The organism is Roseibium hamelinense, from assembly GCF_007830545.1.
Lineage (GTDB): Bacteria > Pseudomonadota > Alphaproteobacteria > Rhizobiales > Stappiaceae > Roseibium > Roseibium hamelinense.
Genome location: NZ_VLLF01000004.1, coordinates 115,344 through 346,029, shown reverse-complemented (window position 1 = coordinate 346,029; position 230,686 = coordinate 115,344). Strand labels below are relative to the sequence as shown.

At 55.3% G+C, this 230,686-nt stretch carries 209 protein-coding genes, 1 tRNA gene and 2 riboswitches (2 of these 212 only partly in view); of the genes, 92 read left to right on the top strand and 118 right to left on the bottom strand.

The window, feature by feature from the left end; genetic code table 11:
• The 4 genes from JM93_RS10880 to JM93_RS10865 all read right to left on the bottom strand — a co-directional run.
• A protein-coding gene (locus JM93_RS10880) for a S49 family peptidase (protein ID WP_145343192.1) crosses the window boundary here: on the bottom strand, nucleotides 1-170 show its start. Its footprint begins 691 nt before the window's first position; only the first 170 of its 861 coding nucleotides appear in the window; the start codon lies at nucleotides 168-170; the stop codon falls past the left edge of the window.
• A gap of 70 nt (nucleotides 171-240) precedes the next feature.
• Nucleotides 241-831 carry a PilZ domain-containing protein gene (locus JM93_RS10875; protein WP_145343190.1) on the bottom strand — a complete coding sequence of 197 codons (591 nt, stop codon included), beginning with the start codon at nucleotides 829-831 and terminating at the stop codon, nucleotides 241-243.
• A 207-nt stretch (nucleotides 832-1,038) separates the two neighbouring features.
• Nucleotides 1,039-1,689 (bottom strand): PilZ domain-containing protein, encoded by a 651-nt coding sequence (locus JM93_RS10870; protein ID WP_145343188.1) that lies wholly within the window; start codon nucleotides 1,687-1,689, stop codon nucleotides 1,039-1,041.
• Between the two features lie 110 nt (nucleotides 1,690-1,799).
• A complete protein-coding gene (locus JM93_RS10865) occupies nucleotides 1,800-2,702 on the bottom strand; it encodes a uracil-DNA glycosylase (RefSeq protein ID WP_145343185.1) in 903 nt (300 codons plus the stop codon).
• 335 nt (nucleotides 2,703-3,037) lie between these two features.
• On the opposite strand from JM93_RS10865, the gene JM93_RS10860 reads away from it, so the two are divergent.
• The gene (locus tag JM93_RS10860) at nucleotides 3,038-4,717 is read left to right on the top strand and encodes an electron transfer flavoprotein-ubiquinone oxidoreductase (protein ID WP_145343183.1); all 1,680 of its coding nucleotides are present in this window, start codon (nucleotides 3,038-3,040) and stop codon (nucleotides 4,715-4,717) included.
• 480 nt (nucleotides 4,718-5,197) lie between these two features.
• Here JM93_RS10860 and JM93_RS10855 read toward each other — a convergent pair whose 3' ends face one another.
• From JM93_RS10855 to JM93_RS10835, 5 genes are all read right to left on the bottom strand, one after another.
• Complete coding sequence (locus tag JM93_RS10855) at nucleotides 5,198-6,481, bottom strand: DEAD/DEAH box helicase (protein WP_145343331.1); 1,284 nt, start codon at nucleotides 6,479-6,481, stop codon at nucleotides 5,198-5,200.
• A 297-nt stretch (nucleotides 6,482-6,778) separates the two neighbouring features.
• A complete protein-coding gene (locus JM93_RS10850) occupies nucleotides 6,779-7,939 on the bottom strand; it encodes a PQQ-dependent sugar dehydrogenase (protein ID WP_244300807.1) in 1,161 nt (386 codons plus the stop codon).
• An 84-nt stretch (nucleotides 7,940-8,023) separates the two neighbouring features.
• Entirely contained in the window at nucleotides 8,024-8,350 is a 327-nt protein-coding gene (locus JM93_RS10845; protein ID WP_145343181.1) for a chorismate mutase, read from the bottom strand.
• A gap of 88 nt (nucleotides 8,351-8,438) precedes the next feature.
• Nucleotides 8,439-10,742: an NADP-dependent malic enzyme gene (locus tag JM93_RS10840; RefSeq protein ID WP_145343179.1), complete on the bottom strand. Its 2,304-nt coding sequence runs from the start codon at nucleotides 10,740-10,742 to the stop codon at nucleotides 8,439-8,441.
• 101 nt (nucleotides 10,743-10,843) lie between these two features.
• The gene (locus JM93_RS10835; protein WP_145343177.1) at nucleotides 10,844-11,482 is read right to left on the bottom strand and encodes a ceramidase domain-containing protein; all 639 of its coding nucleotides are present in this window, start codon (nucleotides 11,480-11,482) and stop codon (nucleotides 10,844-10,846) included.
• 126 nt (nucleotides 11,483-11,608) lie between these two features.
• Between JM93_RS10835 and moaB the strand changes: the two genes are divergently transcribed.
• The 3 genes from moaB (at nucleotide 11,609) to JM93_RS10820 (ending at nucleotide 16,731) form a co-directional block, all read left to right on the top strand.
• The gene (moaB, locus tag JM93_RS10830; protein ID WP_145343174.1) at nucleotides 11,609-12,166 is read left to right on the top strand and encodes a molybdenum cofactor biosynthesis protein B; all 558 of its coding nucleotides are present in this window, start codon (nucleotides 11,609-11,611) and stop codon (nucleotides 12,164-12,166) included.
• A 181-nt stretch (nucleotides 12,167-12,347) separates the two neighbouring features.
• Nucleotides 12,348-13,529: an efflux RND transporter periplasmic adaptor subunit gene (locus tag JM93_RS10825; protein WP_145343172.1), complete on the top strand. Its 1,182-nt coding sequence runs from the start codon at nucleotides 12,348-12,350 to the stop codon at nucleotides 13,527-13,529.
• A 34-nt stretch (nucleotides 13,530-13,563) separates the two neighbouring features.
• The gene (locus JM93_RS10820) at nucleotides 13,564-16,731 is read left to right on the top strand and encodes an efflux RND transporter permease subunit (protein WP_145343170.1); all 3,168 of its coding nucleotides are present in this window, start codon (nucleotides 13,564-13,566) and stop codon (nucleotides 16,729-16,731) included.
• 8 nt (nucleotides 16,732-16,739) lie between these two features.
• Here the strand turns inward: JM93_RS10820 and JM93_RS10815 are convergent, their stop codons facing one another.
• Entirely contained in the window at nucleotides 16,740-17,432 is a 693-nt protein-coding gene (locus JM93_RS10815; protein ID WP_145343168.1) for a glycosyltransferase, read from the bottom strand.
• A 101-nt stretch (nucleotides 17,433-17,533) separates the two neighbouring features.
• Here JM93_RS10815 and JM93_RS10810 point away from each other — a divergent pair, with 101 nt between their 5' ends.
• The gene (locus JM93_RS10810; RefSeq protein ID WP_244300806.1) at nucleotides 17,534-18,658 is read left to right on the top strand and encodes a PA0069 family radical SAM protein; all 1,125 of its coding nucleotides are present in this window, start codon (nucleotides 17,534-17,536) and stop codon (nucleotides 18,656-18,658) included.
• Between the two features lie 43 nt (nucleotides 18,659-18,701).
• Complete coding sequence (locus tag JM93_RS10805) at nucleotides 18,702-19,340, top strand: ribonuclease HII (protein ID WP_145343164.1); 639 nt, start codon at nucleotides 18,702-18,704, stop codon at nucleotides 19,338-19,340.
• Between the two features lie 49 nt (nucleotides 19,341-19,389).
• Here JM93_RS10805 and JM93_RS10800 read toward each other — a convergent pair whose 3' ends face one another.
• The 8 genes from JM93_RS10800 to JM93_RS10765 all read right to left on the bottom strand — a co-directional run bounded on the left by JM93_RS10800 (nucleotide 19,390) and on the right by JM93_RS10765 (nucleotide 27,062).
• Complete coding sequence (locus tag JM93_RS10800; protein WP_145343162.1) at nucleotides 19,390-19,869, bottom strand: F0F1 ATP synthase subunit B; 480 nt, start codon at nucleotides 19,867-19,869, stop codon at nucleotides 19,390-19,392.
• A 10-nt stretch (nucleotides 19,870-19,879) separates the two neighbouring features.
• Nucleotides 19,880-20,428 (bottom strand): F0F1 ATP synthase subunit B, encoded by a 549-nt coding sequence (locus tag JM93_RS10795; protein WP_145343160.1) that lies wholly within the window; start codon nucleotides 20,426-20,428, stop codon nucleotides 19,880-19,882.
• Nucleotides 20,429-20,506: 78 nt separating this feature from the next.
• Entirely contained in the window at nucleotides 20,507-20,734 is a 228-nt protein-coding gene (locus tag JM93_RS10790; protein WP_145343158.1) for a F0F1 ATP synthase subunit C, read from the bottom strand.
• Between the two features lie 70 nt (nucleotides 20,735-20,804).
• On the bottom strand, nucleotides 20,805-21,554 hold the full coding sequence (locus JM93_RS10785; protein WP_145343156.1) for a F0F1 ATP synthase subunit A: 750 nt from the start codon (nucleotides 21,552-21,554) through the stop codon (nucleotides 20,805-20,807).
• Nucleotides 21,555-21,599: 45 nt separating this feature from the next.
• Nucleotides 21,600-21,992 carry an AtpZ/AtpI family protein gene (locus JM93_RS10780; RefSeq protein ID WP_145343154.1) on the bottom strand — a complete coding sequence of 131 codons (393 nt, stop codon included), beginning with the start codon at nucleotides 21,990-21,992 and terminating at the stop codon, nucleotides 21,600-21,602.
• 204 nt (nucleotides 21,993-22,196) lie between these two features.
• A complete protein-coding gene (gene smc / locus JM93_RS10775) occupies nucleotides 22,197-25,655 on the bottom strand; it encodes a chromosome segregation protein SMC (RefSeq protein WP_145343152.1) in 3,459 nt (1,152 codons plus the stop codon).
• Between the two features lie 90 nt (nucleotides 25,656-25,745).
• On the bottom strand, nucleotides 25,746-26,417 hold the full coding sequence (locus JM93_RS10770; RefSeq protein WP_155197495.1) for a DsbA family protein: 672 nt from the start codon (nucleotides 26,415-26,417) through the stop codon (nucleotides 25,746-25,748).
• A gap of 165 nt (nucleotides 26,418-26,582) precedes the next feature.
• Nucleotides 26,583-27,062 carry a DUF721 domain-containing protein gene (locus JM93_RS10765; RefSeq protein WP_280114419.1) on the bottom strand — a complete coding sequence of 160 codons (480 nt, stop codon included), beginning with the start codon at nucleotides 27,060-27,062 and terminating at the stop codon, nucleotides 26,583-26,585.
• A gap of 243 nt (nucleotides 27,063-27,305) precedes the next feature.
• Between JM93_RS10765 and mutY the strand changes: the two genes are divergently transcribed.
• The 3 genes from mutY (at nucleotide 27,306) to bfr (ending at nucleotide 29,733) form a co-directional block, all read left to right on the top strand.
• Nucleotides 27,306-28,379 (top strand): A/G-specific adenine glycosylase, encoded by a 1,074-nt coding sequence (mutY, locus tag JM93_RS10760; protein ID WP_145343148.1) that lies wholly within the window; start codon nucleotides 27,306-27,308, stop codon nucleotides 28,377-28,379.
• 198 nt (nucleotides 28,380-28,577) lie between these two features.
• Nucleotides 28,578-29,060, top strand: a complete 483-nt coding sequence (locus JM93_RS10755) for a fasciclin domain-containing protein (protein ID WP_196220709.1) — start codon at nucleotides 28,578-28,580, stop codon at nucleotides 29,058-29,060.
• Nucleotides 29,061-29,247: 187 nt separating this feature from the next.
• Nucleotides 29,248-29,733, top strand: a complete 486-nt coding sequence (gene bfr, locus JM93_RS10750) for a bacterioferritin (protein ID WP_145343146.1) — start codon at nucleotides 29,248-29,250, stop codon at nucleotides 29,731-29,733.
• Nucleotides 29,734-29,801: 68 nt separating this feature from the next.
• On the opposite strand, the gene JM93_RS10745 is transcribed toward bfr, so the two are convergent.
• Complete coding sequence (locus JM93_RS10745) at nucleotides 29,802-31,361, bottom strand: AMP nucleosidase (protein WP_145343144.1); 1,560 nt, start codon at nucleotides 31,359-31,361, stop codon at nucleotides 29,802-29,804.
• Nucleotides 31,362-31,555: 194 nt separating this feature from the next.
• Here JM93_RS10745 and JM93_RS10740 point away from each other — a divergent pair, with 194 nt between their 5' ends.
• The 3 genes from JM93_RS10740 (at nucleotide 31,556) to JM93_RS10730 (ending at nucleotide 34,747) form a co-directional block, all read left to right on the top strand.
• Nucleotides 31,556-32,353 carry a transporter substrate-binding domain-containing protein gene (locus tag JM93_RS10740; protein WP_145343142.1) on the top strand — a complete coding sequence of 266 codons (798 nt, stop codon included), beginning with the start codon at nucleotides 31,556-31,558 and terminating at the stop codon, nucleotides 32,351-32,353.
• Between the two features lie 92 nt (nucleotides 32,354-32,445).
• A complete protein-coding gene (locus JM93_RS10735) occupies nucleotides 32,446-33,237 on the top strand; it encodes an amino acid ABC transporter permease (protein ID WP_145343139.1) in 792 nt (263 codons plus the stop codon).
• Between the two features lie 391 nt (nucleotides 33,238-33,628).
• Entirely contained in the window at nucleotides 33,629-34,747 is a 1,119-nt protein-coding gene (locus JM93_RS10730) for a site-specific DNA-methyltransferase (protein ID WP_425280821.1), read from the top strand.
• 67 nt (nucleotides 34,748-34,814) lie between these two features.
• Here the strand turns inward: JM93_RS10730 and tyrS are convergent, their stop codons facing one another.
• Complete coding sequence (gene tyrS, locus JM93_RS10725) at nucleotides 34,815-36,095, bottom strand: tyrosine--tRNA ligase (protein ID WP_145343135.1); 1,281 nt, start codon at nucleotides 36,093-36,095, stop codon at nucleotides 34,815-34,817.
• A 231-nt stretch (nucleotides 36,096-36,326) separates the two neighbouring features.
• Nucleotides 36,327-38,375, bottom strand: a complete 2,049-nt coding sequence (locus tag JM93_RS10720) for a VWA domain-containing protein (protein ID WP_145343132.1) — start codon at nucleotides 38,373-38,375, stop codon at nucleotides 36,327-36,329.
• A gap of 614 nt (nucleotides 38,376-38,989) precedes the next feature.
• On the opposite strand from JM93_RS10720, the gene JM93_RS10715 reads away from it, so the two are divergent.
• Nucleotides 38,990-39,862, top strand: a complete 873-nt coding sequence (locus JM93_RS10715; protein ID WP_145343129.1) for a LysR family transcriptional regulator — start codon at nucleotides 38,990-38,992, stop codon at nucleotides 39,860-39,862.
• A gap of 290 nt (nucleotides 39,863-40,152) precedes the next feature.
• Nucleotides 40,153-40,800, top strand: a complete 648-nt coding sequence (locus JM93_RS10710; RefSeq protein WP_145343127.1) for a hypothetical protein — start codon at nucleotides 40,153-40,155, stop codon at nucleotides 40,798-40,800.
• A 67-nt stretch (nucleotides 40,801-40,867) separates the two neighbouring features.
• Here JM93_RS10710 and gcvPB read toward each other — a convergent pair whose 3' ends face one another.
• The 6 genes from gcvPB to JM93_RS10680 all read right to left on the bottom strand — a co-directional run bounded on the left by gcvPB (nucleotide 40,868) and on the right by JM93_RS10680 (nucleotide 46,802).
• Nucleotides 40,868-42,460: an aminomethyl-transferring glycine dehydrogenase subunit GcvPB gene (gene gcvPB, locus JM93_RS10705; protein WP_145343125.1), complete on the bottom strand. Its 1,593-nt coding sequence runs from the start codon at nucleotides 42,458-42,460 to the stop codon at nucleotides 40,868-40,870.
• Complete coding sequence (gene gcvPA, locus JM93_RS10700; protein ID WP_145343123.1) at nucleotides 42,457-43,803, bottom strand: aminomethyl-transferring glycine dehydrogenase subunit GcvPA; 1,347 nt, start codon at nucleotides 43,801-43,803, stop codon at nucleotides 42,457-42,459. The genes gcvPB and gcvPA overlap by 4 nt, the downstream gene beginning before the upstream one ends.
• Nucleotides 43,803-44,303 carry an OsmC family protein gene (locus JM93_RS10695; RefSeq protein ID WP_145343121.1) on the bottom strand — a complete coding sequence of 167 codons (501 nt, stop codon included), beginning with the start codon at nucleotides 44,301-44,303 and terminating at the stop codon, nucleotides 43,803-43,805. The genes gcvPA and JM93_RS10695 overlap by 1 nt, the downstream gene beginning before the upstream one ends.
• 2 nt (nucleotides 44,304-44,305) lie before the next feature.
• Complete coding sequence (gene gcvH / locus JM93_RS10690; RefSeq protein ID WP_145343119.1) at nucleotides 44,306-44,677, bottom strand: glycine cleavage system protein GcvH; 372 nt, start codon at nucleotides 44,675-44,677, stop codon at nucleotides 44,306-44,308.
• 23 nt (nucleotides 44,678-44,700) lie between these two features.
• Complete coding sequence (gene gcvT / locus JM93_RS10685) at nucleotides 44,701-45,852, bottom strand: glycine cleavage system aminomethyltransferase GcvT (RefSeq protein ID WP_145343117.1); 1,152 nt, start codon at nucleotides 45,850-45,852, stop codon at nucleotides 44,701-44,703.
• Nucleotides 45,853-46,005: 153 nt separating this feature from the next.
• Nucleotides 46,006-46,098: riboswitch (glycine riboswitch) on the bottom strand.
• A gap of 113 nt (nucleotides 46,099-46,211) precedes the next feature.
• Entirely contained in the window at nucleotides 46,212-46,802 is a 591-nt protein-coding gene (locus tag JM93_RS10680) for a hypothetical protein (RefSeq protein WP_208995088.1), read from the bottom strand.
• A gap of 151 nt (nucleotides 46,803-46,953) precedes the next feature.
• Here JM93_RS10680 and ispH point away from each other — a divergent pair, with 151 nt between their 5' ends.
• The 4 genes from ispH to JM93_RS10660 are packed head-to-tail and all read left to right on the top strand — an operon-like array spanning nucleotide 46,954 to nucleotide 50,327.
• Nucleotides 46,954-47,952, top strand: a complete 999-nt coding sequence (gene ispH / locus JM93_RS10675; protein ID WP_145343114.1) for a 4-hydroxy-3-methylbut-2-enyl diphosphate reductase — start codon at nucleotides 46,954-46,956, stop codon at nucleotides 47,950-47,952.
• Nucleotides 47,953-47,956: 4 nt separating this feature from the next.
• Nucleotides 47,957-48,922, top strand: coding sequence for a homoserine kinase (locus JM93_RS10670; protein WP_145343112.1), 966 nt, complete (start codon nucleotides 47,957-47,959; stop codon nucleotides 48,920-48,922).
• Nucleotides 48,919-49,392, top strand: a complete 474-nt coding sequence (rnhA, locus tag JM93_RS10665; protein WP_145343110.1) for a ribonuclease HI — start codon at nucleotides 48,919-48,921, stop codon at nucleotides 49,390-49,392. The genes JM93_RS10670 and rnhA overlap by 4 nt, the downstream gene beginning before the upstream one ends.
• A gap of 5 nt (nucleotides 49,393-49,397) precedes the next feature.
• Nucleotides 49,398-50,327: a diacylglycerol/lipid kinase family protein gene (locus JM93_RS10660; RefSeq protein WP_145343320.1), complete on the top strand. Its 930-nt coding sequence runs from the start codon at nucleotides 49,398-49,400 to the stop codon at nucleotides 50,325-50,327.
• 16 nt (nucleotides 50,328-50,343) lie between these two features.
• Here JM93_RS10660 and JM93_RS10655 read toward each other — a convergent pair whose 3' ends face one another.
• From JM93_RS10655 to JM93_RS10635, 5 genes are all read right to left on the bottom strand, one after another.
• Nucleotides 50,344-53,241, bottom strand: coding sequence for an EAL domain-containing protein (locus tag JM93_RS10655; protein ID WP_145343108.1), 2,898 nt, complete (start codon nucleotides 53,239-53,241; stop codon nucleotides 50,344-50,346).
• 46 nt (nucleotides 53,242-53,287) lie between these two features.
• Nucleotides 53,288-53,926 carry a GNAT family N-acetyltransferase gene (locus tag JM93_RS10650; RefSeq protein ID WP_145343106.1) on the bottom strand — a complete coding sequence of 213 codons (639 nt, stop codon included), beginning with the start codon at nucleotides 53,924-53,926 and terminating at the stop codon, nucleotides 53,288-53,290.
• 18 nt (nucleotides 53,927-53,944) lie between these two features.
• Entirely contained in the window at nucleotides 53,945-55,231 is a 1,287-nt protein-coding gene (locus JM93_RS10645) for a M16 family metallopeptidase (RefSeq protein WP_145343104.1), read from the bottom strand.
• 4 nt (nucleotides 55,232-55,235) lie between these two features.
• Nucleotides 55,236-56,642, bottom strand: a complete 1,407-nt coding sequence (thrC, locus tag JM93_RS10640) for a threonine synthase (protein WP_145343102.1) — start codon at nucleotides 56,640-56,642, stop codon at nucleotides 55,236-55,238.
• Nucleotides 56,643-56,825: 183 nt separating this feature from the next.
• Nucleotides 56,826-57,422, bottom strand: coding sequence for a YqgE/AlgH family protein (locus tag JM93_RS10635; protein ID WP_145343100.1), 597 nt, complete (start codon nucleotides 57,420-57,422; stop codon nucleotides 56,826-56,828).
• 178 nt (nucleotides 57,423-57,600) lie between these two features.
• On the opposite strand from JM93_RS10635, the gene JM93_RS10630 reads away from it, so the two are divergent.
• Nucleotides 57,601-58,437 carry a protein-disulfide reductase DsbD domain-containing protein gene (locus tag JM93_RS10630; protein ID WP_145343098.1) on the top strand — a complete coding sequence of 279 codons (837 nt, stop codon included), beginning with the start codon at nucleotides 57,601-57,603 and terminating at the stop codon, nucleotides 58,435-58,437.
• 80 nt (nucleotides 58,438-58,517) lie between these two features.
• Complete coding sequence (locus tag JM93_RS10625) at nucleotides 58,518-59,003, top strand: peroxiredoxin (protein ID WP_145343096.1); 486 nt, start codon at nucleotides 58,518-58,520, stop codon at nucleotides 59,001-59,003.
• Between the two features lie 53 nt (nucleotides 59,004-59,056).
• Here JM93_RS10625 and JM93_RS10620 read toward each other — a convergent pair whose 3' ends face one another.
• From JM93_RS10620 to coxB, 8 genes are all read right to left on the bottom strand, one after another.
• Nucleotides 59,057-59,857: an SURF1 family protein gene (locus JM93_RS10620; protein ID WP_208995086.1), complete on the bottom strand. Its 801-nt coding sequence runs from the start codon at nucleotides 59,855-59,857 to the stop codon at nucleotides 59,057-59,059.
• Entirely contained in the window at nucleotides 59,847-60,224 is a 378-nt protein-coding gene (locus tag JM93_RS10615) for a DUF983 domain-containing protein (RefSeq protein WP_145343094.1), read from the bottom strand. Before JM93_RS10615 ends, JM93_RS10620 begins: the two co-directional genes overlap by 11 nt.
• 93 nt (nucleotides 60,225-60,317) lie before the next feature.
• Entirely contained in the window at nucleotides 60,318-61,190 is an 873-nt protein-coding gene (locus JM93_RS10610) for a cytochrome c oxidase subunit 3 (protein WP_145343092.1), read from the bottom strand.
• A gap of 48 nt (nucleotides 61,191-61,238) precedes the next feature.
• Nucleotides 61,239-61,841 carry a cytochrome c oxidase assembly protein gene (locus JM93_RS10605; protein ID WP_145343090.1) on the bottom strand — a complete coding sequence of 201 codons (603 nt, stop codon included), beginning with the start codon at nucleotides 61,839-61,841 and terminating at the stop codon, nucleotides 61,239-61,241.
• Between the two features lie 10 nt (nucleotides 61,842-61,851).
• Nucleotides 61,852-62,013, bottom strand: a complete 162-nt coding sequence (locus tag JM93_RS21720; protein WP_170230622.1) for a hypothetical protein — start codon at nucleotides 62,011-62,013, stop codon at nucleotides 61,852-61,854.
• The gene (locus JM93_RS10600; RefSeq protein ID WP_145343088.1) at nucleotides 62,010-62,948 is read right to left on the bottom strand and encodes a heme o synthase; all 939 of its coding nucleotides are present in this window, start codon (nucleotides 62,946-62,948) and stop codon (nucleotides 62,010-62,012) included. The genes JM93_RS21720 and JM93_RS10600 overlap by 4 nt, the downstream gene beginning before the upstream one ends.
• 142 nt (nucleotides 62,949-63,090) lie before the next feature.
• Entirely contained in the window at nucleotides 63,091-64,686 is a 1,596-nt protein-coding gene (ctaD, locus tag JM93_RS10595) for a cytochrome c oxidase subunit I (RefSeq protein ID WP_145343086.1), read from the bottom strand.
• Between the two features lie 74 nt (nucleotides 64,687-64,760).
• Nucleotides 64,761-65,687, bottom strand: coding sequence for a cytochrome c oxidase subunit II (gene coxB / locus JM93_RS10590; protein WP_145343316.1), 927 nt, complete (start codon nucleotides 65,685-65,687; stop codon nucleotides 64,761-64,763).
• 514 nt (nucleotides 65,688-66,201) lie between these two features.
• Here coxB and JM93_RS10585 point away from each other — a divergent pair.
• Nucleotides 66,202-66,747, top strand: coding sequence for an invasion associated locus B family protein (locus JM93_RS10585; protein ID WP_425280820.1), 546 nt, complete (start codon nucleotides 66,202-66,204; stop codon nucleotides 66,745-66,747).
• On the opposite strand, the gene JM93_RS10580 is transcribed toward JM93_RS10585, so the two are convergent.
• Nucleotides 66,729-68,543, bottom strand: a complete 1,815-nt coding sequence (locus JM93_RS10580) for a monovalent cation:proton antiporter-2 (CPA2) family protein (protein ID WP_145343083.1) — start codon at nucleotides 68,541-68,543, stop codon at nucleotides 66,729-66,731. The genes JM93_RS10585 and JM93_RS10580 overlap by 19 nt on opposite strands.
• A 147-nt stretch (nucleotides 68,544-68,690) precedes the next feature.
• Nucleotides 68,691-70,115: a metalloprotease TldD gene (gene tldD, locus JM93_RS10575; protein WP_145343081.1), complete on the bottom strand. Its 1,425-nt coding sequence runs from the start codon at nucleotides 70,113-70,115 to the stop codon at nucleotides 68,691-68,693.
• A 209-nt stretch (nucleotides 70,116-70,324) separates the two neighbouring features.
• Between tldD and JM93_RS10570 the strand changes: the two genes are divergently transcribed.
• Nucleotides 70,325-70,537 carry a DUF2093 domain-containing protein gene (locus tag JM93_RS10570; RefSeq protein WP_145343079.1) on the top strand — a complete coding sequence of 71 codons (213 nt, stop codon included), beginning with the start codon at nucleotides 70,325-70,327 and terminating at the stop codon, nucleotides 70,535-70,537.
• Between the two features lie 8 nt (nucleotides 70,538-70,545).
• On the opposite strand, the gene lpxK is transcribed toward JM93_RS10570, so the two are convergent.
• From lpxK to JM93_RS10540, 6 genes are read right to left on the bottom strand one after another with little or no spacing between them, the layout of a single operon-like run.
• Nucleotides 70,546-71,517: a tetraacyldisaccharide 4'-kinase gene (lpxK, locus tag JM93_RS10565; RefSeq protein WP_280114418.1), complete on the bottom strand. Its 972-nt coding sequence runs from the start codon at nucleotides 71,515-71,517 to the stop codon at nucleotides 70,546-70,548.
• Nucleotides 71,518-71,570: 53 nt separating this feature from the next.
• Nucleotides 71,571-72,791 (bottom strand): 3-deoxy-D-manno-octulosonic acid transferase, encoded by a 1,221-nt coding sequence (locus tag JM93_RS10560; protein WP_208995085.1) that lies wholly within the window; start codon nucleotides 72,789-72,791, stop codon nucleotides 71,571-71,573.
• A gap of 58 nt (nucleotides 72,792-72,849) precedes the next feature.
• Nucleotides 72,850-73,554: a lysophospholipid acyltransferase family protein gene (locus JM93_RS10555; protein WP_145343073.1), complete on the bottom strand. Its 705-nt coding sequence runs from the start codon at nucleotides 73,552-73,554 to the stop codon at nucleotides 72,850-72,852.
• A gap of 38 nt (nucleotides 73,555-73,592) precedes the next feature.
• Nucleotides 73,593-73,832, bottom strand: a complete 240-nt coding sequence (locus JM93_RS10550) for a DUF4170 domain-containing protein (RefSeq protein WP_145343071.1) — start codon at nucleotides 73,830-73,832, stop codon at nucleotides 73,593-73,595.
• A gap of 27 nt (nucleotides 73,833-73,859) precedes the next feature.
• Nucleotides 73,860-74,663, bottom strand: coding sequence for a 3'(2'),5'-bisphosphate nucleotidase CysQ (locus JM93_RS10545; RefSeq protein WP_244300804.1), 804 nt, complete (start codon nucleotides 74,661-74,663; stop codon nucleotides 73,860-73,862).
• Nucleotides 74,650-75,993 carry a TldD/PmbA family protein gene (locus JM93_RS10540; protein ID WP_145343069.1) on the bottom strand — a complete coding sequence of 448 codons (1,344 nt, stop codon included), beginning with the start codon at nucleotides 75,991-75,993 and terminating at the stop codon, nucleotides 74,650-74,652. The genes JM93_RS10545 and JM93_RS10540 overlap by 14 nt, the downstream gene beginning before the upstream one ends.
• Nucleotides 75,994-76,320: 327 nt before the next feature.
• On the opposite strand from JM93_RS10540, the gene JM93_RS10535 reads away from it, so the two are divergent.
• Both JM93_RS10535 and JM93_RS10530 read left to right on the top strand, forming a co-directional pair.
• Nucleotides 76,321-76,830 (top strand): DUF6101 family protein, encoded by a 510-nt coding sequence (locus JM93_RS10535; protein ID WP_145343067.1) that lies wholly within the window; start codon nucleotides 76,321-76,323, stop codon nucleotides 76,828-76,830.
• A gap of 107 nt (nucleotides 76,831-76,937) precedes the next feature.
• Complete coding sequence (locus JM93_RS10530) at nucleotides 76,938-78,242, top strand: GGDEF domain-containing protein (RefSeq protein ID WP_145343065.1); 1,305 nt, start codon at nucleotides 76,938-76,940, stop codon at nucleotides 78,240-78,242.
• Between the two features lie 21 nt (nucleotides 78,243-78,263).
• Here the strand turns inward: JM93_RS10530 and ubiA are convergent, their stop codons facing one another.
• Nucleotides 78,264-79,208 carry a 4-hydroxybenzoate octaprenyltransferase gene (ubiA, locus tag JM93_RS10525; RefSeq protein ID WP_145343062.1) on the bottom strand — a complete coding sequence of 315 codons (945 nt, stop codon included), beginning with the start codon at nucleotides 79,206-79,208 and terminating at the stop codon, nucleotides 78,264-78,266.
• A 139-nt stretch (nucleotides 79,209-79,347) separates the two neighbouring features.
• Entirely contained in the window at nucleotides 79,348-79,854 is a 507-nt protein-coding gene (locus JM93_RS10520) for a hypothetical protein (protein ID WP_145343060.1), read from the bottom strand.
• A gap of 142 nt (nucleotides 79,855-79,996) precedes the next feature.
• Here JM93_RS10520 and purD point away from each other — a divergent pair, with 142 nt between their 5' ends.
• The 5 genes from purD to JM93_RS10495 all read left to right on the top strand — a co-directional run bounded on the left by purD (nucleotide 79,997) and on the right by JM93_RS10495 (nucleotide 87,953).
• Nucleotides 79,997-81,259 carry a phosphoribosylamine--glycine ligase gene (purD, locus tag JM93_RS10515; protein ID WP_145343058.1) on the top strand — a complete coding sequence of 421 codons (1,263 nt, stop codon included), beginning with the start codon at nucleotides 79,997-79,999 and terminating at the stop codon, nucleotides 81,257-81,259.
• A 64-nt stretch (nucleotides 81,260-81,323) separates the two neighbouring features.
• Nucleotides 81,324-82,238 carry an alpha/beta fold hydrolase gene (locus JM93_RS10510; protein ID WP_145343056.1) on the top strand — a complete coding sequence of 305 codons (915 nt, stop codon included), beginning with the start codon at nucleotides 81,324-81,326 and terminating at the stop codon, nucleotides 82,236-82,238.
• 310 nt (nucleotides 82,239-82,548) lie between these two features.
• Nucleotides 82,549-85,767: a putative bifunctional diguanylate cyclase/phosphodiesterase gene (locus JM93_RS10505; protein WP_208995084.1), complete on the top strand. Its 3,219-nt coding sequence runs from the start codon at nucleotides 82,549-82,551 to the stop codon at nucleotides 85,765-85,767.
• Between the two features lie 110 nt (nucleotides 85,768-85,877).
• Nucleotides 85,878-86,702, top strand: coding sequence for a patatin-like phospholipase family protein (locus tag JM93_RS10500; RefSeq protein WP_145343054.1), 825 nt, complete (start codon nucleotides 85,878-85,880; stop codon nucleotides 86,700-86,702).
• A gap of 417 nt (nucleotides 86,703-87,119) precedes the next feature.
• Nucleotides 87,120-87,953, top strand: a complete 834-nt coding sequence (locus tag JM93_RS10495; RefSeq protein ID WP_208995083.1) for an MBL fold metallo-hydrolase — start codon at nucleotides 87,120-87,122, stop codon at nucleotides 87,951-87,953.
• Here JM93_RS10495 and rsmD read toward each other — a convergent pair.
• Together rsmD and JM93_RS10485 are read right to left on the bottom strand one after the other, a co-directional pair.
• Nucleotides 87,950-88,507, bottom strand: coding sequence for a 16S rRNA (guanine(966)-N(2))-methyltransferase RsmD (gene rsmD / locus JM93_RS10490; protein WP_145343052.1), 558 nt, complete (start codon nucleotides 88,505-88,507; stop codon nucleotides 87,950-87,952). The two genes, JM93_RS10495 and rsmD, sit on opposite strands and share 4 nt — an antisense overlap.
• Nucleotides 88,504-89,745 (bottom strand): pseudouridine synthase, encoded by a 1,242-nt coding sequence (locus JM93_RS10485; RefSeq protein ID WP_145343050.1) that lies wholly within the window; start codon nucleotides 89,743-89,745, stop codon nucleotides 88,504-88,506. The genes rsmD and JM93_RS10485 overlap by 4 nt, the downstream gene beginning before the upstream one ends.
• A gap of 143 nt (nucleotides 89,746-89,888) precedes the next feature.
• Here JM93_RS10485 and JM93_RS10480 point away from each other — a divergent pair, with 143 nt between their 5' ends.
• The gene (locus JM93_RS10480; RefSeq protein ID WP_145343306.1) at nucleotides 89,889-90,320 is read left to right on the top strand and encodes a nucleoside deaminase; all 432 of its coding nucleotides are present in this window, start codon (nucleotides 89,889-89,891) and stop codon (nucleotides 90,318-90,320) included.
• A 191-nt stretch (nucleotides 90,321-90,511) separates the two neighbouring features.
• Entirely contained in the window at nucleotides 90,512-91,672 is a 1,161-nt protein-coding gene (locus JM93_RS10475) for a porin (RefSeq protein ID WP_145343048.1), read from the top strand.
• 69 nt (nucleotides 91,673-91,741) lie between these two features.
• Here the strand turns inward: JM93_RS10475 and JM93_RS10470 are convergent, their stop codons facing one another.
• Nucleotides 91,742-92,557, bottom strand: a complete 816-nt coding sequence (locus JM93_RS10470) for an alpha/beta hydrolase (RefSeq protein ID WP_145343046.1) — start codon at nucleotides 92,555-92,557, stop codon at nucleotides 91,742-91,744.
• A 56-nt stretch (nucleotides 92,558-92,613) separates the two neighbouring features.
• Nucleotides 92,614-94,464 (bottom strand): DNA mismatch repair endonuclease MutL, encoded by a 1,851-nt coding sequence (mutL, locus tag JM93_RS10465; protein WP_145343044.1) that lies wholly within the window; start codon nucleotides 94,462-94,464, stop codon nucleotides 92,614-92,616.
• 111 nt (nucleotides 94,465-94,575) lie between these two features.
• Between mutL and JM93_RS10460 the strand changes: the two genes are divergently transcribed.
• On the top strand, nucleotides 94,576-95,448 hold the full coding sequence (locus JM93_RS10460; RefSeq protein WP_145343042.1) for a TIGR01459 family HAD-type hydrolase: 873 nt from the start codon (nucleotides 94,576-94,578) through the stop codon (nucleotides 95,446-95,448).
• A 44-nt stretch (nucleotides 95,449-95,492) separates the two neighbouring features.
• Here JM93_RS10460 and JM93_RS10455 read toward each other — a convergent pair whose 3' ends face one another.
• Nucleotides 95,493-96,167, bottom strand: a complete 675-nt coding sequence (locus tag JM93_RS10455) for a protein phosphatase CheZ (protein WP_208995082.1) — start codon at nucleotides 96,165-96,167, stop codon at nucleotides 95,493-95,495.
• A gap of 147 nt (nucleotides 96,168-96,314) precedes the next feature.
• Nucleotides 96,315-96,698, bottom strand: coding sequence for a response regulator (locus tag JM93_RS10450; protein ID WP_006935666.1), 384 nt, complete (start codon nucleotides 96,696-96,698; stop codon nucleotides 96,315-96,317).
• A gap of 298 nt (nucleotides 96,699-96,996) precedes the next feature.
• On the opposite strand from JM93_RS10450, the gene JM93_RS10445 reads away from it, so the two are divergent.
• Nucleotides 96,997-97,392, top strand: a complete 396-nt coding sequence (locus JM93_RS10445; RefSeq protein ID WP_145343302.1) for a MaoC family dehydratase — start codon at nucleotides 96,997-96,999, stop codon at nucleotides 97,390-97,392.
• A 172-nt stretch (nucleotides 97,393-97,564) separates the two neighbouring features.
• Nucleotides 97,565-98,560 (top strand): bifunctional riboflavin kinase/FAD synthetase, encoded by a 996-nt coding sequence (locus tag JM93_RS10440; RefSeq protein ID WP_145343040.1) that lies wholly within the window; start codon nucleotides 97,565-97,567, stop codon nucleotides 98,558-98,560.
• A gap of 27 nt (nucleotides 98,561-98,587) precedes the next feature.
• Here the strand turns inward: JM93_RS10440 and JM93_RS10435 are convergent, their stop codons facing one another.
• Complete coding sequence (locus JM93_RS10435) at nucleotides 98,588-99,826, bottom strand: glycosyltransferase family 87 protein (RefSeq protein WP_145343038.1); 1,239 nt, start codon at nucleotides 99,824-99,826, stop codon at nucleotides 98,588-98,590.
• Nucleotides 99,827-100,253: 427 nt separating this feature from the next.
• Between JM93_RS10435 and ileS the strand changes: the two genes are divergently transcribed.
• The 5 genes from ileS to JM93_RS10410 all read left to right on the top strand — a co-directional run bounded on the left by ileS (nucleotide 100,254) and on the right by JM93_RS10410 (nucleotide 107,401).
• On the top strand, nucleotides 100,254-103,214 hold the full coding sequence (ileS, locus tag JM93_RS10430) for an isoleucine--tRNA ligase (RefSeq protein ID WP_145343036.1): 2,961 nt from the start codon (nucleotides 100,254-100,256) through the stop codon (nucleotides 103,212-103,214).
• A 5-nt stretch (nucleotides 103,215-103,219) separates the two neighbouring features.
• The gene (gene lspA, locus JM93_RS10425) at nucleotides 103,220-103,741 is read left to right on the top strand and encodes a signal peptidase II (protein WP_145343300.1); all 522 of its coding nucleotides are present in this window, start codon (nucleotides 103,220-103,222) and stop codon (nucleotides 103,739-103,741) included.
• A 42-nt stretch (nucleotides 103,742-103,783) separates the two neighbouring features.
• On the top strand, nucleotides 103,784-104,497 hold the full coding sequence (locus JM93_RS10420) for a hypothetical protein (RefSeq protein WP_145343034.1): 714 nt from the start codon (nucleotides 103,784-103,786) through the stop codon (nucleotides 104,495-104,497).
• Between the two features lie 181 nt (nucleotides 104,498-104,678).
• Nucleotides 104,679-106,070 (top strand): M16 family metallopeptidase, encoded by a 1,392-nt coding sequence (locus tag JM93_RS10415; RefSeq protein WP_145343298.1) that lies wholly within the window; start codon nucleotides 104,679-104,681, stop codon nucleotides 106,068-106,070.
• Nucleotides 106,071-106,075: 5 nt separating this feature from the next.
• Entirely contained in the window at nucleotides 106,076-107,401 is a 1,326-nt protein-coding gene (locus tag JM93_RS10410; RefSeq protein ID WP_145343032.1) for a M16 family metallopeptidase, read from the top strand.
• Between the two features lie 60 nt (nucleotides 107,402-107,461).
• Here JM93_RS10410 and JM93_RS10405 read toward each other — a convergent pair whose 3' ends face one another.
• Nucleotides 107,462-109,075: an EAL domain-containing protein gene (locus JM93_RS10405; protein WP_145343029.1), complete on the bottom strand. Its 1,614-nt coding sequence runs from the start codon at nucleotides 109,073-109,075 to the stop codon at nucleotides 107,462-107,464.
• Nucleotides 109,076-109,482: 407 nt separating this feature from the next.
• On the opposite strand from JM93_RS10405, the gene JM93_RS10400 reads away from it, so the two are divergent.
• From JM93_RS10400 to groL, 4 genes are all read left to right on the top strand, one after another.
• Entirely contained in the window at nucleotides 109,483-110,988 is a 1,506-nt protein-coding gene (locus JM93_RS10400; protein WP_145343027.1) for a sigma-54 dependent transcriptional regulator, read from the top strand.
• A 200-nt stretch (nucleotides 110,989-111,188) separates the two neighbouring features.
• Nucleotides 111,189-111,668: a hypothetical protein gene (locus JM93_RS10395; protein WP_145343025.1), complete on the top strand. Its 480-nt coding sequence runs from the start codon at nucleotides 111,189-111,191 to the stop codon at nucleotides 111,666-111,668.
• A gap of 230 nt (nucleotides 111,669-111,898) precedes the next feature.
• Nucleotides 111,899-112,186, top strand: coding sequence for a co-chaperone GroES (gene groES, locus JM93_RS10390; RefSeq protein ID WP_145343023.1), 288 nt, complete (start codon nucleotides 111,899-111,901; stop codon nucleotides 112,184-112,186).
• Nucleotides 112,187-112,238: 52 nt separating this feature from the next.
• Nucleotides 112,239-113,882, top strand: a complete 1,644-nt coding sequence (gene groL, locus JM93_RS10385) for a chaperonin GroEL (protein WP_145343021.1) — start codon at nucleotides 112,239-112,241, stop codon at nucleotides 113,880-113,882.
• A 293-nt stretch (nucleotides 113,883-114,175) separates the two neighbouring features.
• On the opposite strand, the gene JM93_RS10380 is transcribed toward groL, so the two are convergent.
• A complete protein-coding gene (locus tag JM93_RS10380; RefSeq protein ID WP_145343019.1) occupies nucleotides 114,176-114,880 on the bottom strand; it encodes a glutathione S-transferase N-terminal domain-containing protein in 705 nt (234 codons plus the stop codon).
• Between the two features lie 265 nt (nucleotides 114,881-115,145).
• Here JM93_RS10380 and JM93_RS10375 point away from each other — a divergent pair, with 265 nt between their 5' ends.
• The 3 genes from JM93_RS10375 (at nucleotide 115,146) to JM93_RS10365 (ending at nucleotide 117,005) form a co-directional block, all read left to right on the top strand.
• Nucleotides 115,146-115,358 carry a SlyX family protein gene (locus tag JM93_RS10375; RefSeq protein ID WP_145343017.1) on the top strand — a complete coding sequence of 71 codons (213 nt, stop codon included), beginning with the start codon at nucleotides 115,146-115,148 and terminating at the stop codon, nucleotides 115,356-115,358.
• A gap of 56 nt (nucleotides 115,359-115,414) precedes the next feature.
• Nucleotides 115,415-116,419: an NADP-dependent oxidoreductase gene (locus JM93_RS10370; protein ID WP_145343015.1), complete on the top strand. Its 1,005-nt coding sequence runs from the start codon at nucleotides 115,415-115,417 to the stop codon at nucleotides 116,417-116,419.
• A gap of 101 nt (nucleotides 116,420-116,520) precedes the next feature.
• Nucleotides 116,521-116,641, top strand: a riboswitch (SAM-I-IV-variant riboswitch).
• A gap of 79 nt (nucleotides 116,642-116,720) precedes the next feature.
• A complete protein-coding gene (locus JM93_RS10365) occupies nucleotides 116,721-117,005 on the top strand; it encodes a hypothetical protein (RefSeq protein WP_145343013.1) in 285 nt (94 codons plus the stop codon).
• On the opposite strand, the gene JM93_RS10360 is transcribed toward JM93_RS10365, so the two are convergent.
• The 3 genes from JM93_RS10360 to JM93_RS10350 all read right to left on the bottom strand — a co-directional run bounded on the left by JM93_RS10360 (nucleotide 116,995) and on the right by JM93_RS10350 (nucleotide 118,277).
• Nucleotides 116,995-117,348, bottom strand: coding sequence for an acyl-CoA thioesterase (locus JM93_RS10360; RefSeq protein WP_145343296.1), 354 nt, complete (start codon nucleotides 117,346-117,348; stop codon nucleotides 116,995-116,997). The genes JM93_RS10365 and JM93_RS10360 overlap by 11 nt on opposite strands.
• Before the next feature lie 228 nt (nucleotides 117,349-117,576).
• A complete protein-coding gene (locus tag JM93_RS10355) occupies nucleotides 117,577-117,795 on the bottom strand; it encodes a hypothetical protein (protein WP_145343011.1) in 219 nt (72 codons plus the stop codon).
• A complete protein-coding gene (locus JM93_RS10350) occupies nucleotides 117,783-118,277 on the bottom strand; it encodes a group III truncated hemoglobin (protein WP_145343009.1) in 495 nt (164 codons plus the stop codon). The genes JM93_RS10355 and JM93_RS10350 overlap by 13 nt, the downstream gene beginning before the upstream one ends.
• 94 nt (nucleotides 118,278-118,371) lie before the next feature.
• On the opposite strand from JM93_RS10350, the gene JM93_RS10345 reads away from it, so the two are divergent.
• A complete protein-coding gene (locus JM93_RS10345) occupies nucleotides 118,372-118,815 on the top strand; it encodes an RrF2 family transcriptional regulator (protein ID WP_145343007.1) in 444 nt (147 codons plus the stop codon).
• 11 nt (nucleotides 118,816-118,826) lie between these two features.
• Here the strand turns inward: JM93_RS10345 and JM93_RS10340 are convergent, their stop codons facing one another.
• The 4 genes from JM93_RS10340 to JM93_RS10325 all read right to left on the bottom strand — a co-directional run bounded on the left by JM93_RS10340 (nucleotide 118,827) and on the right by JM93_RS10325 (nucleotide 123,294).
• On the bottom strand, nucleotides 118,827-119,516 hold the full coding sequence (locus JM93_RS10340) for a Crp/Fnr family transcriptional regulator (RefSeq protein ID WP_145343005.1): 690 nt from the start codon (nucleotides 119,514-119,516) through the stop codon (nucleotides 118,827-118,829).
• A gap of 196 nt (nucleotides 119,517-119,712) precedes the next feature.
• Nucleotides 119,713-120,510, bottom strand: a complete 798-nt coding sequence (locus JM93_RS10335; RefSeq protein ID WP_145343003.1) for a ChbG/HpnK family deacetylase — start codon at nucleotides 120,508-120,510, stop codon at nucleotides 119,713-119,715.
• Between the two features lie 89 nt (nucleotides 120,511-120,599).
• Nucleotides 120,600-122,102, bottom strand: a complete 1,503-nt coding sequence (locus JM93_RS10330; protein WP_145343001.1) for an ArnT family glycosyltransferase — start codon at nucleotides 122,100-122,102, stop codon at nucleotides 120,600-120,602.
• Between the two features lie 10 nt (nucleotides 122,103-122,112).
• The gene (locus tag JM93_RS10325; RefSeq protein ID WP_425280819.1) at nucleotides 122,113-123,294 is read right to left on the bottom strand and encodes a glycosyltransferase family 2 protein; all 1,182 of its coding nucleotides are present in this window, start codon (nucleotides 123,292-123,294) and stop codon (nucleotides 122,113-122,115) included.
• Nucleotides 123,295-123,648: 354 nt separating this feature from the next.
• On the opposite strand from JM93_RS10325, the gene hisS reads away from it, so the two are divergent.
• Genes hisS through hisG form a run of 3 tightly spaced genes read left to right on the top strand, consistent with a single transcriptional unit; the run spans nucleotide 123,649 to nucleotide 127,305 of the window.
• Nucleotides 123,649-125,172, top strand: coding sequence for a histidine--tRNA ligase (hisS, locus tag JM93_RS10320; protein WP_145342997.1), 1,524 nt, complete (start codon nucleotides 123,649-123,651; stop codon nucleotides 125,170-125,172).
• Nucleotides 125,173-125,212: 40 nt separating this feature from the next.
• Nucleotides 125,213-126,340 carry an ATP phosphoribosyltransferase regulatory subunit gene (locus JM93_RS10315; protein ID WP_145342995.1) on the top strand — a complete coding sequence of 376 codons (1,128 nt, stop codon included), beginning with the start codon at nucleotides 125,213-125,215 and terminating at the stop codon, nucleotides 126,338-126,340.
• A complete protein-coding gene (hisG, locus tag JM93_RS10310) occupies nucleotides 126,337-127,305 on the top strand; it encodes an ATP phosphoribosyltransferase (RefSeq protein WP_145342993.1) in 969 nt (322 codons plus the stop codon). Before JM93_RS10315 ends, hisG begins: the two co-directional genes overlap by 4 nt.
• Here the strand turns inward: hisG and JM93_RS10305 are convergent.
• Nucleotides 127,302-127,979 carry a DNA-3-methyladenine glycosylase I gene (locus JM93_RS10305; RefSeq protein ID WP_145342991.1) on the bottom strand — a complete coding sequence of 226 codons (678 nt, stop codon included), beginning with the start codon at nucleotides 127,977-127,979 and terminating at the stop codon, nucleotides 127,302-127,304. The two genes, hisG and JM93_RS10305, sit on opposite strands and share 4 nt — an antisense overlap.
• 119 nt (nucleotides 127,980-128,098) lie before the next feature.
• Nucleotides 128,099-128,851, bottom strand: a complete 753-nt coding sequence (locus JM93_RS10300; RefSeq protein WP_145342989.1) for a protein phosphatase CheZ — start codon at nucleotides 128,849-128,851, stop codon at nucleotides 128,099-128,101.
• A 337-nt stretch (nucleotides 128,852-129,188) separates the two neighbouring features.
• Here JM93_RS10300 and JM93_RS10295 point away from each other — a divergent pair, with 337 nt between their 5' ends.
• Both JM93_RS10295 and JM93_RS10290 read left to right on the top strand, forming a co-directional pair.
• Entirely contained in the window at nucleotides 129,189-129,866 is a 678-nt protein-coding gene (locus JM93_RS10295) for a DUF2927 domain-containing protein (protein WP_208995079.1), read from the top strand.
• Between the two features lie 248 nt (nucleotides 129,867-130,114).
• Entirely contained in the window at nucleotides 130,115-130,855 is a 741-nt protein-coding gene (locus JM93_RS10290; RefSeq protein ID WP_145342985.1) for a L,D-transpeptidase, read from the top strand.
• A 58-nt stretch (nucleotides 130,856-130,913) separates the two neighbouring features.
• On the opposite strand, the gene JM93_RS10285 is transcribed toward JM93_RS10290, so the two are convergent.
• Together JM93_RS10285 and glcF are read right to left on the bottom strand one after the other, a co-directional pair.
• Nucleotides 130,914-131,177, bottom strand: coding sequence for a hypothetical protein (locus JM93_RS10285; RefSeq protein WP_145342983.1), 264 nt, complete (start codon nucleotides 131,175-131,177; stop codon nucleotides 130,914-130,916).
• Nucleotides 131,178-131,626: 449 nt separating this feature from the next.
• Complete coding sequence (gene glcF / locus JM93_RS10280) at nucleotides 131,627-132,961, bottom strand: glycolate oxidase subunit GlcF (RefSeq protein ID WP_145342981.1); 1,335 nt, start codon at nucleotides 132,959-132,961, stop codon at nucleotides 131,627-131,629.
• A gap of 94 nt (nucleotides 132,962-133,055) precedes the next feature.
• On the opposite strand from glcF, the gene JM93_RS10275 reads away from it, so the two are divergent.
• The gene (locus JM93_RS10275; RefSeq protein WP_145342979.1) at nucleotides 133,056-133,844 is read left to right on the top strand and encodes a hypothetical protein; all 789 of its coding nucleotides are present in this window, start codon (nucleotides 133,056-133,058) and stop codon (nucleotides 133,842-133,844) included.
• 58 nt (nucleotides 133,845-133,902) lie between these two features.
• Here the strand turns inward: JM93_RS10275 and JM93_RS10270 are convergent, their stop codons facing one another.
• Genes JM93_RS10270 through JM93_RS10260 form a run of 3 tightly spaced genes read right to left on the bottom strand, consistent with a single transcriptional unit; the run spans nucleotide 133,903 to nucleotide 137,020 of the window.
• The gene (locus JM93_RS10270) at nucleotides 133,903-134,262 is read right to left on the bottom strand and encodes a DUF4870 family protein (protein ID WP_145342977.1); all 360 of its coding nucleotides are present in this window, start codon (nucleotides 134,260-134,262) and stop codon (nucleotides 133,903-133,905) included.
• Between the two features lie 44 nt (nucleotides 134,263-134,306).
• Nucleotides 134,307-135,500: a glycolate oxidase subunit GlcE gene (gene glcE, locus JM93_RS10265; RefSeq protein WP_145342975.1), complete on the bottom strand. Its 1,194-nt coding sequence runs from the start codon at nucleotides 135,498-135,500 to the stop codon at nucleotides 134,307-134,309.
• Between the two features lie 23 nt (nucleotides 135,501-135,523).
• Nucleotides 135,524-137,020: an FAD-linked oxidase C-terminal domain-containing protein gene (locus JM93_RS10260; RefSeq protein ID WP_145342973.1), complete on the bottom strand. Its 1,497-nt coding sequence runs from the start codon at nucleotides 137,018-137,020 to the stop codon at nucleotides 135,524-135,526.
• A gap of 163 nt (nucleotides 137,021-137,183) precedes the next feature.
• Here JM93_RS10260 and JM93_RS10255 point away from each other — a divergent pair, with 163 nt between their 5' ends.
• Nucleotides 137,184-138,131 carry a LysR family transcriptional regulator gene (locus JM93_RS10255; RefSeq protein ID WP_145342972.1) on the top strand — a complete coding sequence of 316 codons (948 nt, stop codon included), beginning with the start codon at nucleotides 137,184-137,186 and terminating at the stop codon, nucleotides 138,129-138,131.
• A 181-nt stretch (nucleotides 138,132-138,312) separates the two neighbouring features.
• On the top strand, nucleotides 138,313-138,711 hold the full coding sequence (locus tag JM93_RS10250; protein ID WP_145342970.1) for a c-type cytochrome: 399 nt from the start codon (nucleotides 138,313-138,315) through the stop codon (nucleotides 138,709-138,711).
• 66 nt (nucleotides 138,712-138,777) lie between these two features.
• On the opposite strand, the gene JM93_RS10245 is transcribed toward JM93_RS10250, so the two are convergent.
• On the bottom strand, nucleotides 138,778-140,112 hold the full coding sequence (locus JM93_RS10245; protein WP_145342968.1) for a DUF3422 family protein: 1,335 nt from the start codon (nucleotides 140,110-140,112) through the stop codon (nucleotides 138,778-138,780).
• Nucleotides 140,113-140,282: 170 nt separating this feature from the next.
• On the opposite strand from JM93_RS10245, the gene JM93_RS10240 reads away from it, so the two are divergent.
• The 4 genes from JM93_RS10240 (at nucleotide 140,283) to JM93_RS10220 (ending at nucleotide 145,274) form a co-directional block, all read left to right on the top strand.
• Nucleotides 140,283-141,593 (top strand): amidase, encoded by a 1,311-nt coding sequence (locus JM93_RS10240; protein ID WP_145342966.1) that lies wholly within the window; start codon nucleotides 140,283-140,285, stop codon nucleotides 141,591-141,593.
• Nucleotides 141,594-141,680: 87 nt separating this feature from the next.
• Nucleotides 141,681-142,487: a FadR/GntR family transcriptional regulator gene (locus tag JM93_RS10235; RefSeq protein WP_145342964.1), complete on the top strand. Its 807-nt coding sequence runs from the start codon at nucleotides 141,681-141,683 to the stop codon at nucleotides 142,485-142,487.
• A gap of 17 nt (nucleotides 142,488-142,504) precedes the next feature.
• Nucleotides 142,505-143,644 carry an alpha-hydroxy acid oxidase gene (locus tag JM93_RS10230; RefSeq protein ID WP_145342962.1) on the top strand — a complete coding sequence of 380 codons (1,140 nt, stop codon included), beginning with the start codon at nucleotides 142,505-142,507 and terminating at the stop codon, nucleotides 143,642-143,644.
• Between the two features lie 715 nt (nucleotides 143,645-144,359).
• Nucleotides 144,360-145,274 carry a DMT family transporter gene (locus tag JM93_RS10220; protein WP_145342958.1) on the top strand — a complete coding sequence of 305 codons (915 nt, stop codon included), beginning with the start codon at nucleotides 144,360-144,362 and terminating at the stop codon, nucleotides 145,272-145,274.
• 5 nt (nucleotides 145,275-145,279) lie between these two features.
• On the opposite strand, the gene JM93_RS10215 is transcribed toward JM93_RS10220, so the two are convergent.
• Both JM93_RS10215 and JM93_RS10210 read right to left on the bottom strand, forming a co-directional pair.
• Entirely contained in the window at nucleotides 145,280-146,161 is an 882-nt protein-coding gene (locus JM93_RS10215; protein ID WP_145342956.1) for a LysR substrate-binding domain-containing protein, read from the bottom strand.
• A 124-nt stretch (nucleotides 146,162-146,285) separates the two neighbouring features.
• Nucleotides 146,286-147,161, bottom strand: a complete 876-nt coding sequence (locus JM93_RS10210; RefSeq protein ID WP_145342954.1) for a LysR substrate-binding domain-containing protein — start codon at nucleotides 147,159-147,161, stop codon at nucleotides 146,286-146,288.
• Nucleotides 147,162-147,290: 129 nt separating this feature from the next.
• Here JM93_RS10210 and JM93_RS10205 point away from each other — a divergent pair, with 129 nt between their 5' ends.
• Together JM93_RS10205 and JM93_RS10200 are read left to right on the top strand one after the other, a co-directional pair.
• Complete coding sequence (locus JM93_RS10205; RefSeq protein WP_145342952.1) at nucleotides 147,291-147,584, top strand: DUF1127 domain-containing protein; 294 nt, start codon at nucleotides 147,291-147,293, stop codon at nucleotides 147,582-147,584.
• A 143-nt stretch (nucleotides 147,585-147,727) separates the two neighbouring features.
• Entirely contained in the window at nucleotides 147,728-148,051 is a 324-nt protein-coding gene (locus JM93_RS10200; RefSeq protein WP_244300803.1) for a DUF1127 domain-containing protein, read from the top strand.
• A 77-nt stretch (nucleotides 148,052-148,128) separates the two neighbouring features.
• Here JM93_RS10200 and JM93_RS10195 read toward each other — a convergent pair whose 3' ends face one another.
• The 3 genes from JM93_RS10195 to JM93_RS10185 form a co-directional block, all read right to left on the bottom strand.
• Complete coding sequence (locus JM93_RS10195; protein WP_145342947.1) at nucleotides 148,129-148,896, bottom strand: hypothetical protein; 768 nt, start codon at nucleotides 148,894-148,896, stop codon at nucleotides 148,129-148,131.
• Nucleotides 148,897-148,981: 85 nt separating this feature from the next.
• Nucleotides 148,982-150,355, bottom strand: a complete 1,374-nt coding sequence (locus JM93_RS10190; RefSeq protein WP_145342945.1) for a glutamate--cysteine ligase — start codon at nucleotides 150,353-150,355, stop codon at nucleotides 148,982-148,984.
• Between the two features lie 113 nt (nucleotides 150,356-150,468).
• A complete protein-coding gene (locus JM93_RS10185) occupies nucleotides 150,469-151,230 on the bottom strand; it encodes a 16S rRNA (uracil(1498)-N(3))-methyltransferase (RefSeq protein WP_145342943.1) in 762 nt (253 codons plus the stop codon).
• 173 nt (nucleotides 151,231-151,403) lie between these two features.
• Here JM93_RS10185 and xseA point away from each other — a divergent pair, with 173 nt between their 5' ends.
• Nucleotides 151,404-152,972 (top strand): exodeoxyribonuclease VII large subunit, encoded by a 1,569-nt coding sequence (gene xseA / locus JM93_RS10180; protein ID WP_145342941.1) that lies wholly within the window; start codon nucleotides 151,404-151,406, stop codon nucleotides 152,970-152,972.
• A 67-nt stretch (nucleotides 152,973-153,039) separates the two neighbouring features.
• Here the strand turns inward: xseA and JM93_RS10175 are convergent, their stop codons facing one another.
• From JM93_RS10175 to JM93_RS10165, 3 genes are all read right to left on the bottom strand, one after another.
• Nucleotides 153,040-154,410: a TRAP transporter large permease gene (locus JM93_RS10175; protein WP_145342939.1), complete on the bottom strand. Its 1,371-nt coding sequence runs from the start codon at nucleotides 154,408-154,410 to the stop codon at nucleotides 153,040-153,042.
• Nucleotides 154,407-155,051: a TRAP transporter small permease subunit gene (locus JM93_RS10170; RefSeq protein ID WP_145342937.1), complete on the bottom strand. Its 645-nt coding sequence runs from the start codon at nucleotides 155,049-155,051 to the stop codon at nucleotides 154,407-154,409. Before JM93_RS10170 ends, JM93_RS10175 begins: the two co-directional genes overlap by 4 nt.
• 76 nt (nucleotides 155,052-155,127) lie before the next feature.
• The gene (locus JM93_RS10165; protein WP_145342935.1) at nucleotides 155,128-156,141 is read right to left on the bottom strand and encodes a C4-dicarboxylate TRAP transporter substrate-binding protein; all 1,014 of its coding nucleotides are present in this window, start codon (nucleotides 156,139-156,141) and stop codon (nucleotides 155,128-155,130) included.
• Between the two features lie 306 nt (nucleotides 156,142-156,447).
• Here JM93_RS10165 and JM93_RS10160 point away from each other — a divergent pair, with 306 nt between their 5' ends.
• From JM93_RS10160 to JM93_RS10150, 3 genes are all read left to right on the top strand, one after another.
• Nucleotides 156,448-157,641 carry an acyl-CoA dehydrogenase family protein gene (locus tag JM93_RS10160; protein WP_244300802.1) on the top strand — a complete coding sequence of 398 codons (1,194 nt, stop codon included), beginning with the start codon at nucleotides 156,448-156,450 and terminating at the stop codon, nucleotides 157,639-157,641.
• A gap of 163 nt (nucleotides 157,642-157,804) precedes the next feature.
• On the top strand, nucleotides 157,805-158,635 hold the full coding sequence (locus tag JM93_RS10155; RefSeq protein ID WP_145342933.1) for a universal stress protein: 831 nt from the start codon (nucleotides 157,805-157,807) through the stop codon (nucleotides 158,633-158,635).
• A gap of 32 nt (nucleotides 158,636-158,667) precedes the next feature.
• Nucleotides 158,668-161,460: a bifunctional acetate--CoA ligase family protein/GNAT family N-acetyltransferase gene (locus tag JM93_RS10150; RefSeq protein ID WP_155197527.1), complete on the top strand. Its 2,793-nt coding sequence runs from the start codon at nucleotides 158,668-158,670 to the stop codon at nucleotides 161,458-161,460.
• 3 nt (nucleotides 161,461-161,463) lie between these two features.
• On the opposite strand, the gene JM93_RS10145 is transcribed toward JM93_RS10150, so the two are convergent.
• Nucleotides 161,464-163,140 carry a thiamine pyrophosphate-binding protein gene (locus JM93_RS10145; RefSeq protein ID WP_145342931.1) on the bottom strand — a complete coding sequence of 559 codons (1,677 nt, stop codon included), beginning with the start codon at nucleotides 163,138-163,140 and terminating at the stop codon, nucleotides 161,464-161,466.
• Nucleotides 163,141-163,345: 205 nt separating this feature from the next.
• Nucleotides 163,346-163,726, bottom strand: a complete 381-nt coding sequence (locus JM93_RS10140; protein ID WP_145342929.1) for a hypothetical protein — start codon at nucleotides 163,724-163,726, stop codon at nucleotides 163,346-163,348.
• A gap of 141 nt (nucleotides 163,727-163,867) precedes the next feature.
• Here JM93_RS10140 and JM93_RS10135 point away from each other — a divergent pair, with 141 nt between their 5' ends.
• The gene (locus JM93_RS10135; RefSeq protein WP_145342927.1) at nucleotides 163,868-165,442 is read left to right on the top strand and encodes a bifunctional aminoglycoside phosphotransferase/ATP-binding protein; all 1,575 of its coding nucleotides are present in this window, start codon (nucleotides 163,868-163,870) and stop codon (nucleotides 165,440-165,442) included.
• On the opposite strand, the gene JM93_RS10130 is transcribed toward JM93_RS10135, so the two are convergent.
• From JM93_RS10130 to JM93_RS10105, 6 genes are all read right to left on the bottom strand, one after another.
• On the bottom strand, nucleotides 165,430-165,750 hold the full coding sequence (locus tag JM93_RS10130) for an AzlD family protein (RefSeq protein WP_145342925.1): 321 nt from the start codon (nucleotides 165,748-165,750) through the stop codon (nucleotides 165,430-165,432). The two genes, JM93_RS10135 and JM93_RS10130, sit on opposite strands and share 13 nt — an antisense overlap.
• Nucleotides 165,743-166,444 carry an AzlC family ABC transporter permease gene (locus JM93_RS10125; protein WP_145342923.1) on the bottom strand — a complete coding sequence of 234 codons (702 nt, stop codon included), beginning with the start codon at nucleotides 166,442-166,444 and terminating at the stop codon, nucleotides 165,743-165,745. Before JM93_RS10125 ends, JM93_RS10130 begins: the two co-directional genes overlap by 8 nt.
• Nucleotides 166,445-166,559: 115 nt before the next feature.
• A complete protein-coding gene (locus tag JM93_RS10120) occupies nucleotides 166,560-167,387 on the bottom strand; it encodes a sulfite exporter TauE/SafE family protein (protein ID WP_145342921.1) in 828 nt (275 codons plus the stop codon).
• A gap of 137 nt (nucleotides 167,388-167,524) precedes the next feature.
• A tRNA-His gene (locus JM93_RS10115) sits at nucleotides 167,525-167,601 on the bottom strand.
• 179 nt (nucleotides 167,602-167,780) lie between these two features.
• Nucleotides 167,781-168,293 (bottom strand): phasin family protein, encoded by a 513-nt coding sequence (locus JM93_RS10110; protein WP_145342919.1) that lies wholly within the window; start codon nucleotides 168,291-168,293, stop codon nucleotides 167,781-167,783.
• A gap of 212 nt (nucleotides 168,294-168,505) precedes the next feature.
• Nucleotides 168,506-168,889 (bottom strand): phasin, encoded by a 384-nt coding sequence (locus JM93_RS10105; RefSeq protein WP_145342917.1) that lies wholly within the window; start codon nucleotides 168,887-168,889, stop codon nucleotides 168,506-168,508.
• A 264-nt stretch (nucleotides 168,890-169,153) separates the two neighbouring features.
• On the opposite strand from JM93_RS10105, the gene JM93_RS22135 reads away from it, so the two are divergent.
• Together JM93_RS22135 and ftsH are read left to right on the top strand one after the other, a co-directional pair.
• A complete protein-coding gene (locus tag JM93_RS22135; RefSeq protein WP_244300801.1) occupies nucleotides 169,154-173,503 on the top strand; it encodes an ATP-binding protein in 4,350 nt (1,449 codons plus the stop codon).
• Nucleotides 173,504-173,640: 137 nt separating this feature from the next.
• Complete coding sequence (gene ftsH, locus JM93_RS10095) at nucleotides 173,641-175,467, top strand: ATP-dependent zinc metalloprotease FtsH (RefSeq protein WP_145342915.1); 1,827 nt, start codon at nucleotides 173,641-173,643, stop codon at nucleotides 175,465-175,467.
• A gap of 56 nt (nucleotides 175,468-175,523) precedes the next feature.
• On the opposite strand, the gene JM93_RS10090 is transcribed toward ftsH, so the two are convergent.
• The 8 genes from JM93_RS10090 to JM93_RS10055 form a co-directional block, all read right to left on the bottom strand.
• The gene (locus JM93_RS10090) at nucleotides 175,524-177,668 is read right to left on the bottom strand and encodes a putative bifunctional diguanylate cyclase/phosphodiesterase (protein ID WP_208995078.1); all 2,145 of its coding nucleotides are present in this window, start codon (nucleotides 177,666-177,668) and stop codon (nucleotides 175,524-175,526) included.
• A 400-nt stretch (nucleotides 177,669-178,068) separates the two neighbouring features.
• Nucleotides 178,069-178,695, bottom strand: a complete 627-nt coding sequence (locus tag JM93_RS10085) for a CoA transferase subunit B (RefSeq protein ID WP_145342913.1) — start codon at nucleotides 178,693-178,695, stop codon at nucleotides 178,069-178,071.
• 21 nt (nucleotides 178,696-178,716) lie between these two features.
• Nucleotides 178,717-179,412, bottom strand: coding sequence for a CoA transferase subunit A (locus tag JM93_RS10080; protein WP_145342911.1), 696 nt, complete (start codon nucleotides 179,410-179,412; stop codon nucleotides 178,717-178,719).
• Nucleotides 179,413-179,551: 139 nt separating this feature from the next.
• Nucleotides 179,552-180,373, bottom strand: a complete 822-nt coding sequence (locus JM93_RS10075) for an ABC transporter permease (RefSeq protein ID WP_145342909.1) — start codon at nucleotides 180,371-180,373, stop codon at nucleotides 179,552-179,554.
• On the bottom strand, nucleotides 180,370-181,302 hold the full coding sequence (locus JM93_RS10070) for an ABC transporter permease subunit (protein ID WP_145342907.1): 933 nt from the start codon (nucleotides 181,300-181,302) through the stop codon (nucleotides 180,370-180,372). The genes JM93_RS10075 and JM93_RS10070 overlap by 4 nt, the downstream gene beginning before the upstream one ends.
• Before the next feature lie 13 nt (nucleotides 181,303-181,315).
• On the bottom strand, nucleotides 181,316-182,467 hold the full coding sequence (locus JM93_RS10065; protein ID WP_145342905.1) for an ABC transporter ATP-binding protein: 1,152 nt from the start codon (nucleotides 182,465-182,467) through the stop codon (nucleotides 181,316-181,318).
• Nucleotides 182,468-182,536: 69 nt separating this feature from the next.
• Entirely contained in the window at nucleotides 182,537-183,628 is a 1,092-nt protein-coding gene (locus JM93_RS10060) for a polyamine ABC transporter substrate-binding protein (protein ID WP_145342903.1), read from the bottom strand.
• A 150-nt stretch (nucleotides 183,629-183,778) separates the two neighbouring features.
• On the bottom strand, nucleotides 183,779-185,155 hold the full coding sequence (locus tag JM93_RS10055; RefSeq protein ID WP_145343286.1) for a glutamine synthetase family protein: 1,377 nt from the start codon (nucleotides 185,153-185,155) through the stop codon (nucleotides 183,779-183,781).
• A gap of 203 nt (nucleotides 185,156-185,358) precedes the next feature.
• On the opposite strand from JM93_RS10055, the gene JM93_RS10050 reads away from it, so the two are divergent.
• From JM93_RS10050 to JM93_RS10040, 3 genes are all read left to right on the top strand, one after another.
• A complete protein-coding gene (locus tag JM93_RS10050; RefSeq protein ID WP_145342901.1) occupies nucleotides 185,359-186,069 on the top strand; it encodes a GntR family transcriptional regulator in 711 nt (236 codons plus the stop codon).
• Between the two features lie 212 nt (nucleotides 186,070-186,281).
• Entirely contained in the window at nucleotides 186,282-187,649 is a 1,368-nt protein-coding gene (locus JM93_RS10045) for a glutamine synthetase family protein (RefSeq protein WP_145343284.1), read from the top strand.
• A 28-nt stretch (nucleotides 187,650-187,677) separates the two neighbouring features.
• The gene (locus JM93_RS10040) at nucleotides 187,678-189,072 is read left to right on the top strand and encodes an aspartate aminotransferase family protein (protein ID WP_145342899.1); all 1,395 of its coding nucleotides are present in this window, start codon (nucleotides 187,678-187,680) and stop codon (nucleotides 189,070-189,072) included.
• 12 nt (nucleotides 189,073-189,084) lie between these two features.
• Here the strand turns inward: JM93_RS10040 and JM93_RS10035 are convergent, their stop codons facing one another.
• The 7 genes from JM93_RS10035 to JM93_RS10005 form a co-directional block, all read right to left on the bottom strand.
• Complete coding sequence (locus JM93_RS10035) at nucleotides 189,085-189,615, bottom strand: DUF934 domain-containing protein (RefSeq protein ID WP_145342897.1); 531 nt, start codon at nucleotides 189,613-189,615, stop codon at nucleotides 189,085-189,087.
• Nucleotides 189,616-189,633: 18 nt separating this feature from the next.
• The gene (locus JM93_RS10030) at nucleotides 189,634-190,395 is read right to left on the bottom strand and encodes a phosphoadenylyl-sulfate reductase (protein WP_145342895.1); all 762 of its coding nucleotides are present in this window, start codon (nucleotides 190,393-190,395) and stop codon (nucleotides 189,634-189,636) included.
• Nucleotides 190,382-192,040 (bottom strand): nitrite/sulfite reductase, encoded by a 1,659-nt coding sequence (locus JM93_RS10025; protein ID WP_145342893.1) that lies wholly within the window; start codon nucleotides 192,038-192,040, stop codon nucleotides 190,382-190,384. The genes JM93_RS10030 and JM93_RS10025 overlap by 14 nt, the downstream gene beginning before the upstream one ends.
• Before the next feature lie 60 nt (nucleotides 192,041-192,100).
• Nucleotides 192,101-192,400, bottom strand: coding sequence for a DUF2849 domain-containing protein (locus JM93_RS10020; RefSeq protein ID WP_145342891.1), 300 nt, complete (start codon nucleotides 192,398-192,400; stop codon nucleotides 192,101-192,103).
• 12 nt (nucleotides 192,401-192,412) lie between these two features.
• Nucleotides 192,413-193,873, bottom strand: coding sequence for a siroheme synthase CysG (cysG, locus tag JM93_RS10015; protein ID WP_145342889.1), 1,461 nt, complete (start codon nucleotides 193,871-193,873; stop codon nucleotides 192,413-192,415).
• Between the two features lie 153 nt (nucleotides 193,874-194,026).
• Nucleotides 194,027-195,187, bottom strand: a complete 1,161-nt coding sequence (locus JM93_RS10010; protein WP_145342888.1) for a serine hydrolase domain-containing protein — start codon at nucleotides 195,185-195,187, stop codon at nucleotides 194,027-194,029.
• Between the two features lie 261 nt (nucleotides 195,188-195,448).
• Entirely contained in the window at nucleotides 195,449-196,615 is a 1,167-nt protein-coding gene (locus tag JM93_RS10005) for an acetyl-CoA acetyltransferase (RefSeq protein ID WP_145342886.1), read from the bottom strand.
• A 409-nt stretch (nucleotides 196,616-197,024) separates the two neighbouring features.
• Between JM93_RS10005 and JM93_RS10000 the strand changes: the two genes are divergently transcribed.
• Nucleotides 197,025-198,689, top strand: a complete 1,665-nt coding sequence (locus JM93_RS10000; RefSeq protein ID WP_145342884.1) for an alpha-glucosidase family protein — start codon at nucleotides 197,025-197,027, stop codon at nucleotides 198,687-198,689.
• A 93-nt stretch (nucleotides 198,690-198,782) separates the two neighbouring features.
• Complete coding sequence (locus tag JM93_RS09995) at nucleotides 198,783-199,562, top strand: glycosyltransferase family 2 protein (RefSeq protein WP_145342882.1); 780 nt, start codon at nucleotides 198,783-198,785, stop codon at nucleotides 199,560-199,562.
• Nucleotides 199,563-199,566: 4 nt separating this feature from the next.
• Here the strand turns inward: JM93_RS09995 and JM93_RS09990 are convergent, their stop codons facing one another.
• Nucleotides 199,567-200,760: an HD domain-containing phosphohydrolase gene (locus JM93_RS09990; RefSeq protein WP_145342880.1), complete on the bottom strand. Its 1,194-nt coding sequence runs from the start codon at nucleotides 200,758-200,760 to the stop codon at nucleotides 199,567-199,569.
• 193 nt (nucleotides 200,761-200,953) lie between these two features.
• On the opposite strand from JM93_RS09990, the gene JM93_RS09985 reads away from it, so the two are divergent.
• Together JM93_RS09985 and JM93_RS09980 are read left to right on the top strand one after the other, a co-directional pair.
• On the top strand, nucleotides 200,954-202,177 hold the full coding sequence (locus JM93_RS09985; protein ID WP_145342878.1) for a BaiN/RdsA family NAD(P)/FAD-dependent oxidoreductase: 1,224 nt from the start codon (nucleotides 200,954-200,956) through the stop codon (nucleotides 202,175-202,177).
• Complete coding sequence (locus JM93_RS09980; protein ID WP_145342877.1) at nucleotides 202,174-202,638, top strand: YaiI/YqxD family protein; 465 nt, start codon at nucleotides 202,174-202,176, stop codon at nucleotides 202,636-202,638. Before JM93_RS09985 ends, JM93_RS09980 begins: the two co-directional genes overlap by 4 nt.
• 11 nt (nucleotides 202,639-202,649) lie before the next feature.
• Here the strand turns inward: JM93_RS09980 and JM93_RS09975 are convergent, their stop codons facing one another.
• Nucleotides 202,650-203,009, bottom strand: coding sequence for a BA14K family protein (locus tag JM93_RS09975; RefSeq protein WP_145342875.1), 360 nt, complete (start codon nucleotides 203,007-203,009; stop codon nucleotides 202,650-202,652).
• Nucleotides 203,010-203,403: 394 nt separating this feature from the next.
• On the opposite strand from JM93_RS09975, the gene JM93_RS09970 reads away from it, so the two are divergent.
• Nucleotides 203,404-203,616, top strand: coding sequence for a cold-shock protein (locus JM93_RS09970; RefSeq protein WP_145342873.1), 213 nt, complete (start codon nucleotides 203,404-203,406; stop codon nucleotides 203,614-203,616).
• Between the two features lie 49 nt (nucleotides 203,617-203,665).
• On the opposite strand, the gene JM93_RS09965 is transcribed toward JM93_RS09970, so the two are convergent.
• Nucleotides 203,666-204,535: a MurR/RpiR family transcriptional regulator gene (locus JM93_RS09965; protein WP_145342871.1), complete on the bottom strand. Its 870-nt coding sequence runs from the start codon at nucleotides 204,533-204,535 to the stop codon at nucleotides 203,666-203,668.
• A 155-nt stretch (nucleotides 204,536-204,690) separates the two neighbouring features.
• On the opposite strand from JM93_RS09965, the gene JM93_RS09960 reads away from it, so the two are divergent.
• The 7 genes from JM93_RS09960 to JM93_RS09930 all read left to right on the top strand — a co-directional run bounded on the left by JM93_RS09960 (nucleotide 204,691) and on the right by JM93_RS09930 (nucleotide 212,707).
• Nucleotides 204,691-205,494: an N-formylglutamate amidohydrolase gene (locus JM93_RS09960; RefSeq protein WP_145342870.1), complete on the top strand. Its 804-nt coding sequence runs from the start codon at nucleotides 204,691-204,693 to the stop codon at nucleotides 205,492-205,494.
• Entirely contained in the window at nucleotides 205,487-206,083 is a 597-nt protein-coding gene (locus tag JM93_RS09955; RefSeq protein ID WP_145342868.1) for a TRAP transporter small permease subunit, read from the top strand. The genes JM93_RS09960 and JM93_RS09955 overlap by 8 nt, the downstream gene beginning before the upstream one ends.
• Entirely contained in the window at nucleotides 206,083-207,405 is a 1,323-nt protein-coding gene (locus JM93_RS09950; protein ID WP_145342866.1) for a TRAP transporter large permease, read from the top strand. Before JM93_RS09955 ends, JM93_RS09950 begins: the two co-directional genes overlap by 1 nt.
• Nucleotides 207,406-207,525: 120 nt before the next feature.
• The gene (locus JM93_RS09945; protein WP_145342864.1) at nucleotides 207,526-208,575 is read left to right on the top strand and encodes a TRAP transporter substrate-binding protein; all 1,050 of its coding nucleotides are present in this window, start codon (nucleotides 207,526-207,528) and stop codon (nucleotides 208,573-208,575) included.
• A gap of 132 nt (nucleotides 208,576-208,707) precedes the next feature.
• Nucleotides 208,708-210,075: a glutamine synthetase family protein gene (locus tag JM93_RS09940; protein WP_145342862.1), complete on the top strand. Its 1,368-nt coding sequence runs from the start codon at nucleotides 208,708-208,710 to the stop codon at nucleotides 210,073-210,075.
• 44 nt (nucleotides 210,076-210,119) lie between these two features.
• Complete coding sequence (locus JM93_RS09935; protein WP_145342860.1) at nucleotides 210,120-211,508, top strand: aldehyde dehydrogenase family protein; 1,389 nt, start codon at nucleotides 210,120-210,122, stop codon at nucleotides 211,506-211,508.
• A 35-nt stretch (nucleotides 211,509-211,543) separates the two neighbouring features.
• Nucleotides 211,544-212,707: an iron-containing alcohol dehydrogenase gene (locus JM93_RS09930; protein WP_145342858.1), complete on the top strand. Its 1,164-nt coding sequence runs from the start codon at nucleotides 211,544-211,546 to the stop codon at nucleotides 212,705-212,707.
• A 67-nt stretch (nucleotides 212,708-212,774) separates the two neighbouring features.
• On the opposite strand, the gene choV is transcribed toward JM93_RS09930, so the two are convergent.
• From choV to JM93_RS09915, 3 genes are all read right to left on the bottom strand, one after another.
• Complete coding sequence (gene choV, locus JM93_RS09925) at nucleotides 212,775-213,806, bottom strand: choline ABC transporter ATP-binding protein (RefSeq protein ID WP_145342856.1); 1,032 nt, start codon at nucleotides 213,804-213,806, stop codon at nucleotides 212,775-212,777.
• Complete coding sequence (gene choW / locus JM93_RS09920) at nucleotides 213,803-214,651, bottom strand: choline ABC transporter permease subunit (protein WP_145342854.1); 849 nt, start codon at nucleotides 214,649-214,651, stop codon at nucleotides 213,803-213,805. The genes choV and choW overlap by 4 nt, the downstream gene beginning before the upstream one ends.
• 84 nt (nucleotides 214,652-214,735) lie before the next feature.
• On the bottom strand, nucleotides 214,736-215,680 hold the full coding sequence (locus JM93_RS09915; protein WP_145342852.1) for a choline ABC transporter substrate-binding protein: 945 nt from the start codon (nucleotides 215,678-215,680) through the stop codon (nucleotides 214,736-214,738).
• 203 nt (nucleotides 215,681-215,883) lie between these two features.
• Between JM93_RS09915 and betI the strand changes: the two genes are divergently transcribed.
• The 9 genes from betI (at nucleotide 215,884) to hemP (ending at nucleotide 224,589) form a co-directional block, all read left to right on the top strand.
• Entirely contained in the window at nucleotides 215,884-216,483 is a 600-nt protein-coding gene (betI, locus tag JM93_RS09910) for a transcriptional regulator BetI (protein ID WP_145342850.1), read from the top strand.
• A 32-nt stretch (nucleotides 216,484-216,515) separates the two neighbouring features.
• Complete coding sequence (gene betA / locus JM93_RS09905; protein WP_145342848.1) at nucleotides 216,516-218,174, top strand: choline dehydrogenase; 1,659 nt, start codon at nucleotides 216,516-216,518, stop codon at nucleotides 218,172-218,174.
• A gap of 31 nt (nucleotides 218,175-218,205) precedes the next feature.
• Entirely contained in the window at nucleotides 218,206-219,669 is a 1,464-nt protein-coding gene (gene betB, locus JM93_RS09900) for a betaine-aldehyde dehydrogenase (RefSeq protein WP_145342846.1), read from the top strand.
• Between the two features lie 94 nt (nucleotides 219,670-219,763).
• Nucleotides 219,764-220,225, top strand: coding sequence for a carboxymuconolactone decarboxylase family protein (locus JM93_RS09895; protein ID WP_145342844.1), 462 nt, complete (start codon nucleotides 219,764-219,766; stop codon nucleotides 220,223-220,225).
• Complete coding sequence (locus tag JM93_RS09890; RefSeq protein ID WP_244300800.1) at nucleotides 220,215-221,147, top strand: sigma-70 family RNA polymerase sigma factor; 933 nt, start codon at nucleotides 220,215-220,217, stop codon at nucleotides 221,145-221,147. Before JM93_RS09895 ends, JM93_RS09890 begins: the two co-directional genes overlap by 11 nt.
• Nucleotides 221,148-221,196: 49 nt before the next feature.
• Nucleotides 221,197-222,375 carry a BaiN/RdsA family NAD(P)/FAD-dependent oxidoreductase gene (locus JM93_RS09885; RefSeq protein WP_145342842.1) on the top strand — a complete coding sequence of 393 codons (1,179 nt, stop codon included), beginning with the start codon at nucleotides 221,197-221,199 and terminating at the stop codon, nucleotides 222,373-222,375.
• An 83-nt stretch (nucleotides 222,376-222,458) separates the two neighbouring features.
• Complete coding sequence (locus JM93_RS09880) at nucleotides 222,459-223,499, top strand: substrate-binding domain-containing protein (RefSeq protein WP_208995076.1); 1,041 nt, start codon at nucleotides 222,459-222,461, stop codon at nucleotides 223,497-223,499.
• Nucleotides 223,500-223,614: 115 nt separating this feature from the next.
• Nucleotides 223,615-224,076, top strand: a complete 462-nt coding sequence (locus tag JM93_RS09875; RefSeq protein WP_145342840.1) for an Rrf2 family transcriptional regulator — start codon at nucleotides 223,615-223,617, stop codon at nucleotides 224,074-224,076.
• A gap of 294 nt (nucleotides 224,077-224,370) precedes the next feature.
• Nucleotides 224,371-224,589, top strand: a complete 219-nt coding sequence (hemP, locus tag JM93_RS09870) for a hemin uptake protein HemP (protein WP_145342838.1) — start codon at nucleotides 224,371-224,373, stop codon at nucleotides 224,587-224,589.
• Between the two features lie 16 nt (nucleotides 224,590-224,605).
• Here hemP and JM93_RS09865 read toward each other — a convergent pair whose 3' ends face one another.
• The 7 genes from JM93_RS09865 to kynB all read right to left on the bottom strand — a co-directional run.
• On the bottom strand, nucleotides 224,606-225,889 hold the full coding sequence (locus JM93_RS09865) for an adenylate/guanylate cyclase domain-containing protein (RefSeq protein WP_145342836.1): 1,284 nt from the start codon (nucleotides 225,887-225,889) through the stop codon (nucleotides 224,606-224,608).
• 113 nt (nucleotides 225,890-226,002) lie between these two features.
• On the bottom strand, nucleotides 226,003-227,205 hold the full coding sequence (locus tag JM93_RS09860) for an ABC transporter substrate-binding protein (protein ID WP_145342835.1): 1,203 nt from the start codon (nucleotides 227,203-227,205) through the stop codon (nucleotides 226,003-226,005).
• A gap of 52 nt (nucleotides 227,206-227,257) precedes the next feature.
• The gene (locus tag JM93_RS09855) at nucleotides 227,258-228,220 is read right to left on the bottom strand and encodes a branched-chain amino acid ABC transporter permease (protein ID WP_145342833.1); all 963 of its coding nucleotides are present in this window, start codon (nucleotides 228,218-228,220) and stop codon (nucleotides 227,258-227,260) included.
• Between the two features lie 12 nt (nucleotides 228,221-228,232).
• Nucleotides 228,233-229,105 (bottom strand): branched-chain amino acid ABC transporter permease, encoded by an 873-nt coding sequence (locus JM93_RS09850; protein ID WP_145342831.1) that lies wholly within the window; start codon nucleotides 229,103-229,105, stop codon nucleotides 228,233-228,235.
• A gap of 9 nt (nucleotides 229,106-229,114) precedes the next feature.
• Nucleotides 229,115-229,822 (bottom strand): ABC transporter ATP-binding protein, encoded by a 708-nt coding sequence (locus tag JM93_RS09845; protein ID WP_145342829.1) that lies wholly within the window; start codon nucleotides 229,820-229,822, stop codon nucleotides 229,115-229,117.
• Nucleotides 229,822-230,589, bottom strand: a complete 768-nt coding sequence (locus JM93_RS09840; protein WP_145342827.1) for an ABC transporter ATP-binding protein — start codon at nucleotides 230,587-230,589, stop codon at nucleotides 229,822-229,824. Before JM93_RS09840 ends, JM93_RS09845 begins: the two co-directional genes overlap by 1 nt.
• A 65-nt stretch (nucleotides 230,590-230,654) precedes the next feature.
• Nucleotides 230,655-230,686 carry the 3' portion of an arylformamidase gene (kynB, locus tag JM93_RS09835; RefSeq protein WP_280114417.1) on the bottom strand. The gene runs 592 nt beyond the window's last position, so 32 of the gene's 624 nt are visible here — the last part of the coding sequence; the start codon falls outside the window, past its right edge; it ends in the stop codon at nucleotides 230,655-230,657.

Sequence of the window (230,686 nt, the reverse complement as noted above, 5' to 3'; positions counted from 1 at the left end):
GCCTTTCTCATTGAAAACGCTTTTTCAAGCGGCTGGGCCACAGAACCCAGCGACATTCCCGGGCGCAAGGGGGTTGCCATCCCAATAGGTCCCTGCAGCCGGACGACTGGGACGACCGGGCCGTCATTACGCATGGATTTCGGCAGAAGGCGGCGAAAAGGGTTTGACACGAAAGGCTCCACATTCCATCTGGTCTGCGACGGATATAGGGGCCGGACGCCTAGGAATAAAGAGATACACTCATCCTTTCGGGAGGTTCGGGGAACCTAACCCGCCATTGCCTTGGACGACGGATTTCTTGGCAACTTCCGCGCTGCTTGAGAATTGCCACAGCATCCTTACGCCTGCGAAGTGGCTTTTGCGCCAGACAATTTGTCCTTTTACCGGCAGATCGAGGCCGACGATTTTCAAAGACACCTCGTCGGGAAGATAGTGGAGGTCTGCGCCTTTCAACCGGCACCCTGAGGGACTGGCATCCACAATCAGGCACTCAAGAGAAATCGAACGGGCACGATTGCTTACGGTTACTGGAATTCGCACTTGACGCCTTCGTTCCCGCCGCCTTTCCCTAACTTCAGTGTTCTTAAATTCAAACTTTATCTCAGCCCAGTCCTCTGAGGACGTGACCACGCGGCCTTTGATCATTTTTTCGAGGCCGGTAACCCGAAGACCAATCAGATCGTTGATTTTGGCAATTTTGTTTGACGTAACTTTGCAGCCCTCGGCGCAAAAGTCAGAAGCGGATGCCTCAATGCAAGTCAGGTCGCCGAGATCGACAACAAGCACCGACAATATCGCATGTGGGGGAATGTGATCGACCAGATTGTCCATTGCTGCCCTGAAAAAGCATGCCGCAGGACATTTGTGTCGACCAAGCACGGTGTAAGCGCACCCGGAACGGCTGCCTGCAAGCAATCGTTTTAAATACGGCGGTTAAAGACAAGAGTCGCCGTTCAGGCTTGCGCGGAGCTTTTCAATTCTAACGTTACGGAATTTTCCACAAGCCGGTTGGCTAGCAGATTAAAATCCAGAGGGAGGTTACCCGCCGAAGGCGCTCAAACGCTTTTTCTTCGGCCGCTTTTCAGTGGTTTCATCGGGCTGGCGAGGATGTGTTTGCCCCTTCACGCCTGCCTTCAAACCATTTTCGAACGGCCAATTCAAGCGCACGCCCGCCTGTTGGCCGTTCCGCCAAACAATTGTGCCACTGACACAAGTCTTGACACCGGCAATTGACAGGAAAATATCGTTTGGCAGTTCCGAAACGCGATCGGCTTCAATGCGGCAGCCCGACCGGCTTGCATCCACAATCTGGCATTGGATTTCGTCTTCAAGGTCAATACAGGTGATCTTTGCCGTCATCCAGACCGCGCGCCGCACTTCGGTTCGCTTTTCATTGTGGAGAAGCTTCCGTTCTGCCTGGAAGGCGATTTGCGCGCCTTGATCGGACAAGGCCACAATCCTGCCGCGGATGAGGTCCTGATAGCCTTCGATTTTGAGGCCGATCCGCTCGTTCAGCTGATCAATCTCATCTGACAGAATCCAGCACCCGTCGGGTGACACTGAGTAGGCATAGGCTTCGATATGACTCATATTGCTCAAGTCCACAATCTGAGCCGGTAAAAGATCGTCAAATTCCGCAGCACTCGACAGCATGCCTACCACACCCTCTACTTTATCGAGCGCGGACACTACGCACTATGCTCCTAAGCACATCTTAACGTCGCCGGAACAATCCGAAGGGTTAGCCTTTTTCACTTCGAAAAACGAGCCTAGCTAGCGGGTTCGCCCGCGAGCACACGTTAGATATGCTCATTGTCTTGCTTATGCAGCTTGGAGCGAATGCTCAGAAAATCCCGCCAGGAAAGTCGTTTTTCGAGCGGGCTCCTGAGCAAATAAGCTGGATGATAGGTGGCAACACAGGGAATGGTTCGGCCATTCAGGTCGTAAGTCATCCACCGGCCGCGCATTTTACGGATACCGTCTTGCACGCCAAGCAGCGTTTTCGCGGATGCCGCGCCCAAAAACACAAGCATATCCGGGTTGGCCAGTTCAATCTGGCGCTTGATGAAGGGTTTGCAGATTTCCGTTTCCTGCGGGGTCGGCGTCCGGTTTCCTGGTGGGCGCCAGGGAACAACATTGGCGATGTAGACATTGGTGCGATCAAGTCCGATCGCGTGCAACATGCGGTCTAGAAGCTGCCCGGAGCGCCCAACGAAAGGTTTGCCCTGCAGATCCTCGTCGCGGCCGGGCGCTTCCCCAACCAACATCAGCCTTGCGTTGGGCACCCCATCAGCAAACACGAGGTTTTTTGCGGACAGCTTTAGATTACAGCCCTCAAACTCTTCCAGAATGCTGCAGAGCGTTTCAAGGTTTTGCGCTTTAGCCGCCGCGTCACGAGCGGATTCGACAACTGCCGCATCTGGTATGGTGGCTGTATGACCTGTTGCCGGTCCTTGCACGGACGGAGCTGCACCAACCGGCATAACACTGGAGCCGGACGGCTGTCGCGACGGGGGCCGTTCCGCATGTTCGGCAGTCTCCCGGGGCGGGTTATGACCATGTTGCAACCGTTTCGTGGTCTGCCGGGCACTCTCCTCAAACCAGTCCAGAGGGTTTTCCGTCAGGCATGCGTCAACGCCCGCAGCCTGATAAAACTCAAGCAGCGATTCGAGTTCGCCAAGGATCGGTTCGTTGTGGTTCACAGGGCCTCCGAACCCTCAATACGACAGTTTGCTCCCTTGTAAAAGCGCGTGTGGATAAGGCCTGTTGTTCACATTCAGCTTCAGCCGGTTGATCTTCCCGTTTTTTTGCATGAGGCAGATTGACGTCTTGCAGACTGGATCTAGACGCTATATTACGTTTACGTAAAGGTTATTCTACTGCTTGACGAAAAGCGTCTTGTCGGGTCTATCAGGGCCAAATGTGGCCGACAGCTGAGCAATACGGTGTTAGCACGACGTTAAATGTCGTGTTTTGCGCCGCAAAATGATGCAAATAGAGGAATACCGGCGGAACCGGAAAAGGAGGGGAGAACGCAATGGCGGAAGACAACGCCCTTGGTGAACGCGAAAGCATGGATGTCGACGTCGTCATCGTTGGCGCGGGTCCGGCAGGTCTTGCAGCAGCGATCCGGCTGAAACAAATCGCGAACGAAAAAGGCGAAGAAATCAGCATCGTCGTTCTGGAAAAGGGCTCTGAAGTTGGTGCCCACATTTTGTCTGGCGCTGTTGTTGACCCCATCGCAGTTGATAAACTGCTTCCCGAATGGCGCGAAGAAGAAAACACACCGTTCAAGACGCCAGTTACAGCCGACCACTTCCTGGTTCTGGGCCCAGCGGGCTCCATTCGGCTACCAAACCTGTTCATGCCGAAACTTATGAACAATCACGGGAATTACATCGTGTCCCTTGGCAATGTGTGCCGTTGGCTGGCCGAAAAAGCCGAGGCCATGGGGATTGAAATCTATCCCGGCTTTGCCGCTGCCGAGATCCTCTACAATGAGGATGGCAGTGTGGCCGGTGTAGCGACCGGCGACATGGGAATTGGTCGCGACGGAAAACCCAATGCGATGTTCACACGCGGCATGGAGCTTAAAGCCAAATACACGCTCATCGGTGAAGGCGCACGCGGTTCGCTCGCAAAGGTGCTGATCGAAAAGTTCGGTCTTGACCGCGACAGCGATGTTCCGAAATTCGGTATTGGGATCAAGGAACTGTGGCAGGTAGATCCGTCAAAGCACCAGCCGGGTCTGGTTCAACACTCATTTGGCTGGCCGCTTGATGGCAAGACCGGTGGTGGTTCGTTCCTTTACCATTTGGAGGACAATCAGGTGGCCGTCGGGTTCGTGGTACACTTGAATTACCAAAACCCTTGGCTGTCGCCGTTTGACGAATTCCAGCGGTTTAAAACGCATCCGGCCATTCGCGAAACTTTCGAGGGCGGGAAGCGCATCTCGTATGGCGCGCGCGCGATTACCGAAGGCGGTTATCAATCCGTGCCGAAACTGTCCTTCCCGGGCGGCTTAATCATGGGATGCTCGGCCGGTTTTGTGAATGTTCCGCGGATCAAGGGATCACACAACGCCATGCTTTCCGGCATGCTGGCTGCAGAAGAAGTCATGGCTGCGCTGGGACGCGGCGAAGCGAACACCGAACTCGCACACTACGACATTGCCTGGCGTGAGAGCGAAATCGGGCGCGATTTGAAAAACGTCCGCAACGTCAAACCTCTGTGGTCAAAGTTTGGAACATGGGCAGGCATCGCGCTGGGCGGGCTCGACATGTGGACGAACGAGCTGTTTGGAGTGGCGCTTTTTGGCACGATGAAGCACGGCAAATCCGATGCTGAAAGCCTCAAACCAGCGAAAGATTGCAAGAAAATCGAATATCCGAAACCAGACGGAGTGATCTCTTTCGACAAGCTGTCTTCTGTGTTTCTGTCAAACACCAACCACGAGGAAGATCAGCCGATCCACCTTAAGGTCAAGGACGAAACCCTTCAAAAACTGTCAGAGCACGACGTGTTTGCAGGCCCTTCGAACCGGTACTGCCCAGCCGGCGTATATGAATGGGTCGAAGAGGGGGAAGATGCGCCTCGCTTTCAGATCAATGCGCAGAACTGCGTACATTGCAAAACCTGCGACATAAAAGATCCAAACCGCAATATCACCTGGACGGTACCTGAGGGCGCGGGCGGGCCAAATTATCCCAACATGTAGGGACGTGGTGAAAAACATACAGCGCCAGGAACATCTGTTCCCGGCGCTGTAGTCTTGCGGCCGATGGGTCATTTTCCGAATATTGCGCGTATGCACAATTGTCCGGTCGCGGTTGTCCGGAGCGAACGGCCACGTTGGGAGCTTTGCCCCTCGTTTGTCATCGCTGGTCGCGCCTCCGACCCGCTGCCACAAGCTGGATTCAATGCAAACCGACGTTGTTACCCACCTTGGGCCGGTCCCATTGATATCTTTCTAATATGTTTTCCGGAGACGTCAGCGTGCGGATGATTTCCGCGCCGTCGCTATTGCAGCCACTGTGGCTGCTGAGCGAAGAACAGTAGGTTCATCACGCTCCGTTGGATGCTTTGTAGTTTACCTTAACGGAAAGATCAATATAATTTTTCACAGTATGAAAAATTTCACATCATTTTCCGCTAAGGTTGCAATATCCTGGATCAGCTCATCCTGAGCTCCTAGCGATCAGGCAGCGTCCCGCTTTGAAAAGTTGCGCTTGCGGCGACCTTTACGCTCATCAAACGCCTTTGGCTTGGCCGCACCGGGCCGGGCTCCGCCACCGCGCCCTGATCCGTTGCCGCGCCCCTTGCGTGCCGGCTTTGCGGATTCAAAACGAGCGCTTGGCTGCTCACCACTGGCGATTTCAATCGTGAAGCCGATCAGTTTTTCGATCTGGCGCAGTAAGCCAAATTCCTCCGGCGCGCAAAGAGCAACGGCATCACCCTCCGCCCCGGCTCTCGCAGTCCGGCCGATTCGGTGGACATAGGCTTCGGCAACTTCTGGAAGTTCAAAATTGTAGACATGGCTAACCCCCGGGATATCGATCCCCCGTGCAGCCACATCGGTTGCCACGAGAACCTTAATGCTCCCCTCGCGTAGCCCTTTGATCGCGCGGTCACGCTGGTTCTGGCTTTTATTGCCGTGGATTGACCCTGCAGAAACACCGGCAGCCACCAATTTTTTCATCAAGCGCTCCGCGCCATGTTTCGTGCGGCAGAACACCAGAGACATGTCGTTGGGCCGCCCAAAAAGCAGGTCGATCAAAAAACCGGTCTTCGCTTTTTGATCCATAAAATGGACGGTTTGCGCGATCTTGTCCGCGGTCTTGCCAGCCGGGGCCACCTCAACCCGGACCGGATCAGTTAGATAGGTCTGTGCAAGATCCTCAATCTGCCGCGGCATCGTCGCCGAGAACAGAAGGGTCTGACGCTCTTTTGCAACCAGTTTGGAGATCTTTCGCAGCGCATGGATAAAGCCGAGATCCAACATCTGGTCGGCCTCGTCCAGAACGAGAAAAGAGGCTGTGTCCAACCGAACGGCTTGGCGATCGACCAGATCAAGCAGGCGCCCGGGAGTTGCAACCAAAATGTCAGTGCCTTTTGCAAGACGCTTGATCTGACCGTTGATCGACACGCCACCAACCACCGACGTGACACGCAACGGCGTGCCCTTGACGAATGAAATGATGTTTTTTGCAATTTGGTTGACCAGCTCGCGGGTTGGCGCAAGGATCAGGGCGCGAGCACCCGTCGGCGCGGGCCGGCCTGGGTTTGATAGAAGCTGGTCCACCAGCGGCAAACCGAATGCGGCCGTTTTCCCAGTCCCGGTCTGGGCCAGTCCAATAAGGTCCTCCCCTTTCAGAACATGCGGGATAGCGTCTTTTTGGATGGGGGTTGGGGTGTCGTAGCCGTTGGCAGCGATTGCATTCAAGACCGCGTCAGAGAGGCCCAGTGTGCGAAAATCAGTCAAGGTCATACCTTTATCGTGTGCCTGCTCACGCTATGCGAACAGACCTACATCCGGCGCTGCCAATGGCAGGACCGCGAAGCGGTTGCGGCGATGACCCTAACCAGAAACCGAACTGTTTCATGGCCGCACCGCCGGCAGAACCCCGCGTGAAATGGGAACTTTTTTGAGAAATGGTCTTTCATGAGACCGGGCCCGTTGGCACCGTTTGACTTCAGCAAGACGGCGCACGCTGCTCACGCGGCAGGCGGGATACCCCGCCGTATCGCTGTTGTACGGCCTAAAGTCAAGTTCATTCGGTTACTGGGTCGCTTGCGGCACCAGTCTCAGAAGCTTGCCCGGATCATCATCGGTGAGCACATAAATCATCCCGTCCTGCCCCTGGCGGACATCCCTGATCCGCGCGGCCAGATCAGTAAGCAGTTTTTCCTCGCGGGTAATTTCGGTGCCATCCAACGACAATTTAGCAATATGCTGCCCCCTCAAGGCCCCGACCAACAGGTCGCCCTGCCAATCCGGATAAAGATCGCTCGTGACGAAGGCCATGCCCGATGGTGCTATCGATGGATCCCAATAATAGAGCGGCTGTTCGAAGCCAGGCGCGCTCGTGCCAATACCGATCTTGCCGCCAGAGTAATGGCGGCCATAAGAAATTTCAGGCCATCCGTAGTTCTTGCCGGCTTCCGGCCGGTTCACTTCGTCCCCGCCACGGGCACCGTGTTCGACAGTCCACAGCTCTCCGGTGGCTGGATTGATCGCAGCACTCTGCGGATTACGGTGCCCGGTCGACCAGATTTCGGGCAGATAACCGCTGGTTTGCACAAAAGGATTGTCGGAAGGAACACTGCCGTCCTGATTGATGCGCAGAACATTGCCTGAATGGTCCATGGTGTCTTGCGAGCGCGGACCATCTCCCCTGTCACCCGTTGTCAGGAACAGCGTTCCATCGTCTTTAAACGCCATGCGTGAGCCGAAATGCCGGCCACCAAAACCGCGGTTGTTTCCCCTAAAAATCGTCTCGCCATCTTCAAGACTGTAGCCCTCGCCGACTGGAACGAGAACGGCTTTGAAGACAGACGTTCCCGCCCCTTCGGGAGAACCTTGCGAAAACGTCATGAAAACGTTGCGGGTTTGGTCAAAATCAGGTGCCAAGGCGATATCAAGCAAACCACCCTGCCCCTGACTAAAAACTTCCGGGCTTCCGGGCACATCCGAAACTGCACCCTCCGGGCTGGCATATTTAAGGGCCCCGTCACGTTCGGTGATCAAAAAACCACCCTCGGGAAGAAAAGCCACAGCCCAAGGAAACGACAGCCCATCCACAACAACCTCCGGACTGACAGAGGATTGAGCCGCGGCAGATTGAACGGGGATGGTGCCCATGCCGACAGCAAGCAGAAACATTGTCGCCGTCTGCCTGAACCCGCCCACTAATCCGGCAACTCGATTTCTCGCGCTCATTGGATCTCCCTCGAAGCTTGGCACCACCAGCTATGCTGGAAATAGGCATAATAGGCGGCGCTTCCAGCCCGGCCCTTGCGATATTTACTTCTTCGAACTGTTCAACCTACGCAAAATCGTCCGTTTTTCGTAAGCAACGTTCCAATCGATCAAACACCGCCAAACCTCTTCAACCTGCTCCGGCTCAAGATCAAGCGCCGCAGCCCGTGTCTTGATATCCGCAACCATTGTTTCGATCCGTTCGGCATCGAATGCTTCTTCCGGGTTCTGTTTGATCTCGGCCATGCGACGGACATAGCCTTGCCGCTCTGCAAATAGGCTGAGCAAGAGCTGGTCGATCCGGTCGATCTCGGCGCGGATGTGCTGTTTTGTATTGCAATTCTCGGGCGGTCTGGTCGGGAGCTTGGACATATGTGGATCTGACCTTTAACTTTATACAAAAGCGCCGGCTCGAAGCCGGCGCACTATCATCTTTAATTCTGGCAGGATGTTCGACGTTTCATGGCTTGATTTCACGGCCCTGCTGCGCTTCAACGCAGGCAAGAGCAGACATGTTGACCACACCGCGCGAAGTGACCGACGGGGTCAGAATATGTGCCGGCTTTGCGGTGCCCAGCAGGATCGGTCCGACATGCAAGGCTTCTGTTGCCACCTTCAAAAGGTTCAGCGCGATATTGGCCGAATCCAAATTTGGAAACAGCAATAGGTTTGCCTCGCCTTTCAGCCGGCTGTCCGGCATCACGCGCTCCCGCAAAGCTTCACTCAACGCGGAATCGCCGTGCATCTCGCCATCCACCTCGAGGTTAGGGCAGCGCTTCCAGAGAATATCAAGCGCCTCGCGCATTTTTCGCGAGGATTCTGTGTCCCGGGAACCGAAGTTCGACATCGACAGCAGAGCCGCCCTTGGCTCAATGCCAAACCGGTGGATTTCCTCAGCTGCCAGATCAGCCATTTCGGCAAGTTCGATGGCGCTCGGGTTTTCAGAGACGAACGTGTCAGTCAGGAACAAGGCTCCGCGCGAGTTGATCAACAATGACAGCGCAGAAAGATCCTTGGCACCTTCGCGCATGCCGATGATCTGCCTGATGTCGCGAAGATGCCGGATAAACCTGCCTTCCAGTCCACAGATCGCCGCATCCGCATCGCCACGGCGTACAGCCAGAGCAGAAATGACGGTCGTGTTAGTGCGCACGACTGTCCGTGCCGCGTTGGGCGGCATGCCCTTACGTCCAACGCACTTGAAGTATTCCTCGGCATAGTCCCGGTAGCGGGGATCATCTTGTGGGTTGACGAATTCGAAGTCCTCGCCGGGGCGTATTTTCAAACCGAACCGCTCACAACGGGCTTGCAGGACCTCTGGACGTCCGACCAGAATCGGCTGCGCGATCTTGTCTTCAATAAGTACCTGAGCTGCACGCAGTACGCGTTCGTCTTCGCCTTCGGCATAGATAATTTTCTTGGGATCTTGAGACGCCGCTTGAATGATCGGTTTCATGATCAGACCGGAGCGGAACACAAACCGGTTCAGCCGGTCCAAATAGGCGTTAAAGTCCTCAATTGGTCGCGTTGCAACGCCGCTGTCCATGGCCGCCTTAGCGACTGCAGGGGCGATCCGCAGGATAAGGCGCTGATCAAATGGCGAAGGAATAAGATAATGCGGACCAAAGGTTTCGGTTTTTCCGCCATACGCCTTGGCCGCAACGTCAGATGGTTCTTCACGGGCCAGCCCGGCAATCGCTTCGACAGCTGCCCGTTTCATCTCTTCGTTGATGGTTGTCGCCCCGACATCCAATGCGCCGCGGAATATGTAGGGAAAACAAAGAACGTTGTTGACCTGGTTCGGGTAGTCGGACCGTCCTGTACACATCACAACATCCGAGCGGACGGCCTTTGCCTCTTCCGGCATTATTTCCGGCGTGGGATTGGCCAGCGCGAGGATCAAGGGGCCATCGGCCATTTTCGCAACCATGTCAGGTTTCAAAACACCGCCGGCTGACAATCCAAGAAACACATTGGCGCCATCGATAACCTCTGAGAGGGTCCGTTTATCTGTCTTCTGGGCGAACTTGGCTTTCCACTCGTCCATGAGGGCCTCACGCCCTTCATAGACAACCCCCTCAATATCCGTGATCCAAATGTTCTCACGCTTGGCCCCGAGGGATACCAGCATGTTGAGGCATGCCAGCGCAGCAGCGCCGGCGCCAGAAGCTACGATCTTAGCCTCGCTTAACTCTTTGCCCGCAAGTTCCAGAGCATTTCGAACGGCCGCTCCAACGATAATGGCCGTGCCGTGCTGATCATCGTGAAACACCGGAATATTCATGCGCTCGCGCAGCTTCGCTTCGATCATGAAGCATTCCGGCGCCTTGATGTCTTCCAGGTTGATGCCGCCAAAGGTTGGCTCGAGAACAGAGACTGCATCAACGAAGCGGTCAACGTCCCGTTCATCGACCTCAATATCGAACACATCAATCCCAGCGAATTTCTTAAACAGTACAGCCTTGCCTTCCATGACAGGCTTGGAAGCGAGCGGCCCGATCGCCCCGAGCCCTAACACGGCGGTTCCGTTTGAAATCACCGCAACGAGGTTTTGCCGTGCCGTGTAGTCGGCCGCCTTTTGCGGATCCTTCGCAATCTCTATGCAAGGCGCTGCAACGCCCGGCGAATAGGCAAGCGCCAGGTCGCGCTGGTTGCCAAGTGGCTTGGTCGCCTGGATTTCCAGCTTGCCGGGACGCGGATGTTCATGGAAAAACAGCGCTGCTTCTGTCAAATCGCTGCCGCTTGTCGGCTTTGTGTCACTCATCCCGAACCGCCTTTCCTGTCCCTATTTTCGTTTTGTCAAAGCTCGTTGTGTTCTTCCGGACTACCTAGAGCCTTGGCATATCTTCGTATTTAGTGACGGGTTTAACCGGCACGATGCAAAATGAGAACCCGTAACAGCGAGAACAGCACAACACCGTTCAGGATATGCCACATAAAATGCGTACCGGCCTGAAAACTGTCGCAAAGGGTAGAATCGAGTGTGCGGAAGGTAAGTGACAGCGCAAACACGATGCCCGTTCCGAGCACCCAGATGGCGAGTTTACGGTTCTTTGGCAGGAAAAAGCCGCCGACGACAAAAATCGCAAGCAACGCCGGCAAATATCCGGCCGACGACCCCACCAGCGGCGCCCAAATTTCACCGACCATCGGCGACAAAACGAAGAACCCAATCACGATGGCGATACTAACCACCCAATGCAGTCCAAGAAATCGGCGCAGCGCAAAAAGCAAATAAACATGGATAAAGAGTGCGATTGGGATGACGTCGGTGAGCAAAGCCCAACGGGTCGCAAAAGTGTGAAATAAAAACGATCCGATCCCTGTCGCCAAAACGATTAAAATCAGCGCCAGTCCAACCCAATCATTCGGCGTTTTTCTTCGCCACAGCAGGAACGCGAAGAGAGCCGCCACAAGAAATGCGGCGTTGGTCACAGCATTGAGTGGCTCAGCCCAGAACTCTGCCCCCATGCGTTCGCAATAATGATCGAGCTGCTCATTCATCGGGACACCTCTTGGAAACCATTGAGCTTGAAAAGACTTGGATATACGGACTACGTCGCAAATTGATGTCTTATGTCTGGCAACTGACATTCGACACGACTATGTGTTTTGTTCAAGGAGAAAACCATGTCCCGCATCGACGAAACGCGCCCGTTTGTCCCTTTGAATATTTCGGTCCTGACAGTGTCAGACACACGATCTCCAGAGGAAGACAGGTCCGGAAGCACTTTGGCAGACCGGCTTGAGAAAGCTGGACATGTCCTTGCTGATCGCAAACTTACAACTGACGATGTCGACGCTATCCGGGCTGTGGTGAAAGACTGGATTGCGCGGGACACAATTGATGTGGTGATCACGACCGGCGGAACGGGTTTCACCGGCCGGGACGTGACCCCTGAAGCCGTTGAGCCGCTGTTCGAGAAGAGAATGGAGGGGTTCTCAGAAGTTTTTCACCGCATCTCCTATGACAAGATCGGAACGTCAACCATCCAGTCACGGGCCACCGGCGGTGTCGCAGGCGCGACCTACATTTTCGTTTTGCCCGGCTCGCCCGGCGCCTGCAAGGACGCTTGGGACGGCATTTTGAAATGGCAGCTTGACTATCGCCACATGCCCTGCAACTTCGTTGAAATCATGCCACGGCTGGATGAGCACTTGAAACGCGGAAAGCTCCAAGAAGTTTAATCCCGCAAACCACCACCCGACCGTTTTAGTAGGTGGAGTTTCAGTGAAAAACGCGATCATCATGGTCTGAAACGGGCTTCGACGTCGATCACTGAGACGCGCTTGGGACGCTCTCAGTCTGCAGTCCATTTTTGATCCGGACATACCGGTCACACGTAGACGTGCAACCGAAGTTTCACCTATGCCAAAAAAGATCTTTTTTGTTGCCCTTCTGTTTCTTCTTGGTCCGACGCTTGTGCACGCTCAGGGGCGTCCAGCGGGCGTGCTAACCGATCTCGTAACAACGGAAGAAACGAGCGAAACAATCTCGATCTTCGGCGAGTTGGTCGCCGAGCGGCAAAGCCGTGTGGCTGCACGCATTTCCGGAGTTGCAGACACGGTTTCGGTAGAAATCGGCGACAAAGTGGCTTCGGGAGACATCTTAGCGACGATCGACGGGGAGCTTCTAAGCATAGAACTGTCCCGTGCGGAGGCAGATTTATCAGTGGCAGAAGCGGCTGCGCAAACTTCTCGGCTGCAAGTCGATACAGCACAGACCGCTTATTCGCGTGCAGAACGGCTCCAACAGCGCTCAATCATTTCGAATGCAACCTACGAAGAACGTCTAAATGTCCTTTCAGTCGCAAAAGGCCGCCAAGCAGAGGCAGAGGCCCGGGTAAACGTTGCGAAAATGGCTCTGCGCCGTGCAAAGTACGACCTGAACAATGCAACCGTTCGAGCGCCGTTTGACGGTATCGTGATTGAAGTAGGAACCGAGGTAGGGCAGTTCGTTGGAGTCGGGACAGAAGTCGCAAGGTTGATTGACACCGGTGATATACGAGTTGAAGCCAATGTTCCCGCGCGCTTCATAGAAGCCCTCCAGCCAGACCAGACAATCTACGGCGAAACCGGATCAGGCGGAGCTGTTGTTCTTAAACTTCGTGCGGCATTGCCGACCGAGTCGTCTGCGACCCGAACCCGACCAGTCATTTTTGATGTGGTTTCGAAAGAAGGAATCGCAGCCGCTGGGCAATCTCTGACGCTTGAATTGCCCATCAGCGCACCACGCGAGGTGCATGCCGTCCCTAAGGATGCACTTATTCAAAGCCGCGACGGCTGGCAGGTATTTCTTGCCAAAGACGGCATTGCCGAGCCGCGCACGGTGGCCATCGGCATCGCCCTTGGAGACCGGTATGAAGTCGTCTCGGGACTGGAGGCTGGGGATGTGGTCGTGGTCCGTGGCAACGAAAGACTTCGGCCCGGGCAGCAAATAGCTCCGACACCTGTTAACGGACAGCCTGCCGAGAAAAAACAGGGCGAGCAGATTGGTGAGGGCAACATCGGTCAGCCACAGAAACAGGCATCGGCCCGCGCCGCAGAGTAAGCATGAGGACTGAACGAGCACAGGGCACCAGCTCATGAACCTAATCCGGATTGCAATTGATCGCCCGGTTGCAGTGCTGGCCGTTGTTGCGATGGCCGTTCTTTTCGGCGCGCTTGCACTTACTCGTATCCCAGTTCAGTTGGCACCGGACGTCCGCAAGCCAGTTGTTGTAATCGAGACCAACTGGCCCGGCGCTGCTCCTGCCGAGATTGAACGCGAGATCGTTAATCTTCAGGAAGACGCGTTTCGCGGATTGGAAGGGCTGGAGCAAATGACAAGCCGTTCACGAACCGGACAGGCGGAAGTGACGCTTGAATTCGCGGTTGGGTCGAGCATGGGCGACATTTTGCTTCTCGTTTCGAACCGGCTTGACCGGGTGGATGGCTACCCCGCCGAAGCAAGTGAACCCACCCTCAATACGTCAGGCTCCGATGACAGCCCGATTGCTTGGGTTACACTACGCGCCGAACCTGGAAACACCAGAGCGCTTCCCGAATATGGCGACTTCCTTGAGGACGTCATCAAGTCCCGCATTGAGCGGGTCGACGGGGTTTCGCTTGTCAATATCTTCGGCGGGGTTTCGCGCGAATTGCAGATTGTCATCCGCCCTCAGGAACTGGCCCGCTATGGCCTCACAATCCCCGATGTCGTCCGCCAGCTTCGCGCAGAAAACGTCTCTTTGTCAGCCGGAAACGTCGATGAAGGGAAGCGCCGCTATGTCGTGCGGGCAGAGGGGAGCCTTGACACTATCGAAGCGGTCGAAAGCGTTGTCTTGCGATCTGAAAACGCCAGAGTGGACGGCGCTAGGGGACGCGTCCTCATCTCAGATGTCGCCGATGTCTCTTTTGCCTATGCTGAATCGAATTCACGCCTGCGCTTCCGGGGCGAGCCAGGGCTGGCCTTCAACATCGTGCGCGAGCAAGGTGCCAACGTCATTGCCACTATGACAGAGGTGAAAACCGTCCTCAATGAACTGGCCGCAGGTCCCGTGGCCGATGCCGGTCTGGTCATGGAGCAAGTCTATGACGAAACGATATACATCCAAGGCGCGATTGACCTTGTTGTTCAAAACATCTGGATCGGTGGTCTTTTGGCTGCCGGAGTACTCCTGCTTTTCCTGAGAAGTCCGAGAGCTACTCTGGTCATTTCCCTAGCCATCCCGGTTTCGATTGTCGCCACTTTTGTAGCCATGGCAGCGACTGGTCGAACGCTCAACGTAATTTCTCTGGCTGGTATTGCCTTTGCGGTGGGCATGATCGTCGATGCGGCAATCGTGGTCTTGGAAAACATTTTCCGACTGCGTGAACAGGGCATGTCAAAAAGAGAAGCGGCCTATGAGGGCACCCGGCAGGTTTGGGGCGCCATTCTTGTATCCGCTTTGACGACGGTCATGGTGTTTATTCCAATTCTGATGATGGAATTGGAAGCAGGCCAATTGTTCCGGGATATCGCTGTTGCCATTTCAGTATCCGTTTTATTGTCTCTGGTCGTCGCGATCACGGTTATCCCTGCGCTGTCCTCCCGCTTGCTTTCAGGCGCCGAGGTCGGCAAGCGCAAATTGCCCGGGGTCGATCACTTCGGCGCGGCCTTCACATGGCTGGTGATGGCCTATGTCCGCTTGACTGTCCGGTTCCGGATCATCGGGCTGGCCATGGTCGCGGTGATTGCTGGCGGTGCGCTGACATTGGCTTGGGCATTTTTGCCAAAGCTTGAATACCTGCCGGAAGGCAACCGGAATCTGGTGTTCGGGCTGTTGATCCCTCCTCCCGGCTACAATCTGGACACGACAGAAACAATTGCGGAACGCATTGAAAACGTGGCCAGACCGCTTTGGGAAGCGCGTCCCGCCTCTGCTACGGAACAAGGTACCCCGGCAATCAACAGCTTCTTTTTTGTCGCAAGGCCAGGCAGCAGCTTCGTTGGCGCGGCGGCGGTGGATGAGACCCGTGTGGCTGAGCTGATCCCGTTGCTTTCTCGGCCGATTTTTGCAGAGCCGGGAACCTTCGGATTCATGACCCAGCCGTCACTGTTTGGCCGAGGTGTCGGCGGCGGGCGCACGATCGAACTCAACGTCTCCGGAGACGAACTGGAAGAGATTCTCGGGGTTGCGGGACGTGCGGCTGGCATCATTTCGGGCATCATGCCCCGCTCGGAGGGCCACCAGTTCAGGCCAGTCCCCGGTCTTGAACTCGGCGCACCCGAACTGCGAATGGTACCGAACCGGGTGCGGCTTGCCGATGCCGGTCTGACGACAGAGGCTCTTGCCACCACGGTAGACGCTTATAATGACGGGATCCGCATTGCGGAAATCAGCGTCGGCAACCGTCGGCTCGACCTTAAGCTTCTTGGCGACGAACGCGCACTTGCCGGTCTGAGAACCCAGGATGTCGGGGCCTTTCCGGTCGTCACCTCCGACGGACAGATTATCCCCGTTTCGGAACTGGCCGACGTACGCCTGACAGCAGGTCCGACCGAAATCCTTCACCGGGAACGTCTGCGAACCGTGACATTAGAGGTACGCCCTTCCGACGCCCTTCCACTTGAAGCCGCTGTCGAGCTGCTCCAAGCAGAAGTTATCGATGAACTACAGAGCCAAGGTTTGCCGGCCGGCGTCCAACTGTCGGTGTCAGGCACTGCCGATCAGCTGTCCCAAACCTGGAACGCCATTCAGATCAATCTCGCAGTCGCGATGATCATCGTCTTCCTGGTTATGGTGATCCTATTTGAATCATTCCTGTTGCCGCTTGTCGTAATGATATCGGTACCGGTAGCGGCCGCAGGCGGGGTTGGCGGGCTTGCATTGTTGAACCGGTTTCAGGCGCAACCGCTCGACATGCTGACACTGCTCGGATTTGTTATTTTGGTCGGGATTGTGGTCAACAACGCCATCTTGATCGTGCATCAGACACTGTACCATCTGCGCAGCGAGGGGATGGATCCGGTATCGGCAATCGAAGAGGCCACACGGAACCGAATCCGGCCGATATTCATGTCAACGCTGACCTCAGTTTGCGGAATGCTGCCGCTGGTGTTGTTTCCAGGGGCCGGCTCGGAGCTTTACCGAGGGCTGGGAGCCGTGGTAGTGGGCGGACTGTCCATGTCTGCGTTCCTGACACTGCTCACGGTCCCGCCCTTGCTCCGCGTTATCTTGTCGCTCGACGTCACGCGTTCCGCGTCGGCAGAACCGGTCCCCGCAGAGTAATCTCTGTGTTATCCGTGTATTTTCAACACTAGACTCGGCGGAATACGCAGCGTCCCCACACAAAAACGGGCAATTGATTTCCGAAAACTTTTAACCACACCGTCCGATCCGGGCGTCTCGGTACAAACGGCGGCCGCGCGCAAGATAACCAACCTTGAGCGTCCAATCCGTTTGGCAAGGTCAATATCCTCCATTTCAGGAAGCGGCCGATGACCGCCCAAGTCCTCATAAAACCGACGGCTGATCAACAGACCCTGGTTGCCGTAAGGCATGCCAAGAAGCTGAGAGCGAATGATGGCCAGGGCTTCGGCAAGACGTGGTCCGAACCCGTATGCATCAAATCTCAACTTGAATGCGGCGGCCAGGTATGTCCCGGCGCCGGACCGTTCGGAGCGTTCGATGAACGATTGGGCTTCGTGATGCCATCCTGTTTCAAGAATCGCGTTGGGTGGCAGGAACAATAGCCATTCACCACGCCGGGCATGCCGGGCACCCAAACGCCAACGCTCCCCGCGGCTTTCAGGACCGGTTACCCATATGCAACCGGCCGCATCAGCCACTTGATGACTGGCATCTTCGGATCCGGCATCCGCTATAATCACCTCTTTAACCGCCCCGTCTGCAGCAGCGGTCACAAGAGCTCCCAGTGTATGTGCCAAGTCGGCTTCTGAATTATGTGTCGAAACAATGACGCTGATCATGACGCTTACTTAGCGCTTTTTTTTGTGCAGGGCGAGATGAAGACTTGCATTCACAGCGAAAGACAAACATGTTCTTCTTATGTTCTCAAATTGGAGCTTTCATGGATTCTTCAGCCGCAGCCTTGTTACAAGATGGTTTTGCAGCAGACGGCACCTCCAGTGTGCCGGCGGAACGCCGCAGGGGCCGAGGAGCCGGCCTTAATACCAGCGGACGCTTTGAGAGAACAAAACGGGAATATATAGATGACGGCTGGGACCTTGATGATGAAATTCCTGTCCTGAAAACCGAGGTACAGGAAGAACGGGCAAGGACCATCATCACCCGCAACGAGTCTCCCGACATATCCTTTGACCGTTCGATCAATCCGTATCGCGGGTGTGAGCACGGCTGCATCTATTGCTTTGCGCGTCCGAGCCACGCCTATATGGGGCTTTCTCCGGGATTGGATTTTGAAACGCGGCTGTTTGCGAAACCGAACGCAGCCGAACTTTTGGAGCGGGAACTTTCCCGCCCAGGCTATTCGGTACGCTCAATTGCCATCGGCACCAACACCGACCCTTATCAGCCGCTAGAACGCCGTTACGAATTGATGCGCGGCATTTTGGAAGTACTGAACAGATACAATCACCCTGTTGCCATCGTTACAAAATCCGCACTCATCACACGCGACACCGACATCTTGGCGGATATGGCAAACCGCAACCTCGTAAAAGTTGCCGTTTCAGTCACGACTTTAAACAAAAAACTGTGTCGTACGATGGAGCCCAGGGCATCAGCGCCCCACAAGAGGCTTGAGGCTGTTCAAAGACTTTCAGAAGCAGGTATTCCAACCTCTGTCATGGTAGCCCCGGTGATTCCGGCCCTAACCGACAGCGAAATCGAAAAGATCCTGGAAGCCGCAAAAGACCATGGCGCAGAAGGCGCCGGCTATGTCTTGTTGCGTTTGCCTAGAGAAGTATCCGAACTGTTCCGAGATTGGCTGTTCCGCAATCGGCCGGACAGTTATCGCCATGTCATGAGCTTGGTGCGGTCCATGCGCGGAGGCAAAGACTATGACGCCCAATGGGGTGTTCGAATGCGTGGAGGTGGTCCCTATGCAGAACAAATTTCAAAACGTTTTTCGTTGGCAGCCAAACGGCTCGACCTGAGCCTTCGGCAAAAGAAACTCGATACGGCAAGCTTCGTTTCCCCACAAAAAGGCGGTGTTCAACTAGATTTGTTTTGATGTTGCGCTTGCTCGATCCTCAGAGGCTTGGCAGGAAAGCGATATGGCAGGCTTATTCGATCTTCATTTTGGAGCTGCACCCGATTTAACGCGAGAACGGGCGTATTCATGCTCCTTTCAAAGCCGGCTTGCCGGCATCGACGAAGCAGGGCGGGGTCCATGGGCGGGGCCAGTTGTCACGGCAGCTGTCGTGCTTGACTACGACAATTTACCGTCCGGGCTCAACGATTCAAAGAAACTTGCCGAGGCGAAGCGTGAAGCGCTGTTTCAGGACATCATGGCAAGCGCTCAGGTGTGCATCGCCAGCGCGGCACCTGCAACAATCGACCAGCTCAATATACGCGCGGCCACGCTGCAAGCCATGGCCCGGGCCGTAAATGGTCTTGCCGTCCCGGCCAACTACGTCTTGGTAGACGGGCGAGACATTCCCCCCGGTCTCAAACAACCGGCCCAAGCACTTGTGAAGGGAGACGGGCGCTGTCTATGTATCGCAGCTGCATCAATTGTGGCGAAGGTTACGCGTGACCGCATGATGACGCGCCTTGCCAACCATGTCCCGGACTTCGGCTTCGAAGTTCACAAGGGATATGGCGTCCCAAAACACCAAATTGCCTTGTCTAATCTTGGCCCAAGCCGGCACCACAGGATGTCGTTCAAACCAGTGCAGGCGGCCATTAAATAAAAAAGCGGCCACCAAGGCCGCTTTTTCGTATTCGCTAGACTAGATCAGATCAATTGAGCTGACTCTTAACCTGGTCAATACTCTTGTCGAGGATGTCGTCCGCGACCTTGTCGGTCACTTTCGCTGCCAGGATCTCGCGCGCTGCGGTCACAGAAACATCAGCTGCTTTCGCCCGCACTTCTGCAATCGCCTGGCTTTCGGCCTGAGCAATCTTGTCTTCAGCCGATTTTGACCGCCGGGCAATCATCTCTTCGAGCGCCTGATTGGTCTCGACTGTCAAACGTTCTGCTTCAGCAGTTGCTTCGGCGATGATGCCTTCGGCTTCCGCCTCGGCTTCAGAGCGTTTGCGCTGGTATTCGGCGAGTAGTTCCTGAGCTTCCTCGCGGAGTTTGCGCGCCTCTTCTAGCTCCTTGCGTATATCGTCGGCCCGCTTATCCAACGCACCGCCGATTTTACCAGGAACCTTCAGGTAAAAGATCAAAACGAAGAACAGAACAAGGCCGACCAGCGCCCAAAATGATGCGTCCATCGAACCCTCCTCAGTTCATTGCCGATTTTACGGCTTTGTTTAGGTCGGTTTTTGTCGGCGCTTTGCCGATCAAAGCCTCAACCAGAGCTGAGGTGGTTTCAGAAGCAATGTCGCCAACCTGGTCCAACGCTTCGGACTTAACCTTGGCTATTTGTGCCTCAGCATCGATCAGCTTCTTGTTCAGGTCGGCTTCGGCTTTTTCCCGGCGTGCTTCTTGATCTGCTTTGAGCTTGGAACGGGTATCCTGCGCAATACCATGCGCTTTCGCCCTAGCTTCGGCCAAAGCTTGTTCATAAGCGGCGATTGCCTCGTCGGTTTCCTGCTTCAGCCGGTTGGCTTCTGCAATGTCCCCGGCAATCCGGTCTTCTCGATCCTCGAGAATACCGGCAATCCGCGGCACCGCCACATTTTTCATGATCCAGTAGAACAGGCCGAAAGTAATCGCCAACCAAAGGATCTGAGATGCGAAGGTCGAGCTATCGAACGGCGGGAAGCCGGCGCCATGCTCATCTGCCGGAATATGCAATTCCGTGTTGGTTTGTTCGGCGTTGCCTGCCATGTCCTATCTCCAAAATCCGTTCGGGCGGCGCTGGCGCCGCCCACCGGAGTCGCGTCGGAAATCTCGGTTCAGTTGAGATTAGACAGCGAAAAGGAGAAGAAGAGCGACCAGCAGGGAGAAGATGCCAAGAGCTTCTGTAACCGCGAAGCCGAACACCAGACGACCGAACTGTCCGTCAGCTGCTGTCGGGTTGCGCAGTGCGCCGTTGAGGTAGTTACCAAAGATGGTGCCCAGTGCAATCGCTGCACCGCCCATGCCGAGGCATGCGATACCGGCGCCGATGTACTTTGCTGCTTCTGCTTCCATGACACGTGCTCCTACGTAGTGTTTTGCAGATTTCACAAGCGGCGCGCTCGTCGCCGCATGATGGGTTTGCTCAGTGTGACGGGTGAAGTGCGTCGTTGAGATACATGCAGGTCAAGACCGTAAAAACGTAGGCCTGCAAGAACGCAACTAGGAACTCAAGTGCCGTAATGGCAACCGTCATCCCAAGCGGGAGAATTGCACCGGCGGTGCCAACCGCGCCGGCGGCGCCCATGCTGACAACGAAACCGGCGAAAACTTTCAAGGTGATGTGGCCCGCGAGCATGTTTGCGAACAAACGCACCGACAAACTGATCGGACGGGACAGAAACGAAACAACCTCAATCGGCGCTACAATAATCAAAAGTGCTGACGGCACTCCGGCGGGCGTGAAGAGGTGGAAAAATTTGGCGCCATGACGCATCAGACCGTAGATAACAACGGTCGATATCACGAGCATTGCGAGCATGAATGTTACGATGATGTGGCTTGTCACCGTGAAAAAATACGGAAACATTCCGAGCAGGTTCGCAACGAGCACGAACATAAACAGCGAAAACACCAGCGGAAAAAACCGCATCCCCTCAGTGCCGGCCGAACTTCGAAGCATTCCTGCCACGAATTCATAAGCCATTTCCGAGATGGACTGCATCCGGCTTGGGATCAAGCCTCGGCCGCTTGTCGTGAAAATCAGAAAAGCCGATGCCGCCGCCACGGTCAAAACCATGAACAGCGAAGAGTTGGTGAAAGAGAAATCCATTCCCCCAACTTCAATGGGGAAAAGTTTCTGGATTTGGAACTGATGGATCGGATCGTTCGCCACCGGTCAGCCTTCTTCGCTCGTTCAAAACAGGGCGCATGAGCGCGATTACGTTTCAGACTTGTCGTCTCGATCTTTTGCACGCAGCGCCCTTGCATCCGGTTCAGCGACATAACCCGCAGCCCGTAACACGTTCAAGACGCCCGCCGCAAAACCCAGTAGCAAAAAGACTATCAGCCCAAACGGCGACGTCCCCAGCCATCGGTCGAAGAGCCAGCCCATACCGCCACCAACTATTATGCCGGCAATGAACTCAGAGGAGAGCTTCATTGCCTGCGCGTAGCCGGCTGTGCTGCTGGGCCGCGGGTTCGCAGAAGCTTCGTCAGCTTTGCGGCGCGCGTCCAGCACCTGGTTCAGCTGGTCCCGCCGGGTCGACAGGTCCGCTTCCGCGGGTGCCGGATCCTGATCTTTTTTTCCACCGTTATGCGCAGAGTTGTTCATGATGCCCCGCACCGGCGTATCAAAGATTAGGCGCCGGAATACCCCCGTAAGCCGCGCGCACCATAGTCGGGGGCCTACGCCCTGTCAAGAACAGGTCGGAAACATATAACCCATTGCGTTCAATGGCTTTTTTCAGTTCTCAACCGAAAACACTACCGAAGTTTGATGGCTGTTGCACCCCAGCGGTTCAATTCGGACAATCCCTTAGCCGACCTCACGGAATCTTTCTGCGGTCTCAAGGTCAACTGAAACGAGCTGTGAAACGCCGCGTTCTGCCATTGTCACGCCGAACAGCCGGTTCATCCGCGCCATCGTGATTGGATTGTGAGTAATCACCACAAATCGGGTCTCCGTACTTCGTGCCATCTCGTCCAGAAGATCGCAATACCGCTCCACATTCGCGTCATCCAACGGAGCGTCCACCTCGTCCAGAACGCAAATTGGTGCCGGATTCGTCAAAAAAACCGCGAAAATCAAAGACATGGCAGTGAGCGCCTGCTCACCCCCGGACAGAAGCGTCATAGTCTGCGGCTTTTTGCCCGGGGGGCGCGCGAGGATTTCCAGACCGGCATCCAGCGGATCATCAGAATCAACCAGCTGCAATTCAGCCGTGCCGCCGCCAAACAGATGCGTGAACAGCCTCTGGAAATGGCCGTTCACCACCTCAAACGCCGAGAGGAGACGCTCCCGTGCCTCACGGTTCAGGTTGGAAATACCTGTTCGCAGCCGCCGGATCGCCTCGATCAGATCGTCCCGTTCGGTTGTAAGCGTGATCTTCTGCTCATCGACTTCGCGCAATTCTTCCTCAGCACGCAGGTTCACGCCGCCAAGACGCTCGCGTTCGGCTTTGAGGCGCTCAAGTTTGCGCTCAATCGCATCAACATCCGGCAGCGGTGCGCCTTCTTTGAGACCTGCAATTCCGGGAAGTGCAGAAACCGGTGTCTCCAGGTCTTCATCGATGCGCCGTTCAAGCGACTGTTTCCGGTCGCGCGCCGCCTGAAGGCGCTCCTCTGCCCGGATCTTTTGCTCGCGCGCCTTGGCCATGGCTTCAAGAGCGTTTTTCGCGACGCGATCAAAGTCAGCCATGTCAGTTTCTGCAGATTGCAGCTCGTCGTCACATTTCTTTTTCTCGTCCTCCGCGTTGCTGATGGCAGACAGCAGATCACGCCGCTTGAGTTCGAGGTCTTCCGGAGCTTCAACCAAGACATCGCGTTCTTCTTCAGCTTCACGCTGGCGGGCTTTCAGTACTTCAATCTGCGAACTCGCGTTGGCCGCCCGGGTTTTCCAGCCATCATATTCGCGGGCAATCGCTTCCAACCGACGGTCCCGCATTTGCTTTTCGCGCACAAGCCCCTCGGACACCGCACGTGCTTCCGCCAATTTCGACCGGGCTGACGATACATCGCCGGTGAGCCGATCGATGTCTTCTTCGAAAACCGCCAGTCCCGGCAGCTCCAGTGATTGTTCCTCTGCAATTTCCAACTGTTCACGCGCTTCTGATGCCTGCTCGTCAAGACCGGCCATACGCTCGGCTGCAGCCTCCTTCTTCGCGCTCAATTGAGACACAGCGCGCTCGGCAGCCGTTAAGGCATCCTTCGCCTCGGCCAGCTTCTTCTGGCGCTCGCGGAGCAAAGTCCGCGCTGCCTGTTCAGCCTCTCCGGCGCGCCGAAGATCCTCTGTGGCCATGCCATAGGCTTCTATACGATGCTCAAGTTCGATCCGGGCGCGCTCGATCGCGTCGGCCAATTCGGCAAGCCGGTTCCTTTGGGCAAGGCGTTGCGCGGCAGGCGTCGGTGCGTCGGCACTCATAACAAGCCCGTCCCAACGCCACAGATCGCCATCCTGCGAGACAAGCCTTTGCCCCGGTTTGAGGAGTTTTTGCAGGGCGGCGCCATCGCACGGCTCGACCAGACCGATTTGGGCCAGACGACGCGCGACAGCGGCAGGGGCCACTACCGCCTCCTGCAATGACCTTGCACCTGGAGGCAAGTCGGGGTCTTCATCACCAATCTCAGCGCCTGCCCAGCGCACGGCTGCATCTTTGTCGAGGGGTACATCAAGATCGTCACCAAGCGCGGCGCCTAAGGCGGTCTCAAAACCGGACGACACGGTAAGAGCGTCTACTAGCGGCGACCAAGCGCCCGACATGCCCGTATTCAATACGCTTTCTAGTGTCCGGGCCTCGGTTTCGAGCCCGGACAATACTGTCTGGGCCTCCGTGACAGGCCCACGCATGTTTTCCTGTTGGCTGCGCGCTTCGGCGACTTCTGCTTCTGCGGCTACAGCGGCAGCTTCTGCTTCCAATACACTTTCTTCGGCAAGTTCAGCCATCTCGCGGGTGTCACTCACCCCATCCATCTTGGCAAGTTCGGCTTCTATCTCGGAGTAAGCCGCCCGCGCTGCTTCCGCCTGGGCGCCGAACCGGCTGGCACGCTGACGCGCTTCTTCAATGCGCTGGCGAAACCGCTGTTGCTCTGCGGCTGCGTTCGCCCTGGCAGACGTCACCTCCGCGAGGCGCGCCTCAAGCTCTTTCACCGCTTCTTCAGCTTCGGCAATTTTTTCACCGGCCACTTTAGAGCGCTCAGCAACCGACTCATTTTCTTCTAGCAGCTCGGCACGTTCCTCATTCAGGCGCTCCAGAACCTCTTCATTTTCGGACACCATGCGCTCTTCCCGCTCGACATCCTCCGCCAGCTGTCCAAGGCGCCGCTCGAGGTCCTGCAGCCGCTCCTTGATTCGCCGCTCTTCCGAATCGAGCTCGTTTCGAGCAATCAGCAATCTTTGCAGGGCTGCCGCAGCGCTCACAGCCGCGTCTCTGAGTTCGGGGAGCTTGTGGGAGGCAATCGCCTGGACACGGGCGCTCTCAGATTGCAGTGCAGTCGCTTCGCGAACCTCGCGCTCCGCATCGCCGTGTTGAGCCTCCGCTGCCTGAAGCGCATCTCGCGCATCACCCCAGCGCAGATACAAGATCGTTGCTTCCGCGGCCCGAATTTCGCCCGATAAATTGCGATATCGTGTAGCTTGGCGCGCCTGCCGGCGAAGATTGTCTAGCTGGCTATCAATTTGGACCAGTATATCCTCGAGCCGCTCTAGATTTTGCTCGGCAGCCCGAAGCCGGATTTCAGCTTCATGCCGGCGGCTGTGCAGCCCGGAAATACCGGCCGCCTCTTCAAGAATTTGCCTCCTTGAGGTGGGCTTAGATGAGATAAGTTCGCCAATCTGACCCTGCCGGACCATGGCTGGAGAGCGCGCGCCAGTCGAAGCATCTGCAAACAACAGCTGAACGTCTCGGGCCCGGACATCTTTGGCGTTGATTTTATAATTCGAGCCGGATTCGCGTTCAATCCGGCGGCTGACCTCAAGGGTGTCGGCGTCGTTGAACGACGCAGGCGCCGTTCGGTCCGGATTGTCAAGAAACAGCGTGACTTCGGCTGTGTTGCGGGCTGGACGGTTTAGACTACCGGAGAATATGACATCGTCCATGCCGGACGCGCGCATGTTCTTGTAGGAATTTTCGCCCATAACCCAGCGAAGCGCTTCAACCAGGTTGGACTTGCCGCAGCCATTTGGCCCGACCACGCCGGTCAGGCCGTCGCCGATGACAAATTCCATCGGCTCTACAAACGATTTGAATCCAACAACACGCAGCTTTGAAAACTTCATCGGCGCTCCCATCGATGCGATGCGAGCGCCGAGTAACAGCGGGGATCGTTCAAGAGCAACGGCCAAGCATATGGCCGCACGCCAACGCGCTTAAAGCTGCTCCTCAATGATCTTGCTGAATTCGTCAAATGACAGAGCCCCGGAGTGTTTTTCGCCATTTACAAAAAATGTCGGTGTCGAGTTCACGCCAAATTCGGTGGATGCGCGATCCCGCACTGCATTCACTGCGTCGAGCAGGCCCTGGTTTGTCAAGCATTTCTCGAAGGACTCTTGTGTAAATCCGATCTGCTTGGAGAGATTGAGCAGCGAGTTATAGGGATTATCGGTGAACGCCCAGCTGCGCTGCTGTTCGAACATGATGTCAATGATGTCGAAATATTGCTCATCAGGCGCGCAGCGGGCCAGCATGAAGGCAGCAGCTGCAACCGGATCCAGCGGGTATTCGCGGAAGACGAACCGCACCTTGCCGGTTTCAACATATTCTTTTTTCAGTTCCGGATAGGTGCCGGTGTGAAAATTTGCGCAATGGCCACAGGTCATGGAAGCGTATTCGATAATCGTGACCGGCGCATTGTCGTCACCCAAAACCTTGTCGCCAAGAGGCCCAGGCTTCATCAATTCTTCAACATTGACCGATTGCGCGAGGGCGAGAGACGGAAGCGATACGCATGCGGCGCCGACTGTGAATGCAGATGCGGTTTGGAGAAGGGTTCTGCGGGATATTGTCACGAGCGCTGTTCCTGTCGCCTGAATGATTGTCATGCCGGAATGTCCCGGCAAATTTGGGTGTTAAGGTGTGCCCAAACACGCGGATAAGGTCAACTCACCATGATGCGATCTGGGCCGCAGCCGTACATGACAGGTGAAATAGGGCAGCAGTTGGAACACCCCAGTCATCGCCGGTTCAGGCTTTGTAAGAAGCCGCTGCTAACCTGCCGTTCCTTTGCGCTGCCGCGCAACGACCTGCTTACCGAGTTTTTCCAGGGCTTGACGCAAGCGGTCGTTTTCAACCCCGGCCACCCTGGCTTTTATCCGGGCCTCTTCATCGGCGGTCAGCGGCGGCAGAGTCTTTGCCCGGCTTTTCGGCCTTGGTGGAGCGGCCTTTTGAATGATTTTAATTCGGCCAACTGCTGCCCATCCGTAGAAGGTGTTGATACGTTCGATCACCTGCGGCATTTCATGGCTGAGCAAAAGGGCCGTCGCCCCGTCGGTATGCACGAGCAACGTCGCGGGTTCTGCAAACACCTCCCCTGATGCCTCGGCTTCAACCGGTTTGCGGGGCCAAAGCAGCCGCTCCGGGCGGACACGGTCTGCATAGCGCTCACCGACAATGTCAGGCCAGGCTTTCAAGAGATCCAAAGAAGCAAACCCGCGCTTTTGGCACACCGGATCGACCGCCCGGCCGATCAGCTCAGCCAGCGTGCTGGTGTTTGGACCGGCTTTCGCAGCCTTTTTTGCCGAAACCGATGAGATGCTGCTGCTCCAGTTGGCAGTTTACTTCCTGCGGCGCGCAGATGATTCGCCACAAATTGCGACAAAACCAAGACTCACTCTACGCAAATTAAGTACTGGATGGATCTTCATGCCCTTTTCCCCATCAAACACAGGACCACACTTGAAGTTTGATCCAATTTCACCAAGGTGCACCCCATGATCACCAGCCCATCGTCTGCCGACCTTCTTTCCTGGTACGATATTCACGCAAGAGACTTGCCCTGGCGTGTGTCGCCCTCTGACCGCGGTCTCGGGGTGGTTCCGGATCCTTATGCAGTCTGGCTGTCGGAAATCATGCTGCAGCAAACGACCGTCGCAGCAGTGCGCGATTACTTTGTTAAGTTCCTGCGATTGTGGCCGACCGTCAAAGATCTGGCAACGGCCCCCGAAGAAGACGTGATGAAGGCTTGGGCAGGGCTGGGCTATTATTCACGAGCGCGTAATTTGAAGAAATGCGCCGAGACAATCGCCAACGCGTACAACGGAAATTTTCCCAAATCCATGGATGAGTTGCTGAAATTGCCCGGCGTGGGGCCCTACACAGCCGCAGCCATTTCAACAATCGCCTTCGACTCCCATGCAGCGGTTGTCGATGGAAATGTGGAACGCGTTGTCAGCAGGCTATATGCGATCGAACAACCACTGCCAGACAGCAAGCCCTTGATTAAAGACCGGATGGGATCCTTGACGCCTGCAGATCGCCCGGGCGACTTTGCCCAGGCGGTTATGGATCTCGGCGCGACGATCTGCACCCCCAAGCGCCCTGCATGCGCCATATGCCCATGGATGGAGGCCTGTGAAGCCCGGAAAAACGGCATTGCCGAGACGCTTCCGCGGAAAGCGCCGAAAAAACAGAAGCCAACCCGGTATGGCGCCGCATTTGTCGCAATCAACACAGACACCGGCGCCGTACTCCTGCGCAGACGCCCCCCCAGAGGCCTTCTGGGCGGAATGAGCGAAGTTCCCGGGACCGAGTGGTCCGAAGATTTTGAATTGAGAGACCCGGCCGCCCATGCACCGCTCGACGGGCCTTGGCACACTCACACTGGAGAAGTGCGCCACACCTTCACTCACTTTCACCTGCGGCTGACAATCTTAAGCGCTCCTGTCTCCAACAATGCGCAACTTCCTGCGGGATGTTGGTGGGCGGCGCGGGACGGGCTTGAAGATGAGGCGCTTCCTACTGTCATGAGAAAAGCTGTCGCCTGCGCGCTTGGCGGACTTGGATAAGGCGGAACCACAATTTGGAACAGGGGAGGCCTAGGTAGATCGGAAAACCAACAAAAAGTTTTCAGATCGATGATCCGTGGGTATTTTTCCCACGTATGTGGTGCGTTCCTTGGAGACAGGAACCGGACAACGGGCCGCCGCTCTCGGCTACCCCGGAGAAACCGTCCGATTGCAACATGATTGCAAAGGGAGCCAGACATGAAACTGCTGCAGAAATTCCTCTTCGCCATTTTGCTGGTTGTGCCTCTTACGGCAGCGAAAGCCGCTGAAAAAGACATCGTTGATACCGCGGTCGGCGCAGGTTCATTCAACACACTGGTCGCTGCTGTCCAAGCTGCCGGGCTGGTCGACACATTAAAGGGTGACGGCCCGTTCACTGTTTTCGCTCCGACAGACGAAGCATTTGCAAAGCTGCCAGCCGGCACAGTCGAAGACCTGCTCAAGCCCGAAAACAAGGATCAGCTTGTTGCAATTTTGACCTACCACGTCGTTCCAGGAAAAGTGATGTCCAGTGACATCGCCGGAAAGACTGCCGAGGTGGAAACAGTCCAAGGCGGTAACATCAACGTGGATGCGACCGACGGCGTTAAAATTAACGAAGCGAATGTTGTGACGGCAGACGTTGAAGCCTCCAACGGCGTCATCCATGTCATCGATACAGTCATCCTGCCGAAGTCATAAGACTGAATTTATTGGCAGTCCGGTGCCTCGACCGAAATAATGGCTAAAAAAGCCGGTGTCTCTTCAGGGGCACCGGTTTTTGTTTTGTTAGACAAAAAGGTGTTCGAAGGCTCCGGTAGGGGCTGGACCTTTAGAGTAGAATAATTCTAAAGTGCGCGCAGCTGACCCCACAAGGAGATCGAGTGCCATGAAAGGCAATGAAAAGGTTATCGAGCGACTGAATGAAGCGCTGTTTCTCGAGCTTGGTGCCATCAACCAGTACTGGCTGCATTACAGGCTTCTCGACGACTGGGGCTTCACCCGCCTTGCCAAAAAGGAGCGTATGGAATCCATAGAGGAGATGGAACACGCTGACAAAATTACGACCAGGATCATCTTTCTGGAAGGGCATCCAAACATGCAGAAGGTGGCCCCGCTGCGGATAGGGCAAAATGTCAAAGAAGTTTTGGAATGCGATCTCGCAGGCGAACACGACGCCCGTGCATCCTATTCAAAGTCCCGCGAAATCTGCCGTGAAGAAGGCGACTACGTCTCCATGCAGCTATTCGAAGCCCTCCTGGAGGACGAGGAAGGTCACATCGACTTTCTGGAAACCCAGCTTGAGCTGCTGGAGCGTATCGGCGAAGAGCGCTACGGACTGCTTCAGGCTTCACCGGCTGATGAAGCCGAATAGGTCGTTTTCGAACTGAAATATAAACCGCGGATCGAACGTCCGCGGTTTTTTTCTATGACGCGAGCGCGTTATTGAAACGCGGTCTCGGCGAAGCTGCGCAACTTGCGGGAATGCAGCCTGTCGCTCGGCATGTCCCGCAGTTTTTCAAGAGCCCGGATTCCGATTTCCAGATGCTGGGCAACCTGACGCTTATAGAAGTCAGTCGCCATGCCTGGCAGCTTCAGCTCACCATGTAACGGCTTGTCGGAAACGCAGAGCAACGTTCCATAGGGAACGCGGAAGCGAAAACCGTTTGCAGCAATGGTTGCGGATTCCATGTCCAATGCAATGGCCCGTGATTGCGAAAAGCGCTGCACCAGACCCTGTTGGTCCCAAAGCTCCCAGTTCCGGTTGTCAATCGAGGCAACGGTCCCAGTGCGCATCACCTTCTTCAACTCATAGCCATCGAAGCCGGTGATTTCGCCAACGGCCTCTTCCAGGGCAACCTGTACTTCGGCCAGAGGCGGGATCGGAACCCAAGTCGGCAGATCCTGGTTTAGCACATTGTCCTCGCGGACATAGCCGTGGGCAAGCACGTAATCACCGAGCGTCTGGCTGTTGCGAAGGCCCGCACAGTGCCCAAGCATCAGCCAGGCATGCGGCCGCAGAACGGCTATGTGATCGGTGATTGTTTTAGCATTGGACGGACCCACTCCAATATTGACCATGGTGATCCCACCGTGATCTTTTCGCTTCAAGTGATAGGCTGGCATTTGCGGGAGTTTTGGCGGCTCAACACCTTCAGAGGGTTCAGTTTTGCCCGCTTGAGTGACAAGGTTTCCCGGCTCAACAAACGCTTCGTAGCCACTGTCTGGGTTCGCCAGAAGCTCCCGCGACATGCGGCAGAACTCGTCAATGTAGAATTGGTAGTTCGTGAAAAGCACAAAGTTCTGAAAATGCCCGGCCGCGGTCGCCGTATAATGCTGCAGCCGGTGCAGGGAATAGTCGACCCGCGGTGCGGTAAATGAGGCGAGCGGCAAAACACCATTTGCCGGCTCATAGGTACCGTTCGCGATCGCATCGTCCATCACTGACAGGTCAGGCAAATCGAAATAATCCGCAAGCGGCTGTTCCATGCTGGCCGCCGCCGCACCGCCCTCAACATGAGTGCCATCGTAAAACGCGAAATGCAGCGGGATAGGCATGTCCGAATCGCCAATCAGCACGGGGACATCGTGGTTGCGCATCAACAACGCGATCTGTGCCTCTAAATACTCCTTAAATAGGTCCGGCCGAGTGATCGTCGTCGCATGAGATCCCGGCCTCGAGACAAACCCGTAGGAAAGACGGCTGTCGAGCCGAGCGTGGCTTTCGGTGTGGATCTGAACTTGGGGATAGAATGCGCGGTGGCGGACGTTGGTATCCTCACCGGAGATCACGGCCTGAAATGCGTCCCGCAAATATTTGGTATTGGCTTCGAAAATCTCGATCAGCCGCTCCACCGCTGCTTGTGAGTCTGTAAAAGGCTCCAACACATGCTCGGGGGCATATACGGTCGGACGCGACGATTGGCGGGCAAAAAAGTTGGAAGTCGTTTTCAATGAATTTCTCCTTATTTTTGTTGTTAACCGGCCAATGTCGTCATTCATGTTGCAAGCGTCAATAGATGCGGCGGATTTTACGAATTAATTTTCAGCAAGGATTATTTTTTCAGTGGCCCGACAGCCAGTTTCGTCAGCGCCCCGGCCACGGCTGCAGCGTTGCATCAAGTTGGGCACTCGTATAAGCCCGGGATACGTCGGTTTTATGAGCCAATTCACAGTTTCGACGGGAGTATTCTTTCATGACATCACGCTTTGCCACGCTTACAGGAATTGTATCTGTATTGATGCTCGCCACGCCAACCATGGCAACAGGCCTGCCGGACCTTGAAGGGCGCGAAGTTGTTGTTGTGACAGAAAACGCCTACCCTCCATTGCAGTTTGTCGATCCCAAATCGGGCGATGCCATTGGCTGGGAATACGACGCCATGTCAGAAATTGCCAACCGGTTGAACTTCAAAATCTCGTACGAAAATATCAGTTGGGACGCGATGATCCCGGCCGTTTCCCGAGGCGAATACGAAGTCGGCATGACCGGCATCACCATCCGCGAGGACCGGGCAAAACAGGTCGATTTCTCCGATCCCTATATGCGCTCTCAGATGTATATGCTGGTCGGTGCAGATGAGGACAGATTCGACACGGCGGAAGAATTTGCAGCCGACGAACACCTCTTGATAGGCGCACAGCCAGGAACTACCCCGTTTTATGTCGGCGTCTATGAAGTGCTTGATGGCAATGAGGCCAATCCACGCATAAAACTGTTTGAAACCATCGGAACTGCCATTCAAGCCCTGCGGGCTGGCGATGTTGATATGGTCCTAACCGACAGCACTGGTGGCAAGGGCTACGTTGCGGCCTACCCCGACACGTTCAAGCTGACCGGTAACCCTCTCGGCACTGAAGACTTTGGCTTCATCTTCCCGAGAGGCTCTGACCTCGTAGGGCCCATCAATGCCGCGATCGCGGATATGAAATCTGACGGTACGATCGACAAACTGGATCAGAAGTGGTTCGTCGATTACAGCTTTAGCCGATAGCCGCCGGCATTGAGGAGGAAGCTTAAAAGCTGGCCAACTCATCGCCAGCTTTGCGGCCAACACTTGATTTTGCGCTGGATGGCGACCCGATCATGACACGCGAAAACAGCAAGAACGACTTTCCATACTGGTTGGTCGCAGCCGGGCTTATCGCCGGGTATTTTTTCTACCAGATCGCGGCAAATGAGCTGTACAGCCAAGTGATGGCAACCGTTTCAAAGGGTGTCGGCATAACCATCTTCGTCACGCTGGTTGGTTTTTTGTCCGCATCGATCATGGGCCTGTTACTCGCCGTCGCATCGCTTTCGCGTTTTCTGGTGATCAGGCAATGCGCAAGATTCTATATCGAAATCATTCGTGGCCTTCCGATCCTTGTGCTGTTGCTATACATCGCCTTTGTCGGAACGCCGATCCTCATTGAAGCTGTAAATCTTGTTATTGCACCCTTAGGGTTTGACACCCTGCGGACCCGCGATTTCCCTTTGATCTGGCGAGCAATAACAGCCCTGGCGATCGGTTATTCGGCGTTCATTGCAGAAGTGTTCCGCGCGGGTATTCAAGCCGTCGACAAAGGTCAGATTGAAGCGGCGGAAGCTCTTGGCATGGGACCGTGGCTGCGCTTCCGGCTGATTGTCTTTCCCCAGGCCTTGCGCACCATCCTGCCGCCGCTCGGAAATGACTTCATAGCCATGATCAAGGACAGCTCGCTGGTGTCTGTCTTGGGCGTCGCTGATCTCACACAATTGGGCAAAATCTATGCATCCGGTTCATTTCGGTTTCTCGAGACCTACAATGTCGTTGCGCTGCTTTATCTTGTGATGACAATTTCACTGTCCCTGATGCTCAGGCGATTCGAACGTAAAACGGCTCCCCTTGAACGTTAGATGCGGGCCAGCAAGCAAATCACCTGCCGCTCAAAAGCATCTGTTCGCAATCGCATCCGCAGCGCCAATGATAGATTTTTCTCGCAAATCTGATCAGGCGATGAGCTCGCACTCGGCGCGCCGCAAAAAAGTTTTGGCAGTCGGAAACATCATTGCTTAACAGTCTTGAATCAACTTCCGGTCGCAGTGCATTGGAAATCTGCAGAATTCCGCGCTTTTTTCTGAGGTCGTGAAATTAATCTCTTGTAAAGCTTTTACCAACGTAAACAAACTATTGAATCTTTTGAAATTTTTCATTTAGTGACTTAACTCCTGATTTACCAAACCCGGTAACCATGACACTCGAAATTGCGTGAGGTATTGCGTCGCAATGAGAGTACTGCGTACCGGGGTGTCCGCCGTGGCACCCCTTCCCCCTTCGGAGCTTCAGGCCCAGCAAGCCTGGCTCAACACGATCATAAAGGGCGACTGTGTAGCCGCCTTGGAAAAGCTGCCGTCCAAGTCCGTGGACCTGGTGTTCGCAGACCCGCCTTACAATCTTCAGCTCGGCGGCGATCTGCACCGGCCCGACCATTCAAAGGTCGATGCCTGCGACGATCACTGGGACCAGTTCGCCAGTTTCGAAGCCTATGACGCATTTACGCGAGCCTGGTTGCTTGCCGTAAGGCGGGTTATGAAACCGGACGGATCGCTGTATGTTATTGGATCGTATCACAACATCTTTAGAGTGGGAGCGATCCTTCAGGATCTCGGCTTCTGGATCATGAATGATATTATCTGGCTGAAGTCGAATCCGATGCCGAATTTCCGGGGCAAGCGTTTCACAAACGCCCACGAAACGATCATCTGGGCGACAAAGTCGAAAGATGCCAAGCCGACGTTCAACTACGATGCATTGAAGACGTTTAACGACGATCTGCAAATGCGCTCGGACTGGCACTTGCCACTGTGTACCGGCGCTGAACGTCTCAAGGATGACGGGGGCCAAAAGGTGCACCCGACGCAAAAGCCTGAATCGTTGCTTTATCGCGTGCTGACGGCCTCATCCAAGCCGGGTGATGTGGTGTTGGATCCGTTTTTCGGGACCGGCACAACTGGCGCTGTAGCCAAAAAGCTTGGCCGAAACTATGTCGGAGTTGAGCGCGAACAAGCTTATATCGATGCCGCTGAAGCGCGGATCGGCGAAATAGAGACAGGCGATGCGTCGACCCTTGAAATGCAAAAGGGCAAACGCAGCGAAAGGCGCATTCCATTCGGGTCCCTCTTGGAAACCGGCGTTCTGAAGCCGGGAGCCAAGCTGACCTGCTCGAAAGGCCGCTACTACGCAATTGTCCGCGCGGATGGCTCTTTGAAGTCCGGAGACCATACCGGTTCAATCCACAAGGTCGGCGCCCTCGTTCAGGGCCAGCAGGCCTGCAACGGCTGGACGTTTTGGCATATCGACACCGGTCAAGTCCGCAAGCCGATTGACGACTTGCGTCAGGAAATCAGATCCCGCCTGCACACATAAGCAGGTTGGCCTCGCGATCCCCGCGAACCTCTATTCCCCGGTCAGGCAACTCGACCGGGGATTTTTTTTAATCAAAAGCGATCAATGCCTTGCGCCGTTTACCGACGGCGAGCGCCAGACGTTCTTTGGCCAGTAGGTCGCCACTTGCAATCCGTCTGCGCGGATCCTCAACAACGATACCGTTCAACCGCACCCCACCAGCTTCGACCAACCGTCTCGCCTCGCCGTTTGACCCTGCGAAGCCTGCAGCAACAACGAGCTCAAGCAGACCAAGACCTTCTGCAAGCTGAGCAATGTCCATGCGGTGTGTCGGTTCCGCCAATTCCTGCCCCCCGGCGAACAAGGCATCGCCTTGTTCAAGCGCCGCGCGGGCATCCTCCGGGCCATGAACGATGTTTGTCACCTGGGTGGCCAGAATCTTCTTAGCCTCATTGAGCTCCGCACCTTGAAGCGTTGAAAGCCTGTCGACTTCGCTGATGGGCAAATCCGTGAACAAGCGAAGGAACCTGGGAACATCGGCATCGGCTGTGTTGCGCCAGAACTGCCAGAATCCAAACGGCGACAAGTGCTCCGGATGCAGCCAAACTGCTCCGGCTGCCGTCTTGCCCATTTTAGATCCGTTTGCCGTGGTCAAAAGCGGCACCGTGAGCCCAAAAAGCTGACGTCCGTCGCCCTTACGGCCGAGCTCGACACCATTGACGATATTGCCCCATTGGTCAGACCCGCCAATCTGCAATGTACAATCATGCCGGCGTGAAAGTTCCAAGAAATCAACAGCCTGAAGCATCATGTAGCAGAATTCCAAAACCGTCAGTGGAACATGCGCATCGAGCCGGGACTTGACGCTGTCGAACGACATCATCCGGTTGACGGTGAACTGGGATCCATAATCACGCAAAAACTCCAGGAACTTGAACTCGTTCAGCCACTCCGCGTTGTCGACCAACAAAGCGCCATCCTGACCGCTCATATCGACCAGCCGTTCGACCGAGCGCCTGATTCCAGCAATGTTGGCTGCGATTTGCTGCTGCTCCAAAAGTGGCCGTGCTTCATTTCGAAAACTTGGATCGCCGACTTGACTGGTCCCACCGCCCAAAACCACGATTGGCCGGTGACCCAAGCGCTGTAGCCAGCGTAGAGTCATCAAAGGCATGAGATGCCCGACATGCAGACTGCCCGCAGTCGCATCAAAGCCAGCGTAAGCGGTGACCGGCCCTTCAGACAATTTCGTGTCGAGCGCTTCAAGATCGGTGCATTGGTTGATCAGGCCCCTTTCCAGCAGCACTTGCACCGCTTCGGATTTGAGTTTGGTCGCCGGCTTTCCGGCTTCGATCATATGATGAGACATGTTCGGCTTCCTGGGTCTTTCGGGAGTTCCCGCCAGGTAGCCGGTCATCTAGTAACCAAAAAGCCGCCTGACGCGGCGGCTTTTGAGGTTTGATTTGTCAGAGCAAGATCCTACGCAGCCGCCGGTATGTCGGTGACGTAATAAAAATACACGAAGATTGCGGGCGCCTTGGTCATGCCATGTTAGATGCGCGAGCGCTGGGCCGATGTCAAGCAGAAAACCGCGAACGCCTCATTGCACCGTCAGCGGCTGGCTGTGAAGGACCGCCCGGTTCTCGCCATTATAGTAGCGCAGCTCAAATGCTCCGGCATCATTCGGCGCAACGACCTCCACGGTTTTTGCATCCAGATCCCCGCTGGAAAGCCGCCGTTCGAAGACAACCTTGCCTTCGCCGCCCCGGGCTTGCGGGTCGAACAGCTGCACACTGTCATAACGCGCACCCGGACCGGACCATGTGACTTGAAACCGCGTCTGCGTTTCAACACTTTCGGGAGCATCGAACCCGATGTTGATTGGCACGATGATCAAGGGCTGCGTGAACAGAACCTGGCGATTGTCGCCGTTGTAGTACCGCAGTTCATACGGTCCCGGTTTAACCGGTGTCGCCAGCGACGCCTTGTTGTTATCAAAGTCATCATTTTGCAGGCGTTTTTCATGGATCACCCTGCCCTCGCCACCGCGCGCCGCCGGGTCGTAAATCTGGACGCTGTCATAGCGGGCACCCGGTCCCTCCCAGACAACCGTCAACCGTTTTCCCTGACCAATTTCAGATGGTGCCTCCAGGCCGACTTGCAGCGCCATGACTTCAATCGGGACGCTGGCAAGGACAGCCCGGTTATCCCCGTTGTAATACCGCAGTTCGTAAGTTCCCGCTTCGACAGGGCCCGGCACAGTTGCCTGCTGGTTGTCAAAGTCGTCGTTGCGCAGTCGCTTTTCATGAAGAACCTTGTTTGTCGCTGGATCAACCAATTGGACAGAGTCATAGCGGGCTCCCGGCCCCGTCCAATCGATGGTGATCGGGCGCCCGGCTTCGGCAGCTTCTGCCGCAGTCAGCGAGATCGGCGCGTCGATAATCTCGAGAGGCCTGGTTGCCAGCACAGTGCGGTCTTCCCCGGCATAGTAACGCAGCTCGTAGGTGCCCGTTTCGGCCGGGGTTGGAAGGGTTGCCTTGCGGTTCTCATAATCGTCATTTTGAAGACGCTTTTCATGGAGCGGCTTGGTCCCGCCCGGCTTGATCAGCTGAACGCTGTCATATCTTCCGCCAGGGCCGATCCATTCCACAGTGACTGGCCGCGCCATCGCGATCTGGTCCGGCGCAAAAAGCGCAACATCGGCGGGTGTGACCGTTATGGGCACAGAGGCCAGCACGTCCCGCGCCGTCCCGCTGTAGTAGCGCAGCTCGTAATCACCGGGCTCTGAAACAACCGCCATGGTCACCTGATTGTCATCCGGATCTCCACTCAAGACGGACTTTGATCTGAGCCGTTTTCCTTCTCCGCCAAGCGCTTGCGGGTCGAACAGCTGAATCAGATCATAACGCTCACCCGGGCCTTCCCAGCTAATGTCAATCTGTGCTCCGATCGAAACTTCGGAAGGCGCTTCAAGCGATGCTTCCGGTAGAGGTTCTGGATCTTCCGCCGGTGTTTCGGGCGCCGGGTTTGCAATTGGTTCAACTGTTGCTGTCAAGGCGCTGCTCAGCTCGGAGGCGTTGCTTGCCTGAATGTAGAGCCCGCCGGTGTTTTCTGCGAGGCAGGCAACCTGGCGGCCCTCTTCTTCACTTAACCCGAAGCCAATGACATGCGCGGTGAAATTGACGCCAAGTTTGGCAAGCTCCTGGCCCAGTGCGCAAGGGTCCGCATTACAGGTTTCGATGCCATCTGTGACCAGAACCACGGTTGCCTTGTCTTCGGTGAATTTGAGCGTATCAGCGGCCTGGCGTACCGCCGCTGACAAGGGAGTCTTGCCCTTCGGATTGATCTTTGTTGCGGCAGACAAGATGTCACCAGCCGTGCCGAGACCGGGCGGAACGATCAATTCGATATCGCTGCATTTGCCCTTTTCCCGGTGCCCATAAGCCAGAAGCCCCAGCTCCAGATCTTCCGGAAGGGTGGTCAGCACTTCGGACATCGCGTCGCGGGCGATCTCGATCTTGGTGCGCCCGTCGATCTGCCCCCACATGGAGCCGGATCCGTCAAACACGATGGCAGCACGGTCCGCCGCCATAAGAGGGGTTCCCAAAAAGACCGCACACACGGTACCAAAAATGCATGATCGAAACATGTTCACTCCGTCACTCAAGCCCACGGACGCAGCGTAAGCTTGTCATATGACAACACGAACGCAAACTGAAAACGCCTGCCCGGACCAAGATCCGGGCGGGCGTTTCGTACTCCTAGAAACCAATCAGCCTGTCAGCGAGCGCGGTTAACATCGGGACGCTCAGGATCGCGAGCGGCGTTCCAAGGCCGGCCGATGCACCGATTTAGCCAGACGGGTTAGCCCCTGGCAGAGCTGCCAAAATGCTCGAGGGCCCGGACATGTCCGAGCTGGTGGCCGCCATCAGCGCAAGCAGGCCAGCCCCGAAGCCTGGCAGTCCGTGCAAGATCGGGCCTGCCAGAACGCAAATCAAAATGGCATGAGCAACCTTTTTTCAGCCGCGAGGTCCCGGAGCAGACCAATGTGCCCATGACCAGAATCAGGATCGAGAGGCGCCTCGGAACAGCGGCTCGCAAAGGCACTCATAAATCGCCTCCGGCCAGGCTAGAAAGCCGATCCCAATGCCGAGATGCAAGGCCGAAATGCACAGGCTCTCTAGTTTTGATAAATATAACTATTATGTTTTTTTGTTCTATTTTATAGAACTAATATCCGCTAGTGAGATCTGAGGCTGTCCGATGGACAATCTGAACTACCATCATTTGCGCTATTTCCGCGAAGTCGCTCATGACGGCAATCTCACGCGCACGGCCGAGCGGGTCAACCTCGCGCAATCTGCACTCTCAACACAAATCAAGCAGTTGGAACAGCGCCTTGGCTTCCAGCTCTTCCAGCGGGAGGGCCGGAAACTGATCTTGACCGAAGTCGGTCGCATCGTACTGGATCACGCAGACCGAATTTTCAGGACCGGCGAAAAAATGCTCGCCACCTTAAACCGGTCCAGCCACGAACTGGCGCCCATTCGTATAGGGGCGATGTCCAACCTGTCGCGAAATTTTCAATTACAGTTCTTGCGTCCGGTACTGGCAGCAAAAAATGTCGATGTCGTGTTGAAATCCGGCAGCCCATCGCTGCTCTTGGAAGACCTAAAGTCCTTGGCACTGGATGTTGTCCTAACGACCGAACCGCCGGACCGGAGTACTGCCGGAGAGTTCACAGCCCACCGAATCGCGGATCAACCGGTGTCCATTCACGGCACACCTCAAAGGCTCTCCCATGGCAGCCTGCGGGCACTTTTGGCCAATGAACCCTTGGTTATCCCAACCGAAAACTCGATCAGGACCGGCTTCGACAGCCTGGTTGCCCGCCTCGACGTGACACCTCGTATCGCGGCCGAAGTAGACGACATGGCGATGGTCCGGCTTCTGGCACGTGAAGACATTGGACTTGCAATTGCCCCCTCCGTCGTGCTGGCCGATGAGATTGCATCGGGTCGTCTCCAGACAGCACCCTTTGATCTTAAAATTATCGAAAGCTTTTATGCCGTCACCACCCCGCGCAGCTTTCCGCACCCGGTCCTGAGAGATTTGCTCGCAGACAGGGCGGAATGAAGGGACATTTTTTGGGCCCGAGATTTCAAGCGGAAGTCTTTTCATCTACGAATCGGACGGTCGGGCTTTATTCGCGGCAGCCATTGTGGCAACCCGTCAGGTTATCAGCCGGCCACCTCATCCAGTCAGGACAACTCATGGGTCTGTTCCGTTCAATTGCCAATGCTGTGCTCCAGCCCGTTGGGTACAGCTTGATCAAAAATGCGAAGACACAAAAAACTCACCGCGGAAACATTTATAAATATGCATCGGCGCTGAACCGCGAACTATATTCGAAGATTGGAAACAGAGTGAAGCACGGCTCTTTTCAAAACGCCGCGTTTGTTCTGGAAGACAACCCGAATATCGGAGCGGATTATGTTGCAAAAGCCCTAGGTGAGTATGAAAGGGAAATCTACCCAGCGATCTTGGACGGCGTCGCCCGCAAGCCTAGTGGTGTCATCAATGTCGGGACGTCCGACGGCTTCTACTTGATCGGCCTGCAGAAGCTCCTGCCGAACACGCCTCTCATTGGGTATGAGGTCAACGACAAACCGCGCGAAACATGTGCGAAGTTGCTCAATGACTGGTCAAATGCGGTCTTAAAAGGCGCTGCCGATTCTCAATCGCTGACAGACGATCTTGAGGCCTACCCGGACGCATTGGTCATTATGGATATAGAAGGCCATGAGACATTTCTACTCGGCGTCCCCCAGACAACGCTCAAAGACGCGTCCTTCGTCATCGAACTGCACGAGCAATCGGTGCCAGGCATAACCGAACGGCTTGTGTCTTACCTCACCCCAACCCATCAGGTCGAGGTGGTAGAACAAAGCGGGCGCAATCCTTACAAACACAACGAACTCTCTGAGTTTGACAGTTCAGAGAAGTTTCTTTTCCTATGCGAATTCCGCGGCTCCGAACAAACATGGTTAGTGGCAAAACCTAAAGCCGCTTAGTGGTTTCGTATGGAAAAACGCCAGGTTAACCCCGGCGTTCATCTCGCTATCGCGCCTGATCGCTTGATTACTCCGCAGCAACTGGCGTTACCTCTGCCGGTTCCGGCATGGTCCATTTCAGGACAGGCTTGCGGGCTGCACCGGTTTCATCAAGTCGACGCCGTGGAGCCAAGTAAGGCGCGCCGGAGAACCGTTCGGACTCGCCACGCTGCGCGCTCATCACAAGATCCCGCATGGTTGCAATGAATAGATCAAGCGACGCCCGGCTCTCCGATTCTGTCGGCTCGATCAGCATCGCGCCATGCACCACCAGCGGGAAGTACATGGTCATTGGGTGATAACCTTCATCGATCATCGCTTTGGCGAAATCGAGCGTTGTGACACCGGTGTTTTTCAGGAAGCTATCGTCGAACAGGACCTCGTGCATACATGGACGCTCGCCATACGGCAAAGTCATCAAGTCCTGCAGGCCAACGCGGACGTAGTTCGCATTGAGGACAGCGTCTTCCGAGGCCTGCCGCAATCCGTCCGAGCCGTGGCTCTGCATGTACGCGAGTGCCCTCACATACATTCCCATCTGACCGTGAAACGCGGTCATCCGGCCAAATGGCCGCTCGCCGTCATAAACAGCCGCTTCGGTCTCGACCAGGTCCAGCCCATCCACTGTTTTGCGGATAAATGGCAGCGGTGCGAAGGGCGCAAGACGTTCGGACAAGACCACCGGACCGGAGCCCGGTCCGCCACCGCCATGCGGGGTTGAGAAGGTCTTGTGCAGATTGATGTGCATAGCATCAACCCCAAGATCGCCCGGGCGCGCTTTGCCAACAATGGCATTGAAGTTGGCACCATCACAGTAGAAGTAGCCGCCCGCCGCATGGATCAGATCCGCGATCTCCATGATATCGCGCTCGAACAATCCGCATGTGTTGGGATTGGTCAGCATAATGCCCGCAATGTTGCCGTCATGCTTGGCGATGGTTTCCTTTAACGCCTGAAGTGCGACTGTGCCGTCGTCCTTTGCGGCAATGGCAACAACCTTGTACCCCAATAGCGCGGCCGTTGCCGGATTGGTGCCATGGGCACTTTCGGGAACAAGAACAATTTCAGGCGAACGGCCTGCAGCAGTATGCGCCGCCTTGATCGCCATCATCCCACACAGTTCGCCGTGAGCGCCTGCTTTTGGACTCATGGCAACCGCTTCAGTGCCGGTCATCACCATAAGCCAATGAGCCAACTCGTCGATCAGTTCCAGCGCACCTGGAACCGTGGAGACAGGCTGAAGCGGATGAATGTCGCCGAAGCCCGGCAACCGCGCCATTTTTTCATTGAGGCGCGGGTTATGCTTCATGGTGCAGGAACCGAGCGGATAAAGCCCCGAATCGATTGCATAGTTGTTGCGCGAAAGACGCACGAAGTGACGCATGGCCTCGGGCTCAGCGAGGCCGGGCAGATTGATTGAGGCGGTCCGCTTGTGACTGCCAAGTTCGAACTCGAGATCGTCCGGCTCGTCCAGATCAACGCCGGATGTTTCCAACCCGCCAAATTCGAAAATCAGCGGTTCTTCCATGTCGAGCCCGCGATTGCCGGTAAAAGTTTTCGGGCGGAAACGCTCGCCTGCTTCGCCCGGCGCAGTTGGACGACCTTGGGTGTTCATGCTCATGCCAGCAACTCCTTCAACGCGGACGCAAAGGCCGCGCGGTCTTCGTCTGTGTTGACTTCGGTCGAGGCCACGACCAGCAGACTTTCAAGCTCGGGCTTTCCAGGCTCTAGTCGCGAAACGGGAACACCGCCGAGGATGCCTTTTTCTGCAAGCGCTTCGACAATCGCATGCGCCGGTTTGGCAAGCCTGATTGTAAATTCATTGAAGTAGGCGTCGTTGAGCACCTCGACGCCTGGCACGGCAACGAGCGCCTTTTTCAACTTCACAGCATTGCCGTGATTGATCCGCGCCAATTTGGTCAGCCCGCTTTGGCCGAGCAGCGCCATATGGACCGTGAAAGCGAGGCAGCACAGACCGGAATTGGTACAGATGTTTGACGTAGCCTTGTCGCGGCGAATGTGCTGCTCGCGCGTCGAAAGGGTCAGCACGAACCCGCGTTTTCCTTCCGCATCAACGGTTTCGCCACACAGCCGTCCGGGCATCTGGCGGATGTACTTTTGTTTTGTGGCAAAAAGTCCGACATATGGCCCGCCAAAGTTCAGACCATTTCCAATCGACTGACCCTCACCGACAACAATATCCGCGCCCTGGGTTCCAGGTGGCTCGATGAGGCCAAGAGAGACTACTTCCGTGAACACGGCGATCAGCAATGCGCCCTTCTCATGAGCTTTTTCTGCAATCGGTTTCAGATCAATCAGCTGACCGTAGAAAGACGGCGACTGGACCACCACGCACGACGTTTCATCATCAATTTGAGAGAGGATATCCTCAGTGCCCGCCGGATCCGCCGGTAGGCTGAAAACGGCATCATCCGCCATTTGCGACAAGCCATCCACAACGTCGCGGTATTGGGGATGAAGTCCGCCCGACAAAACAGCTTTTTTGCGTTTGGTAATGCGGTGCGCCATCAAAACCGCTTCGCCCGTCCCGGTCGAGCCGTCATACATGGACGCATTGGCCACATCCATACCGGTCAAATGCGCAACCTGAGTCTGGAACTCAAACAGATATTGCAGCGTGCCTTGCGTGATTTCAGGTTGGTAAGGCGTGTAGGATGTCAGAAACTCCGAGCGCTGAATCAAATGACCAACAGTCGCTGGAACGTGGTGTTTGTAGGCTCCGGCGCCCACAAAAAACGGGACAGAGCTGGCCGTTGTGTTCTTGGCGGCTAGTGCCGACAATTGCCGTTCGACCTGCATTTCGCTGGCCCGGCGCGGCAGGTCCATGAGGTCGTTCAATCGGGCCTTATCCGGAATGTCCGCGAAAAGCGCGTCAATCGAATTGACGCCAACTCGCGCCAGCATGTCCGTGCGGTCGGTTTCACTCAAAGGAAGGTAGCGCATCAAGCTGCTCCCGGTTTAGGTGCGACAAGGCGGACCGGCTGCGGCTCCACCTTGATCTCGCTAATGACAGAATTGGCGATGAAACAAAGTTCGTGCGCCATTTTGTGCAGATCTTCTACAAAGGCTAGATCAGGTGCTGCCAACGCGCAGACCGTCATCTTCGGCCTCAAGGTCACTTCGGTGATTGCCATCTTGCGTGGTGCGATCCGTGCCATAACGCCAGAAGCGCTGTCTTTGTACGCTTCGACCACCATTCCATTCTGACGGGCGAGATCGAGGACCCACAGCATATGGCAGGATGAAATGGCAGCGACAAACGCCTCTTCCGGATCGACCGCCGCCTCGACAGAATGCGGCAGAGGAACAACTGTTGGTGAGGCGGACGCCGGCACCTCCACACCGCCATCAAAGCGCCAGGTGTGTCCACGGGAATAGGCGTTGGCCGCAAAATCCCCGTCGCGGGTCCATCTGACGTCAGCAGTGTAGACGTGACTGGCCATGGTTATAGGGTATCCACGTAGGCCTTGTAGGCCGCCTCATCCATGAGCTCGGACAGCTGGTCCGGATTGCCGACCTTCATTTTGATAAACCACGCAGCCCCTTCCGGGTCTTCGTTAACTTTAGCCGGCTCGTCCGCAAGCACGGTGTTCGCTTCTGTCACCTCACCGTCGATCGGCGCATAGACCTCACTGGCCGCCTTGACCGACTCCACAACGGCAGCTTCATCGCCCTGGGACACAGTTTTGCCGGCGTCCGGCAGTTCGACATAGACCACATCGCCAAGCTGCTCTTGGGCATAGGTGGTGATTCCAACAGTAGCAATATCGCCTTCAACAGCGATCCACTCGTGGTCTTTGGAATAGTAGGTTGTCATGATGATGTCCGCCTTTGAAGGTGTCAGGATTTCGGTTTGCGATAGTAGCGGTGCGGGACGAAGGGCATGTCGGCAACGACGGCCGGCAGCTCGCGTCCGCGAACCATAAGACTGAGTTTTGTGCCGGGATCAGCATGGGATGCCGCCACATAGCCCATGGCAATGGGCGCACCGACGGTCGGCGCGAAGCCACCTGATGTCACGGTTCCGACCGGCTGACCGCCAGGTAGACAGATTTCGGCACCTTCACGTGCCGGTGCCTTGCCTTCAAGCCGCAGGCCAACCCGCAAACGCCCCGGCCCATCTGTTAGTTCTTCCTGGATGCGGGCCGCGCCCGGAAAACCACCTTCCTCTCGGCGGCGCTTTTGCACGCAAAAGGTAATCGCACCCTCGGTCGGCGATGTTGTCTCATCAATGTCATGACCGTAAAGGCAAAGGCCGGCTTCCAGCCGCAGGCTGTCTCGGGCCCCAAGGCCGATGGCCTCGACCCGGTCGTCGGCAAGAAGCGCACGGGCAATTGCTTCGGCAGCGCCGCCAGGAACCGACATTTCGACCCCGTCCTCGCCGGTGTAGCCAGCGCGAGCAATGTGGCAGGCAATACCGTCGAACTCCATCGGCGCTGCTGACATGAACGCAAGATCAGCCGCGGCCGGAGCATGAGCGGCGACAGCGGCCACGGCTTCGGGCCCCTGAACGGCAATGAGAGCCCTGTCCTCAATCACGTGAAGTGTGATGTTCTCGGGCAGTTTGGCACGCAAATGCGTATAATCGATATGCTTTCGTGCGGCATTGACGACCAGCATGAGCCGGCCATCTTCCTCAGACGACACCGGGCGCGTGACCATGAGGTCATCAATGATGCCGCCTTCCTCGTTGAGCAAAACGGTGTAGCGTTGGCGACCTTGTCCAAGCTCGACGAAATTCGATGGCGTAAGTGCTTCCAGAGCTCTCGCCGTGGTTTCGTGGTCGGGGCCGACAAGAACAGCCTGACCCATGTGGGAGACATCAAACAGACCTGCTTTTTCGCGGGTATGCAAATGCTCCTTCATGATCCCCGGCTTATATTGCACAGGCATGGAGTAGCCAGCGAACGGCACCATTTTTGCGCCGAGTTCGCCATGGAGGTCGTAAAGCGGGGTTGTTTTCAGGTCTTCTACTGCTTCTGGGCTGGCCATGAAGGCTCCTTGAACTCGGGTTGCGCAGGTCGCGGATTGCTCCGCCTGCACCCCCTCTGTCCGAGTACCTGAGAGATTTCCCGCAACCTTCCGGCGCGGTTACTCCTTCGGTGAGCCTATTCCCAAACGGGAAAAACTGCTTTCCAGAGCGCTGTTTGTGCCGCGGTCCTTTTGCCTGAGAGTTTCCGGGGCGGTTGCTCCTTCGGCGCCAGGATCATTTCACCTGGCCTCTCCCGCGTTCACGATAACCCCCTACGAAAGGGAGCCGGCTTTCCGGGGGCGACCCGAAAAGTTGGCGGATTGTTGTCCGGCGCCGCAGAGTTGTCAATATGCGACATCATCGTCTCAAAAATTATCAGTTAGCGCCGCCGGCCTTCATCAAAACCAAATACAACTTTCATCTCCTGGTCGCGCGGCACAACAAATTTGTCTTCAATAAGCGTCCAGTTTTCCGCCGGAGCGCCGGCACCGATCGTTACCGGAACAGTCAGCAATTCGCTAATCAAGGGTTTTTCGTCGCCGGCTCCTGTGATGACCGCGACCCGGATCGGCAGGACAACCTCACCGCCTTTCCAAGCAGGTCCCGGTGTCACGCTACCCGAAAGTCCAAGCTTGATCCTGGTTTGGTCTGTGCTGTCTTTGGTACAGGACCGAGCCCAATCGCTAAGCGTTGCCTGATAGAGAAGGCCCTCAGGCTCGTTGTCCCGCCCACGCTCGTATTTCATTATCAGGTAGGTATTGGTCTGCAGTTGGATCGGCGGACAATAGACTGGAGTTGAAAAGGCATCGGGGTTGACTTCAATCGGCCCCTTGCCGCCGGAAATAACGTTACCTGCAAGTTCTGAGCTTGAACCACAAGCGGCCAAAGACAAACAACTCAGTGCTGCAACGGCAACAATTGCCTTTTTGAGAACGGGGGAACCCTGTGCAGCTATGCAAGCAAACATCATATTATCATCCATTACGATCGCCACGAGGCGCTGCTACATAGCAGGTGCAATTAATATTGGCGAGACTTGGGTGAAACCGAACTGACTTGTACCTTGACAGACAGGGGTCTGTGCCGGTTATTGCGGTACTATGACAAACAGCGGGATGAAGATGAACGACACGGCAGAGCAAAAGCCTAAACTCACTGTGCTTTTGTGTGCACCACGCGGGTTTTGTGCGGGTGTTGACCGCGCGATCCAGATTGTAGAGCTCGCACTCGAAAAATATGGTCGGCCTGTCTACGTGCGCCACGAAATCGTTCACAACAAATTTGTGGTCGACGGCCTGCGCGCTAAGGGCGCTGTGTTCGTTGAGGAGCTCGATGAAATCCCGCCCGAAGACCGCGAGCGGCCGGTCATTTTTTCGGCACATGGTGTTCCCAAATCGGTTCCCGCTGATGCCCAATCGCGCAACATGTTCTATTTGGATGCGACCTGTCCGCTGGTGTCCAAAGTCCATAAGGAAGCGGAAATACATCATCGGCGCGACCGCGAAATCCTGTTGATCGGTCATGCGGGACATCCCGAGGTGATCGGCACAATGGGACAACTTCCGGAAGGCAGCGTTTCCCTTATCGAGACTGAACAGGACGCTCTTAACTTCCAGCCGAAGAGCGGGCGTCAGCTGGCATTTATCACGCAGACAACTCTCTCGGTCGATGATACTGCAGGCATCGTGAATGTGTTGCGCGAACGGTTCCCAGACATCGTCGCACCGCATAAGGAAGACATCTGTTACGCAACAACCAACCGCCAGGAGGCAGTAAAGGCCGTTGCTCCCGAAGCGGATGCCATGATCGTAGTCGGGGCGCCGAATTCTTCCAATTCCCAACGGCTTCGGGAAGTTGCAGAGCGCGAAGGGTGCCGGGTATCGGATCTGGTGCAACGCGCCAGTGATATAGACTGGACTAAATTCGACGGGATCAAAACACTTGGATTGACTGCAGGCGCATCTGCACCGGAAACGCTCGTTGAAGAAATAATCGCCGCGTTTGCGGAACGTTTTCATGTGACAGTCGAAAGCGTGCGGACGGCAGAAGAGACCATCGCCTTCAATCTCCCGCGCGAATTGCGCGACAAAAGCGCCCAGCAACGCTCGGCGGCCGGATAACTCAATGGCAGTCTATACCGAGGTCACCGATGAACAGCTGAGTGCTTTCATCGACACCTATCCAATTGGCCAGTTGCTTTCTTTTAAAGGCATCGCGGAGGGCGTGGAGAACAGCAATTTTCTCGTCCATACGGAAACCGGCTACTTCATTCTGACACTCTATGAAAAGCGTGTCGCGCCCGAGGACTTGCCGTTTTTTCTTGGACTGATGGGACATTTGGCCGAGCGCGGACTGAATTGCCCCATCCCGGTGGAGAACAAATCAGGCGGTGTTCTTGGAGAGCTGGCGGGCCGACCGGCGGCCTTGATCAGCTTTTTGGACGGAATGTGGGTCAAACGCCCGGCAGCTGCGCATTGCGCCGCACTGGGCGAGGCCATGGCACAATTTCATCTGGCAGGTCAGGACTTTGAGCTCTCGCGTCCAAACACGTTATCTGTTGGCGGATGGCGGCCGCTTTTTGCTCAATGCAAAGATCAAGCAGATTCAGTCTACCCGGGACTTTCGGATATTATCACAGCAGAGCTCGAAACAATCGAAAAACACTGGCCCAAAAATTTGCCAAGTGGCGTGATTCATGCCGACCTATTCCCCGACAACGTATTCTTTCTGAATGACCGCCTCTCCGGCCTAATCGACTTTTACTTCGCCTGCAACGATGCCTTTGCCTACGACATAGCGATCTGCCTCAATGCTTGGTGTTTTGAAACCGACCTGTCTTTCAATGTTACCAAGGCAAGGGCCCTGTTAAACGGGTACGCATCTGTTCGGGCGCTTGAACCGGCGGAATACAATGCCCTTCCACTACTGGCGCGGGGATCGGCGCTGCGGTTCTTGCTCACCCGCCTCTACGATTGGCTCAGTGTGCCGGACGGCGCCCTCGTAACGCCGAAAGATCCAGTCGAGTATCTGAAGAAACTGCGGTTTCACCAAAGCGTGGAGACAGCAACAGCTTACGGCCTTGAAGCATGAGCACCGAAAACCGTGTCGTCATCTATACGGATGGAGCCTGTTCAGGAAACCCGGGGCCAGGAGGATGGGGTGTTATCCTGCGGTTCGGCAAACATGAAAAGGAGCTGTCAGGCGGCGAGCCCGTGACAACGAACAACCGGATGGAACTGACGGCCGCAATCAAAGCTTTGAACGCTCTGACCCGGCCTTGCGCGATCGATCTTTACACGGACAGCACCTATGTGCGCTCAGGTATTACGGAATGGTTGGGCGGCTGGAAGCGCAGGAATTGGAAGACAGCCAGCAACAAACCGGTGAAAAACGCCGAACTTTGGCAGGCGCTGGATGAAGCACGGGACCGGCACGACGTGACATGGCATTGGGTGAAAGGCCATGCCGGGCACCCGGACAACGAACGGGCGGACGCGCTGGCGCGCGAGGGCATGGAGCCTTTCAAGTCCGGACATGGCCATGGGGAGGCGTCATCTTGAAGCCCATGTTCAAGTCCGCCGCACTGCAAGACGATACGGCAGCAGGGCCGCAGACGGTTCAGGATGACAGGATCCTGATCATGGCCAATCCGACCTCAGGTGGCTACCGCCCGAGTGTTCTTGACGAAGTGCGCAAAAGACTATCGGCCGGTGGCAAAGACGTTTGCCTGCGGCTGACCCGGCACGCCGGTGAAATCGGTGAAGTCTGCGCGGACCCGTCCTTTGACGCTGGCGTGTTGGTGATCGCCGGCGGTGACGGGTCGATCAACGAGGCGCTCGCAGGTTTGCAATTTCGAAAGGCCCCACCAAAAATTGCCGTCATCCCGTCCGGGACCGCGAACGTGCTCGCGCTGGAACTCAAACTTCCCAAAAAAGCAAAGGCGATTGCCGATGCCATTTTAGAGGGCCGGACACAGCCGCTGCATGCTGGATTGGCAAATGATCATCCCTTTGTGCTCATGGCGTCGGCCGGATTCGATGCAGAAGTCGTTCATGGCATACCGCTGGCTTTGAAGCGCCGTTTGGGGAAGCTCGCCTATGTGCTGACCGCAATAAAAATCGGGCTCTCCCGGCAAACTTCGAACCTCCAATTGACCGTGGACGGAAACGTGCTTCATGGCAAACTCGCAGTTGCAACGAATGGAAGGCTGTACGGCGGACCGTTCGAGGTCGCCCCTGAAGCCTCCGTGACCCGTGAGGGTCTGCAACTCCTGGTCCTGGAAAAAGATGACCCCTTGTCGTCCATGAGATTTGGATTGGCCCTGCTTCTTGGGCGCGTCCACCGGGCGCGCGGTGTTCGCCTGGTGCCGTTTCAAGAAGCCGTGTTTGGATCCGATCGGCCAGTCGCCGTTCAAATCGACGGCGATCCATTCGGCGTGACACCGGTCACGGTGAGATCGTCAACCGGGCACCTCGAAATCATAGTACCACACTGACTATAATACAGCCGGCCTAGGCCGCAGTTTCCCGCTCAGACGCCATTTTACGCAGCAACTTGCTGGCGTCATCAGCTGACGTGGGCTCCCCGAAAAAGAACCCTTGAGCATATTCGCAGCCAAGCTGATACAGCTCGAGCGCATCCGCCTCGTTTTCTGCGCCTTCCGCGACCACGGACATGCCAAGATCCCGGCCCATTGCAACAATTGTGCGAAGCAGAACCGGACGGGAACTGCTACCGGAGGATTTTACGAATGACTGATCGATCTTGATTGTGTCGAACGGAAACCGCTGCAGATAAGATAACGAGGAGTGTCCCGTTCCAAAGTCGTCAAGTGACAGGCCGGCCCCGAGATTGCGCAAGCGTTCCAGCACCTTAGCCGAGTATTCCGGATTGGACATGATCAGCGATTCGGTAAGCTCCAGTTTGAGCGTTCCGGGAGCCAACGATGTGCGGGACAGAATAGCCTTCACATCGTTGATCAGATCGTGCTTCAACAGCTGCCGTGACGACAAATTCACCGACGCAAAAAGCGGTTGTTCGGAGGGCAATTCCTTCTGCCAGAAGGCGAGCTGGCCCGCCCCCTTGTCGAGCATGTACATGCCCAGTTCGTTGATCAGTCCGGATTGTTCGGCGATTGGGATGAACTCGGTCGGCGTGATCTTACCCCGCTTGGGATGGGTCCATCTGGCCAGGACTTCAAATCCGGCGATTGACTGGTCTTCAAGCCTGACGATCGGCTGGAACACAACGCCAAGTGTTTCCTTCCGAATCGCGTCCCGAAGATCGCTCTCAAGATCGACGATGTTCTTGCCAAGTGGGCGCAAGATCGGCCGGAACACTTCCTGCCTGTCACCGCCAAGCCGCTTTGCGTGATTGAGAGCAATCTCCGAATTTGCAAGCAGGTCCTCACCCGTCTGTTTTTCACCCTCATAGAGCGCGATACCGACCGAACAGGTCAGAAAGATCTCCCGGTCTCCAAAGGTGATGGGTGCGCGTACAGCCTTTCTTAAGCTGTCTGCGAGAGATACGATCTTGTCGGGCTCTTGCTCAGACAAGAGCACGAGGCCGTATTGGTCGCCGTTTACTCGAGACAACGCATCTTGCACCCCGATAAGCCGGCTGAGCCGTCGCGCAACGGTTAAAAGAATACTGTCACCAGCCGACAAGCCAATGCTGTCATTGACCTGTTTGAACCGATCAAGATTGATAACCAGAACGGTCGGCTTCGTGCTGCCATCGGCTTTGGCCTGTGCTAGTGCAGAGCGGAGCCGGTCCATGAACAGCTCGCGGTTTGGCAGCCCTGTCAGGTTGTCATGCACCGCGTCATGCAGAAGGCGCTCTTCAGCGGTGCGTTCTTCCGTTACATCTAGGAGCGTCCCAACACACCGGATAACCTCCGCATCAGAACCGATTATCGGACGTGCCCGTAACAAGAACCAACGGAAATGCCCATCTTCGGACCGGAGCCGGAAGGTTTGTGAGATCTTCCCCCGGCGCTGGTCGATGACTGCGTCCAGCGTGGCACGAAACCGGTCTCTGTCCTGGGGATGAAGGATATCAAGCCAGTCCCGGGCGGGACCATCGAGAGATCCGTGCTTGAGATTTAAAAGGTCTTCAACCTCATGCCCAGTGTAAATCCTGTCTCGGTCGACGTCCCAGTCCCAGATAATATCTCCTGCACCGGTTAGTGCCAAAGCACGGCGCTCAACATCCGAGATCAAGCCCTGAGCGATCGCGCCGCCCGCGAAAGCATGTTGCATGACCGTGAAACCGATCAGAAGCACGATCAGAACCAGCCCCCCGCCAAGAGCGGGCTGAACAATGTCGTTAGAAAGGGATCCGGTCACCGTCATGGCTGCTCCAATGACCCAAGCGATCAGCAGGAACCAGGTCGGGATCAACATGATCGCGCGGTCATACCCTTGCACCGCCAGTATGAGAATGGTGATCAGGCCAAGTACAGTAATCAATCCGAGGGACAGGCGGGCGATCCCGGCCGCAACAGACGGATCCCAAACGGCCACACCCAGTAGACCAAGCAGTAGGATCAAAGTCGTGAGGGCCAGGTGCGAATAATGGATATTCCAGCGGTTCAGATTCAAATAAGCATAGAGAAAAATGATCAGACTTGCTGCGAGCATCACCTCTGCACATGCCCGATAAAGCTGATCCTCGCCTTGGCCAACGTTCAAGACCAAGCTCCAAAACCCAAAATCGATGCATAAATAGGCGAGCACGGCCCAGGCAAGAGCCGCGGTTGCAGGAAACATCACCGTGCCTTTGACCACAAACAAGATTGTCAAAAACAGAGCTAGAAGACCAGATATCCCGAGAATGATACCTCGATAGAGTGTGTAGGCGTTGACGGTCTCTTTATAAGTGTCCGGCTCCCAGAGGCGCAGTTGAGGAAGTTCGCTTGTATTCAACTCGACAACGAATGTGACAACAGCGCCGGGGTCCAGCGTGATCAGGAAGACGTCGGCCTCGAGGCTTTTTTGCCGTTGCGGAGCTATGCCTTGGCTTGGAGTTATTGCTTCTATGCGCGAAGCGCCGAGGTCCGGCCAGAACAGTTGGGACCCCACGAGTTGAAAGAACGGGGCTACAAGCAGCCGGTCAATCTGTTCGTCGCTTGTGTTGGCAAGGGCAAAGACGGCCCAATCGGTGTTTTCTTCGTCTCGGGCGGGGACTTCGATCCGGCGCACAATCCCGTCCGGACCTGGCGCTGTGGAGACCTGAAGGCGGGATCCAGCGTCTGTATAAAGATCAATAGCATTCGTGAGATCGAGTGCTTCAATATCAAGGGGAACCGGGATCGGCTCAACCGCATGACTGGGCGTTGCGCAGGCAAACGCGATCAACAGCCAAATGACCGACAGGATCTGGGCGCCAACACCCTTTAATGTATGCATTTTCAACTTCAACATAACCCGAAGCACTACCGGGTTGAACGGCGTGTCACAAGAATTCTTTCAAATTGCCCCCGATTGTCATCGGAGCCGGATTTTTGCCAGCCGCATGATCTTCCGCCAAACAGGCAAGCAAAAGGTGGTCCTGCCAATAACCGTTTATCAGCAGGTAATTCCGGGCGTAGCCTTCGCGGACGAATCCGGCTTTTTCAAGAAGCCGCAAAGAAGGTGCATTGTGCGGCAAACAGGCAGCCTCAATACGATGAAGACCAAGTGCCTCAAAACAGAAGGGCTGGATCAACTCAACGGCTTTTGACATGAACCCACGCCCGGCGAAGGAAACGCCCATCCAATATCCGAGAGTGACAGATTGAGAAACGCCGCGACGAATATTTGAAAGCGTCAAACCGCCAAGCAAGTCGTCGGTTTCTGACTTGAACAGCAAGAAGGAGTGGCTCTTGCCGTCGCGGCGGTCGCGCGCATAACGCCGCAATCGCCGTCTAAATCCGGCTTTAGTCAGATCATCTTTGGGCCAGATCGGCTCCCAAGGTTTTAAAAACTCGCGGCTTTGCGAGCGCAAATCAGACCAGGCTTTGTAGTCCGCCATAACGGGATGTCGCAGGTAAACGCCCTGACCCTCTAGCCGTTGGTCGATGTCTTGGGTAATCGAAGGGCGCAGCAGCGACATGTTCCGCCTCCCCGAAGTCTATAGCGCAGCCCTGCGCAGTTGCGGCGTATTCAGCCGTTCGGTGATGTCGACAACTGGCATGATGTTTTGAACCGGCCCGACAGCAGTGAGGGTCGGGGTCGATTCCAGGAAGGTTTCATGGGCCACACGCCGAATATCGGCAACAGTGACATCATTAATTTTTCGGGAAACCTCATCCATCGTCAGGACCCGACCATGAACAAGGATTTGTCTTGCAATCTGGCCAGCCCGGGCCGTTGGACTTTCCAGTGCCATCATAAGACCAGCACGAATCTGCGCACGGGACCTGGCCACTTCTTCATCCGATATCGTATTTCCGGCGTTGGCAAGTTCGTCCAAGATCACAGGCATCAATTGACCGAGATCTTCCTCGCTGGTTGCAGCATGAAGTCCAAAAAGCCCTGTATCGGAAAAAGCCCAGTGAAAACTGTAGATTGCATAACATAGGCCGCGGTTTTCACGAATTTCCTGAAACAGGCGCGAGGACATCCCCCCTCCAAGCACCGAAGCCAGGATCTGGATTGCATAGTAGTCTTTTGAGCGATAGGGGCGCCCCTCAAATCCGAGAAGAACCTGCGCCTCCATGAGATCCTTTACAATGCGCCGTTCGCCACCGACATAGCGGGCGGTATCATCTGGAACAGCCGGTTCCGGCTGGATTTTTTTGAATTTTTCTTCGGCCAATTGCACAAGGGCTTCATGATCAACCAGCCCGGCTGCCGACAATACAAGATCCGGCCCCCGATAGCGGTCGGCAAGATATGTGTGAAGCGCCGGTGAGGTAAACCCTTTGACTGTTTCCGGCGTCCCGAGAATCGGGCGCCCTATGGCCTGGTCCGGCCAAGCAGTCTCCTGGAACAAGTCGAAAGCTTGGTCCTCCGGGCTATCGTGCGCAGCGCCAATCTCCTGAAGGATCACATGCTGCTCGCGTTTGAGTTCCAGAGCATCAAAGCTGGAATTCTGCAGGATATCGGCCAGCATTTCGACAGCCAGTGGCACGTTTTCAGCCAGAACACGGGCATAGTAATTGGTGTGTTCAATGCTTGTCGAAGCATTCAGCTCACCGCCGACGGCCTCGATTTCCTCAGCGATGTCACGCGCCGAGCGTGTCGCTGTGCCCTTAAACGCCATGTGCTCGAGCAGATGGGTAATCCCGTTTTGATCCGGCTTTTCAGATCGAGATCCGGTACGAACCCATATACCAAGCGCAGCAGTTTTGAGATGCGGCATCCGGTCGGTAACGACGGTCATGCCATTGGACAGCCGGGTCGATTTCACTTCCATACGATCAAACCCCGCTCTTTACGGCGCGGGCATGGGTTTCAATGAAACGCTCAACAGCGGATTGCTCTGCAGGAAGTATTTCCTGCTGCTCTTCCGCCTCCATCATGGGCTTCAGCTCGTCCGGAAGCTCTGGCCGTACGCCACATGCCGCCTCCACAGCATCCGGAAACTTGGCTGGATGGGCAGTGCCAAGCACAATCATGGGAGAATTCAATGATGCGTTCTCTCGGGCCACATGCACCCCTATAGCCGTATGGGGATCCAGTAAGTAGCCGGCTTCCTCCAGTGTATTCGCGATTACGGCTGCTGTCTGCTTGTCGTCGCAGCGCCCAGCAGCAAACTTTTCCCGGATCGCCGCCAGTGGCCCGGCCTCGATTTCAAAACTGCCGGACTGACCAAGTTGGTTCATCAATCTGCGCACGGTATGTCCGTCATGACCGTAGACCTCGGCAAGCAGACGCTCGAAATTCGATGAAATCTGAATATCCATGGAAGGGGCGGTCGTTGCGGAAACACCGCGCATCTCATAGCGGCCGGTCTCAAGAGTACGGGCGAGGATATCGTTGACATTGGTCGCAACCACAAGCGTGTCTACCGGCAGGCCCATTTTCATGGCGGCGTAACCGGCGAATATGTCGCCGAAATTTCCGGTCGGCACCGTAAACGACACTGGACGGTGCGGCGCGCCAAGCGCGACGCCTGAGACAAAATAGTACACAATCTGAGCTAGGATCCGCGCCCAGTTGATTGAGTTTACGCCCGACAGTGCAACGCGGTCGCGAAAACCAAAATTGTTGAACATGCCTTTTACGATGGTCTGGCAATCATCGAAGTTGCCGGTCAGCGCAAGCGCATGAACGTTGCCTTCCTTTTGAGTCGTCATCTGACGGCGCTGCACATTGGAGACACGCCCGTCCGGAAACAGAATGAAGATATCTGTGCGTGCACGGCCTTTGAACGCGTCAATCGCAGCCCCGCCGGTGTCGCCTGACGTTGCTCCCACGATGGTCGCACGCAGACCGCGCTCTTCCAGAACATGATCCATCAACAGCCCAAGAAGCTGCATTGCTACGTCTTTGAACGCCAGCGTTGGCCCGTGGAATAGTTCCAGGACAAACTCATTTTCACCGGTCTGAACCAAAGGTGTGACCGCCGGATGGCGGAAGCCCGCATAGGCTTTCGCGATCATGGAACGCAAAACGTCGTCCTTGATGCACCCGCCTACAAACGGCTTGATCACTTCATAAGCAACGTCTCGGTAAGGTTTGCCCGCAAATGACGCGATTTTCTCCGCGCTGAATCGCGGCCATTCGGCCGGGAGATAAAGCCCACCGTCCCGAGCCAGCCCTTGCAAGAGTACATCAGAAAAATCGAGAACAGGTGCCTCGCCGCGCGTACTAAAGTATTTCACCGCGGACTCGCCTCCAAAATTGTTGCTTTTATGGAGGTGCCCACCTCCAAAGTTTTGTCACACTAGTGCAAACCGCACGGAATTTAAACCAGTGCATGAGTATTGCCAGCGAAGTTTATCGCCTTGGACACTGCGATTGCTCATTCCCGTTGCACCAGCGCAAAAAAGCGGTGTGCGAGGGCATCAGGCATGGCCGGCTTCGCCATATAGCATCGCCGGGTCGACGCCTATGGAGCTCAATGCCTTCTGCCACTTGGTATCGAATTCGGGATCAAAAATGATCGCCTTGTCAGCTTCACAGGTCAGCCAGCCATTGGCTTGGATCTCGCGCTCAAGCTGCCCGGGAGCCCACCCAGAATATCCAAGCGCAAGAATGGCGTTTTCCGGCCCGCGTCCATCGGCAATGGCTTTCAAGATTTCTAGGGTCGCGGTGAGGCAGACGCCATGGGATATCTCAAGCGTGGACCGTTCGATCACATAATCGTCGGAATGCAAGACGAAGCCGCGCTCTACTTCGACCGGCCCACCCTTAAAGACGTTCATTTGCTTGATTTCGTCAGGCAGCAAAATCGCAGTCTCATCGTTGAGAATGTCCAGCTGTAAAAGCAAGTCCTCGAGCGAAAGATGCTTTGCGACCTGATTGAGAACCAGCCCCATGGCCCCCTGATCAGAGTGCGAGCAGACATAAATGACAGAATTCTCGAACCGGCCATCCGCCATGTTCGGCATGGCAATCAGAAACTGTCCTTCGAGAGAATCCGCCGCCGGTAAATCTGCCATATGAACGCTCCGTGTTACCAAGGCTCAGATTCCAGCCTACAGGCTGGCGCACAAGTTGTTAATGGTCTGAAGGACGCACCGCCTAAAAATCGCCACTCACATTCTCGTAACGCAGATATGACGCGCGAGGCTTGAGCCATCAGATGACGGATCGCCGCGGCTCGGCTAATAGTAACGAATGGCAAGTCTTTTTCGATACATTCTGATTGCAATCGTGACTGTCGTGAGCACGCCCGCAGTCGCCGTTTCCACCGACTGGATTGAAGTTCATGGCGGAGCTGTCCGGCTGATCTTCGACGGGACTCGTGAAGGCACGGCCTATCGCGGCGGGATCGAATTTCTTCTTGAACCGGGCTGGCACACCTATTGGCGCAACCCCGGAGAAGCGGGCATACCGCCCCAGATCGACGGGAGTGGCTCATCAAATCTCCAAAGCCTAGATATTAGGTTTCCAGTGCCTGATATCTATAATGACGGCTTCTCGACATCTGTCGTCTACCACGACGGGATCATACTGCCACTTTTTGCAGTACCGGCAGATGCCGGCCAGCCGATCCAACTGGATCTTTCGATGTTTTTCGGGGTTTGCAAGGACATTTGTGTCCCTGGAGATGCCGAGTTCAGCTTGCAGCTTGAGCCGGGAATGAAAGAAGATCGCCTGGGCGCCCGCCTGATTGAACGCGACTTGAAGCGGGTACCGAAGAGTGTTGCCATGAGTGAAAGCCCGATCACGGCAATTGACATTGTGAATCTCGACGGCGCCCCTGTTGCGCACATACAGACTTCGGCACCCAAAGACGGGGAAACCCCGGATCTTTTTGCGGCCGGTCCAAGTGGCTCTTACATCGGCCTTCCCCTTCTGCGCGCGCAAAGCGCCGATAGGGTTTCGTGGGACCTCGATCTTACGGGGTTAAAACCCTCGGAATCGGGGGTGGCATACCTTGATCTCCTTTGGGTAAAAAACGGAAGCGGCTTGGCGGTGCGCCATATTCTTCCCGAAACCTCCTCCAACTAAAATCAAATTAGAGCTTCCCTCTTCGCTGATCTGGCCCTATCTCGAGGGAGCGCTCACTTATTGTTTTCGGAGATTTTGTTATGGCACTCAAAGTTGGTGATCAGATCCCAGAGGCGACCCTCAAGACGATGTCCGGCGATGGCCCGACTGAAGTGTCGACCAAGGACCTGTTTGGCGGAAAGACAGTTGTCCTATTTGGCGTTCCAGGAGCCTTTACCCCTACCTGCCACATGAACCATTTGCCCGGCTTTATCGAACATGCAGACACGATCAAATCCAAGGGTGTTGATGAGATCGCCGTGCTGTCAGTCAATGACGTCTTTGTGATGGACGCTTGGGCCAAGGCATCCAACGGCTCAAACAGTATCACTTTCCTTGCGGACACTACGGCCGAATTTGCCAAGGCTGCTGATCTCGCGCTTGACGCACCGATTTTCGGCCATACCCGGTCCCAGCGGTTTGCGCTGATCGCCAAAGACGGCAAAGTCACCTACATCAGCATTGAAGAGAATCCGGGTGAAGCAAACGCGACAGGTGCAGCGGCAATTCTTGAAGCCTTGAATTGATAACACCCCCGACAGTCTATCTTGCAGAACGAGAGCCGAATTGGCTCTCGTTTTTATTTGCCCGGATTGCTCTCGGGCCTAGGCCAAACGACTGACGCCGCATAGGCCAAAAACACGCCGACCAGCGTTGCAGCAAGACCAAACCAGGTCAGCGCGTACCCCAGATGATCATTTTTGAAACGGACAATTGTTTCTCCAGCCTGCGGTAGGCCGGTATTTGGGGTATGGACCTGATCCAGGTCGACGCTGTACGGCGCGAGTTTGTCTGCTTCAATACCCAAAGCGTTCCCCATCGCATTGGTATCGCGGGCAAACCAGATCATTGTTTCAGTGCTGGCAGAAGGTGTTGTCCAATTCGGCTGCTCGGAAACCCGAAGTAGACCAGTCAGCGCGCGTTGCCCATCCGGCGGCACAGTCGCATCGGCTGCAACGCCGTCCGCAAGGCCTTGCGGGATGAACCCACGGTTCACCAGGACAACCATACCGTTCAGCGTTTCAAAAGGGGCGTAGACCAGATAGCCCGGACCGTCGTAGTGCCCCGTCGCGTCATTCAATGCCGTGTAGTAGAATGCGGCGCCGGGCAAAAAGCGGCCGGTAACGCGAACATGCGTATAGTCCCACTGTTCGGGCGCTGCGCTGGTCCACTGAGAATGATCCGGCAGTGGCACTGGCGGTTTTGTTACGTCCTCACGCACCTTTTCGATCAACGCCTCTTTCCAGGCTAAGCGGTCCAATTGCCAAAAACCGAGATTGAGCAAAACAACCAAGGCTGCCGCTGCCGCCATAGCCGCCCAGGCGAGCCTCAGCAATGGTTTTCTCCGGTCGTCTCCTGACATGCCCGCATCAATCGTCAAGTTCACCCTCCTTGGCATTGTTTTGAAATTGCAACGCGATCATCAGCCCCTTCAGAGGCCGCAAAGCGCCAGCAGCAAGCACAACAGTCAATGGCAACCACAGAACCATGTGCACCCATATGGGAGGCTGGTAGGTCAATTCCACTGCCAACACCAGACCGACAACGATAAACCCAACAATCATGATAACGAATACTGCGGGTCCGTCGCCGCTATCAGCAAAATCGAATCGCTGACCGCAAACGGCGCAGGCGGGTTTTAGGGATAAAAATCCGTTAAACAACTTGCCTTGTCCGCATGACGGACAGGCACCTGACAAACCCGCTTTGACAGGGTTTGCTTTTGGGAAGTCCGCTTTTCCAGTCATGTCTCTCACCAAATGTTTGGCGTAGAAAAGGTAAAACGCCCACGCCAGATCTGGCGCGGGCGTTTCTTACTGATTTAACCCGGACGAGTGACCCTAGTGTGCAGGTGGCGCGCCCGCACCCCAGATATAAATCGCTACAAACAGGAACAGCCAGACCACGTCGACGAAATGCCAGTACCATGCGGCCGCTTCAAAACCGAAGTGTTTCTCAGGCGTGAAATGACCTGCCAGCGCACGGCCAAGACAAACAGCCAGGAAGACAGTACCGACAAACACATGGAAGCCGTGGAAGCCGGTCGCCATGTAGAATGTTGCACCGTAGATGTTTCCGCTGAAGTCGAAAGCGGCATGGGTATATTCATAGACTTGGCAGATCGAAAACAAAACGCCGAGCAGAACCGTGAGTGTTAGACCCCATTTGAGGCCTTCGCGGTCATTGTGAAGAAGCGCATGGTGGGCCCATGTTACCGTGGTGCCGGAACACAGCAGAATGAGCGTATTTAATAGCGGCAGGTGCCAGGGGTCGAATGTTGCAATGCCCTCCGGCGGCCAAACGCCGCCAGTGGCTTCAACACGCTGATAATTAATGGCCTCCCCCGCGAACAGGGCAACATCAAAGTAGGCCCAGAACCACGCCACAAAGAACATCACCTCAGAGGCAATGAACAAGATCATTCCATAGCGCAGGTGCAGTGAAACGACGCGCGTATGATAACCCTCACGGGATTCGCGAATAGTATCGCGCCACCATGCATACATCACATAGAGGACGATCGCCAAACCGACCGCAAACAGCCCCCATCCGGTGAGATCGATACCGAAAAGAACAAATTCGGACCCTTGCGCTAGGCGCATAAAGCCGATGGCGCCAAGCGCCAAGATAAACGCGCCCACCGATGCCAGAAATGGCCATGGTGACGGTTCTACCAAGTGGTAATCGTGGTTTTTGGTGTGTGCCTCAGCCATTGGCTTGCTCCCCAACGCAATCAGGGCCGCTCTTGTTGTTGAGCGGCATCAAAGCTTCGTTTCAACAGACGCATCTACCCGCGCCGCAACCGGTTGTGTCGGTGTTTCCACCGGGAAAAATGTGTAGGACAGCGTGATTTCTTTCACGTGCGCCAAATCCGGATCGTCATTCATGTCTGGATCAACAAAAAACACCACTGGCATGTCGATGTTTTCGCCGGGTTCAAGCGCCTGCTCGGTGAAGCAGAAGCACTGAATTTTATTAAAGTAACTCCCAGCTTCGAGCGGTGTGACATTGAACGTTGATGTCCCGACAGTAGGCATATCGCCCGTGTTCATCGCTACATAAGACAGCTGACCGGTCTCACCCATTTTCAAAGTCACCGTACGCTGCTCCGGCTTGAACGACCACGGCAGCTTTCCGTTCACGTTGCCGTCAAACCGGATGGTGATTTTGCGGTCTATGACCCGGTCGCTTTCATACTCTGCGACCTGAGTTGTGCCGCCAAATCCGGTAACCCGGCAAAACAGATCATAAAGCGGGACAGCTGCATAAGCAGCGCCGATCATGAATGTGAACATGCCAGTGCATGCCAGTGCAACTTTCAGATTGCTCTTACCATTCGTGTCGGTCGTCTTTGGTTCGGTCAACTCAATAACCTCACAACGCTCTGTTCATGATTTCGGGGCCCATCTTTACGATGGTTACGACGTAAAACAAAACCACAAGCGCACCCAGTGCGAAAGCTATTGCGATCGAGCGAGACCGGCGCCGCTTCGTTTGTTCCGCAGTCAGTTTAACGCCATCATTTTCCTGGGTCATCCGAGGATCCTTCCGGCAATGCTCTCCACAAACAACAATGCGAACAGCAAGAATAGAAAATATATCGAATACTTGAACAGCCGAAGGGTCGCTCTGCGTGCAGCATCCCCTTCCCTCAATCGCCAGACATCAAACGAAAGCCATACAAACGCAGCCCCAAGGCCGGCGGATGCGATTCCATAAAACGGGCTTGCATAGCCGAGCAGATAAGGAGAAATTCCGATTGGTGCCAGAAGGATAGAATACACCAGGATCTGATGACGGGTTGATGTCTCGCCTGAAACAACCGGCAACATCGGCACACCAGCGGTTTCATAATCCCCTTTTTTGAACAGTGCTAGAGCCCAAAAATGTGGTGGGGTCCACATAAAGATAATCAGAAAGAGCACGAAACTTTCGAGGCTCACGGTTCCCGTGACGCTGGCCCATCCAATCATGGGCGGAAACGCTCCCGCCGCACCGCCGATGACAATGTTCTGGGGTGTCGAACGCTTCAGCCACATCGTGTAAATGACGGCGTAGAAAAAGATGGTGAAGGCGAGGAACGCCCCCGCAAACCAGTTCACCAAGAGTCCGAGAATGAGCACCGATCCGATGGAGAGTGTCATGCCAAAGGCAAGCGCCTCTTCGGGTGTTACTTTACCGTCCGGTATCGGGCGTTTCGATGTACGTGTCATGACGCTGTCAATGTCGGCATCATACCACATGTTCAACGCCCCAGACGCGCCTGCACCTACGGCGATACACAACAACGCCACTCCTGCAATAACAGGATGAAGCGTTCCGGGCGCGAGCATCATACCGACGAATGCAGTGAAGATTACAAGCGACATCACCCGCGGCTTAAGCAGCGCGATATAGTCACCGACCGACCCCATGCCGCCGTCCCAAACGGCGTTGTCTGTCATCATGTCCTGGCGCTCTGCGAGCGACATTGGCACGTCCCTTATTCTGTTCTTGGCTTCCGCAACCCATGACGGTGCGGGAACTGCTCCGCTTTTCAAGCAATCGCGCACCGCGCCATGTTAGGCGCGGTGCGATTTCAGGGCCGGCTCGTTGGTCAGCCGGTCTGAGACCTTATTTGATCCGTGGCAGGGTCTCGAACTGGTGGAACGGAGGCGGTGATGACAGCGTCCACTCCAAAGTTGTTGCGCCCTCACCCCACGGATTGTTACCGGCAACTCGCTTCTTCATGAAGGCCTCCACAATGCTGTAGATGAAGACCAGCACAGCGAACGCGGAGATGTATGACCCAATCGAAGAAACAAGGTTCCAACCAGCCAGCGCATCTGGATAGTCGGCATAGCGGCGCGGCATGCCGTTGAGACCCAAGAAGTGCTGCGGGAAGAAAATCAGGTTCACACCGATAAAGGTGATCCAGAAATGCGCGTTTCCGATCGCCTCGTTGTACATGTAGCCAAACATCTTCGGAAACCAGTAGTACCAGGCAGCGAAAATGGCGAACACAGCACCGAGCGACAGCACGTAGTGGAAGTGGGCAACCACGTAGTAGGTGTCGTGGAAAGACCGGTCGAGGCCTGCGTTCGCCAGCTGAACACCGGTAACTCCGCCGACAGTGAACAGGAAGATGAAGCCGATCGCCCAAATCATCGGGGTCTTGAACTCAATCGAACCGCCCCACATCGTTGCAATCCAGGAGAAAATCTTCACTCCGGTTGGAACCGCAATCACCATTGTGGCAGCAACAAAGTACGCTTGGGTCTCGGACGACATACCGACCGTATACATATGGTGGGCCCACACGATGAACCCGACGACGCCGATGGCAACCATGGCATAGGCCATGCCAAGGTAACCGAATACCGGCTTGCGAGAGAACGTGGAAATGATGTGACTGATGATACCAAAACCCGGCAAAATCAGAATGTAGACCTCAGGGTGCCCGAAGAACCAGAAAAGGTGCTGGAACAAAACCGGATCACCGCCGCCCGACGGATCAAAGAATGTTGTGCCGAAGTTGCGGTCTGTCAGCAACATGGTGATGGCGCCAGCCAATACCGGCAAAGACAAGAGCAGCAGGAAAGCTGTGATCAGCACCGACCACGCAAACAACGGCATCTTGTGCAGGGTCATTCCCGGCGCACGCATGTTGAAGATTGTGGTGATGAAATTGATTGCCCCTAAAATGGACGACGCACCTGCGATGTGAAGCGATAAAATCGCCAAATCCATCGCCGGCCCGGGCTGACCGGAGGTTGAGAGCGGTGGGTAGATTGTCCACCCCCCGCCTACACCATTACCGCCTGGAGGACCTTCAACAAACAGTGAGAGTATGAGCAGCAGGAAGGCTGGCGGAAGCAACCAAAACGATATGTTGTTCATCCGTGGGAACGCCATATCAGGCGCACCGATCATGATAGGCACGAAATAGTTCGCGTACCCGCCGATCATCGCCGGCATAACCATGAAAAAGATCATGATCAGACCGTGTGATGTGGTGAACACATTGTAGGTGTGCGGGTTTGCGAAATACTGTAGTCCCGGCTCTTGAAGCTCAAGGCGCATGCCCACGCTCAAAAGCCCACCTACGATCCCCGCGAAAATCGCGAAGAACAGGTACATAATGCCGATGTCTTTGTGGTTCGTCGAATAGACGTACCGCCGCCATCCGGTCGGATGGTCATGCTCTGCATGAATATCGGTCGCAGCCATCTAGTGCTCCCTCGTTGACCTTCAACTGCGCGCCGGTATCTGCCCCGGCGCGGGTTGGTTTAATATTTAGCCGCTTAGTTTGCAGCGACAGAAGTCTGCTCACCGCCAGATTTGGCAGCGAGCTTTTTGTCCTTTTCAGCTGCGATCGACGCCATCAGCTGCTTATTTGCGTCACCTAGATCGTCTTGAGCCGCGCTCGCCCATTGCTGATACTGCTCGACCGATACCACGCGGATCGCTAGGGGCATGAAGGCGTGCAGGTTGCCGCAAAGCTCCGAGCACTGCCCGTAGTAAACGCCAGTCTCGCGCGCACGGAACCATGTTTCGTTCAGGCGTCCAGGGATCGCATCGATCTTGAGTCCCATCGAAGGCATGGCGAATGCATGGATCACGTCTGCCGCGGTAACCTGGAGCCGGACCGTTGTGTCGACCGGAACAACCATTTCGTTATCAACAGCCAGCAAGCGCGGGACTTCAGCCAATGGAACGCCTCGCTCCTCAGCAACTTCCTGGCGTGCTGCAAGATCGCGTTCCGCGTTGGTCGCGTCGCCCACCATATAAGAGTCGAAGAAAAGACCACCCATGTCTTCGTCGGTGTACTCGTAGCCCCAGTACCATTGATACCCGGTCGCCTTGACCGTCATCTGGTACTCGGGAATGTCGAGCTGCTTATAGAGCAAGCGGAACGACGGAATGGCGATGACCACCAGTATCAGGATTGGAACAACGGTCCACACCACTTCGATCATCGTGTTGTGCGACGTGCGCGACGGCACTGGGTTGGACGATGCCCGGAACTTTACCGACACATAGACCAACAATGCGAGCACAAACAACGTGATTACGGTGATTATGACCAACGTAAAGCTATTGAACCAGGTGATGTCGTCCATCACCTCGGTTACGGAATCTTGATAGCCAAGCTGCCAGTTGGTCACGCCGCCATCATTGGCGAACGATGCGGTGGCGGCCCACGCGCTCGCACCCATCGCTGTTGTCATAGCCAAGAGACGTTTGAAGACTGCCTTCACGTCTATGCTCCCTTCCCTCAACCGCCGCCCATCGGCGCGATATTCAATTTCGTGAACCCGTATCGGTTCTTTGACCGCCCGGCAACGACTTACCGTATCCGCAGGAGACCGCCGCGGTCGGCTAAAATCTGCCATTGATTATAAGATTGTAATCACAATCACAGACTTAGCGCGACTGGACCCTTGGTCTAAGCGGCGATCTGCCGCAGAACTCTTCGGACACAATTCCGGCGCACAAAAACCATAACCCGCGCCATTCTGCAATGTTTATGACGTGTTTTTGCGGCTTGAATGGTGTTGACAATGATTGATCAGGATCAACGACAGGGCAAAAATGGTGCAAAGCCGCAATACCGACATGTTATCAACCGAAGCAGGCTGGTCAGATTAACCATCATGCGGCAATCTGCGCCCCATCCCAGCACCTTGATTCGACCCGCGCGTTGAATGAGGTGCGAAAACAAATTTGGAGGACACTTTGTTCATCCGCCATGGCTTCGGTTCGATTGAAGCGCGAACACTCACAAAATTCCTGAAAGCGTGCGCCGCCGGGCTGGTGCTGAGTCTCGGCATACAGTTTTCTTCTGGCCCGGCTCTGGCTCAGGGAGAAATCAAATCAACACATGGCGACTGGCAAATGCGCTGCGACACACCTCCCGGCGCTTCGGGTGAGCAGTGCGCGTTAATCCAGAACGTCACCGCTGAAGACCGCGAAAACGTTGGCCTGTCAGTGATTGTCCTCAGAACCGCGGAAAAGCAGGCCCGTATTCTTAGGGTGCTTGCACCTTTAGGCGTGCTTCTACCCAACGGATTGGGACTGCGTGTGGACGACGCGGATATTGGACGCGCTGGCTTCATCCGCTGTTTGCCGAATGGCTGCATCGCCGAGGTAATTTTCGAAGATGAACTCTTGAACAGGATGAAGGCCGGCGCGCAGGCAACGTTCATAATCTGGCAAACGCCCGAGGAAGGAATCGGCATACCGATTTCTCTGAACGGGTTTTCCGCGGGCTATGACGCTCTTCCGTGAGGGTGGTCTTGGGGATAGGGGCTATCTGAGGTTTTGCTAGCAGCCTGGCGCGGCGTAACGGCGTGCAGCCGGTCTGCGCCGGCAAAAAGGCCTTCTTTGAGCTGCATTTCCAACCTTTCGCGGTCGCGCCGGCGCACATCCTCTTCGATTTCCTGAATCCGTTCTATCGGAGTTCCCAGCGCTTCGAGTGCGGCGCGACCGAAGGCAATGCTGGACTCGAATGTCTCGCGGATTTGGAAATCGACCCCCTGACGCGCAAGTTCCATCGCATGGGCCCGGTCGGTCGCCCGGCAGAAAAGACGGACATTTGGGAATCCGTGTTTGATCAGCTCGATGGACTTGGACATAACCCGGTCGTTTTCGACACACATCGCGATTAAAGCAGCCTTTCCAGCCCCTGCCGCCGACAGGACATCGGCCCGGGTCGCATCGCCATAATAAACCCTGTACCCGAGCTTTCGGGCATAGGCGATCCGATCCGGCCGTGTGTCGATGGCGGTGATTTCTAGACCTTCAGACGTCAGGATCTGCGCGACCATCATCCCGAAACGGCCGAAGCCGATGACCAGAACAGCGGGTGTGGCTTCTTCGAAAGTCTCGACAACAGGATTTTCGATTCCGCGCTGTTTGAGTTTTTCCGCGATCACATCAAGGGCAAGACAGGCGACTGGCGTCATCACCATGGTCAGGATGACGATCGCATTCAACAGATTTGCGGTCTCGAAATCGAATATTTGAAATGAGACTGCGGAGGTAAACAGCACAAAAGCAAACTCACCTCCTTGTGGGAGGGTGACCGCGATCCGAAACGCATCGGTTGTCTGAGACCCGGTTGCCCTGGCCAGAACCCAAAGAAACAACCCTTTTACGAGCATGACGACGATCACGCCGGACAGGACAAAGAGAAGATTGTCGGCGACCACCGAAAAACTCAATGTCATGCCAACGGCCACAAAAAACAGGCCCATCAACAACGAGCGAAACGGTTCAATGTCGGCCTCTAGAGTGTGCCGAAAGCTGGATTCAGCCAACAGCACGCCCGCCAAAAACGCGCCCAGCGCCATGGACAGGCCAACTGCGTGCATGACACCGGCGCTGCCCAGAGCCACCAACAATGCCGCGGTCAACATGACTTCGCGGGCACGGCTTGCAGCAAGAAACAGAAACAGAGGCGAGGCAAGATAGCGGCCAGCGAGAACAACGCCAGCGACCGCGGCGAGCGTCATAAAGACTTCGCTGACAATCTCACCTCCCGTGGAGGCACCGGTTCCCGGAGCAAGAATTGCAACCATTGCCAAAAGCGGGACGATTGCAATGTCCTGAAGCAAAAGAATGCCAAACGCGCGTTGACCGTAGGCGGATGAAAACTGCCCGCGCTCCTGGAGGATTTGCAAGGCAAAGGCCGTAGAAGACAGCGCCAATCCAAACCCCGCCACCAGTGCTGCATTTCGCGGAGTACCGATGGCAAGCGCAATTGCGCTTAAGACCACCCCGGTCAGCACCACTTGCGCTGTCCCGAGACCAAATATATCGCGCCGCATCCGCCAAAGTTTTTTCGGGTCAAGCTCTAGTCCGATAACGAACAGGAGCAGAACCACGCCAAGCTCGGCCACATGCAAAACATCTTCGCCAGACCCGAACAACCCGAGACCGTAGGGACCGATGGCTGCCCCGGCTGCCAGATAACCAACAACCGAGCCAAGGCCCAGCCGTTTGGCAATGGGTACCGCAATAACGCTGGCAGCGAGCAATATGATCGATTCGGTAAAAAACGGCGGTGCGCTCTCTGCGGCCATTTCCACTCCAAGCCATGGGGCAATGAGGTTCTAGAGTCGCGGCCGGGCGGCCGGACAGTTTCTCAATGGTATTGGAGTGTAAGGCCTGCTTCGTTGAGAAATCGCAACGAAGCAGCTTTTTAATGAGGTATTTAGCTTTTAAAGCCCCTAAACGGCTGTTCCGCCGACCGTCAGCCCATTCAAGAGCATGGAAGGCTGGCCAACCCCAACCGGAACCCCCTGCCCCTGTTTCCCGCATGTGCCGATGCCCGGGTCCAGTTTCATGTCATTTCCGATCATCGACACTCGGGTCAATGCATCCGGGCCGTTGCCGATCAGCATGGCGCCTTTAACCGGTGCTCCGACCTTGCCGTTTTCGATCTTGTAGGCTTCCGTGCAAGAGAAGACAAATTTGCCTGAGGTGATATCCACCTGCCCACCGCCGAACGAAACAGCATAGATACCGTCTTTCACCGACTCCAGAATTTCACCCGGGTCTTTGTCACCTGACATCATCACCGTATTGGTCATTCGCGGCATTGGAATATGTGCGAATGACTGGCGGCGGCCATTGCCGGTTGGCTCCATACCCATCAACCGCGCATTTTGCCGGTCCTGCATGTAGCCGGTCAAAATGCCGTCTTCGATGAGTGTTGTGCGGCTGGCGGGGGTTCCTTCATCGTCGACGGTTAGAGATCCGCGACGGTCCGTCAAAGTCCCATCATCAACAATGGTCACTCCAGGGGACGCTACACGCTCACCCATCAGGCCTGCAAAAGCGGATGTTTTCTTGCGATTGAAATCCCCCTCCAGACCGTGGCCCACAGCTTCATGCAGCAGGATACCGGGCCAGCCGGCTCCTAGGACAACGTCCATCGTGCCCGCAGGCGCTGGTTGGGCTTCCAAATTGACAAGCGCCTGACGCAGCGCTTCTTCGACACCTGCTTCCCAATTTTCAGCCGTGATAAACCGCTCAAAACCTTCGCGCCCACCGCATCCAAAAAAACCGCTTTCCTGCCGATCACCTTCGCCGGCAACCACGCTGATGCCAAGACGGACCAGAGGACGGACGTCACGCACCAGGTGACCGTCGGCGCGCAAGATCTGAACAACCTGCCAGTTTCCAGCGAGGGAAACAGAGACCTGGCGAACACGCGGATCTTTGGCGCGGGCGTAGGCGTCGATCTGCTGCAAGAGTTTGACTTTGTCCTCAAAACTGGGTTGGCCCAGTGGGTTAATGTCCGAATACAGACTGTTGTTCGTCCGTGCGGGGGCCGAAGCATAAGTGCCGGAGTGACCGGATTTAACGGCCTGAACTGCGTCCGTTGCCCGCTTTAACGCCGCTTTAGAGATTTCTCCGCTATGTGCATATCCAGCTGCTTCGCCAACAACAGCTCTCAAACCGAAGCCTTGAGTTGTATCGTAGTTCGCTGACTTCAGACGGCCATTGTCAAACACCAAGCTTTCGCTTTGGCGGTATTCGACGAATAATTCTCCGTCGTCGGCGCCGGATAGGGCATCGGATGTGATCTTTTTCGCCGTTTCAAGTCCAAGCCCTGAGGCCTCGATCAGATCTATCGGCATATCGGTCATTGAAGTGTCCTGACTTTTTTCGCTTAACCGGTGTTGTGGCATTTCCGAAGGAGGACGCGCAAGCACTTGGCCCCGCCTAGTACCTAGGTCACACTACCGGGAAATCATGCCTGTCTGCCAAGATCCAGATTACGGGTAAGGATGCTATTGCTCAAAGCAGAAACTCGGCCTAAAACACGGCGATATCAGTTCGACAATACGGACCTTCAATGAACCGCTACGAAAATCCCCGAATCCCGAGTGAAGCACGCGTCCGCTATCTGGATGGCGACTACCAGGTAGAGAGCCCGGGAACCTTTGTTCGGTGTGCGGTGACAGGAACTGCGATCCCGCTCGATGAGCTCAAATATTGGTCCGTTGAACTTCAGGAAGCTTATGTCGACGCGGCCGCATCCTTAAAAAGATATCAGTCAGCAGGTTGAGTTCGTTCTTACGGCGCGAAAAGCCGCTTTTTGAGGACGCGCATGAACTCCGCCAAATTTTCGATTTCAATTTGAACCTTGAAGACCGCGGTCATTTGCCGAAGCTGTTTAAATTCCGGCTCGTTTCGCGTTTCAAAACGCGCGAAATCCTTCTCTGTGGTCATGAGGGGCGTTTGGTGAAGTGCTGACAAATTCACCAGTTTTTCGGCGTCTTGTCGGGTGAAGGGATGGTGATCGGCATAAGGCACGCTGGTGACGACCTTGGCTCCCTCCCTTTTCAAGGTTTCAAAGAATTTTTCCGGCCTCCCAATGCCTGAAAACGCAATATACTCCTTGCCTGAAACCTCCTGCTGATCGCTGCAAGCCACCAGCTGGGTAGAGAATACCGGCAAGTTTGCTTTGGTCAAAACATTCATCGCTGCCTCGCCGGCCGCTGTTTTGCGGGTCGCACTTTCAACTGTGACCAAGATGTCGGCGAACTGAAGTTGCTTTTTGACGGGTGCCCGTAAAGGTCCGGCGGGAAGGCACTCTCCGTTTCCAAATCCGGTGCTGAGATCGACCAAGACAATGGAAAGATCCTTGTGAAGAGACGGATTTTGGAAGCCATCATCCATCAACAGCACATCTATTGGGCCCGCGCTGGCCATCAACGCCCCCTTGCCGCGATCCGCACAGACCACGGTCGGGGCGACCTTCGCAAGAAGCAAGGCTTCATCGCCGACATCATGAGCTGAATGGTGGTCGGGGTTGACCTGAACAGGCCCTTTCAAAGCACCGCCAAAGCCACGCAATAGAAACCCGGGGCGCTTTCCTGCTCGTTGGAGCTGCTTCGCAAGGCCAATGGAAAACGGGGTCTTACCCGTACCGCCGACTACAAGGTTTCCAATGCAAATAACGGGGACATGCACCTTCACGCTGGGCGCTTTATTCATGCGTCGCGCGGTAATTTCCCCATACACCCAGCCCGCAGGCAAAAGCATTTTAGACAGGGTGGACGGGTGTTCATGCCACCAAAAATCTGGCGAGCTTGCTTTCATCTGGCGCCATGTCCCGCGGCTTGTAAAAAAGGCGCCAAGGCGTCGAATGTTCGATCCAGAGCACCACGCCCTTCGTCGACGAGCGCCTGAGCAGCGCGAGCCATCTTCACCCCTTTGCCCGGATCTTCAAGAAGACCGGCGACAACCTCAGCCAGGTCGCCTTCCCGCTCAATCCGAATTGCAGCCTGCCTTTCCCACAAGAGCTTGTAGACCGCCCGCGCATTTTCCACCTTTGGCCCAGTCAACAGAGCGGTGTCAGAGCGGGCCGCTTCGAGCGGGTTGTGGCCGCCAACATCGGCAAAAGACCCGCCCAGAAATACCAGGGGCGCAACGGCGTAGAACAAAGCCATTTCGCCGATTGTATCGGCAACATAAACCTGTGTATCTGTTCCAATAGACTGCTCCGCAGCGCGCCGGCGACACGACAGGCTAGCCGTTTCAACCAGATCAACAATATCAGATGCGCGCGCCGGGTGTCGGGGCACCAGAATCAGGAGCAGATCCGGGTGGTTTTCTAACAGTAATGTTTGCGCCCGAAGGACAGCTTCGTCTTCTCCTGGATGCGTGAGAGCCGCGAGCCAGACCCGGCGTTGGCCAATCTGCTTTCGAAGGCTCTCCAATGCGCGCGCATCCGGTGCGTCCAATGGAGCGTCGAATTTCAGATTTCCGGGCCTCCTCACAGACTTGCAGCCAAGCTGTTCCAAACGGACAGCATCCGTTTGTGTTTGTGCCAGTGCCAAATCGATCATGGAGAACACATCGCGAGCCGCCCTGCCAAATCGGCTCCAAGCTTTGAAAGAGCGGTCAGACATCCGTGCGTTCAGCAATACCAAAGGGATGTCGTATTTCTTCAAGGTGCTGAAGGTTGCCGGCCAGATTTCGGATTCAACGGTTAAAGCCAAATCCGGGCGCCAATGTGCAATAAAACGCTCGATGAGCGGGACACTGTCGAAGACACAGTACTGATGAATTGCCTGTGTCGGCAACCTTTGGCTCGCCAGCTCCGCAGACGTTCTCGTAACCGTTGTCAAAAGAACCTGATACTCTTCGGCGCAGAGCTTTTCTATCACAGGCAGCACGGACATAGTCTCGCCGACACTAGCTGCATGGATCCATATCACAGGCCCCGACGGCCTATGCCGGCGTACGACCCCGAAACGTTCGGACGCACGATCAGGATCGTCGCGCCCGGTCTTTATCCGGACGAGCGACAACATATGCAACGCCGGCCACGCCAACCAGGTCGCGGCAAGATAAATCTTCAAGAGTAGGGATTTAGGCGCTGCCATCGGAGCGGCCGACCAACTCATAAGCGCGCTGCGTGGTCTTGTTCAAACCGTTCTCGACCGCCTGCCGCGCGCGCTCAAGGGCATTATCATCCACGTCCGATGGCACTGTGATCATGTCTCCAATGGCAATCGCTGCACGCCCGAACGGCAGGTTCACGCTCGCCTTGTCCCAGGAATTCAGCTCAATAGACCGGCTAGTTGCAACAGCAATCGGCAAGATCGGCCGCCCGGAATGCTTTGCCAGCTGGACAATACCAAGACCTGATACACGTGCGGGACCCTTGGGTACATCAGCGGTCATGGCAACGTTCGCCCCTTCACGGAGTGCCCGGATTGCCTCGACAAAGCCCCGCATACCGCCACGCTTTTTGATTTGATGCGCCTTTTGCCCTCCCGAGGCCCGAATTAGGCCAAGACCAAGTTTCTCGGCCGCAATTGCATTGATTTCTCCGTCCGCCGAGCGGGAGATCATGACCTTTACCGGCCAGCCGTCTGGACGGGTAAATGGCATCATGAAATGCTGGCCGTGCCACATGGCAACGATCACCGGCAGATCTGGCGGCAGCCGGTCATAGATGTCTGGCGGATCAATGACGAACCGATTGGTTGCGCGCACCAATTTTAGGTAGCTTGCTAACAAAGATCCGACGGCCCGGATGAAAACCGGATGCCGGCCAATACGCTTCATCATTCAAAACAAGTCCATAAAGAGATCGCGTTTCAACCCGGTCAGGCCGTTGCGTCCGGGTCAAGCAATCTGTGCATGTGCACGATGAAATAACGCATATGCGCGTTGTCGACGGTTGCCTGGGCTTTGGATTTCCAGGCCTTTTCGGCTTCTGCATAGTTCGGGTAAATGCCCACTATATCGAGTTGGTTCAGATCACGGAATGTCAGGCCCTCGGGCGATTCTAATTCCCCACCAAAGACAAGATGGAGCAACTGTTTGCCGGTTTGCGTTTCACTCATGTTTCGGTCTCGCGATTTCTCGAAAATTCAGGCGCCTGACGCCTTGGAGACAAGGCCGATTGCCTCTCCGATTAGTTGGTCTGGCGCAGCGATCAGTGTTGGATGGCGCACATCGGCTTTGTTGTAACTGACGGTATTTCCCAAAAGGTCACAAACCAGGCCGCCCGCTTCCTGCACCAAAAGGTCCGCAGCTGCAAGGTCCCAATCGCATGGGCCTTTTCGCGCGGCAGCAATATCGATCCGTCCATCGGCGACAAGAGCAATGCGATAGGCAAGAGACCGGATATATTCCGACCGCTGCACACCCGCCCTCGCAACATCGTCATTCGCCGCGATCGAGTGCGGACCGGCCAAGATCGCTCCGTTCATTGTCGGCCGCGCAGATACCGTAATTTCGGTCCCATTCATAGACGCACCGAAGCCAGACTGAGCGGTAAATATTTCGTCCTTCACTGGACAATACACACAAGCAGCCCGAGGGCGACCGGCGCTTACAACAGCGATTGCCACGGTCCATTCGGATCCGCCCGCGAGGAACGCGCGTGTTCCATCGATCGGATCTACAATGAAAACCCGGTCGCAGGAAAGGCGCTCGGGCCGGTCTACTGTCTCTTCAGACAGCCATCCGTAGCCTGGGCGCTGTTTAAGAAGCTCTGCCTCCAAAAACCTGTCGACGGCGAGGTCAGCCTCCGAAACCGGGGACTTGTTATCTTTGAACCATGTTTCGGGGGACTGACCAAAAAAGGTCATGGCCAGACGCCCAGCCTCGCGCGCTGCCTGTTGAAGGAGCTGCAAATCCTGACCATCGATGACCGGATCAGCTGCCTGCAAGTGTCAGCCCTTCGATCAAGATGGACGGGGCAGCGACCGAATACCGATCATCGAGATCGTTGGCTGGAACCATCCGGGCAAACATATCCTTCAAGTTACCCGCAATTGTGATCTCACTCACGGGGCCAACAATTTCACCGTTTTCAAACCAGAAGCCAGACGCACCACGGGAATAATCACCCGTGACACCATTCACGCCCTGACCAATCAAATCCGTTACCAACAATCCGCTGCCGACAGATTTCATCATTTCTTCGGGACTGTTTTTGCCGGGAGAAAGGGTCAAATTTGTGCTGCCGGGACTGGTTCCACCACCCGAGCGCCGTGCACGGCCATTGGGTTCAAGCCCCAGCTCGCGTCCGGTCGCACCGTCCAGAAACCAGGAGGTCAGAACACCGTCATCAATCACGTCCAGGACAGGAGAAGCTGTTCCCTCACCATCGAACGGACGCGTTGCTGCACCGCGCCTTTTGAACGGATCGTCGGTAATCCGCATTCCCTTTGCAAATACCTGATTGCCCATTTCGGACTTCAAAAAGCTGGTACCACGGGCAATTGAAGCCCCGTTGATTGCCCCCGCCAGATGTCCGACCAAGCTGCGGGCCGCGCGCGCCTCATAAAGAACATTCGCTGTCTGGGTCGATACCTTTTCCGGATTGATCCGCCGGACAGCTCTCTCCCCGGCTCGGCGCCCGATCACGACCGGGTCTAGTAGATCTTCCAGAAAGGTACAGTAATCAAAATCATAGTCGCGTTCCATCGCAGTGCCGTCTCCGGCAATTGCCGTCATGGACAGGCCAAACCGGGAAGAGACGTATGACCCCTTGAAGCCGTGGGATGTTGCCAACACGATACCACCGAGACGCCAAGAGGCGCTTGCACCTCCAGACTTTGTGACGTCGTTTACAGCCATGGCCGCCTCTTCGGCGGCCAATGCAAGTTCGGTCAAGGTTGCCGCAGACGGAACGGTGTCATCAAGCAATTCAAGCTCAGGAAATTCCTTGAGCAACCGATCCGGATCAGCAAGCCCGGCAAACGCATCTTCCGGGGCAACCTTGGCCATGGCGACCGCGCGCTCTGCTAGATCCTCGGGATCATTGACCTGATTTGCCGAGACAATCGCCGACTTCTTACCGACAAAAACGCGTAGCGAAAAATCGTCACCTTCCGAACGGTCGGTCTCCTCAACACGCCCGTTGCGGACGTCGGTTCCTAGCGAAACGCCGGTCACAGCCACAGCGTCGCATGCATCGGCTCCTGCCCTTTTGGCGGCTGCAACCAACTGCTCCGCCTTGTTTTCGAGTTTTGCTTGGTTGACCTGATCAGACATTCACACCCGCCTTTTTGTTGTCCCAGCTTGTTTAAGGCGATGCGGTGTTGGCGGCAAGCTCCCAAGCGTTGAACGCAGCGATGGCCAAGGTGAACAGCTTCTTAATGACCAGGTTATAATCAAGTAACCCTATTAATTATTAGATTTTGTTAACTGTACTCGTTAAGTTATTTCGTACTGTTGACGTGTAACTTAGCCCTATTCGCGAGACCTAAACAAAAACACAAGGTCCGACGGAGAGGCAAATTGAGACGTCAAACAGCAAATGACTGGTCATTTACTTCAGGGGTAAGTAATAAAAATCCACTTACCCCTGAAGACTTGCCTGTGAACTTTGTTTCCCAGCCGGGCAGCGGGGGAACAAACACACATGGCTCTTACGTGGTGTCGCTCGACAAGGACGGCGCGTGCTTTCGCCCCGTGACAAGCGACAACCAAGGCACGCTCGTAATACCAACAAAAGTTTTTGATGGGGTGATGGTCGAGGTGAAGCCGGGCACACTTCCTGGCAGCGTTTGCGCCAAGCTGATCCTCAAACACAGCGACGACACATTGTCCGTGGTGTTGTGCGAAACGGACCGGCCGGAAGATCTTGCCAGCGCCTGGCCCGCTTGGTCCAAGGCTCTTGGCTTGCCTATGCTGGTTCGTGACCTCGGCGGCCGGATTAAACCCATCGAGGCCTTTCAAGCAGAAAAAACCGGCGCGCCGCACGCCCGCCGCAAACTCTCAATGCTGACCGGGCGGCGTCCACGCTTCCTTGTGCGCCGTAAAACCGGCAATGCTGAGCGTTCCATAAAATCCTACAAAGGTGAACGTGAAATCATCGCTCGATCGTAAAATCTTCCAGGCTATTTAGTCAGCATTTTTAAACAGCCGGAATATAAAGAGAAAATTACCATTTTTCGGCAACATACTCCCCTAACGTAGTTTGGGAGACAACACACATGGATCTTGACGCGGCAACGCTGCTAACTGCGATTACCGTCGTTGAGTGTGTCGGTGCTCTCCTTTTTTTCCTCGTATGGAAAATCACGCCCCATCAATCGGCCGCGCATAGTGCTTACATAAAAACGCTCGCGGCCGCGCTTGCCTTGTCAGGCCTCGGTCTGTCTTTAATCGGAATGCGATACCATATACCAGAGCTCGCGAGTATGGTAGTCGGCAATGCTTTGTTGTTGCTCGGTGTAAGCCTCAGATGTGTTGCTCTCGCCTATTTCTGGGAGCGCGCACCAAGATTCTATCTCACAGTAGTCCCGCCGGTCGCTTGGTTGATTTTGTGCGCATATCCGCCATTCCGCGCAAACTTTGATGCACACTTTCTGTTCGTTCAATTGTCAATGGCGGCGATATGCGCGTGGGGCGCATTGCAGTGCCTGCGCTTGAACAGCGAAAAGCTTTACACCGCACGGTGGCTCGGCATCGCATTGCTGGCGGAAAGCGTCTCCTATTTTACATTTACAGTCCAGGTGTTCGGCCAAGGGTACAACACTCTGCTTGGCGTCTTTGAGATGCAAATGCTGCAAATCTTCCTGCTTGCAATGCTTTTGACGGCAGTTGCCATTGTGATCCTGGCGTTCTCGGTAGTGATCGAAAAAGACCAGTTTCTGTTCAGGGCCCAAGCCCGCAGGGATCCGCTAACCGGTTTGGCCAACCGCCGCGCCTTTTTCGAAGCTGCGGATGGGTGGTTGTCTGAAAAACACAAAAAGCCTAAGCCCTTCGCGGTCGTCATGATGGACATAGACCGATTTAAAACGATCAATGACACCTACGGACACGCATTGGGTGACGCGATTCTTCAATTGCTTGGCCGGGTTTGCAAGGACACGCTGGACCAGAAGGTCATTGTAGGGCGGCTTGGCGGAGAAGAATTCGCCCTGTTTTTTCCGGACATGTCGAAGGAAAAGGCAGTTGTCCTCGCAGAAAGGGTAAGGCAAAGATTTGCCAAAGGGTCCGAGGACGCCTCTGCCGGCCACCTGAAGGCGACGCTCAGCGGAGGCCTCGCGACCGGCTTCTCGGGATCTCTGACACTCGACCTAGCCCTAAAGAGAGCGGATGAAGCGCTTTACGAGGCCAAAACCGAGGGCCGCGACCGCATTACCGAGCTGAATTATGAGACCATCGTGCCACCTGACCCGGTCATGATCGCCCATGTCAAGAAACACCGAGACAGCGTAATTCTGACAGAACAAACGGCACCGGAAGCAGCAAATACCGACGTGCCCAAAAAACGGGCTGCCGCCAGCGGCTAGGCAACAAGTGCGCACCCGCTTCTAAATTGCCGCAATCGCCGCATCGACGACAAATCCGCCGAATATGAGCCAGCCATAGGCCGCATTCGACCGGAACAACTTTAGGCACTCCGCCGCATCATCGATATCGAGCCTGAGTGCCTGCCAAGCCAGATGAATTGCACCGGCTGCCAGGCCCGCAAAAGCGGCAGGCCCCGCATCTGCAAGGGAAGCCGCAACGGCGAAGAGCGCGGTTGCCAACGCGTAAAGACCGAAAATGGCCGGCTTTGTTCGGTTGCCGAAAAGAAGAGCCGTGGAACGGACGCCGACCAGCGCATCATCCTCTTTGTCTTGATGCGCATATATTGTGTCATACCCAATGGTCCAGCTGATACCGCCTAGGTAAAGAATGACCGGCGCCCAGCCAAGTTCGCCAAAAGCTGCCGCCCAACCCATTAACGCGCCCCAGGAAAAGGCCATTCCGAGAAAGAACTGCGGCCAACTCGTGATGCGTTTCATGAATGGGTAAACTGCGACCGGCAGCAGAGAACACACACCCAAGATGATCGAAAAGGTATTGAACTGCAGAAGTACTGCAAGTCCGATCGCGGCCTGCAAAACCAAAAAGATTTTGGCCTGGGTTCTTGTCACTTGTCCTGCCGGGATGGGACGAGACCGTGTGCGCTCAACCTTGGCATCAATGTCTTGATCGATCAGATCATTGTAAGTGCACCCCGCACCCCGCATTGCAATGGCGCCAATTAAAAACAACACCAGATGATAGGGATCTGGAAAAGCTGATCCGCTCGCAATGGCTGCAAGAGCCGCAGACCACCAGCACGGCCACAACAAAAGCCACCAGCCGATTGGCCGTTCCCAACGGGCAAGTCTTGCATAAGGGCGCGCCCAGACCGGCAAACGTGTATCTACCCAGTGCTGCTTGACAGCATCTGCGACGGGCCCGGTATCTTTCGTCGAAAAAAACATGCCCTTCCTTACCCTCAGGGCCTTGGTCGTTTCCAGAACTTTATGCGCGTGTGTCCAAACGTAGGGTTCGCTCCAGGCCGCCGCTCTACTGCGCGGCATTTTAAGGGTGATGCGAAAGTGCGAGGATCAATCGAACATGTCAGCCGAACAGGCGCTTGAGGCCGACCCTGCCCCCCTTTTCCTCTAATGGTGGATCAGGTTGATTTACCTCTCTAACGTATTCAACCAGACCAACCGCCTCAAAGCCGCGATCGTGAAAATAGTCTTCATTGGGCACAAGGCCATGTGATCGAACCACGACCCCAACCGCTCCAAGTGTTTGCAGATCGTCGAACAACAACTCCAGAACTCTGTCGCGAAGGGGTTTGTTGTCTGAGTGCGGCCCGCACAGATGGAAGATCTCCAACTCGGCAACAAGGCCGCCATGCTGGATAGAGTGAACGAAGCTCAGACTTAACAGCCCTAGGGCGTAAAGATCCTGCATCACAAGGTATACCCGCCCCTTCAACGGCTCAACCAGGAGATACCTGAAAGCAATTCTATGTCGTTTTGGAAAGGGCCGTCTATGATAAGAAAAGGCAAGTTCTGCCATTTCTTCCGCCTTGCGGTGCAAAGCGGGGCCTGCCAAAGCCAACTCCACCCTCATGCGCAGTTTCCCGATTCCATGGGTTTCGCGCCGCGGACATTGCCGTTGAGCAGAGCTGGTGGTAAGTCGCTAGCCGACATCATCCAACCCTTTCGACGATACCTTTTTAATCATCAAAAAGGTAAAATCTGATGGAAGCTTCATGAACATCCTTCTCATTGGCTCTGGTGGCCGCGAACACGCTTTGGCTTGGGCGATCTCGAATTCGCCATTGATGACAAAGCTCTTTGTCACACCGGGAAATGCCGGCATCGCACAAATCGCTGACGTTGTCCCGCTGGACGCCTCGAACCATCAGAACGTGATAGATTTCTGTAAAAAACAGCAAGTGGGTCTTGTCGTAATTGGTCCCGAAGCCCCGTTGGTGGCCGGACTTGCCGACGATCTCACTTCTGCGGGGATAAAGGCATTCGGCCCGACAAAGGCAGCTGCGCAGCTGGAAGGATCAAAGGCCTTTACCAAAGCGGTATGTGATGAAGCCAGCATTCCAACGGCAGCTTACAAGCGCTTTGAGGAGGCCCAATCTGCAAAGGATTACATCCGCTCGCAAGGTGCACCCATTGTCGTCAAAGCGGACGGCCTTGCGGCAGGAAAAGGCGTCGTAGTGGCGACGACCGTGCAAGAGGCGTTTGATGCCGTTGAAGCATGTTTTGACGGCAGCTTTGGCGAGGCCGGCGCATCTGTTGTTGTAGAGGAGTTCCTAAGCGGAGAAGAAGCGAGCTTTTTTGTGTTGTCAGATGGCAAGAACGCTTTACCGCTGGCAACGGCGCAGGATCATAAACGGGCATATGATGGAGACAACGGGCCGAACACGGGGGGCATGGGCGCGTACTCCCCGGCTCCAGTGATGAGTGAAGCCCTGGTGGCGGAGACCTTGTCAAAAATCATCGAGCCGACAATCCAAACTCTGGAAGCTCGGGGAACGCCGTTCAAAGGTGTGCTTTATGCCGGGCTCATGATCACACAAAACGGACCGAAATTGATCGAATACAACACACGATTTGGCGATCCGGAGTGTCAGGTGTTGATGATGCGCTTGAAAGACGACATTGTAACTTTGATGCTGGCTGCCGTCGACGGAACACTCGATAATGTAAGTGCACGCTGGTCAGACGATGTCGCCCTGACCGTAGTCATTGCGGCCAAAGGGTATCCCGGCAATTATCAAAAAGGAACGGTGATCAAAGGCCTGGAGAATGCGGCGGCGGATCCTGATGTCGAGGTGTTTCACGCCGGAACGCGCGAAGTGAGCGGCGATATTCTTGCGAACGGCGGACGGGTGTTGAATATCACGGCCCGCGGCGCCACGGTTGCAGAGGCTCAACAGCGGGCTTACGCAGCTGTCAAGAAAGTCGACTGGGCGGACGGTTTTTGCCGTAGTGATATTGGCTGGCGCGCCATTTAGGATTGAATTATCGATATGGCGCAACCTACCAAACCTCAAATGCAATGGAACTCAGGACCGCGACATGACTGTTGAGCTTCCAGATCTGTTTCCCGGTTTTCCAGAACACAGGATCAACACGCAACTAGGTGAGCTTTATTGCAGAACCGGCGGCAAGGGGCCTCCCCTGCTTCTCATACACGGATACCCGCAGACCCATGTTATGTGGCACCGGGTGTCGCCGACACTTGCTGAGCATTTCCGCCTGATTGCGGTTGACCTCCCGGGCTACGGCTTTTCGGAAATTCCGGCCCTGACCGACAATCATGGCAACTACAGCAAGCGTGCGACAGCCGCTGCCCTCACCGAATTGATGTCGGCTCTGGGACATGAAAAATTTGCAGTTGCCGGCCATGATCGGGGTGGACGGGTTGCCTATCGGATGGCTCTCGACCATCCAGAGCGCGTCGGCTCTCTGGCGGTTTTGGACATCCTACCCACTGTTGAATACTGGAACAAACTCGACCGGGTCTTTGGCCTGAGCATCTATCATTGGATGTTTCTCGCTCAGCCCGCGCCGTTTCCCGAACGGCTGATTGCCCGCGACGCCGTCGGCTACCTTCGCCACACATTGGCCAGCTGGACAGCAGAAAAGTCTCTTGCGGCGTTTTCAGACGGGGCTCTTTCGCATTACGAAGCCTTTTTCTCGGCCCAAGAACGCATAGCGGCCACTTGCGAAGACTACCGCGCCGGCGCTGGATTAGACGTTGAACATGATCTGCAAACCCAACGGGACGGCATTAAGATTAGTGCCCCGACGCTGGCACTTTGGGGCGAAGCGGGCATCGCGTCCAAAGTAAGTTCACATCTCGACACCTGGGCGAGCTGGGCAGATTGTGTCAGTGGAACCGGCCTTCGCGGTGGCCACTTCATTGCCGAAGAAGCTCCCGCCGCCACCTCAAACGAACTCTTGAGATTCTTCCGGCACCATACTGGCTAGCTCTTTGACCACCTAAACATATTCGTATTTTTGCGTATCCCAGCCGGATATCGAAAGGGATTGAATCGAGTGCAAGCACGTGCCATGGTTGTGCTTAAGATGCACTGAGGGTGCTAAAAAGTGCTGTCTATCCAGCATAGTAGCGGTTGGTTTGTTGAGTTCCGGCGTTCAACCAAGATTAACCTGTGTAGTCTAAACTGCCGTGGCGAATGCAATGCGGTGGAATCATTTGCAATAACAAAAACAACATCGCGTGTGCTTTCGGGTGGGGCAGTAATCAGCAGCTTATCGGCTGCTGTGGGAGACTAGTGTGGGCGGCGATAGACGACTTGGGAGGAATCCAAACATTGAAAACGAGGGCTCAGATGTCGCTCGTGCATCACGCCTGGAATCGATCCTTGGAAGCTGGAGCCAGAACGGACGCCATTTCTCTCGTCCACTCCAAGTCACTTTTCTGCTTTTTCTGACGCTCGCTCTATTCGCCCTTACAGCCCAAAACATAATCAACGAGTATCGCAACCTCAGAGCGCCGGTCGACAAGACCGTTTCATCCGCGCAGACTTTATTCTTGCACCAAAAGTCGATTGCCATGGCCGGCCTGACGCGCACTATCAGCGTATTGTCGGGTGATCCGGACCTTGTGTCTGCAATGCGTGCAGAAGACAGCGCTCGCATCGAGCTCGCCGTTCAGCGGCTCCTGACGGAGGTTTCTGGTGAAGCGGACAAACCCCAAGTCTCGATCTACACACCGGCCCGGACTGCGCTTTACAAATCCCACAACAGATCAAAAACCGGCACGGCCGACCGTGGGTACATCCTTTCAGTCGCCCAGCTTATTGGGCAAACATCACGCGGCCTTGAGTATGGCGATACCTCCGTCCCGGCGATTACAGTTGCAAGGCCATGGGTGCACTCAGGAGAGACGCTGGGTTACATAAAGCTTGGTATAGATATCTCCGGCCCCTTGAGCGCGATCGGCACAGCAATCGACGCCGACATTGTGAAAGTCGTTGATACGGCATCCCTTTCCGCGCAAAACTCGGCCATTGCAGAAGAGGCTGAGTGGCTAAAAAGCGACCGGTTTATGTTTCGCGCAGTCGGATCGGGACCAGCGCCCGCCTTTTTCTCAGAAGTCCTGCAAACTGGCGCTTTGAGTGGTTCGTTTGCGGAAAAGTCCTTTATAAGCGGTGGCAGACTTAAAGTTGTCCATCCCTTCCCCGTAACGTTGGCAGATGGCACGAAAGCCACTTCGCTGTATCTCCTGCAAGATTTGACGGACGAGTTTCGGGCGTTTGCGCAAAGTGCGGGCATCTCGCTCGTTGCCGCATTGTTGCTGGCTGCCTTATCCTGGATCAGCTTCAAGCGGCTCTTAGGAACCGTCGAGGCCTCGGTGCTGGCAACCCGCGAACGGTTGGAACAGGAGGTTGCTTCCAACACTGAAGAACTGGAATACAGCCGCAATAGATTGCAAGAGGCTCAGCGTATCGCTTCGATCGGTAGTTGGGAACGCAATCTGGAAACAGGTGAATTGCATTGGTCAGAGGAGCTCTACCGCATTGTTGGCGTTCCCACAGACACTGATGCGGTGAACGCCCGCAAGGCGCTCTACCGTCAGATCCCGGCCGCCGAGCGCCCGATGGTAGAAAAGTCGATACAGCATGCAATCGACGCCGTTTCCAACTTCGATTTCGAACACCGGATCATTCGTGACGATGGCTCTGTCCGCTATCTTCACGTGCGCGGCTACGTCATCGCCAACCACGATGGCCTGCCCAAGCGTATGTTTGGCACCGTCCTCGACATCACAGAACGGCACACGGCCCAGGAGCAAAGCCAGTTGCTCGCAGGGATCCTTGAAGCGTCTCTCAACGAAGTTTACATCGTCAATGCAACAAGCTTTAAAATCGAGCACGTCAATCAGTGTGCCCGTGAAAACCTGGGTTACCATGCTGACGAACTCTACGAGCTATGCCCTTGGGACATAAGCCCACAGCATACCGAACAAACTTTCCGTGACATGGTTGCCCCTGTCCTCGACGGAACAATGCCGCTCTTAAATGTCGAAGGGATACAGCTTCGGAAAGACGGAACAAGCTATCCAGTCGAAGTCCGTTTCCAGCTGTATAGAGAACGTAATAAGGACCTTTTGGTTGCGATTGCGAATGATTTGACCGAACGATCGGCCCGTGAGCGCGAAATCCGCTCGGCCAAGGAAGAAGCCGAACGGATGGCTTATTTCGACACGCTGACCCAGCTACCTAACCGTGCTGCGTGTCAACGGGATGCTGAACACGCATTTTCCAAGGACAGCTCCCTACGGCCAAAATTCATCATCCACTTAGACATTGATAATTTTAAACGGATCAACGACACGCTCGGTCATTCGGCCGGCGATTATTGCCTTGATGAGGCAGGAGAACGTCTTCGCACCTGCTGCACCGGCCTGGGTCAAGCCTATCGGTGGGGCGGCGACGAGTTCGTGATCGTTGCAAGTGGTCCGGATGTCGACGCCGAAGAGCTCTGCGAACGGGTCAATCTGGTAATGCGTGCCCCAATGGAATTCGACGGCAACCAGATTTGGCCGTCGGTCAGCATGGGGGTTGCAAGATGCCCGGAGGATGGCGACACGTTCGAAACGCTTCTCGTCCACGCGGATCTTGCGCTTTACCGCTCTAAGGACAGCGGCAAGGACCGCTGGTGCTTTTTCACCAGCGACATGAAGATTGACAGCGATGCGGAAGCACGCACGGAACAGGAGCTGAGAACGGCGATCCGGAACAACGAATTCTTCCTGGTGTTCCAACCGCAAGTTAATATTCGCACTCAAAAAGTCACCGGCATCGAGGCATTGATCCGCTGGAACCACCCAACTCGCGGCGTTCTGGGGCCTGGCGCCTTTTTGCCGGTAGTCGAAAAATCGAATCTGGCCGCAACAGTCGGAGACATCGTCATCGACAAGGCCCTTGCGGCAGCCCGGTCGTGGATGGACCGCGATCTTGATTTCGGGCGAATTGCTGTCAACTTGTCACCGTCACACCTGACATCCGGGACGCTTCTCAACGATTTCAATGCGGCTATGAAGAAACATGGCGTGGGGCCCGAACACCTGACAGCGGAAGTTCTGGAATCGGTGTTTCTCGACGATGAGCGCTCGGACAATTCCCAGGTCCTGGAAGAGCTGCACCGCCTCGGAGTACATATTGAGCTTGATGACTTCGGCACTGGCTATGCCTCCCTGTCACACGTGGCAGACCTTCCGATTAACGGGCTCAAGATAGACCGGTCGTTCACCGCGCAGATTCTGGACGACGGGAAGAAGGAAGTTGTGGTGAACCAACTTATCCATCTAGCGCGGTCCCTGGACATTGGCGTGATTTGTGAAGGCGTGGAGACAGATGCGCAATTTGATCGTCTTCGGATGATGGGAGACTTCTCCGTTCAGGGTTACCTTATTGCGCGGCCTATGCCCTTTGAAGACATTACAGAGTGGCTGTCCGCGTCTCCGGAAGATCTGCTGTTTGTTGTCTAACGAACTCTTGGTCGCCATTTCCTTGAGACGCGAACCAACTTGCCTCTTGATGGTACGCATCCGCGTGGCCCATAAGTGCCGAGCAAACACGGCATTTTGAGGAAGCAACTATGGCAACGCCAAAAATCGGACTGGCCCTCGGCGGCGGCGGTGCCCGCGGAATGTCGCATATTCCTGTTTTGGAAGCACTAGATGATCTGGGCATTCGGCCGCATGCGATTGTCGGCACTTCGATCGGCGCCGTATTCGGCGCTGCATTTGCAGCCGGAAAAACCTCAAAAGAAATCCGCACAATCGCAAGCGCGACCTTTGCCGACAGAAACGCAGTCCTCTCGCGGATCTGGCAGCTCCGGCCCAAAAAATTTCAGGAGCTGTTTTCGGGCAACACGGTTCAGTTTGATCCACTCAAGGTTCTTGAAGTCTTCGTCGGAGAGCATCTTCCTAAGACATTCGAAGACCTCGAAATTCCACTCACTGTACTCGCCACCGATTTTTACGGCTGCGAGGAAATCGATATTTCCTCGGGGGCCCTGCTGCCGGCAATAGCTGCCTCGGCCGCGATTCCCGCGGTATTCCGGCCCGTAAAGCTCTATGATCGCATTATGGTAGATGGTGGCGTAACAAATCCGCTACCGTTTGATCGCCTTCCACCAGACTGCGACTTGATTATTGCCGTCGATGTAGTGGGCAAACCGATACCAAGAATTGGACGTCAAACCCCGACAACAATGGATGCAATTTTCGGCACATCCCAAATTCTCATGCAGTCGATAACCTATGAAAAACTTAAGACAAGGCAGCCGGATATTCTGCTCCGACCCGAGCACGACAATATACGGGTTCTTGATTTCATGAAAACGGATCAAATCATTGCAAAGGCGGAACCGCTTCGCGATCAAGCAATCACTGCCCTAACGAAGCTGATCAAGAGATAGTAAAAAATATCGATAATTAAATAGTTTAGTGTTCAGAAATTATACCTAATACTATTTTTTTCTGAATTATTACGAGCATTTACAAAATAAGAAGCCTTACGATCGTAATCTATAAATCGGTGGCTTAGCAGCAGAACAGTCTTTGTTAAAGGATGCGTTCTCTTGTTTGTTTTGGATGCGCTTCTTGGGCGCGGTGTGCACCTAGACGCTGCATCTGATGCGACGTTCCCGGGGCGGGTTCTTCCTCCCACCAGCCCCCACCTGGCAGCTGATTGCGCGAGTGTTCTCCGCAGCGAACAGCTGCCATTTCTTTTTTGAGGCTGGACTGCGGTACAAAGCTCCAACTCACAAAAGCTTGCTGACCATTCTCAGCTACCCTACGTAACTAAGTATACTAAAACCGTCCGGGGTAGCATGATGCGGATTTCACTTTCGATGTGGTGGACACACCTGCCAGGTATCGCGGCAACTCTTGTGATCATGCTGGCAACACTCGTGCCGACAGGGGCGATGGCTATCTGCCAGATTGTCGCCGATGCACCCTACCGCCCAAACCCCAAGAAAGTCGCGCTTGCTCCTAATGAAGTCCAGATCAGGTATATCGGCCACTCGACGTTCGAGCTCGAGACCCCGGCCGGTATCCGGATTGCCACCGATTACAATGACAGCTTCAAACCTGCCATTCCGCCCAATGTCGCGACGATGAATGGCGCGCATAGCACGCATTATACGCTCAATCCGGATCCTTCGATTGAACACGTATTGATGGGTTGGAACCTGGAGGGCGGCCCGATCGATCATGACATTCTTGTCGGTGACGTGCGTATTCGGAACATCCAAACCAATATACGCGGCTGGGATGGCACATCGCGGGCTCTTGGAAACTCCATTTTCGTGTTTGAAGTAGCAGATCTTTGCATTGCGCATCTCGGACACCTGCACCAGCGCCTTACCGACGAAGACCTCCTGCGACTAGGGCAAATCGACGTTGTGTTTGCCGCAATCGACAATTCCTCGACCCTGCGCCACGAGAGCTTGATGCAAGTGCTTGACGAAATTGGTGCATCATTGGTCATCCCAATGCATTTTCATTTTTTCGGATCGCTCGATGCGTTCACCTCCCGGGCGAGCGCAGACGGATACAAGGTTCAAATGGCAACGGACCCCATCCTGATTGTAAAACGCGAGACGCTTCCGACCGAAAGAGTGGTTTATGTCATGCAGCCGAGCGGCGGTAGAGGCAAGCTTTAGGCGTCACGCTTGTAAAAAACAATCTGACTATCGCCAGAGGATCGGCGGTCGATCTCGACAAGTCCGACCGGCTCCTTGATATCCAGCCCTGCACGCTCCTCCAACACACATAATGCCTGTTCAGCCAGCCAGCCGCCCGAGACGGCAGACGCCAGCGCCAGCACGCCGAGGTCTTTGCCGTAGGGCGGATCCGCGAACAGAAGATTGAAAGGCTCAATTGTTCCCGGCGCGCCGAGCTTCGTAGCGTCCCTTCGGAAGATCTTGCAGACACCGTTCAAACCAAGTTCCTCAACATTTTCGCGGATGACACCCCGGGCAGCCGATGCTTCTTCAATAAATGTCGCATGGCGCGCGCCCCTGCTGATTGCCTCCAGCCCAAGCGCTCCGCTGCCCGCGAACAAATCGAGCACGCGCGCCCCTTCAAGTTCAAGCGTGGTTCCATGCGCGATAATATTAAAGATGGTCTCTCTCAAACGGTCACTGGTGGGCCGGGTACGATCCGTTTTCGGTGCCTTGATCGATTTACCCTTGAACCGCCCGGCAACAATTCTCACCGGCGCCCTCCGCGCGGCTTGGGTCTCGATTTATCACGCTGCTCCGGACCGCTCCGGTCCTGCCTTTCATTTCGACCTTCCTGCCTCTTGTCTTCGATCAAGCCGTCCTCACCCCAAATCCGCCGCTGAGACCGGGACGGACGCGGCTCAAAGCTGGACTTGTCGCCGTGTTTTTCGGCTGTGGGCCGGTTTGATTTGCGCGGACGTGCACTGTCTTTCGCTTCGCGGGCGCTTAGCCACCGACCTTCGGTTGATCCTTGTTTTTTGCCTCCAGCCCCGCGAGCAGGACCTTTTGCCGGTCCTTTGGTCTTTTTCGGCTGTTCGGGCACACGCTCGTTCATGATCGGCGCATCGAAATCTGCTCCTGCCTGCTCAATGAGTTTTTCACCAAGCTGGTCACGCAACACGCGGCCACGTATTTCCCGCACCTCGCCATCATTGAGATCAAGCAACTGGAACGGGCCGAAAGAAAGACGGATAAGGCGATTTACAGTCAACCCCAAGTGCTCAAGCACGCGTTTGACTTCGCGGTTTTTTCCCTCACGCAACCCGACCGTCAACCAGACATTGTCACCTTGTGCCTTGTCCAGAGTGGCCTCGATCGCGCCATATAAAACCCCCTCGATGGCAACACCGTCAGCGAGGCCGTCGAGCTGTTCCTGCGTCACCTTGCCAAACGCGCGGACTCGATATCTCCTCAACCACCCGGTTGCAGGCAGTTCAAGCGCCCGCGCCAAACCTCCGTCATTGGTCAGCAGAAGCAACCCTTCGGTGTTGATATCGAGGCGGCCGACAGTCAGTACCCGCGGCAAATCCGCAGGAAGCTTTTCAAATACAGTCGGGCGGCCCTCCGGATCCTTGTTGGTTGTCACAAGCCCGCGAGGCTTGTGATAGAGCCAAAGTCGGGTGCGTTCGCGCATAGGAAGCGGCGCACCATCAACCGAAACCGTGTCCCGCTCGGAAACAGTGACGGCGGGCGTCTCGAGAATTTTGCCGTTCAGCTCCACCCGGCCGGCAGCAATCCAAGTCTCGGCTTCACGGCGGGAGCAAAGCCCCGCCCGGGCCATCACTTTAGCAATCCGCTCGCCTTCCCCAACGACCGTTGGCCGCGCTTCGGAACTCTGGCCGGGCACTGCCTTTTTAGGGCCAGGTTTACCGCGCACCGGCTTTTTGCCCTGCGCATTTGGACGCGCGGACCGTTTCGGCCCGCGTCTGTCGGTTTTTTTGTCTGTGGTCATGACAGCCTCATACCAGACCCTTTGCAGGTCGAAAATCCACAAACTGCACCCGCGCACTGTTGCTAGGCAGAAAACTTGTCTATTCAACGTGTCTAAGCATTTCGGGCGGTACATCACCTCATTCGGAGGCCGTTTTGACATTCATGGAGCATGCGCTCGCGGAAGCTGAAAAAGCAGGACACCGCGGGGAAGTACCAATCGGTGCCGTTTTGGTAAGTGGCGGCCTCATCATTGCCCGCGACGGCAATCGGACACTCGAACTAAACGATCCCACTGCCCACGCAGAAGTGCTTGTGATCCGGGCAGCCTGCGCTGCGCTCAAATCCCAGCGGATTCCAGCGTGCGACCTTTATGTGACGCTCGAACCTTGTGCCATGTGCGCGGCGGCAATTTCCTTTGCACGCATAAGACGGCTCTACTATGCCGCCGGCGACGAAAAAGGGGGCGCGGTCGATCATGGTGGCAGGTTTTTTTCCTCGCCAACATGCCATCATGCCCCGGAAATTTACGCCGGAATTGCAGAAGCCCCAGCCAGACACCTCCTGAAAGAGTTCTTCCAAGGCCGGCGCAGCTAGAATCACGGGGCAGCCAGTCAGGTCACTAATTCCCTTACCGTTCGAATGTTGCCCCCGAGCAACACCCTAGATCTTGTGTTTGCGCCGCGGCAAAAATCGCAAATTCGCATTGCACAATCGTCATATTGGTTGGAGTACGTTTCCATCAAATATCCCGCCGCTCCGGCGGACCCCTCATTTGGAGATGTTCGATGTACACAAAAAGTCTTGCAGCAGCGGCGATTTCGAGCCTAGCACTTGCAACACCCGCACTGTCGGCGGATCTTCCGATTGCACCGGAGCCTGTCGACTACGTCCGCATCTGCGACGCCTATGGTAGCCGGTTTTACTACATCCCCGGCACCGAGACCTGCCTGCGTGTTGGCGGCCGTGTTCGTGTTGATACACGGTTCAAGAACTTCGGTGACGATGGCGACTGGGGAGACAGGACCCGAAACGATGTTGAGATGCGGGCCCGCGCATATCTGTATCTCGACTCCCGCACAAACTCAGAGTTCGGTCTGCTTCGCACATACACATCGATGTACATGACCAACACCAGCAACTCTGGAAGTTTCGACCTGGAATATGCCTTCATCCAATGGGGTGGCATCACAGCAGGTTTCGCAGATTCGTTCTTCGACTTCTTCACCGGGTTTGCGCTCGATATGCAGGTCGAGACCTATTCTGATGAGACCACCAACCTGCTTGCCTACACTGCCGCATTCGGAAACGGTTTTTCCGCAACGGTGGCAATCGAAGATGCGACCTTCCGCCAACAGGCGCTGATTTCGCCGAATGTGAATGGCAATGGCGGGCAAAAGTGGCCGGACCTTGTCGGTGCACTGCGGGTCGAACAGGGCTGGGGATCGGCTCAGGTCATGGGAGCGGTTCACAATGTTCGCTTCACAGACGCTTCTGCAAGCGGTCAGGTTGGGTGGGCTGTTGGCGCCGGTGCCGAGTTCAAATTCAGTTCCATTGGTACCGGAACGCGGTTTGCAATCCAAGGCGTTTACACTGATGGTGCGAGCGGTTACGGCTCAACAGGCTGGAATAGCCGGATTACTGATGCGGTCTATACGGGAACGTCAACCAATACGACCCGGACCTGGAACATCTTCGGCGGCATCCGCCAAGGGTTGACTGATACAGTCGAGTTCAATCTCGACGCCGGATACCACAACGTAGATGGTGGTACGAGCGCCTATGACTTCACCCAGTGGGACATCACACCAAACATTCAATGGGAGCCAGTGTCCGGCTTCATGATCGGCGCTGAGGTGCAGTACCGGGATCTTGATTTCAGCTCAGCCTCTGGCCTGAGTGACCGGGATGAGATCTACGCGACCTTCCGCTTGCAAAGAACTTTCTAAACACGGTGATCGTTGCGAATATGAAAAAGGGCGGCTCGGCCGCCCTTTTTTGAGAATAAAAGCCCGCGCTCAAAGGCCGCTGCCCGACGCATCAGCAACCGCTTTTACAACAGCAGGCCAAAGCCCCCTGCTCCACAAGTTGCCGTGGGTCGCTCCCTCTAAAATCAAGAGACGCTTAGGGCCTTGTGCCAACTCATAGAGCGCTTCTCCGTTCCCAACTGGGATGACGCGGTCCTCAGTGCCATGGACAATAAAAACTGGTGCATTGATTTCATTGATCCGCTCCCGGGTTATGAAGGGATCCTTCATCAACAGCCTGACTGGCAACCAAGGATACTGCTGAGCAGCGATATCGACCGCAGCCGTATATGGAGCTTCCAAAACGACCATCAGCGCTTCTGATCTCGCCGCACCGACGGCCGCCGCGACGCCGGTTCCCAGAGACTCGCCGTGGACGATAACCGGTTTGCCCGCATCGTTCAGCAGGTCAAACAATACCGTTCCATCCCGAATAAAGTCGTCCTCTGACGGCAAGCCGTCGCTGCCCGGATACCCGCGGTAGCTCACAGCCATCAGCCCGTAACCGTCATCAAGGATCTGCTGGTAGCGCGAGGCGCGGTCGGAAATGTTGCCGCCCTGTCCGTGAAAGTAAAGAACGGTCGGCAGACCATCGTGCCGTGGCTCAGCCTGCCAAGTGAGTAGGGAAGCACCATCCGGCATCTTAACCAGCACCTCGTCGACATCCGGAAGGCCGGTCTCCTCAGGCGTCTCCAGACTGCCGCCCGGTTTGAAAATCAGATCTCTTTGGAGAAAATACATACCACCCGCAGCCCCGACATAGCCAAGGACCAGCACGCAAAACACGCTAACAATGAACCGTTTCATAGCGATCTTGTCTTTCGGTTCGACACTTGGCGGAAGGTTTCCGAAGTGATCCGCATTTATTTGCGCCCGAACAGGCGTTCGATATCGGAAAGCTTGAGTTCAACCCAGGTCGGACGGCCATGATTACACTGTCCCGACAGCGGCGTGGCTTCCATATCCCGCAAAAGCGCATTCATCTCCTCCGGTCGCATTCGGCGTCCAGCGCGAATTGAGCCATGGCAAGCCATGGTGGCAGCGACATGATCAAGGCGCTCCTTCAGAGTGTCCGCGGTCTCCCATTCCGTGACCTCATCAACCAAATCTGCAATCAGTTTCCGGACGTCTATTTCGCCCAGCATGGCAGGAGTTTCACGCACAGCGACAGCTCCCGGTCCGAATGATTCGAGCACCAGACCAACCTGTTCAAGCTCCGAACTGTGCTCCAGCAACCTTGCGGCTTCTTCCTCAGGAAGCTCAACGACTTCTGGTATCAGCAGCAATTGGCGGGCGACCGTTTTTTTTGCAAGGCTCTCCTTCAAGCGCTCATAAACGAGACGCTCATGCGCCGCATGCTGGTCTACGATAACAACACCGTCTCGGGTTTGGGCGATCAAATATGTTTCATGAACCTGCGCACGCGCGGCACCAAGAGGCAAATCTGTTGCCTCATCGTCAGGAGCCGCATCACCGTAGGCTCGTGCATCGGCAGACGGCCGGGATAGGGCCTGCATAACGGGTTGAGGTGCTGTGTAGCTGCTTTGGTCCGGTTCGGACCATCCAACTCCCTGCTCGACGGGCGCAAAGCTACGCGCAGCGAAGCCGGATTGCCGCTCTGGCCCGCGCCAAACAGCTGTTCGATGATGACCTGCGGAAGGCGCAAACCCGGTAGCCCGGATGGCCTCCATTGCAACACCAGCGTTAGCGGTCGACGACCGGTGTCCGGATCGCACAAGGGCCTGCTTAATAGCACCGACGAGAAGCCCGCGCACCAATTGACTATCTTGAAATCGCACATCCGCCTTGGCAGGGTGTACGTTCACATCAACAAGCGCCGGCTCAAGATCAACAAACAACACAACTACCGCATGGCGGTCACGCGCCAGAACATCGGCGTATGCCCCTCTAAGGCCTGAAAGCAAGAGCTTGTCTTTCACGGGACGGCCATTGACAAAAAAGAACTGCAACTGGGCATTACCGCGATTGTAGGTTGGCAAGCTTGCATAGCCTGTAAGGCGCACACCCTCGCGTTCCGCGTCGATTTCCATTGCGTTTTCAATAAAATCATTGCCGAGAACTTGCGAGATGCGCGCCATGCGCCCCTCACCGCCAGCAGGAGCCCAAGTTTGCGGCTGCCTATCTGCCCCGGTAAGCGAAAATCCGATATGCGGATAAGCTAGGGCCATGCGCTTTACGATTTCGGTTATTGCTGCCGCTTCTGCCCTGTCAGATTTCAGAAACTTCAGGCGGGCTGGTGTCGCAAAAAACAGATCTCGCACTTCAACAACCGTTCCCTTTTTGCGGGCGGCCGGGGCGATGGCATGACTCTTTCCACCTTCGATCAAAATCGACCAAGCATGCGGCTCATCAGCCCGCCTTGTATTAATACTCAGCCGAGCCACAGAGGCAATTGACGGCAAGGCTTCTCCGCGGAACCCCAGCGTGCTGATTTCGAACAGATCATCGCTTGTGATTTTGGAAGTGCAATGCCGCTGGACTGCCAGCTCGAGATCGCTCTTGCTCATGCCGAAACCATTGTCAGACACGCGTAGGAGGGTTTTGCCGCCACCAGCGGTCACGACCTCAATGACGGTCGCGCCTGCGTCGACGGCATTCTCAACCAATTCCTTTACGACACTAGCTGGTCTCTCAACCACCTCGCCGGCCGCAATCCGGTTGATCACGTCTTCGCCGAGCTGCCGAACTTCCATATTCTATCCCTCTGTGGTTTCCCCGCTTGCACGCATCCTATAATGTTCGACGCGTGTTCTTACCGATTCTGCGCAATCGTAACAGATGCGCGAGACCTCAAGTGATTTGTCATGACCGCTACTGCTCCTTTGATTGTTCCTGGGCTCCGCGCGCTTGCGCCTGACTACGCCGCCGTTCTATGCGATGTCTGGGGTGTGTTGCATAATGGCGTCAAGGCTTTCGAAAACGCGCACAAAGCGTTGACCCAATATCGCGCCGAGACCAACGGAACAGTTGTACTTATTACAAACGCGCCGCGTCCGGCTCATCTGATCAAAGAACAACTTGCAAGATTTGGTGTTCCAAACACAGCCTATGATGACGTCGTAACATCCGGGGACGTGACGCGCGAGCTGTTAAGCTCCCACGCTGGCAATCCGATCCTTCATATTGGCCCTGAACGTGATTTTCCGATTTACGATGACATGGACATCGTGATTGGTACCGAGGAAAATGCGCAGGTTATTAGCTGCACCGGGTTGTTTGACGATGAAACCGAAACCCCGGACGACTATCGAAGCCGATTTGAAGATCTCGTCGCGCGCGGCTTAGAGATGATTTGTGCCAATCCTGATATCGTTGTCGAACGCGGAGACCGCCTGATCTGGTGCGCGGGTGCCCTGGCTCGGCTTTACGAAGACATTGGCGGAAGAGTAACGATTCTCGGCAAGCCCCACAAACCCATCTATGATGCTGCAATACGCAAAGTTGCCGAAATTCGCGGTACGGATATCTCACGTGACGGTATACTTGCCATTGGCGATGGCCTGCCAACAGATATTCGTGGTGCGGTGTCTCAGGATCTAGATGTGCTGTTCATAACTGCGGGCATTCACTCGGCTGATTTTGGCGCGGTCGATTCTCCAGAGGAACAGTTGATCCGGGCACGACTGGTCGAGGAAGGTTTGAAGGCACGCGCAGCTGTGCCTAGGCTTGTTTGGTGACCGGCATTCGGTTTTTGCACAAACAAATGGAATTGTTTTCCGGCTTAATCAAACAGTTTGTCGATATCTGCCTGAGCGTCCTTTAAGAGGTCATCAACATCCGTTTGCGAAACACCCTCACCGGCGTGCTGAGGCCCGTGAAGAATAAGTTCGCGCTCGCGGCGTTCGGCCTCGGTTTCCGGCAGGTCCAATTCAAACCCTTCCGGAATACGCAATTGCTCAATGAAAGAAGACACCCGTTCATCGATGTAGTTAAGCGTCTTCACGACCTTTGATATCCGCTGTCCGGTGATGTCCTGAAAGGTGCAGGCTTCAAAAATTCCGATCATTTTGGCGCTGACAAGATCCTGATAGGCGAGCGGATCGCTCGTATCCGCACACATGATCTCTTCTGCAGCCTCCATAATGGTGTTGGTGGCTTCCTCGGTCGCTTCGACAATCGCGTCAAGCTCTCTGCCTGCTTCTGGGATCTTGCTCCCGGTCATGTCTTTTGCCCGAAGTTGCGAAATCTCTTCTTTCATGCGCGTGATTTCACGCGCGATCGAGCGCAACTCTTCGGTGACAGCAGGCTGAACAGTTGACAGGAAGTCGTGCATGGATCCGGACATGACCTCAGCAAGCTGCATCACGTCCGTTAACGAAACGTCCCCGCCACGTTTCTTGTTTTCGACGAGAAATTCAATGACCCGCGATACGTTTTCTTTTGTCATACCGCTCATAGTGAAGCCTTCCAGAGCTATTGCCGACAGTCATAAAACACTGTCGATAATGCAGTGCGTGCCGGAACGCCCGGCACTCTTCCCCAAGTCTCGAGTGGCCCTGGCGGCTCGGCTCCCCAACCGAACAGCCGCCAAACCTTCGTAATATTAGTCCGAGAAAACGGCTTCAATCTTGCCCTTCAGAGTTTGGGCATTGAACGGCTTAACAATGTAATTGTTAACTCCGGCTTTTTTGGCTGCAATCACGTTTTCCGTTTTGGATTCGGCAGTCACCATTATGAATGGCGTCTTACTGAGACTGCCGTCCGCGCGAACCTGCTTCAGCAACTCGTAACCGGTCATCGGTTCCATATTCCAGTCGGAAATGACCAGCCCGTACCGCCGCTGTTTCATTTTTTCCAAAGCTTCGGTGCCGTCCGCAGCATCATCGATATCTTCGAAGCCAAGCTGCTTCAGCAGGTTCCGAATAATGCGAATCATCGTTTTGTAGTCATCGACCACGAGGACCGGCATCTGAAGATCAAGGGCCATCGTCTACTCCATACTGTCAACTAGCGCGGCCCCTGGCCTTGGGCCGTGGAAACGCGTTCTGACTTAAAAGGAGAGAGACACTTTAAAGTGTCCTCGCCTCCCCACACTCACTGCAAATTACGCCAAGGCCCTGAAAAGTCCGTTAATAACGCGCTGTTTTTTTCTTCACCAAAAGCCCAATAGCCGGGAACCCACAGCTTTCGTAGTGTTTGAGTGATAAGAAGACCGGCAGCGGGAGCGCGTCACATTGGCAATCCTTGAACTAAGAGAACTGTGTTTTGAAGACTTGCAGGTCGGCATGTCAGAGTCAGTCGAAAAACACGTGAGTTCAACCGATGTTGTTGGCTTCGCCGAGGTTTCCGGCGACCGGAATCCAATCCATCTATCGGAGCATTTCGCCGCTCGAACGCCTTTCAAAACCCGCATTGCGCATGGTCTTTATACTGCTAGCTTGATTTCTGCCGTTCTGGGAACACGGCTGCCAGGTCCTGGTGCGATTTATTTGTCACAGACGCTCAACTTCAAGGCGCCGGTCCGTATTGGTGACGATGTTACCGTTACCGTCACAGTGGCCGAGCTCATGGAACGCGGCGCGCGGGCACGCCTTTCTTGTATATGCCAGGTCGGTGATCAGGTTGTTCTCGAGGGAGAAGCGCTGGTAAAGGTTCCGTTGCGCTCCGATACTGACCTCTAGACGGCACTTGCTTGATCGCTTTCGGCTGCCATCGCCAATCCAACTTGACCTTTTTTATCCAACACGTCAGTTTCCGCCGCAAAATCGAGGCCAATATAGCCGGTGCCACTTTGCACATACGGTAGGCAACGCCTTTTGGCGCTGGACCATTTGACGAAATGAAGGCGGACTTATGACTGAAGCGACTCTTGGCCAATTCCAGCATGTCAATGGCCTTGAGGATGTCCCGAAAACTTTGCGGAACGGCGTCGTTGCGATCGGCAATTTTGACGGCGTGCATCGGGGACATCGCGCCGTGTTGGGGGCTGCCCAAACCATTGGACATCGGGAAAAACGACCTGTGTATGCCATGACCTTTGAGCCGCATCCGCGTACAGTCTTTAAGCCCGACGCACCCGTTTTCCGGCTCACCCCGGAAAAACAAAAGGCGGAGGTGTTGGCAGCATGCGGATTGGATGGCGTGCTGGTGGTACCGTTTTCTCGGGAATTTGCCGGTGTCGAAGCGCAAGAGTTTGTCTCTGATATCCTCATGTCAAAACTCGCGATTTTCCATGCGGTCACCGGTCATGATTTTCATTTCGGGCGCGCCCGCATGGGAACACCAGAGTTTCTGAAGAAAAGCGGCCTCAGCTTTGGATTTGGGGTCACCCAGGTTGAACCAGAAACCGACGAAGGCCGTCAAGTGATCTCGTCATCGCGGATCCGTGAGGCGCTAGCCGAGGGCGACATCGCCTTAGCGAACGGACTTCTAGGATACCGCTGGTTTTTTGATGCCGAAGTCCGGCATGGCGACAAGCGCGGTCGCGACCTCGGCTATCCAACGGCCAATTTGCAGCTCCCTATCGGGTGCCCTTTGAAGCATGGCATTTACGCCGTCAAAATTCGAGTGGAGGATCACTTGTTTGATGGCGTTGCTAGTTTTGGCCGCCGGCCAACTTTCGACAACGGCGCTCCCCTTTTCGAAATCCATCTTTTTGACTTTCAGGGCGACCTATACGGAAAAAAACTGCGCACGCATGTCGTATCTTACTTACGAGGCGAGGAGAAATTTGACAGCGCAGAAACCCTCGTGGCGCAGATGGACAAAGACAGCCTGGAAGCACGCGCGGCTCTTTCCAGCTTGAAGCCTCTGGGCGAGATAGACACCCTTTTGATGCCCGGGGCTTAAACAGCCGCTCGCCCTGCCACCTTTGGCTTACACTGCCTTTGTATCGTTCTCACGGCCCTTCAGCCTGATTGCGCCGAAAGGAATTAGCTCGGAATAGGTTATGTGGTCCTGCAAGCGGCTGAGACCGAGATACAGCATCGCGGCCGCAGGAAGAGGACCGATAGGGATACCGACATCCCCGAGGATACGGGTCGCGCCGCTAAATGCGACAGCAATAACCAGCAAGTAGATGTCTGAACTGCGGTAGCTGTAAGCCCTTGCGTAGATTGCGAAGAAAAGAACTGCAAGCACAAGAAGGGTTAGGTCATAGGATAGTGAATATGGAGTTACCAGCAGTCCAGCGCTGACCAAGACAACTGCCTTCAGTTCGAACGGTATTGCATCTTTTGACCAGGCTAGAACGACCACCGCCAAAAGCAGACACGATAAGGCGGCTTGAAGGATGATTGCCAAGTCTTCATTTACCCCCCCTAAACGCAAGGCCGCGTTTAAAGAAATCATCTTGTGAAATTCCAATACGCCGGAAGACATCAAACTGCGAGCAAACGAACTCTGTTCGAGAAATGCCAGCCAAGTATCCGTGCCTAGAACTGCCCAGCTTATAAGTGCCCACAAAATCGTGCCGAAAGAGGCTACGATGAACGCTTGCCAATACCGTCCTGCAAGCAACGCGAATGGGATTAACACGCCTGCTTGTGGCTTGAATGTCATGAGCGCGAAGCACACGCCAGCGAGCACCATCCTCCGATTCTTAAGGCAGTATAGTCCCACCCCAAGACACGCGCAGGTCAAGAGGCTCGTCTGGCCATGCGCTGCAGCGTTCAGTGTCGCCGGAAAAGCCAACAGAAACATAGCCCCTTGCCAGTTTCCCCAAACCAAGCGGCCAGTAACTGCATAAACTGAAAGCGACAGGCCCATAAAAACAATGTAGGCCGTCAGAAAGGATAAGGACGAAAGCGGAAGAATAGTCAGCAAGAATGTCGGCGGATACATGAATGGGAAATACATCCCATCTCTCGTGAAAGGCGCCTGGGCAGTTTTTAAAAACTGGTTTTCGTAAGCAAATGCTGGCCCAACAAGCCGCGCTTCTTCCGCCGCGGTCCAAAAGCACAAAAAGTCGATTGGAAAAACAAAACCAGCTCCGTAAACCGGTTTGCCGAGAGCGTAGAGGAAAAAGCACAATGCAAACAGGTAGGCCACTGGCGCCATCTGTGACGCAATACGGACCCGTTCTCCGGTAATCAAAGCGTGCAGCTCGAATCGCATGGTGCACCGACAAAAACAAAGACGTCGGCAGCCTCTTCTACAAGTATTAAGGAAAATAGAATTCGGCGCGAAATCGAGCGCTCAGATAAACTCGGGCCTAATGCCGTTCGGGCATCGTCTATCATTCCCTTGTCTCACTGCAGACAAAACAGAGCCACCAATTGCTTCACCGAGACTTTATTCTCGTCCGCAGTGCTGGTATGTCAGCTGGCATGCGATTTGACCGGATAAATATCAAGCGACTTGGAGTGATCCGTTGGCGCCGAATTACAAGCCCGGCCCGCGGATAACGCCTTTTGTTTGTGGCGTCCCGGGACCGGGTTCACGGTTTACACCGTTCGCCAGCATCAGCAATCGCTGATCGCAGGCCCCAAAACTCTTGATTACGAGAACAAGCGTAAGCGTTAAAGCGAAGATCAGGCCAGTCATGACCGACAAACCGACACGTGATTACTCCGAGACACTCAATCTGCCGCAGACTGACTTTCCAATGCGCGCCGGCCTACCGAAAAAAGAACCGGAAATCCTTGCGCGCTGGCAAGACATGAAGCTCTATAAAAAGCTGCGAGAACAAAGCGCGGGGCGGGACAAGTTCATCCTCCACGATGGCCCACCATATGCGAATGGCAACATACATATCGGCCATGCGCTCAATAAGACCCTCAAAGATATTGTCACCCGCTCCATGCAGATGATGGGCTACGACAGCAATTACGTTCCGGGCTGGGACTGCCACGGGCTCCCGATTGAGTGGAAAATCGAGGAACAGTATAGGGCCAAAGGTAAAAACAAGGACGAGGTACCGATCAACGAGTTCCGGCAGGAATGCCGAGAGTTTGCCGAGCATTGGATTAAGGTTCAGCGCGGCGAGTTTGAACGCCTCGGCATTGAGGGCGATTGGGACAACCCTTACTTAACGATGCGCTTTGAAAGCGAAGCAGTCATTGCAAACGAGCTGATGAAGTTTGCGATGTCCGGCCAGCTCTATCGCGGCTCCAAACCCGTCATGTGGTCTGTTGTCGAAAAAACAGCGCTGGCCGAAGCTGAAATCGAATACCACGATTACCAGTCCGATCAGATCTGGGTAAAATTTCCGGTTGTCGAAGCGGGTGGCACAGACGAGGCTGCGGCCGAGCAGCTCCTTGAGGCTTCTGTCGTGATATGGACCACAACCCCATGGACAATTCCTGGCAACCGGGCCGTCTGCTTTTCTTCAAATATCAGCTACGGTCTGTACGAAGTCACGCAGGAAGGGCTTCCCGACGATAATTGGGTGCAAAAAGGGGACCTTCTCATCCTTGCGGACGCCCTCGCCAGTGACGTTTTCAAAAATGCCCGCATCGAAGAATTCCGGCTCGTACGCCCGGTAAGCGCCGGGGAGCTGTCTTCCGTCACGCTTGCACACCCTTACCGGGATCTGAACCTTGGCGGTTACCAATTCGACGTTCCGGTTCTTAATGGCGATCACGTCACGGATGACGCTGGCACCGGCTTTGTTCATACCGCACCGAGCCACGGTGCGGACGACTTCGAAATCTGGATGGCCAACACGCGCGATCTCGAAGCCCGCGGGATTGACACGACGATCCCTTTCACTGTCGCCGATGACGGCTACTACACAAAGGACGCCCCAGGGCTTGAAGGCAACCAGGTCATCACGCACAAGGGCGAGAAGGGCAAAGCCAACAAGGCAAATATTGAGTTTCTGAAACAAGCCGGAGCCTTGATCGGCCTTGGCCGGATGCGGCACCAGTACCCGCACTCCTGGCGTTCCAAGAAGCCGATCATCTTCCGCAACACGCCGCAATGGTTTGTCTATATGGACAAGGACCTTTCCGGTAAAGGCGATACGCTCCGCACGCGTGCGCTGACTGCCATTGACAACACCCGTTTTGTTCCCGCTTCCGGGCAAAACCGGTTGCGGTCCATGATCGAGAACCGGCCAGATTGGGTCCTTTCCCGTCAGCGGGCCTGGGGCGTTCCAATCACTGTTTTCATCCATAAAGACACTTCCGAAATCCTGCGTGACAAGGCTGTCAACCAGCGGATCTTTGACGCATTTGTTGCTGAAGGGGCCGATGCGTGGTTCGCCGAAGGAGCAAAAGAACGGTTTCTTGCTGACGATCACAAAGCCGATGACTGGTACATGGTCACGGACATTCTGGATGTTTGGTTCGATTCAGGGTCAACGCACGCGTTTTGTATGGAAAAGCGCGATGACCTGAACCCATGCCGGAAGGGACTTGGCGGTAAGGACCACGTCTTATATCTCGAAGGCTCAGATCAGCACCGAGGCTGGTTCCATTCCTCTTTGCTTGAAAGCTGTGGCACCCGCGGGCATGCGCCCTACGACGCCGTCCTGACCCACGGATTTACGATGGCCGAAGACGGGCGCAAAATGTCTAAATCTCTGGGCAATCAGGTGTTCCCTCAAGATATCATCAAACAGTATGGCGCCGATATCTTGAGGCTTTGGGTCGCGTCGTCAGACTATGCTGAAGATCAACGTATCGGTCCGGAGATCATCAAAACAAACGTCGACAGCTACCGGAAACTCCGCAACACCCTGCGCTGGATGCTCGGATCTCTTGCGCATGGCGCAAAGGAGGAAATTGCTTTGAGCGACATGCCTGAGCTGGAACGCCTGATGCTGCACCGGCTCACCGAGCTGGATGCCTTGGTCCGCCAAGGCTACAGGGACTTCGACTATAAACGCGTATTCCACCACCTCTTCACATTCATGACGGTGGAACTGTCAGCGTTCTATTTCGACATCCGCAAGGACGCACTTTACTGCGACAAGACGAGTTCCGTCCGACGCCGCGCGGCTCTCTTTGTAATCGACAAGCTGTTCAACTGCATTGTGACCTGGATGGCGCCCATGCTGCCATTTACAATGGAAGAGACCTGGACGTCGCGCTACGGTCAGGACACATCGGTTCACCTTGAACAATTCCCGGAAGTTCCCGCCGATTGGAGCAACGCGGCGCTTGCCGAAAAGTGGGCAAAAATCAAAACCGTTCGGCGCGTCATCACCGGCGCTCTGGAAGTCGAACGGCGCGAGAAACGAATTGGCTCGTCATTGGAAGCGCATCCGGTGGTCCATGTCACCGATCCAGCGTTGCTGGACGCCATCGAAGATGAGGATCTGGCTGACATCGCAATCACGAGCCAGCTGACATTGGTTAGCACGCCGGCGCCGGATGGGGCGTTTACGCTTGAGGACACGCAGGGTGTGGCGGTTGTGCCGGGCCTTGCGAAGGGCAACAAGTGTGCGCGCTCTTGGAAAATCCTGCCGGAGGTTGGCTCTGATCCGGATTACCCGGACGTGACCCTTCGCGACGCGGAAGCGCTGCGGGAGTGGGACGCAAGGAATGTTGCCGCTTGAACGCAATGAATGAAACGAAAAAGCGGCCCTTACTATGGGGCCGCTTGAGCGCCTTCGTCTTGAGTGTTGCCGTGATCGGCTTCTTGACAGATCAGGCAACCAAGCTTTGGCTGCTCTACAGTTTTGATCTTGGCACCTATGGCCCGGTTCAGCTGTTGCCGGTGCTTGATTTTGTCTTGGTTTGGAACCGGGGTATCTCCTACGGCCTGTTTCAACAATATACTGATCTCGGTCGGATTTTGCTGATCGCAATCACCCTGGCAGCCACAGTGTTCTTATGGGTGTGGGGCGCACGGGCCCAGTCGCGTTTGGTTGCGCTTGCGCTTGGCTTGGTCATAGGAGGGGCACTCGGGAATGGCCTCGACCGGATTTATCACGGCGCGGTCGTTGACTTCGTTCATTTTCACGTCGGGACGTTTTCCTGGTACGTGTTCAACCTCGCTGATGTGTGGATCGTTGCAGGGGTTGTCGGACTGCTGTATGACAGTTTTACTGAAAGTCCCAATTCGGCCGCAAAAAGCGGATAGGAACCGAGGCGATTTCAAAAGGTCAAGTACGCGAAGGTCCCAATGCTTGAGCAACTAAAACTCCCGAACCTGAAACGGGGCATCGCCCTGCTCGGGCTTATTGCGCTTGGTGCCTGCCAGGCAGCTGACGGAACAAGTCAAGCGCCGGACACCGCATTGGTGAACAGCGTCATGTCCGGCCTGGGCGCTGTGGATCCAAAAGCAAAACCGATCGAATACAAACCACGCGCACCACTTGCAATGCCGTCGAATCCGACAGCCTTGCCCTCTCCGGAGACGCAGGTCGCCGGTCGGAGCTCCGAGAATTGGCCAGAAAACGAGGTCAATCAGGACTTGGAAGACATCCGGGCCCTTTATGCGCAGGGCGGACGGGACCGAAATGCGCCTTTGACCCCGGAACAGATGCGCGGCATTGACATCCGAGGTGCACCAACGGTTCAAGCAACGGCAGCGGATGCAAGAGCAAACCGGTTGATCACCGGCGAGCGCATGACGAATGAAGAGCTTCGCGAACAAGGCAACGCTGCAAACGCGCTGCAACAGGAAAATCTTGTTGCTACGCAAAACCAGCTGCCGCAACGGCGCTACCTGACCGATCCCCCCACGGAATACAGCGTGCCGTCGCCCAATGCACCGATGCCACAGGTCGTCGAGGTCAAGACCGAAAGACCTCGGGACGAATACGATTCGGCACCACTTGACATGCGCTGCGTGGAGCGCGGCGGCGGGCACTGCCAGCGCGGTGCAAACAAGTAATAGCGCATCGCAATCTAACGAAACTGTAATGAGACCCGGAACCAACGCTGCCCTATATGGGAACGAGATGGTTTCGGGTTTTTTTCGATCTCCGAATGCAAAGGAGTATGACTTGTACAAATACACTCCGTTTAAAGGACAAAAGCTGCGGCATGTTACGGCCGTTCTTTTGTGCGGAACCATGCTGTTCGGCGCAGCCACTCCGCCAGGCCTTGTGGGAATAGCACAAGCTGCAGACAGTCAAAACCAGCTGACGATCGCTCCCAATCTCAGCCACTTTACGCTCGACAACGGGTTGGTAGTGGTTGTAATCCCGGACAACCGCGCTCCAATCGCCACCCATATGCTGTGGTACAAGGTCGGCTCAGCCGATGAGCCTGTAGGGCAGTCCGGCGTCGCGCACTTTCTTGAACATTTGATGTTCAAGGGAACTAAAGACAATCCGGACGGCGCTTTCTCGAAAGTCATTGCGGATCTTGGCGGACAGGAAAACGCTTTTACCAGTTATGACTACACGGCCTATTTCCAGCGCGTCGCCAAAGAGCACCTGCCGCTCATGATGAAGCTCGAAGCGGACCGGATGGCAAACCTCGTTTTAAGTGATGAGGTCGTCGATCCAGAGCGCGAGGTGGTTCTCGAAGAACGCAGGAGCCGTGTGGACAGCCGGCCCCAGTCCAGGCTTGGCGAAGCGTTGAATGCGGTGACATTCGTCAACCATCCCTACGGCTCTCCGGTGATAGGATGGGAAAGCGAGATTGAAGGCCTTAACAAGGAATCGGCAATTGCGTTCTACGACCGGTTCTACACACCAAACAACGCCGTTTTGATTGTGGCCGGCGACGTGGACGCCAGCGAAGTGCAGGCTCTTGCGGAAGAAACGTACGGGCGACTACCGCGACGGGCAGACCCTGGTGCACGCCAACGACCCGTTGAACCGCCACTATCGGGAGAGCGCGCGATTACGTTAACTGATGCAAGGGTTCAACAGGATTCCCTCTCGCAAACGTGGGTCGTCCCAAGCGCAACCACTGCGGACGATCTGGAAGCCGAAGCACTTGATGTGTTCGCCTATGTCTTGGGCGGCGGCCCCACCAGCCGCTTACACAAGGCTCTTGTCCTAGATGAGGAAATCGCCCTTTCGGCGGGGAGCTACTATCAGGGAAGTGCGCTGAACGATGGCCGCTTTGGCATCTACGCAACAGCCGCTGACGGCACCAGACTTGAGGACCTGGAACCCCGGATCTCGGCGGTCTTGGAAGACCTGATCGAAAACGGGATCACTGAAGACGAACTGGAGGCTGCAAAGCACCGCATGGTGGCCGATGCGATTTACGCTCAGGACAGCCAAGTGTCTTTGGCTCGGATCTTCGGAACTGCATTGACCACCGGGCAGACGATTGAAGATGTCCAGACATGGCCTGCGCGCATTCAAAGTGTTTCAATTGAGGACGTGGAACAGGCTGCGGAAGCTTACCTCACAAGTGTCCCTGTCGTTGGATACCTAAAGTCTGCGCCGCCGGCTCCGGACAATGCCGCAGACGCTGAAACGTCCCTAGAAGCGGACCGGAGTTGACTAGAATGACACCGTTTTCGCGCGCACTGTCACTGCCATTTCACGCCACTGTTGCGCTGGTCTTGATTGTTTTCATGACTGTTACCGCCCGCGCTGTCGAGATTCAAAGGGTGGTCAGCCCTCAGGGAATCGAGGCCTGGCTGGTAGAGGACAACACCGTACCGCTGGTCGCAATGAACTTTTCATTCGACAACGGGGCGGCACTCGACCCTGAAAGCAAGTCTGGGCTGACCAGATTGCTGTCGGCAACACTGGACGAAGGTGCCGCCGATCTCGATTCAGAAGCTTATCAGGCACGTCTCGAACAGCTCGCCATCAGCATCGGCTTCAGCACGTCCCGAGACGCGTTCTTCGGTAGTCTGCGAACCTTGGCACCAACAGTCGATGAGGCATTCGACATGTTGTCGATCGCAGTCAATGAGCCCCGGTTTGACGAGGACGCTGTCGAGCGGATAAAGGCTCAACTAATCGCCGGCGTGCGCCGGCAGCAAAAGGAGCCGAATGCTATCGCAGGAAAAGCGTTTATGGCCTCGGTTTTCGGCGAGCATCCTTATGCAATCCCGACCAGTGGTACTGAGTCGACCCTGGAAAGCCTGACCCCCGGCGACTTGGATCAGCAACATCGCGCTTTGTTCAGCCGTTCGGGGCTGCGCATTGGAGTGGTTGGCGCGATAGATGCTGGCACCCTTGGCCTATTACTTGACAAGGTTTTTGCAGACTTGCCGGAAAACACCGAACTGGGAAGTGTTGCGGATGCCGAGGCGGCCTTCGGTGAACGGGTCAGCGAAACACTTCCGGTTCCCCAGACTTCAATCATGATCGGACTTCCCGGACTAAAACGCGATGACCCCGACTTTCAGGCAGCCTTCGTAATGAACCATATCCTGGGTGGTGGAACCTTTACATCCTGGTTGTTTGAGGAAGTTCGCGAAAAGCGCGGCTTGAGCTATGGCGCAAATAGTTCAATCATTCCTTATGAGCACGCAGGCATGATCATTGCCACCGCAGCCACACGGGCAGACCGTGCAAACGAAACCCTTGATGTAATGCTTGATCAGATTGACAGGATGGCCACCGAAGGGCCGACGTCCGCCGAGCTGGAGGCCGCCAAACGGTTTCTGACGGGTTCTTACGCCCTGCGGTTCGACACGTCCGGCAAAATCGCCAGCCAGCTGGTCGCCCTCCAAAACGCTGATTTGCCGATCGACTATTTCGAAAAGCGGAATGCGGAAATCGAAGCGGTCAGTCTTGAAGATGTGCAGCGGGTAGCGCAACGGTTGCTTGCCACTCAGGACCCGACGGTCGTGACGGTTGGGCCCGCCGTGAACTGAAAAATTAAAGCGCGCCGCCAACTGCGGTGCGCTTCTTTTCTGATGTGAGCTAGAAAACGCTTAGGCGGTCCCAGCTGCGCGGGTTTTTGGCGCCGGTGCTGGCGTTCCCTGCAAGACCTCCGCACGGACTGGACGAGGGGGCGAAAACAGGTTGCCCTGCGCAAGCTTGATATCGAAATCCAGCAGCTCGAGAACTTGGTTTTCGGTTTCGACGTGATCGGTCACCAATTCCATGCCATAGCGGTGCAACAGATCCCCGAAATCGGCTGGATGAATGTGACCATGATGCACAGCGCGTCGGCCGATTAAGTAGTCGGCATGCAGTTTGGCGTATTTGAACCCGCGTTGCGCCAGAGCCTTGAAGTCCATTTTAAGATTGTCCACCTGGTCGACCGAAAAATAAAAGCCGAGTTCTGACAAGGCGTCGACGCTTTCCATTTCGACCGCTCCCATCGCGGCCACATCGCTTTGGGTGAATTCAAAGACCAGCGTTTCCGAAAAATTCCTGTTTGCATTTACAAACTCGAGAAAGCCCGGGAAAAACGTCTCGTCCACAAGAGACAGGGAAGAGATATTGCAAAACAGCGCGGCCTTACGGTTGCGCGAGGTTAAGCGACGCATGACCTGAACCGACCGGAACAGGAGCAGATTGTCAATTCTTGGCGCAAGGCCGCTGCGAACGGCTTCCGGCATGAAGGTCGCGGCGCTGATCATCGCGCCATCGGCATCGCGCAATTTGGTGAAGGCTTCATAATATTTCACCTGGCGCTGAGGGAGCGTCACGATCGGTTGCAAATGGAGTTCGACCCGGTTCGCGTTAAGCGCGGATCTGATCAGTTCACGCATCGCAGGATCGGGCTGTGGCTCTTCAACCGCAGGAGGCACCTCAGCAATTGTGTGCTCCATGGGAAAGTCGGAGTCATCGAGAGGTTCGGGCACCCTAACCGGCGGTGCGGCCCGCGCATGTTCCGGTGCGGAATTGCGCTCGTAGGGCGGCGAAACGACTGGTTCCGGGGCGCGTCGTGTCGGTTCGTTGCGGGTATGCAGCTCCTCGTGCGCAGCGTACTGAGCCTGTTGGGCGGCCTGCGGGTGCGGCCGGGTTTCAGGTGGCTCATACCGGCTGTACCGCCCATCTGCCGGTTGAGAATGCGGGTAAGTGTGCTGTTCAGACTGGGCTGGATAGTGCGGATGCGGCAGCCCCCGCGGAGAAGGCGGAGCAGGCTGCTGGGATTGGTAGTGCGGTAAAGACTGATGGGCCTGCGGCGGCAGAGCCTCTTGTTCTTCCACCCGTGTTTCAAGGTCGGACATCGCTTCGGCCATTTGCTTGACCAAAGTCCCCAACACCTCGACCTCTGCAAAAAGAGGATCGATTTCAAGCCGGGTCCGGCGAGGTATGTTGTGCTCAACGCCTGTCAGGCGACCTTCCAGATTTTCAAGATCTTCATCCAGGTCTGCCATTCTGTCTTCCAGCCTGTCGACCGCTTCGCTGACCGAACTTCTGTCCTGAGCCCGCGTCAAAAGGACATGGCTCAGGATCATGGTGCACATCAGAGCAAGACCAAGAGACACTGCCTCACCGAACGGACGGCCAAACTGAAAAATCAATACGGCAGCCGCCGACAAGGCAATTACGCCCATGCAAATCATTATAAAGATGGTAGCGGTGCGCCCCATGGCTTCTGCAGGCTCTCAACTCGAATCACAACACCCGCTTTAATCATGCCTTAACAATTCCACGCTTCCGAATCCGGAAGGGAAAAGATCAGAGGTTTTGGGGATTTGTCCCCGATTAAGCGCAATCTTGACACCTTATCGCATTCAAACATGTCAAGCTGTGGGTTTGGTGCCAATGCCACTCAACGTTGCTTTGGCGTCTTCTCCTATTTCAATAAATGGTGCGCGGGTTTTCCAGAAAGTCCAGCCTGCTGGGGCTCACATTTGTGCCGACAAGCGAATTTGGTGCGAAACTCGGACTGCAATTTGAAATGACAACGCTTTGTTTACCGTGTTCGTAGAAATTTCTAATGGTGATTGAGTCGATACCCGGCTGACGAATTTCAAATGACGGGAGAAGCCCAGCAATGGGGAGTAACATGGGTCTCGAACGGCCCCTCATGGTGCGTGTACTGGATTCTTTGCCGTCGGAGGCCGCGCGAACAGCTGCAGTGGTTGAAAAACTCCCGGCACACTGTGCGGAGCCTGTGCTCTACAACGCACCGCAAGACTGTCTGAAAGATCTGGCAGGCAAAAACACCGATATACTGGTTCTTGATCTTGAGGCCCTCGGTGAAGATAGCGCTCTTGAGCCGTTCGCTGTCCGCTGTCCGTCCACAGTCATTATTGCGGTGTCCGCAAAGGGATCTGTCTCCCGTGCGGTTAGCGCCATGAGGTCTGGGGCACATGACTTTCTTACAAAGCCATTCAGTCTCGATGCGCTCGCAAAAAAAGTGATGTTCCAACTGGACCAGAGAAAAGGCGGCCGGGATTGGCGCGCGCCGCTTGTGGCATCGGAGATCGTCACAGTATCTAAAGACACTCCCCCCATGTCTGGAATTCAGACAGGCAAGCATAGAACATCCGACTGCGATTCATCATCCCTGAATTTTGACAGCCTGATCGGCAAATCAGAAATCATGCGGCAGGTGTTTGACCAGATCCTGAAAATGGCGCCGTCACAAGCTCCGGTATTCATCACTGGAGAATCTGGAACCGGTAAGGAGCTGTGTGCGACTGCGATCCACGCAAATTCAGTCCGAAGCGACCAGAGTTTTGTCACGATCAACTGCGCGGCTATTCCGCGAGATCTGATCGAAAGCGAGATCTTCGGCTACAACCGTGGTGCCTTCACCGGGGCGACCGAAACCCGCGCGGGGGCTGCCGAACAGGCTGACGGGGGCACCTTATTCCTTGATGAAATTGGTGAAATGGATCTTCTTTTGCAAAGCAAACTGTTGCGCTTCTTGCAAACCGGTACATTTCAACGCCTCGGAGATACCCAGACCCGGAAGGTCGACGCCCGCATAATCTGTGCGACAAACCGCAATCCGCTCGAGGAAATTTCAGCAGGACGCTTCCGGGAAGACCTATACTACCGCCTGCATGTGCTGCCAATCCAATTACCAGCTCTCAGAGACCGGCGCGAAGATGTGATGCTGTTGGCGCAAACATTCTTGGCGCGGTACGCCCGCGAAGAGGTCAGGCAATTCAAAGGCTTCGATGCGGACGCCGAAGCCTGCCTTCTTAGCTATGGCTGGCCCGGCAATGTACGCCAGCTTGAGAACACGATCCGGCAAATTGTTGTCATGAACGACGGCCCCGCCGTGTCTTTAGATATGCTTCCGCTGGTCATACGGGATCCTGCTGGACGGGCGGCCAATGTCGTTGACCTTTCACGTGAGCGGGCACGCGCTGCCGCTCCTCCCCGCGCATTCGCGTCCATTGAGCCGCTCTGGGCCCAGGAGCGCCGGATCATCGAAGATGCACTTGCTGCATTCGATGGCAATATTGCGATGGCGGCGGCTGCGCTGGAAATCAGTCCCTCAACGATTTACCGCAAGCGTCAGTCCTGGGAAGCAAAAACTCTTTAACTGCCTCTCTTTAAGCTGGTGTGTTGCAGTCCTTGTCCCAAGGCTGCAAGCAGTTTATATCGGCAGCAATGGTGGCGATAAGAAAAGCCATTGTCTGCTTTGTGGGGGTAATGATGACAGCACGCTTTAAAGCGGCATCGGCTAGCGTATTTTTCTCATTAATTTTTGTTGCAACCGCCCACACCTCTGCGGCAATCGCTATGGACGCGTCCGTACCAGAGCCGGGCACCGATCTCCAACAAGCGGCACAAGCCTATGACCTTGCCTGGTCAAAGTCGGGTCTCGTGTTTACGGCGGCTACATTCATTTCAGAGCCCGCGAGTGGATACGGACAATTCACTCCGCGTCGCACCACTATATTCTCACCCTCTGAAACATTGCTTATCTACATTGAGCCTGTCGGGTATGGCTTTCAAAAAGCCGGCGAATCCAAGTCCTACGATCTAAGTGTCGATTTCAGACTGTTGAATACGACAGGTCAGGTCCTTGCAAAACAAGACGGGTTTGCACAGTTCAGTCAAACTTCCCGGAATGAAAAGCGCGAACTGTCGACGTCGCTAACTTTTGAGTTTGACGGCCTTCCTGACGGTTCATATACGATAGAGACCATCTACCGGGATCGTGTCGATGGCAAATCAGGCACCGTTTCACTGCCATTCACTGTTCAGTCCGCGCAGTAGCTATATAAGCTCCCAGCCAACTCATTTTGCCCGGATTTGCCGTAGAATTTTTCAGTCGCATACCATTGACAACCGCCGGCACGATCCATAAATCCAAAGCGCGTTTAGCACTCGCCTAGTGGGAGTGCTAACAGCCACACGGCGCGATGTGCCGTGTGTTGAACCCTTAATGATCATGTTCCGCGTGCTGCCTATCAGGATGGGGCGCGCTCATGAGAGGAAACAGTCAAATGGCATTTCGTCCACTGCACGATCGTGTCGTCGTTCGCCGCGTAGATTCCGAAGAGAAAACTGCCGGCGGCATCATCATCCCGGATACCGCTAAAGAAAAGCCGCAAGAAGGCGAAGTTGTTGCCGTTGGCAATGGCGCTCGCAAAGACAACGGCGAACTCGTTCCGGTTGATGTGAAAGCAGGCGACCGCGTTTTGTTCGGCAAGTGGTCTGGCACCGAAGTTAAGATCGACGGTGAAGACCTCTTGATCATGAAGGAATCCGACATCATGGGCGTGATCGCTTAATCCGCGAACCGCTCTGATCGCAATTCAAACTCTAATTTAGTGAGACGTAAAAATGGCTGCTAAGGACGTAAAGTTCTCCTCAGACGCTCGCGAACGTATGCTCAAGGGCGTTGACACCCTCGCAAACGCTGTGAAAGTCACACTCGGCCCGAAAGGCCGGAACGTCGTTCTCGACAAAGCATTCGGCGCTCCGCGCATCACCAAAGACGGTGTGTCTGTTGCCAAGGAAATCGAACTCGAAGACAAGTTCGAGAACATGGGCGCGCAGATGGTGCGTGAAGTCGCTTCCAAGACCAACGATATCGCTGGTGACGGCACAACCACCGCAACTGTTCTGGCTCAGTCCATCGTTAAGGAAGGTGCCAAAGCGGTTGCTGCCGGCATGAACCCGATGGATCTGAAGCGTGGTGTAGATCTGGCTGCATCTGCTGCGGTAAAGGCACTCGAAGCGGCATCCAAGCCGATCACCACTTCTGAAGAAGTTGCTCAGGTCGGCACAATCTCGGCAAACGGCGACGAGCAGGTCGGTAAGGACATTGCCGAAGCCATGCAGAAAGTCGGCAACGAAGGCGTCATCACCGTTGAAGAAGCAAAGTCTCTCGAGACTGAGCTCGAAGTCGTTGAAGGCATGCAGTTCGACCGCGGCTACCTGTCTCCGTACTTCGTGACCAACGCAGAAAAGATGTTGGCTGACCTTGAGAAGCCGTACATTCTCCTGCACGAGAAAAAGCTGTCCAACCTTCAGGCAATGCTGCCAATCCTGGAAGCTGTTGTTCAGTCCTCCCGTCCGCTGCTGATCATCGCAGAAGACGTTGAAGGCGAAGCACTGGCTACTCTTGTGGTCAACAAGCTGCGCGGCGGCCTCAAGATCGCAGCCGTCAAGGCACCGGGCTTCGGCGACCGCCGCAAGGCCATGCTGGAAGACATCGCCATCCTCACAGGTGGCACCGTGATCTCCGAAGACCTTGGCATCAAGCTCGAGAACGTGACGCTCGACATGCTCGGCACTGCCGAAAAAGTCGCAATCACCAAGGAAACCACCACGATTGTTGACGGTGCTGGTGAGAAGTCTGACATCGAAGGTCGCGTTTCCCAGATCAAAGCGCAGATCGAAGAAACCACTTCCGACTACGACCGTGAAAAGCTGCAAGAGCGTCTTGCCAAGCTGGCCGGCGGTGTTGCAGTGATCCGCGTTGGCGGTGCAACCGAAGTCGAAGTTAAAGAGAAAAAAGACCGCGTCGATGATGCGCTGAACGCGACCCGCGCAGCTGTCGAAGAAGGTATCGTTCCAGGTGGCGGCACTGCGCTGTTGCGTGCGAAGAAAGCCGTCGAAGCTCTGACAAACGACAACCCGGACATTGCTGCGGGCATCAAGATCGTTCTGCGTGCCCTGGAAGCTCCGATCCGTCAGATCGCTGAAAACGCTGGTGTAGAAGGCTCCATCGTGGTCGGCAAGATCCAGGAAAATGACGATGATACCTTCGGTTTCAACGCTCAAACCGAAGCTTTCGTCAACATGATCGAAGCTGGTATCATTGACCCGACCAAGGTTGTCCGGACTGCTCTGCAGGACGCAGCTTCTGTCGCAGGCCTCCTGATCACTACAGAAGCCATGGTTGCTGAGCTGCCGAAGAAAGACGCAGCACCGGCAATGCCTGGCGGCGACATGGGCGGCATGGGCGGCATGGGCTTCTAAGAAGCCCAAAGCTCATTGACTTTGCGGAAAGGGCGGCCATCGGGCCGCCCTTTTTTGTGTTAGCCGCCGCCCATCTTCATCAGTTTCTGCCGCTATGCTGCACTGGGGGAGGCACGACTTCTAAGAATGCCATAAGGCAGGCATTCTTCCTACGTGCTGAACACGCTACGGCGTGTTCAGTGGCAGCATACGCTTCAAATCCGGGCCGTCAGCAAGATGAAAAAGGGCGGTCTTCGGACTGCCTCTTGCGGTATCACAACAGTAGATGCCCTTTTCCGCCGAAGGAATGAAGATCAATCCCGGGCAGGAATATTGATCGCCTTTTCACTTGCCGGACGGGATTTGCATGTCTCAAGCCAGCGAAGGATGTTTATGCATCCAGCCAGCTCGACATGTGGCCCGGCTTCGTAAAACCCCTCAATTGTGCGCAGCCAAGGCCAGGCAGCAATATCCGCAATCGTGTAGTCGTCCCCCATTATGAACTCCCGGTGTTCCAAACGCACATCGAGTACACCCAACAAGCGTTTTACCTCATCCCTGTAGCGCTCAAACGGACGGCGGTCCTCGTAGTCCTTGCCCGCAAACTTATGAAAAAATCCCAGCTGCCCGGACATCGGACCAAGTCCGCCCATTTGCCACATCAGCCATTGCAGGGTTTCGTATTTTTCGGCGGGATCACTTGAAAGAAAGCGGCCGGTTTTTTCAGCGAGATAAATCAGGATCGCACCGGATTCCCAGAGCGCCAAAGGCGCTCCATGTGGACCGTCAGGATCAATGATCGCCGGAATCTTGTTGTTCGGGTTCAAAGACAAGAATTCTGGTGTGAGTTGGTCATCGGTCGAAAAGCTGACCAGGTGCGGCTCATAGGGCAGCCCTGTCTCTTCCAGCATGGCAGACACCTTGATACCGTTCGGCGTCGGCAGTGAATAAAGCTGTAGCTGATCAGGATGTTGGGCGGGCCATTTTTCGGTGATCTGAAAGTCGGAAAGTCCGGTCATAAAAAACTCACGGCTTGAGGAAATCGTTCAGGAGATTGCGTACCCTCTTATTTGAACAGGCGCTTTACATAAGACCTAACCACGTACATTAAACCCATCGGCAAATAACGATAGATTGAAAATTACCCCCAGCAGCACCGAGGACTTGCGGGCACTAATCTCCGGTAAAGGTGCAAGGCGGTTGACAGCCAAAAGTAAACTGCATAGTGCATTTTGGCACTGCGGCAGGGCCGGGCCAACCGCATTGGAGCAGCAGGAGACCGCCATGGACAGTGAGCTGGAGCAGCGCATTGAGAAATTAGAAATCGATTTGGCCCACGCAATGCAGACAATCGATGATCTGAATTCGGTTGTTATCGAGCAGTCCAGGCTTCTGGAGCGCTTGAACCGGCGGCAAATTGAAACGTCCGGTCAGGTAGAAGAGCTCATGGAACATGTGCTGCCAGAACCAGGCCACGACAAACCACCGCACTACTAACGGCCTTCTGTAGGTCCCTTTTTTAAACAAACCATCGCTTGGACAAGGCCTTTTTCATGAGAAACCTCCGCTACACACTAAAAACCCGCCCAGAAGGTGCGCTTGGGCCCGAGCATTTTGACCGGGTCGATGAAGAACTGACCGCTCTTGAAAATGGTAAAGCCCGCGTGCGGGTTGTTTATGTCTCTCTTGATCCTGCCATGCGTGGCTGGGTTTCGGCCGATACCAAATCCTATGTTCCGCCGGTTCCTATCGGTGACACCATGCGTGCACTTGGCGTTGGTATCGTCGAAGAGAGTAAATCGGACGCTTTCAAACCCGGGGACTGGGTTTCAGGTTTCACCGGCTGGACCGAGTGGCTGGATATCGCACCCGGTGCCATGAATGTCGTTCCTAAAACGGCAGCCATGGAAGACTATATGGGTATTCTTGGGCTGGCAGGAGCAACCGCCTATCACGGACTTGTCAAAGAAGGACAGCCCAAGGCCGGTGAGACGCTTTGTGTAACCGGTGCCGCCGGATCCGTAGGATCGCTCGTCGGACAAATCGGTAAAGCGCTCGGTCTTCGCGTCATCGGCATCGCTGGAACAGATGAAAAATGTGCTTGGCTGATCAATGAGCTGGGGTTCGACGCGGCTCTGAACTACAAGACAGATGACCTCGACAAGGGTTTGGCAGAATTCGCCCCCGACGGCCTCGACCTGCATTTTGAAAATGTCGGCGGCAAGCCATTTGCCGCAGCGCTCCGCCACATGAAGGCATTTGGGCGGATGATTTTTTGCGGATTTATTTCCGTTTATAACGGTGACCGGCCTGATGAATATCCGGATATGACAGCCATCGTACGGCGGCGGCTCACTTTTAAGGGATTTGTCATGACGGATCACTTTGACGAGTACCCGTCGATTTTTGCCGAACTCGGCAAACTCATGCAGGCCGGAAAGCTGACCTACCGCCTTGATGTCGTTGAAGGACTGGAGAACGCCGCATCCGCTTTTGGCAAACTCTTTGCCGGCACAAACAAGGGCAAACTGGTTGTGAAGGTCAGTAACCCGAGCTGACTGGCGGTCTGGTCCATCTGAGAAAGACCGCGGCTTACCGGCCTGCCGCTATAAAGTCGTGGTCGGCCGGTTGCCTTGCTGATCCTGACATGGCATAACGCGCAACTCATCAAGAGAAGGGCTGGCGCCCTCGCCAACCTGCTTTCCGGGCAAGGTGGTTTCCGCAAACGGGGATGCGGCTGGCTCGTGTTACATACGTTGTCAGCAACCAAGCGGTACGTTTTCAGTTGCGCCAGTCCTCCTCGGGAAACCGAAGGAGGATTAATTGTATCAAGGTTCAGTCGCAGGAAAGGCAGCGCTATTGGCCGAGGAGAAGTTTGTCCAGATTGCAGGTATGCAAGAAGACATCGACCGCCAGCGCGCCTGGGAAGCAGCAGCAGAAGACTGCGTGCTTGCCCGCATAGACCATTTGAGAATTTTTGGTGGTCTACCCAGACACTTGCCGCCTCTGACGGAACAACAGCGTCGCGACCGGCTAAAACTGCTAATGAAATTATGGTCGAGCGGCTGCACCTGTGTTGTTGATGAAGCCTTGTTCGCTGACATCATCAACCGTCGCCGCCCAAAACGCTCAGCTACGGCTTAACCCCTTCTTTGGGCACCGGCCTGGGACGGCCTTCGTCATCGACTGCCACCATCGTGAAGGTGGCCTCGGTCACCTTTTCACGCTGGCCGTAACGATGTCGCAACGCCCAAGCCTCCAGGCGGATCTCCATAGAAGACGTCCCAACCCGGCCGACGCTGCTGTAGACGCACAAGACGTCTCCGACATGAACCGGCCGGATGAACTTCATTTTGTCGACCGCGATCGTTACAACACGCCCCCCGGCCCGTTGCCCCGCCGCGATCCCGCCGGCCAGGTCCATCTGTGATAAAACCCAGCCACCAAATATGTCGCCGGCAGCATTGGTGTCGGCCGGCATGGCCATTGTTCTAAGGGTAAGTTCGCCGCTCGGTGCATCTTCGTTCAAAATCAGTCCCTTCCGCTTGCACCCGCGACCTTAGCGGTGGTTTTGCCGTTGGAAAAGACATGAAATCAGAAGAATGGCCACATAAGCAAAGCGATCCAAAGCGGCATGGGCGCTGCCACCCAAATTAAGAGAACCGGGAGATATCGTGCGAGTTTTGGCATTTTCGGCATGGATCACTCCTTCCAGCTATGCGTTGGTGACTTCCCAGACTGTCAGAGCGGCGAGCGCGACCATGCCGACGATGAAAGCAAACTTGGCATTAAGTACCAATAGGCGCCCTGCCCCTGTCAGCACCGGTTGCTTCATGCCGCGGGAATCCAGATACATCGACATGATCATGGTCATGAAAACGGCGAACCAAATAACAACAAGGGCCTCAGCGCCGATGACAATTATCTCAAGCATGACCCGCCCCCCCAAGCATGAGCGTCTGACGTCAATGCAGCAGGCGGCTGTGAACCGGCAACACCAAAGGATGCAAGCCAGAGGCTCTGGGCAATTCGCTCCGCTCGGCCTATGATTTCGGCAGCAGGCTGTTCTTCAAACAATCCGGACACCACGGCCCGAAACACATCCAACCAAAGCGCATAGTCATCGCCGACCAGTTCTTTCTGCTTCAAGTGCGCGGGGACGGGCTTTCCCTTGTAAACACCATTTTTTAAAAGCACCGACTGCCAGAACAACTGCATTTTACCTTGATGTTCATCCCACTTGCCGGCAAGGCGGCGTTCAAAGATCTCACCGAGCCGCGGATCTCTTCGGACCGTCCGGTAAAATTCTTCAACCAGCACCGCAATCGCGGCTTCGTCTACTGCCGAAAACTGCGTCCTTTTTCTATCCGGCTCCTGTGTCTGTCCTTTTGTGAGGCTCGTATTTGCCTGGGCCATCCGCCCCTCCAAACATTCATTTGATTTGCATCTTTTATATCGCATCAAGGCGTCTTAAAATCAATATACAAAATGAATGATTTAGGATCGCCACATGCGTTTGAGCCAAGCAAGTGATTTTGCCTTGAGAATTCTTATGTTTCTGGGCCAGACCTCTGAGCCACAGACGGTCGACAAGCTGGCCGCGGCTCTCGGACTAGCAAAGTCCCACGTCATGAAAATCGTTGCGCAGCTCGCAAAGGCCGGTTTTGTAGAAACAACACGCGGACGCGGCGGCGGAATCCGGCTTGCCATATCCCCGCAGGACATAAGACTTGGCGAGGTGGTCCGCGTAATCGAGCCTGATATGGGGGTCGTCGCTTGCCTTAAGACCGCACCGTCCGACTGTGTGTTTTTACCCAGGTGCGGCCTAAAGGGCGCAATGGCGCAAGCGGCAGAGGCGTTTATCGACAGCCTGAATTCCAGGACGCTCCGCGAAATCCTTGGATCTACGGGGAAACCAGATCCCCGCAGAATTCAACGCACATTCGCCAGATAGCCTGACCACTTTTAAAGTGTCGCCGCCTGCTCAAGAACCTTCGGCTGTTCAAGGCAATAATAGCCGGAGATGCGGCTGATCGTACCGCACCGTTTCCACTCGTTCAAAACCCTGCTGACATTTTCCCGCGCAGCACCGGACATATTCGCAATATCCGCCTGGCTCAGTTTGTAGTGAATGAGGACGCGACCATCATCCAATGTCTTGCCAAATGTATCGGACAATTGAAGCAATGTTTGCGCGACCCTGCCAGGAAGCGGAAGGAACGAGCGTGCAGCCAGCACATCATTGGCGTGCCTCAAACGTTTGCCGACGATGCACAGCATGTGGCGATAAACGGCTGGATTTTGATCCGCAAAGCGCTCAAAAGCAGATTTGTCGACAAATGCAAGCTGGGCTTCCTTCAACGCGCTGACCGTCGCGGACCTTGGCCGGCCGTCCAAAAGGGCCAACTCGCCTACAAGATCCCCCGGCCCGAGCACCGCCAGCAACTGTTCGTCTCCATCGACCGACAAGATAGACACCTTCAAGGAGCCCTCAAGCACAGCGTAACAGCCGTTTCCCGGATCGCCGGTCTCAAACAGGATCGTGCCAGCTGAAATCTTCATCGGCCGGGCCAGTTTGGACAATTCCAGCGCCAAGTCCTCCGAAAGGCCTTCCAAGGAGAAGCTATTTCGCAGAAAGTCCTGAATTTTCGCCAATTCCGGCCCCTTTGCAGCTGTTAAGAACGTCTTGCCAAAAGCCCACAAAAACGAAGGCTGTGACTCACATCACGTGCAGAACAACAAATTAGCCCTATATAAAAGAACATGGAAGCGGAAACCCCCACCGCTTCTGACCTCCACGAAAAACGGTTCCGCCCCCCGCCGGAACCGTTTTTTCGTTGTGGCCGCAAACCTAATGCAAAAACACGTCTTTTTCATCCAGCGTCCGAAAAAAGCGACCGCTCGATAAAACTTCACGCTGACACTCGCGGATCGCGATTTTATCGCGAGGTTCTTCGCGTCGTAAACGGTCATCAGCCTTGCCGGGTATGCTGGCAACGAATGTCATGTCCGGCAAGCCGTCAAAGTGGTTTTTCAAAAGGCGGTGCAATTCTTCCGGCTGATCGGTTGTTGGTAACGGCGGACCTTTCCGCAGACATTTAAACCCGCGTGTTTTGGCAAGCCGCTCAAGGCGGCTCGCCTGCATACCGGGCTCAACCGGCGCGACCAGCATTGGAGTGCTTTCAAATCCCGCTTTTTCCACTTCTTGCATAACGATACCGGCAATTCCGAGCCGGGCAAGAAGGCCGTGGCGGACCGCAATCAAGTCCGGCCCCTTTCCGAAACGCTGTGCGAACTGGGCAAGCTGAGCGCTCACCTCCGCCGAAATCAGCTCTTCGGGCAACAGCCGGAGCATGGCACGCCGTTCCCAAGTGCCAGGTCCCGGCATTTCTTCACCATACACATCGCGCATAGCTGGACTGAGCGGCCGCACCCGATCGCCGCTTAGGGCAAGGGTTACCCCGACAAGTGCCTTGTGGCGCATTTGCAATACAGTTTCCTGCAAAGGCTTGAATTCACGCGCCCATAAGTCGCCGGCGACGACGCAGCAAACGGCACTTAGCCGCCCATTCTCCAGTAGATCGCGTAATGTACGATCGACCGCAAAAGACAAGCCATAGTCCAGTGAACCAAGGGTGATACGTTTCATGGAAGACGCAGGGATTTTACCATCTAAACACGTTTCTATCCCTGCGTCATCAGACCTCAAAATTCAACACCCAATTTTGGGCAGTTCGCTCATTTTCGCGGCTTGGTTACCACCGGGTCCAACGGTTCACCTCGTAGGCCGTTAACTTCGTAGACAATCAGTTTCTCCAGCTCGATGCCGCGAACAGTTCTTGGCACGCGGGCAATCTCAACAACGCTTCGGTACCGGCCTTTAAGACTGTCACTTCGATCGCGCCGCTCTTCGGCAACGTAAAGTCCCGTGTTTTCAAAGCCCCCTCGCTCTGGCTGCTCCGCCATCACGTAGCGAATACGCTCATTGAACTGATAGGTCGGGAGGCTGTCTTTCAGGAGGAAGGCGACTTGACCATTCAGGCCATATCCGCTGGTCAACACATAGGACGCACCTGTGTCACGCGCGATCCGGTCCAGTGTCCGGCCGATTTCCGGCCAGCCGCGCAGCTGCGAGGTCGGGTCCTTTCGGCCGGGCGCGCCAGTCAGCGGATATACGGCATGTATTTGCACCAAGAGGGCAATAGCAAGACCAAGAGACACGCCAATTGCCCCTGCCTTACGCCATATGTCCCGCGATGCGCCAGCTACGAAAGCAGCCGCCAGCAACGCGAATGTTGGGAACAATGGCGCTGGCCAATTGGCCTGAACACGGGCATGCAGCGAATGGTAAGTAAGATAGATCAAGAACGGAAGAATTGTCAGAAGCAACAGTGCTTCTACCGGTTTTTGCGCCCTCAGTCCCTGAAGCATTTTCCAGAATCCGAAGACTGCCAGCATCCCAATGATGGGGTTGAGCAGCCCTATCAGCCCGCCAAAAAACTCAAGAATGTATTTCAGTGTCAGCGCGCCGCTGCCTGCCCTGCCAAACTGCTTGTAAAAGCTCGCCCACTCATGAAGATAATTCCAATAGATCACCGGCAGCATTACAGCCACGGCAATCGCGCCGCCAAGCCAAAGCTGCCAGCTCAGAAAATACCGTCTGCTTCGAGGTACCCACAGGATCCAGAGCACAATTCCAGCTCCCAGAAACAAGACAGAGTATTTTGAAACCACGCCAAGACCGGCAAACAGACCAACAGCCAGCCACCAGATTGGGTTCTCTGAATTGACCAGTTCGGCCAGAGCCCACAGAGCCAACCCCCAGAACAAGACGGACGGCGCATCGGGCGTTGCCAGAATTCCCCCAACACCCACCAGCACGCTGGCATTCAGAAATAGGACGGCCCATCCGGCTGTTTGTTCATCGAACAAAAGCACAGCCGTGCGCCACAGAAAAAACGATCCGACAACGGACGACAACACCACAAAGAACCGGACCCCAAGCACTGTGTCGCCAAAGAGCTGCTGCCCGGCCCAGATCCACCAACCGATCATGGGCGGATGGTCAAAATAACCCAGCGCCGGATTGAGCCCCCAAAGCCGGTAATAGGCTTCGTCTTCAACGAAATGCGATTGAGACGCCGCCCAAAGCTTCAAGACAGTCAGCAGAAGGACGAGACAAATCAGAAAGACCGGCCGCAGATGAAGCGGCAATTCCGGATCAGATTTTCGGCTGTGCACATGCGCCTCGTCAGGTTTTGCGCCAGGTAAGCGCCGAGCTTGCAGCGTAGTTCCAAACAGCTCCCATGATCGCCCCGGCAGCCCCCGCGAACCACCAGTAGGACGGATCAAGGTAGATCAGATTGGCTACACCCACATTCGCAAGAACACCGACCGAACACACCGCATAAAATGTCAAAAGGCCGATCAGTGCATCTAGGCCGTGCAATCGCCGGTCGCGGTAAGTCAGTTGATTGTTCAAGACGAAATTCGAGGTCATGGCCACGAAAGACGCAGCTGTTTGCGCGAAGTTAAAGCTCGTCTCTCCCATAACCAGAAACAAGCGAAGAGCTAAGAGGTGAACGAACAGGCCGCTCGCCCCAACCATGCCGAACATCAAAAAACGAATGGAGATGACGTTTCCGAAATATTTCGCCAGCAACAAGCCGAAATAGTCAAAGGTCACGAGCGTGTCGAGCTTGCTTTCCCCGTGTTGGCGCTCACGAAAGGTAAACGGTACTTCTTTGGTGCGCAGAGTGCCCTTGGCGGTCGAAACAATATCAAGCAGGATCTTGAATCCCTGAACAGATAGCTTTGGAGCGATCTCCTCAACACGTTCACGGCGGATCATAAAAAAACCGCTCATGGGGTCAGTCAACGTGACATGCAACAGTTTCTGAGCGAGGCTGTTGGCGATATTCGAGCCCCAGGCGCGAATTTTCGAAAGACCATCTCCAACAGCACCGCCCTCGGCCTTTCGGCTCGCCACGACCAGGTCAGTGTCACCTGCCCGGATCAGTTCGAGCATTTTCGGAAGCAAGGTTTCATCGTGCTGCAGATCGGCATCCATGACGGCGACGAAAGGCGCCGAACTTGAGAGCATGCCCTCTATGCTGGCACCGCTCAACCCCCGGCGGCCAAACCGTTGAATGACCCGGACGCGCGGATCCATCCTGCCTATCTTGCGGGCCACTTCCGCAGTTCCGTCCGGCGAGTTGTCATCGACAATAATCGCCTCCCAGGCGATGCCCTGCAGAGCCGTGCCCAATGCCCGGATCAGGGGTGGGATGTTTTCGGCTTCATTGAAGGTCGGCAGAACAATGCTGACCTCAGCGGGCAAAAGCAGCGTTTCGCCCTCGATTGCAGCAGGTCGCTTTTGTCCTTGTAAATGCGCGCCTGTAGCGTGGTCTTGCAAATCCGCCATGGTGTCCATGCAATTAAATACTCAATCGTATGCCGGTCTTCAGCGTTGCCGGTCAGAAGATGCTGTTTGCTGGAGAAGTGCGCGGACCATAGCCGTGTTTGCCCGGAATGCAAGATTTACAGGCAGCTGGCTGGGCTGGACCGTCAATTCAGTGCGCGATTTCGACCATGGGGAAGGCGAAATTGAGGCAGTACATGCGGACAGAACACTGCGGGCTCTTTCAAAAGCTCTGAATGGCGGCCCTATGCTTGCTCTGGCTTGATGTTTCGTCTACGACACGGCGAAACAGGATCACCCCCATGCACCCGCCTGCCGCTTCAGGCTTCGAGGCGGACGCCGCATTCTCGCCAGGGCCTTCTAAACATGAGCAAAAAACAACAAAAACTGAAAGCGCGCCTGCCGCGCGGCTTCGTTGACCGCTCGGCTGAGGACATCCGTGCAACCGACGAAATGTTGGGCAAGATCCGCAAGGTCTACGAGCGATACGGCTTTGACCCGGTCGAAACACCCGCGTTCGAATACACGGATTGCCTGGGCAAGTTCCTGCCCGACACGGACCGGCCAAATGCCGGTGTTTTTTCGGTGCAGGACGACGACGAGCAGTGGATGAGCCTGCGTTACGATCTGACCGCGCCGCTCGCGCGCCATGTGTCGGAAAACATCAACGAAATCCAGCTGCCCTACCGCACCTACCGCGCCGGCTGGGTGTTCCGGAACGAAAAGCCGGGACCGGGCCGGTTCCGCCAGTTCATGCAGTTCGATGCCGATACCGTTGGCGCGCCCGGCGTTCAGGCCGATGCGGAAATGTGCATGATGATGGCCGACACCATGGAAGCCCTTGGCATCCCGCGCGGCCAATACGTGATCCGGGTCAACAACCGCAAGGTTCTGGACGGTGTCATGGAGGCCATTGGCCTGGGCGGTGATGAGAATGCGGAGCGCCGCCTGACGGTTCTCAGAGCCATCGACAAGCTGGACAAGTTCGGGATTGAAGGCGTTCGCCTGCTGCTCGGTGAAGGCCGTAAAGATGAGAGCGGCGATTTCACGAGGGGCGCCGGTTTGGGTGCGATCCAGATCGACATGCTCACTAAGTTGATTGACGATCAGAACTACGAAAACGATAGTAAATCCTTCAAAGACCATTTGGACTATATTTTTGATAGCCATCCAGCAGTAAGTGCTGCTGGGGCAGAGATTGGTGACCTAGTAAAATTGGTCCAATCGGCAGGATACGGAATTGACCGGATCGTTGCCTCACCATCCATCGTCCGCGGTCTCGAATACTACACCGGCATGGTCTACGAGGCTGAGCTGCTCTTCGACGTCACCAATGAAAAGGGCGAAGTCGTTCAGTTCGGCTCTGTCGGCGGCGGCGGGCGCTATGACGGGCTGGTCAAGCGCTTCACCGGCCGCGATGTTCCGGCGACCGGCTTTTCCATCGGCGTCTCCCGCCTGATGACCGCGCTGAAAAACCTCGGCAAGCTGAACACCGTCAACGTGGTTGCGCCGGTTCTGGTCACCGTCATGGACGGCGACACGGATGCGCTTGGCCGATATCAGAAGATGGTGCAGGCTCTGCGCCAAGCTGGCATTCGCGCCGAGATGTACCAAGGCAACTGGAAAAAGTTCGGCAATCAGCTGAAATACGCCGACCGCCGCAATTGCCCGATTGCCATCATTCAAGGCTCCGACGAGTTTGAAGCCGGCGAAGTCCAGATCAAGGACCTGATCGAGGGCAAGCGCCTGTCCGAGGAAATCACAGACAACGTGACATGGCGCGAAAGCCGGCCGGCACAGATCCAGGTGGCACAAAACAAACTGATCGAAACGGTCAAGGCAATTCTTGCAAGTCAGGCTGAGGATCGTCGCCGCACCGCGGCAATCTGATGGGTTGAACGCGGATATGCAAAACGGGACGGATGAAACCATGGATGCAACAATCGCCAAGGTGGTCGAAAAGTTCGTTGCCGACGGGCACCGAATGGCTTCACCGCCGCTCTTGCAACCGGCCGATTTGTTTCTGGATCTGGCTGGCGAAGACATCCGGCGGCGGCTGTATCTGACCACTGGTCAGGACGGGACCGACCTGTGTCTGCGGCCTGACTTCACAATCCCCGTATGCAGGCTGCATCTGGAAACGGCTACATCGGGACTGCCGGTCAACTATTGCTATCGCGGACCGGTTTTTCGGCAACGTTCGGACGGGCTGGGGGAAATAGATCAGATCGGGGCTGAGAGTTTTGGCCGCAGTGACCGTTTACAGGCCGATGCGGACATGCTGCGCGCCGCTGTCAACGCTGTCGAGGCTTTTGGATTGAGCGGCTTTGAAGTCCGTGTCGGAGACGAGGCCATCTTTGCAGCTGTACTGGCCGGAACCGGTTTGCCCCAGGTCTGGCAGCGCCGCTTGAAAGACCTTTTCGGCGACACCGATAAGCTCACGTCCGCCATTGACCGCATGGCACGTACGGCAGATCAAATTGATGACAGCCGGGATGTACGGCTTGGCTTCCTGTCGGCTCTTGAAAGCGCGGCACCGGAAGCAGCGCATGCGGTCGTCGAGGACCTTCTTTCCATAGCCGGAATCTCGGCGGTAGGTGGGCGCACAGCGGGTGAGATCGCTGATCGGTTCCTGGAACAGGCCGCACTTGCCAGCGGCTCTTCCGACCATTCGCAAGCCGCCCAGCAGCTCAAGGATTTTCTCAGCATCCAAGAAACCGGCGGCGATGCTGTCTCGGCACTTCAGGCATTTGAAACACGCACAGGGATCAACATAGAATCCCAAATTGCCGATTTTGACGCCCGGCTGAAGGCGCTCGAAGCGGACGGCATCAATAAGGACAGGCTGTATTTCTCTGCGGAGTTTGGCCGGCGCCTCGACTATTATTCCGGTTTCGTCTTCGAGATTTACAAGCGTGACAAGGTCGACGGCCAACTTGTTGGCGGCGGCCGCTACGACAGACTCTTGAAACTTCTGGGCGCGGAAGCCGATATTCCAGCGACGGGCTTTTCGATTTGGCTGGACCGGATCGCAACTGCACTTGGAGCGGGTTCATGAGCAAGCTGATCATCGCCATCCCCTCCAAGGGACGTCTGCAGGACAACACCAACGAATTTTTTGCGCGCGCTGGTCTGAAGGTGACCCAACCGGGTGGCGCCCGGAACTACCGGGGCGCCATCAAAGGACTCGACAGTGTCGAGATCGCGTTTTTGTCCGCGTCTGAAATTGCAAGAGAGCTCTCCGAAGGATCAGTTCATTTCGGTATAACCGGACTGGATCTCGTGCATGAAAGCATCGCCGAGCCGGAGCAAAGCGTTCACGTGGTATCGGAACTTGGCTTTGGCTCTGCTGATGTTGTTGTGGCGGTGCCGAAAGCCTGGATCGACGTTGAGACCATGGCTGATCTCGGGGACGTGGCTTCAGATTTCAGAAGCAGGCATGGCCGACGCTTTCGCGTGGCCACCAAATACGTCAACCTGACACGCATCTTCTTTGCAGAACATGGCATCGCGGACTATCGGATCGTTGAAAGTGCGGGCGCAACGGAGGGTGCGCCCGCAGCGGGCTCTGCTGAACTCATCGTCGACATCACGACAACCGGCTCAACCCTTCAGGCGAACAATCTGAAGGTGCTGAGCGACGGCGTGATGCTGAAAAGTCAGGCCCACCTTGTTGCGTCACGAAACGCCGACTGGTCGCCTACCGCATTGGCAGGAGCAAAAGCTGTTCTTGACCGGGTAGCTGCAGAGGAGCACGCGCGGGGCGCGAAGCTTGTCAAAGCCTCTGTTCGAGACCGCACATCTGCACTGCGGGCAGTGAGCCGGATCGGCGCGATCCAACCCTATTCCGCAACGCCGGATTCCCACCTGCTGCACCTGCTATGCCCGAAAGAGGCTGTCGCCGAATGCGCAAGAGTGTTGATTGAAGAGGGCGCAGAGACGGTGACCGTCGAGACCCTGGACTACGTGTTTTTTAAAGAAAATCGCTTGGTCAAAGCCCTTATGGACAAGATTGCCGCTTAAGGATCTGGCGAGGCGGCTACCTGCGGCCTGTGGAAGGCCGCACGCGCCCGTTCGACCGGTTCACGGCAACAACACCCCTCAAGGTGATCATTGACCATGCCCATAGACTGCATAAACGCATACACTGTTGTTGGGCCGACGAAGGTCCAACCGCGTTTCTTCATGTCTTTTGACATGGCTGTGCTTTCTGCGGTGGTCGCAAGTGTTTTCGCAGTAACGAAATCCAGCCGGGCCGGCCTGTTCTCCAAAGCCGGCTCATACTGCCAGACATAGGCGGCCAAGCTTCCAAACTCGGCCTTAAGGTCGATTGCGCGTTTTGCATTGTTGATTGTCGATATAATTTTGCCCCGGTGCCGGACAATACCGGCATCGGCAAGGCAACGCTCGACGTCCGTATCTGTGAACCCCGAAACCAAGTCCGGATCGAACCCGGAAAATGCGTTCCGAAAGGCGTCCCGTTTCCTAAGGATCGTCAACCAGGACAATCCGGACTGAAAGCCTTCCAAACAGATCTTTTCAAAGAGGCGGATATCATCTGCCACAGGCCAGCCCCATTCCCGATCGTGATAAGTCAGATAGTCCTCAAACCCGCCATGCCACCAGCATCTGGTCTTGCCGTCCTGACCTGTGATGAGCCCGGTTTCCGGATCGTGGAGACGCTTATCAGATGCCATTGATGCTGCTTCCTCCGATTTTGTTTATGATTTGTTCTATAGCATGTAACTCGGCATGCGGGAAAGAAAAACCCGGCCACACGGCCGGGCTCGTTAATTCGGTTTGCAGATACCTGTGCTTACGCAAACAAGGCGTCGATGTCGTCCTGTGTGGCAACGTCCATATCGCTTTCCAGCGCCGGACCGTTGAGCAGCGCCGCATCGCCCTCTGCAGCTGCCTTTTGGTCCACTTCGATTTCCTTGAAGCTCTCAATACCACCCCAAATATCCATCATCTGGATGATACGGTCTTCGATAAACCGAAGAGTACCCACCACCTTTGTAATTCGCTGGCCGGTCAAGTCCTGAAAGTTGCAGGCTTCGAAGATCTGTATGACACGGTCCTGGATGTCGCCGGCAAGTTCTGCGTCCTGATCGGCCAGACGCGCAGAAAGTGTATTGGCGGTTTCGTCGATGAACTCAGCCGCGGAGAGGATGGTCTCCGTCGCGCCTTCGGTCCCGGTAACAACCGCGTCCAGTTCGTTGGTGACGCGTTGCATCTCCTCGCCCTGCTGACCGGTCGTGTGATGCAAAGTCGCGATTTCCCGCTTGGTCTGCGCGATGGCTTCGTAAATGGCGTCGAGTTCTACTTTCAGCTTGGCTGCTTCGGAAAGCTCCTTCCGAAACTCTTTCATGAATTTTTCGCCGACAGCTTCGGCGTCGATCTCGGTTTTTTGCGCGACCTGACCCTGCTGGATAATTTTCTTCAAAGAAGTGATTTCGGCCATCAACTCCTGGTGCCGCCGGAATTCCGCAAAGGTCGGATCCTCAGCGTCTCCAGCATTCATACGGATTAAGCTTTCCGCCCGGAACGATCTTTTGACAGCGGCCATGCCCACTCCCGTGTTTTCCTGTAATCCCATGACGCAGCTGAACGCCTCTTCTCACGACTGATATAATTGTGGATGTTTAAAGAAGTCTTTGTACGGAGCGTCTTTCTTATGACGAAGCGGTGAACACAAGCCCGTGTCCAATTTTCCGTTTCCTTATGGTTACGGCTTTCGATATGTTTGCGCTCTGATTTGAAGCTCGTACGAAGGCAGCAGGAGATTGCCAAGCGACATTCTTCGCGGAAAATCGGGGACTGCGATCTTGGAAAACGTTAACAACTAGACGGGCCAACAAGCCGACATGCGTGCCGCCTGCAGATCTGTTTTTTTTGCGTTTTTTTTGGCGTTTTTCGGAAACGCGCACGCAGCATCGGACACGTTTTCGACAGAAGAGATCCTGTCAGGTTTCAAAAAGACTGTTTTCGGTCTCGAATACCGTGCCTGGAGCTGGCAGCCGTACCTTGTCAAAAAATACACTGTTCCCGTCCGCTTCTATGTTCACAATTTTGCCCGCCGCGACCGGACACCAGTGGTGCACCGCTTCCTTCGTGATATCGATCAAAAAGTCTTTGGCCTCAGTACAGAATTGGCCAGCAGGCCGGATAGCGCCAATTTTTTGATTTTTGTTGTTGATCGGGCGCAATACAAGAGGGTTGTACGCGAAGACATTTACAAGGACCCGGAAGCAAAAGTCCCCGGGAGATGCCTTGTACGGGTCGTGTCCGGACGTCGCGGCATCAAACGCTCGGCAGCGGTGATTGTTTCGGACGAAGGTGAATTTTTGTTCCGCCGATGCCTTGTTGAAGAGGTGCTCCAGGGACTGGGACCGATGAATGACGACGAAGCCTTGCTTCACTCCGTGTTCAATGACCGATCGCGCCACAGCCGTTTCACGGTCTTTGATCAGATTATACTCAACATGCTTTATGACCCGCGCGTAGAACCAGGCATGTCGTCCAAGCAGATTGAGAACCTTTTACCGATCATTGCTCGCGATGCCCGCCGGCGCGTGCGTTAACTTTAACTCTCGAAAAACCAGAATGAAATCAAATATGTTTTTACCTCTCCTCAAGCGAGACCTTGATCTGTAATATTTTGTAAGCCATCTTTTAAAACTATATGGTAACTTTAAATATAATACGCCTAAAAATCTCTTTTTTATTCACCAAATACTTTTTCCTGATCAATATCATTCTTTCCAAAACATGAACTTGTGCGAAATGGTTTTAATCATCTGCGCACAATATCAGTAAGGTGAGTGATCGAATGGCTTGGTATGGACGAGTTACGCATTTAGCAGTTTTGGCGCTGGCAGCCACCTTCGCAGCTTCGTACGCTCACGCCGCAAATTCCGGCAGAGCCGCGCCTCCGCCGCTGGTGCTTAGTCCGAACCTGACCGAGCCATGGCTGCTACAACTCCAACAGCCTCAACAACGGGTAGTTCGCCGTGCCAAACCCCAGCGCCAGCGCGGTTTTGCTAGCCTGTTCGCACCACGTAACACTACACGCGCCCAACCCACGCAACAGCAACGCGCAACTCGCCCGGCCCCGCAACGGCAAATCGCTCCACAGTTCTTGCCCACCATTGTCCCCTATAATGGGGCGCATGCACCCGGCACGATCGTAATCAACACCAACGAGCGCTTTTTATACCTGGTCCAGCACGACGGCACCGCCCGCCGCTATGGGGTCGGCGTTGGGAAACCAGGATTTGAATGGGGAGGCACCCACAAGGTTACCCGCAAAGCGGAGTGGCCAGATTGGCGCCCTCCGGCCGCAATGCGTAAGCGCCGCCCGGAACTTCCTGTTTTTATGGCAGGCGGACCGGACAATCCGTTGGGTGCACGCGCACTCTACCTCGGCTCCACGCTTTACCGGATACATGGATCGAACCAACCCTGGACGATCGGACATGCGGTTTCATCGGGATGCATTCGGATGCGCAATGAAGACGTGATCGATCTCTATGAACGTGTTGGCGTCGGCACCAAAGTGCATGTAATATGAGTCGGTTGTACAAATCGGTTGCACGAAGGGTTCGGACCGCAACCGGCATCACACTGATCTACTCGAAATAGCGTTTGAACAGCGCCCGCCAATGGGTTTTGTCACCAGCCCACTCACTGTCATCGGGCGCCAAGTGGTGGAGATCCGGCAGGCTTCTCCCCTCGTACCGGCCAGGACAGCTGACAATCAGATATTCGCAGGAGCGGCCCATAAACCCGTCAACAGCTCTTTGCAGCCTCTCCAATTCCTGATCGGAAAAGGCAGTCGGGATATCCGTTTTTCGCGCGACATCCAGCAGGTTGTTCTGGGTGTTGGACACCACAAAAAAATCACTCTTGCCCGATCCCGCAGCCGCAAGAACTTTTGACGCAAGTAGCTGAAACGGGAAAGGTTCTCCTCAAATTGCACGAGAACATCCGCTGTCCCTGCCTCATCCCGGAAATGATGCAGAAACCGGATCCCGTAGGGTTGCCATGTCGGCTCGCCCGGCCCCGGTATGATCTGCTCGCGCGAGAAGATCGGGAAGCCGTCTTCAAACAACCGGCACATGCCAGTAATAGGCGCGATCAGCCCGTCAAAAAAAGACCGGTCTGGCTTAACCTGTTCGCCCAGAGACGCGGACAGCACGTCAATGCTCTTCCGGATTTGCCGCGCGCTCTGGCAAGACATTCCCAGACTGACAATCGCCGTATTTTCACCACCCGCAGACATCGCCCTGCCTAATTCTGAATGGCGAAAATAGAGTTTATACGGCAAATTCCAAAATTGAAATCAGTTGGCTTTCACAGTTTCAAGTTGGCCGGGCAAGGCTTCGGGCCAGGGACCGCCGTAAACCCAATCCAGCAGTTCAGCGGTGTGCACAATCGGTATGGCTGTCCCTAGTCCGATCTGGGTAATGCAGCCAATATTGCCGGTGGCGATCAAGTCCGGCTGGGTTTTTTCTATATTCGCCACCTTTCGATCACGAAGCTTGCGCGCGATTTCCGGCTGCAAAATATTGTAGGTCCCTGCCGACCCGCAACACAGGTGTCCCTCTGGAACATCCTTGACCTTAAACCCCGCAGCCGAGAGCAACTGTTTCGGTTGGCGTGTAATTTTCTGGCCGTGCTGCATCGAGCAGGCGGAATGATATGCCACCGTAAAGTCGGGTTTCAGCGCAGGTTCTCCCAAATCTGCTTCCGCAAGAAACTCGGTTATATCCTTGGTCAGTTCCGACACTTTCGCTGCTTTGTCGCGGTAGGACTCATCATCGCGCAGCATGAAACCATAGTCTTTGATCGTCGTGCCGCAGCCTGAGGCGGTGATAAGGATTGCATCCAGCCCCTCGCCCTCGGCTTCTGATATCCACGCGTCGACATTGCGACGGGCGTTTTCAAGCGCAGCCTCCTCCTTACCCATGTGATGAACCAAGGCTCCACAGCACACCTCACCCTTTGGCAAGACAATTTCATAGCCAGAGCGCTGCAACAAACGGATCGTCGCATCATTGATCGAGGGTTTCAAAACTGGTTGCGCACATCCGGACAAAATCGCGACTCGGCCCTTACGGCTCGTTGTTTGCGACGGGAACACACCAGGACCCTCCATGCGCGAGCGACCGGGAGCGCGCGTCGGAGCAAGCTCAAGCATGGCTCCGATTTTCGCTAACGGTCCGCCAAACTTCTTTAACACTCCGGCGAAGGGTCGCCCGAAATAGGCACCGACCAAAGCCAGGCGGAACCGCGAAGGGTAGGGCAACACGAAGGACAAGACCGCTCTCATCAACCGATCCGACATCGGCCTTTTATAGGTTTTTTCGATGTGGGCCCGCGCGTGGTCGACCAAATGCATGTAATGCACTCCGGACGGACAGGTGGTCATGCAAGCAAGACAAGATAGGCAGCGGTCAATGTGCTTGACTACCTTTTCATCGGCCGGCCGGTCGTTTTCGAGCATGTCTTTAATGAGGTAGATGCGTCCACGAGGGCTGTCGAGTTCGTCGCCCAGCAAAGTAAAAGTGGGGCAGGTCGCGGTGCAAAACCCGCAATGGACGCATTTCCGCAGAATCTTTTCGGATTCCGCAACATGACTATCACGCAGCTGTTCAGCGGTGAAGTTTGTTTGCATGCGTCCCTGTCCTCCAAAACACAGCCGTTCTTATGGTCCGGATCGTAGTTCGTGCAGAATCAACGCACAAGAACTGAAGCCAAAGATAGCAAAGATGCCGCAATTGCATTTCCCCTCGTTTGGGAAAAAGACTTGCCCCTGGTACATGCAGCCTGAACCCAAGCTGAATGGTGAACTCAGCTTCGGTTCAATCCCATTCACCTATTCGTTTATCCGTGGGCGAGACATGACACTGAAAGTGGATAGAACGATGAAACTCGGAACTGTTGGAATTCTCGCGATCATAATGACAGCCCTCAGCGCGCCGCCTGGCAGTGCCGCTGCGAAGGACTGGATCGAAAGAGTTGAGGTCAAGCGTGACGGTATTGATGTCATTCCCGTTAAAGTTAGCGCAAACTCAACCAAATACACTGGAATTTCATCCAGCTCTCATCGCTTCCTGCTTCGACTTTACGCTAAGGCGACTAAAGGAGAGAGAATTGTCGCAATGAAAGTTGGCTCCTTCACGGGCGTGCAGTACTTTGAAGCAGACGGATCTCTTTGGAGCAATAGCTTTAAGCACCGGGATGTTGGCTCCGGGTCAAAGCGGACAGCTGCAATCTCTTACACACCTGCCATCCCCTTGAACAAGGTCAAGTGGCAAGGGTGGGATCCAGTGCAGGCCTGTGCGCTTAACATGGACAAGCAAATAAAAAGCGGAATGCCTAAGTCTGAAGTACTGTCAAAAACCTGGACCGTAAAGGCGAAAGCTTATTTTGAGCTGGATGCTGTCGCGGCCAAAAAGGGCAAGGCGAAATCCAACAAATGGAACATCAAAAACACCAAAAACCAACGTGATGGCTACGCCTACGGGGTAAGTGTTTTGTGTCAGAAAGGCCTTTGATTTTCGTCGAAAAAGCCCACAAGATCTCCGGCCGGGTATCCAGCCGGAGGTTGCCTTATCAAATCAGCCAGGTTTGCGGATCTGGAACGGCCTCACCGCGTGATGTTAACTGCAATCCCTTTACGCAGCGAACTATTGTCCAAATGATCGCTGCAAAGACAACTAGAAAGCCTATTCCGACAATCATCAATACCGCCCCGGCGATTGACGCAGCCAAACCGATCCAAAAAGTTCGGATTTGAAAGGAATAGTGGCTATCTACCCAATCCTCACCCTTGCCCTTATTCATGTAGGCAAAAATTAGCCCAACAATTGCCGAGAAACCGACCACAAGGCTCAATAGATATAAAATGTAAATCAGATAGACGTTCTTTCGGCCGGCTTGTGTGTAGCTTCCAATGCCATCCGATTGCTCCATGGCAGTAGTCCTTTTTGAAATTTGGCCACATAGAGGTGGGTTAACTATTGTGTTTGGCTTCCCATCCGGCCAGGATTTAAGATTCCTTTGGGATCAAACTGCTCCTTTAAACGCTGCGAAAGTGCCGCCAATGAGGCAGGTTGCGGCTGGAACACTTGTGTAGACGCTCTTTGTGCCGCGTCTGCGCGAATAAGTGTGCCGTGGCCGCCGCCAACTGTTCCTATAACCCGGCGTATGTCCACATCGTGAACCCTGCCGTCGGAGCAGTTCAGCCACACGAGCCCGCCACTCCAATCGTAGAAGGCTTCCAGCTGGAAGAGCTTTGAAAGAGCGCCGACAAGAACCGGACCGGCTGTCGGTGCAACAGAGATCCGCCATACCGGACCAGAGTTGGACCAGAACGGCTCAACGTCCTTGATGCTGCGCCAGATTTTTGCTGTCTCCTCGGCCTGCACCTTCGCGACTGGTCCAAAATCATCAAGCAGACGGGCAAGATTTTCGCGTCTGTAACGCACAGATTCGACAAATCCCTCGAGCCGCAAATACGTCCGCGCGCCCTCGCCGTTCAAGCCGTTTGGCAAATGTGCAGCACCTGAAACCTCGGCAGATGAGCCCATGGCCTTGCACATGGCCTTAACCGCGCGGGCATCATCCAAATTCGTTAAAACCAGCGTCTCCGACGTTTGTGAGGCCGGATTGACTTTGATGGTGACTGTTGAAGCGACCGCAAGCGTTCCCCACGACCCGCAAAGCGCGCGCGGGAGATCATAACCGGTGACGTTCTTTACGACCCTGCCACCAGAGTTGAAGATTTCTCCTCGTCCAGAAACAGCTTCCATTCCCAAGATATGGTCGCGCGCAGCCCCCGCCTTGATCCGGCGCGGGCCGGAAAGGTTGGCCGTCAGCACGCCGCCCAACGTTCCCTGCCCCGGCTCCAGGCCTAGAAGACGTCCATAATCGATAGGCTCGAAAGACAGCTCTTGTCCATTCTCCTGAACCAGTCGTTCAATGTCGGCGATCGGCGTACCTGCCTTTGCTGTCATGACCAGTTCGGCAGGCTCATACACATCAACCCCAGCCAGTTTGGACAAGGTGAGTGCATGCGCTGCCTGAACCTGCCGGCCGAGTGTTCGCTTCGAACCGCTGCCGAAAACTTCAAGCGGTGTAGCTTCAGCAGCGGCCCATTTGATAAGCTCTCTCAGATCCTCGACCGAGGCAGGTTGAAAAGAAGCATCCATCAAAAAATCAGCACCTTGCATAATCAGAACCGGGGGATGTCAGGGAATGGCAACTTGCCTTTGTGGACATGCATTTTGCCGAGTTCAGCACACCGGTGAAGAACCGGAAAAACCTTCCCGGGATTCAAAAGCTGACGGCTGTCGAATGCGCATTTGACCCGCTGCTGCTGCTTCAGATCGTCCTCTGAAAACATTTCCGGCATCAGATCCCGTTTTTCGATGCCGACGCCGTGTTCCCCGGTTAAGACGCCTCCTACCTCGACGCACAAGCGCAGAATGTCGGCGCCAAACGCCTCCGCGGCATCAAGTTCGCCCGGCTTGTTGGCATCATAGAGGATAAGAGGATGAAGGTTACCATCGCCGGCGTGGAACACGTTGGCCACCCGCAAGCCATGTTTTTCAGACAATTGACGCATCCCCGCCAGAACCTTCGGCAACTCCCGGCGCGGGATCGTTCCATCCATGCACAGATAGTCCGGCGAAATTCGGCCAACCGCAGGAAAGGCGGCTTTCCGTCCGGCCCAAAACGTCATGCGTTCTTCTTCGGTCTCGGACACACGCAGGTGAGAAGCTTTGTTAGACCGCGCGATCTCTTCGACCTGCCCCATGAGAAAGTTCACCTCCGCTTCCGGCCCGTCGAGTTCGACAATCAGCAAAGCTTCAACATCCCTTGGATAACCAGCATTCACGAAGTCTTCGGCCGCGTTGATCGCCGGTTTGTCCATCATCTCCATTCCGCCCGGGATTATGCCCGCACCGATGATTTCGGCGACACAGCGCCCACCGTCTTCGCTTGTGGGAAAACCCAGCAAGAGAGCCCGTGCCGTTTCCGGTTTTTGCAAGATGCGAACGGTGACCTCGGTCACGACGCCCAACAGGCCTTCAGAACCGGTCATCAAACCAAGCAGATCATATCCCTCGCTGTCCAGATGTTTGCCGCCGAGGCGGATAACCTCCCCTGTTATCAAGACCATTTCGAGGCCCAAGACATTATTGGTGGTCAAACCATATTTAAGGCAGTGAACCCCACCCGAATTCTCGGCAATGTTGCCCCCGATTGAGCAGGCGATTTGTGATGAAGGGTCTGGAGCGTAGTAAAAACCTTCATGCTCTACAGCGCGGGTGATCCCAAGGTTCGTGACACCCGGCTGGACGACGACGGCCCGGTTTTCAAAGTCTATATCAAGGACTTGGTTGAACTTCATCATCGACAACAGGACGCCATCCGCAACCGGCAAGGCACCGCCCGACAAAGACGTACCGGCGCCACGCGGAACGACCTTGACCTCATTTTCGTGGCAATAGCGCAAAACCTCCGAAACCTGTTCGACCGTTTCGGGCAACACAACGATTAATGGCAGCTGCCGATAGGCCGTCAGCGCGTCGGTCTCATAGGGTCGCATTTCGGTTTCATCATGGATGACCCCTTCGCCCGGTACGATTGCCTGAAGCGCTTTTGTAATCTCAGCGCGCCGGTCGAGTATGGCCTTGTCGGGTGCGGGCATGGAAATTGCGGTCATGATGTCGTTTTCGCTCCCAAATGGCTGATCCAGTGTTTAATCCGTCTCGTAGTCATTACGGTTTGGAAGAAAATATGGATTGGCTTCACGTCTGATCCTGACCCAAATATGAACCAAACGAAATGCCCCTTAGGTTATAAAAAATGTTTCCCGGCGGTTGAAGATGAGCAATTTAACGGACATGGAAATATTCGCCCGCGTGGTAGGTGCGGGCAGTATGTCGGCCGCCGGACGCGAAATGGGCTTATCTCCAGCCGTTGTCTCGAAACGCATCCGCCGCCTTGAGGACAAACTCGGCACGCGGCTTCTACAACGCACTACCCGGCAAATTGCCATGACTGAAGCGGGGCAGGGGTTTTACGAGAGGGTCGTTGCAATCCTTGCATCGGTCGAAGAGGCAGAGGCTTTTGTATCGCGCGGCTCCGCGCAAGCGCGAGGAACTTTGAAAGTCGCTGCACCGACCTCTTTCGGCCGCCTTCACATTGCGCCTCATCTCAGTGCTTTCTTAGAGCAGAACCCCGATCTTTCAGTCAATCTTGATCTCGACGACGGGTTTGTCGATATCGTTGGCGAAGGTTATGATCTTGCGATCCGTATTGCTGAGCTCTCGGACAGCAGTCTCGTGGCACGGCGGCTGGCGCCGGTTCACCGGATCCTTGTGGCATCGCCCGACTATATCTCCCGGCATGGAACACCCAGATCAATCAATGATTTGGCCGAGAACCACGTGTGCCTGGCAGCGGCAAACCAAGATCCTTGGCGGCTCGTTGGACCAAATGGTCTTGAGAGTGTGCGCACAGCTGCGCCAGTTAAAACCAACTCAAGCGAGGTCGTTCGCGAGTGCCTGTTGGCCGGGGTCGGTATTGCGCTGAGATCGACATGGGACATCGGACCGGAGCTGCGCGAAGGGAAGCTTCAAATTATTCTATCAGAATATCGCGCATCGAAGGATGTCGGCCTTCACGCAGTTTATCCGAGCCGCCGTTTTCTTCCCGCCAAAGTGAGGGTTTTCATTGATTTCTTGGCCGCCCTTTATGGATCTTCCCCCTATTGGGATGCGGGGCTTGATGAGTGGCTGAACAACCCGCAGAGAACTCATGCTGCCAGTTGACTTTTTCAGCCCCGGGCCAAGGTAACTCCGTCGAATGCAAAAGATTGCTCCATGCGGAATGCGACATAGGATCCCAATTGCCGGAGAATTGAATATAAAATCGGCGGTATGTCTTGTGCGCCGCTCTATGTTTTTGTGTAGTGACCAAACGTGCAAAGCACGACTATCGAGGGAGAAATCGATGAAACGTATTTTGACGATCGCCGGGGCAGCATTCCTTGCCCTGTCAGCTCAAGCAAGCGCTGAAGGCGACGCAGCTGCCGGCGAAAGCGTATTTCGGAAGTGCCAAGCGTGTCACGCCGTTGGCGAGGGCGCGCGGAACAAAGTTGGCCCCCAGCTGAACGGCGTGGTTGGTCGCGAAGCTGCAAGCGTCGAGGGTTACAGATATTCAAAGGCGGCTATGGAAAAGGCTCCGGAAACCGGCGCTTGGACAACCGAAGGCCTTATGGTGTATCTGGAAGATCCGTCAGCATACCTTGGCGGACGCTCGAAGATGGCGTTCAAACTCCGCGACGAGCAAGAGCGTGCTGATGTAATTGCGTACCTTGCTACATTTAACGCTGATGGTACGACAAACTGACATCTTTTCGGAGATCAGTCGGAAGGGCCGGTTGTTCCGGCCCTTTTTCTTTTCCAGTGGTCGCGCCTATGTTTTATCAGACTGCTTGTCGCTCTCAGCGTGCCGTTTCCGGATATTACGGACTGTAATCCAGATCCCGGCCACGACAATTGGAACAGCGATTGCCGTCGTTACGCCAGGAGCAGGCACAGGCCAGCCTGCATCCTGCGCTCCTTTTGCGATATAGCTGAACAAGCCGACGATATAGTAGCTTACGGCTGCAACGGAGAGCCCCTCAACCGTTTGCTGCAGTCTCAACTGCAAGCGGGCCCGGCGGTTCATTGACTGCAGCAGCCCCCGGTTTTGCTGCTCAAGATCGACATCGACCCGTGTTCGCAATAGCGTCGTTGCCCGTGCGAGCTTGCGTGACAAATTGGCTTGCCGCTCCTCAACAGACTGGCAAGTCCGCATCGCTGGTCCTAGCCGCCTGTTCAAGAATCCTGACATGCTGAGTTCGCCTGCAATGTGACTTTCATCAAGGGACTTTAGCCGTGCATTGACGATCTCGTAATAAGCGCGGCTTGCGCCGAAACGAAATGAACTGGCTGCCGCTCCCGCTTCAAGTGAGGCAGCAAGCCGGGACAGTTTATCCAATAAGGTTCGGTTTGCATCGAGGCCGGCAGAGTCCTGCATCTTGTCCGTCAATTCCACCAATTCGCTTTCGATTGAGCCGACGCTTGGCTGCAGACGGTTCGCCTCGAATAGCCCTAAAAGCGCAAGGTTTCGGTAGGTCTCTATTTCCAGCAAACGCTGGGTAACGGCGCCTGTCTGGATCGGCGTCATCGTCTTGTTCAATACAAGGTAGCGGGTCAGACCATTGCCGTCTGGCCGGAAGTCAGTGGCGACGCTCGCTGCACCGTTTTGAACCGAGAAAAAGGTCAAGCTCACAGGATCGTAATTCCGGCGCCAGCTGTCGGAGCTGGTATCGTCGAGAACGTCGAGGCGGGTCGCGACGATCAGCTGTCCGGGCGCTCGAAACGCTTTTCCGAAAGGGTGATTAGACGGCAAAGTACCAAACGGCTCGTCAGAGGGAGCCGCGCCATCCCAGGTGTATGTTGTAAATTCTGCGTGCCGCTCCCAAGAGAGTGTGCCGCCAGCGAATGGAAGCGTATGATAGCGCGCAGATGGCCCCGGCCCGGGAGCTCCATGACTGCCGCAAAACTCGGAAAACCACTCTCTATCTTGCACAGACTGTTCGGAGTTGGTGACAAACCCGTAAAGCAAAACGATGCGCGGTGTGGAGATCGGCCTAAACGGTCTGGCATGCACTTCGCCAAGAACGGAATCCCGTAGCGGATGCGCTTCAAAATCAGGCAGCGGTGCCGCCTCGTTTTTTTTCGGAACGTCGGAAGCTCCATCCATGCATCAATTCCCCTGCCCTCAGCACCAGTTTCAGCGCAAATACAGCATGGCGTAGTCAAGCCTTCTTTGTCACGCCCTTTGACCAAACCAAGACAATTGGTCACTGTGTCAGCGGTCGGCTTCCCGAACGATAGCCGCAAAAACTCAAAGATGTAATTGAGGTTTGATACATGCCTGTTTTTGAGACGCCGGCCAGTCCTGCATCCCTTTCTGCTATCGAGGCAGCGCAAGCGATTAAAGCCGGTCAACTGTCGTCAGAAAACTTGGTCTTGGCATGTCTGGAGCAGATTTCCAGAACGGACCCGACAATCCATGCATGGGCATTCTTGGACCCGGGCGCGGCTCTTGAACAGGCCCGCATGCTGGACAGACATCAGGCCATGGGGCATTCGCTCGGCCGCTTGCACGGCGTACCCGTCGGAATAAAGGACATCATAGACACAGCCGACATGCCCACAGAATGTGGCAGCCCGGCTTTTGCCGGCTTCCAACCCACCGAAGACGCGGAGGTTGTGCGCAATCTGAAAACCGCTGGCGCGGTAATCATGGGCAAGACAGTCACGACCGAGATCGCATTTTTGCATCCAGCCGCCACCCGAAACCCGCACAACCAAGATCGCACGCCCGGTGGATCCTCCAGCGGTTCGGCGGCGGCCGTTGCAGCCTATCAAATTCCGCTGGCCCTGGGGACACAAACCAATGGATCGGTTATTCGCCCTGCCGCATTTTGCGGAGTGGTCGGCTACAAGCCAACGCGCGGCACCATATCGCGGGCAGGTGTTCTTCAGACCTCTCAAACGCTTGATCAGATAGGCGGCTTCGCCAGAACCGTTGAGGATACCGGTTTGCTGGCTGCCGTTGTTTCTGGATCGGCACTGGGCACTGACCGATTGGGCGCTTCACCGGCAATCCATGACCTGAAACTTGCCTATCTGGACATGCCGTTCAGCAACCGTTTGACAGAAGACAGCAAAAGGCAGTTTGAACGGTTGCTCGATACACTAGGACCGTCTTGCACACGGATAGACGCCCCCGCGTTCATCGCGGATCTCGTGGTTGTTCAAAAAGTGCTGCATGAGTATGAAATCAATCTACATTTGGGAGACGTGCTCAGATCAAAACCCGGCTCGATTAGCAGAACCCTAAAACCAGTCCTCGAGCGCGCGCTGCAGATTGATCAACAAACTTATAAACAGTCTTTCGAAGCAGCTGCTTCCGCTGACGCGGCATTCGAGGAGCTATTTTCCGGATATGACGCCCTCATTACACCCAGTACTACTGGTCCCGCCCCCCCCGCCGAGAACGGAACTGGTGACCCTATATTCTGTTCGGTGTGGACAGTTGGTGGTCTGCCAGCAATCACGTTACCGCTGCTGACAAGTTCCGATGGTATGCCATTGGGAGTACAGATCATTTCAGCAAAAGGCAGTGACCGGCACTTGGTGTCCTGCGCCCGGAGTTTGATGAGCACAGTGATATAGCATCAAAAACATTGGTAATTTTTATTGACCAATTTCATTTTGTATGAGATCTGATGGCTTCCGGCAGTTGTCAGGGCGCATGCAGTCATGTTTCAGAAAATCGAACATCACAGGACCGCGGAAGCCGTTGTCGCGCAGATAGAGAAATTGATTTTGAAAGGTGTTTTAGCATCTGGAGACCGGCTGCCGCCTGAGCGCGATCTTTCTGCCGATCTGGATGTTTCACGTCCCGTCTTGCGCGAGGCGCTCAAAATTCTTGAGGACCGGCAACTTGTTGTCAGCCGGCAGGGCGGCGGTACGTTCATTGCGGATGTGGTCGGCCCGCTGTTTTCGGATCCGCTTACGGCCCTGATTGAGCGGCATCCCGTGGCCATTGCAGATTACATGGAATACCGGCGGGATGTTGAAGGCCTGGCGGCTTATTATGCAGCCGAGCGCGCCACCAATGCCGACATTAAAATCATCGACAATCTGACAAGTGCCATGCAGGTGGCATTCGACGACCTGAATCATGAGCGGGAAGCTTTCCTCGATGTTGAGTTCCACCAGGCGATTGGCGAGGCGGCCCACAACACCATCCTGCTTCACAGCCTGCGGGCCTGTTACAAGCTTTTGAAAAACGGGGTCTTCTATAACAGGGAGCAGCTCTACAACCACCCGACCGCACGCCGGGAGGTACTACGTCAGCACAATGAAATCGCTGCAAAAATCAAGGCAGGCGAACCGCAAGCCGCGCGCAATGCGGCTGAGAATCACATCAACTACGTCAAAGCGGCAATTGAAGACACCAAACGCATGAGCGAACGTCAGGCTCTGTCAGAGCTGCGGCTCAAATCACGTGAACCGACAGCAGAAGCAATATCCGCGAGCTCTGCAAAAGGGCACTCAGAATAACCAATTGGGGGAAGTCGATGGAAGCGATCACGTGCATTGAAGACCTGCAACGGCTTGCAAAGCGACGCATACCAAAAATGTTCTACGACTATGCCGATACGGGATCGTGGACGCAAAGCACTTATCACGACAACGAAAATGCATTTCAGCGGCAAAAACTGCGCCAACGCGTTGCCAAGAACATCGACAATCGCTCGATCAAAACGCAGATGATCGGCCAGGATGTTTCCATGCCGGTGGCCTTGGCGCCTGTTGGCATGACTGGGATGATGCACGCAGACGGGGAAATCCTCGCGGCACAGGCCGCCGAAAACTTCGGTGTTCCATACACACTCACCACCATGAGCGTGTGTTCTATCGAAGACGTCGCAGCACATACAAGCAGTCCCTTTTGGTTCCAGCTCTATGTCATGCGCGACCGCGGTTTTTCTGAATCCTTGATGAAACGCGCAAAGGACGCCGATTGTTCGGCTCTGGTGCTCACCCTTGACCTGCAAGTCCTCGGGCAGCGTCACAGGGACATCAAGAACGGTCTTAGCACTCCACCAAAGCCAACACCGGCCGTTTTAATAGATCTCTTGTTCAAGCCGCGCTGGTGCTGGCAAATGCTGCAAACCAAGCGGCGAGACTTTGGCAACATCGTCGGCCACGTCCAGGGCGTGGCTGATATGTCCTCTCTTGCGGAATGGACGGCCAGCCAGTTTGACCCGACACTCGACTGGTCGTCAGTCGATTGGGTCAAGAAACACTGGGACCGCAAACTGATCCTGAAAGGCATCAATGATGTCGAAGATGCAAAAATAGCAGCAGGCCTCGGCGCTGACGCAATCGTTGTTTCAAATCACGGAGGTCGCCAGCTCGACGGGGCGCTCGCATCATATGACATCCTGCCGGATATTGTTGATGCGGTCGGGGACCAGATCGAGATCCACGTCGATAGCGGCATCCGGTCTGGACAAGACGTTTTCAAAGCCATGGCAATGGGGGCCAAGGGCACATTTATCGGCCGCTCCTACATTTACGGTCTGGGGGCTATGGGAAAAGCCGGTGTGACCAAGGCCCTCGAAATCATGCACAAGGAACTGGATGTCACCATGGGATTGTCTGGGGAGACGGACATTCACGATGTCGGGCGCCACAATTTGATCCTGAAATGAGCCGCCCAACTCCCCTGCAAAACCGCGTACAGCCTGACGGAACCATTCGGTCTGTCAAAGCACGCGGCCTGTTTATGGGCAATCGGGGCGGCAGGATCCACCACCCTGACAGCAAAACGTTGACAGCAAGACGATGGGCCTCCAAGCGTTGGATCTGCTGTGTTCTGTCTTTCAAGGAACGCCACCGGACCGTCATGGGCCAGAGCTACACGGAGTTGTTCTTTCTCGACGAGGCAACGGCCCTTGCTTGCGGTCATCGGCCTTGTTTCGAGTGCCGGCGGGCCCAAGCGAACCAATTTGCCAGTGCTTTTTCTTCCGGGCAAAAGAAGCAAACCGTCCTCACCGCTGATGAGATGGACCTCGTTCTCCACCAAGAGCGCACTGCCCACGGATCCCTTTTTGAATATTCAGAAGCCCTACCTGACGGGACGCTTTTTTCCTCAAATGGCCGTTTCTACCTGGTAATTGGGAGCCAAGCACTGGAATGGTCGTTTTTTGGTTACAAACAAAGTATGCCCTTGAGCAGCTTCAATAAAAACATTCATGTTCTGACACCGCCTTCCATATGCGCAGCGTATCGGGACGGCTATACGGCTACAATCCATCCCAGCGCGAACCATCACAAAATCTGATTGATAGATCACGAACTATCGTTTGAATTGAACTTTAGCTGGAGCGAATGTGTGCACCTTGAAAATCGAAAAAGGCAAACGCAATGTCGGTTACTGCCGCGCTCCCCAGTTCCCCCAGGCCCGGCCTGACCACAACTGACTACACTCTTTATTCCATTACCGTTTTTGCCTGGGGCTTTAGCTGGATCGCAATGAAGTGGCAGGTCGGCTCCGTTCCGCCGGAAGTCTCTGTATTTTGGCGGTTTGTTCTAGCTGCGAGCGTCATGTTTGCCTGGAGCGCAGCAAAGGGCCACCGTCTCTTGTTCCCACCAAAGACCCATATTCGCTTTGCAGCCCTCGGGCTGTTTATTTTCTCGACTAATTTCACTCTGTTCTACTACGGTGCGCAATCGGTTCCATCTGGCCTTCTTGCCGTGTTTTTTTCGACAGCATCGATTTTCAACATGGTGCTCGGGTTTATTCTATTCCGGCAAAGTGTCTCGCGTACCGCCCTCCTTGCCGCATGCTTGGGATTTTGCGGCGTAGCGCTTATGTTTTGGCCGCAAATCAACGGAACATCGACCAGTGTAGAGGCTGCGATCGGCCTTGGATTGTGTGTCCTAGGAACGTTGTCCTTTTGCCTTGGCAACATGGTTTCAGCCTCAACCCAAAAAAAGGGTTTCGGAGTTGCCTCCGCCACCACTTGGGGGATGTTCTATGGCGCGGTTCTTTTGGGTCTGTTCGCTTGGCTGTCGGGCGACAGTTTTGCAGTCGATATGACACCAGCCTACCTCGGCGGCCTTGTCTATCTTGCGATTGTCGCTTCAGTGATCGCATTTGGCTCTTACCTAACACTGCTAGGCCGGATCGGATCTGACCGCGCAGGCTATGCAACAGTACTTTTTCCAGTCGTCGCTCTCAGCGTCTCGACACTCTTTGAAGGATATGTTTGGACGTTCCCAGCGCTGGTCGGCTTGGCTTTTGTCCTGTTTGGAAATGTTCTGATGCTTCGCCGCTAGGTGGCCTATTCCGCGGCAAGCTGAACACCGACATTGCCGATCGCGGCAACAATGTGGTTGCTTAACGCATCATGCATTGGATCGATGGCCGTATTTGAGCGCAACATTGTAATATCGCAGGTCGGAAGTGGCGGAAATCCGTCTTTCTCATCGAGAATTCGCATACCGTCACGAATGGCGCTTTCCGGAAATACGGTAATTGCCAACCCGGCCTGAACCGCTCCGACCAAAGCCGATGCACTCGCACTGACATATGCAATAGAATACCGGCGTCCCACACGGTCGAGAGCTTCCATGCACATGCGCCGCCAAGAGCAACTGACCGGACCCAGCGCAAGGCGCACAACCTCCATGGTATGTGCGCAATGGCTCGAAGATGTCACCCAATGCAAGGGCTCGCGACGAATTATTTCGCCCATCATGTCAGTCATGTCACCTGACGTAACAATGGCAACATCAATCTCATTATTCTTGATCTTCCCGACCAGCACGGAACTGGCCGCGCATTCGACATTGACCTCGATCGACGGGTTCAGACGATTAAAGGCGGCGAGCACCTCCGGAAGCAACCGGTCGGCATAATCGTCCGGAACGCCGAACGTCACTTGTCCCACTTCACCCCGGCCGTTGAAGGCAGACAGTGTTTCATCGTTCAAGGTGATCATTCGGCGCGCATATTCGACGAGCCGGATGCCATCCTCGGTCAAACGGGATTGGCGTCCATCCTTCGTGAATATCGGCTGGCCCACGCGTTCTTCCAGGCGGCGCATCTGCATGGACACCGCCGATTGCGTCTTGTGCACTGCTTCGCCTGCTTTTGTGAAGCTGCCGAGCTCCGCGATGGCGAGGAATGTTCTTAGTTGGTCGATATCCAATGCGTAGGACATTTTAAACTGCCATCAGGGAAGAAAGCGAAAAGACCGATACTGGTCGTATGACGTATGGTTCTACAACATGAAGCCGAAGGTAACAATTCCGCCATTTACAATCCAGAGTATATATTCAAGTTCCTCACTCTGCAGCTTGAGGAACCGATAGATTGTCAAGTGACGAAACAATATGTTCCACCAGCGCTTCCGTTACTCTTGCGTTTTGGCGCCATGATCTGAGAACACCGATTTCACAATCGGGCAATTTCGGAAACCCGTCCGATTCGCATAAAACGCGCATCCCCGGCCGTAATGCTGATTCAGGCAAAACGGATACGGCGAGGCCAGATAGGACAGCCGCTGCAACGGCGGTCGAATTCCAGCTTGAATAAAGCAGCCGCGTTTCGCGCTCCATAGAGGACAAGGCTTGCATCGCCGCTTTGCGCCAGTCGCAGGTTGCCCGCCCCAAAGCCAGCGGCAAAGGCGTATCATTTTCTGTCGCGTGACGCGCGGAAGCGACCCAAAGCAGAGGCTCCCGCCGGATGATTTCCGGCAACTGCCGCCCCTTCTTCCAAACGTGCGTGACAATCGCCACGTCCAGCTCATCCTGCTTCACCAGCTCGAAGAGGTTGGGGGTTGGCGCACACACAACGCTCACCTCTGCCTTCGGGTTCGACCTGGAAAAACGCGCGAGGATTTCCGGCAAAAAACGGTCTGCATAGTCATCCGGCGTTCCTAAGCGCACAAATCCGGACACTTCGGTCTCATCAAATGCGGCAAGGGTTTCATCATTGAGCTGCACAAGCCGGCGCGCGTAATGCAGCAGCTTTTCTCCGTGTTCGCTAAGTCTGGAGACCCGGCCATCGCGGACGAAGATTTGACGCCCGATGCGCTCTTCCAATCGGCGCATCTGCATTGAGACCGCAGATTGCGTCTTATGAACCACCTCGGCAGCCTTGGTGAAGCTACCGCTCTCGGCAATGGCGACAAAGGTGCGAAGTTGGTCGAGATCTAGCATGAGTGCCTTTCATCAATAATGTCGATCAATATCATTAAAAGCATTCGTTTGTGCAATCTATTTTACTCTCCTACGTTTTGCACAAGCGGTTGAGCCTTTTTTACCCTCAACCTACTCAGGAGAACCACAATGAACTGGCTTTTTGAACTACACGTCTTTGCCTGCGAGACTGGGCAGGCTCTGAAACATTGGAGCACCGAACGCAAAGCACAGAAGGATTTGCTGCGCCTGGCAAGTCGAGAATTGGCAGACATTGGTGTTTCACGGTCAAGTATTGAGCATTCGGTGAAGAACGGGCGCTCACAAGGAGCAGCCTGGCATCAGACAGCTTGCAAAACACAGGCTGTCACCAGAAAGCCCACTCAATTGAAAAAGCAGGCCGTATGTGTCGGTTGCACAGCAAAATTCGGCCACGCCGCGTAACTTCACAACAATAGATCAATCACATCAAGAACATTCGTTGGAATAATACAACCGTCTGCAGCATATTTAAGACGTCCCGACCAATCGGCAGACAAACATGCGGTGTCCGCAATTTCTTTGCCGGCTCAATGGAGGCTTACGCCATGTCACATGTAACCTTTTTCGCAAGCATTTCAGCGCTCTCCGAAGCTCTGACACGCGTGACCCGCATTGTGAAAAACCGCCGCCAGGTGACACGCCTCACAGAGCTGAGCGATGATCAGTTATGCGATATCGGATTGAAACGCGCTGATGTTCACCACGCGTTGCGTCTGCCGCTTTGGAGCAATACGGCAGCAGTCCTGAACGGCTGGGCCGATGAACGGCGGCTGGCAACCCCGCCTTCCGGGTTTTTTCATACGCCTGTTAACGGCGAGGAGCGCGCAAAACCGCATCAGTTCAAGTACACACCTGCACGCGCAGCTTAGCAGATAACGCATCTAACCGCAGCCCCGTCAGCAGCCTCGCTGACAACACTTGGCCCGTCGCCCCCGGCGGGCCTTTTTTATTTGGATGACTTCAAATCTTCAGCTGTTTTGGCAAAAAACTCATCGAAAGCTTCAAATTGTGACGCCTGAATTGAACGGCCTGCCGTCATCCAGTCGGCTAAGAAGGTATCGAGATCACTTTTCTGGTCAGGTGTGCCGGGCTCTGGCGCTTGCTCTTCAAGCTCGAACTCCTCTTTGTCCTCCGCGATTCCTATCTCGGTGGTTTCGGGATTTGCCGTGACCATGGGTTGAAGGAAGCCTTGCCAAAAGGACTGCACGGCCTGCCCATACTGCATGACAAAATCAGAAGGATGTGGTGTTGGCTTGGGACGCCCCCGGGCGAAGCCTCGCATGAAGGCGTCTAGCATCTCCTGCCCCTGACCGGGCAAGTAGGGCCGCGTCAGCTTGGCCATTGCAAGCGCCGCGGCGATGGGCATGACTTCTTTGATGGCGTCCTGCTGCAGTCCAGTTATTCCTGAAATGCGCTCGGCAACTGCGGACCGAATTGGTTCCGGACCGAAGAATATCATTAATCCGTCAGTGTTGTTGTTGCCGATTGCAGAAAAGATAGTCGGAACCGCCGCGTTGCTCTGCAGCCCGGGCATCATGCCTGCAAACGGATTCTTATTCGTATTGCTGAAGAAATCGAAGCCAGATTGAGCCGCCGGAAGCAGCTGTTGCATCGCGGCTTGCATGTCTTTGGACTGCCAGCCGAACCGCGAGTTCATATCTTCGGCGATTGCAGCAAGATTGAACGGAAACGAGCTGCTTTGTAATTCAGACATGTGCCCTGCCGGTATGCGTTGCGCTAGGCTGATGATCGGCTGTCAAAGCTGCGACGTCAACTCACGGCAGATTGCCCGAAACGCATCAATAGGCATAGTCCCTGTAAAGATTGGCCAAATCACCGTTCCATGCGCCTTCATAGCGTTTCAACAAAACGTCAGCCGGTGACAAGCCGGCTGCCAAACTTTCCTCTAGCGGCGCAAGGTGAACACGTTCATCAAGATCGCCGTCGCTCATGATTGCCCGGCGTTTCAGGCCTTCCTGGGAGAGTTTGAGCATTTCTTTGGCAATGTCCAGGACGGTGCCTGACCGAAACGGCGTTTGCAGTGCATCCTTTGGCACCCTGGCCCGAAGGGCGGCCCGCTCGTCCTGTGTCCAGTCCTTTACGAGCTCCCACGCCGCATCAAGAACATCCTGATTGTAAAGCAGGCCGACCCAAAGGGCTGGCAACGCGCAAATACGCCGCCATGGCCCGCCGTCGGCACCGCGCATCTCAATAAATTTCTTCAGCCGGACATCGGGAAACAACGTCGACAGATGATTGTCCCAATCCCCTACCGTTGGCTCGGGGCTTTCAATCCGGCCCCTGAGGCCGCCGTTCATAAATTCACGGAACGTGGTGCCGGTTACATCGTGGTAGGTGGTGCCGCGTTTCACGAAATACATAGGCACATCAATTGCCCACTCGACATAGCGCTCAAACCCAAACCCCTCGTCAAAAACAAAAGGAATGTCGCCGGTGCGATCTCTGTCGGTATCAGTCCAGATTTGTGCACGGAACGATTTGAACCCGTTCGGCTTTCCATCAGTAAAAGGTGAATTGGCAAACATGGCGGTCGCGATTGGCTGCAGCGCGAGCCCGACACGCATTTTTTTGACCATGTCAGCTTCAGAAGAAAAATCGAGGTTCACCTGAATGGTCGACGTCCGGTACATCATGTCAAGGCCGAGTGAGCCAACCTTCGGCATGTAGTTGGTCATGATTTCGTAGCGGGACTTAGGCATCACCGGTATGTCTTTGCGCTGCCAATCCGGAGTCATTCCAATCCCGAGAAACCCGATTTTCAACGGCTCCGCAACCTGTCGGACTTGCGCCAGATGTGAGTTCGCCTCACGGCAGGTCTGGTGCAAGCTTTCGAGCGGCGCACCCGATAACTCGAACTGTCCGCCCGGCTCAATGGAGATGGCTCCGCCGCCCGTTGGATCGGCAAGACCGATGATTTTGCCCGCATCTTCGATCCGCTCCCACTTCAAGAGCTGCTCCATGCCGGTGAGCACGGCTTCCACCCCCGAAGCGCCTTCATAGCTGATAGGGCTTAGATCATCTGTATGAAACCCGAATTTTTCGTGCTCTGTGCCAATCCGAAAATCGGACTCTGGTTTGCAGCCTTCCGCGAGCGTTTCGGCCAACGCGGCGATAGTGTCTACCGGTCTTGCATCTACCGTGTCGCGCGCCATGCAAACCTTCCCTCAAGCTCTTTCGAAGCGTCCAAACCATACGGATAGGAACGTCGGCTGCATTTAGGCCCGAACGGTCCAAAAAGCAAGCAACGTTCCGCCTGCCGATGTGCTCAACGCGTCCAATCGCCCAACGTGGTTTGGATGATGGCCAAAGCCGCGACAGCCGCCGTATCAGCCCGCAAAATTCTAGGCCCAAGCGGGATAGGTACGACAAAGGCCTGGGACCGCAGCAAAGACCTTTCTTCTTCGGAAAAGCCTCCTTCCGGACCGATCAAAAGAGCGAGAGGTCTCACGTCCTGCTCTGCCAATGACGCCAGCGCAGGCAATGGATTGTGTGTCTCCTCCCCCTCATCGCAAAACAACAAGCGCCGACCTGGATGATCGGCCGCCCACGCACCGATCACGTCCTTCAGGTTCTTCATCCGGGTCACATCAGGCACAGACAGCACACCGCACTGCTCGGCAGCCTCGATCACATTTGCTTCCATGCGCTCAAGATTGACTCTCGAAATCTGTGTATGCTGCGTCATCACCGGTGCGATGGTGCCAGCTCCCATCTCCACAGCTTTTTGGACCATATAGTCCTGCCGCGCCTGTTTGAGCGGCGCGAAGAGATAGTGAAGGTCATTTTTTGCGGTTTGCGGGCGAGTCTGGCGTTCCAGTATCATAGTGCAGGCCTTTCGGCCGGTCGCCTCAATCGCGGCGAGCCACTCCCCGTCTTCGCCATTGAAAACAAGGACACGGTCCCCGGTCTTCAATCGCAAGACGTTCAACAAATAGTTTGCTTGGCTGCGATCCGCCTCGACCCGGGCATCTGCGGCCAGGACATGACGCAGAAACAGTCTTTGCAATTTGAATTCATATTTAGCCATGACCGGCAAAATGCATATTGCGCCGCGCGGTTTCAACGCCCCTTTTTAAAATTGCTTTGGCCAAATGCCAACTTCCGCGTCCTGCATCGCTTAAGGGTGCTAGCGGCACACTGACCGCTTGACCAGCTGCCCCTGCGGCGGCACCTTCCGTTTGAAATTGAAGGGAATCATCCGTGTCCGAAGCTAAGTCGAACGTCGCCGAATTCTCGGTCTCCGAGATCTCGTTTTCCATCAAGAAAACTATGGAAGACACATTCGGATATGTGCGCGTCCGCGGCGAACTCGGTCGGATTTCCCGGCCCGGGTCCGGACATATATATTTGGACCTAAAAGACGACCGCGCGGTGCTATCCGGTGTCATCTGGCGCGGTGTTGCATCCAAGCTGAAGATCCAGCCCGAACAGGGTCTTGAGGTCATCGCAACTGGTAAGATCACCACATTTCCAGGGCAATCCAAATACCAGATGGTGATTGACGCGCTGGAGCCGGCTGGTGCCGGCGCGCTGATGGCGCTTCTGGAGGAGCGCAAGAAGAAGCTGACCGCTGAAGGCCTTTTTGCTTCGGGGCGGAAAAAAAGCCTTCCCGGCCTGCCCCGCGTGATCGGCGTTGTCACCTCACCGACTGGGGCAGTCATCCGCGATATTCTGCATCGGATCTCGGACCGGTTTCCACTCCATATGCTGGTTTGGCCGGTTCGCGTTCAAGGGGAAACCTCCGGCGCCGAGGTCGCCAACGGGATCCGCGGCTTCAACGCATTGCCGCAAGACGGCCCAATCGCGCGCCCGGATTTGCTGATCGTGGCCCGCGGCGGCGGCAGCATCGAAGACCTTTGGGGGTTCAATGAAGAAGCGGTGGTGCGTGCTGCCGCCGACAGCGATATTCCTTTGATTTCAGCCGTCGGCCACGAAACGGACTGGACTTTGATTGACCTTGCTGCCGATGTCCGCGCACCGACGCCTACTGGGGCGGCCGAAATCGCGGTGCCGGTCAAGGCCGATTTGATGGGTATGACAGACGATCTGTCCCGAAGGCTGTTGTCCGGTCTCAATCGACTGGTGTCCAACCGGCGGACGGAATTGCGCGCAGCAGGTGCAGCCCTGCCCGCCTTGCGGGATCTTCTGGCGCTGCCGCAACAACGGTTTGACACGGCGGCCAACGGGCTCGAGCGCGGTTTGATTGTCAACACAAGGCACCACCGCACGGCCTATCAAAATGCGGCAGCCCGGCATGCGCCATATCTGCTGACACGAATGACCAGGCAGGCCAAGGAAAGGCTTCTTCAGGAGGCGGATCGCCAAAACCGCGCGCTGCGCACAACAATCAGCCAAAAACGCCAGGGTCTCGACGCTGTTGCCGCGCGGCTGACACCGTCGCGCCTGTCCCAGCAGATGTTGGTCAACACGGAGCGTCTGGGCGGCCTGTCCGACCGACTGGTCCGGGCCCTTGACGGTCGGATCTCCCGCGAAAGGGATCGTCTGCAAGCCGTCGGCGGCCTATTACAATCGCTCTCCTACAAGGATGTGCTCGCGCGGGGCTATGCCGTGGTGCGGGATGACAAGGGGCAACCGATCCAGTCAACCGAAGACGTTTCGTCCGGCATGGCGTTGTCGATTGAGGTTTCGGATGGATCATTCGGAGCCGTTGCAGCCGGCATCCCTCCGGGAAAATCTCATCCGAAATCGAAAACGAAAAAAGCCACCTCACAGCCATCCAAACCGGAAGGCCAAGGTTCACTTTTCTGAAATCCCCTTCAGGCGCGTCACAGACCGAAAAAGGCTCCGCTGTTTCTGCAGGGCCTTTTCTTGTTAGCTATCCCATAAGCTCTGGAAGGAAAGTGATGATTGACGGGAAAGCCAGCAAGCCCGCAATCGTCAGAACGTCCGCAATAAAGAACGGGATACAGCCGCGGAACACTTCCTGCACCGGAATGTCGGGACGCACACCACTCACGACAAAGCAATTGAGACCGATCGGCGGTGTGATCAGGCACAGCTCGGCCATTTTAACCACCAGAATGCCGAACCAGATCGCGCAAGCCTCACCCGACATGCCGAACGCACTGTCAGCAGCCGAAACCGTTTCGCCGCCATTTAGCGCCATCACCGCGGGATAGACCACTGGCAGTGTGAGGATCAGCATACCGATCGCATCCATAAACATGCCAAGCACAGCATAGGCAAGCAGGATGACAATCAGGATCAACCAGGGTGACATTTCAAGGCTGACAATGAACTGTTCAAACGCCTCCGGCAGACCGGCAAAACCGAGGAACCGGACATAGACCAACACGCCCCAGATCAGCGTAAAGATCATTACGGTCAGTTTCGCAGTCTCATGGAGCGCTTGTCCCAGCTGCTTAAACTTCATGCCATTGATCAGCGCGACACACAGCACCACAAAAGCGCCAAGCGACCCAGCTTCGGTGGGTGTCGCCAGCCCGAAGAAGAACGAACAGAAAATAATGCCGACAACGGCGATGATTGGCAGGGTTCCGGGAACCGAGGCAATCCGTTCGCCCCAGGTGTATTTGCGGGTCGGCGGCGCGTCGCCGCGCCAGACGGAAATCGCCACGATGATCCCAACATAAACCAACGCCGAGAAAACGCCGGGCAAAAAGCCTGCGATCAGCAGTTTGCCAACAGACTGCTCGACCAGGATTGCGTAAATCACAAGAATTGCTGAAGGCGGGATGAGCGATGCCAAGGTGCCGCCAGCGGCGACGACCGCTGCAGACAGGCGTTTTGAATAACCGGCCTCCAGCATTTCGGGAATCGCAACCCGGGCAAACACTGCTGCCGTCGCAACCGAAGCGCCCGACACAGCGGCAAAGCCAGCGGTTGAAAACACTGTTCCGACCGCCATTCCACCGGGCAGCCAGCCGAGCCAGCGCTTCGCCGCTTCAAAAAGCTGCTTGGTAAACCCGGCATAGAAAGCCAGAAACCCAATCAGAATGAATGTCGGCAGCACCGAGAGCGCATAGGTGACCGATTTAGAGTGCGGGATTGTTCCAGCCATTTTGATGGCGGTGAAAAAACCCCGTTCAAATCCCTGCATCAGGGAAAAATGGAGGATCAATCCAACCATACCGGTAAAAGCTGCGGCAAACGCGACGCGCACTCCGATCACGACAAGCACGAGCAAAACGCCCGTCATCATCAAACCAACATCAAACGGGGTCATTTTCTGCCTCCCGCGTTTGTGTCAGAACCCATTGTTTCTTCGATTTCATGTTGGGCGTGCTCGCTGGCGTCTTGAACCACGGGCACATCGACCGGCTCACGATCGGGGTTTGCAACCAGGCGCGCATAGCCGTAGATCTGTAGCAACAAACGCATCAATAAAAGACTGAGCGCAACGGGAACAATCAGCTTGGACGGCCAAGTTGGCAGCCCGATATCCATAGTGCTGTCTCCAAAGGTCCAGGATCTTTGAAAGTGATACCAAGACCCCCAAACAAGCAGAGCGACAACCGACGCAATAATAATGACGCCAATCATTTCGGATAGCCAAAACACCCGACCTTTTAGCGCGCCGATCACGATTTCCATCCGGATATGGCCACCGACACGCTGGCAATAAGCAACGCCGGCGAACGCAAAAATTGCCATGACCTGCTCGGTGATATCTATGAAACCGGGAATCGGTGTGTTGAAAAACAGACGTCCGAGGATTTGCACCACTGCCAGCAGCATCAATGCGAGGATGGAAACAGCGGCCATCATGTTAAAAGCGTTTTCGACATGGCCCAGCGCACCGCTGAATTTGATGTAGGTCTCAGGACGGTCCGGATCCGGTGCGCCCTTGCTACCAGTTGCAATCATTGTTTTACAGCCCCGAATGAAACCACCCCGGCGTGACGCACGCCGGGGGGCAAAAAGTGTTCAAGCAGGCTCTAAATCAGCCGTTGATAGTCGAATTCACCAGATCAAGAAGCTCTTGCGCCGGAAGGCCGGCACCAGACTGCTCCTCCAGCCAAGCTTCCCAGATCGGGCCCGCCTTTTCCCGGAAAGAGGCGAGCTCTTCTTCCGAGAATTCAACCTGTGTGATGCCATTTTCTTCCAAAGCCGGCCACCACTTGTCGTAGAGCGCGTTGTAGTTGGCCAGATAGTGGTCCAAAGCCGGTTGCACCGACGCATCGAGAGCAGCTTTGTTCTCGTCCGACAGAGCTGCATAGGCGTCCATGTTTACAACGACCGGGCAATGAACTGTGCCCGGATTGAGATTGGCCGTCCACCAGTTGGCGGCTTCAATCGTATTGAATGCCATATGCGCATGCGGAGCAAAGCCTGCGGCTTGAACAGTGCCCGAGTCGATCGCCTGATAGGTTTCAGATGCGGTCACCGATGTCGGCACAGCACCAACGGCTTCCATCATTTGACCCAAGCCGCCCAGCGCGCGAACGCGCATGCCGTCAAAATCGGAAATCGATGTCGGCACATCGCCCTTGCCTGCGAAATTGTACTGCGGCATTGGCGACGGCATCAACAGCTTGGCATTCCAGCGTGCCAGATCTTTTTGCACTGCCGGATGATCGTAGAGCGCCATCGACACCTTTACTTCTGTCTCAAGGTCGGAAACGCCGAGGAACGGAAGCTCAAGAACCGTAAGGGATGGATTTTTGTCGGCATGGTACGACGCGCAGAACTGAGCCATCTCAAAAGCACCAAAAGAAATGCCGTCAAGATTTTCACGGGACTTGGAAAGGGCTTCACCATAATTCAGCTTGATTTCGAAAGCACCGTCTGTGCGCGCTGAAACCTCTTCCGCCAGCTTTTCAACATGCTCGGTGAAAGCACGCTGCTTACCCCATAGCGAGACGTTCCAGGTGACGTCAGCAGCAAAGGCAGGGCAGGCAAACGTTAGACCAAGCACGGCTGCCGATGCTGCGGTTGCGGATTTAAAAGTAAACATTTCGATCCTCCCAGATCTTCTGTCTTGTGGTTCTACGCTTTCACGGTCCGCTCGGGACATACGCAAAAACGCTGAGTGACCAGATCCGAACATGCCGCGGTCCAACCCGTTGATGCAACACTATTTGTTAGATTCTGACGCGATTGCCCGAAATCCGTGCAGGTTTTGTACCGCAGAGCTTAGAAACAAATTTCTCAAAAACCGGGCATACCGGGACAATGTCACCTCCAGAAAGACACTTGAATGCTGATAAAAACTTGTATTCCGGATTTTTTTTGTAATGTACGTGGGAATTGAGGGGACTGAATGTCCCATTCGTCTCCGCCAGAGTATCAGGATCAAAATATGGATTTCTTTCCAACAGGGGAACATCAACTCATTGCCGACACGGCACTGCGTCTGTCTGCTGATTTGCTGGAACCGAATGCCGATGCCCTGGACCAGGGCGGCGGACGGGAAGTGATGCTCAAGAATCTCAAGACACTTGCAGAAAATGGCTTCATGGGTCTGAACGTTTCTGCTGACTATGGGGGAACGGAAGCGGGCACGGTGAGCTTCGCTCTCGCGATCGAAGCCCTTTCCGGCGGATGCGCTGCCACAACAGTGACAGTCTCCGTAACAAATATGGTTGGTGAGGTGATACAGGCCGTCGGCTCTAAAGATCAGAAAGCCTACTATTTGCCAAAGTTAACCGATGGGACATACCCGGCTGGCGCATTTTGCCTTACAGAAGCAAGCGCCGGATCCGATCCATCTGCGATGAAAACCCGAGCAGTCAAGGACGGCAATCACTACGTTCTGAACGGCACAAAGCTCTATATTTCATCCGCGGAATATGCCGGTGTTTTCGTGGTTTGGGCGGTTACCGATCCGGACGCGCCGAAAGGTAAAGGCATCTCTTGCTTTTTGGTGGAGGCAGGCACACCCGGTTTGATCATCGGCAAGGCAGAAAAGAAAATGGGGCAAACCGGCTCGGCAACAAACGAAGTTGTCTTCGACGGTTGCCGCGTCCCCGCAACAGCGATGATGGGCGCCGAAAATGACGGCTTTCGTGTTGCTGTCGGCGAGTTGTCCGGCGGCCGAATCGGCGTCGCATCGCTTGCCCTCGGCATTGCTCGCAAAGCAATGCACACCGCCAAGACCTACATTAAAGAACGCGAACAGTTTGGGCGCCCGCTTGCCGACATGCAAGGTATCCAGTGGATGATTGCCGACCGGGAGACCGAGCTGGAGGCAGCCCGTCTGCTCATTCTTCAAGCCGCAGCACTTAAGGACGCAGGCAAACCGTTTTCCAAAGAAGCCTCAATGGCTAAACTATTCGCATCCGAAGCCGCCCAGAAGGCGACCTACACCGCCCTTCAGCTGCACGGCGGAGCCGGTTACATAAAGGATTATCCGCTTGAGCGGTACGCCCGTGATGCGCGGATCACGACAATTTATGAAGGTACCTCCGAGATCCAGAGGCTGATCATCGCTCGGGAGACCCTGAAAGCGCTCTGACCTCCCTCACCCGCTCAGCGCCAGGATCGGGAGTTTTCACATTGTGCTTCCGCAGCAATGTCAGATTGACTACGGTCAAAGCCAACACTGCACACCGGGCATAGGTTTCAAGCGCGGGCGGAAATCGCGGGCCAGATTTTTGGCTCTGACAGGAGGTAAGGCTATGCCATTCAAGGATATTTTGACAATTGTAGATCTGGCCGGCTCTCAGGCAGGCGCGAAATATGCGCTGGAGCTCGGCAGACAATTCGATGCCCATGTCACCGGTCTGGCGATCGCGTTTGAACCCGTTGTGCCAGCTTTTGCGGCGGCGCCGATGCCGGTGGATTACCTTGAAGCAGCCCACGAACAGGCAATGGGGGCAGCCAAAGAGGCTCAGAAACAGTTCGATGAACTTGCCCGGCTGTCGGGTACGAAGATTGAAAGCCGCATTGCCGAGGTCCTGACTGGCGGCCCTCTTGAGGGCGTCATGCAGCATTGCAGACCAACCGATCTTGTCGTAATCGGCCAGGCCAATCCGGACACTCCGGAGCCGATGCGCGAACTCCTCATTGAAACAGTCCTTTTCGAGAGTGGCGTTCCTGTTCTGCTGGTGCCCTATATCGGTGTGAAAACCTACCAGCCGGAGCATGTTCTTGTCGGGTGGGACGGAAGCTCAACGGCTACACGGGCCATTCATGCGGCGCTGCCAGTGCTGGAAAAGGCCAAAAAGGTGACCGTCCTCGTCATCCAGAAGAGCGACCCCCATCACGGCCAGCCCGGTGCAGACATTGCGACTTATCTGGCCCGGCACAACATGGATGTAACAATCGACGTGATTACAAACCCACAGACCGGTGTTGCTGACACTGTGCTGAACTATGTGTCTGACAACGGCAATGATCTTGTCGTGATGGGCGGGTACGGTCATAGCAGGATGCGCGAGTTTTTGTTTGGCGGCGCGACCCGGGAAATTTTGGGGGCGATGACAGTTCCCGTTTTGATGGCTCACTAAAACACCGCGCTGCATCCTGCTTGGGAGGATGCATGTCGGCCAACGGAGGGCCGGCATGCACGTCTGACTGCCGCCTAGTTGCGGAATGGATAGATAGCGAGGGCACAGTGACTGTTCGAAATCTGGAAGGCTTCTTCGCTCCCAAATCAATCACTCTCCTCGGCCCCTCCCGGCACGCCCCCTCCGCAACTGAAAAACTTGTTGCGGTCCTCCAATCCAACATTGAAAAGCGTTCGGTTTACGCCGTCGGCTTGCGAAAAAAACTGGACGGCATTGCGTCCTTTAAGTCGATTGATGCGCTCCCATCTCCTCCGGACTTGGCCATTTGCCTCGGGCCGACAGCCGACATGCCTCAAACAATTTCCCAGCTGTCAAACGCAGGCACGCGCGCTGTCCTTCTTTGGTCGCCAGGTTTTGAAGACTGGCCTGAAGACCTAATGCAGGCATGTCGCGAGGCGGCACGTGACAAGAGCCTCCGGTTGATCGGACCAGGCAGTCTTGGGCTCGCAATCCCTGCCATTGGCCTGAACATATTGACCACAGCAAGCGCACCCTCCGCCGGTGATGTTGCCTTTATCGCCCGGTCGAGCGCGGTCTTGAACGCAACGCTTGCCTGGGCGGAAACCCATCGCGTCGGCTTTTCAGCTGTAGCATCTCTCGGTGCGCGCATGGACGCGGACACTGGCGATCTGATCGATTATTTCGCACAAGACTACCGTACCCGCGCCATCCTGATGCATATCGAAGGGGTCTCCTCTCCACGCAAATTCCTGTCAGCGGCCCGGGCTGCGGCGCGTGGAAAGCCAGTCATTGCGATCCGATCCGGACGCAGCCGTGACCTAACCGGCACCGGCCGCACACATGCAGGCCGGCTGGCGGATCCCGATGCGGTCTATGAAGCCGTCTTTCGCCGGACCGGTATGATGCGGGTTTCGGATTTCGATGAAATGTTCGAAGCCGTTGAGACACTGTCCCGCGTCCGTATCTCCAAGAGCGAACATTTCGCAGTGGTCGCAAACGGCCGCAGCCTCGCTAGTCTCGCTACTGACAGGCTCTTAGACATGGGCGGAAAACTGGCTGCTTTAAGCCCGGATACCGTGGAAGGTCTCGCCCCTGTGATGCGCAAGGGTGGAGTTCCGACCCCGGCCTCACCAATTGTGCTTTCGGAAGACGTTTCAGCCGAGAACCTCAAGACTGTTATAACGGCGCTTCTTGCCGATCTCGCCGTCGACGCAGTGCTGGTGTTGCAGGCACCAAGTCTGTTTTCACCAATCGACGAGACCGTACGGGCAATTGCAGAAGCGGCTACCGCCGACAAGCGGCGGACCGGCCGAAAAAAAGCTGTGGTTGCTGGGTTGATTGGCGCAAGCGTGGAGTTGCGTGCTGACCTCGACACAGCAAAGGTCCCGTGCTTTGGAAGCCCGGCAGAGGCAGTTCACAGCATCATGCATATTGCGCAGGACGCCCGGTCCCGGGACTTCTTGATGGCCGCACCGCCGAGCCTACCGGCAGATTTCATACCCGATGTTGAAGGTGCGCGCGCGATTGTTACCAGAGCCCTAAGTGCTGGAAAAGCCTGGCTGTCTCCGGAAGATGTCGCTGCGATATTGTCGGCCTATCAGATCCCGGTCATCGCCACGCGCCTGGCCAAAACACCAGCAGAGGCTGCCGAGGCCGCGACCAGTTTTTTTGATGCGGCCCGCCATTGTGTCGTGAAGCTCATCTCCCCGGATCTTCCTTTCAAATCCCGCATAGACGGTGTCCGGCTCGGACTTGAAAATCCGCATTCGGTTGAAGCAGCGGCATTTGAATTGATCAATCAAACGCGTCAGATGTTCCCTGACGCTGAGATTGCAGGGGTGAGTGTTCATCCGATGCTTGAGGACCGGCATGGTCTTGAGCTTTTCATGGGGCTTGCGGATACGCCAACCTTCGGGCCGGTCATCGTATTCGGCCATGGCGGTACATCCGTTGAAGACAGCGCGGATATTTCGATTGAGCTGCCTCCGCTGGACCTTAATCTGGCGCAGGCACTAATCGGCCGAACACGGATATCAAAGCTGTTGGATGGTGGCCGTGCCCGCCCGCAGCTGGACCGTGACGCCCTGGCGCTCGCTTTGGTGAAACTCTCCCAAATCGCAATCGACATTCCGGAAATCATTGAATTGGACATCAATCCGATCGTTGCCCAGCAAAGTGGTATCCTGGGCCTGGATGCCAGGATGACCCTAGGCCATCCGGTTGAACATCCGGGCCGCACTGGCAAATCAAGGCTTGCTATTGCCCCCTATCCGAAAGAATGGGAGCAAACACTGCAGCTTAAAAACGGAACCAGCGTTTTTGTTCGTCCTGTGAGACCCGAAGACGAAGAGCTGTTTCGCGAGTTTTTCGAGAAAATTGCGCCGGATGATCTGCGTCTTCGTTTTTTTGCACCTGTTAGAGACTTCTCGCACAGGTTCCTGGCGCGTCTGACTCAGCTCGACTATTCGCGCGCAATGGCATTCGCCGCATTGGATCCGGATACCGGTGATCTTTTGGGTGTTGTGCGCCTGCATGCAGATCCCGACCACCAAACCGGTGAATATGCAGTCATGGTGCGATCAGACCTGAAAGGCTACGGCTTAGGTTGGGCCTTGATGAAGCTCATCATCCGCTATGCAAAGATCGATGGCATATCCAGCGTGCATGGAGAGGTTTTAAAAGAAAACACCTCCATGTTGTCGATGTGTCAGGCACTCGGCTTTTCAGTCAAAACCTCTCAGGATGACCCGGGGATCTCCGAGGTGGTTTTGGAAGTGGCTGGAATGCCGGAAGAAGATGTCTGACCGTTATGCCGTCGCAGCCTCGGCCGCCTTACGGATCTGCGCAAGGGAGGCCATCGGCGTAATCGCTTCCGAATCAATCTTGAGGTGCAACAACGCCGGTTTTCCAGATGCCAACGCACGCTCAAAGGCCGGCCCGAATGCATCGGTTCTCTCAACGGTTTCCGCATGCGCGCCGTAGGCCTTTGCCAACGCCGCGAAATCCGGATTGACTAGAGTTGTCGCTGACGACCGGCCCGGATAGTGCTTTTCCTGGTGCATCCGGATTGTGCCGTACATGCCGTTGTCGATGACCAAAACGATTATGGCAGCTTGCTCCTGGCAGGCGGTCCCGAACTCCTGCATGGTCATCTGCAGGCAGCCGTCGCCCGCGAAACACACAACAGTCCTGTCTGGAAATGCCAGTTTGGCAGCAACGGCCGCCGGCAGGCCGTAGCCCATGGAACCCGATGTCGGCGCCGCTTGCGTTCCATATTTGCGGAACCGGTGAAAACGGTGCAGCCAAGTTGCATAGTTCCCTGCACCATTGGTAAAGATGGCGTCCTCGGCGACATGAGATTCGATCCAGTCCATCACGCCGGCCATTTGAAGCTGGCCAGGTGTTTGAGGTCGTGCTCCAGACCAGGCCAGATAGTCGGCATGAGCGGCTTCAGCATAGCTGCCGGTCGTTGCCTCGGGATTCGGCTGCACCCCCTCTACAGCCCGGCAAAACGCGGTGGGGCTAGCATGAATTGCCAGAGCAGGACGGTATACCCGCCCAAGTTCCTCCGCATCCGGATGCACATGCACCAAAGGTTGAGACGGCTGAGGAATGTCCAGCAGCGTGTAACTTTGGCTGGGCATCTCTGAAAGCCGGCCACCAACCAGCAGGATCAAGTCCGATGCTTTTATCCGCTCCGCAAGCATCGGATTGATACCAATCCCCACATCGCCGGCATAGTTGGGGTGAAGGTTGTCGAACAACATCTGACGGCGGAAGGAACAGGCAACTGGAAGATCAAACCGTTCGGCAAATCGGCTGAATGCGCTCACCGCCTCCACCGACCAGCGACTACCGCCTAAAATGGCGATCGGCCGCTTTGCCGCCCAGAGACGTTTCTGCAAATCCGACATGACATTCAGACCTGGATGCGTTTCGACCTGCACCCAAGGGTCCGGCTGGTCTACGCTGGCGGTTTCCACCAGCATGTCTTCTGGCAAGGCTAATACCACGGGTCCCGGTCGACCGCATGTCGCAACGTGATACGCACGGGAGATAAACTCCGGCACACGATGCGCATGGTCGATTTCCGCGACCCATTTGGCAACCCCGCCGAACATTTGCCTGTAGTCGACTTCCTGAAATGCTTCGCGCTCGCGCATACCGCGCTCGATCTGGCCGATGAACAGGATCATTGGTGTTGAGTCTTGCGCCGCGACATGAACGCCAGCCGCTGCATTGGTTGCACCAGGCCCGCGGGTCACCATGCAAATCCCAGGGCGACCGGTGAGCTTGCCATGCGCATCAGCCATCATCGCTGCACCGCCTTCCTGGCGGCAGACGGTCACAGGAATACTGGCATCATACAGTGCATCAAGGACAGCAAGGTAGCTTTCGCCAGGAACACAAAATACACGGTCCGCGCCGTGGTGCCCCAACGCATCCACCAGCAGCTGTCCACCTGATTTTGCCGTCGCATTCATTCCAGAAACTCCTGATCATTCCGGCTCGGATTGTTAAGCTTGAAGCCTGAGACACTCTAAAAACGCAAGCAACAGCTGCTTTTATACGCGATGTAAGACACCCGCGTCACAACTCACCTCGGGCTTTTTTGCAATGACATCATTCCAAATCATAATGAAACAAAAAAGCCGGGCAAGCCCGGATTTTACAGCGCATGCGGAATATTCAAATGGCCTGAACCGTGACAACCTGAAATGTGTAAAGGTCACCATCTTCATCCTTGATTGAGACATACTCTCCGGGATTGAAGGCATGTATGCCGAACCGGTAGCCAGCTTCGTCGTCGTCATCGCCCTCAATGTCGTATCGGAACGCCCAGGAGCCGCCTGGCCGATGAACCAAATGACCGATCTCCTCCTCTTCATCGCCCCAAAAGCGGCGCACACGACAGTGATCCCGCTCTTTTTTCCAAACGGCGGCGTCTATGTGGCCCGTGTCATCAAGCGGCGCGGTAAACTCATACCCATGGCTCGCCGAGCCGTTTGGATACTCCTTCGTGCGAGCCAGGTTCAGCCTGATCTTTTTAAGTCCGGGATGCTCGTTCACGGCAAGTCTCCAACCTGTGTCATTGTTGAAACGACACTGACACAGACATCGATCTACTCATTGACGAATATCAAAGGAAATGAGACTCCAGCCTAACGGATGGGCAACGCCAGATGGCAAGATGCCTAGCGGAGAACCCAAGTGACCGAGACTACTACAGTCGCCCGTGAGCAAATACTGAGATGGCTGAGCGAACTCGCTTGTGACAACAAGTCCGGCAATCCGACAGAGCGCATAGACACGCATGCTAACACCATCATCTTGAACGGTGATTTCGCCTTCAAAATCAAACGGCCGGTCAAATTCCCGTTTTTGGACTACTCGAGCCTAAGCTTACGGGAAAATGCGTGCAAACACGAAATAGAATACAACGCACCACATGCGCCGCAGGTGTACCGCGAAGCTGTTCCGATCACCCGACAAACAGGGGGCCAACTCGTCCTTAACGGCGACGGCATTCCCATTGAATGGGTTGTGGTCATGAATCGATTTGACCATCGTCTCGAACTTGATGAGCTTGCCGAAAAGGGGCCTTTTGATAAGCAGCTTGGACAGCAACTTGCCGACATGATGGCCGATGCGCATGCCAAGGCTCCGGTTCGCACAGGAGCGGGTTTTCTGGACGGGCTCAACGCGTACATCGATCAAAACGATGCAGCCTTCAAAGCCAGACCGGATCTGTTCGATACAAACGCAGTGGATCGTTTGACTTCAAATGCGCAAGAAGCTTTCGAAAATATTCGCCCATTGCTTCGCCAGCGCGCAGAGACCGGCTCGATACGGCTTTGTCACGGCGATGCGCATCTGAGGAATATTGTTTTGATCGACGGTACGCCGGTCCTCTTCGATGCTGTCGAATTTTCTGACGAGATCGCGACCTGCGATGTATTGTATGATCTCGCATTCTTGCTAATGGATCTGTGGGAGCGCAAACAGCGCGCCTGCGCCAATTTTGTGTTCAACCGCTATCTCGACAAGACACACCGGCCGGATGAACTGGATGGCCTTGCCGCCCTTCCGTTTTTCTTGATGATGCGAGCTTCAATCCGTGCAAAAATTGCTGCCAGCGCATCGGAAAATCAGGACACCGACCAAGCCAGAGCGGAACAGGAGATTCAAGCCAGACGGTACTTCGATTTTGCGCAGGATTTTCTTGAAGCTGCCGAACCGGTGATGATCGGCATCGGAGGCCTGTCCGGGTCAGGCAAGACAACCCTTGCCTACGCGCTCGCGCCCTCGCTAGGACGCGCCCCGGGTGCGCGCGTGTTGCGAACGGATGTGGAGCGCAAGGCGCGGCTTGGCATCTCCGAGACCGAAAAAGCCCCGGAGGAAGCCTACACACAACAAGCCTCAAGTGCGGTCTATGAAGCACTTGCTGTTCAGTGCAAAACTGTTCTAGAGGCAGGGCATTCGGTCATATTCGACGGCGTTTTTGCCAAAGAAGAAGAACGCGCCGAATGTGAAGTCATCGCCGGTCTAGCAGCAGCCGGATTTTGCGGGCTTTGGCTTAGCGCGCCGAAGGAAAGCCTCGTTGCGCGGGTCGATAGGCGCGGGGGAGATGCGTCCGACGCTACGGGAGATATCGTAGAGCGGCAACTGACCTACGACATCGGCCAAAACAGCTGGACCAAGCTGGAAAGCAACCGTACCAAAGAAGACACAAAAAACGCAGCGAGCCTCGTCCTGAGTTGCTGCGGCATTCTTCAGAACGAGTAGCTCCTGACCATCGCCACGGCAATCATTGCAGCAAAAACGGCGATAAATTCCTTACGGGCAGCCGCCATGACGGCAGCCGCCAGTGCCAGACAAACCATGACCGAAACGCCGCCCTTGAGTGCAATCGGCAAGATTGTGGAGACGATGATTGCCCCTGGTAAGGACTCAAGACCGCGGCGTATGCGGGGCGTGATCGGGATGCGGCCCATGACCCAATAGCCCCCGGCGCGCATGGCATATGTTGCGGCGGTCATCGCCAACACGACGGCGAAAAAGGCGGCATCGACGGAAAACAGAGCTTCAGTCATCGAGGTAGGCTCCCGCAAATGCACCTATGATCGCGCCAGTAAGTATACCCCAATAACCGCCAAAGGCCTGCCACGTCAGAACAGCCACCACGCCAGCAAGGCCCCAGCTGATGGTTTGACGGCGGCCTTGCCAGAGTGGCACAAGCAGAGCAACAAAAAACGCAGGCATGACAATGTCGAGCCCCCATTTCTGTGGATCAGACACCAGACTGCCGAGGAAGTAGCCCGGCACCACCGACACCGACCAGGTCACCCACATAAACAGACCGCTGCCCAGATAGATCCCCCAGTCGCGTTCGCCCTTATCGTATTCGCGAAGGGCAATGAGCCAATTGAGATCGGTCAGGAAAAACAACGAGGGATACGTTCGGCTTGCCGGCACTTGGCCCAGCCATGGCCGCAAACTTGCGCCGATCAAAAGCATGCGCATGTTGACTGCAGCAGTGACACCCACCATGGCGAGCAACACCGCCCAGGTGACCGGATCCTTGTAGACCTCCATTGCAACAAATTGTGAAGCGCCTGCAAATACAAACGAGTTGATCAACACGGTTTCAAGAATTGTGAGGCCCTTTTGGGCCGCAACAGTTCCAAATACCGCACCAAAAACAACGGTTCCTGGAAGAGCCGGCAAACACATGGCCGCGCCCCGCCAGCAGCCACTGGTCGTTATAGAAACTGGTTTTTCTGACATGCGACTTTTTCTGAAGAGTTCGAAGGTGCCGCATCATGCAAATGTGCAGTGCATTTGACCAACCAAATGTCTTGATCAAATTCACGCATATTTTTGATGGAATGTGCCAGCTTGATCAGACCAGAACATCGTAGAGCATTCTCAGGCCTGTGAACCCAAGAAACAACGCAAAAATCAACCGTAGTTTCGCCGGGTCAATCGAATGCGCCAGCTTTGCGCCAAGCGGCGCGGTGTAGGTCGACGCCGGAATAATCAGTGCGAAACCGATCAGGTTTATATAACCAACGGAGAGCGGCGGCCGACCCTCAACACCCCACCCGAAATAAATGGACATTAATGTCCCGGGAACCGCGATGATCAAACCAATGGCGGCCGCCGTGCCGACCGCCTTGCGGATTGGATAGTTGAACAGTGTCAGCGTTGGCACGCCCAACGTTCCACCGCCGATCCCCATCATCACGGAGATGCCCCCGATCAAAAATCCGATCAGCTCTTTGAGCGGTGCGACCGGCAAAGACTTGGCGAGTGCGGCTCCTTCTTTGCGGAAAGGCATGTTGGCCGCTACGGCAAGAGCTACCACGCCAAATACCGCAGTTAGTTCGGTGCCGGAAATGTTGCCCGCCAGCGTTGCGCCGGCCACCACACCCAAAACGATTGCCCACCACCAGGTTTTCAAAAGAACCATATCCACGCTTCCGCGCTTCCAATGAGCCCGGGCTGAAGAGGTTCCGGTCGCAAGAATTGTGGCAAGCGATGTTCCCACGGCTACGTGCATCAACACGTCCTCACTCAAGCCAAGGGCCGTGAACATGTAATAAAGCACAGGAACGATCACGATTCCGCCGCCGACACCCAGCAGCCCTGCGACGATGCCTGCAACAACACCCGTCGCAAGCAGGGCACCGGCAAGCAGCACCAGCGATAATATGCTCAGGTCTTCCAAACTGCCCTCCAGGCCCGATTTAATTTTCTGCGGAACATACCCCGTTCAAACAATTGCGCCAGTGGCGAGCAGTGTTTCCCTAACGGAAAAGCTTGCAAACCCGTAGGTTGAAAAATATAGGGGATGAGTGGAGAGAATGGTACAGACGAGTGGATTCGAACCACCGACCTTCGGAGCCACAATCCGACGCTCTAACCAACTGAGCTACGTCTGCATACCTTGAAGTGGCGCGGAACATACGTATGAAATGCCCACTTTGCAAGACCCTGTTCTAACGCGACTTCGAACTGTCCACAAGGTGTGATTTGGCGAGAATTTGTAAGGAAAAACCGCGCAAAAACGCCCCGCCAGCTGCTGGCGGGGCGTTTTCAGATCAAATCTGAACTGACCCTATTAGGCCGCTTTGATGTCTTTGAAAGACTTTTCCATTGCTTCCTTCATCGGCGCTGTAACATCAGTGCCAAGTTTGGTCGCAAATTCCTGCATGTCTTTTGTCTGCGTGCTCAGCGCATCAAACTGCTGCCGTGTAAACGAAGACTGAAGTTCAATTGCTTCCGCCAACGTTTTCACAGCCATGATGTCCTTCATGAAAGCGAAGGTGGCATCAGCGTTCGAGCGGGCCGCATCAACAGCCTTATGGTTGAACTCAACCAAGCCCTGACGTGAGGTTTCGAAAGTGTCTTCCATCAGGTCCGTTGCATCTTCAGCAGCGTTCTTGACTTTGGCATAAGCCTCACGCGCTTGTTCAATGCTTTTTTCCGTAGCTTCACGGAATGCTGCAGGCACTTCCATTTTCGGCATTGCGAACGCTTCAAAATCCGGGAAGCCGGCAGCGGCGGTCTTCGTCGTTGCTTTGGTTGTACGCGCCTTTGGAGCAGCTTTGGTCGTTGTGCTTGTCTCTGTCATGATCTCATCTCCTTTTCGTCCGGATGCGATCATCTATGCAGTTCCAACCCGCAGAACTCCTCTGCGAGCCATGTCGTCATCCGCATGTAGTAAGGTAAGGCACCTTGTGCTGCATTGCAACATTTTTTTGCGCTGCACAATAAAAGACCGATCAAGGTCGACGGGCCGGAGCCACGCTCAGATGCGCGCAGCACCGGCGCAATGCAGAGAAATCAGGGTTTTGACGATTCCGCAGCATCCTGAGCGGCCTTCGTTGCCGTTTCAGAAATATCGCGCGCTTGCTCGCCAAGAGACTCCATCTGCTGGCGCAAATAGTCTTGCTGCAGCTTCATCATGGATTCGATGTCTTTTGCCTTGACGATATCCTGCGCAAATTTGAACGCCGCATCCACATGCTCTTCCGCAAATGACAGCGCCTTACGGTTCACATCTGTAGCGCCGGTCTGCATCGCGGTGGCTGACCCTTCAGCTGTAGAGACCGCTTTCTGGGTCACATCCATGAAATCGTCGAACGCTTTGCGGGCTTGGTCAACGCTCTTTTCAGCGAAATCGCGCATTTGGTCGGGGATTTCAAAACCGTTTTTGTCGGTTGCCATGTGTCCTGCTCCTCATAACTGGCATAGTGTCAGCGAGGCGTGGCATGAGTGGCTCGCTGCCTGCGCAGGAAGTCGTAGCACGGACTTATTGGCGCATCAAACAATCCGGGCCGCATTAACCACGCCTTCACGTGCCGGGCTTTACCAAGCCTATTGTTCATGGACGGCCAATGACTTTGCCGGTATTAACTTAGCGTTTACCACTTAAGTCGGGCCGGCCAAATCCGCCGCGCGGTATATCGCAGGACAAACGTGGAGTTGACCTTGAATTCTGAACTCAAGACTTTCATGGAGCTCAGCCAAAAACCGGTCCTCACTCAGTTTATCGATGACAAGCGTGCCGCATGGCTGTGGTCGGCAGATGGAGCCCGCATCCTTTGGGCAAATGCGGCAGGCGCCCAGTTTTTTTCAGTAGGCCACGCAAAGGACCTGTCGGGTCTGACAACGCTTCAGCGCTCTCCGGCCCGGCCGCACATCGCGCGGATTGCAGAAAGTGGGCCGACTGAAAAAATGTCGATTGATCGGTTGCGGTTTTATCGCGGCCTGCGTGTGATGCTTTTGACCTGCCAATGCCAGCGGGTGCTGATTGAAGGCGGCGAAGATGCTGCTTTAATCATTTCGACCGACAAAGGCCTGTCACTTCTTGATGATCCAGTCAAAGCCTTTGCCGGACTTCTTGCTTTGCCTGGATTCAGCTCAGCGGTGCTGGACGAAGACAGAAAGGTGCTGTCGGCAAATGGAAGCTTGCAATCAGCGGTGCTAGCACAAGGCGCGCTGGCCGAAAACGCGGCTGGAACAGCTGAAATTGACGGGCAGCCGCATGACATATTGCTGGCGACCCTTCCGAACCTTCAGTCGATCGCTCTGATTACAGACGAGCCGTCTCAAGAAACTGATGAACCTGAAACCGGGTACGGAGTAGAAAAAACCGATACTCCGGCATCAACGTCCGGATGGATGCGCGCGGACGAGTTGGAAACACTTGAGTCAGACGAAATGCTTTTGCCTGTTCCGCCGCTTGCCCCAAGCCCTGCCGCGGACGCGCCCGCAGATAGCAACGCTGAAGAGGAATTGAACGACGCCGGCGCAAAGCCGGACGCAGCCCCTGCTCTCGACCCGAATGATACCTGGTCCGCTCTGGACGATGAGGTTCTGGAGGCAAAAGCATCTGAAACGCCGTCCAGTTTCACAGAAGGAGCAGAGGCATCTGCGCCGAAGCCGGAATTGAATGAGATCTCCGAACAGACTACAAACCGGACAGGTGATTTTGCATTTTCACCGCGCAAGCGGCCTGTCCGGTTCGCCTGGAAGATGGATCTGGAGCAGCGTTTTACGTTCATGTCCGACGAATTCGCAGACACTCTGGGCCCATCTTCTGCAGATATTGTCGGCCAAACATGGCGGGATGTTGCTGCGCGGTTTCACCTCGACACTACCGGCGATATTGCATCGGCTCTCGACCGGCGCGACACCTGGTCAGGCAAGACGGTGCTTTGGCCTGTCACCGGCAAGGATATTTTTGTGCCGGTCGACATGGCGGCACTCCCCGCATTCGATCGGGATCGCAAATTTGAAGGCTATCGGGGCTTCGGTGTTTGCCGGACCGCAGAAGCAGTTCGCTCCAAAGATGGAGAGCCGCTTCTAGCACTTGTCGGAAGCGAGGAAGACGATTTACAGCCGCCAGCAATCGATCCGGACGAAACGCCTCTTCTGCCGAACACAGCGTCAGCCACCGCCGGCACTGACCAACTTCCGGACACGCCTGGAGCTGCTGAACCTGAAATCTCTGAGGTCGAGACCCAGTACGAGGAAACGTTTGAAACCGGGGCCGAAGAAGACGGTCCCAAGAGCACCCAAGCGGACATCGATACCATCGCCAAGGACATCGAGACCGGCCCTTTGAACCAGCCGGACGATCTAAAGGACGCGGAAGTAACGTCGACCGAACTCAGCGCGAAGGAGGAACCAGGCGACGCTGCTGAGGAGCCTACTTCTGTGACCTCAGATCAATCCGCAGATATCGAAAAGATCCTGCATGACCTCCCGGATCGAAAAGTAAAACCGGTCAAAGACCTTTCAATCGGGGCCTCAGCCTCTGCTCTGCTAGGGTCACTGACGGGACGTGATTTCGTGAAACAGTCTCCGGCACTAGAACCTTCCGCGGAGCCGGAAAGCCGCAGTAACGCTGGAGCACCGGTCTCGTTTCAGCAACAAGCTGAAAAAACACCGGACGATACGGAGACTAACTATCGGGCAAAAGATGGGCCGACGGACGGTTTGTCTAACCAACTGCCAAAAACTGTAAGCTCTGATGCCCTTGGCAAACATCAGGCCGAGCCAGAGCAGGAGCCCGAACGGATAGTCGATCCGCTCACGGAAGACCTATTTTCCGATAAGCTGCAGACATCGGCAGAAAATGACAGTGACCTAACCGACATTCCGGTCTCGTCGACCGGAATTGGCAGCGATACCGATTTTAGACCATCGGATATCGAGGCGGCGGTTAAATCTCTCAGCAAAGCCTTTAACGAAAATCAGTCACGCAAATCGGACACCGCAACAGAAGCTCCGGAAACGATATCGCCAGAACGCACGGCTCACCTTAAACTCGAAAACATGAGCGATCAGCATGCGGAGGTGACGCAACACAGCCCGACTCAATTTAGCCCGGATCAGCTGGACAAGGATGTGCCAGCCCGAGCCGACACCGGTCCATTGATCGACGATGGCGGCGCTGATGAACCAACTTCAAAAGAGGCGGGCATAGACGATCTTGCCGACGCCCCATTGCCCATTCTGGAGGGCGCAATCGAAGATACGGATGCGCGCTCGGGCGATGATCAGGGAGTGCGATCCCCGATCGACGCAGGACCGGCCTTCGCCGATGCAGAACTGGCAGCCTTCAATGAAGAAATCGCGGGCAATGACGCTCCCCGTCCTGATCTTTTGCCGGTCGACACGTCGGCGCTATCGCGCCCGGAACTCGCCGTTTTCCGGAAGATCGCCGAAGCTCTTGGCGCACGGTTTGAAGGTGACCTGTCGGTTTTTGAGGCCCCGGGCAACGACGATTTCAACGAAGACTTGCTGTTGCCTCGGCCAAAAAAGGAAGAAGTTCCGGTTGACCCAAGTTTGCTCGACCGGCTTCCGATCGGTATCGCCATCGCCAACGAGCGTGATATCCGTTACGCCAATGAAACTTTTCTCACAATGCTGGGCTACAAGGACTTCGCCGAGCTGACTGAGGCGGGCGGATTGGAGGCTGTTTTTCCGGATGATGACGAGGATGATTGGCCGGACGCCTCTGGAATGGAAGGCACCATTGACGGGCTGAGAAAGGTTCGTCTTGCGGGAGGCGGCATGCGTCCGGTTGATGCACGCATGCATTCCGTGCCCTGGAATGGTGGCCGGGCGCTGATGGTATCAATCCTTGACCGACCTGCCAAAACACTTGCGGCGGCGCAGGTTTCAACCCACGACCCAGAAGAGCTGGAACGGGCCCAGACTCAGATCTCCGAGATGGATGCCATTCTCGAGACCGCGACGGATGGTGTGCTGGTCTTGGATAAGAGCGGAACCATTGTGAAGGTAAACCGCTCTGCGGAAGCGTTATTCAGCGCCAATCGCGCAGACATGGTCGGCGTGCCGCTTACCCAATATCTTGCACAAGAAAGTCATCGCGCTGCAGCTGACTACTTGGACGGATTGTCCAGAAATGGTGTTGCAAGTGTTTTGAATGATGGCCGCGAAGTTCTCGGCCAAGTGTCCGGTGGCGGTGTCATACCGTTGTTCATGACGATGGGCCGGGTGAGTGCAGGCGGCGATCCTAAGTTTTGCGCCGTGCTGCATGACATCACACACTGGAAGACGGCGGAAGAAGAACTTACCGAAGCCAAACGCCAGGCGGAGAACGCCAGCTCTCAGAAATCCGACTTCCTGGCGAAAATCAGTCACGAGATCCGCACGCCGCTCAATGCGATTATCGGCTTCTCCGAAGTCATGATGGAAGAACGGTTCGGGCAGATCGGCAATGACCGCTATAAGGAGTATCTCAAAGACATTCGCACCTCAGGCTCACACATAATGAGCCTAATTAATGACCTCCTTGATCTGTCGAAGATCGAGGCGGGTAAGCTTGACCTCCGGTTCGCGGCCGTGTCGGCTAACGAGGTGATCAGTGAGTGTGTTGCCCTCATGCAACCGCAGGCCAACCGGGAGCGCATCATCATCCGGGCCAGCCTGCCAGACACAGTTCCAAGCGTCGTAGCGGACCCGCGGTCCATGCGCCAAATCATCCTCAACCTGCTTTCCAATGCTATCAAGTTCAACAAGGCGGGTGGCCAGGTCATTGTATCTACCGCTAGTGGCGACGATGGTGAGGTCATCCTGCGGGTGCGTGATACCGGCAGCGGCATGTCAGACAAGGAACTGGTCGCGGCAATGGAGCCTTTCCGTCAGCTACACACCTCCCGTCATGGCGGTGGAACCGGCTTGGGACTGCCTCTCACAAAAGCCCTTGTCGAGGCCAATCGGGCCAACTTCCGCATCGATTCAACGCCGGAACAGGGAACACTGGTCGAGATCAGTTTCCCCTCTCAACGTGTGCTCTCCGAATAACGCCTAATCATGCAGCCCACTATTGCCCTTTTTCGAAAAAAGCCGCGTTCGCCAGCGGCGCATCGCAGTCGCACTTGACAAATTTCAGTCACTGCGGCTGTACAAGAATTATCAATAGTCCGAGCAAGGCTTAAATCATGGAAAAAAAGCATCAAATCAATTTGTGGTACGCATTTGTCGCCATGATGCTGGTGTTTTTGTTCCAGAGTTGGTGGACAACGTACAAAACCGTCGAGCAAATCCCCTACAGCCAGTTTGAGCAGTACCTTAAAGACAAAAAAATCGAAGAGGTCTCGATCCGGGAAAACTCCATTGAGGGCAAGTTCAAAGAGCCCTTGAAAGACGGCAAGCAATATTTCGTCACCACGCGTGTCGAGATGCCGCTAGCCGAAGAGCTGACAAAATATGACGTCACATATACCGGTATTGTTAAGTCTACCTTCCTGACAAATTTGCTGTCCTGGGTGCTGCCCGTATTGCTCTTGTTTGGGCTGTGGGCGTTTTTCATTAGAAAATTTGCTGAGCGCCAGGGCGTTGGCGGAATGATGACCGTCGGGAAGTCCAAAGCAAAGGTGTACGTCGAAACCGGGATCAAGGCCCGCTTTGAAGATGTCGCCGGTGTGGATGAGGCAAAGCGCGAACTTCGGGAAATCGTCGATTTCCTGAAAGATCCAAAGTCCTACGGCAGGTTAGGGGCCCATGCTCCGAAAGGCATTTTGCTGGTAGGCCCCCCCGGCACAGGTAAAACACTACTGGCACGGGCTGTTGCTGGTGAGGCCGGAGTACCGTTCTTTTCGATTTCGGGCTCCGAGTTTGTCGAAATGTTTGTAGGTGTGGGCGCGGCAAGGGTCAGGGATCTATTCGAACAAGCGCGCAAGGCTGCGCCGGCCATTATTTTCATCGATGAACTGGACGCGCTCGGTAAAGCACGGTCTTCCAGCCCAATGGGCTCGAATGATGAAAAAGAGCAGACGCTGAACCAGTTGCTCACCGAACTGGACGGATTTGATCCGAGCAGCGGCATTATTCTGCTGGCCGCTACCAACCGGCCGGAAACACTGGATGCCGCCTTGCTGCGGGCCGGACGCTTCGACCGTCAGGTTCTGGTAGACCGACCCGATAAATCGGGCCGCTTGGCCATCTTGAAAGTACACATCAATTCAATCGTCCTGTCACCGGAAACTGACCTTGAGCAAATTGCGCAACTCACGGCCGGTTTCTCCGGTGCAGACCTTGCTACCCTGGTCAATGAAGCCGCTCTTCTTGCCACCCGCAGAAACGCAAAGGAAGTTGCACTCCAGGATTTCAACGAAGCAATAGAACGCGTTATTGCCGGCCTTGAAAAACGCAGCCGCATTTTGTCTAAAAAGGAACTCAAGACGGTCGCATTCCACGAAATGGGTCATGCGCTTGTTGCAGCCAACCTCGACGGCTGCGACCCGGTCCACAAGATCTCTATCATACCAAGGGGTGTCGGCGCTTTGGGCTATACGATGCAGAGGCCGACTGAGGACAGATTTCTCTTGTCTACACAGGACCTCCTCAATCGCATGGCAGTTCTGATGGGCGGCCGCGCGGCTGAGCAGGTCGTTTTTGGCGAGATTTCGACCGGCGCCTCTGATGATCTTCAAAAGGTCACCGAGATAGCCAGGGACATGATCATGCGCTACGGCATGGATTCCGAGCTCGGCAATCGGGTGTACAGCGTCAACCGCCAGAATTTTCTCGGCCAGCCGGCCGGGAGTACTGCCGAAGCGTCGGAAGCCACACAGCGCGAAATCGATGTCGCTGTAAAAACATTGGTCGAAGAGGCATATTCGCGGGCCAAACAGCTTCTCCAAGAACACCGTGCCGACCTTGATGCTGGCGCGGAAATCCTTCTGCAGAAGGAAAATATTACCGATAATGATTTCCCGCCGATCCGCCCGATCGCAGAGCGGCGAGCTTCGGAGGCCGCTCAGTAGGAAAACTGAGAGCGGATGACATTTCGAAATCGGATTTTTTCTCGGATTTTAAAAGCTTATGCCGCAGCCCAAGCGTCAGGTTTGCGGCCAGTTTGCCCACTGCCGGAGCGCCGTGCGTTTCTCGACGGGCAGTTCTCCATCCAAGCTGAGAAGATATCTGCATCCATCGGCACGCCGAAAAGATATCCTTGTGCCGTTCCGCAGCCTATCGATTGCAGGATCGCCTGTTGCTCACGGGTTTCAACTCCCTCGGCAACGACATCGTATTCCATTGTTTGTGCCATCGCGAGGATTGTTTGGACAATGGATCGGCTACCTTCGGATTTTCCAAGTTCCTGAATAAAGCTCTGGTCGATCTTGAAAGTGTCGAATGGCAATTGGCGCAGATGCGCCAAGCTCGAATATCCTGTCCCAAAATCGTCAAGGGCAAAACGAATGCCCGCATCGCGAAGCGGCCCGGTAATTCGGTAGACGATATCCGGGTCGGCCATCGCAACGGTTTCAGTGACCTCAAGTTCCAGAAGATGCGGCGGGAACCCGGTTTCGTGAAGAGTTTTCAAAACATCCGCAGCGAACTGAGGATTTTGAAGCTGACGAACGGAAACGTTGACTGACAGTGGAATGATCCGGTTCTGATCAAGCCATGACCGCCCCTGCGCGCAAGCCAACTTGAGAACGCGGTCACCCAAGCGCGTGATCAACCCGGTTTCTTCAGCAACATCTATGAACGCGCCGGGCGCCAGAAGTCCCCGCTCCGGGTGATTCCAGCGCACAAGAGCTTCAGCCCCAACCACTTCGGATGTCTCGCAGTTCACCTTGGGCTGATAATACACCGTGAGCTCATCGCCTCGCAAAGCATGACGGAGTTCCGCTTCGACAACCAACCGGTCTTCCGCTTGCCCGCTGCGATCGACCTGATCGAAAAAGCGCAAACTGTTACCGCCTGCGTGTTTGGCCGAATACATTGCGATGTCGGCATTTTTCATGATTGCGGTGTAGTCACTGCCGTCGTCGGGATAAATCGCAGCGCCGATGCTCACACCTACTGACAAGGCATAACCATTAATCACAAAGGGGGTTTCGACCGCCTTTGTAAGCTGATCAGCAACGTTAAGCACAGCCTCCCGTTCGTCAACCAATGGCATGATCACGCCAAACTCATCCCCGCCAAGCCGTGCGACGCACGACTGGACTGCAACATCATAGTTTGTATCGCGTGGGCGCCGGTCTGGTTGAACAAAAACACCGTGGGGCAAACCGCATGATTTCAGGGCTTCTTGGAACCTTGTGCCGATTTCCTGAAGCAGCAAATCACCGTAATCATGGCCATAGCTATCGTTGACCCGCTTGAAGCGGTCCAAATCGATGAACATGACCGCAAACTTCTTGTTTCGAAGCTCTTTAACGGACTTCAAACTTTTAAAGTGTTGGCGAAACGCTTCACGATTTGGAAGTCCGCTGACACTGTCAACATAGGCCAATTTATGAATTTGGCTCATGTTCTTGCGAATGGTTCCCACCATATTCTGATATGCGCGCGCGAGTACCCCAATCTCATCCTGGCGCTCGGTAGGAAACGGTGCATCGAAGTCTCCGGCACTGACACGGTGAGCTGTTTGGGTCAACAGCTTGATCGGGCGCAGGAAGTTGTTTCCGAAGTGAAAAACCACCGGCAGACAAAACAGCAGCAAAACAGCTGCGATGATCGCATTGCGCTTCCAAATCGTGAAAATGACCCCTTCCGGATTGGGGCGTGGCACGGTTACCAGTGCGCCGCCAAGAACCTCGCCTTCGGCTTCGGCCCGGACAGGAAATGCCATACTCACCATTTCGGGCTTCGTGAGAGTTTGGGTCTCACCGACCTCAATAGCCTTCAAAAGCAGCGGGTCTATCGCAATGTCGTCGAAATAGCTTGTTTGCGGATCTGAATCGATCAGGATCGATCGCTGCGGATCATAAACATGCACAAGCGTCACGATGCCGCTGGCAGCGATGCTCTCAAGTTCTTGTTCAAGAATAAGATAATGGTGATTTTCAAGGTGTGGAACAGCAAGGTGGGAAACGGTCGCACCAATGGATTGGCTGTCGGCAATCACCCGGTTCTCTTCATCGCGTAGATCAAGGTAGCTCGCCACGGCAATCATGACGACGCTGAGCACAAGAAACAGACACGCGACCAGCATCACAAACCGGGTCCGCAAACCCGGTTGCCTCTGCCTCACAAACGCACGGCACGCATCGATCGCCGAACTCACCGACAGACACAAACTATCACCCTCCTAAACCACCCTGTAAGAATAGCGCTAAATCGTTGCCCCACGATTTATTACTTAGGGTAAAACACAGGAAAAGTTTAAATATTGAGCCTCTATTTTACCGGCTAACAAATAGTCCTTTATTTCCAACAAGTATCTTGGTTAATGTAGATTTCCGCAATCATCGGAAAATTTGACAATATTAACGAGGTCTTAATTGCTATTTTGAATAACCCCCGTTTGTTTCAAAACAGCACATCAAAGAGACCGGTAAGCGATATTCGTCGCAAAAAAGGCCCGTTCAAAAGAACGAGCCTTTTAAAATATTTCTGCGGAACTACCGCTTTCACACCAGATGCGCTTCCGTTGCCGCTTCAACATCGTCTTTGCTGACACCCGTGGCGAGCTCAACCACCTTCAAACCGTCTTCAGCAACATCAAAAACGCCGAAGTTGGTGATGATGCGATCCACGCAGCCGACACCCGTCAAGGGCAAGCTACATTCCTTGAGAAGCTTCGGGGCACCTGCTTTGGATGTGTGATCCATGATAACGACCACGCGCTTTACACCCGCCACAAGGTCCATGGCGCCACCCATTCCCTTGACCATTTTTCCAGGGATCATCCAGTTGGCCAGATCGCCCTTCTCCGAAACTTCCATCGCACCGAGGATCGACAAGTCAATGTGACCGCCACGGATCATGCCGAAACTGTCCGCTGACGAAAAATAACTGGTCTGCGGCAGCTCGGTGATGGTCTGTTTCCCGGCATTGATCAAGTCCGCATCGACTTCATTCTCGGTCGGGAACGGCCCCATCCCCAGCATGCCGTTTTCGGACTGCAGGGTTACATGCACCCCAGCGGGTATGTAGTTCGATACAAGGGTCGGAATCCCGATCCCCAAATTGACATAGAACCCGTCTTCGAGTTCTTGTGCAGCGCGCTTGGCCATATCATCGCGTGTCCAGGCCATATCAAATCTCCTTCAGAACGCTTAGGCGTCGCGCGTTGTGCGCTTTTCGATCCGTTTTTCAAAGGATCCCAAAACCAACCGGTCGACAAAAATACCGGCCGTATGGATGTGATCAGGATCCAAATCACCGGTTTCGACAATCTCTTCAACCTCGACAATGGTCGTTTTGCCGGCCGTCGCCATCATCGGATTGAAATTGCGTGCGGTTTTCCGGTAGATGAGGTTGCCTTCCTTATCGGCCTTCCAGGCTTTAACAAGAGACACATCGGCAATGAGGCCGGTCTCCATAATGTAGGTTTCGCCGCTAAAATACTTGTGTTCTTTGCCTTCTGCAACGAGCGTTCCCACACCAGTCTTGGTATAAAACCCGGGAATACCGGCCCCTCCAGCGCGAATGCGTTCGGCCAGGGTACCTTGAGGGTTGAACTCAAGTTCCAGCTCGCCATTCAGATATTGTTTCTCGAAGGTGGCGTTTTCACCGACATAGGACGAGACCATTTTTTTGATCTGACGGGTCTGCAACAGCAACCCAAGGCCAAAATCATCCACCCCGGCATTGTTTGAAATCGCCGTGATATCCTTGGCTCCTGTATCCCGAAGGGCCGTTATCAGGTTCTCCGGAATGCCGCACAGGCCAAATCCGCCCGCCATAATGGTCATGCCGTCGAATGCCAATCCGTCCAACGCGCTTTTCGCGTCCGGATAAATCTTATTCATTTCTCACTCCCGAAAGACTTCTTTGGCCGGTCGGCTCGCAATTGATCCCAGGCCGGACGTGGCGTCAAGAGGGCATGTTTGACAAATGCTGCACCTGCACAGGCCACTCCGAATTAAAAGGCTTTTGTGCTGGTCACACTCAATGCGGACCGAAGGCTAGACGTTCGTCTCGCTCGCGCTGAACCTGTTGGCGTTTCGTTACGAGAGACGCCGCGATCACACCAATTGTCACGAGGCCTACCAGAATAGTGCACACGGCATTGATTTCAGGAGTCACTCCCAAACGCACTTGGGAATAGATTTTCATGGGCAATGTCGTTGCCCCCGGACCTGTCGTGAAGCTCGCAATAACGAGATCATCCAGTGAAAGCGTAAATGCCAGCATCCAGCCGGCAATGACACCTGGAAAAATAATTGGCAGCGTGATTTGAAAGAAGGTTTTTGCGGGCGGACAACCAAGATCCTCAGCTGCCTCCTCAACGCTCTTGTCAAAACCGACGAGACGCGATTGGACCACAACAGCGACATAACACATGGCAAAGGTCGTATGCGCGATCATAACCGTCCAGAACCCACGCGCCTGATCCATTGCAACAAATAGCAGGAGCAAAGAAAGCCCGAGGATCACTTCGGGCATCACGAGGGGCGCAAAGATCATTCCGGAGAAAAGGGAACGTCCGACAAACCGGCCAGACCGGACAAGTACCAGCGCTGCCATGGTTCCCAGTACCGTCGCAATGCTGGCGGAAAGGAAAGCAACCTTGAGTGTGACCCAGGCTGCATCCAGGAGCTGCTGGTTCTGGAACAATTCACCATACCATTTGGTGGAAAAGCCGCCCCAAACAGTGACCAGCCGGGATTCGTTGAAGGAGAAAATCACCAAAAGAACAATCGGCAGATATAAGAATGAAAAGCCGAGAACAAGCGAGGTGACATTAAACCAGGTTGGACCGTTTCTCATGCATCCTTCTCCGCCATTTTCTGCTGTTGGTTCTGGAAAAGAACGATTGGAATGACCAGCAAGAGCAACAGGATGACTGCGACTGCAGAGGAAACCGGCCAATCCCGGTTGGCGAAGAACTCAACCCAGAGTGTCTTGCCGATCATGAGCGTGTTCGACCCACCCAAAAGGTCAGGAATGACAAATTCACCGACAGCGGGAATGAACACTAGAAAACAGCCAGCAATGACACCTGGCAGCGACAGAGGCACCGTTATCTGCCAAAATGCCCTCCAAGGTGGGCACCCAAGGTCTTCGGCTGCCTCCAAGAGACTAATGTCGAGTTTCTCCAGGCTGGCATAAAGCGGCAGAACCAAGAACGGCAGATAGGAATAGACAATGCCGATGTAAACGGCTGTGTTGGTGTTCAAGATCGTTAGCGGCTCGCCGATCAGCCCCAGGGAAAGCAGCAGCTGGTTTAGCAGGCCCTCATTCTTCAAGATACCAATCCAAGCGTATACACGGATCAGAAAACTCGTCCAAAACGGTAGGATGATGAGCATTAGCAGGGTCGGGCGCCACTCCTTTGGGCTACGGGCCATGCCATAAGCAATCGGATAACCCAAAAGCAACGTCAGAAAGGTTGAGACGCCGGCGATCTGAACACTCGACAGGTAGGACTTCCAGTAAAGATCGTCTTCTGTAAGCCACACATAATTGTCGAAGGACAGCATAGCCAAATTGTCTTTGAATGCTGACCATCCCTCGGACAGATCAAATGTCGGGATGTAGGGAGGAATCGCAATCGCGATTTGCGACAGGGAAATCTTGAATACGATGAAAAATGGCGCAAGAAAAAAGACAAGCAGCCAAAAATAAGGCACCGCAATGAGCCCCCATGCGCCCAACGAGCGCTTTGGCACCGGCATCGCTTTCGATGTATCCTCCATGCTCCGCCCCGCGTTAGCTTGTCAGAATGACGCCAGCATTCCGTTCCCAAGAAAGGGTGACCTCATCATCCCAGGAAATCGGCTGCTCGACTGTTCTGGTGACGTTGGCGACCGTAGACCGCATCGTCTTGCTCTCGCTGAGCCGAGAATGGAAGATCGATACATCGCCCATGTAGGCAATGTCCCACACCAGCGCCTTTGACTGGTTTACCGACTCGCCAGACGGGCTGCCGTGATTGATGCGAACCTTTTCAGGGCGCAGCGCAAACCATACCTGCTCCCCCTCCGTTGCAGCTGTCTGCTGGTCCGTATCAATGAGAAATTCCGGGTCAGACGCCTGCAGCCTGGTTCCGCCGGCGTGCTTTTCGAGAACGGTCGCCTCTATCAGGTTGATGTCTCCGATAAAGTCGGCGACGAACTTACAGCTCGGAGTTTCATAAATCTCCGCTGGCGTCGAAACTTGGACTATCTCGCCCGCGTCCATGACAGCAATGCGATCAGCAACCGTCATTGCCTCTTCTTGATCGTGAGTCACGATCAAGAAGGTCATCTTCAACTCTTCCTGCAGGTTCATGAGTTCGAACTGCGTTTCTTCGCGCAACTTGCGATCAAGCGCGCCAAGAGGCTCATCGAGCAGAAGGACTTTGGGGCGTTTTGCCAAGGATCGAGCCAGAGCGACGCGCTGTCTTTGGCCTCCAGAGAGCTGATGCGGCTTGCGCTTCGCGAAGGCTTCGAGTTTGGTAAGTCTCAGCATCTCCTTTACGCGCGCATCGATTTCAGTTTTTGCAATGTTATCCTGCTTCAAACCGAAAGCGATGTTTGCCTCTACACTCATATGCGGAAACAAGGCGTAGGACTGAAACATCATGTTTGTCGGGCGCCGAAATGGTGGCACCCCGGCCAAATCCTGCCCGTCCAGCAGAATTTGCCCTTCGCTTGGGTTTTCGAAGCCCGCCAGCATGCGCATCAATGTTGTCTTGCCGCAGCCCGAGCCGCCAAGGAGTGCAAAAAACTCGCGTTCATAAACCTTCAGGCTCAGGTTCTTGACGGCCACAAAATCTCCAAACCGCTTTGTGACATTTCGGAACTCAATGAAGGGAATGGCGCTTGGATCTTCCCAAGGGGTAAAATCCCGGCGCACCGGCCCAATGCTCATCTTTGCCAAGTTTGCCCCCGACCGCCATTCAGATGATGCGCAAAAAGAGGCCCGCTTGGTGCGGGCCCCTGGTTTCGTTTACTGACCGCTTTTCACGTTGGTCCAAGTACGGGTCACAACCCGGTTAACCTTCGGATCATAAGCAGTAACGGTGTAGAGATTTTTCACCGATTCTTCGGTTGGGTAGATTGCGGGGTCGCCGATGACGTCATCATTTAAAAGCTCTTGTGAAGCCTTGTTTCCATTGGCGTAAAACACATAGTTCGACGCTTTCGCCATGACGTCTGGGCGCATGATGTAGTTTAAAAATTCATGCGCTTCTTCCGGGTTGGGCGCATCAGCCGGGATCGCCATCTGGTCGAACCACATCAAAGCGCCTTCCTTGGGGATCGAATAAGCAACCGTAACGCCATTGTCGGCTTCTGCAGCCCGATCACGAGCTTGCAAGACATCACCGGACCACCCCACTGCAAGACAGATATCGCCATTTGCCAGTGCATTGATGTACTCAGAGGAATGGAACTTTTGAATGTATGGCCGGATCGTCAGCAACAACTCACCGGCTTTCTCAATATCAGCCGTTTCCTTGCTGTCCGGGTCAATGCCAAGATGGTTCAAAGCGGCAGGGATCAGCTCTGTCGGTGCATCCAGTACATGAACACCGCATTCCTGGAGTTTTTCCAGGTTTGCGGTATCGAATAATAGGTCCCAGCTGTCGGTAGGCGCAGCCTCTCCAAGAGCTTCTTCAACCTTTTCGACATTGTAGCCGAGGCCAGTCGTGCCCCACATGTAATTGATTGAGTAGTCATTGCCCGGATCGTATTTCTCGACGCGCTGCTCAATATCAGCCCACATGTTTTCGAGATTATCGAGCTTCGACTTGTCCAGTTTGGAAAAGACACCGGCCTGGATCTGGCGGGACAGGAAAGTTCCAGTCGGCACCACAACATCGTAGCCGGTCCCCCCGGCCAGCAGTTTGGTTTCCAGAATTTCGTTGCTGTCAAAAACGTCGTAGACGACTTTGATTCCGGTCTCTTTGGTGAAGTCTTCCAAGATCGACTCATCGATATAGTCAGACCAATTGTAGACATTCACGACCCGATCCTGGGCGAGTGCCGATCCGGTGACCAGTGCCACAGCCGCAGCGCTTGCGAGGAGGTTCTTCATCATACTGGGTAACTCCGCTCCTGAAGGTTCAAGTCGGGCTTTTGACCGCCCGTTATCGTGCAATATTCATACCTTACATGCCGAATTCATAATTTCCACCCTAGCCCGCATGGCCAGTCCGCCCCTGTCAATCGGGCGGTACATTCTCGTGCCTTAGAGATAGGTCTGCCGTTCGAGCGAAGAGATCTCGCGGCCGAACTCGTTCAACTCCTCCCGTTTAATCTCGGTAAGAACCTTATGCATTTCTGGACCCACCGCCTCTTTCATGCGCTCAGACGCCTCGAAGGCATCGATCGCTTCATCCATCCAAGGCGTCAGACGCTTTTGTTTTTTCTCATAAGCATTTCCCGCCACCGGCGGAGGCGGCGGCGTTTCACTGTTCAGCCCCTCCAGCATCCCGGCGAGAATACCTGTCAGGGCCAAATAGGGGTTGGCATCCGCACCCGCGATCCGATGCTCCACGCGAGCGGCATCCGGTGAACTGGCAGGAACGCGTAAGGCTACTGAGCGGTTGTCAAACCCCCAGCACAAAGAGGTCGGCGCGTATGATCCGGGCTGCATACGCCGGAACCCATTAAAGGTCGAAGTGAACAAAAGCAGCGCCTCTGGCATCGTTTCCAATAAACCATTTATGGCGAAACCCAACCGCTCCCAGCCCTTGTCAGGGCACGAAAAGATGTTGCCGCTGACATCTTCCATTGAAACATGCACGTGCATGCCGTTTCCTGGCCATTCCACATAGGGCTTGGCCATAAACGATGCCTTCAGTTCATGTTTGCGCGCTACGCCTTGCACGAGGCGGCGCAGAAGCACAACGTCATCAGCAGCATGAACCGCATTGTTGCGATGGTGCAGGTTTAATTCGAACTGCCCAGGAGCGGCTTCGGAAACCGCTGCATCTGCAGGAATACCCTGGATATCGCAAGCGATGCGCAAATCATCGACGACTGGCATAAGCGCTTCCAGATCGGACAGCGCATACATGTTCTGCCGCGCCGGCCCCAGATGGGTTGAAAACAGCGGTTTGGGCTGCTCGGTCCAATCACCGTCGCTTTCCTCGAACAAGTAAAACTCGAGTTCAAAGGCACAGGTTGCCGCCAGTCCCCGATCAGCTAGTTTGTTGACCATTGCCTGCAAAACATGACGAGGTTCGATGCCGAAGGGCTCACCGTCCCTGTCATACATGGACAAAAGCACCTGAGCCGTCTTGCGTTCTGTCCATGGAACGATTTTCAAGGTCTCAGGGATCGGCCAGCACACACCGTCTTTATCGCCGGTCTCCAGATGAAGACCCGTGTCCTCAACTTCGCGGCCCCAAACATCCAGTCCATAAAGGGAGTATGGGAATGCAACGCCTTGTTCGAAGACTTTGGGCAGCGCCGCGCCAGGCAGCCACTTTCCACGCAACACTCCGTTTGTATCCGGCAGCACAACTTCGAGCGTGTCCAAATCCGGGTGCGCGACTAGAAATTCTTCGAAGCTGTCTTTCCAGCCGGGTTCGGCCGGATGCTCAAGCGTCATATGCGGCATGCTTGCTTTGAACTGCTTCAAAATATTTCCTTTCAAGCGCGCTCGCGTCTTCGCCTTCTTTTCAGGGCGCGCTGACATGATGTTTGCACATTTCATTAAAATGTGATCACCTTCTTGCAAAGCTGTCAAGCTGCCGCTTCACCTCCGGCAGATACGAAACCGGCATTTGCCAATACGCCGGCAAGTCATGGGAACAAAAACACGTGCAAAGTGACCTTGCACATTCTCCAGCCAACACTTCCGAGCATGCCACACAAGATCGCAGCGCTGAGCGCGGAACCGCGCGCGCTCAGGTTGACCAAGCCATACGCGCAGGTTTGCTCATTGGACGGTTCATCCCGGGCAAATCAGTCACTCTTCGGGGGCTTGCCAAGGACTTGGGGGTGAGCCCGATGCCTGTGCGCGAAGTCATTCAGCGGCTGGCTGCGGAAAAGGCGCTCGAAGTTAAACCGAATGGCCGTGTGCAAGTGCCCGAAATGTCGCCGTCCCGGTTCGATGAAATTCTTAGAACGCGACTGCTTTTAGAGCCGGAACTCGCCGGAATTGCCATGAAGCAAATCACGCCTAGGCTTCTCCGCGAACTCAAGGAAATCGACTTAAAGGTCGACGAGAGCCTTACCTTGGGCGACCCTGAGGCATATCTCCGTCTCAATCACCTGTTTCATTTCAAACTTTATGAAGCCTCCAAATCGGAGATCATGCTGCCGCTCGTGAAAAGCCTGTGGCTGCAATTTGCGCCTTTCATGAGGACCGTCTACGGGCGCGTCGGCACCGTGAATCTTGTTGACCGGCACAAAGAAGCGCTCGCGGCCATTCTTGAAAAGAATGTGACCGCCCTCAAATCCGCCATTGCAGCGGACATCAGCGACGGCATGGGCATTATAGGGCGGGAGAACTTGTCGGACGGCTCATAGCATCCGCCCTCACCGCCATTGGACCAACATCATAATTGCCTTGCAAATTTTGTGATCACAAATTATCGAAGACAGTCTTTGAAGCAGTGTTTGCGCGCCTTGCATTTCAGAGACTGGCAATAACCGACGCGGTATAAACATGCCCGCACCGTTGCCGAACCCACTTGGAGCCCATCGTGACGAAAGAAACTGCTTCACCCGAAATCCAGCCCATGGAAAGTCTGCGCGGCGTCGCAAACGGCGAAGAAGCAAAATCATGGCTGCAAATCCGCAACATTCAGGACATCGAATGTGTTGTGCCGGATCTTGCAGGTGTTGCACGCGGCAAGATGATGCCCACTGAAAAATTCTTTTCCGGCCCGGTTATGACCATGCCGGCCTCGATCTTTGCACAGACGATCTCTGGTGATTATCCGGAAGATGACGACCGATTTCAGCACAACCCAACTGACGGTGATCTTTATTTCAAGCCGGATTATAGCACCTTGACATCCGTACCGTGGGAGGCCGACCCGACCGCGCAGCTAATACACGACGCTTACACCAGGCAAGGCGCTCCGGTCGAAACAGCGCCGCGCAATGTCCTGAAGCGGGTCTTGCAGCTTTATGAAGAGAAGGGCTGGGAGCCTGTGGTAGCGCCAGAGATCGAATTTTATCTGGTGCGCCCGAACACGGACCCCGACTATCCGCTGGAACCGCCAAAAGGCCGGTCCGGACGGCCGGAAGTCGGACGGCAGTCCTATTCCATCTCGGCTCTGAATGAATTCGACGATTTGATTGACGATATCTACGATCTATCCGAAAAGCAGGGGCTTGAGATCGATACGATGATCCATGAGGAAGGCGCTGCGCAGATGGAAATCAATTTGCGCCATGGGCATCCTCTTGCGCTGGCAGATCAGGTCTTCATGTTCAAGCGAACCATCCGGGAGGCTGCGCTGCGCCATGAAATGTACGCCACATTCATGGCCAAGCCGATGTCAAACCAGCCTGGCTCTGCCATGCACATTCACCAATCCGTGCTCGACAAGGAAACCGGCAAAAATATTTTTGTAACGGAGGATGGTGCAGAGTCCGCCGCCTTCCTTTCTTTCATCGCGGGGCACCAGGAATATCTACCTTACGTCACCTGTATCATGGCGCCTTTCGTAAACTCTTACCGGCGGTTTTCACGCAATTCGACGTCGCCGGTAAACGTGTTTTGGGGGTATGACAACCGCACGGTTGGGCTGCGCGTCCCCTATTCCAATCCGCAATCGCGCCGGCTGGAAAACCGGATCCCCGGCTCCGATGCAAATCCCTATCTCGCGATCGCCGCATCGCTTGCGTGCGGCTATCTCGGCATTGTCGAAGACCTCAAGCCCGATGCGCCACGTTCCATGGATTCCAGCGACGAGGCAAAGGCACTGCCCCGCGGGCTGCAGGAAGCTGTTTCGCAGTTCGAGGACAGCGAAGAAATGATCGAGATTTTCGGAGAAACGTTCGTTGCGACCTATCGCGCAATCAAGCAGGAAGAGTTCGAAACCTTCATGTCGGTGATTAGCCCTTGGGAGCGCGAGTATCTTCTTTTGAACGTGTGAGCTGAACGTAGCTCTGACTGGAGGGTCCATGACTGCTGTCTCAAACTCCTATCCGACCGAAGCCTTGCGGGCTGCAGATGCAGCGCACCATATCCACCCGTTTAGCGATACCAAGTCGCTCAATGAGGAAGGCAGCCGCATCATTACCCGCGCAGACGGCGTCTGGCTGACCGATTCTGACGGCAACCGGATCCTCGATGGCATGGCGGGCTTGTGGTGCGTTCAGGTCGGCCATGGCCGGCAAGCCATCGCTGACGCGGTTCACGCACAGATGTCAGAACTGTCCTACTACAACACCTTCTTCAAGACGACCCATCCGCCTGCCGTTGCTCTGGCCGAGCGCCTGGCGAAACTGGCCCCACCTCATCTCAACCGCGTGTTTTTCTGCTCCTCCGGCTCGGAGGCAAACGACACGGTTTTCCGGATGGTCCGGCACTATTGGGACCAGATGGGGAAACCGGACAAAAAAGTCATAATCAGCCGCTGGAACGGCTATCACGGCTCGACCCTTGCCGGTACCAGCTTGGGCGGAATGAAGGCCATGCACACGCAAGGCGACCTGCCCGTTCCAGGTGTTCATCACATCAACCAGCCTTACTGGTTCGGTGAAGGATATGAAATGAGCCCGGAAGAGTTCGGGGTCATGGCAGCGCGTGATCTGGAACGGGCGATCGACGAAATCGGCGAAGACAAGGTCGCGGCGTTCATAGCCGAGCCGATCCAAGGTGCCGGCGGAGTTATTATTCCGCCTGAAACCTACTGGCCGGAAGTGAAGCGCATCCTTGATGAGCGGGATATCCTGTTCGTCGCAGACGAAGTGATCTGCGGGTTTGGCCGTCTGGGCGAATGGTTCGGCTCTCAATACTATGGCCTTGAACCGGACCTGATGGCGATCGCTAAAGGCCTGACCTCAGGTTATTTACCTATGGGCGGGGTGTTGGTCTCAGATAAGGTGTCTGTAGGTCTGATCGACAAGGGCGGCGACTTCAATCACGGCTATACATATTCAGGACACCCAGCCTGTGCTGCTGCGGCTCTGGCAAATCTCGACATCATTGAGAACGAACATCTGGTCGAACGTGTAAAAAACGACATCGGGCCCTATCTGCAGGAACGCTGGATCGGGCTCGGCGATCATCCGCTTGTTGGACAAGCCCGCATGAAGGGTCTGATGGGAGCGCTGGAAATCGTCCCGGACAAGAAAAACCCGCATAAGCCGTTCAAGGATGTTGGCGTACCGGGCCTGCTGTGCCGAGATGTTTCCTTCGAGCACGGCATGGTCATGCGTGCGGTTCGTGACAGCATGATCATCTCGCCGCCACTGGTTCTCAGCCACGAGGAAGCCGATCATCTTGTCGCAACAGCGCGAAAGACATTGGACGACACACATCAAATTCTTAAACGCAACGGCTTCCTCGATTGAGTCCGCGCACCGCTATTCGGCAGCAACCGGCAATTCGCGAACCGAGCGGCGGGCCCACGGCCGCGTCCCTTCCGGGATCTCATGGACCGTGCCAACCGGCTGAAGATACTTGGTGACCTCTGGCCACTCACCGGCCTTGAGCGCCTTGAGGACTTCAGGCTTCACGATTTCAAAGCTGGACACACCACACCGCCGGGCCAGCGGCACCTGATCGAGAATATAGCTTCCAGTCGCGCGGATGTCGCCCTTGTAGGCCATCTGTTCCCGCAGGATGCGTGCTGCCGAAAAAGCGCGCCCATCAGCGAAACTGGGAAAAACCACTGAAATTAGCGGCAGCTCATCCAGATGTGCGGCCAACTCTTCCACCTTGTCTGGGGGGGCCACTTCAACACCGAAGTTCCCCCGGTTTTTCAAGGCGTTTGCATGAGCTAGAAATGTGGCGACCGGTACGAGTATATGACGGTTCTGTGGCAGATCTGCCTCAGGCTCCACCCTTGTCCAGCTTTCTTCCTGAAACATACCGTCTTTAAAGATCGTCGTCATCGTGTCCGTCCCTCAATCTCAAATACCGCTGCCGTCGATCTCACGGCCATGAGTTGCCATGTGAATACCGCATTCCACTTTGTCTTGCCCCCGCCAGCGCCCCGCGCGCGGGTCCTCGCCCGGCGCAACCTTGCTGGTGCACGGCAAACAACCGATCGACGGATACCCCTCAGCTACCAGCGGATGCGGCGGCAGATCATTCTGTCTCGCATAGTCCAGGATCTGGTCCGCAGACCAGTCAGCAAGCGGGTTCACTTTCACCCGGTCATCTTCAATTTCGAAAATCTGGATATCGGCACGAGTTGCGCTTTGAAAGCGTTTGCGACCCGAGATCCAAGCCTCAAAACCGGTCAGTGCACGCTCCAGTGGCAACACTTTACGCACATGGCAGCACGCATCCGTGTTGCTCATCCAGAGCATCCCGGCTGGATCGGTCTTACTCAGATCGTCTGACGATGGCTTTTGGGTGCGCACATCAGTAAGCCCAAGCTCTGCAATCAGTTGGTCCCGGTAAAGGATCGTCGCCGGAAACAACTTCGAAGTATCTACGGACACAACCGGGGTGGACGGATCGATCTGGGCAACCATGTGCAGAAGCACCGCTGAATCTGCGCCGAATGACGAGACAAGGCCAATATGGCCTGCAAAATGTTCCCGGATTGCAGCGGTAAGGATCTCTTGCGGCGCTGCATCTTCATACTGCGCATTGAGGTAATCAACGGCAGTGTGTGGTGCCGCATCAGCCGTTTTTCGCAAAACCATATTGCTATGCGGCGCCATAAAGCGTCTCCTTGAAGGGCTCATCGCCTACCCGTCGATAGGCTTCGAGGAAGGTTTCGTCCTTGCCGGTACGCAGGCCCATATAGGTGTCCACCAGTTTCTCGACCGCATCGACCACTTCTTCGGACGAAAACCCACGGCCAACGATTTCACCAATCGACGCGTTCTCGTTTGCAGATCCACCGAGGGTGATTTGGTAGAATTCCTCGCCCTTTTTCTCCAAACCGAGAATGCCAATGTGGCCAACATGGTGGTGGCCACATGCATTAATGCAGCCTGAGATTTTGATCTTCAGCTCGCCGATCTCGGCCTGCCTCTCGGCGGCACCAAAACGCTCGGAAATCCGCTGCGCGACAGGGATCGAACGCGCTGTTGCGAGAGCACAGTAGTCCATGCCCGGGCAGGCAATGATATCGGTGATAAGACCGGCATTGCCCTCTGCGATGCCTGCCGCAACCAGCTTGTCGAACAGCACCGGAAGATCGGACAGCTTTACATGCGGCAGGATCACGTTCTGCTCATGAGAGATGCGGATCTCATCATGACCGAATTGTTCGGCCAAATCCGCAATGACATCCATCTGATCGTCGGATGCATCACCTGGAATGCCGCCAATCGGCTTCATTGAGAGTGTCACGGACGTGTAGCCCGGCACACGGTGCGGGTTGAGATTATGTGCCAGAAACTGGGCAAAAGCCGCATCGGTCTCGCGGCGCGCTTCGACATCCGCCGACAGGTCCGATCCAACCTCAAGTGGCGGCGGCGCGAAATAGGCCTCTATCCGGCGCACTTCTTCGTCCGGCAGCCTCAAGACGCCGTGGCGAATCTTCTCAAATTCCGCCTCGATATCGGCCTTCAACTCTTCGAGGCCGGTCTCGTGCACAAGAATTTTGATCCGCGCCTTGTACTTGTTGTCCCGGCGGCCGTAGCGATTGTAAACGCGCAATATCGCTTCTGAATACGCCAGCAGATCCTCTTCAGGCAGAAAGTCGCGAACCTTGCGGCCAATCATCGGCGTGCGGCCCAAACCGCCACCAACAAAAACCTCAAACCCAACCTCACCGGCTTCGTTTCGGGTCAACTGAAGGCCGATGTCATGGACCTGCACAGCCGCGCGGTCATTCGGCGCGCCGGTGATCGCAATTTTAAATTTGCGCGGCAGAAACGAAAACTCAGGATGAAGCGAAGACCATTGCCGCAGGATTTCTGCGTAAGGGCGCGGGTCCGCGATCTCATCAGCAGCTGCGCCAGCGAAATGGTCGGCTGTCACGTTGCGGATGCAATTGCCCGAAGTTTGGATAGCATGCATCTCGACTTCGGCCAGCTCTTCCAAAATCGCAGGCGTGTCTTCCAATTTCGGCCAGTTGAACTGGATGTTCTGTCGAGTGGTGAAATGGCCGTATCCGCGGTCATAGGTACGGGCAATATGCGCCAATTTACGCATTTGGCGGCCATTGAGCGTGCCATATGGAATCGCGACCCGAAGCATGTAGGCATGGAGCTGGAGATAAAGGCCGTTCATCAGGCGGAGCGGCTTGAACTCGTCTTCAGAGAGTTCTCCGGCAAGCCGGCGGCGCACCTGATCCTTGAACTGCTCTGTTCTTTGAGTAACGAAGCTGTGGTCAAACTCATCGTAACGGTACATTTTCAAAGCTCCTGTTCGGAGGCTGCCGCTGCGCAGCGCCGTCCGGAAATTCTCTAGTGGTCAGACCCGTACGGACGCGGCCTGCTTGCGGAACTGAGGGTGCGTCGTCGGGCCGGCCGCCCGGATCCGCTCGCGCAGGCGCACCGGCACAATTCCGTCTTCATCAATAGTGACATCCATGTCGTAGGGGCCGACGATCTTCTGGTCGGCAACCGCTTGGGCGGCAACGGCCAGAGCAGCGGTGGTTGCTTCCTTTCCGTCGAACATCTTTGCCTCAATAAGCGCATCGACCCACAGATCCTCGGCGCCAAGCCACACGACTTCCCCATCCAGCAACCTGTTGGCAGTGATGACCTTCATTTCAAATTCTCCTTAGGCGGCGACGACCTGGCGAACAGGTTGTGGCAACAGCGGTTCGGCATGTTCTAGGGCAGCGTGGCCAACAGCCTCGCCGATAACGATCAGGACAGCGCCATCGATTTCATCGCGAACACTCAACGCGGCCAGGTCTGCAAGCTGACCTGCGAACTGACGCTCATTTGCATGGGCGGCATTTTCAACAATCGCGACCGGAGTTTGCGGCCCCATGCCCGCAGCCATTAATTTCTCGGCGACCGAGGCTGCAACGCTGCGGCCCATATAAACCGCGATGGTTGAACCCTTCAGCGCAAGCCCGGCCCAGTCCGGCAGGGTTTCGGATCTGGCATTGTGCCCTGTAGCAAAAACAAGACTGGAGGCAACACCACGCAAAGTCAGCGGCAGTTGCGCGCTTGCTGCTGCAGCAAACGCAGCCGTTACACCCGGCACGACTTCAAACCCAATTCCGCCGGCGCGCAGGGCCTCCATCTCTTCGGCAGCCCGGCCAAAAATCATCGGATCTCCAGCCTTCAGACGAACAACCTTGTGACCGTCCTTACCCAGCTTCACTAGAAGATCGTTGATTTCGTTCTGTGGCACAGAATGTGCGCCTTTGCGTTTGCCCACCGAAATCCGTTCCGCGTCCCGGCGGCCCATCGCAACAACACCAGCGGGAACCAGCGCGTCATGAACAATCACATCGGCTTCTTGCAAAAGGCGCTGCGCCCTAAGTGTCAGAAGGTCTTCAGCGCCCGGGCCAGCTCCAACCAGCCAGACAAAACCCGGTTCATCGGCAATCCCGTTCAAGAGCCGCTGCGCCTCATTGCGGGCAATATCCGATTTGCCTGCATAAAGATTGGACGCCACGCTGCCAGAAAAGAACCGTGCCCAGAACCGTCGGCGGGCGGCACCGTCTGGGATCATGGCAGCTGCGGCTTCGCGGAAACTCTCGGCGAGACGAGCAAGCTCGCCAGTGGCACGCGGCAGCATCGCTTCAATGCGTGCCCGGATGTGGCGCGCCAGAACCGGCCCCACACCTGTTGATGTGATGGCGACAGCAATCGGCGCACGGTTGACGAGGGCACCTGTGTAAAAGTCGCAGAGTTCTGGTTTATCGACGGCATTGACCGGCACGCCCATAATGCGAGCAGCGTCGACCACAGCTTTATCCAGCGCCAAGTCTTCGCGAGCGCTGAACACCATTGCGGCGCCGGTCAGAAGCCCGGGACGAAAGTCCTGTGCAACATATTCCGCGCCTGCCGACGCGACGGCCTCTGCCAGCTCCTTTTCAATGTTTTTTGCAATGACGACAATATGTGCATTGGTTTCGCTGAGCAGCCGCAACTTTGCAGCGGCCTCACCGCCGTGACCAACAACAAGGACACGACGACCGGCGACCTTCATGAAGGCCGGGAAGACGTCGAGCCGGTTGTGTTTTTCCGGGCGTGGTTTTTGCGTTGCGCGTCGCGTTGCCATGGTCACGGGTCTCCTCACCCATTGTTCATGGCTACAATGTATGCGGTCCTACCTCATGGCACCGGGCACCGGTTTTCAAAGCTTCTCTGGAAAGCGGAATAGATTTCCGGCAAACCGCCATCCGGCCCAAAAAAGAGCTTCAAACCGCCGGTCTCAGCTTGCGCGGTATTCCAGTTGTCTGGAACCGGTCATCTTTTGCAAGACAATTTCACGAGCGAAAGGATGGAGCCAAAGGGCATTCTTATAGGCAGCAGAAAACCAAACCACTACGCTGTCAGTGCTTGGCGAGATATAAAGCGCCTGTCCAAGCCGCCCCATCTTGTAGAGGTCGCCATCCGGGAGCACAGCGTCCCACAAATAGGATTGTCCTGTCCCGATCTCGCCAAAACCCTGATTGATCCGCTTACCCATGTAGTCGTCCGCGAAAATCTCGGGCCGGGTTGCGGCATAAACACTTGAAAGATAGCTCTCGGGAACGACCCGCTCTGTTGCGAGAGATCTCCAACTGGGCGTGAACAGAACACCGAAACGGGCAAAATCCCGAAGCCTCGATGACAAAATGGCGAAGGCAGTGGATTCTCCCTTCGGTGACAGTCCTAAAAGGGCGTCCCCCTCCATGCCAGTTTTCCGCCACACACGTTCACTGACAAGTTCTCCAAATGTTTTTTGCGCAACGTGTTCGCATATGGACGCAACCGCCCATGCATTAAGCGAGGAATATCTGTAGCTGGTTCCTGGTTCGGCTTGTTTTTTTACTGCCTTCAAGCTCTCCATATAGGAGGATCCAGGCCCCACATCCGGTCCACCTGCTGCTGCTTGATAGAACTCGGTGACCGGATGACCTGGCTGCCCATATTGCAATTCGCCGACATCCAACCCCGATCTCTGATGCAACACCGACCAAACTGGCACGTCTTCCCAGACCGTTGCTTGCAAATCCGGAACGTAGGCACTCACCGGATGGTCCAGATCTACCAGCCCTTCTTCAACAAGCTGATGCAGGAGGAGGCCATTTAAAGGCTTTGCTGCAGATTGCCAGACATGATTGTCCCAAGGCCGCATGCCGATATACGCTTCGAAGACGATTTTGCCCCCGCGAACAACAAGAATAGCCTGCATCCGTGACCGCGGATCACTGATCATGTTTGCTAAAGACAAAAACCCTAAAGACGTATTTGCGGTGACCTCTGCTATGCTTTCATCAATTTCATAGTCGAACTCGGACACTTTTCCGTCCCGATGGATAACTTCAGTCGGCAGGTTTTCGCTCAGGCGCATGTTTGCGTAGACGCCGGCATCAATTGCTTCGGTCAACGTTAGGTTTGTATAGGCGTTCCGAAAAAGTGCTGAGTGACTAAATGAAAATCCCTGACGCCATAAATTGACTGGACTGCAGTTATCCGGGTGAAGATCTGCTGTACTTTTCTGGGAATTGTTGCGAGCGGGGGAATGCGGCACAAAAATACCTCGTAATAAATGACAATACAGTGTTATTAGTGCGCAATGTGTTTCGGCGTCTAGCCTCGAAAAAAGGCCGCCCCGATGGCGGCCTTTGTTTTTGATATGAGCAATGAATTATTTCATCGCCTGAAGGATCGAGACGTAGTTCGCAACGGCCGCGCCGCCCATATTGAAAATGCCTCCCAGCTCAGCATCTTTGACCTGGATATCGCCAGCCTCACCAGTCAATTGCATGGCGCTCAGAACATGCATGGACACGCCGGTGGCACCGATCGGATGACCTTTCGCCTTCAATCCGCCTGACGGATTGACCGGCAATTTGCCGTCCATTTCGGTCCAGCCTTCAAGAGCTGCACGCGCGCCCTCACCTTCCTTGGTCAGGCCCATTGCCTCGTACTCGATCAACTCAGCGATCGTGAAACAATCGTGGGTCTCTACGAAGGAAAGATCGTCAAGTGCCAGTCCGGCATCGCCCAGAGCTGCACCCCATGCCTTGGAGCAGCCTTCGAATTTGAGAATGTCCCGCTTCGACATGGGCAGAAAGTCCTGGACATGCGCCATCGAGCGGAAAGCAACAGCTTTCTTCATACCAAGGGCCGTCGCCGGATCGGTCAGCACCAAAGCCGCCGCACCGTCCGACACCAGGGAACAATCTGTGCGCTTGAGCGGCCCTGCAACAAACGGGTTCTTTTCGCTTTCCGCACGGCAGAAATCGAACCCGAGATCCTTGCGCATTTGAGCGTAAGGATTGGCGACACCGTTTTTGTGGTTTTTGGCTGCAATTCGCGCCAGCGCATCGGATTGGTCGCCATATTTTTGAAAGTAACCGTCGGCGATCTTGCCGAATACGCCGGCAAACCCGGCCGGGATATCGCCCTCTTCTTTCAAATAGGATGCCTTGAGCAGATTTTTGCCAATCTCTGGGCCGGGTGTGGTTGTCATTTGTTCAACGCCGACAACCAGGACGAACTTCGCATCGCCGGAAGAAATTGCGCGAACACCCTGTTGGACTGCAGCTGACCCGGTCGCACAGGCGTTTTCGACGCGCGTCGCTGGTTTGAACCGCAGCGCATCGTCCGCCTGCAAAACCAAAGAAGCGGTGAAATCTTGCGCTGAAAAGCCCGCATTGAAATGTCCAAGCAGGATTTCATCCACATCTTCCGGCGAAATTCCAGCATCGTCGATGGCCTTTGAGGCCGCTTTGACAATCAAGTTCTCGACTGTTTCTTCGCTGTGCTTTCCAAAAGGCAAATGGGCCCAACCGACCATAGCTGCGGTCATCACGTTTCTCCCTTTGTTGCGCGCTGGGCGCGTCTTCATCCGAGCGGAGCGCATGTTCGTTTCGCTGCACTGCAACACTATCGGGGCACAGTTTCACTCCTCGACCGTGCTTGCAAGCACAATTTGACCAAAACGTAATGATGATCGATAAAAATTCGTAAATTCAGCTAGTTAGGCACCATCGAGATTGATCCAAAAAGGCGATTCTTTACTCGAAGCCAGCCGACTGTAAGCAAAAATTGTGCATCAAAACGCCAACACCAGCCACTGGGTTGGCTCCAATTGTTTGAAACGCAAAAACAACCATTAAGGCCGACGGACAACTTGACCTCACACCACATTGCCGATAGCCATTCAAAGCGCTTTGGAATGCGCAATCAGAACACTTCCCAATCCCCTGGAGAGCATCATGAGCGTGTCCGACGCCAAACAAAACACACTTTCCGGCACAGGTTTGCAATTCGATGCCGATTGGTGGCGTGGGGCGGTGATTTACCAGATCTATCCGCGCTCATTTCAAGACTCAAACAACGACGGCATCGGCGATTTGAAGGGCGTCACGCAACGGCTCGAATACATCGCTGCACTGGGTGTCGATGCCATCTGGCTTTCACCGTTTTTCACATCTCCCATGGATGATTTCGGCTACGATGTTTCGGACTACAAGGATGTCGATCCAATGTTCGGCACCCTGGCCGACTTCGACGAAATGACAGCCGAAGCTCATGCACACGGCATAAAGGTGATGATTGATCTGGTGATCTCACACACATCGGATCAGCACGCCTGGTTCAAGGAAAGCCGTTCGTCCCGCGAAAATGCCAAAGCAGATTGGTATGTTTGGTCCGAAGCAAAACCGGATGGGAATCCACCTAACAACTGGTTGTCGATTTTTGGCGGCCCTGCTTGGGAATGGGACAGCGTCCGCTGCCAGTATTACCTCCACAATTTCCTTGCCAGCCAGCCAGATCTGAACTTCCACCACCCGGATGTGCAAGATGCCGTTTTGGATGCAGCAAAGTTCTGGTTGGACCGCGGCGTCGATGGTTTCCGCCTCGACACCGTGAATTTTTATTTCCATGACAAGGAACTGAGGAATAATCCACCGCTCCCGGAAGGCGCGCAGCTGACGGGCGTTGAGACCACAAATCCCTACGCATTCCAGCACCATATTTACGACAAGACGCAACCGGAAAATCTGCAATTTCTGGAGAGGTTGCGGGCGCTACTGGACCAATATCCGGGTGCGACATCTGTGGGGGAAATTGGCGCGGACCGGGACGTGATCGAAACCACAGCAGCCTATACAGAGGCCGGCAAACGGATTCATATGGCGTATAGCTTCGACCTTTTGTCGACTTCGCGATCGGCTGCATATATCCAGAACACAATTGAAGGCATGGAAAACGGCATTGGAAGCGGTTGGCCAAGCTGGGCCTTGTCAAACCATGATGTCGTTCGTGTCGCAACACGCTGGGGCGAAGGGAAGCAGCAGGATCGCTTTTCGCCTCTGGCAATCGCGCTCGTGACCAGCCTGCGCGGCACTCCGTGCCTTTATCAGGGCGAAGAACTCGGCTTGACCGAGGCGGATGTCCTTTTCGAACATCTGCAAGATCCCTATGGGATTCGCTTTTGGCCAAGATTTAAGGGCCGGGATGGCTGCCGGACACCCATGCCCTGGACTGCAGACAATCTAAACGCCAGCTTTACTGATGGCGCCCCCTGGCTGCCTGTCGCGCCGGAGCATCGAAGCCGTGCGGTCGGGACCCAGCTGGATGTTTTCGATTCAGTTTTAGAAAAGACGCGTGCCTTTCTACACTGGCGCAAGCGGCAAACCGCTCTGCTGAAAGGAAGCATTGCCTTCCTCGATCAGAAAGATGAGAGCCTCGTGTTTTTACGCGAACACGGCGATGAATGCATTCTGTGTGCGTTCAATCTTTCCAGCGCGCCTGTATCCATCGCGCTGGAAGCACTTGATCTCATGCCGGCAAATTGCCCGGTCTTTAGTGGTCGCCTCGAGGGGAAAACTGTCAATCTGGAGGGGCTAGACGCCTTTTTCGGCAGGGTTGCTTGAAACATCGGCTGAAGGTCGCGGTACAGCTTTCTTTTTCGCAATTGCGAAGTTAAAAGGCGCGGATCCGAGATCTTCAGCTGAAAACGTCCGACTATGTCCGAGCGCCTGCCGCTTTCCGCTTTCATCATTGCCCAAAACGAAGCGGACCGCATCGCTAAGCCGATCACCAGCGTGCGTGACTGGCTCGATGAGGTCGTCGTCATTGACAGCGGCTCTACGGATGGCACGCAGGCTGTTGCCGAAGAACTTGGCGCGCGTGTCGTCTTCAACGCCTGGCCCGGATATGGTCCTCAGAAGCGTTTCGGCGAAGATCAATGCCGGAACGATTGGCTGCTCAATCTCGATGCGGACGAGGAGGTCACTGAGGACCTTGCGGCCGAAATCAAAACGTTGTTTGCGACTGAAACCTATCGCACCTCTGATTTCTGGCGCGTTATGATCCGCGATACATTTCCGCACGAGGCAAAACCTGCGCCATGGGCCTATGGATATCACCAAATCCGTCTATATGACCGGCGAAAAGGCCGGTTCTCTGACTCATCTGTCCATGACACCGTTCGTCCGCCCAAAGGAGCTCAAATTGCCGATCTGAACGGAATCATGGCCCACCGTTCGGTCAAATCACTTGATTTTCAGGTGGGGAAATACAACCGCTATTCCAACATGCAGGTCGATGACATGCGCTCCCGCGGCCGGAAGCTTTCAAAAATCCGGCTCCTGACCGAGTTTCCGCTGTCGTTCGTAAAGGGATATGTGATGCGCCAATATTGGCGGTACGGTTGGTGGGGGTTCATTCTTGCGATGAACTACGCTCATGCAAGGTTTCTGCGGGTGGCTAAAGCCTATCAGAGCGAACTGATGGATCGGCGCTGAACACTCATGCGGGAATGTTCTCCGCAGCGGCTTTCTCCACTTCCCGGTGAACCCTGATCGGCTGCCGGATGCCCGACACATGATTGTACTGCTCCAAACGCCGGATGGTTGTCTCGGTCAGTTGATGATCCCGCGACAGAACCAGTTCATAGCCCCCGTCGGTCAGGATATCGTCCACCAGCACGTCGCCGGGTTTGAGCGCGCGAATATAACAAAGAGTGACTTGGCGACGAGGTTTGTCGTCACCATCAGTCAGCAGGCAGGAGCGCGCAATTTCCAACAAGTAAGGATCGTATTGACGGCCCTTGATCGAGAGCGCCTCGAATGCCGCCGCATCAACTCCATTTTCCGGGCTGGCATACCAGAGATCCGTCAAGATGCGGACAAGCCGCGACGGCAGCGGGATATCCTTGCCAACAGGTCCGTTTTTTGGAAAGCCCGAACCGTCGAAACCGCGGCCGGACAAATAAAGGATATGCGCAACCTTATCGAGCTGAGGAATATTTTTCAAAAGATCACGCGTCTGGCCCGGAGCCCTCTCCAACACGTCTTTTTGCTGCTCGGTTAATGTCTTTGCAGCTCTATACCGGGACAAAATGTCCTTGGGAAGCAAAGCCTCACCCAGTGGCGACAGCAAAATCGCCATTTCCAGTTCCCAAGTTCGTTTCAGATTTAGGCGTTTAGCGATCTTCATCGCTTGGGTGCGCATGGTGCTGGTCTTCCGGAATGCGTCAGCATGAAACAGCGACAGCATATCGATCAGCAGTTTGACCGAACCCTTGAGTGTCTTTTCCAAAAGCAGGCGCTCCTGCGCCAGCCTGTCGTGATGGGCACAGCCTGCCTCGACGGCCGAAATGAGTTCCTTCGGCGAGCAAGGCTTTGTCAAAAGCATGAACAGGTGCCCGGAATTAACGGCGGCTTTCAAAACCTCAACCGACTGTTCGGCCGTCAGCATGATACGAGCGGCATGCGGTGCATGATGTTCGGACGCTTGAAGAAAAACGGCCCCACCATGACCGGTCAAGTTGGCACATGATACAATCACGGCCACGTCAGGGTGAGCGGCCAACCACTTAAGTGCGCCGTCAGGATTGTCGAAAACAGTGACTAGGTAGTTGGATGAAAACAAACGAAGAAACGCATCGCGAACCTTCGGGTCCGGGTCAACTACAAGCAACTGCTGTGCCTTCGTCGTCATCGGCAACTCCAAACCTCTTGTCCGTAATTTGCTCTTTTTCGATCTTTCACCCAAAAATTCAAAAATACTGTAAATCACAATTGTTTACGATAAGTTCATCTGTAAATATTGAAAGAAATTCAAAACAATCAGGAATTGCAACAATCGAAACCATACGGGTGGCGGATAATATCAAGTCGGCTATAACCAGCGCATGATAGACGTATTGATTGTGGGGGCCGGCCCTGCCGGCCTTGTTGCGGCTGACAAGCTCAGCAGCCTCGGACACTCCATTGCCATCATTGAGCGAATGCCATCAGCGGCCCGCAAGTTCTTGATGGCAGGCCGCGGCGGCTTGAACCTTACCCACTCCGAAGACATGTCTCAATTCGTGCATCGCTACCGCGAGGCTGACGATTTCTTTGCCCCTCTACTAAATCGTTTCCCGCCGGAAGCGTTTCGCGGCTGGTGCGATGATCTGGGAGCGGAGACCTTTGTCGGTTCCAGCGGCCGGGTGTTTCCCAAGGCCATGAAAGCTTCGCCGTTGTTGCGTTCCTTGCTCGCACGGCTTTTAGAGCGCGGTGTCACAATAAGCACGCGCCGCATCTGGCAGGGGTTTGACAAGGACGGCAACTCTGTCACCGAAGGGCCAGACGGAACCCGCGAGACGGCACATGCCAGTGCAACACTGCTCGCTATGGGCGGCGCAAGTTGGGCCAGACTTGGATCAGACGGCGCATGGGTTCGAGCCCTGTCCGAAGCCGGTGTCGACGTCCGAGATCTTGAGCCGGCCAATTGCGGCTTCTGCGTTGACTGGTCGGACCACCTCAAAGATCGTTTTTCTGGCACACCATTGAAGCGAATTGCTCTGTCCGCAGAAGGCAGTACCATCAAAGGCGAGGCGATCCTGTCAGAAAAAGGCCTGGAAGGTGGGGCTGTTTACGCGCTTTCGGCTGAACTCCGAACCGCGATCAAACGGGATGGCGCATGCACTCTTTTTATTGACCTGTTGCCAGACCATTCGCTAGCGGCTGTGGAATCCCGGTTGGCGAAACCACGAGGCAAACAGTCCATGACGAATTTTTTACGCAAAGCGCTCAAGCTGACACCCGCCGAAATCGGGCTGTGCCGCGAGGCCGGTCCTCTCGATACGGACCCCACGAAGTTGGCCCGCACCATCAAGGGTCTTCAACTAACCGCCGTTTCAGCCTACCCAATTGAAAGAGCGATTTCGTCCGCAGGCGGTATCCGGCTTTGCGAACTTGATGAGCGGATGATGGTAAAAAAATTGCCTGGTGTCTTTGCGGCAGGTGAAATGCTTGATTGGGAAGCGCCAACCGGAGGCTACCTGCTTCAGGCATGTTTCTCGACCGGTATGGCCGCCGCAGAGGGCATTCATGCCCGCCTAAACAAAACGAAGATGCGCGGGGTCGCATGACAAAGCTCTATATTGATGCAGATGCCTGCCCGGTGAAGGAAGAAAGCGTGCGTGTCGCAGACCGGCACGGGGTAGCGACCCTGTTTGTCAGCAACAGCCATATGCGTTTGCCGTCGAGCCATCTTGTTGAGCGCATCATCGTCCCCGAAGGCCCGGATGCTGCGGATGACTGGATCGCGGAACGTGCTGGAGCGGGAGACGTCGTCATCACCGCAGACGTCCCTCTTGCATCACGCTGTGTGAACAATGGCGCCCAGGTGTTGTCACCAACCGGCAAACCGTTCAGTGAAGACGCTATCGGCATGCGCCTTGCCATGCGCAACTTGAACACCCATTTGCGCGAAATAGGCGAAATAAAAGAACGCGGCCCATCCTTTACCAAGTCGGACCGTTCTCAGTTTCTCAATCGACTGGAAACCACCATGCGCCTTGCAAAGCGGATCTCTGCGGGAAGTGCGTGATCGATCGGCACCTACCTGCAGAAGCGGTATTGCCCGGAATAAGCGAGATAGTACCCGGTGCGCGGATTGAACGAGCGGTATTTCGCTGAACAATACTGATACCAAGCCGGGGTCCACGGCTGCGCTCGGTAATATACCGGAGCCGGAGCTACATAGCGGCGACGCGGTGCGTAGTAGTAATTTGGCGCCGGCGCGACATAACGCGGACCTGAAATTGCAGATCCGACAATCGCACCAGCGACAAAGCCGCCTGCAATCGCAGCCCCGGTTTCCCAACCGTCCCGGGCCATGGATTGTGATGGCAGCATTGCGGCAGCCAAGCCAATTGTACTGGCGACAACAGCTGTCTTAATATGTGTGTTCCTGAACATTGAATTGATCCCTCTGTCCTGCTTTCGTGCAACATCGGGCTCGGCGTCTGTTCGCTTCTTTCGCCCATGAACATCAGCCTACATTGAGCCGGGCTTGCAGGATGTGACCGGTGTCACAGAGGGGGTTTATTGCTCTCACGCTGAATGCGCGCACGCTCTTGGAAGTTGAAATCTCAACCGTGATGCTTGTCAGACTTGGGGGCACTCCCTAGTTTTCAAGTGTCGGCCTGAAAGCCGATCGGGAAATCAGATAGACCCGGCAAAGACAGGTTTCCTTGGGCAAAGTCACTGTCCCTTAATGAGAGAATACCCCTTTTCCGTTTCTGTTGATTGCTCGGTACCGCGGACCGGTCACCGGGTTTTGGGTCCGCATTGAACGAACGGAAGGATTCTCATGCGCGAGAATGGCACCATCAAATTCTTTAATTATGACCGCGGCTTCGGGTTTATCACTCCGGAAAGCGGCGGCAAGGACGTCTTTGTGCATATTACCGCCTTTGAACAGGCCGGACTTGCAGCACCAGAGGAAGGTGCAAAAGTCACATATGTTGCTGAAGATGACCGCCGCGGGCGCGGAAAACAGGCTGCGCAGCTCGAAATGGCCTGACACCACTGCGCCGAGTGCTCCTGTGCAAACGCCGGTACATGCCGGCGTCTCATATGTCCGGACCACCGCGCGGGCTGTCCGAAGCGGGATCGTGATCGTCCCGTAGGTTTTCTAATTCAAGCATCCGTTGCTGGCTGCGCGCCGGGTTCAACTGGGTCACCCCGGTGATCAAGAGCTCGGCGATGGCCATCAGCGCGAGGGAGGAATCCCAGGGCGACGGCACCGCCACACGCGCTGGCAAAACATATGCCGCTATCCGGCCAATCGGTGACATCCAGCTATCTGTTACAAGTGCGATTGCTGCGCCTTTTTTGGCAGCGGCCTCTGAGAAATGAATGATTTCGGCCTGATAACGGCGAATGTCGAACACCACAACAACGTCACGCGGCCCAATCCCGAGCAACTGGTCCAGCCAGTTGCCCTGCTGCCCCGCAATATGAACCACATTTGGCCGGACTATGCGCAAGTGGGAAGCCGTGTACCGCGCAAGAGCGTCGGTAAACCGGCCGCCAATCAAGTTGATCGTCCGCTTCTCATCAGCCAAGAGCTTGATAAAACCATCTAATTCTCCCTTGGGCAGATGCAGGAAAGTTTCCTGGATGTTCTCAACCATTTTCGAAACATGTGGATCTGCATCGCCGTCCGTATCCATACTGGCACTGCGGGCCAAGGGTGAGTTCAGCTGGTTGTCCAGCTCCAGTCGCAGTCGGTCTTGAAACTCGGAAAATCCGCCGAAACCCAACCGGCTGACGAACCGCAAAATGGTAGGCGAGCTCACACCGGCGGCCTCGGCGAATTGCGCAACAGTGCCAAGGCCTTGCACCGGATACCGCGCCAAAAGTGCATGGGCGGCCTTCTTTTCCGTTGCTGTAAATTCGTCGATCCGCTCACGGATGTCTTCGACCAATGGTCTTTTCATTTGGCCGGCCCTTCTCGCCTGAGATACGGATAGTTTTCCATTTGACTTCCGCAAAAAGAATGTATCAAATCATACAGAGTTGCGAATGATCCGCAATCCTGTAATAAAAATTACAATCGGGATCGGTGACGCAATTCGGTGAGGGGAAGTCTTGAATGTCACTGGACAGAAACACCGGCGATGAATGCCCGCCGGTCGCCGTTTTGAATGTGGACGGAAATAGTCCGTTTGTGCTCCTGTGCGATCACGCGAGCAATCGGTTGCCAGAGCCCTATGACCAATGCCTAGGCATTTCCCAGACAGATAAGATGGCCCATATCGCATGGGATCCGGGCGCGCTCGGGGTATCGAAACATCTGAGCAACTTGCTGGACGCCCCGCTTGTTTATTCAACGTTGTCCCGGTTGATCATTGACTGCAATCGCCATCAGAACGCTGCTGATCTTATCCCATCGGTCAGTGAACTGACCAAAATTCCAGGCAATGCTGATGTTCCAAACACCGAACGCGCGCGCCGGATTGCCATGGCCTATGCGCCGTTTCACAAAGCGGCAGAACAGGTTCTCGCGCGCCGAGAGGCTGCCAACAAGCCGGTGGCTGTGGTCTCAATACACACATACACTCCCGTTTATAAAGGGACGGCTCGCCCTTGGCAGATAGGGCTTATTCACGCGGAAGATAAAAGGCTGGCTCAACCGGCACTCACCGCGCTGCGCCGAATACCTGGCCTTCAAGTCGGTGACAATGAGCCCTACGCGCCGGCGGATGGGGTCTACTATACCATCAAACGCCACGGGCAGGACCGCGGTCACAAATGCCTGATGATCGAAATTCGCAACGACGAAGTGCGCACCCCTGAGCAAGAGGAAAACTGGGCCAATATCCTGGCCGCCGTATTGACCGAAGCCCTGGCGCATGAAGGCAACCGGCTTCCGGCTGCCGGAGGTTTGCATGCTTAGGGTGGCACGCGCGTATGTGCATGTGATCGATGGATTTAACCGCGGGCTTGGCCGGATCATCATGTACGGCGTTTTCGCGATGGCTGCGATCCTGCTTTGGTCATCCATATCGAAGACCTTCTTCAATCCCTCTCTTTGGACACTCGAAGTCGCCCAGTTTGCCATGGTGACCTACTACGTTCTTGGTGGTCCCTACTCGATCCAAATGGGTTCAAACGTTCGAATGGACCTGTTTTATGCTGAGTGGTCGCACAAGAAAAAGGCCTGGTTTGATGCCTTCACCATACTGCTGCTGATCTTTTATCTAGGGATCTTGTTTTACGGTGGCGTGAGCTCGACAGCCTATTCACTCGGATACTTCGGCACGGAACCTTTCTTATTCTTCAAAGACCTGATCGTCGCCTTCCTAACCGGCGGGCCGGCCGGCGCGTCTGAGGTTATTGGCTTCATTGAGCGCAGTCCCACCGCCTGGCGCCCCTATCTGTGGCCAATCAAACTCATCATGATCTTTGGTTTCTTCCTCATGCTGCTTCAGTGCATCTCCGAACTCATCAAGGACATTGCCCGCATTCGTGGAGAAGAACTCTAATGTCCTATGAGATGATCGCCATTTTCATGTTTGCATCCATGATGCTGATGCTCATGACCGGGCAGCGAGTATTCGGCGCAATTGGTGGTGTCGCTGCAATTGCCGCTCTCGCCTTGTGGGGAACGGGCGGGTCCGAGATCCCGTTCTCCGCTGCCATGAAACTGATGAAATGGTACCCGCTTCTGACCCTGCCGATGTTCATCTTCATGGGTTACGTGCTGTCCGAGTCTCGGATCGCCGACGATCTGTATAAGATGTTCCATGTCTGGATGGGGCCGGTGAGCGGCGGGCTGGCGATTGGAACGATTTTCCTGATGGTGTTGGTGTCGGCCATGAACGGCCTGTCGGTTGCAGGTATGGCGATTGGCGCGACGATTGCTCTGCCTGAGCTTTTGCGCCGCGGCTATGACAAACGGATGGTCACCGGTGTCATTCAGGCAGGTTCTTCGCTCGGGATATTGGTGCCGCCTTCGGTCGTCCTCGTCCTTTATGCCATGATTGCACGCCAGCCCGTGGGCCAACTCTGGCTGGCGGGTGTGCTGCCGGGTCTCATGATGGCAGGCTTTTTCGTACTCTACATCGCGATCCGCTGCCGGTTTCAGCCGCATCTAGGCCCGGTTCTGCCAGCTGATGAGCGCAACGTGTCCCGAGGACAAAAATACCGCCTGCTGCTCGCCGGCGTTCTACCGATCGTGATTTTCGCCGCGATGATGGTGCCGTTTGTCAATGGCTGGACCAGCTTGGTGGAAAGCTCGGCCATCGGCGCCCTCACTGCGTTCTTGGCCGCAGTGTTGAAACGGCGCATGACTTGGACTGTGTTCCAAACGTGCCTGAAAAACACCCTTGGCATCACTTGCATGTTCATGTGGATTATCCTCGCAGCCCTCGGGTTTGGCGCCGTTTTCGACGGGCTCGGAGCTGTCAAAGCAATTGAAAACCTCTTTACAGAACAACTCGGCCTGAACCCATGGATGATCCTCATCCTGATGCAGTTGTCGTTTCTGATCATGGGAACATTCCTCGACGACACAGCTATGCTTGTGATTGTCGCACCGCTTTATGTGCCACTGGTCGGGGCGCTCGGCTTCGACCTCGTGTGGTATGGTGTGCTTTACACGATCACCACGCAGATCGCCTACATGACGCCGCCATTCGGCTACAACCTGTTCCTGATGCGCGCGATGGCGCCGAAGGAAATCACCATGCGCGATATTTACGGGTCGATCACCCCGTTTGTGCTCGTGATGATCTTCGCACTCGCGCTCGTCATGGCCTTTCCTCAAATCGCTCTCTGGCTGCCGGAAACCATTTACGGCAAATGAGAGAACATGCGGGGACAATAATAAAAACGGGAGAATTCGAGGTTGGAATGATGGGCCTACACAAGCCGCAAAGGCGCCTGGCCCAGACGAATATGAACCACCAGAAGGGGAAAAAAAAGCATGACCAACAGACGTGATTTTCTGAAAAAAGCCGGCGTTGGCACTGTCGCAGCTGCTGGCGCAGCAACCTTGGCTGCCCCTGCCGTTCACGGGCAGACGCCGATCAAGTGGCGGTTGCAGACATATGCGGGTCCGGCACTGGCAGAACATGTCATCAAGCCGCACATCGACATGTTCAACAAGGCGGCAAATGGCGAGATGGAAATCGAGCTCTACTTTGCCGACCAGCTGGTGCCCACCGGCGAACTGTTCCGCGCCATGCAGCGCGGCACAATCGATGCTGTTCAATCGGATGACGACTCGATGGCATCGCCGACCGAAGTGACGGTGTTCGGTGGCTACTTCCCGTTCGCCTCCCGGTATTCACTCGATGTGCCGGTGCTCTTCAATCAGTATGGCCTGAAGGAAATCTGGGAGGAAGAATATGCCAAAGTCGGCGTAAAGCACATTTCCGCTGGAGCTTGGGATCCGTGTCACTTTGCCACCAAGGATCCCATTCGGTCTCTGGAAGACCTGAAAGGGAAGCGCGTCTTTACCTTCCCGACCGCAGGTCGGTTCATGGCTCAATTCGGTGTTGTCCCGGTTACCTTGCCTTGGGAAGACATTGAGGTTGCGGTTCAAACAGGCGAACTCGACGGAATTGCCTGGTCCGGAATAACCGAAGACTATACCGTTGGTTGGGCTGATGTAACCAACTACTTCTTGACCAACAACATTTCCGGCGCCTGGGCCGGTTCGTTCTTCGCCAATCAGGAGCGCTGGAACGAGTTGCCGGACCATCTGAAAACCATGCTGCAACTGGCCATGGATGCCTCGCACTATTATCGCCAGTGGTGGTACTGGGGCGGCGAAGCGGCCTTGCGCGTCAATGGCACGAAACTGGAATTGACCTCGATTCCGGATGCGGAATGGCAGCAGGTTGAAGACGCCGCCATGGTCTTCTGGGATGAAATCGCTGCGGAGTCGCCAACCAAGGCAAAGGTCGTCGAGATCTTCAAAAAGTATAACCAGGACATGCAGAAAGCAGGCCGTCCCTATCGCTACACCTAAATGCAAGCCCAAACCCGGCCAACCCCGTTCAAACGCGGCCGGGTTTACAACTACCGGCCCGGATCGAAACCGTCCGGGCCGGGATTTTCAGATACCTAGCACACCAATAAACGCCCGAAACGGACCCATGTTATGTCTGGCAACCTGACCTTCGATGCCTTGAAAACCCTCACCGCATCAGGCGAAATCGATACGGTTCTCGCCTGCATCGTTGATATGCAGGGCCGCCTAATGGGCAAGCGCTTCCTCGCACAGCACTTCGTTGACAGGGCGTATGAGGAAACCCACTGCTGCAACTATCTTCTGGCCACCGATCTGGAGATGTACACAGTTGATGGGTACGCCGCGACAAGCTGGGCAGGTGGCTATGGCGATTATGTCATGAAGCCCGACCTGTCGACCCTTCGCCGGCTGCCTTGGCTGGATGGCACTGCCATGGTGATTTGCGATGTTCTGGACCACCATACACACAAGGATGTGCCGCATTCGCCGCGCGCGATGCTGAAGGCCCAAATCGCCAGGCTCGAAGAGCTCGGTCTGACGCCAATCATGGCGACCGAACTGGAGTTTTTCCTGTTTGAAAAAAGCTTCGATGACATGCGCAAAAGCGGGTTCAGGGATCTGGAGCCAATCTCAGGCTACAACGAAGACTACCATATCCTGCAAACGACGAAGGAAGAGGAGGTCATGCGGCCGATCCGCAATGGCCTTTACGCTGCCGGTATCCCTGTCGAAAACACTAAGGGAGAGGCCGAGACCGGTCAGGAAGAGCTCAATATCAAATACGCGCCGGCCCTGAATACAGCCGAGTATCACACCATCGCCAAGAACGCCGTCAAAGAGATTGCCTGGGCCAAAGGCCGATCAGCATCCTTTTTGGCGAAATGGCGCAGTGACAAGGTTGGCTCTTCTTCACACGTGCATCAATCCCTGTTCGACAAGGCCGGCAACAACGTCTTTTGCGATGACAAAGGCGAGCTTGGCATGTCTGAGACCATGCGCCACTATCTTGCCGGGCTGATCAAATACGCGCCCGACTACACCTATTTCCTGGCGCCTTACATCAACAGCTACAAGCGCTTCCAAAAAGGCACATTTGCCCCGACCAAGACCGTTTGGTCGGTTGACAACCGGACAGCGGGTTTCCGCCTGTGCGGGGAAGGCACCAAGGGACTTCGGATCGAGTGCCGGATCGGCGGCTCCGACCTAAACCCATATCTTGCTCTCGCAGTCCAGATTGCGGCCGGTCTGAAGGGTATTGAGGACAAGCTGCCCTTGGATGCTCCAACGTCTGGCGATGTCTATGAAGCCAAGAAGGCCAGAGAAATACCCCAAACGCTTAGAGATGCCCGAGAAACATTGCGCAAGTCGAAATTCCTGCGGGAAGCCTTCGGTGATGAGGTCGTTGACCATTATACCCGAGCGGCTGAATGGGAGATTGAAGAGTTCGATCGCGCCGTAACCGACTATGAAATTGCCCGTGGGTTCGAACGGGCTTAACAGGGTCAAACTCCTCCAAGAGCATTGTTTAAAGAGAGCCAAACATGTCTGACGTGATCAAGTTGATCTCGCCGATCGATGGATCGGTTTATGCCGAGCGACCAGCGCTCGCCGAAATCGAGGTCGAAAAAGTTGTGTCCGCCGCAAGGACCGCGCAAATCAGCTGGGCAGCCCTGCCCGTGGCCGAGCGCGTTGCTTATTGCCTGAAGGCATTGGACGCGCTGAAAGCAATGAATGACGAAGTCGTGCCCGAGCTTGCCTGGCAGATGGGACGCCCGGTCCGGTTCGGCGGCGAGCTCGGCGGCACGGTCGAGCGCACGGAGTATTGTGCCAACACCGCCGCAGAGGCGCTTGCCGACATTGAGCGCACCGACAAGCCGGGCTTCAAGCGCTACCTGAAGCGCGTTCCGCTTGGCATCGTCATGGTGATCGCGCCGTGGAACTACCCGTTCATGACGGCGATCAACACGATCATGCCGGCGCTGATGGCGGGCAATGCCGTCGTTATGAAGCACGCCGCCCAGACGCTGCTGGTTGGCGAGCGCCTTGCCAAGGCCTTCGAGATCGCCGGCCTGCCGAAAGGCGTGTTCCAGAACATCGTCCTGACCCATGCCGGGACTGAAAAGCTGCTCGGCTCCGGCCTGATTGATCATGTCAACTTCACCGGGTCCGTGGGCGGAGGTCGTGCGATCGAAAAGGCGCTCGCAGGCACCTTCGCCACTCTTGGACTGGAACTTGGCGGCAAGGATCCCGCGTATGTCCGCGCAGATGCGGATCTGGGCTATGCGGTTGAAAACCTCGTCGACGGCGCGTTTTACAATGCCGGCCAATGCTGCTGCGGCATTGAGCGGGTCTATGTGCATGAGAGCCTTTATGACCAGTTTGTCGACGGCTTTGTCGACCTGACCAGCCAATACAAGCTGGGCAATCCGCTGGATGACGCAACGACGCTTGGCCCGATGGCGCAGGCCCGCTTTGCGGCCTGGGTGCGCGAACAAACCGAGGAAGCGATCCGCAAGGGCGCCAAGGCGCATATCGATACCTCCAAGTTCGAGATGGACAAGGATGGCACGCCTTATCTTGCGCCGCAGGTTCTGACCGACGTCAATCACCAGATGTCGGTGATGCGCGAGGAAAGCTTTGGACCGGTCGTCGGCATCATGAAGGTGAAGGACGATGCCGAAGCGCTCCAGTTCATGAATGACAGCCCCTATGGCCTGACCGCGTCCATCTGGACCGAGGATGTCGAAGCCGCTGCCGAGATCGGCGACAAGATCGAGACCGGTACCGTCTTCATGAACCGGTGCGATTATCTCGATCCCGCTCTCGTGTGGACTGGCGTCAAGGACACCGGCAAGGGCGCGGCACTCTCCGAAATCGGCTTCCACAACCTGACCCGGCCGAAATCCTTCCACTTCCGAGTCGACCACTGACTCGGTCCTTTCAGTCTCTGTTATCTGGTGCGCATATGAGCTCACTTCCTTCCGTTAACTGGTCATACCCAACCTCGATCCGTTTTGGCGTTGGCCGCGTCAAGGAACTGCCCGAAGCTGTCAAGGCTACGGGCATGAAGAACCCGCTGCTGGTGACCGATCCGGGTCTTGCAGGCCTGCCGATGGTCGCCGAAGCGATCGAAAGCCTGAAGGCCACAGGTCTTGAGGCAGCCGTCTTTTCCGATGTGAAGCCGAACCCGCTTGCCAGCAACATTGAAGCCGGTGTCGCCGCGTTCAAGGCAGGCGGCCATGACGGTGTGATTGCCTTCGGCGGAGGTTCCGGTCTTGATGCGGGCAAGGTCATTGCCTTCATGTCCGGTCAGAACCGGCCGATATGGGATTTCGAGGACATCGGCGACTGGTGGACCCGCGCCGACCCAGCCGGGATCGCTCCAATTGTTGCCGTTCCGACCACGGCCGGCACAGGTTCTGAAGTCGGCCGCGCAGGCGTTGTCACCAACGAAGAGACCCACACAAAGAAGGTGATCTTCCACCCGAAAATGCTACCGGAGATCGTGATCTGCGATCCGGAGCTGACCACCAAGATGCCACGCATCATTACCATCGGCACGGGTATGGACGCGCTCGCCCATTGCCTCGAGGCCTATTCGGCACCGATGTATCACCCCATGTCCGAAGGCATCGCGCTGGAGGGTATGCGGCTGGTGCTTGAAAACCTGCCAAAAGTGGTGGCCGACCCGAACGATCTGGAAGCGCGCGGCCACATGATGAGTGCGGCTGCGATGGGCGCTGTCGGGTTTCAGAAGGGGCTTGGCGCAATCCACTCCCTGTCGCACCCTGTCGGCGCGCTCTACGACACGCACCACGGCATGACCAACGCCGTCTTCATGCCGTATGTGCTTCAGTTCAACAAACCGGCAATCGAACAAAAGTTCGAGCGGCTTGCCGGGTTCCTGGGGATTTCCGGCGGCTATCAGGGTGTGCTCGACACGGTCCTGAAGCTGCGGGCAGATCTTGATGTCCCGCACACGCTTGCGGGCCTGAGCGTGGGTGACGAAAAACGCGATCTGATTGCGGATATGGCGATTGTCGATCCGACCGCCGGTGGCAACCCGGTTGAACTCACCAAGGACGGCGCGCTGGAGATCTTCGATAGGGCGCTTGCCGGGACAGTGTAACTACACCTATCAGCGCGCATGGAAACGGGGCCCGCGGGCCCCGTTGTTTTTACGGCAAACACCTTGCTCAAGACATACAGTTAAGCAGTTCTCTCTCACCGATGACACCGACAACTGAGCCATTTTGCATGACCGTGATCGGGTTCTGCGAACCTTTCTTGAGCTCGGCAACCTCGCGCACCGAGGCATTAAGTTCGCAGCGAACCGATTCCGCAAAAGACCCTGGAATGCTACCCGGTGGCACCATGATGTCCCGGGCGCGCAAGACGTTGAGCGGGTTCATGTGTCCGACGAAATCAGCCACATAGTCATTGGCAGGCTTTTTTACGATCTCTTGCGGCGTTCCAAGCTGAATCACCCGGCCGCCTTCCATGATCGCGATCCGCGAGCCGATTTTGGCGGCTTCATCCAGATCGTGGCTGACGAAGATGATCGTGCGGTTAAGCTGCTTTTGGAGGTCCAGCAACTCATCCTGAAGCCGGTCGCGAATGAGCGGATCCAAAGCGGAAAACGGCTCGTCCATCAACAGGATCGGCGCTTCTGTGGCAAAGGCACGGGCAAGACCCACGCGCTGCTGCATGCCACCAGAAAGCTCATGGACATATTTTTCGCCCCAGCCGTCAAGCCCAACAAGTTTGAGCTGTGTCTTGACCCGCTCACTGCGATCATTGCCGGTAATGCCCGCAAGCTCCAGCCCGAAGCCAACATTTTCGGCAACGGTCCGCCAAGGCAGGAGCGCAAATTGCTGGAACACCATCGCAATGCGGCTGCGGCGCAGTTGCCGCAGCGCTTCGGGGCCACAAGTGGCCGGATTGACCCAGTTGTCGCCATCACGAACGGTAACTTCACCCCGGATCACCGGGTTGAGGCCGTTGACCGCCCGCAACAAGGTGGACTTTCCAGAGCCGGACAAGCCCATCAACACGACGACCTCGCCTTCGTTGATGTCGAAGCTTGCACCCGCAACACCAAGGATCTGTCCGGTTTCCGTCTGAATTTCGCTGCGCGTTTTGCCAGTATCAATCAGCGGCAGTGCAGTGTCCGGTTTTTCACCGAAGACGATATCGACGTCCTTGAACGAAACGATCGGAGTGCTCATCGATTGCCTCCTTGAAGTGCATCGGTCCGGAAAAAACGGTCCAGTACAATCGCGATCAACACAATGCAAAGAGCCGCTTCAAAGCCCATGGCAATATCAGCCCGGTTGAGTGCACGCACGATAACCTCACCAAGGCCACCTGCGGCGACCAGTCCGGCGATCACCACCATGGACAGCGAGAGCATGATTGTTTGGGTTAGACCCGCCATGATCTGCGGCAGCGCATAGGGCAGTTCGATTTTCCAAAGCAGCTGACGTTCAGTCGCTCCGAAGGCTTTGCCTGCCTCGATCAAAGGCGTCGGTGTGGACGCGACGCCCAGTTGTGTCAAACGGATAGGTGCCGGTATTGCAAAAATCACGGTGGCAATGAGGCCGGGAACCATGCCAAGACCAAAGAGAATGAGCGCTGGGATCAGATAAACGAAGGTCGGGATGGTCTGCATCATGTCTAGAACCGGACGCATCCCTTCGAAAAAGCGTGGATGATGTGCGCCATAGACGCCGATCGGCACACCAACGGCCATACAGACAACCGAAGCTGCAATCACCAAAGCGAGCGTTTCGGTGGTTTCTTCCCAGTAGCCTTGATTGATCACCAGAAGCAGGGCGACCGCCACGAACGCAGCGAAGCCGATTTTCCGGTGAATGGCGTAGGCAGCAGCGGTGACGACAACCACAGCGGCCAGCGGTGGCGGTGATTGCAGCACCCAGAGAATCCAGTCGATCAGGGCCTCAATGAACCCCGAAATGGCATCGAATACCCAGTAGGCATTTTCGTCGAGCCACTCGAACCCTGCTTCCACCTGCGCGCCAAAGGGGATTTTGTGTTCTGTGAGCCAGTTCACGCCAGCCTCCGTTCTTGTTTTTATGTCAGCCAATGAAAAAGCGCCGGGGACTTGGCCCCAGCGCTTTGACGTTTTGCGGCGTGCTTAAAGGCCAAGCGCGCCCTTGACCGCTGGGATTGCTTCCCCCCCGTCAAAAGTTGTCACCCCGTTCAGCCAGCCTTCAAACGTGGCAGGGTGTTCCTTCAACCACGCCGCGGCCGCCTTGGATGGATCTTTTCCGTCATTCAGGATGGCGCCCATGATCTCATTCTCCATCGCGAGGGAGAACTCAAGATTCTCAAGGAGCTGGCCAACATTAGGGCACTCGCCCGTGTAGCCGGCCCGCACGTTCGTGTAGACCGTCGCGCCGCCATAATTGGGGCCGAAAAAGTCGTCGCCGCCCTCAAGATAGGCCATCTCATAGTTGGCATTCATCGGGTGCGGTTCCCAACCCAGGAACACGATGTCGTTCTCGCGCCGTTCTGCACGCGACACCTGAGACAGCATGCCTTGTTCGGAGGACTCCACCACTTCGAACCCCTCAAGGCCGAAAGCATTCTGGTCGATCATGTCGATGATGAGGCGGTTGCCGTCATTGCCCGGCTCAATGCCATAAATTTTGCCGTCAAGATCGTCTTTGAACTTGGCGATATCGGCAAAGCTCTTCAGGCCTTTGTCATAGGTGTATTTTGGAACAGCAAGCGTGTATTTCGCGCCTTCCAAGTTGGCGCGGACCGTTTCGACCGATCCATCTTCGCGGTATGGTGCGATGTCACCTTCCATAGTCGGCATCCAGTTACCGAGAAAGATGTCGATGTCCTTGTTTTTCAGGGAAGCATAGGTCACTGGAACCGATAGGATCTTGGTTTCTGTGTCATATCCAAGAGCTTCAAGCACAGTGGTTGTTGCGGCGGTTGTTGCCGTGATATCCGTCCAGCCTACGTCGGAAAAACGAACTGTTTTGCAGCTTTCCGGGTCTGCGGCCATTGCTTGCCCAGTCAAGACAAGGCTTAGAGCCGCGCCGCTCAAGAGTTTTGCTGCGGTTTTCATATTTAACACCCTCCTTTGTGCATTATCGCAAGTATGATTATCACCCTCGGGCAACGATACAATGCCCGCCTTTTCAGTATTTCGGCGGGAGTGTTCGTGCGCTTGATCTTTTCACTATGGAAACATCTGCTGTTCCATTTTTCAAGTTTTCATTGATTGAATATTCAATTAAAATTATGCTCAGGCTTACTTGGAGAGCGAAAATGCCAAAGATTGGAATGGAAGCGGAGCGGCGACGCAGCCTGATCTCGGCGACTGTTGATGCCATTCACGAGAGTGGGTACTGCGACGTGACGATCTCTAAAATCGCAAAGCGCGCGGGCGTGTCCGGCGGGTTGGCGCATCACTATTTCGGATCGAAGGATCAGCTCCTAGCTGCAACCATGCGCCACCTCTTAAAAGATCTGGGAACGGGTTTGCGCAAACGGCTTCGTGAAGCCGAAACGCCGCGCGCCCGCATTTCGGCAATCATCGATGGCAATTTTTCGCCAGAACAGTTTCGTCCGGCGACCATCGCTGCCTGGCTCGCGTTTTATGTACAAAGCCGTACAAACGACAGCAACGACCGCTTGCTCCAGATTTATGCCGCGCGCTTAGCGTCCAACCTGACCTTCAACCTGCGCCACTTTATGCCGCAAGGTGAGGCCATGCGAATTGCGGAAGGCACAGCCTCCATGATCGACGGTGTTTGGATCCGCCAGGCGCTGCGAAACAGTCCAGTCGACCGCGAGGCTGCAATCTGCTTGGTCGAAGACTACGTCGAAACGCAAATTGCCCACCACCGCAACCAACAAAAACACTAAATACACACCGCACAGCAAGGACCCCATCGACTATGTCAGACCAGTTCGATTTCATAATTGTCGGCGCCGGATCCGCTGGATGCGCGATGGCCTACCGGCTCTCGGAGGACCCAAAAAACCGGGTCCTCGTGCTTGAATTTGGCGGCACTGACGCCGGTCCTTTTATCCAGATGCCGGCCGCGTTGTCCTATCCGATGAACATGAGCCGCTATGATTGGGGTTATGAGAGCGAGCCCGAACCACATCTTGGCGGGCGGCGTCTTGCAACGCCACGCGGCAAGGTGATCGGAGGATCGTCTTCGATCAACGGCATGGTCTATGTGCGCGGCCACGCCTGCGATTTCGACACCTGGGAACAAATGGGCGCGACGGGCTGGGGGTATCGCCATGTTCTGCCTTACTATCAACGCATGGAAACCAGCCATGGCGGTGAGCCGGGCTGGCGCGGCAACAACGGCCCGCTGCATGTTACCCGCGGCACCAAATGGAACCCGCTGTTCGAAGCCTTTAAGGACGCAGGTGAGCAAGCCGGCTATGGGGTGACGCGAGACTATAACGGGCAGCGCCAGGAAGGCTTTGGAGACATGGAAATGACGGTCCACAAGGGCCGGCGCTGGTCTGCGGCAAATGCGTATCTGAAACCGGCCTTGAAGCGCGGCAACGTCACTTTGATTAAAGGTGCGCTGGTGCATCGGGTCACCTTTGACGGCCTCCGCGCGACCGGAGTTGAATATGAGGCAGGCGGCGAAACCAAGACCGCGCTTGCGGCTCGCGAGGTAGTTCTCGCTGCTTCGTCGATCAACTCTCCGAAAATTCTGATGCAATCGGGCATTGGCGGCGGCGCGCACCTAGCGGAGCACGGCATAGAGGTGGTCGCCGACCGTCCTGGTGTTGGCGCGAACCTCCAAGACCACCTGGAGTTGTATATTCAACAAGCTTGTACACAGCCGATTACGCTGTACAAGCATTGGAACCCGATATCCAAAGCCGTGATCGGCGCACAATGGCTGTTCTTCAAAACTGGCCTCGGAGCATCCAACCAATTCGAGAGCTGCGCCTTCATCCGGTCAAAGGCTGGTGTCAAATATCCGGACATCCAGTACCACTTTTTGCCATTCGCAGTCCGCTATGACGGCAAGGCCGCTGCCGAGGGCCATGGGTTCCAGGCCCATGTCGGCCCAATGCGCTCAAAATCGCGCGGCCATGTGAAGCTGACCTCTAGAGACCCTCGATCGAAACCCTCGATCCTGTTCAATTACATGTCCCATGAAGAGGATTGGGAGGATTTCCGCACATGTATTCGCCTCACCCGCGAGATCTTCGGACAAGAGGCGTTTGCGCCGTTTCGCGGCAAAGAAATTCAGCCGGGTAACCATGTCCAGAGTGACGCAGATTTGAACGATTTCATCCGCGAACACGTTGAGAGTGCTTATCACCCGAGCGGGACGTGCCGCATGGGAGCTACGGATGACCCAATGGCGGTTGTCGATTCGCAATGCCGGGTGATCGGCGTTGACGGATTGCGTGTTGCGGACAGTTCGATTTTCCCGCAAATCACCAACGGCAATCTGAACGGACCGTCAATCATGGTCGGCGAAAAGGCTTCAGACCACATTCTGGGCAAGGATGCCTTGCCTGCCTCAAACGCGGAACCCTGGCTCAACCCGCATTGGGAAACCAGCCAGCGTTAACCGCCAAGACTTTTCAAAACAGGAACGCAACATGCGCGCACAACCAACCGGCTCCCACTACATCAACGGGCGCTTCCATGACAGCCCGAACGGCGCGGAACTGGTGTCGATTTTTCCGGCAACCGGCGAAGTCATCGCGAAACTGAACGCAGCCGACGACGAGACGATCGAACTTGCCATGTCTATGGCAGAATCTGGCCAGAAAATCTGGGCGGCAACACCTCCACTCGAACGCGGACGCGTGTTGCAAAAGGCAGCCGCTATCCTACGCGAAAAGAACCGCGAGTTGTCTGTGCTGGAAACGCTCGACACCGGCAAGCCGCTGCAGGAGACGCTGGTGGCAGATGCCGCGTCCGGCGCCGATTGCCTGGAATACTTTGGCAATCTGGCAGGCTCCCTGACGGGTGAACACATCGACCTTGGCGGGTCGTTCGCCTACACAAAACGCGAGCCCCTTGGCGTGTGTGTGGGAATCGGCGCATGGAACTACCCGGTTCAGATCGCGTGCTGGAAGGCGGCCCCTGCCCTTGCCTGTGGCAATGCTATGGTTTTCAAACCGTCAGAGGTCACGCCGCTGACCGCTCTAAGGCTGGCGGAAGCTCTAACCGAGGCAGGTCTGCCTGCCGGCGTATTCAATGTTGTTCAGGGTTTCGGCGATGTTGGCGCAAAACTGATCGCGCATCCCAAGACCGCCAAGGTATCCCTGACAGGCTCGGTACCAACCGGCTCTAAAGTGGCGGCGCTTGCAGGCGAGCATCTTAAAAAAATCACCTTGGAACTGGGCGGAAAATCTCCGCTGATCGTTTTCGAAGATGCGGACATCGAAAACGCAGTGTCGGCTGCGATCAACGCGAATTTCTATTCCTCCGGTCAGATCTGCTCTAACGGCACGCGCGTCTTCGTACATTCGTCAATCAAGCAAGCCTTCCTAAAACGCCTCGTCGAGCGGACCGGCAATGCCGTCCTCGGTGACCCGCTGAACGAAGAGACCAACATCGGGCCGCTGGTTTCCAAACCGCAGCTTGAAAAGGTTCTGTCCTATATGCGGATTGGTCAGGACGAAGGTGCACGCCTGGTGTGCGGTGGTGGAGCTGCCGAGGTCGCAACGCTGCACGGAGGCTATTTCGTGCAACCGACAGTGTTCGCCGACGTGACAGACCAGATGCGCATAGCGCGAGAAGAAATCTTCGGGCCAGTCATGTCCGTGCTTGATTTTGAAACAGAAGACGAGGTTCTGGCTCGAGCCAATGCGACCGAGTTCGGCTTGGCTGCCGGAGTGTTCACCAAGGACATACAACGTGCTCACCGGGTGATCGACAGTCTTCAAGCCGGTACGTGCTGGATCAACACATACAATCTGACGCCGATCGAAATGCCGTTTGGCGGATACAAAAAATCGGGTGTTGGCCGGGAAAACGGACATGCCGCAATCGAGTATTACAGCCAGATCAAGAGCGTCTATGTTGAAATGAACGGCGTCGAGGCACCATTCTGACAGCAAAAATATCGGCTCAAGCGGAGCGCGATGTCACGGCAGGTACTGCTACCTCGTCAAGTCAGGGTAATCCCCTCAAGATAAGGATCCCACCATGACTGCCAGATTGGACATGTTTTCCGCTGCGACCGATGCTTTTAAGCCCATGCTTGCGTTCGAAGACTCTATTCGCGAAAGCGGCCTCGAACATAGCTTGATCAAACTGGTCAAAACCCGAGCGTCTCAAATCAACGGATGTGCCTACTGCCTGCACATGCACACCAAAGATGCTCGGGCTGCAGGTGAAACCGAAGAAAGGCTCTACCTCCTATCCGCGTGGCGCGAATCCTCGTTTTACACACCCCGCGAACGGGCCGCGCTTGCTTGGACGGAAACCCTTACACGCATCGAGCAAACTCAAGCATCGGACAGTGATTTTGAAGAGCTGAAGTCGCATTTTACCGAACGTGAAATGGTGGAGCTGTCGCTTGCCATCGGTGCCATTAATGTCTGGAACCGGCTGGCAGTCGGCTTTCGAAGCCAGCACCCGGCAACACGAGTGGAAAATGCCGCCTAACGCCCAGACCATGCCAGCTTCGCGAGAGCAGGCTTTCGAAGCGGAGAGAGGCCGGTTGACCGGCCTCGCATATCGTATGCTCGGGTCATTGGCAGATGCGGAAGATGCGGTGCAAGACACGTGGCTGCGGTGGCAGAATGTGGACATGGCAACCGTTGAGCGGCCAGGCAGCTTCCTGTCCTCCATCTTAACCCGGCTTTGCCTCGACCGGCTGAAGTCCGCGCGGCACCGGCGCGAGATCTATGTTGGACCGTGGCTGCCGGAACCGCTTTTGGAAGACCCAGCCCTCGCGAGTGTTGCCGAGGGCACCCTCGCCAAGGATGTCTCCTTTGCGCTGATGCTTGCGCTGGAACGCTTGTCGCCTCTGGAACGCGCTGCTTTTCTACTGCACGATGTATTTGACATGGCGTTCACTGATGTTGCGGACATCCTTGGCAGAAACGAAACAACGTGCCGGAAACTGGCCAGTCGTGCGCGCAACAACGTGCGCAGCGCCCGCCCCCGCTTCGCTGTCCCGGAGACACAAGGGGCCGAAATAGCCAGCGCTTTCTTTGCAGCCGCCCGTAGCGGCGATGTTCAGGCGCTTGGACAGCTCCTGGGCAACGACGCTACCTTGCACGGTGATGGCGGTGGCAAGAAAATTTCGGTCCTCAATGTAATCACCGGCAGTGAGAAGATTGTTCGGCTTTTCGCCGGTCTGGCCGGCAAACCGGACCATGCGCCACCGCGCTACCGGGTGCCGGTGTTATTGAACGGTATGCCCGGTGAACTCAGCATCGAGGCCGACGGAACCCGTCAGGCCTCAGCGCTTGATATCCGCGCTGGCATCGTTCAATCCATCTACATCATTCGCAACCCGTACAAGCTCGTGCTGCTTTGGGAGAAAGCTGGGCTGGACCAGATAAGCGAGGCAGTAAATTAACCTTAGGCAACGGTTCTCCGAACAGGGCGAGTTCTGTATAAGCCCGCTTATGAAATCTGTAGATGTGTTGATAGTCGGTGCGGGCGCTGCCGGCCTTATGTGTGCCATCGAAGCGGCCCGGCGTGGCCGGTCGACGCTTGTGCTCGATCATTCGAAAAAACCGGCCGAGAAAATCCGCATTTCCGGCGGCGGACGCTGCAATTTCACCAATCTGCATTGCAGTCCGGCCAATTTCCTGTCCGAAAACCCGCGCTTTTGTGTGTCCGCGCTGAAACGCTACACCCAGCAGGACTTCATTGCACTTGTCGACAAGCACCGGATTCCTTGGCATGAGAAGACTCTCGGCCAGCTGTTTTGCGATAACTCCGCGAACGACATCATCTCGATGTTGCTGAGAGAACTCGAGGCGGCGGGCTGCAAACTGGAGCTCGGGACGAAAATCGCCGGCGTCACCAAACCGGATGACAGGTTCCGGATTTCAACCGGCACCGGTGAAATCAGTGCGCAGTCGCTGGTGGTTGCTTGCGGTGGCCTATCGATTCCAAAAATCGGGGCAACCGGTTTCGGCTACGAGATCGCCAAACAGTTCGGCCTGAAGACAATTGCTCCGCGCGCAGCGCTTGTCCCGCTAACGTTTTCAGATGCCAACCGAGACCTATGCAAAAAACTGTCCGGCGTGTCGGTCGACGCACTGGTTTCTTTTGCCAAAACCTCGTTTCGCGAGGGGCTATTGTTCACCCATCGCGGATTGTCTGGCCCTTCGATCCTGCAAATTTCGTCATATTGGCAGGAAGGGAAGCCGATTGCTGTCGACCTTGCGCCCACGATAAATGTCTTTGAACATTTGAAGGCGTCCCGCCAAACATCTCCAAAGCAAGATATCCGGAACACAATTTCTGCAATGCTGCCGAACAGACTGGCAGATGAACTTGGCACAGGTCTCAAACTCGGTGGCCGCCTAGCGGATCTTTCGGACAAAGTGTTCCGAAAGACGGCAGAGGCTATCAATTCGTGGCAAATCACTCCAGTCGGGACAGAAGGCTACCGAACCGCAGAGGTAACCTTGGGGGGTGTTTCAACCAAGGAGCTCTCATCCAAAACGATGGAATCTGCCAAGGTGCCCGGCCTGTATTTCATCGGTGAAGTTGTCGATGTTACCGGCCACCTCGGCGGTTTCAATTTCCAGTGGGCCTGGTCGTCCGGCCACGCTGCCGGACAGTGCGTGTGAGCCGGCAAACAGCTCCAAATCGAAATCTCGCTTGATGACAAGCCGCGTTTCCGCACTATACTGCGTCGCAATAAGGAGAAGGCATGGGGCGCACAAAGGAAAAAAATATCGCCGATCCATCTCGGGTCGAAGTCGGTATTACCGACAGCACAGTTACCGGCCAATCGAGGATGACCTCTTCGCATGAATACCCGGAGTATGCGGCGAAACCAGACATGAAATCCCACAACTCTTCGCCAACAATCGAAAACGTCGACCGCAAGCGCCCGCTAACCTTTTTCTTCCTGCTTCCGAACGGCTCCAACGCGTTCATGGCTGATCTAACACGTGAAGCCGAGAGCTATGCACAAACCCTCGAACGAGACGGTATTTCGATTCACGTCGAGCCCATTGATGCCTACGACGGACACAGGGTTGCTGGAACGCTGGCGATTCTTGACGCAAAGAACTGCAATGGTGTTGCTGTGGTTGCCCCTTTGTTTCCGGAGGTGCGCGCGGCGATAGACCGACTTCAGGATCGTGGCGTTCATGTGGTCACGCTGGTCTCTGATCACCCCGCTTCCGCCCGCAAGCATTTCGTTGGTATCGACAACCGGGCCGCCGGCCGGACAGCAGCCCGGCTGATGGGCCAGTTCCTGAACGGGCGTTCAGGCGAGATCGCGCTGCTTGCCGGATCACTGGGCTTGCGCGACCATGCAGACAGATATGCCGGGTTTCGGGAAGTCATCACTGCAGACTATCCAAGCCTATCACTGTTAAAAGTCCGCGAAGGCAGAGACGACAACACACGCAGCCGGAATCTCACCAAAGAAATCCTTAAAGAGCACGACGGTGTCATTGGTCTTTATAATATGGGTGCGGGCAATCGTGGTGCGATCCTCGCCCTGGAAGAAGTCGAAAAGGCACATGCCGTATCGTTTATCGCACACGAATTGACCCCCTATACACGCGAAGCCATCACGTCCGGGACCATCAATGCGCTGATTTCTCAGGATCCGGGGCACGAAGTGCGCAGCGCAGTGCGCGTGTTGCAAGCCTTGTGTGAGGACCGTCCGATTGTCTCCGGGCAAGAGCGGATCGGCATCGATGTATTTTTAAAAGACAATCTGCCGCCCGAGACCTAAACCTTGCGAGCAAATGCTAAAGGCTGAGCTTTGAAGCCATTTTTGCCAAAAAGTAGGCAATCACATTCAAATATTATTATTGACCTTTCCGGCGGTCAGTCTCATATCTAAACACATGCGACTGACACAACAGACAAACTATGCGGTTCGCGCTCTCATGTATTGTGCAGTGAACCCTGACAAGCCAAGCAAAGTGGCCGATATTGCCGCAAGCTTTGACATGTCCGAGACCCACCTTTTTAAAATCATGAAGGTGCTCGTCGATGCGAACCTGATAAAAACGATCCGCGGGCGTAACGGGGGCGTGATGCTCGCGCGCCCAGCGGAGCAAATCACGGTTGGTGAAGTCGTGCGTTCAGCTGAGGAAAGTTTTCTTCTGGCCGAATGCTTCGATTCCGGCCGTAAGGATTGCCCGCTAATCATGTCCTGCGGCTTCAACGGCTTGCTGCATGAAGCCCTAGAGGCGTTCATGGAAGTTCTGGATACCAAGTCCATCGCTGATTTGTCAGAAGATCGGTACGGCATGCGAGAATTGTTGAAAATCGACACAGGGACGCAAATTGCCGCGACAGCATAGTTTCATGCTTTCAAATTTTTGAAAAAAGGCCTGCATCGTTTGCAGGCCTTTTTTGTTTCGGCAAAGGCTTGGCTGGCTCACCGCTGAGGGAGAGGAGAGGGCGGTTGGCTTGCCGAGCATTTAACGCTGCTGACAGGCAGCGTCCCGATTTCCCTTCACCAGAGGACGCGATTTCCAGTTCCAGGCAATCGGGTATTGCCTTGATACGAAAACCTGAGTATCAATGTCAAGTAATCTTGAGTAAAAAACTCAAGTTTGGAGTGTTTCCAACCTGACACAGAACCGGAGCCCAAGATGCAGACCTCAAATATCCGCCAGAACCGTCTCCGCCTCCCCGTCAATCCTGCTCTTCCGCCTCACCAGCGTTCGAATACGTCCGTGGACGATAAACACACTGCCGATCTGGACACACGAGGGCTGTTCAAAGGCCGCAGAGAGCTGAAGATCCAGCACAATGGTGATGTCTACCGTCTAACGATCACAAAACTTGGAAAGCTCATCCTGACGAAATAGCCTCAGTTTGTGCCTACTATGCGTCTTTGGAACTGAATATCGCGACCTTGTTCTCCACCCCGCGCAATTGGTGATGACCCATCAATTCAAGGGATTTCCGTTCCATCTTCGGCAGGTCTTTTGCAACCGGCTCGGTGATGAGCAGAGGCTTTGCGAGCGGTTTACAAAGCGCCTCGACCCGGGCCGCCTCATTCACGGCCCGGCCAATCACTGTGAAATCCAGCCGCTCCATTCCACCAACATTTCCAAAAAACACATCACCCTTATGAAGTCCGATACCAAGGCGTAGAGGCGACCAAAGCGACCTGTCTGGAAAAGCGTCGCCCGGATCATCGTTGAACGCTTGAATGGCCCGCAAGGCTTGCCGGGATGCCGTTAGGGCCGCTGTGCTTGCGCAGGGCATATCGCGCGGAAACACGGCTAAAATACCATCCCCGATGAATTTCAGGATTTCGCCGCCATTTTCTTCGATCGCCTCTGAGACGCGCTCAAAATAGGCGTTCAGCAGACCGGTGACATCAGGACCCTCCAGTTTGTCGGCCAGAGTTGTAAAGCCTCGAAGATCAGAAACAAATATGATCGCGTCGATCGCCTCTCCATCTCCCCGCCGGATCTCTCCTTCAAGAACGCGCCGTCCGGCCAGCGGTCCCAAGTAAGTGTCGGCGACATTTCGCGCGATCCGCTGTACGATATGCTTTTCAACATGCAGCGCGAACAACTCCACCAGATCGAGTGACTCACGCACTTTATCTTCCGGATAGCCGCCGGGATGTTTGGTCGCGAAGGTGATTCCGTTGTGCCTGTTGCCCGAGGCCGACAAAGGGAACGAGGTGTAGTCAGTGTACCCTTGGTCCGCCAATTCACGCATAAGCGGATAGGCATTTGCGTTGTCGTCCACATCCAATCTGATGCGGACCGTGTCACCTTCGACAAGCACCTTGTAAAGCGGATTTTTCGTAAAGGCATCCTGGCTCAGGGCTCCAGCAAATGCTGCGACCTCATCGCACAAGCCATCCGCGGCGTTCCAATTCCAGGCCAGACCGACCATCCGTGGATGCAGGGTGCCGACATGTAAAGTCGACCGGTCGATCGGAAGTCCGGCGGCGCGGCACCTCCAAAGGAATTCTTCAAACAGCAGCATCAAATCATCGATGCGCATAGCGTCGTGCAACAGCCAGCCCTTCACATCTTCGAAGGACTGCACGGCCGGCGCACAACTTGCCGCCCGTTCGGACCGCGCGCACAAAAGAACATTTTTCGGATAGGAACGTGGACTAGGATCAAGTGGAAGTGGCTTCATGATGCCTCAAAACAAAAATACAGCCTCCATCATAGTTCAAAGCGGAGATGTATCCCAAAAGGAAAACGGCGGCCCGCAAGCCGCCGTTTCCATTTGCGTTTGTGAAAATCCGGTCACTTCATATTGGTGACGACTTCGTAGCCTTCCGCACCAACTTCGAACAGCGCGAATGTGCCCGGTACGTCGCCGTTTACATCGAAGTTGTGATCGCCTGCCGCGCCCTTGTAATCGATGGCCTTGCCTTCATCGATCAGCTTTTTGGCTTTGGCCCATTCGCCGGGCAGGATGGCTTCCCCTTCCCCATTCGAAATCTCGCGCAGGGATTCGGCCACTTTCGCCTTGTCACCACCAGCTTTTTCGATGGCTAGAGCGAGCATGAAAGCCGCATCGTAAGAGGTCGTAACAAAGATCGCGTCCGGGTCGCCGCCAACAGCGGTAAATGCGGCATTGAAGGTATCCAGAGCGTTTGACGCTTCACCCACCGGAGAGGAGGCGAAATAATCGGCGAGGTTCTCGGTGCCAAGTTCGTTGATTACGGCATCTGACTTCATGCCGTCGCCACCGACAAACCGCTCGAAAAACCCGTTTTCAAGAGCCTGGCGAAGTATTGTCAAACCGGTGCCGTCGCCGTAGTCGAAGATAACGAGAGTGTCTGCACCGCCTGAGGACAGATCCGCCAGATTTGACCGGTAGGAGGCCTTGCCGTCTTCATGAGCAGCAAATCCGGCAATCTGACCGCCTTGGGCTTCGAACTCGCCTTTGAATGCGTTTGCCAGACCTGTACCATAGTCATTGTTGATGTAGGCGACGGCGACTTTCTCGTAGCCTTGCTCGCGCAGCGTACGGGCGAGCGCGCGGCCCTGGTAGTCGTCCGACGGTACAGTGCGGAACACCATGCCGTTGTCGTCCAGACCAGTGATTTCGGGAGATGTGCCGGACGGGGTGACCATTGTGACACCTGCCGGGACAGTGACGGAACCGGCAGCAGCCAAAACCGCGCCAGAGCAATGCGGCCCAACAATGGCTGTCACGCCTTCAATGTTTACCGCCTTGGTAGCCGCATCCGTACCGCCTTGCGGGTTGCACGCGCTGTCGCCGACGACACCCACGAGCGTTTCGCCGTCAAGAATGCCGCCCTGGTCGTTGACCTGCGATATTGCGAGCTGTGCCGCATCGATCATGGCCGGTGCCATTGCAGCAATCGGGCCGGACACGCCGCCGAGCAAGCCGATTTTCACATCGGCCTTGGCGCCGGCCGTCGACAGGGCTGTTGCAGCAAGAAGACCGCCTGCGATTGCGAGCATCTTCAATTTCATGTGTCTTACCTCCACTTATGACCGGACGGAGCCGGTCTGAAACGGCACCGTTCTAGGAACGGTTGCCCTCTTTTGTGTGACGAAGATCCCCGCGCAGGGGTTCCGGCAGAATTCCCTCGGGCCGGAACCGCAATACAAGCTGCAGCAACAGTCCAATGAGGAACAATCGGATATACTTCGCCTTAACCGCATATTCATGCGGAAGCTGATCGGTTGCAATCTCTGACACGGACCAAATGATCCAGACAACAGCCGCCCCAAGAATAGCGCCCCTATTGTTTCCGGACCCCCCGAGTATCAACATGATCCACACAAGGAACGTCGCCACCATCGGATCAATTGCCTCCGGCGTGATCGAGCGATTGAAATGTGCGAATAATGCACCGCCAAGTCCCATCAATGCCGCGCCGAAAATAAATGCTTCGAGGCGCCGATATTCTATGTTTTTTCCCATGGCCCGAGCGGCATCCTCATTGTCGCGGATCGCGCGCATCATGCGCCCCCATGGCGCATTGAACTGCCGTTCGACCAAAACGTAAGCGATCGCAAGAACCACGAGCACGATGCCGAGATAAGCTGCTTGCGATGCCATATAGTCCAGATCACCGAACGGACGCGGCAGGCCTGTAATTCCGCGGGCCGAGTTGGTCAGTTCAGCCTCGGACTTGATGACCAGCCGAATGATTTCAGCAATCCCGATCGTCGCAATCGCGAGATAGTCGGAACGGAACCTGAGACAGATTTTGCCGATCGGCCAGGCAATGAGAGCCGCTGCACCCATCGCACCAAACCAGCCTACGATAACCGGCAGTTCGAACCCGCCGATTCTTCCCTCAGCGGCTGCACTCGTGAGAATGGCGGAGGTGTAAGCACCAACAGCGAAAAATCCAGCAATGCCGGCGTTGAACAGGCCCGCAAATCCCCACTGGATGTTCAGGCCCAGCGCCAGCAGTGCGTAGATCCCGATGAATACACCCATGAAAAGCGCATAGTTGAGAAGACCGTAAAGCTCCATGTCAGTCTCCCCTTATAGAACCTTGCCGCGCAGCAGACCCGTCGGTCTGACAAGCAGCATGAACAGCAAAATGGCAAAGGCGGTTGCCGCCTTGTATTCGCTCGGCAGAACCAAGACCGACAACTCCTCGGCAACACCGACGATCAGCCCGCCCAAAACCGCCCCCTCAACCCGGCCGACACCGCCGAGGATCGCTGCAGCGAACATTGGCAACAGCATGTTCCAGCCCATCATCGACTTGAGTTCTGTGTTAATGCCCAAGAACACACCGGCTGCTGCACATAAGCCGCCGGCGATGATCCAGGTCAGCATAACGACCTTCTTGTTGTCGATGCCGGACAAGAGCGCTAGGTTCGGATTGTCGGACATGGCACGCATCGCTTTGCCCCATTTGGACTGGGTCAAGAATACTTGAAGCACGCCGACAAGCGCGATCATGGCGATCACAGTGTAGATCTCACGATCGCGAATCCTCAGTCCGAAATACACGTCTGGCCGGACGATTCCTTTGACGTAACTTTCGGAATCCACGCCCCAGATCACCTGAACCACGGCGCGGACCATCAGCGCGATACCGAGGGACGCCATCACCGTAACGATTTTTGGGCGCTCTCTAAGGTGTTCGTAAAAGACCTTGTCGATACCTACGGCAACCGCAGCGGTCCCAAGAATGGCAATAGGCAGAGCTGCCAAGGGCGAAATACCGAAACCTGTGACAACGGCCAATGCGAGAAAGGCTCCAAGGGTTGCAAGGTCGCCATGCGCCAGATGCGCGTATCTCAAGATCGCGAACACAAGCGTAATTCCGACTGCGCCAAGGGCGTAGATCGAGCCGATTACCAAGCCGGGAATGATGTAGAAGTTTACAAGCTCGAGGAAATCCATATCGCTCTCTTATCCGCCCAAGAACATTTCGGCGACTTCACGATCGGCCAGCAAATTGGCACCGGTACCTTCGTGCCGGTTTTGACCGGCGGCTAGCACATAGCCCCGGTCGGCGAACTCAAGCGCCTGCTTGGCATGCTGTTCGACCAACAGGATCGCAACACCTGTGCCGCGCACGTCCCGGCATATTTGAAAAATTTGTTCCATATATTTCGGAGACAGCCCGGCTGTCGGTTCATCCAGCAGGAGCAACTTCGGATCGAGCATCAAGGCGCGGCCCATTGCAACCATCTGACGCTGACCACCGGACAGGCTGCCCGCTGGCGTTTTCCGCCGCTCTTTGAGATCGGGAAACAGAGTGTAAACCCGATCAAACGCAGCCGATAAGTCACCCTTGCGCAGGAAAGCGCCCATTTCCAGGTTCTCGTGGATGGTCATTTCGCGGAAAATATTGTCAACCTGCGGTACATAGCAGATGCCGCGCTGCACGATCTTGTTAGGCACCCAGCCCGTGATATCGTCCCCGTCGAAACGGATCGAGCCGCCGCGGACGTTTAAAAGGCCGAATACAGCTTTCATAGCGGTTGATTTACCTGCACCGTTCGGGCCCACGATCACGACAATTTCGCGATCGGAGACGGTCATCGACACCGCGTGAAGGATGTTCGCATCACCGTACCCGCCGGTGACGGCCTGCAGGGACAGCAGTGTCGTCATCAAGCTGGCTCCACAGTTTCGCCGAGATAGGCTTCAAGTACCCGCGGATCGGACCGGACCGACTGGAAGTCGCCTTCAATCAATACTTTGCCTTCGGCCATACACACGACTGGTGTGCAAAGCTTCTCAATCATTTCCATATCGTGCTCGATCAAGATGAAGGTGTAGCCGCGCTCCTTGTTCAGAATCTTGATTTTGGCTTCAAGCTTACGAAGGAGCGTCCGATTTACCCCAGCTGCCGGCTCATCCAGCAAAACCAGTCTCGCGTCCGTCATCATGGTGCGGCCAAGCTCAAGAAGCTTCTTCTGACCGCCCGACAAATTACCAGCGCGCTCATGAGCTACATGGGTCAGATCAAGGAACTCAAGTGTTTCATAGGCCTTGCGCTCCACCCCAGCTTCCGAATTGCGCACCTTGCCCCAGGATAACCAATTGGAAAAAAGGTTCTCACCCGGCTGCTTTGGCGGCACCATCATCAGGTTTTCGAGTGCCGTCAGACGGTGAAACTCATGCGGGATCTGAAACGTCCGGACCAATCCCTTGTGAAACAGCGCATCACTGGACAGGCCGGTCACGTCCTCACCGAAAAACCGGATGTGACCGGATGTCGGTCGCAAGGCCCCCGCGATCAAATTGAACAAGGTTGTCTTGCCGGCCCCGTTAGGTCCGATAAGCCCGGTAATGCTCCCTTCTGCAACCGAGAAGCTGCAGCCATTGACCGCCCGGAACCCGCCGAAATCCCGTACGAGTTGGTCAAGCTCTAGCATTTCTGCTCCCTGCCGTATCTTACCGGCATATTATTGTTTTCAGTCTCAACCGGCGTGGTACCCGGTCAAACCTTGCGCAGAACTGCGCGCACAGGCG

Excerpts from the sequence above, each read along its gene's own strand:
- JM93_RS10445 (WP_145343302.1), top strand. The coding sequence starts at position 96,997 with ATGTCAGAGTCAGTCGAAAAACACGTGAGTTCAACCGATGTTGTTGGC.
- JM93_RS10440 (WP_145343040.1), top strand. The coding sequence starts at position 97,565 with ATGACTGAAGCGACTCTTGGCCAATTCCAGCATGTCAATGGCCTTGAG.
- gcvPA (WP_145343123.1), bottom strand. The coding sequence starts at position 43,803 with ATGCGCTACCTTCCTTTGAGTGAAACCGACCGCACGGACATGCTGGCG.
- JM93_RS10745 (WP_145343144.1), bottom strand. The coding sequence starts at position 31,361 with ATGAATGACGACATTGGCCGGTTAACAACAAAAATAAGGAGAAATTCA.
- JM93_RS09880 (WP_208995076.1), top strand. The coding sequence starts at position 222,459 with ATGGGGCGCACAAAGGAAAAAAATATCGCCGATCCATCTCGGGTCGAA.
- JM93_RS10075 (WP_145342909.1), bottom strand. The coding sequence starts at position 180,373 with ATGAGAAACGGTCCAACCTGGTTTAATGTCACCTCGCTTGTTCTCGGC.
- JM93_RS10805 (WP_145343164.1), top strand. The coding sequence starts at position 18,702 with ATGGCAGGCTTATTCGATCTTCATTTTGGAGCTGCACCCGATTTAACG.
- JM93_RS10030 (WP_145342895.1), bottom strand. The coding sequence starts at position 190,395 with ATGGCGCCGCATAGCAATATGGTTTTGCGAAAAACGGCTGATGCGGCA.
- JM93_RS10550 (WP_145343071.1), bottom strand. The coding sequence starts at position 73,832 with ATGAGTGAAACGCAAACCGGCAAACAGTTGCTCCATCTTGTCTTTGGT.
- JM93_RS10335 (WP_145343003.1), bottom strand. The coding sequence starts at position 120,510 with ATGAAACGTATCACCCTTGGTTCACTGGACTATGGCTTGTCTTTTGCG.
- JM93_RS10020 (WP_145342891.1), bottom strand. The coding sequence starts at position 192,400 with ATGAAGGTCATCACTGCCAACAGGTTGCTGGATGGGGAAGTCGTGTGG.
- gcvPB (WP_145343125.1), bottom strand. The coding sequence starts at position 42,460 with ATGAGCATGAACACCCAAGGTCGTCCAACTGCGCCGGGCGAAGCAGGC.
- gcvH (WP_145343119.1), bottom strand. The coding sequence starts at position 44,677 with ATGACAACCTACTATTCCAAAGACCACGAGTGGATCGCTGTTGAAGGC.
- JM93_RS09940 (WP_145342862.1), top strand. The coding sequence starts at position 208,708 with ATGTCTGGCAACCTGACCTTCGATGCCTTGAAAACCCTCACCGCATCA.
- bfr (WP_145343146.1), top strand. The coding sequence starts at position 29,248 with ATGAAAGGCAATGAAAAGGTTATCGAGCGACTGAATGAAGCGCTGTTT.
- JM93_RS10645 (WP_145343104.1), bottom strand. The coding sequence starts at position 55,231 with ATGGAAGTGAAATCGACCCGGCTGTCCAATGGCATGACCGTCGTTACC.
- JM93_RS10305 (WP_145342991.1), bottom strand. The coding sequence starts at position 127,979 with ATGGCATCTGATAAGCGTCTCCACGATCCGGAAACCGGGCTCATCACA.
- betB (WP_145342846.1), top strand. The coding sequence starts at position 218,206 with ATGCGCGCACAACCAACCGGCTCCCACTACATCAACGGGCGCTTCCAT.
- smc (WP_145343152.1), bottom strand. The coding sequence starts at position 25,655 with ATGAAGTTTTCAAAGCTGCGTGTTGTTGGATTCAAATCGTTTGTAGAG.
- JM93_RS10530 (WP_145343065.1), top strand. The coding sequence starts at position 76,938 with ATGGATCTTGACGCGGCAACGCTGCTAACTGCGATTACCGTCGTTGAG.
- JM93_RS10150 (WP_155197527.1), top strand. The coding sequence starts at position 158,668 with ATGTCGGCCAACGGAGGGCCGGCATGCACGTCTGACTGCCGCCTAGTT.
- JM93_RS09990 (WP_145342880.1), bottom strand. The coding sequence starts at position 200,760 with ATGACGACGAAGGCACAGCAGTTGCTTGTAGTTGACCCGGACCCGAAG.
- JM93_RS10755 (WP_196220709.1), top strand. The coding sequence starts at position 28,578 with ATGAAACTGCTGCAGAAATTCCTCTTCGCCATTTTGCTGGTTGTGCCT.
- JM93_RS09945 (WP_145342864.1), top strand. The coding sequence starts at position 207,526 with ATGACCAACAGACGTGATTTTCTGAAAAAAGCCGGCGTTGGCACTGTC.
- JM93_RS10600 (WP_145343088.1), bottom strand. The coding sequence starts at position 62,948 with ATGTCGCTCGCAGAGCGCCAGGACATGATGACAGACAACGCCGTTTGG.
- JM93_RS10740 (WP_145343142.1), top strand. The coding sequence starts at position 31,556 with ATGACATCACGCTTTGCCACGCTTACAGGAATTGTATCTGTATTGATG.
- JM93_RS10355 (WP_145343011.1), bottom strand. The coding sequence starts at position 117,795 with ATGCTTGAGATAATTGTCATCGGCGCTGAGGCCCTTGTTGTTATTTGG.
- JM93_RS10835 (WP_145343177.1), bottom strand. The coding sequence starts at position 11,482 with ATGAATGAGCAGCTCGATCATTATTGCGAACGCATGGGGGCAGAGTTC.
- JM93_RS10275 (WP_145342979.1), top strand. The coding sequence starts at position 133,056 with ATGCCGCAATTGCATTTCCCCTCGTTTGGGAAAAAGACTTGCCCCTGG.
- JM93_RS10130 (WP_145342925.1), bottom strand. The coding sequence starts at position 165,750 with ATGACTGAAGCTCTGTTTTCCGTCGATGCCGCCTTTTTCGCCGTCGTG.
- JM93_RS10560 (WP_208995085.1), bottom strand. The coding sequence starts at position 72,791 with ATGTTGTCGCTCGTCCGGATAAAGACCGGGCGCGACGATCCTGATCGT.
- JM93_RS10040 (WP_145342899.1), top strand. The coding sequence starts at position 187,678 with ATGACTGCTGTCTCAAACTCCTATCCGACCGAAGCCTTGCGGGCTGCA.
- JM93_RS10195 (WP_145342947.1), bottom strand. The coding sequence starts at position 148,896 with ATGTCTGAATTACAAAGCAGCTCGTTTCCGTTCAATCTTGCTGCAATC.
- ubiA (WP_145343062.1), bottom strand. The coding sequence starts at position 79,208 with ATGTTTTTTTCGACGAAAGATACCGGGCCCGTCGCAGATGCTGTCAAG.
- JM93_RS09840 (WP_145342827.1), bottom strand. The coding sequence starts at position 230,589 with ATGCTAGAGCTTGACCAACTCGTACGGGATTTCGGCGGGTTCCGGGCG.
- JM93_RS10060 (WP_145342903.1), bottom strand. The coding sequence starts at position 183,628 with ATGATGAAGAACCTCCTCGCAAGCGCTGCGGCTGTGGCACTGGTCACC.
- glcF (WP_145342981.1), bottom strand. The coding sequence starts at position 132,961 with ATGCAAACAAACTTCACCGCTGAACAGCTGCGTGATAGTCATGTTGCG.
- JM93_RS09935 (WP_145342860.1), top strand. The coding sequence starts at position 210,120 with ATGTCTGACGTGATCAAGTTGATCTCGCCGATCGATGGATCGGTTTAT.
- hisS (WP_145342997.1), top strand. The coding sequence starts at position 123,649 with ATGAGCAAAAAACAACAAAAACTGAAAGCGCGCCTGCCGCGCGGCTTC.
- gcvT (WP_145343117.1), bottom strand. The coding sequence starts at position 45,852 with ATGGCCAGCCCAGAAGCAGTAGAAGACCTGAAAACAACCCCGCTTTAC.
- JM93_RS10410 (WP_145343032.1), top strand. The coding sequence starts at position 106,076 with ATGACACCGTTTTCGCGCGCACTGTCACTGCCATTTCACGCCACTGTT.
- JM93_RS10435 (WP_145343038.1), bottom strand. The coding sequence starts at position 99,826 with ATGCGATTCGAGCTGCACGCTTTGATTACCGGAGAACGGGTCCGTATT.
- glcE (WP_145342975.1), bottom strand. The coding sequence starts at position 135,500 with ATGGATGCTTCTTTTCAACCTGCCTCGGTCGAGGATCTGAGAGAGCTT.
- ispH (WP_145343114.1), top strand. The coding sequence starts at position 46,954 with ATGAACGACACGGCAGAGCAAAAGCCTAAACTCACTGTGCTTTTGTGT.
- JM93_RS09930 (WP_145342858.1), top strand. The coding sequence starts at position 211,544 with ATGAGCTCACTTCCTTCCGTTAACTGGTCATACCCAACCTCGATCCGT.
- JM93_RS10055 (WP_145343286.1), bottom strand. The coding sequence starts at position 185,155 with ATGCCGCATATGACGCTTGAGCATCCGGCCGAACCCGGCTGGAAAGAC.
- JM93_RS10500 (WP_145343054.1), top strand. The coding sequence starts at position 85,878 with ATGGCAACGCCAAAAATCGGACTGGCCCTCGGCGGCGGCGGTGCCCGC.
- JM93_RS10715 (WP_145343129.1), top strand. The coding sequence starts at position 38,990 with ATGGACAATCTGAACTACCATCATTTGCGCTATTTCCGCGAAGTCGCT.
- JM93_RS09970 (WP_145342873.1), top strand. The coding sequence starts at position 203,404 with ATGCGCGAGAATGGCACCATCAAATTCTTTAATTATGACCGCGGCTTC.
- JM93_RS21720 (WP_170230622.1), bottom strand. The coding sequence starts at position 62,013 with ATGACCCAGGAAAATGATGGCGTTAAACTGACTGCGGAACAAACGAAG.
- coxB (WP_145343316.1), bottom strand. The coding sequence starts at position 65,687 with ATGACAACAGCGATGGGTGCGAGCGCGTGGGCCGCCACCGCATCGTTC.
- JM93_RS10660 (WP_145343320.1), top strand. The coding sequence starts at position 49,398 with ATGTTCAAGTCCGCCGCACTGCAAGACGATACGGCAGCAGGGCCGCAG.
- JM93_RS10230 (WP_145342962.1), top strand. The coding sequence starts at position 142,505 with ATGGAAGCGATCACGTGCATTGAAGACCTGCAACGGCTTGCAAAGCGA.
- JM93_RS10555 (WP_145343073.1), bottom strand. The coding sequence starts at position 73,554 with ATGATGAAGCGTATTGGCCGGCATCCGGTTTTCATCCGGGCCGTCGGA.
- JM93_RS10270 (WP_145342977.1), bottom strand. The coding sequence starts at position 134,262 with ATGGAGCAATCGGATGGCATTGGAAGCTACACACAAGCCGGCCGAAAG.
- JM93_RS10770 (WP_155197495.1), bottom strand. The coding sequence starts at position 26,417 with ATGACAATCATTCAGGCGACAGGAACAGCGCTCGTGACAATATCCCGC.
- JM93_RS10400 (WP_145343027.1), top strand. The coding sequence starts at position 109,483 with ATGGGGAGTAACATGGGTCTCGAACGGCCCCTCATGGTGCGTGTACTG.
- JM93_RS10470 (WP_145343046.1), bottom strand. The coding sequence starts at position 92,557 with ATGAAACGGTTCATTGTTAGCGTGTTTTGCGTGCTGGTCCTTGGCTAT.
- JM93_RS10345 (WP_145343007.1), top strand. The coding sequence starts at position 118,372 with ATGCGTTTGAGCCAAGCAAGTGATTTTGCCTTGAGAATTCTTATGTTT.
- JM93_RS09975 (WP_145342875.1), bottom strand. The coding sequence starts at position 203,009 with ATGTTCAGGAACACACATATTAAGACAGCTGTTGTCGCCAGTACAATT.
- tyrS (WP_145343135.1), bottom strand. The coding sequence starts at position 36,095 with ATGTCTCATCATATGATCGAAGCCGGAAAGCCGGCGACCAAACTCAAA.
- JM93_RS09915 (WP_145342852.1), bottom strand. The coding sequence starts at position 215,680 with ATGAAAACCGCAGCAAAACTCTTGAGCGGCGCGGCTCTAAGCCTTGTC.
- JM93_RS10160 (WP_244300802.1), top strand. The coding sequence starts at position 156,448 with ATGTCCCATTCGTCTCCGCCAGAGTATCAGGATCAAAATATGGATTTC.
- JM93_RS10635 (WP_145343100.1), bottom strand. The coding sequence starts at position 57,422 with ATGGCAGATTTACCGGCGGCGGATTCTCTCGAAGGACAGTTTCTGATT.
- mutY (WP_145343148.1), top strand. The coding sequence starts at position 27,306 with ATGATCACCAGCCCATCGTCTGCCGACCTTCTTTCCTGGTACGATATT.
- JM93_RS10325 (WP_425280819.1), bottom strand. The coding sequence starts at position 123,294 with ATGGACACCATGGCGGATTTGCAAGACCACGCTACAGGCGCGCATTTA.
- JM93_RS10475 (WP_145343048.1), top strand. The coding sequence starts at position 90,512 with ATGTACACAAAAAGTCTTGCAGCAGCGGCGATTTCGAGCCTAGCACTT.
- cysG (WP_145342889.1), bottom strand. The coding sequence starts at position 193,873 with ATGGCAACGCGACGCGCAACGCAAAAACCACGCCCGGAAAAACACAAC.
- JM93_RS10415 (WP_145343298.1), top strand. The coding sequence starts at position 104,679 with ATGCTGTTCGGCGCAGCCACTCCGCCAGGCCTTGTGGGAATAGCACAA.
- JM93_RS10825 (WP_145343172.1), top strand. The coding sequence starts at position 12,348 with ATGCCAAAAAAGATCTTTTTTGTTGCCCTTCTGTTTCTTCTTGGTCCG.
- JM93_RS10780 (WP_145343154.1), bottom strand. The coding sequence starts at position 21,992 with ATGAACAACTCTGCGCATAACGGTGGAAAAAAAGATCAGGATCCGGCA.
- rnhA (WP_145343110.1), top strand. The coding sequence starts at position 48,919 with ATGAGCACCGAAAACCGTGTCGTCATCTATACGGATGGAGCCTGTTCA.
- mutL (WP_145343044.1), bottom strand. The coding sequence starts at position 94,464 with ATGGAAGTTCGGCAGCTCGGCGAAGACGTGATCAACCGGATTGCGGCC.
- JM93_RS10290 (WP_145342985.1), top strand. The coding sequence starts at position 130,115 with ATGGCTTGGTATGGACGAGTTACGCATTTAGCAGTTTTGGCGCTGGCA.
- JM93_RS10300 (WP_145342989.1), bottom strand. The coding sequence starts at position 128,851 with ATGGCCGCTGTCAAAAGATCGTTCCGGGCGGAAAGCTTAATCCGTATG.
- JM93_RS10370 (WP_145343015.1), top strand. The coding sequence starts at position 115,415 with ATGAGAAACCTCCGCTACACACTAAAAACCCGCCCAGAAGGTGCGCTT.
- JM93_RS10110 (WP_145342919.1), bottom strand. The coding sequence starts at position 168,293 with ATGACAGAGACAAGCACAACGACCAAAGCTGCTCCAAAGGCGCGTACA.
- JM93_RS10840 (WP_145343179.1), bottom strand. The coding sequence starts at position 10,742 with ATGAGTGACACAAAGCCGACAAGCGGCAGCGATTTGACAGAAGCAGCG.
- lspA (WP_145343300.1), top strand. The coding sequence starts at position 103,220 with ATGAATGAAACGAAAAAGCGGCCCTTACTATGGGGCCGCTTGAGCGCC.
- JM93_RS10845 (WP_145343181.1), bottom strand. The coding sequence starts at position 8,350 with ATGTCCAAGCTCCCGACCAGACCGCCCGAGAATTGCAATACAAAACAG.
- JM93_RS10810 (WP_244300806.1), top strand. The coding sequence starts at position 17,534 with ATGGATTCTTCAGCCGCAGCCTTGTTACAAGATGGTTTTGCAGCAGAC.
- JM93_RS10200 (WP_244300803.1), top strand. The coding sequence starts at position 147,728 with ATGTCACATGTAACCTTTTTCGCAAGCATTTCAGCGCTCTCCGAAGCT.
- betA (WP_145342848.1), top strand. The coding sequence starts at position 216,516 with ATGTCAGACCAGTTCGATTTCATAATTGTCGGCGCCGGATCCGCTGGA.
- hisG (WP_145342993.1), top strand. The coding sequence starts at position 126,337 with ATGAGCAAGCTGATCATCGCCATCCCCTCCAAGGGACGTCTGCAGGAC.
- JM93_RS10630 (WP_145343098.1), top strand. The coding sequence starts at position 57,601 with ATGGCAAGTCTTTTTCGATACATTCTGATTGCAATCGTGACTGTCGTG.
- JM93_RS10720 (WP_145343132.1), bottom strand. The coding sequence starts at position 38,375 with ATGTTTCGATCATGCATTTTTGGTACCGTGTGTGCGGTCTTTTTGGGA.
- JM93_RS10005 (WP_145342886.1), bottom strand. The coding sequence starts at position 196,615 with ATGACCGCAGCTATGGTCGGTTGGGCCCATTTGCCTTTTGGAAAGCAC.
- JM93_RS10860 (WP_145343183.1), top strand. The coding sequence starts at position 3,038 with ATGGCGGAAGACAACGCCCTTGGTGAACGCGAAAGCATGGATGTCGAC.
- JM93_RS09955 (WP_145342868.1), top strand. The coding sequence starts at position 205,487 with ATGCTTAGGGTGGCACGCGCGTATGTGCATGTGATCGATGGATTTAAC.
- hemP (WP_145342838.1), top strand. The coding sequence starts at position 224,371 with ATGCAGACCTCAAATATCCGCCAGAACCGTCTCCGCCTCCCCGTCAAT.
- JM93_RS09995 (WP_145342882.1), top strand. The coding sequence starts at position 198,783 with ATGTCCGAGCGCCTGCCGCTTTCCGCTTTCATCATTGCCCAAAACGAA.
- betI (WP_145342850.1), top strand. The coding sequence starts at position 215,884 with ATGCCAAAGATTGGAATGGAAGCGGAGCGGCGACGCAGCCTGATCTCG.
- JM93_RS10260 (WP_145342973.1), bottom strand. The coding sequence starts at position 137,020 with ATGACCGCAATTTCCATGCCCGCACCCGACAAGGCCATACTCGACCGG.
- JM93_RS10625 (WP_145343096.1), top strand. The coding sequence starts at position 58,518 with ATGGCACTCAAAGTTGGTGATCAGATCCCAGAGGCGACCCTCAAGACG.
- groES (WP_145343023.1), top strand. The coding sequence starts at position 111,899 with ATGGCATTTCGTCCACTGCACGATCGTGTCGTCGTTCGCCGCGTAGAT.
- JM93_RS10395 (WP_145343025.1), top strand. The coding sequence starts at position 111,189 with ATGGACGCGTCCGTACCAGAGCCGGGCACCGATCTCCAACAAGCGGCA.
- JM93_RS10520 (WP_145343060.1), bottom strand. The coding sequence starts at position 79,854 with ATGAGGGTGGAGTTGGCTTTGGCAGGCCCCGCTTTGCACCGCAAGGCG.
- JM93_RS10000 (WP_145342884.1), top strand. The coding sequence starts at position 197,025 with ATGAGCGTGTCCGACGCCAAACAAAACACACTTTCCGGCACAGGTTTG.
- ileS (WP_145343036.1), top strand. The coding sequence starts at position 100,254 with ATGACCGACAAACCGACACGTGATTACTCCGAGACACTCAATCTGCCG.
- JM93_RS10420 (WP_145343034.1), top strand. The coding sequence starts at position 103,784 with ATGCTTGAGCAACTAAAACTCCCGAACCTGAAACGGGGCATCGCCCTG.
- JM93_RS10695 (WP_145343121.1), bottom strand. The coding sequence starts at position 44,303 with ATGGCCAGTCACGTCTACACTGCTGACGTCAGATGGACCCGCGACGGG.
- JM93_RS10480 (WP_145343306.1), top strand. The coding sequence starts at position 89,889 with ATGGAGCATGCGCTCGCGGAAGCTGAAAAAGCAGGACACCGCGGGGAA.
- JM93_RS10380 (WP_145343019.1), bottom strand. The coding sequence starts at position 114,880 with ATGACCGGACTTTCCGACTTTCAGATCACCGAAAAATGGCCCGCCCAA.
- JM93_RS10240 (WP_145342966.1), top strand. The coding sequence starts at position 140,283 with ATGCCTGTTTTTGAGACGCCGGCCAGTCCTGCATCCCTTTCTGCTATC.
- JM93_RS10450 (WP_006935666.1), bottom strand. The coding sequence starts at position 96,698 with ATGGCCCTTGATCTTCAGATGCCGGTCCTCGTGGTCGATGACTACAAA.
- JM93_RS10610 (WP_145343092.1), bottom strand. The coding sequence starts at position 61,190 with ATGGCTGAGGCACACACCAAAAACCACGATTACCACTTGGTAGAACCG.
- JM93_RS10485 (WP_145343050.1), bottom strand. The coding sequence starts at position 89,745 with ATGACCACAGACAAAAAAACCGACAGACGCGGGCCGAAACGGTCCGCG.
- JM93_RS10800 (WP_145343162.1), bottom strand. The coding sequence starts at position 19,869 with ATGGACGCATCATTTTGGGCGCTGGTCGGCCTTGTTCTGTTCTTCGTT.
- JM93_RS10735 (WP_145343139.1), top strand. The coding sequence starts at position 32,446 with ATGACACGCGAAAACAGCAAGAACGACTTTCCATACTGGTTGGTCGCA.
- JM93_RS10210 (WP_145342954.1), bottom strand. The coding sequence starts at position 147,161 with ATGCTAGATCTCGACCAACTTCGCACCTTTGTCGCCATTGCCGAGAGC.
- JM93_RS10350 (WP_145343009.1), bottom strand. The coding sequence starts at position 118,277 with ATGGCCCAGGCAAATACGAGCCTCACAAAAGGACAGACACAGGAGCCG.
- JM93_RS10875 (WP_145343190.1), bottom strand. The coding sequence starts at position 831 with ATGGACAATCTGGTCGATCACATTCCCCCACATGCGATATTGTCGGTG.
- JM93_RS10580 (WP_145343083.1), bottom strand. The coding sequence starts at position 68,543 with ATGGCCGCAGAGAGCGCACCGCCGTTTTTTACCGAATCGATCATATTG.
- JM93_RS10375 (WP_145343017.1), top strand. The coding sequence starts at position 115,146 with ATGGACAGTGAGCTGGAGCAGCGCATTGAGAAATTAGAAATCGATTTG.
- JM93_RS09885 (WP_145342842.1), top strand. The coding sequence starts at position 221,197 with ATGAAATCTGTAGATGTGTTGATAGTCGGTGCGGGCGCTGCCGGCCTT.
- JM93_RS10790 (WP_145343158.1), bottom strand. The coding sequence starts at position 20,734 with ATGGAAGCAGAAGCAGCAAAGTACATCGGCGCCGGTATCGCATGCCTC.
- ftsH (WP_145342915.1), top strand. The coding sequence starts at position 173,641 with ATGGAAAAAAAGCATCAAATCAATTTGTGGTACGCATTTGTCGCCATG.
- JM93_RS10655 (WP_145343108.1), bottom strand. The coding sequence starts at position 53,241 with ATGCATACATTAAAGGGTGTTGGCGCCCAGATCCTGTCGGTCATTTGG.
- JM93_RS10170 (WP_145342937.1), bottom strand. The coding sequence starts at position 155,051 with ATGATTGCAACTGGTAGCAAGGGCGCACCGGATCCGGACCGTCCTGAG.
- JM93_RS09950 (WP_145342866.1), top strand. The coding sequence starts at position 206,083 with ATGTCCTATGAGATGATCGCCATTTTCATGTTTGCATCCATGATGCTG.
- JM93_RS10540 (WP_145343069.1), bottom strand. The coding sequence starts at position 75,993 with ATGTCTGATCAGGTCAACCAAGCAAAACTCGAAAACAAGGCGGAGCAG.
- JM93_RS10185 (WP_145342943.1), bottom strand. The coding sequence starts at position 151,230 with ATGGCTAAATATGAATTCAAATTGCAAAGACTGTTTCTGCGTCATGTC.
- JM93_RS09855 (WP_145342833.1), bottom strand. The coding sequence starts at position 228,220 with ATGGAGCTTTACGGTCTTCTCAACTATGCGCTTTTCATGGGTGTATTC.
- JM93_RS10650 (WP_145343106.1), bottom strand. The coding sequence starts at position 53,926 with ATGTCGCTGCTGCGCCCTTCGATTACCCAAGACATCGACCAACGGCTA.
- JM93_RS10460 (WP_145343042.1), top strand. The coding sequence starts at position 94,576 with ATGACCGCTACTGCTCCTTTGATTGTTCCTGGGCTCCGCGCGCTTGCG.
- JM93_RS09980 (WP_145342877.1), top strand. The coding sequence starts at position 202,174 with ATGACAAAGCTCTATATTGATGCAGATGCCTGCCCGGTGAAGGAAGAA.
- JM93_RS09845 (WP_145342829.1), bottom strand. The coding sequence starts at position 229,822 with ATGACGACACTGCTGTCCCTGCAGGCCGTCACCGGCGGGTACGGTGAT.
- JM93_RS10405 (WP_145343029.1), bottom strand. The coding sequence starts at position 109,075 with ATGGGGCGCACCGCTACCATCTTTATAATGATTTGCATGGGCGTAATT.
- JM93_RS10250 (WP_145342970.1), top strand. The coding sequence starts at position 138,313 with ATGAAACGTATTTTGACGATCGCCGGGGCAGCATTCCTTGCCCTGTCA.
- tldD (WP_145343081.1), bottom strand. The coding sequence starts at position 70,115 with ATGACCGATATGCCGATAGATCTGATCGAGGCCTCAGGGCTTGGACTT.
- JM93_RS10035 (WP_145342897.1), bottom strand. The coding sequence starts at position 189,615 with ATGACGACGATCTTTAAAGACGGTATGTTTCAGGAAGAAAGCTGGACA.
- JM93_RS09850 (WP_145342831.1), bottom strand. The coding sequence starts at position 229,105 with ATGGATTTCCTCGAGCTTGTAAACTTCTACATCATTCCCGGCTTGGTA.
- lpxK (WP_280114418.1), bottom strand. The coding sequence starts at position 71,517 with ATGCTTTTGCCTGCGGGCTGGGTGTATGGGGAAATTACCGCGCGACGC.
- JM93_RS10510 (WP_145343056.1), top strand. The coding sequence starts at position 81,324 with ATGACTGTTGAGCTTCCAGATCTGTTTCCCGGTTTTCCAGAACACAGG.
- JM93_RS10455 (WP_208995082.1), bottom strand. The coding sequence starts at position 96,167 with ATGAGCGGTATGACAAAAGAAAACGTATCGCGGGTCATTGAATTTCTC.
- JM93_RS10850 (WP_244300807.1), bottom strand. The coding sequence starts at position 7,939 with ATGAGCGCGAGAAATCGAGTTGCCGGATTAGTGGGCGGGTTCAGGCAG.
- JM93_RS10670 (WP_145343112.1), top strand. The coding sequence starts at position 47,957 with ATGGCAGTCTATACCGAGGTCACCGATGAACAGCTGAGTGCTTTCATC.
- choV (WP_145342856.1), bottom strand. The coding sequence starts at position 213,806 with ATGAGCACTCCGATCGTTTCGTTCAAGGACGTCGATATCGTCTTCGGT.
- JM93_RS10145 (WP_145342931.1), bottom strand. The coding sequence starts at position 163,140 with ATGAATGCGACGGCAAAATCAGGTGGACAGCTGCTGGTGGATGCGTTG.
- JM93_RS10220 (WP_145342958.1), top strand. The coding sequence starts at position 144,360 with ATGTCGGTTACTGCCGCGCTCCCCAGTTCCCCCAGGCCCGGCCTGACC.
- JM93_RS10205 (WP_145342952.1), top strand. The coding sequence starts at position 147,291 with ATGAACTGGCTTTTTGAACTACACGTCTTTGCCTGCGAGACTGGGCAG.
- JM93_RS10125 (WP_145342923.1), bottom strand. The coding sequence starts at position 166,444 with ATGTCAGAAAAACCAGTTTCTATAACGACCAGTGGCTGCTGGCGGGGC.
- JM93_RS10175 (WP_145342939.1), bottom strand. The coding sequence starts at position 154,410 with ATGACCCCGTTTGATGTTGGTTTGATGATGACGGGCGTTTTGCTCGTG.
- JM93_RS10815 (WP_145343168.1), bottom strand. The coding sequence starts at position 17,432 with ATGATCAGCGTCATTGTTTCGACACATAATTCAGAAGCCGACTTGGCA.
- JM93_RS10820 (WP_145343170.1), top strand. The coding sequence starts at position 13,564 with ATGAACCTAATCCGGATTGCAATTGATCGCCCGGTTGCAGTGCTGGCC.
- JM93_RS10155 (WP_145342933.1), top strand. The coding sequence starts at position 157,805 with ATGCCATTCAAGGATATTTTGACAATTGTAGATCTGGCCGGCTCTCAG.
- JM93_RS10235 (WP_145342964.1), top strand. The coding sequence starts at position 141,681 with ATGTTTCAGAAAATCGAACATCACAGGACCGCGGAAGCCGTTGTCGCG.
- JM93_RS09875 (WP_145342840.1), top strand. The coding sequence starts at position 223,615 with ATGCGACTGACACAACAGACAAACTATGCGGTTCGCGCTCTCATGTAT.
- JM93_RS10570 (WP_145343079.1), top strand. The coding sequence starts at position 70,325 with ATGAACCGCTACGAAAATCCCCGAATCCCGAGTGAAGCACGCGTCCGC.
- JM93_RS10360 (WP_145343296.1), bottom strand. The coding sequence starts at position 117,348 with ATGGCCATGCCGGCCGACACCAATGCTGCCGGCGACATATTTGGTGGC.
- JM93_RS09960 (WP_145342870.1), top strand. The coding sequence starts at position 204,691 with ATGTCACTGGACAGAAACACCGGCGATGAATGCCCGCCGGTCGCCGTT.
- JM93_RS10795 (WP_145343160.1), bottom strand. The coding sequence starts at position 20,428 with ATGGCAGGCAACGCCGAACAAACCAACACGGAATTGCATATTCCGGCA.
- JM93_RS10045 (WP_145343284.1), top strand. The coding sequence starts at position 186,282 with ATGGAAAGTCTGCGCGGCGTCGCAAACGGCGAAGAAGCAAAATCATGG.
- purD (WP_145343058.1), top strand. The coding sequence starts at position 79,997 with ATGAACATCCTTCTCATTGGCTCTGGTGGCCGCGAACACGCTTTGGCT.
- JM93_RS09965 (WP_145342871.1), bottom strand. The coding sequence starts at position 204,535 with ATGAAAAGACCATTGGTCGAAGACATCCGTGAGCGGATCGACGAATTT.
- JM93_RS10080 (WP_145342911.1), bottom strand. The coding sequence starts at position 179,412 with ATGAATAAGATTTATCCGGACGCGAAAAGCGCGTTGGACGGATTGGCA.
- JM93_RS10495 (WP_208995083.1), top strand. The coding sequence starts at position 87,120 with ATGCGGATTTCACTTTCGATGTGGTGGACACACCTGCCAGGTATCGCG.
- moaB (WP_145343174.1), top strand. The coding sequence starts at position 11,609 with ATGTCCCGCATCGACGAAACGCGCCCGTTTGTCCCTTTGAATATTTCG.
- JM93_RS10085 (WP_145342913.1), bottom strand. The coding sequence starts at position 178,695 with ATGGCCTGGACACGCGATGATATGGCCAAGCGCGCTGCACAAGAACTC.
- JM93_RS09985 (WP_145342878.1), top strand. The coding sequence starts at position 200,954 with ATGATAGACGTATTGATTGTGGGGGCCGGCCCTGCCGGCCTTGTTGCG.
- JM93_RS10615 (WP_145343094.1), bottom strand. The coding sequence starts at position 60,224 with ATGACTGGAAAAGCGGACTTCCCAAAAGCAAACCCTGTCAAAGCGGGT.
- ctaD (WP_145343086.1), bottom strand. The coding sequence starts at position 64,686 with ATGGCTGCGACCGATATTCATGCAGAGCATGACCATCCGACCGGATGG.
- JM93_RS10190 (WP_145342945.1), bottom strand. The coding sequence starts at position 150,355 with ATGGCGCGCGACACGGTAGATGCAAGACCGGTAGACACTATCGCCGCG.
- JM93_RS10165 (WP_145342935.1), bottom strand. The coding sequence starts at position 156,141 with ATGTTTACTTTTAAATCCGCAACCGCAGCATCGGCAGCCGTGCTTGGT.
- JM93_RS10315 (WP_145342995.1), top strand. The coding sequence starts at position 125,213 with ATGGATGCAACAATCGCCAAGGTGGTCGAAAAGTTCGTTGCCGACGGG.
- groL (WP_145343021.1), top strand. The coding sequence starts at position 112,239 with ATGGCTGCTAAGGACGTAAAGTTCTCCTCAGACGCTCGCGAACGTATG.
- JM93_RS09865 (WP_145342836.1), bottom strand. The coding sequence starts at position 225,889 with ATGAAGCCACTTCCACTTGATCCTAGTCCACGTTCCTATCCGAAAAAT.
- JM93_RS10255 (WP_145342972.1), top strand. The coding sequence starts at position 137,184 with ATGAGCAATTTAACGGACATGGAAATATTCGCCCGCGTGGTAGGTGCG.
- JM93_RS10070 (WP_145342907.1), bottom strand. The coding sequence starts at position 181,302 with ATGGAGGATACATCGAAAGCGATGCCGGTGCCAAAGCGCTCGTTGGGC.
- JM93_RS10215 (WP_145342956.1), bottom strand. The coding sequence starts at position 146,161 with ATGTCCTACGCATTGGATATCGACCAACTAAGAACATTCCTCGCCATC.
- JM93_RS10025 (WP_145342893.1), bottom strand. The coding sequence starts at position 192,040 with ATGTACCGTTACGATGAGTTTGACCACAGCTTCGTTACTCAAAGAACA.
- JM93_RS09860 (WP_145342835.1), bottom strand. The coding sequence starts at position 227,205 with ATGAAATTGAAGATGCTCGCAATCGCAGGCGGTCTTCTTGCTGCAACA.
- JM93_RS10680 (WP_208995088.1), bottom strand. The coding sequence starts at position 46,802 with ATGATGTTTGCTTGCATAGCTGCACAGGGTTCCCCCGTTCTCAAAAAG.
- JM93_RS10245 (WP_145342968.1), bottom strand. The coding sequence starts at position 140,112 with ATGGATGGAGCTTCCGACGTTCCGAAAAAAAACGAGGCGGCACCGCTG.
- JM93_RS10105 (WP_145342917.1), bottom strand. The coding sequence starts at position 168,889 with ATGGCAACCGACAAAAACGGTTTTGAAATCCCCGACCAAATGCGCGAT.
- JM93_RS09890 (WP_244300800.1), top strand. The coding sequence starts at position 220,215 with ATGCCGCCTAACGCCCAGACCATGCCAGCTTCGCGAGAGCAGGCTTTC.
- JM93_RS09895 (WP_145342844.1), top strand. The coding sequence starts at position 219,764 with ATGACTGCCAGATTGGACATGTTTTCCGCTGCGACCGATGCTTTTAAG.